This is a genomic window from Duganella rivi, assembly GCF_009857435.1.
In the GTDB taxonomy this organism is placed as follows: Bacteria; Pseudomonadota; Gammaproteobacteria; order Burkholderiales; family Burkholderiaceae_D; genus Rugamonas; species Rugamonas rivi.
The window spans coordinates 288357-519042 of sequence record NZ_WWCK01000002.1; the positions used below are offsets into that span (position 1 = coordinate 288357).

208 protein-coding genes, 2 tRNA genes and 2 riboswitches (2 of these 212 only partly in view) are annotated in these 230686 nt (G+C 61.2%); of the genes, 128 read left to right on the forward strand and 82 right to left on the reverse strand.

The genetic code is table 11. The annotated features are described in order from the left end of the window. The 3 genes in view from tssM to GTP45_RS05860 are tightly spaced (at most 12 nt apart) and all read left to right on the forward strand, a layout consistent with a single transcriptional unit that may run on beyond the window. Positions 1-2379, forward strand: partial view of a type VI secretion system membrane subunit TssM gene (tssM, locus tag GTP45_RS05850; RefSeq protein WP_161013448.1) — the 3' portion only. The gene continues 1356 nt to the left of window position 1, outside the view; the window shows 2379 of its 3735 coding nt (coding positions 1357-3735); its start codon lies beyond the left edge, outside the window; it ends in the stop codon at positions 2377-2379. Further along, a complete protein-coding gene (gene tagF / locus GTP45_RS05855; protein WP_161012948.1) occupies positions 2376-3344 on the forward strand; it encodes a type VI secretion system-associated protein TagF in 969 nt (322 codons plus the stop codon). Before tssM ends, tagF begins: the two co-directional genes overlap by 4 nt. 12 nt (positions 3345-3356) lie before the next feature. Next, positions 3357-4106: an OmpA family protein gene (locus GTP45_RS05860; protein ID WP_161012949.1), complete on the forward strand. Its 750-nt coding sequence runs from the start codon at positions 3357-3359 to the stop codon at positions 4104-4106. Here GTP45_RS05860 and icmH read toward each other — a convergent pair whose 3' ends face one another. Then, positions 4107-4889 (reverse strand): type IVB secretion system protein IcmH/DotU, encoded by a 783-nt coding sequence (icmH, locus tag GTP45_RS05865; protein WP_161012950.1) that lies wholly within the window; start codon positions 4887-4889, stop codon positions 4107-4109. It abuts the gene before it with no gap. Next, a complete protein-coding gene (gene tssK, locus GTP45_RS05870) occupies positions 4886-6208 on the reverse strand; it encodes a type VI secretion system baseplate subunit TssK (RefSeq protein ID WP_161012951.1) in 1323 nt (440 codons plus the stop codon). Before tssK ends, icmH begins: the two co-directional genes overlap by 4 nt. Positions 6209-6378: 170 nt before the next feature. On the opposite strand from tssK, the gene GTP45_RS05875 reads away from it, so the two are divergent. The 9 genes from GTP45_RS05875 (at position 6379) to GTP45_RS05915 (ending at position 15946) form a co-directional block, all read left to right on the forward strand. Then, positions 6379-6984, forward strand: coding sequence for a tetratricopeptide repeat protein (locus GTP45_RS05875; RefSeq protein ID WP_161012952.1), 606 nt, complete (start codon positions 6379-6381; stop codon positions 6982-6984). Positions 6985-6993: 9 nt separating this feature from the next. Beyond that, positions 6994-7494 carry a type VI secretion system contractile sheath small subunit gene (gene tssB, locus GTP45_RS05880; RefSeq protein ID WP_161012953.1) on the forward strand — a complete coding sequence of 167 codons (501 nt, stop codon included), beginning with the start codon at positions 6994-6996 and terminating at the stop codon, positions 7492-7494. A gap of 1 nt (position 7495) precedes the next feature. Next, on the forward strand, positions 7496-8980 hold the full coding sequence (gene tssC / locus GTP45_RS05885) for a type VI secretion system contractile sheath large subunit (RefSeq protein WP_161012954.1): 1485 nt from the start codon (positions 7496-7498) through the stop codon (positions 8978-8980). Positions 8981-9007: 27 nt separating this feature from the next. Next, complete coding sequence (locus GTP45_RS05890) at positions 9008-9499, forward strand: Hcp family type VI secretion system effector (RefSeq protein WP_161012955.1); 492 nt, start codon at positions 9008-9010, stop codon at positions 9497-9499. A 57-nt stretch (positions 9500-9556) separates the two neighbouring features. Beyond that, positions 9557-10018, forward strand: a complete 462-nt coding sequence (gene tssE, locus GTP45_RS05895) for a type VI secretion system baseplate subunit TssE (protein ID WP_161012956.1) — start codon at positions 9557-9559, stop codon at positions 10016-10018. After that, positions 10015-12588 (forward strand): type VI secretion system ATPase TssH, encoded by a 2574-nt coding sequence (gene tssH / locus GTP45_RS05900; protein ID WP_161012957.1) that lies wholly within the window; start codon positions 10015-10017, stop codon positions 12586-12588. Before tssE ends, tssH begins: the two co-directional genes overlap by 4 nt. 9 nt (positions 12589-12597) lie before the next feature. Next, positions 12598-13452 (forward strand): type VI secretion system protein TssA, encoded by an 855-nt coding sequence (tssA, locus tag GTP45_RS05905; RefSeq protein WP_161012958.1) that lies wholly within the window; start codon positions 12598-12600, stop codon positions 13450-13452. Positions 13453-13555: 103 nt separating this feature from the next. Then, the gene (locus GTP45_RS05910; RefSeq protein WP_161012959.1) at positions 13556-15298 is read left to right on the forward strand and encodes a methyl-accepting chemotaxis protein; all 1743 of its coding nucleotides are present in this window, start codon (positions 13556-13558) and stop codon (positions 15296-15298) included. A 21-nt stretch (positions 15299-15319) separates the two neighbouring features. Further along, positions 15320-15946 (forward strand): tRNA-uridine aminocarboxypropyltransferase, encoded by a 627-nt coding sequence (locus GTP45_RS05915; protein WP_161012960.1) that lies wholly within the window; start codon positions 15320-15322, stop codon positions 15944-15946. Here GTP45_RS05915 and GTP45_RS05920 read toward each other — a convergent pair. From GTP45_RS05920 to GTP45_RS05930, 3 genes are read right to left on the reverse strand one after another with little or no spacing between them, the layout of a single operon-like run. Beyond that, positions 15930-18710, reverse strand: a complete 2781-nt coding sequence (locus tag GTP45_RS05920; protein ID WP_161013449.1) for an Hsp70 family protein — start codon at positions 18708-18710, stop codon at positions 15930-15932. The two genes, GTP45_RS05915 and GTP45_RS05920, sit on opposite strands and share 17 nt — an antisense overlap. Then, entirely contained in the window at positions 18710-20554 is a 1845-nt protein-coding gene (locus GTP45_RS05925) for an Hsp70 family protein (protein ID WP_161012961.1), read from the reverse strand. The genes GTP45_RS05920 and GTP45_RS05925 overlap by 1 nt, the downstream gene beginning before the upstream one ends. Continuing rightward, positions 20551-21135 carry a DUF2760 domain-containing protein gene (locus GTP45_RS05930; protein WP_161012962.1) on the reverse strand — a complete coding sequence of 195 codons (585 nt, stop codon included), beginning with the start codon at positions 21133-21135 and terminating at the stop codon, positions 20551-20553. The genes GTP45_RS05925 and GTP45_RS05930 overlap by 4 nt, the downstream gene beginning before the upstream one ends. Before the next feature lie 141 nt (positions 21136-21276). On the opposite strand from GTP45_RS05930, the gene GTP45_RS05935 reads away from it, so the two are divergent. Then, the gene (locus GTP45_RS05935; RefSeq protein WP_161012963.1) at positions 21277-22434 is read left to right on the forward strand and encodes a PA0069 family radical SAM protein; all 1158 of its coding nucleotides are present in this window, start codon (positions 21277-21279) and stop codon (positions 22432-22434) included. On the opposite strand, the gene GTP45_RS05940 is transcribed toward GTP45_RS05935, so the two are convergent. From GTP45_RS05940 to GTP45_RS05950, 3 genes are all read right to left on the reverse strand, one after another. Further along, complete coding sequence (locus tag GTP45_RS05940; RefSeq protein WP_161012964.1) at positions 22426-22989, reverse strand: gamma-glutamylcyclotransferase; 564 nt, start codon at positions 22987-22989, stop codon at positions 22426-22428. The two genes, GTP45_RS05935 and GTP45_RS05940, sit on opposite strands and share 9 nt — an antisense overlap. Before the next feature lie 33 nt (positions 22990-23022). Next, on the reverse strand, positions 23023-23604 hold the full coding sequence (locus GTP45_RS05945) for an NAD(P)H-dependent oxidoreductase (RefSeq protein WP_161012965.1): 582 nt from the start codon (positions 23602-23604) through the stop codon (positions 23023-23025). 81 nt (positions 23605-23685) lie between these two features. Further along, positions 23686-24618, reverse strand: a complete 933-nt coding sequence (locus GTP45_RS05950; RefSeq protein ID WP_161012966.1) for a LysR family transcriptional regulator — start codon at positions 24616-24618, stop codon at positions 23686-23688. Positions 24619-24717: 99 nt separating this feature from the next. Between GTP45_RS05950 and GTP45_RS05955 the strand changes: the two genes are divergently transcribed. The 3 genes from GTP45_RS05955 to maiA are packed head-to-tail and all read left to right on the forward strand — an operon-like array spanning position 24718 to position 26911. Then, entirely contained in the window at positions 24718-25248 is a 531-nt protein-coding gene (locus tag GTP45_RS05955; RefSeq protein WP_161012967.1) for a VOC family protein, read from the forward strand. Beyond that, positions 25245-26267, forward strand: coding sequence for a fumarylacetoacetate hydrolase family protein (locus GTP45_RS05960; protein ID WP_161012968.1), 1023 nt, complete (start codon positions 25245-25247; stop codon positions 26265-26267). Before GTP45_RS05955 ends, GTP45_RS05960 begins: the two co-directional genes overlap by 4 nt. Then, positions 26267-26911 (forward strand): maleylacetoacetate isomerase, encoded by a 645-nt coding sequence (gene maiA, locus GTP45_RS05965; protein WP_161012969.1) that lies wholly within the window; start codon positions 26267-26269, stop codon positions 26909-26911. The genes GTP45_RS05960 and maiA overlap by 1 nt, the downstream gene beginning before the upstream one ends. Here maiA and GTP45_RS05970 read toward each other — a convergent pair whose 3' ends face one another. Then, on the reverse strand, positions 26912-28600 hold the full coding sequence (locus GTP45_RS05970; RefSeq protein ID WP_161012970.1) for a GGDEF domain-containing protein: 1689 nt from the start codon (positions 28598-28600) through the stop codon (positions 26912-26914). It abuts the gene before it with no gap. Between the two features lie 84 nt (positions 28601-28684). Further along, on the reverse strand, positions 28685-29683 hold the full coding sequence (locus GTP45_RS05975; protein WP_161012971.1) for a S41 family peptidase: 999 nt from the start codon (positions 29681-29683) through the stop codon (positions 28685-28687). Positions 29684-29734: 51 nt separating this feature from the next. Here GTP45_RS05975 and GTP45_RS05980 point away from each other — a divergent pair, with 51 nt between their 5' ends. From GTP45_RS05980 to GTP45_RS06030, 11 genes are all read left to right on the forward strand, one after another. Continuing rightward, positions 29735-30514 carry a uracil-DNA glycosylase family protein gene (locus GTP45_RS05980; RefSeq protein ID WP_161012972.1) on the forward strand — a complete coding sequence of 260 codons (780 nt, stop codon included), beginning with the start codon at positions 29735-29737 and terminating at the stop codon, positions 30512-30514. Between the two features lie 113 nt (positions 30515-30627). Beyond that, positions 30628-31107, forward strand: coding sequence for a Fe-S cluster assembly transcriptional regulator IscR (gene iscR, locus GTP45_RS05985; RefSeq protein ID WP_161008728.1), 480 nt, complete (start codon positions 30628-30630; stop codon positions 31105-31107). Positions 31108-31128: 21 nt separating this feature from the next. Then, the gene (locus tag GTP45_RS05990) at positions 31129-32385 is read left to right on the forward strand and encodes an IscS subfamily cysteine desulfurase (protein ID WP_161012973.1); all 1257 of its coding nucleotides are present in this window, start codon (positions 31129-31131) and stop codon (positions 32383-32385) included. Between the two features lie 24 nt (positions 32386-32409). Further along, positions 32410-32793, forward strand: coding sequence for a Fe-S cluster assembly scaffold IscU (gene iscU, locus GTP45_RS05995; protein ID WP_092273495.1), 384 nt, complete (start codon positions 32410-32412; stop codon positions 32791-32793). Positions 32794-32835: 42 nt separating this feature from the next. Further along, entirely contained in the window at positions 32836-33159 is a 324-nt protein-coding gene (gene iscA / locus GTP45_RS06000) for an iron-sulfur cluster assembly protein IscA (RefSeq protein WP_154373232.1), read from the forward strand. A 6-nt stretch (positions 33160-33165) separates the two neighbouring features. Then, positions 33166-33681, forward strand: coding sequence for a Fe-S protein assembly co-chaperone HscB (gene hscB / locus GTP45_RS06005; RefSeq protein ID WP_161012974.1), 516 nt, complete (start codon positions 33166-33168; stop codon positions 33679-33681). Positions 33682-33738: 57 nt separating this feature from the next. After that, positions 33739-35619 (forward strand): Fe-S protein assembly chaperone HscA, encoded by a 1881-nt coding sequence (gene hscA / locus GTP45_RS06010; protein WP_161012975.1) that lies wholly within the window; start codon positions 33739-33741, stop codon positions 35617-35619. 18 nt (positions 35620-35637) lie between these two features. After that, positions 35638-35979 (forward strand): ISC system 2Fe-2S type ferredoxin, encoded by a 342-nt coding sequence (gene fdx / locus GTP45_RS06015; protein WP_160991486.1) that lies wholly within the window; start codon positions 35638-35640, stop codon positions 35977-35979. A 5-nt stretch (positions 35980-35984) separates the two neighbouring features. After that, positions 35985-36872: a class I SAM-dependent methyltransferase gene (locus GTP45_RS06020; RefSeq protein WP_161012976.1), complete on the forward strand. Its 888-nt coding sequence runs from the start codon at positions 35985-35987 to the stop codon at positions 36870-36872. After that, positions 36872-37879 (forward strand): low-specificity L-threonine aldolase, encoded by a 1008-nt coding sequence (gene ltaE / locus GTP45_RS06025; protein WP_161012977.1) that lies wholly within the window; start codon positions 36872-36874, stop codon positions 37877-37879. The genes GTP45_RS06020 and ltaE overlap by 1 nt, the downstream gene beginning before the upstream one ends. Beyond that, the gene (locus tag GTP45_RS06030; RefSeq protein ID WP_229258351.1) at positions 37872-38549 is read left to right on the forward strand and encodes an RNA pseudouridine synthase; all 678 of its coding nucleotides are present in this window, start codon (positions 37872-37874) and stop codon (positions 38547-38549) included. The genes ltaE and GTP45_RS06030 overlap by 8 nt, the downstream gene beginning before the upstream one ends. A 147-nt stretch (positions 38550-38696) precedes the next feature. Here the strand turns inward: GTP45_RS06030 and GTP45_RS06035 are convergent, their stop codons facing one another. Genes GTP45_RS06035 through GTP45_RS06050 form a run of 4 tightly spaced genes read right to left on the reverse strand, consistent with a single transcriptional unit; the run spans position 38697 to position 40881 of the window. After that, positions 38697-39200, reverse strand: coding sequence for an RDD family protein (locus GTP45_RS06035; protein WP_161012979.1), 504 nt, complete (start codon positions 39198-39200; stop codon positions 38697-38699). Further along, on the reverse strand, positions 39190-39900 hold the full coding sequence (locus GTP45_RS06040; protein ID WP_161012980.1) for a DUF3106 domain-containing protein: 711 nt from the start codon (positions 39898-39900) through the stop codon (positions 39190-39192). Before GTP45_RS06040 ends, GTP45_RS06035 begins: the two co-directional genes overlap by 11 nt. A 4-nt stretch (positions 39901-39904) precedes the next feature. Continuing rightward, positions 39905-40318 (reverse strand): DUF3619 family protein, encoded by a 414-nt coding sequence (locus tag GTP45_RS06045; protein WP_161012981.1) that lies wholly within the window; start codon positions 40316-40318, stop codon positions 39905-39907. Beyond that, positions 40315-40881, reverse strand: coding sequence for an RNA polymerase sigma factor (locus tag GTP45_RS06050; protein ID WP_161012982.1), 567 nt, complete (start codon positions 40879-40881; stop codon positions 40315-40317). Before GTP45_RS06050 ends, GTP45_RS06045 begins: the two co-directional genes overlap by 4 nt. Before the next feature lie 443 nt (positions 40882-41324). Between GTP45_RS06050 and GTP45_RS06055 the strand changes: the two genes are divergently transcribed. From GTP45_RS06055 to GTP45_RS06070, 4 genes are all read left to right on the forward strand, one after another. Further along, positions 41325-43064 carry an acetolactate synthase 3 catalytic subunit gene (locus tag GTP45_RS06055; RefSeq protein WP_161012983.1) on the forward strand — a complete coding sequence of 580 codons (1740 nt, stop codon included), beginning with the start codon at positions 41325-41327 and terminating at the stop codon, positions 43062-43064. Position 43065: 1 nt separating this feature from the next. Next, the gene (gene ilvN, locus GTP45_RS06060) at positions 43066-43557 is read left to right on the forward strand and encodes an acetolactate synthase small subunit (protein WP_155467747.1); all 492 of its coding nucleotides are present in this window, start codon (positions 43066-43068) and stop codon (positions 43555-43557) included. A 53-nt stretch (positions 43558-43610) separates the two neighbouring features. After that, positions 43611-44627, forward strand: a complete 1017-nt coding sequence (ilvC, locus tag GTP45_RS06065; RefSeq protein ID WP_161012984.1) for a ketol-acid reductoisomerase — start codon at positions 43611-43613, stop codon at positions 44625-44627. A gap of 80 nt (positions 44628-44707) precedes the next feature. Further along, positions 44708-45496 carry a nucleotidyltransferase domain-containing protein gene (locus tag GTP45_RS06070; protein WP_161012985.1) on the forward strand — a complete coding sequence of 263 codons (789 nt, stop codon included), beginning with the start codon at positions 44708-44710 and terminating at the stop codon, positions 45494-45496. Position 45497: 1 nt separating this feature from the next. Here GTP45_RS06070 and GTP45_RS06075 read toward each other — a convergent pair whose 3' ends face one another. Beyond that, a complete protein-coding gene (locus GTP45_RS06075; protein ID WP_161012986.1) occupies positions 45498-45749 on the reverse strand; it encodes a hypothetical protein in 252 nt (83 codons plus the stop codon). Between the two features lie 67 nt (positions 45750-45816). Beyond that, positions 45817-46542, reverse strand: a complete 726-nt coding sequence (locus tag GTP45_RS06080; RefSeq protein WP_161013450.1) for a LamG domain-containing protein — start codon at positions 46540-46542, stop codon at positions 45817-45819. A 201-nt stretch (positions 46543-46743) separates the two neighbouring features. On the opposite strand from GTP45_RS06080, the gene GTP45_RS06085 reads away from it, so the two are divergent. The 5 genes from GTP45_RS06085 (at position 46744) to GTP45_RS06105 (ending at position 51782) form a co-directional block, all read left to right on the forward strand. Beyond that, complete coding sequence (locus tag GTP45_RS06085; protein ID WP_161012987.1) at positions 46744-47511, forward strand: SIMPL domain-containing protein; 768 nt, start codon at positions 46744-46746, stop codon at positions 47509-47511. Positions 47512-47573: 62 nt separating this feature from the next. Then, entirely contained in the window at positions 47574-48323 is a 750-nt protein-coding gene (locus GTP45_RS06090; protein ID WP_161012988.1) for an SIMPL domain-containing protein, read from the forward strand. Positions 48324-48390: 67 nt separating this feature from the next. Next, the gene (gene pssA, locus GTP45_RS06095; protein ID WP_161012989.1) at positions 48391-49269 is read left to right on the forward strand and encodes a CDP-diacylglycerol--serine O-phosphatidyltransferase; all 879 of its coding nucleotides are present in this window, start codon (positions 48391-48393) and stop codon (positions 49267-49269) included. Between the two features lie 45 nt (positions 49270-49314). Then, positions 49315-50862, forward strand: a complete 1548-nt coding sequence (locus tag GTP45_RS06100; protein WP_161012990.1) for a 2-isopropylmalate synthase — start codon at positions 49315-49317, stop codon at positions 50860-50862. Further along, positions 50859-51782: a sugar kinase gene (locus GTP45_RS06105; protein ID WP_161012991.1), complete on the forward strand. Its 924-nt coding sequence runs from the start codon at positions 50859-50861 to the stop codon at positions 51780-51782. Before GTP45_RS06100 ends, GTP45_RS06105 begins: the two co-directional genes overlap by 4 nt. 4 nt (positions 51783-51786) lie before the next feature. Here the strand turns inward: GTP45_RS06105 and GTP45_RS06110 are convergent, their stop codons facing one another. Both GTP45_RS06110 and GTP45_RS06115 read right to left on the reverse strand, forming a co-directional pair. Beyond that, positions 51787-52581: a hypothetical protein gene (locus tag GTP45_RS06110; RefSeq protein WP_161012992.1), complete on the reverse strand. Its 795-nt coding sequence runs from the start codon at positions 52579-52581 to the stop codon at positions 51787-51789. 101 nt (positions 52582-52682) lie between these two features. Continuing rightward, entirely contained in the window at positions 52683-53168 is a 486-nt protein-coding gene (locus GTP45_RS06115) for a hypothetical protein (RefSeq protein ID WP_161012993.1), read from the reverse strand. A 138-nt stretch (positions 53169-53306) separates the two neighbouring features. On the opposite strand from GTP45_RS06115, the gene rpsO reads away from it, so the two are divergent. Then, positions 53307-53576 (forward strand): 30S ribosomal protein S15, encoded by a 270-nt coding sequence (gene rpsO / locus GTP45_RS06120; RefSeq protein ID WP_161007899.1) that lies wholly within the window; start codon positions 53307-53309, stop codon positions 53574-53576. A 200-nt stretch (positions 53577-53776) separates the two neighbouring features. After that, complete coding sequence (gene pnp, locus GTP45_RS06125) at positions 53777-55906, forward strand: polyribonucleotide nucleotidyltransferase (protein ID WP_161012994.1); 2130 nt, start codon at positions 53777-53779, stop codon at positions 55904-55906. Positions 55907-56071: 165 nt separating this feature from the next. On the opposite strand, the gene GTP45_RS06130 is transcribed toward pnp, so the two are convergent. Beyond that, positions 56072-56935: a hypothetical protein gene (locus tag GTP45_RS06130; protein ID WP_161012995.1), complete on the reverse strand. Its 864-nt coding sequence runs from the start codon at positions 56933-56935 to the stop codon at positions 56072-56074. Between the two features lie 829 nt (positions 56936-57764). Between GTP45_RS06130 and GTP45_RS06135 the strand changes: the two genes are divergently transcribed. Then, complete coding sequence (locus GTP45_RS06135; protein WP_161012996.1) at positions 57765-58286, forward strand: DUF29 domain-containing protein; 522 nt, start codon at positions 57765-57767, stop codon at positions 58284-58286. Next, positions 58283-58669 carry a DUF29 family protein gene (locus GTP45_RS06140; RefSeq protein WP_161012997.1) on the forward strand — a complete coding sequence of 129 codons (387 nt, stop codon included), beginning with the start codon at positions 58283-58285 and terminating at the stop codon, positions 58667-58669. The genes GTP45_RS06135 and GTP45_RS06140 overlap by 4 nt, the downstream gene beginning before the upstream one ends. Here the strand turns inward: GTP45_RS06140 and GTP45_RS06145 are convergent, their stop codons facing one another. Continuing rightward, a complete protein-coding gene (locus GTP45_RS06145; RefSeq protein WP_371874423.1) occupies positions 58670-60025 on the reverse strand; it encodes a c-type cytochrome in 1356 nt (451 codons plus the stop codon). A 107-nt stretch (positions 60026-60132) separates the two neighbouring features. On the opposite strand from GTP45_RS06145, the gene bla reads away from it, so the two are divergent. Next, positions 60133-60969: a subclass B3 metallo-beta-lactamase gene (bla, locus tag GTP45_RS06150; RefSeq protein ID WP_161012999.1), complete on the forward strand. Its 837-nt coding sequence runs from the start codon at positions 60133-60135 to the stop codon at positions 60967-60969. Here the strand turns inward: bla and GTP45_RS29145 are convergent, their stop codons facing one another. Then, positions 60970-62634 (reverse strand): methyl-accepting chemotaxis protein, encoded by a 1665-nt coding sequence (locus GTP45_RS29145; protein ID WP_161013000.1) that lies wholly within the window; start codon positions 62632-62634, stop codon positions 60970-60972. It abuts the gene before it with no gap. Positions 62635-62808: 174 nt separating this feature from the next. On the opposite strand from GTP45_RS29145, the gene GTP45_RS06160 reads away from it, so the two are divergent. Further along, complete coding sequence (locus tag GTP45_RS06160) at positions 62809-63522, forward strand: alpha/beta hydrolase (RefSeq protein ID WP_161013001.1); 714 nt, start codon at positions 62809-62811, stop codon at positions 63520-63522. On the opposite strand, the gene GTP45_RS06165 is transcribed toward GTP45_RS06160, so the two are convergent. From GTP45_RS06165 to GTP45_RS06220, 12 genes are all read right to left on the reverse strand, one after another. Then, positions 63507-63602, reverse strand: a tRNA-Sec gene (locus tag GTP45_RS06165). The two genes, GTP45_RS06160 and GTP45_RS06165, sit on opposite strands and share 16 nt — an antisense overlap. 10 nt (positions 63603-63612) lie before the next feature. Then, a complete protein-coding gene (gene selB / locus GTP45_RS06170) occupies positions 63613-65526 on the reverse strand; it encodes a selenocysteine-specific translation elongation factor (RefSeq protein ID WP_161013002.1) in 1914 nt (637 codons plus the stop codon). Then, positions 65523-66968, reverse strand: a complete 1446-nt coding sequence (selA, locus tag GTP45_RS06175; RefSeq protein WP_161013003.1) for an L-seryl-tRNA(Sec) selenium transferase — start codon at positions 66966-66968, stop codon at positions 65523-65525. Before selA ends, selB begins: the two co-directional genes overlap by 4 nt. After that, positions 66965-67957, reverse strand: coding sequence for a formate dehydrogenase accessory protein FdhE (gene fdhE, locus GTP45_RS06180; protein WP_161013004.1), 993 nt, complete (start codon positions 67955-67957; stop codon positions 66965-66967). Before fdhE ends, selA begins: the two co-directional genes overlap by 4 nt. 75 nt (positions 67958-68032) lie before the next feature. Further along, positions 68033-68686: a formate dehydrogenase subunit gamma gene (locus GTP45_RS06185; RefSeq protein ID WP_161013005.1), complete on the reverse strand. Its 654-nt coding sequence runs from the start codon at positions 68684-68686 to the stop codon at positions 68033-68035. Further along, a complete protein-coding gene (gene fdxH / locus GTP45_RS06190; protein WP_161013006.1) occupies positions 68683-69597 on the reverse strand; it encodes a formate dehydrogenase subunit beta in 915 nt (304 codons plus the stop codon). The genes GTP45_RS06185 and fdxH overlap by 4 nt, the downstream gene beginning before the upstream one ends. Positions 69598-69615: 18 nt before the next feature. Continuing rightward, on the reverse strand, positions 69616-72687 hold the full coding sequence (gene fdnG / locus GTP45_RS06195; RefSeq protein ID WP_161013007.1) for a formate dehydrogenase-N subunit alpha: 3072 nt from the start codon (positions 72685-72687) through the stop codon (positions 69616-69618). A 138-nt stretch (positions 72688-72825) separates the two neighbouring features. Then, positions 72826-74097 carry a histidine-type phosphatase gene (locus GTP45_RS06200; RefSeq protein ID WP_161013008.1) on the reverse strand — a complete coding sequence of 424 codons (1272 nt, stop codon included), beginning with the start codon at positions 74095-74097 and terminating at the stop codon, positions 72826-72828. Further along, entirely contained in the window at positions 74097-76190 is a 2094-nt protein-coding gene (locus tag GTP45_RS06205) for a TonB-dependent siderophore receptor (RefSeq protein WP_161013009.1), read from the reverse strand. The genes GTP45_RS06200 and GTP45_RS06205 overlap by 1 nt, the downstream gene beginning before the upstream one ends. A gap of 70 nt (positions 76191-76260) precedes the next feature. Next, positions 76261-77172, reverse strand: a complete 912-nt coding sequence (locus tag GTP45_RS06210; RefSeq protein ID WP_161013010.1) for a carbohydrate kinase family protein — start codon at positions 77170-77172, stop codon at positions 76261-76263. A 1-nt stretch (position 77173) separates the two neighbouring features. Beyond that, entirely contained in the window at positions 77174-78385 is a 1212-nt protein-coding gene (locus GTP45_RS06215; RefSeq protein WP_161013011.1) for an AGE family epimerase/isomerase, read from the reverse strand. A gap of 2 nt (positions 78386-78387) precedes the next feature. Next, complete coding sequence (locus GTP45_RS06220) at positions 78388-79416, reverse strand: LacI family DNA-binding transcriptional regulator (protein WP_161013012.1); 1029 nt, start codon at positions 79414-79416, stop codon at positions 78388-78390. A gap of 224 nt (positions 79417-79640) precedes the next feature. Here GTP45_RS06220 and GTP45_RS06225 point away from each other — a divergent pair, with 224 nt between their 5' ends. The 6 genes from GTP45_RS06225 (at position 79641) to axe2C (ending at position 90935) form a co-directional block, all read left to right on the forward strand. Then, positions 79641-80900: a sugar MFS transporter gene (locus GTP45_RS06225; RefSeq protein ID WP_161013013.1), complete on the forward strand. Its 1260-nt coding sequence runs from the start codon at positions 79641-79643 to the stop codon at positions 80898-80900. Then, a complete protein-coding gene (locus tag GTP45_RS06230; protein ID WP_161013014.1) occupies positions 80897-83089 on the forward strand; it encodes a beta-glucosidase family protein in 2193 nt (730 codons plus the stop codon). Before GTP45_RS06225 ends, GTP45_RS06230 begins: the two co-directional genes overlap by 4 nt. Positions 83090-83277: 188 nt before the next feature. Further along, positions 83278-84600 (forward strand): glycoside hydrolase 5 family protein, encoded by a 1323-nt coding sequence (locus GTP45_RS06235; RefSeq protein ID WP_229258352.1) that lies wholly within the window; start codon positions 83278-83280, stop codon positions 84598-84600. Then, positions 84597-85805, forward strand: coding sequence for a glycoside hydrolase family 27 protein (locus GTP45_RS06240; RefSeq protein WP_161013015.1), 1209 nt, complete (start codon positions 84597-84599; stop codon positions 85803-85805). The genes GTP45_RS06235 and GTP45_RS06240 overlap by 4 nt, the downstream gene beginning before the upstream one ends. A gap of 2 nt (positions 85806-85807) precedes the next feature. Further along, positions 85808-89917 carry a glycosyl hydrolase 2 galactose-binding domain-containing protein gene (locus GTP45_RS06245; protein WP_161013016.1) on the forward strand — a complete coding sequence of 1370 codons (4110 nt, stop codon included), beginning with the start codon at positions 85808-85810 and terminating at the stop codon, positions 89915-89917. A 4-nt stretch (positions 89918-89921) separates the two neighbouring features. Then, positions 89922-90935, forward strand: a complete 1014-nt coding sequence (gene axe2C / locus GTP45_RS06250; protein ID WP_161013017.1) for a bifunctional acetylxylan esterase/glucomannan deacetylase AxeC2 — start codon at positions 89922-89924, stop codon at positions 90933-90935. On the opposite strand, the gene GTP45_RS06255 is transcribed toward axe2C, so the two are convergent. Both GTP45_RS06255 and GTP45_RS06260 read right to left on the reverse strand, forming a co-directional pair. Next, on the reverse strand, positions 90922-91605 hold the full coding sequence (locus GTP45_RS06255; RefSeq protein WP_161013018.1) for an LrgB family protein: 684 nt from the start codon (positions 91603-91605) through the stop codon (positions 90922-90924). The genes axe2C and GTP45_RS06255 overlap by 14 nt on opposite strands. Beyond that, entirely contained in the window at positions 91602-92003 is a 402-nt protein-coding gene (locus tag GTP45_RS06260; RefSeq protein WP_161013019.1) for a CidA/LrgA family protein, read from the reverse strand. The genes GTP45_RS06255 and GTP45_RS06260 overlap by 4 nt, the downstream gene beginning before the upstream one ends. A 77-nt stretch (positions 92004-92080) precedes the next feature. Between GTP45_RS06260 and GTP45_RS06265 the strand changes: the two genes are divergently transcribed. Beyond that, complete coding sequence (locus GTP45_RS06265) at positions 92081-92968, forward strand: LysR family transcriptional regulator (protein WP_161013020.1); 888 nt, start codon at positions 92081-92083, stop codon at positions 92966-92968. Positions 92969-92976: 8 nt separating this feature from the next. Here GTP45_RS06265 and GTP45_RS06270 read toward each other — a convergent pair whose 3' ends face one another. After that, positions 92977-95595 carry a TonB-dependent receptor gene (locus GTP45_RS06270; RefSeq protein ID WP_229258353.1) on the reverse strand — a complete coding sequence of 873 codons (2619 nt, stop codon included), beginning with the start codon at positions 95593-95595 and terminating at the stop codon, positions 92977-92979. Between the two features lie 358 nt (positions 95596-95953). On the opposite strand from GTP45_RS06270, the gene GTP45_RS06275 reads away from it, so the two are divergent. The 34 genes from GTP45_RS06275 (at position 95954) to ispF (ending at position 130580) form a co-directional block, all read left to right on the forward strand. After that, entirely contained in the window at positions 95954-97213 is a 1260-nt protein-coding gene (locus GTP45_RS06275) for an ABC transporter substrate-binding protein (protein ID WP_161013022.1), read from the forward strand. A gap of 108 nt (positions 97214-97321) precedes the next feature. Continuing rightward, entirely contained in the window at positions 97322-98236 is a 915-nt protein-coding gene (locus GTP45_RS06280; protein WP_161013023.1) for a carbohydrate ABC transporter permease, read from the forward strand. Next, on the forward strand, positions 98233-99051 hold the full coding sequence (locus GTP45_RS06285) for a carbohydrate ABC transporter permease (RefSeq protein ID WP_161013024.1): 819 nt from the start codon (positions 98233-98235) through the stop codon (positions 99049-99051). Before GTP45_RS06280 ends, GTP45_RS06285 begins: the two co-directional genes overlap by 4 nt. Positions 99052-99065: 14 nt before the next feature. Beyond that, the gene (locus tag GTP45_RS06290; RefSeq protein ID WP_161013025.1) at positions 99066-100205 is read left to right on the forward strand and encodes an ABC transporter ATP-binding protein; all 1140 of its coding nucleotides are present in this window, start codon (positions 99066-99068) and stop codon (positions 100203-100205) included. 44 nt (positions 100206-100249) lie between these two features. Beyond that, the gene (locus GTP45_RS06295) at positions 100250-102877 is read left to right on the forward strand and encodes a TonB-dependent receptor (RefSeq protein WP_161013026.1); all 2628 of its coding nucleotides are present in this window, start codon (positions 100250-100252) and stop codon (positions 102875-102877) included. Between the two features lie 141 nt (positions 102878-103018). Beyond that, positions 103019-104269, forward strand: a complete 1251-nt coding sequence (locus GTP45_RS06300) for an ABC transporter substrate-binding protein (protein ID WP_229258354.1) — start codon at positions 103019-103021, stop codon at positions 104267-104269. Continuing rightward, the gene (locus tag GTP45_RS06305) at positions 104241-104948 is read left to right on the forward strand and encodes a response regulator (RefSeq protein ID WP_161013028.1); all 708 of its coding nucleotides are present in this window, start codon (positions 104241-104243) and stop codon (positions 104946-104948) included. Before GTP45_RS06300 ends, GTP45_RS06305 begins: the two co-directional genes overlap by 29 nt. Next, positions 104941-106395, forward strand: coding sequence for an ATP-binding protein (locus GTP45_RS06310; RefSeq protein ID WP_161013029.1), 1455 nt, complete (start codon positions 104941-104943; stop codon positions 106393-106395). The genes GTP45_RS06305 and GTP45_RS06310 overlap by 8 nt, the downstream gene beginning before the upstream one ends. 8 nt (positions 106396-106403) lie before the next feature. Next, the gene (locus GTP45_RS06315) at positions 106404-108929 is read left to right on the forward strand and encodes a family 20 glycosylhydrolase (RefSeq protein WP_229258355.1); all 2526 of its coding nucleotides are present in this window, start codon (positions 106404-106406) and stop codon (positions 108927-108929) included. A 114-nt stretch (positions 108930-109043) separates the two neighbouring features. Beyond that, complete coding sequence (locus tag GTP45_RS06320; RefSeq protein ID WP_161013031.1) at positions 109044-109808, forward strand: GIN domain-containing protein; 765 nt, start codon at positions 109044-109046, stop codon at positions 109806-109808. A gap of 5 nt (positions 109809-109813) precedes the next feature. Beyond that, positions 109814-110422: a tetratricopeptide repeat protein gene (locus GTP45_RS06325; protein WP_161013032.1), complete on the forward strand. Its 609-nt coding sequence runs from the start codon at positions 109814-109816 to the stop codon at positions 110420-110422. A gap of 57 nt (positions 110423-110479) precedes the next feature. After that, positions 110480-111460: an NAD(P)H-quinone oxidoreductase gene (locus tag GTP45_RS06330; protein ID WP_161013033.1), complete on the forward strand. Its 981-nt coding sequence runs from the start codon at positions 110480-110482 to the stop codon at positions 111458-111460. 126 nt (positions 111461-111586) lie between these two features. Further along, a complete protein-coding gene (gene tpiA, locus GTP45_RS06335; protein WP_161013034.1) occupies positions 111587-112333 on the forward strand; it encodes a triose-phosphate isomerase in 747 nt (248 codons plus the stop codon). A 49-nt stretch (positions 112334-112382) separates the two neighbouring features. After that, positions 112383-112766: a preprotein translocase subunit SecG gene (secG, locus tag GTP45_RS06340; protein WP_161013035.1), complete on the forward strand. Its 384-nt coding sequence runs from the start codon at positions 112383-112385 to the stop codon at positions 112764-112766. Between the two features lie 174 nt (positions 112767-112940). Then, a tRNA-Leu gene (locus GTP45_RS06345) sits at positions 112941-113025 on the forward strand. A gap of 158 nt (positions 113026-113183) precedes the next feature. Then, positions 113184-113543, forward strand: a complete 360-nt coding sequence (locus GTP45_RS06350) for an NADH-quinone oxidoreductase subunit A (protein WP_072780614.1) — start codon at positions 113184-113186, stop codon at positions 113541-113543. Positions 113544-113546: 3 nt separating this feature from the next. Further along, positions 113547-114023: a NuoB/complex I 20 kDa subunit family protein gene (locus GTP45_RS06355; protein ID WP_008450353.1), complete on the forward strand. Its 477-nt coding sequence runs from the start codon at positions 113547-113549 to the stop codon at positions 114021-114023. Positions 114024-114040: 17 nt separating this feature from the next. Then, positions 114041-114631: an NADH-quinone oxidoreductase subunit C gene (locus GTP45_RS06360; RefSeq protein WP_161013036.1), complete on the forward strand. Its 591-nt coding sequence runs from the start codon at positions 114041-114043 to the stop codon at positions 114629-114631. Between the two features lie 4 nt (positions 114632-114635). Beyond that, positions 114636-115889, forward strand: coding sequence for an NADH-quinone oxidoreductase subunit D (locus GTP45_RS06365; protein ID WP_161013037.1), 1254 nt, complete (start codon positions 114636-114638; stop codon positions 115887-115889). A 17-nt stretch (positions 115890-115906) separates the two neighbouring features. After that, positions 115907-116386: an NADH-quinone oxidoreductase subunit NuoE gene (gene nuoE, locus GTP45_RS06370; protein WP_092273294.1), complete on the forward strand. Its 480-nt coding sequence runs from the start codon at positions 115907-115909 to the stop codon at positions 116384-116386. After that, complete coding sequence (gene nuoF / locus GTP45_RS06375; protein WP_092273291.1) at positions 116383-117678, forward strand: NADH-quinone oxidoreductase subunit NuoF; 1296 nt, start codon at positions 116383-116385, stop codon at positions 117676-117678. The genes nuoE and nuoF overlap by 4 nt, the downstream gene beginning before the upstream one ends. Before the next feature lie 21 nt (positions 117679-117699). Next, the gene (gene nuoG / locus GTP45_RS06380) at positions 117700-120018 is read left to right on the forward strand and encodes an NADH-quinone oxidoreductase subunit NuoG (protein ID WP_161013038.1); all 2319 of its coding nucleotides are present in this window, start codon (positions 117700-117702) and stop codon (positions 120016-120018) included. Continuing rightward, positions 120018-121103 (forward strand): NADH-quinone oxidoreductase subunit NuoH, encoded by a 1086-nt coding sequence (gene nuoH, locus GTP45_RS06385; protein ID WP_161013039.1) that lies wholly within the window; start codon positions 120018-120020, stop codon positions 121101-121103. The genes nuoG and nuoH overlap by 1 nt, the downstream gene beginning before the upstream one ends. A gap of 12 nt (positions 121104-121115) precedes the next feature. Beyond that, the gene (gene nuoI / locus GTP45_RS06390; RefSeq protein ID WP_161013040.1) at positions 121116-121604 is read left to right on the forward strand and encodes an NADH-quinone oxidoreductase subunit NuoI; all 489 of its coding nucleotides are present in this window, start codon (positions 121116-121118) and stop codon (positions 121602-121604) included. Positions 121605-121679: 75 nt separating this feature from the next. Then, complete coding sequence (locus GTP45_RS06395) at positions 121680-122309, forward strand: NADH-quinone oxidoreductase subunit J (protein ID WP_161013041.1); 630 nt, start codon at positions 121680-121682, stop codon at positions 122307-122309. After that, on the forward strand, positions 122306-122614 hold the full coding sequence (gene nuoK, locus GTP45_RS06400) for an NADH-quinone oxidoreductase subunit NuoK (protein WP_072780604.1): 309 nt from the start codon (positions 122306-122308) through the stop codon (positions 122612-122614). The genes GTP45_RS06395 and nuoK overlap by 4 nt, the downstream gene beginning before the upstream one ends. A 36-nt stretch (positions 122615-122650) precedes the next feature. After that, positions 122651-124744, forward strand: a complete 2094-nt coding sequence (gene nuoL, locus GTP45_RS06405) for an NADH-quinone oxidoreductase subunit L (protein WP_161013042.1) — start codon at positions 122651-122653, stop codon at positions 124742-124744. 31 nt (positions 124745-124775) lie between these two features. Beyond that, on the forward strand, positions 124776-126275 hold the full coding sequence (locus tag GTP45_RS06410; RefSeq protein WP_161013043.1) for an NADH-quinone oxidoreductase subunit M: 1500 nt from the start codon (positions 124776-124778) through the stop codon (positions 126273-126275). A 19-nt stretch (positions 126276-126294) separates the two neighbouring features. Further along, positions 126295-127800, forward strand: coding sequence for an NADH-quinone oxidoreductase subunit NuoN (gene nuoN / locus GTP45_RS06415; protein ID WP_161013044.1), 1506 nt, complete (start codon positions 126295-126297; stop codon positions 127798-127800). Then, positions 127800-128105: a DUF2818 family protein gene (locus tag GTP45_RS06420; RefSeq protein WP_161013045.1), complete on the forward strand. Its 306-nt coding sequence runs from the start codon at positions 127800-127802 to the stop codon at positions 128103-128105. Before nuoN ends, GTP45_RS06420 begins: the two co-directional genes overlap by 1 nt. A 33-nt stretch (positions 128106-128138) precedes the next feature. Continuing rightward, on the forward strand, positions 128139-128690 hold the full coding sequence (locus GTP45_RS06425; protein WP_161013046.1) for an NUDIX domain-containing protein: 552 nt from the start codon (positions 128139-128141) through the stop codon (positions 128688-128690). After that, complete coding sequence (locus GTP45_RS06430) at positions 128687-129373, forward strand: hypothetical protein (protein ID WP_161013047.1); 687 nt, start codon at positions 128687-128689, stop codon at positions 129371-129373. Before GTP45_RS06425 ends, GTP45_RS06430 begins: the two co-directional genes overlap by 4 nt. A gap of 8 nt (positions 129374-129381) precedes the next feature. Next, positions 129382-130089, forward strand: coding sequence for a 2-C-methyl-D-erythritol 4-phosphate cytidylyltransferase (ispD, locus tag GTP45_RS06435; RefSeq protein ID WP_161013048.1), 708 nt, complete (start codon positions 129382-129384; stop codon positions 130087-130089). A 2-nt stretch (positions 130090-130091) separates the two neighbouring features. Beyond that, positions 130092-130580, forward strand: coding sequence for a 2-C-methyl-D-erythritol 2,4-cyclodiphosphate synthase (gene ispF, locus GTP45_RS06440; RefSeq protein ID WP_161013049.1), 489 nt, complete (start codon positions 130092-130094; stop codon positions 130578-130580). 25 nt (positions 130581-130605) lie between these two features. On the opposite strand, the gene GTP45_RS06445 is transcribed toward ispF, so the two are convergent. The 4 genes from GTP45_RS06445 to GTP45_RS06460 all read right to left on the reverse strand — a co-directional run bounded on the left by GTP45_RS06445 (position 130606) and on the right by GTP45_RS06460 (position 132840). Beyond that, entirely contained in the window at positions 130606-131163 is a 558-nt protein-coding gene (locus tag GTP45_RS06445) for a hypothetical protein (protein ID WP_161013050.1), read from the reverse strand. Positions 131164-131186: 23 nt separating this feature from the next. Further along, positions 131187-131669: a DUF433 domain-containing protein gene (locus GTP45_RS28350; protein ID WP_217363310.1), complete on the reverse strand. Its 483-nt coding sequence runs from the start codon at positions 131667-131669 to the stop codon at positions 131187-131189. Beyond that, positions 131599-131871 carry a BrnT family toxin gene (locus GTP45_RS06455; RefSeq protein WP_161013051.1) on the reverse strand — a complete coding sequence of 91 codons (273 nt, stop codon included), beginning with the start codon at positions 131869-131871 and terminating at the stop codon, positions 131599-131601. Before GTP45_RS06455 ends, GTP45_RS28350 begins: the two co-directional genes overlap by 71 nt. A gap of 117 nt (positions 131872-131988) precedes the next feature. Continuing rightward, positions 131989-132840 (reverse strand): NAD(P)H-binding protein, encoded by an 852-nt coding sequence (locus tag GTP45_RS06460; RefSeq protein ID WP_161013052.1) that lies wholly within the window; start codon positions 132838-132840, stop codon positions 131989-131991. 98 nt (positions 132841-132938) lie between these two features. On the opposite strand from GTP45_RS06460, the gene GTP45_RS06465 reads away from it, so the two are divergent. Further along, entirely contained in the window at positions 132939-133844 is a 906-nt protein-coding gene (locus GTP45_RS06465; RefSeq protein ID WP_161013053.1) for a LysR family transcriptional regulator, read from the forward strand. 18 nt (positions 133845-133862) lie between these two features. Further along, entirely contained in the window at positions 133863-134165 is a 303-nt protein-coding gene (locus tag GTP45_RS06470) for a hypothetical protein (RefSeq protein WP_161013054.1), read from the forward strand. Here the strand turns inward: GTP45_RS06470 and GTP45_RS06475 are convergent. Next, positions 134162-135400, reverse strand: a complete 1239-nt coding sequence (locus tag GTP45_RS06475) for an MFS transporter (RefSeq protein WP_161013055.1) — start codon at positions 135398-135400, stop codon at positions 134162-134164. The two genes, GTP45_RS06470 and GTP45_RS06475, sit on opposite strands and share 4 nt — an antisense overlap. 100 nt (positions 135401-135500) lie before the next feature. Between GTP45_RS06475 and GTP45_RS06480 the strand changes: the two genes are divergently transcribed. Continuing rightward, entirely contained in the window at positions 135501-136097 is a 597-nt protein-coding gene (locus tag GTP45_RS06480; RefSeq protein WP_161013056.1) for a TetR/AcrR family transcriptional regulator, read from the forward strand. A gap of 121 nt (positions 136098-136218) precedes the next feature. Further along, positions 136219-136836: an FxDxF family PEP-CTERM protein gene (locus GTP45_RS06485; protein ID WP_161013057.1), complete on the forward strand. Its 618-nt coding sequence runs from the start codon at positions 136219-136221 to the stop codon at positions 136834-136836. Here the strand turns inward: GTP45_RS06485 and GTP45_RS06490 are convergent. From GTP45_RS06490 to GTP45_RS06505, 4 genes are all read right to left on the reverse strand, one after another. Beyond that, the gene (locus GTP45_RS06490; RefSeq protein ID WP_161013058.1) at positions 136833-137831 is read right to left on the reverse strand and encodes an FHA domain-containing protein; all 999 of its coding nucleotides are present in this window, start codon (positions 137829-137831) and stop codon (positions 136833-136835) included. The genes GTP45_RS06485 and GTP45_RS06490 overlap by 4 nt on opposite strands. Next, positions 137828-139210: a S1 family peptidase gene (locus GTP45_RS06495; protein WP_161013059.1), complete on the reverse strand. Its 1383-nt coding sequence runs from the start codon at positions 139208-139210 to the stop codon at positions 137828-137830. The genes GTP45_RS06490 and GTP45_RS06495 overlap by 4 nt, the downstream gene beginning before the upstream one ends. Before the next feature lie 15 nt (positions 139211-139225). Further along, the gene (gene ribA / locus GTP45_RS06500) at positions 139226-139879 is read right to left on the reverse strand and encodes a GTP cyclohydrolase II (RefSeq protein WP_161013060.1); all 654 of its coding nucleotides are present in this window, start codon (positions 139877-139879) and stop codon (positions 139226-139228) included. A gap of 99 nt (positions 139880-139978) precedes the next feature. Beyond that, positions 139979-140680: a pirin family protein gene (locus GTP45_RS06505; RefSeq protein ID WP_161013061.1), complete on the reverse strand. Its 702-nt coding sequence runs from the start codon at positions 140678-140680 to the stop codon at positions 139979-139981. Between the two features lie 109 nt (positions 140681-140789). Between GTP45_RS06505 and GTP45_RS06510 the strand changes: the two genes are divergently transcribed. The 7 genes from GTP45_RS06510 (at position 140790) to GTP45_RS06540 (ending at position 147924) form a co-directional block, all read left to right on the forward strand. Further along, entirely contained in the window at positions 140790-141728 is a 939-nt protein-coding gene (locus GTP45_RS06510) for a LysR family transcriptional regulator (RefSeq protein WP_161013062.1), read from the forward strand. A 50-nt stretch (positions 141729-141778) separates the two neighbouring features. Further along, positions 141779-142765 carry an EAL and HDOD domain-containing protein gene (locus tag GTP45_RS06515; RefSeq protein ID WP_161013063.1) on the forward strand — a complete coding sequence of 329 codons (987 nt, stop codon included), beginning with the start codon at positions 141779-141781 and terminating at the stop codon, positions 142763-142765. Next, positions 142758-144914, forward strand: coding sequence for a putative bifunctional diguanylate cyclase/phosphodiesterase (locus GTP45_RS06520; RefSeq protein ID WP_161013064.1), 2157 nt, complete (start codon positions 142758-142760; stop codon positions 144912-144914). The genes GTP45_RS06515 and GTP45_RS06520 overlap by 8 nt, the downstream gene beginning before the upstream one ends. A 95-nt stretch (positions 144915-145009) precedes the next feature. Then, a complete protein-coding gene (locus GTP45_RS06525) occupies positions 145010-146218 on the forward strand; it encodes a hypothetical protein (protein WP_229258356.1) in 1209 nt (402 codons plus the stop codon). Further along, entirely contained in the window at positions 146163-146957 is a 795-nt protein-coding gene (locus tag GTP45_RS06530) for a hypothetical protein (RefSeq protein ID WP_161013065.1), read from the forward strand. Before GTP45_RS06525 ends, GTP45_RS06530 begins: the two co-directional genes overlap by 56 nt. A 21-nt stretch (positions 146958-146978) precedes the next feature. Then, entirely contained in the window at positions 146979-147551 is a 573-nt protein-coding gene (locus GTP45_RS06535) for a BPSL1445 family SYLF domain-containing lipoprotein (RefSeq protein ID WP_161013066.1), read from the forward strand. Between the two features lie 7 nt (positions 147552-147558). Further along, positions 147559-147924 carry a glutaredoxin gene (locus GTP45_RS06540; protein ID WP_161013067.1) on the forward strand — a complete coding sequence of 122 codons (366 nt, stop codon included), beginning with the start codon at positions 147559-147561 and terminating at the stop codon, positions 147922-147924. Between the two features lie 2 nt (positions 147925-147926). On the opposite strand, the gene GTP45_RS06545 is transcribed toward GTP45_RS06540, so the two are convergent. The 5 genes from GTP45_RS06545 to GTP45_RS06565 all read right to left on the reverse strand — a co-directional run bounded on the left by GTP45_RS06545 (position 147927) and on the right by GTP45_RS06565 (position 151179). After that, the gene (locus tag GTP45_RS06545; protein WP_161013068.1) at positions 147927-148232 is read right to left on the reverse strand and encodes a protealysin inhibitor emfourin; all 306 of its coding nucleotides are present in this window, start codon (positions 148230-148232) and stop codon (positions 147927-147929) included. Between the two features lie 13 nt (positions 148233-148245). Beyond that, positions 148246-149274, reverse strand: coding sequence for a M4 family metallopeptidase (locus GTP45_RS06550; protein ID WP_161013069.1), 1029 nt, complete (start codon positions 149272-149274; stop codon positions 148246-148248). 70 nt (positions 149275-149344) lie between these two features. Then, on the reverse strand, positions 149345-150478 hold the full coding sequence (locus GTP45_RS06555) for a sensor histidine kinase (protein ID WP_174821635.1): 1134 nt from the start codon (positions 150476-150478) through the stop codon (positions 149345-149347). Further along, positions 150475-150813 carry a hypothetical protein gene (locus GTP45_RS06560; protein WP_161013070.1) on the reverse strand — a complete coding sequence of 113 codons (339 nt, stop codon included), beginning with the start codon at positions 150811-150813 and terminating at the stop codon, positions 150475-150477. Before GTP45_RS06560 ends, GTP45_RS06555 begins: the two co-directional genes overlap by 4 nt. Positions 150814-150966: 153 nt before the next feature. Continuing rightward, positions 150967-151179, reverse strand: coding sequence for a DUF3820 family protein (locus GTP45_RS06565; protein WP_161013071.1), 213 nt, complete (start codon positions 151177-151179; stop codon positions 150967-150969). A gap of 119 nt (positions 151180-151298) precedes the next feature. Between GTP45_RS06565 and GTP45_RS06570 the strand changes: the two genes are divergently transcribed. From GTP45_RS06570 to sppA, 3 genes are read left to right on the forward strand one after another with little or no spacing between them, the layout of a single operon-like run. Further along, positions 151299-152510: an MFS transporter gene (locus tag GTP45_RS06570; protein ID WP_161013072.1), complete on the forward strand. Its 1212-nt coding sequence runs from the start codon at positions 151299-151301 to the stop codon at positions 152508-152510. 46 nt (positions 152511-152556) lie between these two features. Then, positions 152557-154014 carry a sodium:solute symporter gene (locus GTP45_RS06575; RefSeq protein ID WP_161013073.1) on the forward strand — a complete coding sequence of 486 codons (1458 nt, stop codon included), beginning with the start codon at positions 152557-152559 and terminating at the stop codon, positions 154012-154014. Between the two features lie 18 nt (positions 154015-154032). Next, on the forward strand, positions 154033-155907 hold the full coding sequence (gene sppA / locus GTP45_RS06580; protein ID WP_161013074.1) for a signal peptide peptidase SppA: 1875 nt from the start codon (positions 154033-154035) through the stop codon (positions 155905-155907). On the opposite strand, the gene GTP45_RS06585 is transcribed toward sppA, so the two are convergent. The 3 genes from GTP45_RS06585 to GTP45_RS06595 are packed head-to-tail and all read right to left on the reverse strand — an operon-like array spanning position 155904 to position 158333. Then, positions 155904-157157, reverse strand: a complete 1254-nt coding sequence (locus GTP45_RS06585; protein ID WP_161013075.1) for a sensor histidine kinase — start codon at positions 157155-157157, stop codon at positions 155904-155906. The two genes, sppA and GTP45_RS06585, sit on opposite strands and share 4 nt — an antisense overlap. Then, positions 157157-157885, reverse strand: coding sequence for a response regulator (locus tag GTP45_RS06590; RefSeq protein ID WP_217363312.1), 729 nt, complete (start codon positions 157883-157885; stop codon positions 157157-157159). Before GTP45_RS06590 ends, GTP45_RS06585 begins: the two co-directional genes overlap by 1 nt. Positions 157886-157898: 13 nt before the next feature. Continuing rightward, the gene (locus GTP45_RS06595) at positions 157899-158333 is read right to left on the reverse strand and encodes a Spy/CpxP family protein refolding chaperone (RefSeq protein ID WP_161013077.1); all 435 of its coding nucleotides are present in this window, start codon (positions 158331-158333) and stop codon (positions 157899-157901) included. Between the two features lie 244 nt (positions 158334-158577). On the opposite strand from GTP45_RS06595, the gene GTP45_RS06600 reads away from it, so the two are divergent. From GTP45_RS06600 to GTP45_RS06640, 9 genes are read left to right on the forward strand one after another with little or no spacing between them, the layout of a single operon-like run. Next, a complete protein-coding gene (locus GTP45_RS06600) occupies positions 158578-159951 on the forward strand; it encodes an efflux RND transporter periplasmic adaptor subunit (RefSeq protein ID WP_161013078.1) in 1374 nt (457 codons plus the stop codon). Continuing rightward, the gene (locus GTP45_RS06605; RefSeq protein ID WP_161013079.1) at positions 159948-163058 is read left to right on the forward strand and encodes an efflux RND transporter permease subunit; all 3111 of its coding nucleotides are present in this window, start codon (positions 159948-159950) and stop codon (positions 163056-163058) included. Before GTP45_RS06600 ends, GTP45_RS06605 begins: the two co-directional genes overlap by 4 nt. Beyond that, on the forward strand, positions 163055-166282 hold the full coding sequence (locus GTP45_RS06610) for an efflux RND transporter permease subunit (RefSeq protein WP_161013080.1): 3228 nt from the start codon (positions 163055-163057) through the stop codon (positions 166280-166282). The genes GTP45_RS06605 and GTP45_RS06610 overlap by 4 nt, the downstream gene beginning before the upstream one ends. After that, complete coding sequence (locus GTP45_RS06615; RefSeq protein ID WP_161013081.1) at positions 166279-167712, forward strand: efflux transporter outer membrane subunit; 1434 nt, start codon at positions 166279-166281, stop codon at positions 167710-167712. Before GTP45_RS06610 ends, GTP45_RS06615 begins: the two co-directional genes overlap by 4 nt. A 44-nt stretch (positions 167713-167756) precedes the next feature. Further along, positions 167757-170312, forward strand: a complete 2556-nt coding sequence (locus GTP45_RS06620; protein ID WP_229258357.1) for a chemotaxis protein CheB — start codon at positions 167757-167759, stop codon at positions 170310-170312. Next, the gene (locus GTP45_RS06625) at positions 170309-171985 is read left to right on the forward strand and encodes a sensor histidine kinase (protein WP_161013082.1); all 1677 of its coding nucleotides are present in this window, start codon (positions 170309-170311) and stop codon (positions 171983-171985) included. Before GTP45_RS06620 ends, GTP45_RS06625 begins: the two co-directional genes overlap by 4 nt. Positions 171986-172017: 32 nt before the next feature. Further along, complete coding sequence (locus GTP45_RS06630; RefSeq protein WP_161013083.1) at positions 172018-174153, forward strand: S46 family peptidase; 2136 nt, start codon at positions 172018-172020, stop codon at positions 174151-174153. 44 nt (positions 174154-174197) lie between these two features. Beyond that, positions 174198-174806 (forward strand): nicotinamide riboside transporter PnuC, encoded by a 609-nt coding sequence (pnuC, locus tag GTP45_RS06635; protein ID WP_161013084.1) that lies wholly within the window; start codon positions 174198-174200, stop codon positions 174804-174806. Between the two features lie 7 nt (positions 174807-174813). After that, the gene (locus tag GTP45_RS06640) at positions 174814-175329 is read left to right on the forward strand and encodes an AAA family ATPase (RefSeq protein WP_161013085.1); all 516 of its coding nucleotides are present in this window, start codon (positions 174814-174816) and stop codon (positions 175327-175329) included. On the opposite strand, the gene GTP45_RS06645 is transcribed toward GTP45_RS06640, so the two are convergent. Beyond that, positions 175326-177449 (reverse strand): TonB-dependent siderophore receptor, encoded by a 2124-nt coding sequence (locus GTP45_RS06645; protein WP_161013086.1) that lies wholly within the window; start codon positions 177447-177449, stop codon positions 175326-175328. The genes GTP45_RS06640 and GTP45_RS06645 overlap by 4 nt on opposite strands. 56 nt (positions 177450-177505) lie before the next feature. Further along, a riboswitch (TPP riboswitch) is annotated at positions 177506-177605 on the reverse strand. A 111-nt stretch (positions 177606-177716) separates the two neighbouring features. Here GTP45_RS06645 and GTP45_RS06650 point away from each other — a divergent pair. Beyond that, a complete protein-coding gene (locus tag GTP45_RS06650) occupies positions 177717-178217 on the forward strand; it encodes an Imm26 family immunity protein (protein ID WP_161013087.1) in 501 nt (166 codons plus the stop codon). Here GTP45_RS06650 and GTP45_RS06655 read toward each other — a convergent pair. From GTP45_RS06655 to ompR, 3 genes are read right to left on the reverse strand one after another with little or no spacing between them, the layout of a single operon-like run. After that, positions 178204-178887 carry a hypothetical protein gene (locus GTP45_RS06655; RefSeq protein WP_161013088.1) on the reverse strand — a complete coding sequence of 228 codons (684 nt, stop codon included), beginning with the start codon at positions 178885-178887 and terminating at the stop codon, positions 178204-178206. The genes GTP45_RS06650 and GTP45_RS06655 overlap by 14 nt on opposite strands. Continuing rightward, positions 178887-180242, reverse strand: coding sequence for an ATP-binding protein (locus GTP45_RS06660; protein WP_161013089.1), 1356 nt, complete (start codon positions 180240-180242; stop codon positions 178887-178889). Before GTP45_RS06660 ends, GTP45_RS06655 begins: the two co-directional genes overlap by 1 nt. A gap of 1 nt (position 180243) precedes the next feature. Further along, positions 180244-181011: an osmolarity response regulator transcription factor OmpR gene (gene ompR, locus GTP45_RS06665; protein WP_161013090.1), complete on the reverse strand. Its 768-nt coding sequence runs from the start codon at positions 181009-181011 to the stop codon at positions 180244-180246. Positions 181012-181261: 250 nt separating this feature from the next. Between ompR and GTP45_RS06670 the strand changes: the two genes are divergently transcribed. The 3 genes from GTP45_RS06670 to GTP45_RS06680 all read left to right on the forward strand — a co-directional run bounded on the left by GTP45_RS06670 (position 181262) and on the right by GTP45_RS06680 (position 185636). Then, entirely contained in the window at positions 181262-181561 is a 300-nt protein-coding gene (locus tag GTP45_RS06670) for a hypothetical protein (RefSeq protein WP_371874424.1), read from the forward strand. Between the two features lie 312 nt (positions 181562-181873). Then, positions 181874-183667: a flagellar assembly protein A gene (locus tag GTP45_RS06675; RefSeq protein WP_161013092.1), complete on the forward strand. Its 1794-nt coding sequence runs from the start codon at positions 181874-181876 to the stop codon at positions 183665-183667. Between the two features lie 100 nt (positions 183668-183767). Beyond that, positions 183768-185636 (forward strand): flagellar assembly protein A, encoded by a 1869-nt coding sequence (locus GTP45_RS06680; RefSeq protein WP_371874414.1) that lies wholly within the window; start codon positions 183768-183770, stop codon positions 185634-185636. A gap of 20 nt (positions 185637-185656) precedes the next feature. Here the strand turns inward: GTP45_RS06680 and GTP45_RS06685 are convergent, their stop codons facing one another. Beyond that, positions 185657-186547, reverse strand: a complete 891-nt coding sequence (locus GTP45_RS06685; RefSeq protein WP_161013093.1) for a LysR family transcriptional regulator — start codon at positions 186545-186547, stop codon at positions 185657-185659. 77 nt (positions 186548-186624) lie between these two features. On the opposite strand from GTP45_RS06685, the gene GTP45_RS06690 reads away from it, so the two are divergent. Next, positions 186625-187350 (forward strand): sulfite exporter TauE/SafE family protein, encoded by a 726-nt coding sequence (locus tag GTP45_RS06690; RefSeq protein ID WP_308494586.1) that lies wholly within the window; start codon positions 186625-186627, stop codon positions 187348-187350. On the opposite strand, the gene arfB is transcribed toward GTP45_RS06690, so the two are convergent. Continuing rightward, positions 187340-187735 (reverse strand): alternative ribosome rescue aminoacyl-tRNA hydrolase ArfB, encoded by a 396-nt coding sequence (arfB, locus tag GTP45_RS06695; RefSeq protein WP_161013095.1) that lies wholly within the window; start codon positions 187733-187735, stop codon positions 187340-187342. The two genes, GTP45_RS06690 and arfB, sit on opposite strands and share 11 nt — an antisense overlap. Positions 187736-187850: 115 nt before the next feature. Here arfB and GTP45_RS06700 point away from each other — a divergent pair, with 115 nt between their 5' ends. Continuing rightward, entirely contained in the window at positions 187851-188327 is a 477-nt protein-coding gene (locus GTP45_RS06700; RefSeq protein ID WP_161013096.1) for a chemotaxis protein CheW, read from the forward strand. Here the strand turns inward: GTP45_RS06700 and GTP45_RS06705 are convergent. The 4 genes from GTP45_RS06705 to GTP45_RS06720 are packed head-to-tail and all read right to left on the reverse strand — an operon-like array spanning position 188324 to position 192725. Next, positions 188324-190330, reverse strand: coding sequence for an ATP-binding cassette domain-containing protein (locus GTP45_RS06705; protein ID WP_161013097.1), 2007 nt, complete (start codon positions 190328-190330; stop codon positions 188324-188326). The genes GTP45_RS06700 and GTP45_RS06705 overlap by 4 nt on opposite strands. Positions 190331-190341: 11 nt before the next feature. Next, a complete protein-coding gene (prmB, locus tag GTP45_RS06710; protein ID WP_161013098.1) occupies positions 190342-191229 on the reverse strand; it encodes a 50S ribosomal protein L3 N(5)-glutamine methyltransferase in 888 nt (295 codons plus the stop codon). Positions 191230-191236: 7 nt separating this feature from the next. Continuing rightward, complete coding sequence (gene dapE, locus GTP45_RS06715; RefSeq protein ID WP_161013099.1) at positions 191237-192370, reverse strand: succinyl-diaminopimelate desuccinylase; 1134 nt, start codon at positions 192368-192370, stop codon at positions 191237-191239. A gap of 1 nt (position 192371) precedes the next feature. Next, a complete protein-coding gene (locus tag GTP45_RS06720) occupies positions 192372-192725 on the reverse strand; it encodes an ArsC family reductase (protein ID WP_161013100.1) in 354 nt (117 codons plus the stop codon). A 162-nt stretch (positions 192726-192887) separates the two neighbouring features. Here GTP45_RS06720 and GTP45_RS06725 point away from each other — a divergent pair, with 162 nt between their 5' ends. Beyond that, positions 192888-193559: a PEP-CTERM sorting domain-containing protein gene (locus GTP45_RS06725; protein WP_229258359.1), complete on the forward strand. Its 672-nt coding sequence runs from the start codon at positions 192888-192890 to the stop codon at positions 193557-193559. On the opposite strand, the gene GTP45_RS06730 is transcribed toward GTP45_RS06725, so the two are convergent. The 3 genes from GTP45_RS06730 to dapC all read right to left on the reverse strand — a co-directional run bounded on the left by GTP45_RS06730 (position 193556) and on the right by dapC (position 196903). Next, complete coding sequence (locus GTP45_RS06730) at positions 193556-194701, reverse strand: PilT/PilU family type 4a pilus ATPase (protein WP_161013101.1); 1146 nt, start codon at positions 194699-194701, stop codon at positions 193556-193558. The two genes, GTP45_RS06725 and GTP45_RS06730, sit on opposite strands and share 4 nt — an antisense overlap. Positions 194702-194847: 146 nt before the next feature. Beyond that, a complete protein-coding gene (gene dapD, locus GTP45_RS06735) occupies positions 194848-195675 on the reverse strand; it encodes a 2,3,4,5-tetrahydropyridine-2,6-dicarboxylate N-succinyltransferase (RefSeq protein WP_161013102.1) in 828 nt (275 codons plus the stop codon). A gap of 13 nt (positions 195676-195688) precedes the next feature. Continuing rightward, positions 195689-196903, reverse strand: coding sequence for a succinyldiaminopimelate transaminase (gene dapC / locus GTP45_RS06740; protein WP_161013103.1), 1215 nt, complete (start codon positions 196901-196903; stop codon positions 195689-195691). 93 nt (positions 196904-196996) lie between these two features. Between dapC and GTP45_RS06745 the strand changes: the two genes are divergently transcribed. Further along, positions 196997-198820: a DUF4153 domain-containing protein gene (locus GTP45_RS06745; protein ID WP_161013104.1), complete on the forward strand. Its 1824-nt coding sequence runs from the start codon at positions 196997-196999 to the stop codon at positions 198818-198820. Positions 198821-198826: 6 nt separating this feature from the next. Here the strand turns inward: GTP45_RS06745 and GTP45_RS06750 are convergent, their stop codons facing one another. After that, complete coding sequence (locus tag GTP45_RS06750) at positions 198827-199726, reverse strand: LysR family transcriptional regulator (RefSeq protein ID WP_161013105.1); 900 nt, start codon at positions 199724-199726, stop codon at positions 198827-198829. 89 nt (positions 199727-199815) lie between these two features. Here GTP45_RS06750 and GTP45_RS06755 point away from each other — a divergent pair, with 89 nt between their 5' ends. Continuing rightward, positions 199816-200982, forward strand: coding sequence for a mandelate racemase/muconate lactonizing enzyme family protein (locus tag GTP45_RS06755; RefSeq protein WP_161013106.1), 1167 nt, complete (start codon positions 199816-199818; stop codon positions 200980-200982). On the opposite strand, the gene GTP45_RS06760 is transcribed toward GTP45_RS06755, so the two are convergent. Then, positions 200983-201999, reverse strand: a complete 1017-nt coding sequence (locus GTP45_RS06760; RefSeq protein WP_229258360.1) for a dipeptidase — start codon at positions 201997-201999, stop codon at positions 200983-200985. A gap of 81 nt (positions 202000-202080) precedes the next feature. Between GTP45_RS06760 and GTP45_RS06765 the strand changes: the two genes are divergently transcribed. Further along, positions 202081-203331 carry a DEAD/DEAH box helicase gene (locus GTP45_RS06765; protein ID WP_161013107.1) on the forward strand — a complete coding sequence of 417 codons (1251 nt, stop codon included), beginning with the start codon at positions 202081-202083 and terminating at the stop codon, positions 203329-203331. Positions 203332-203347: 16 nt separating this feature from the next. On the opposite strand, the gene GTP45_RS06770 is transcribed toward GTP45_RS06765, so the two are convergent. Beyond that, the gene (locus GTP45_RS06770; protein WP_161013108.1) at positions 203348-204301 is read right to left on the reverse strand and encodes a GlxA family transcriptional regulator; all 954 of its coding nucleotides are present in this window, start codon (positions 204299-204301) and stop codon (positions 203348-203350) included. Between the two features lie 100 nt (positions 204302-204401). Here GTP45_RS06770 and GTP45_RS06775 point away from each other — a divergent pair, with 100 nt between their 5' ends. After that, positions 204402-205010, forward strand: coding sequence for a cysteine hydrolase family protein (locus tag GTP45_RS06775; protein ID WP_161013109.1), 609 nt, complete (start codon positions 204402-204404; stop codon positions 205008-205010). Between the two features lie 4 nt (positions 205011-205014). Here the strand turns inward: GTP45_RS06775 and GTP45_RS06780 are convergent, their stop codons facing one another. The 6 genes from GTP45_RS06780 to GTP45_RS06805 are packed head-to-tail and all read right to left on the reverse strand — an operon-like array spanning position 205015 to position 209674. Continuing rightward, complete coding sequence (locus tag GTP45_RS06780) at positions 205015-205359, reverse strand: translation initiation factor Sui1 (protein ID WP_161013110.1); 345 nt, start codon at positions 205357-205359, stop codon at positions 205015-205017. Positions 205360-205362: 3 nt separating this feature from the next. Further along, positions 205363-206325 carry a nucleoside hydrolase gene (locus GTP45_RS06785; protein ID WP_161013111.1) on the reverse strand — a complete coding sequence of 321 codons (963 nt, stop codon included), beginning with the start codon at positions 206323-206325 and terminating at the stop codon, positions 205363-205365. 57 nt (positions 206326-206382) lie between these two features. Next, positions 206383-207024, reverse strand: coding sequence for a hypothetical protein (locus GTP45_RS06790; protein WP_161013112.1), 642 nt, complete (start codon positions 207022-207024; stop codon positions 206383-206385). Beyond that, on the reverse strand, positions 207021-207989 hold the full coding sequence (locus GTP45_RS06795) for an MlaD family protein (RefSeq protein ID WP_161013113.1): 969 nt from the start codon (positions 207987-207989) through the stop codon (positions 207021-207023). The genes GTP45_RS06790 and GTP45_RS06795 overlap by 4 nt, the downstream gene beginning before the upstream one ends. A 1-nt stretch (position 207990) precedes the next feature. Beyond that, positions 207991-208767, reverse strand: coding sequence for an MlaE family ABC transporter permease (locus GTP45_RS06800; RefSeq protein WP_161013114.1), 777 nt, complete (start codon positions 208765-208767; stop codon positions 207991-207993). A 40-nt stretch (positions 208768-208807) separates the two neighbouring features. Continuing rightward, a complete protein-coding gene (locus GTP45_RS06805) occupies positions 208808-209674 on the reverse strand; it encodes a LysR family transcriptional regulator (protein WP_161013459.1) in 867 nt (288 codons plus the stop codon). An 87-nt stretch (positions 209675-209761) separates the two neighbouring features. Here GTP45_RS06805 and GTP45_RS06810 point away from each other — a divergent pair, with 87 nt between their 5' ends. Beyond that, positions 209762-211147, forward strand: a complete 1386-nt coding sequence (locus GTP45_RS06810; protein ID WP_161013115.1) for an MFS transporter — start codon at positions 209762-209764, stop codon at positions 211145-211147. Positions 211148-211206: 59 nt separating this feature from the next. Here GTP45_RS06810 and ribB read toward each other — a convergent pair whose 3' ends face one another. Next, positions 211207-211866, reverse strand: coding sequence for a 3,4-dihydroxy-2-butanone-4-phosphate synthase (gene ribB / locus GTP45_RS06815; RefSeq protein ID WP_161013116.1), 660 nt, complete (start codon positions 211864-211866; stop codon positions 211207-211209). Positions 211867-211961: 95 nt separating this feature from the next. Beyond that, positions 211962-212080: riboswitch (FMN riboswitch) on the reverse strand. 94 nt (positions 212081-212174) lie between these two features. On the opposite strand from ribB, the gene GTP45_RS06820 reads away from it, so the two are divergent. Together GTP45_RS06820 and GTP45_RS06825 are read left to right on the forward strand one after the other, a co-directional pair. Next, entirely contained in the window at positions 212175-215000 is a 2826-nt protein-coding gene (locus GTP45_RS06820) for a M16 family metallopeptidase (RefSeq protein ID WP_161013117.1), read from the forward strand. Between the two features lie 9 nt (positions 215001-215009). After that, positions 215010-215210 carry a hypothetical protein gene (locus tag GTP45_RS06825; protein ID WP_161013118.1) on the forward strand — a complete coding sequence of 67 codons (201 nt, stop codon included), beginning with the start codon at positions 215010-215012 and terminating at the stop codon, positions 215208-215210. Between the two features lie 3 nt (positions 215211-215213). On the opposite strand, the gene GTP45_RS06830 is transcribed toward GTP45_RS06825, so the two are convergent. Continuing rightward, positions 215214-215624 carry a VOC family protein gene (locus GTP45_RS06830; RefSeq protein WP_161013119.1) on the reverse strand — a complete coding sequence of 137 codons (411 nt, stop codon included), beginning with the start codon at positions 215622-215624 and terminating at the stop codon, positions 215214-215216. A 68-nt stretch (positions 215625-215692) separates the two neighbouring features. On the opposite strand from GTP45_RS06830, the gene GTP45_RS06835 reads away from it, so the two are divergent. Genes GTP45_RS06835 through GTP45_RS06845 form a run of 3 tightly spaced genes read left to right on the forward strand, consistent with a single transcriptional unit; the run spans position 215693 to position 218117 of the window. Continuing rightward, positions 215693-217141, forward strand: a complete 1449-nt coding sequence (locus tag GTP45_RS06835; RefSeq protein ID WP_229258361.1) for a cytochrome P450 — start codon at positions 215693-215695, stop codon at positions 217139-217141. Between the two features lie 12 nt (positions 217142-217153). Next, positions 217154-217678, forward strand: coding sequence for an SRPBCC family protein (locus tag GTP45_RS06840; protein ID WP_161013120.1), 525 nt, complete (start codon positions 217154-217156; stop codon positions 217676-217678). A 13-nt stretch (positions 217679-217691) separates the two neighbouring features. Continuing rightward, a complete protein-coding gene (locus tag GTP45_RS06845; RefSeq protein WP_229258362.1) occupies positions 217692-218117 on the forward strand; it encodes a hypothetical protein in 426 nt (141 codons plus the stop codon). Here the strand turns inward: GTP45_RS06845 and GTP45_RS06850 are convergent. After that, positions 218114-219145, reverse strand: a complete 1032-nt coding sequence (locus GTP45_RS06850) for an AraC family transcriptional regulator (protein WP_161013121.1) — start codon at positions 219143-219145, stop codon at positions 218114-218116. The two genes, GTP45_RS06845 and GTP45_RS06850, sit on opposite strands and share 4 nt — an antisense overlap. A gap of 76 nt (positions 219146-219221) precedes the next feature. On the opposite strand from GTP45_RS06850, the gene GTP45_RS06855 reads away from it, so the two are divergent. The 3 genes from GTP45_RS06855 to GTP45_RS06865 are packed head-to-tail and all read left to right on the forward strand — an operon-like array spanning position 219222 to position 223933. Beyond that, positions 219222-220811 carry an FAD-binding oxidoreductase gene (locus GTP45_RS06855; RefSeq protein ID WP_161013122.1) on the forward strand — a complete coding sequence of 530 codons (1590 nt, stop codon included), beginning with the start codon at positions 219222-219224 and terminating at the stop codon, positions 220809-220811. Continuing rightward, positions 220808-222361, forward strand: a complete 1554-nt coding sequence (locus tag GTP45_RS06860) for a glycerol-3-phosphate dehydrogenase/oxidase (RefSeq protein WP_161013123.1) — start codon at positions 220808-220810, stop codon at positions 222359-222361. The genes GTP45_RS06855 and GTP45_RS06860 overlap by 4 nt, the downstream gene beginning before the upstream one ends. Before the next feature lie 9 nt (positions 222362-222370). Next, complete coding sequence (locus tag GTP45_RS06865) at positions 222371-223933, forward strand: FGGY-family carbohydrate kinase (protein ID WP_161013124.1); 1563 nt, start codon at positions 222371-222373, stop codon at positions 223931-223933. On the opposite strand, the gene GTP45_RS06870 is transcribed toward GTP45_RS06865, so the two are convergent. The 4 genes from GTP45_RS06870 to GTP45_RS06885 form a co-directional block, all read right to left on the reverse strand. Further along, positions 223930-225288 carry a diguanylate cyclase domain-containing protein gene (locus GTP45_RS06870; RefSeq protein ID WP_161013125.1) on the reverse strand — a complete coding sequence of 453 codons (1359 nt, stop codon included), beginning with the start codon at positions 225286-225288 and terminating at the stop codon, positions 223930-223932. The two genes, GTP45_RS06865 and GTP45_RS06870, sit on opposite strands and share 4 nt — an antisense overlap. 367 nt (positions 225289-225655) lie before the next feature. Next, positions 225656-226849 (reverse strand): aminotransferase-like domain-containing protein, encoded by a 1194-nt coding sequence (locus tag GTP45_RS06875; protein ID WP_161013126.1) that lies wholly within the window; start codon positions 226847-226849, stop codon positions 225656-225658. A 30-nt stretch (positions 226850-226879) separates the two neighbouring features. Beyond that, the gene (locus GTP45_RS06880) at positions 226880-227341 is read right to left on the reverse strand and encodes a RidA family protein (protein ID WP_154369492.1); all 462 of its coding nucleotides are present in this window, start codon (positions 227339-227341) and stop codon (positions 226880-226882) included. Between the two features lie 102 nt (positions 227342-227443). Beyond that, entirely contained in the window at positions 227444-228385 is a 942-nt protein-coding gene (locus GTP45_RS06885; protein WP_229258363.1) for a DMT family transporter, read from the reverse strand. A gap of 76 nt (positions 228386-228461) precedes the next feature. Between GTP45_RS06885 and GTP45_RS06890 the strand changes: the two genes are divergently transcribed. Both GTP45_RS06890 and htpG read left to right on the forward strand, forming a co-directional pair. Continuing rightward, a complete protein-coding gene (locus tag GTP45_RS06890) occupies positions 228462-230075 on the forward strand; it encodes an aminotransferase-like domain-containing protein (RefSeq protein WP_161013127.1) in 1614 nt (537 codons plus the stop codon). Positions 230076-230134: 59 nt separating this feature from the next. Further along, positions 230135-230686: the start of a molecular chaperone HtpG gene (gene htpG / locus GTP45_RS06895; RefSeq protein ID WP_161013128.1), read on the forward strand. Its footprint extends 1359 nt past the window's final position; the window shows 552 of its 1911 coding nt (coding positions 1-552); it begins with the start codon at positions 230135-230137; its stop codon lies off the right edge, out of view.

Consider the following 230686-nt stretch of genomic DNA (forward strand, 5'->3'; position numbering starts at 1 on the left):
GGCAATCGCCAGTTGGTCAGCAATGTGCAGGCGGATTTGGATAAGGTGATCAAGCTGCAAGCCAAGCGCCTCGATTTGCAATCGCGCCTGGAGGCGCTGGAGATTATTCAAGACCGCATCCTGCAATTGGAGAAATACCGCGAGTCGCGACCATGGTCGCTGCGCATGGGGCTTTATCAGGGCGAGCTTTTGGAGCGCAAGCTGCGCGAGGAATACTTCGCCGGTGTGAAGAATGTGATGCTGATGCCGGTGGTAGCCAATCTCGAAACGCTGCTATCGGAGATGAACGCGCATGCGGCGGAATTGCAGCCGCCCGGCACTGCTGCACCTGCGCCGGTTGCGGGCCAGTTTCAGGAAGCCTCTCCCATCAACGTCGATGACGCCTACAACGCGCTGAAAAGCTACTTGATGCTGGCCGATAAATCGCACGCTGAAGCCAGCCACTTGAACGATCAGCTGCCGCGCCATTGGCGTGCTTGGCTGGAGAATAATCGCGGCGCGATGCAACGCGAGCAGCTGATTCACAGCGCCGAACGGCTCATGAGCTTCTATCTCGCGCAGATCCCCGATCCTGCATGGCCGCGCATCGATCTGAAGCTGGCGCTGGTCGATCAGTCACGCGAAAACCTGCGCCGCGTGGTGCGCGGCCTGCCGGCGCGCGAGCGGGTGTACGCCGACATCCGTGCCCGCGCCAACACCCGCTTCCCATCGCACACCGTGGCGCGCATGGTGGGCGAACAGGATCAGGCGCTAGTCACCGGCAGCTACGCGGTGCCGGGCGCGTACACCCGCGAGGCATGGGAGAAGTTCGTGCAAGAGGCCTTCCGCAATGCCGCCAACCGCGAACTGCAAAGCACTGACTGGGTACTGAAAACGGCCGCCCGCGACGACCTGACGCTGGAAGGCAGTCCCGAACAAATCCAGAAAGGCCTGACCGATTTATACAAAGCCGATTACGCGCGCGAGTGGCAGAAGTTTGTGCAGGGTGTGAGCATCGCCAATCTGAATGGCTTTGATGGCGCGGTGACGGCGATGAACCGCTTGGGCGATCCGCAAGCCTCGCCGATGTCCAAGCTACTGGGCGCGATTCACCAGCAAACTTCCTGGGACAATCCGTCCATGGTGAGCGCCGAGATGAAGGAGGCGCAATCGGGCTTCATCACCTGGATCAAATACAGCTTGTTCCGGCGTTCTCCGGCGCAGGTCAACATCAACCTTCCGGCGGAACGCCCGGCCGGCGGGCTAGGGCCGGTGGGCCGCGAGTTTGCCGGCATCGGCAAGCTGGTAGCGGCCAAGGACAAAGACGCTTCGCGGATGCGCGCCTACATGGACGTGCTGTCCAAGCTGCGCAGCCGCTTGAACCAGTTGAAGAATCAGGGCGATCCCGGCCCCGGCGCGCGCCAGTTCATGCAGCAGACGCTGGAAGGCAGCGGCTCTGAACTGGCGGACGCGCTGCGCTACGTTGATGAGCAAATGCTGGTCGGGATGAGTGACCAGCAAAAGCAGGCCATCCGCCCGATTCTGGTTCGGCCCTTGATGCAAACCTTTGCCGTGCTGATTCCAGCGGCCGAAGCGGAGATCAACAAGACGTGGCTGGCGCAGGTCTACGAGCCTTTCCAGCAAACGCTGGCCAATAAATATCCGTTCTCGCCAACGTCACGCATTGAGGCCGCCGACTCGGAAATCGCCCAGTTCTTTGGGCCGGACGGCGTGATCGCCAAATTCGCTACATCGGCTGTCGGCCCCCTGGTGCTGCGGCGCGGCGATGTGCTGGCGCCGCGTACATGGGCCGACATGGGCATTACGCTGTCGCCGCAAGCGGTGGCGCGTTTCCCTGGCTGGATTGCGCCGATTGCCGCAGGCGGCGTGGCTCCGGCGTCCGCCGCAGCGCAGACCGTGTTCCAGATACAGCCCATGCCAGCGCCGGGCACGCAGGAATACACGGTGGAGATCGACGGCCAGCAGCTCCGCTACCGCAACACCCCGGCGCAGTGGGCCAGCATGGTGCACCCAAGTCCGCAGGGCGCGCCCGGCGCGCGCATCACGGCTGTGGCGTTTGATGGCCGCAGCGTGGACGTGTTCAACGAACCGGGGCAGCTTGGCCTCAAGCGCATGATCGATACGGCGGCGAAGCAGAAGCGCGATGGCGGCGTGTTCGAACTGCGCTGGACTAGCGGCGGCATCACCGTGGCGATGGGCCTAAAGATCATCAGCAGCCCGGAAAGCGGCGGCGCGGCCAACGTACCGCAAGATCAAGGCTTCCGTGGCTTGCGGCTGCCGGAGACCTTCGTCGGTGCGCCGCTGGCAGCGTCCGCCCCGCCGCTGCGGCCGATCGATGGCGGGCCGCCTCCTACCGCCTTGGCGGGAGCGGTGCAATGAGGCGCGGGCCGCAGCCGGCGCGCATCGGCTACTTCGGCAAGCTGCCGGCGCGCAGTGACTTCATCAAGGCCGCCGACAATCTTCCGCTGGCTAGCTTACTGGACGAATGGCTGGCGGAGGTGATGAATATGCTGAGCGCCGATCCGCGCTGGAAGCTCAATTACGACGCCATGCGTCCGTTGCACTTTGCCTTCGTCGGCACGCGCAGCCGGCGTGCCATCGCCGGTCATCTGGCGGCCAGCAGCGATAGCTCGCGGCGGCGTTATCCCTTTCTCTGCATGAGCGCCATCGAAGTCGACGCGCCAGCCACTTTCGTGCCGCGCAGCCCTTTGATTCTTGCACCGCTGTGGGCCGAACTGGATCTGCTGGCGGCGGACGTGCTGGCCTCCGCCGACCCGGACACGCCGCTGCAAACGCTGTCCGGCACCCGCATTGAGATCGATCCCGGCGACGCGCAGCACGAGCAAACCTTCGTCGATTTCCTCGACCGCCACACCATCGGCGCGCTGGAAGCGATGCTGGGAACGGCGTCCGTACGCCGCACGTTACTGGCAGTCGGTCTGCTGCTCCAGCCGGTGCGCCGCAGCGGCGCGGAGCGGCTGGATAAAAGCCTGGTGCTGCCATTGCCGCTATCTCCACGCCAGCGCAATCTGGTGGCGGCGTTTTGGGTGGACTTGATCGCGCCATTCCTGCAGCAGGCCGACTTTGAACTGAGCCTGTTCTTTGCGGATCTGCGCGAACAGCCATCGCTGGTCATCGGTTTTTGCGGCGCAGCGCCGGAAACGCTGGCCGCCATTATCGATCCGCATAGCGCCGCCGAGCAGCAGATCAGCTTTGACTACGCCGGCTGGGTCGATGAACTGATCGCCGGCGACGCCCGCGTGCAAAAGCTCTCGGCCTACCTGGAGCAAGGCCAGTTGTCATTGCGCTCGGTGCAGGCGCTGTTCCATGAAACCTTTGTGTGAAGGAGTTCCGCCATGCGTAAATGGATGATGATTGCGATGCTGGCGACAGCGTGGGCCGGCGCGCAAACGCCGGGCCAGATCGTGGTGACCGGCGCTGTGCCGGATGAAGCCAGCAAGGCCGCCATGCTGGCGCAGCTGCGCGCGCTGTATGGCGCCGAGCGCGTGGTCGATCAAGTCAGCATCGCGCAAGTGTCGCTGCCGCCCAACTGGGGCGGCTACGTGCAAAAGCTGATCAGCCCCAATCTCAAGTTGATCAGCAAAGGCGAATTGAAAGTCGACGGCACCAACGTCACCGTGCGCGGCGAGGTGGCAAACGAAGCGCAACGGCAGCAGATCGCCAGTGACATCGCCACCAGCCTCAATCCCAGCTACACCGTCAACAACGGCCTGCGCGTCAGCGCCGCCGAACAGAACCTGCTGGACGACACGCTGGCCAAGCGCATCATCGAATTCGATAGCGGCAAGGCGACGCTGACGCCGTCCGGCCAATCCATACTCGATGAGATGGCGGCTGCGCTGCAAAAGGTGAAGGGCAAGAAGGTGGAGGTGATCGGCCACACCGACAACATCGGTCTACGCGACAGCAATCTGGCGCTGAGCCAGGCGCGCGCAGAAGCAGTACGAACCTACCTCACCGGCAAAGGCATCAATCCAGAAATGGTGATGGTGTCCGGCCAAGGGCCGGATCGGCCGGTGGCCGAGAACACCAGCGCGGAAGGACGCGCGCGCAATCGCCGCATCGAGTTCCGCGTGGCGCAGTAACTACGGCAGCGTGATGGTGACGTAGGCTGGACGCGGCGCCAGCTTCACCAAGTCCGAGTACGCCGCCAGCGTGTCTTGCGTAGAACTGGATAGCGACGACTCCAGCCCAATGTAAGCCGCCATCGCAATCAGGCTAAACACCGCAGACACCGCCCACAGCGGCGTATTGGTGCGCAGCTTGTGCACGATCTGGTCGGGGCGTTCGGCTTGCGGCGCGAAGCCCTTGCTCTTGCCCTGCATATGAGCGATTTCATCGCCAAGGCGCGCGGTCAGGTAGGCCAGTTTGTCGCTGGCGTCCAGCGCGTACTTGCCGCGAAAGCCGATCAGCAAACACATATGAAACACCTGTAGTGCAGGCAGCCGCGCGCCGCCCGTGCTGCGCAGCGTCTCCAGGCGATCGAAGAAATGCTCGCCCGCCAGCTGGTCGCCAAAGATCACCAGTTGCAGCGGGCGGCGTTCCCACGCCAGGCGCATCGGGAACTGCGATGACAAGATGATTTCATCGAGCGCCGCGCAGAAGGCGTATTTGGCGGCGTCGATATCCTCGCCTTGCGCGCGCAGCTTGCGTGCTTCGCGGTCGAACTCCGCGAGGTAGGCGGTGATGGTGTCGAGGAAGGCTGCCTCGCCCGGCGGCTCGCTGCCGTTCTTCAGCATGAACAGCAAGTAGAAGCCTTCTTGCAGTAGATCGAGTAGCGTTTGCACATGGCCATAGCCCGGCTGGATCTGTTTGCGCTGACCGCCCATCAGCGTTGGAATCGCGCGGCGTTCGACCTGGCCGCTCATGCTGTCACCGCGATCAGGTTGAGACGCAGGTCGCGGATGCCGGCCGGTACGTAGATGGAAATCGACTGCGCTTTGAGCATTTGTTCGTACAGCATGCCTTTGCCCTCCAGTGCGAAGTAGTAGGTGTCCGGTTGGACGGGGATGGCGGCCGGCACCTGCGGCGCGTGAGTGAGTTTCACGCCGGGCATGGCCGACAGCACACATTTTTCGACATCGTCCGGCGCGCCGACTTTGACGCGCAGCGGCACTACCTCGACCAATTCCAGTGCCGGCAGTGCGGCGCTGACGGCGAGATAAAGCGTGGTGCGCTGGTCGATTTTTCCAGAATCGAGTTTGCCTAGGTGGTAGCTTGGCTTGTCCTCGGTAAGCGCGATCGAGAAGTACTTGGTGGAGATGACGGTGTCCAGAAGGTCGCGGATGATGGCGTCCAGCGTGGAGAAGCATGGCGCCGGATCATCGTGCCGGTACTTGGGCAGGTCGATTAGCGTGTACTGCTTGGAGTAGGTCATCATGGCGCCGGCCAGCGACAGCAGCGATTCAAACAGGCGCTCCGGGTGCAGCTCCGGGTTGCGCACGTAATGCATGAGCGCCGCAGCGGCGGTGCTGACGGTGTGCAGCAGCCAAAACGAGGAAACATCGCCGGAGCGGAATTCGATCACGTTGCGGCTAGGCTCGCGCATGTGGCCTTGCAGCGACTGCACCTTGGCTTGCAGTGCATCGAGCAAGCGATCCAGCATGGCCTTGAGTGCTGGCGCGCCGGCGATCGCCAGGCCGGGTGGGATGAAAGCGGGATCGGGTTCGAAGCCGCCGGTGACCACGCGCCGCAGTCGCAGCACCGGCACGCATTCGAAAGCACCGAGCGGTTCAAGGTCGGACATCAGCCGCACGGCGTTTTTGAGAAAGCTGACTTCCACGCCGACGGCTTGCGTGTAAAGATCCGCTGTTTCGTGGCTGGCAATGCTGTAGCGCGACTCCGCATTGCCGCCGCCGGGAGCCAGCGAGGGCAGGGCGGCATACCAGGTGACTTCCGGCACGTGCTCGGGGATGCGCGTGAGATCCACTGCTACCGGTAGCGGTGCGCTGGACGGCGCATCAACGATTTCACCATCGCGGAAGATGAGCGACAGGCGCTCGAGCCGCAGCTTGCCCGCCTTGAGCGCATCCAGATCCCACTTAATTTCTCGCACGCCCCACGGGTAAGGATGCAGCGCGTGCGCCGTGTGGCGCAGGCGCGCCTCGTGATATTGATCCTGCTGCTGGAAATGCTGCGGTCGCAGAAACAAGCCTTCTCCCCACAGCACCTTCGATGGAATGCTCATACCGTCTCCTTGTCTGGTGGATCTTCATTAGAACGAAAGCTGCGCCATCGCTGTTTGCGTCGGCGCAAGCGAAGAGAAAAGAAGACAGGCTTTGAGTAAGCGCAATCGTCAAAAAAAGCATTCATGAATAATGGCCTTCTTCCTGACCGGTTACGCAAAAGGAGAAACCGATGATCAATACTCAAACATGGCTGCCCTGCGTTGCGAGCTTGCTGCTGCTGTCGGCCTGTGCAACAGACGGCTCCAGCGTCCGCAGCGAGAAGCCGCAAGCCGCCACCCTCGATCGCGCCATGGCCGACGCCGACGCCGCAATGGCGGCAGGCCAGTCCGACAAGGCGCACACCATTCTCAAATCCGCCGCCGCCAACTACCCGGCAGACAAAGGCCCGTGGCTGTACATGGCGCAGATGAAGTTTGACCGCGCCAGCTACGGCGAAGCGATCATGAACGCGCTTGAAGCCTTGCAGCGAGATCCCAACGACAAGCTGGGGAACAGCATCGTTGCCGTCAGCGGCTTGCGCTTGTCGACCAAGGCGCTGTCGGATCTGAGCCAGCAAAACAACCTGAATGGCTCGCTGCGCTCCGAAGCGCAGGACTTGGCCAAGCTGCTGCGCACCAGTCTTGGCGAAGAAGTGCTGGTGCCCGGCGCGGCTGTCGCGCGCAAGCCTGCGGCGCCACCACCGCCAGCGAAGAAAGGCGCTGCGACGGCCACCGGCCCGGCGCCAAAGAACAACAACCAAACCAACAACAGCGATCCGTTCGGCGGATTGAAATAAGGAGCGAACATGGCTAACGGCGACAGCATACAAAAGCGCTTGCTCAAAGTGCGTCCTCCACGCGTGCAGATGACCTACGACGTGGAAATCGGCGATGCGATGGAAAACAAGGAACTGCCCTTCGTGGTCGGCGTGGTCGGTGATTTCGGCGGCAATTCGGAGGTGGAGAAGAAGCGCCTGAAAGACCGAAAATTCGTCAGCATCGACGCCGGTAATTTCGACGAGGTGCTGAGCGGCGTGGCACCGGTGGCGCGCTTTCAAGTGCCGAATCAACTGAGCGGTGACGACAACAGCTTCAATGTCGAACTGCGTTTCAAGGCGATGGACGACTTCCGCCCCGAGTCCGTGGTGCGGCAGGTGGAGCCGCTATCCAAGCTGCTGGAAGCGCGCAGCAAACTGGCCGACCTGCGCAACAAGCTGGCCGGGAACGACAAGCTGGAAGACATCCTGAGCGATGTGCTGAACAACACCGACAAACTGGCCAGCCTGAAAACGGCCAAGGGGAACTGATATGTCCGCACAAGTGAACCAGGCTGCCGAAGCCGCAGTCCTCGATGGCGACAGCCTGCTCGATCAAATCGTTGAAGAAAGCAAGGTCGCAAAATCCAGCGTGGAGCATGACCGCGCCAAGGACATCATCACGGAATTGGTGAATCAGGTTTTGGACGGCACCGTGGTGGTGTCCAACAATTTGTCCGCCACGCTGGATGCGCGCGTGGCGGAGTTGGATCAACTGATTTCCAGCCAGCTAAGCGCCATCATGCATGCACCGGCTTTTCAAAAGCTGGAGCAAAGCTGGACTGGCTTGCACTACCTCGTGAAAAACTCGGCTACCGGCCAAGGCCTGAAAATCCGCATGCTCAACGCCACCAAGCGTGAGCTGGTAAAGGATTTTCAATCGGCGCTGGAATTTGACCAGAGCGCCATGTTCAAGAAAATCTACGAAGAAGAATTCGGCACCTTCGGCGGCGCGCCTTACGCAGCGCTGCTGGGCGATTTCGAAATTTCGCGCCAGCCGGAAGATATGTACTTCATCGAGCAGATGTCGCACGTGGCGGCGGCTTCGCATGCGCCGTTCATCGCCTCCGCATCGCCTGAGCTGTTTGGGCTGGAGACCTACGGCGACCTGGCCAAGCCGCGCGATTTGTCGAAGGTGTTCGACACGGTGGAATACGCCAAATGGAAGGCCTTCCGCGAATCGGAGGATTCGCGCTACGTCGGCCTGACGCTGCCGCGCTTCCTCGGCCGTTTGCCGTTCAATCCTGTCGATGGCACTACCGTGGAAGGCTTTAACTTTGTCGAGGAAGTGGATGGCACCGATCACCAGAAGTACTTGTGGTGCAACGCCGCCTACGCGTTCGGCGCCAAGCTGACCAAGGCCTTCGATGATTTCGGCTGGTGTGCGGCGATCCGCGGCGTGGAGGGCGGCGGCTTGGTGGACGATCTGCCGACCCACACCTTCAAAACCGACGAGGGCGAGGTCGCACTCAAATGCCCGACCGAAGTCGCCATCACGGATCGCCGCGAGAAGGAGCTCAGTGACCTTGGCTTCATCTCGCTGGTTCACTGCAAGAACACCGCCTACGCCGCCTTCTTTGGCGCGCAATCATCGCAGAAAGCTCGCAAGTACAACTCGGAAGCGGCTAACGCCAATGCCGTGCTGTCCTCGCAGCTGCAATATATCTTCGCCGTGTCGCGCATCGCGCATTACATGAAAGCCATGATGCGCGATAAGGTCGGCAGCTTTGCTTCCGCGTCCAACGTCGAGGATTTTCTTAATCGATGGCTGATGAAGTACGTCCTGTTGGACGACAACGCCAGCCAGGAACAGAAAGCGCAATTCCCTCTGCGCGAAGCCTCGGTGCAGGTGCACGAGGTAGCAGGACGGCCCGGCGTGTTCCGCGCCGTTTCCTTCCTGCGTCCGCACTTTCAGCTTGATGAACTATCCGTTTCACTCCGTTTGGTCGCGGAGCTGCCGCAGTCGACCAACTACTAATCCCCCAACAACCTAGAGGAGCATGCAATGGCAATCGACGTTTATCTGTACATTGATGGCATCAAGGGCGAATCCAACGATGACCGCCACAAGGACTGGATCGAATGCCGATCCGTCAGCTTCGGCGTGGAGCAGCCCAAATCGGCTACCGCCTCCACCGGCGGCGGCCACACGGCCGAGCGCTGCGAGCATCGCGATATCGTGATCTCCAAGCTGGCCGATTTGGCGTCTCCGATCCTGCTGCAAACCTGCTCGGCCGGCCGCACCATCCCCAAGGCCAAGTTCGAGTTCATGCGCGCCGACGCACAAGGTGAACGCGTGAAGTACTACGAGATCGAAATTGAGAATGTGCTGATCGGCGCTGTCTCGCCGGCGGTGGAGGAGGGCGACATCTTGAGCGAAGACGTCGCGTTCAAATTCTCCAAGATCAAGTGGAAGTACACGCAGCAGAAAATCAGCGGCGGCGCCGGCGGCAACACCTCCGGCGGCTGGGACTTGGCTAGCAACCGCATTGTGTAAAATCCCCCGCGTCTTTAGCCAGGCCTTCCCGGCCTGGCTCTTTTTCGAAAGCACGGCATGAACGGCTTTACTCCCGGCCTGCTGGATCGTTTGCTCGGTGACGCCGCGCCGCGCATGTCGCTGGAACAGTACAAGGACAGCGTCGCGCGCGATCTGGAGGACTTGCTCAATACCCGCTGCGCGATACCGGACGACGTCATGCAGGCCTATCCCGAATGCGCGCGCTCCATCGCCAACTATGGCTTGCTGGATTTTGCCGGCATGTGCCTGAGCAGCAGCGAAGACCGCACCCGCGTTTGCGCCGCGCTGAAAGCCGCCATCGAACGGCACGAACCCCGCCTGCGCGATGTGCAGGCACGCATCGAACACGAACCCGGCTCCATCAACCGCGTGCGCTTTGCCATCTACGGCACGCTGGCCGGCTTATCCCATACCGAATCTGTCAGCTTTGACGCGGTGCTGCAACCGTCATCGCTGCATTACTCGATCAATCGCAGCGCACGCGGAGGCCGTAAATGAATCTGAAATCGCTGATCGGAAAGCTGAATGACACCACGCGCCTGGCCGCCACCCGCGCCGCCAGCATTTGCGTCGCGCTGGGTCAGTACGAAGTGGAGATTGAACACTTGCTGCTCGCGCTACTGGAGCAAGAGCGCTGCGACTTGGTGCTAATCGCCCGCAAGTGCGGCGTGAGCGTGGAGGCGCTGGAGGCCGACCTGCATCGCGAGGTGAGCCAATTCAAGAGCGGCAGCACACGCACGCCGGTGTTCTCGCAGCAATTGCCGCTGCTGCTGGAAAACGCATGGCTGATTGCCTCGCTGGCGACGCCGCCGGAACAAATCCGCAGCGCGCACTTGCTGGTGGCTTTGCTCACGGAGCCGGAACTGGCGCAATTGGCGCTGCGCGCCTCGCGCCAGTTCGCTGATATTCCTATCGATGAAGTCAAACACACATTGGAGAAATACACACATGGCTCGCAGGAAGAGACGACCGCAGCCCCTACAACCTCCGCCAGCCCGGCTACCGCCGCCGCGCGCACGCCGGCGCTGGATCAATACACCACTAGCCTGACGCAGCTTGCGCGCGAGGGCAAGCTCGATCCGGTCATCGGGCGCGAAGCCGAGATCCGGCAGGTAGTGGATATTCTGCTGCGCCGCCGGCAGAACAATCCGATACTCACCGGCGAAGCGGGGGTCGGCAAGACTGCTGTTGTTGAAGGGCTGGCGCTGCGCGTGGCGGCAGGCGATGTGCCGTCAGCGCTGAAAGACGTGGAGATCCGCACGCTGGATATGGGGCTGTTGCAGGCTGGCGCCAGCGTCAAAGGCGAGTTTGAGAACCGGCTGAAAAAAGTGATCGAGGAAGTGAAGCAAAGCCCGCGCGCCATCATCCTGTTCATCGACGAAGCGCACACCATGATCGGCGCCGGCGGCACGGCAGGGCAAAACGATGCAGCCAACCTGCTCAAGCCCGCACTGGCGCGTGGCGAGTTGCGCACCATCGCCGCTACCACCTGGAGCGAGTACAAAAAGTACTTCGAGAAGGATGCCGCACTGGCCCGCCGTTTCCAAGTCGTGAAAGTGGAGGAGCCGAGCGAGGAAATCGCCGCCGCCATGCTGCGCGCCATGGCGCCGCTGATGGAGACGCATTTCAATGTGCGCGTGCGTGACGAGGCGGTAACGGAGGCCGTGCGCCTGTCGCACCGCTACATCAGCGGGCGCCAGTTGCCCGACAAGGCGGTAAGCGTGCTGGATACGGCTTGCGCGCGCGTGGCGCTGGCGCAAAGCGGAACGCCGGCCTTGCTGGAGGACGCCGCGAGGCAGATGGATCGCATCGCCGCAGAAATAGCAGCTTTGCAGCGCGAGGATGGCGGCACGGCGCTGCATCAGCGCGTGCAGCACTTGCAAGCCAGCCTTGCGGCGTGTGGCGAGGAACATGCGCAGTATGCGGAACGCTGGCAGCGGGAACAGGCCATTGTTGCGGCCATCACGCGTCAGCGGGCGGGCGCCAACGATAACGGCGAAGCGCGCGCGCTGAAGGAGGAACTAGCCGCGCTGCAAGGCGAGTCCCCGCTGGTGCCGCTGGAAGTCGACGGCGCAACGGTGGCCGCCATCATCTCCGGCTGGACAGGCATCCCGCTCGGCAAAATGGTGAAAGACGAAATCCGCAGCGTCCTCTCGCTGCAGGACGCCCTGCAAGAACGCATCCTCGGCCAGTCGCACGCCATTGGCGCCGTGGCGCAGCGCGTGCGCACGGCGCGGGCTAACCTCGATGATCCGAACAAGCCGAAAGGCGTGTTCCTATTCGTCGGCCCATCAGGCGTCGGGAAAACCGAAACCGCGCTGGCATTGGCCGATCTGCTGTACGGCGGCGAGCGCAAACTCATCACCATCAACATGAGCGAGTACCAGGAAGCGCACAGTGTCTCCGGCTTGAAAGGTTCGCCGCCCGGCTACGTCGGCTATGGGCAAGGCGGCGTACTGACCGAGGCCGTGCGCCGCAATCCCTACAGCGTGGTACTGCTGGACGAAATCGAAAAAGCCCATCCCGACGTGCTGGAACTTTTTTTCCAGGTATTCGACAAAGGCGTGATGGACGATGCCGACGGCCGCGAGATCGACTTCCGCAACACCATCATCATCGCCACCGCGAACGCCGGTTCCGCGACCATCATGCAGGCCTGCCTGAACAAAGAGCCGCCTTCACCGGAAGAACTAGAGCAGCTGCTGCGCCCAGCGTTAGTAAAACACTTCAAGCCCGCTTTCCTCGGCCGCGTAAAAGTAGCGCCGTACTATCCGATCCCTGATGCGGTGCTGGCGCAAATCATCGCGCTAAAACTGGCGCGCATCGCGCAGCGTATCCAACACCACCACCATGCCGAATTCACCTACGAGCCTTCGCTGGTAGACGCTGTGCTGGCCCGCTGCACCGAAGTCGACTCCGGCGCGCGCAACGTCGACCACATCCTCAACGGCACACTGCTGCCCGAGATTGCGCAAGCGGTGCTGGAGAAGATGGCGCAAGAGCAGAGCATCAGCCGCATCAAGGTCAACGCCAACAGCAAGGGCCAATTCAAATACACCGTCAAATAGGAGGCGTCCATGTTCAGCACCGATCAACTTCTGCAACCGGTCAGCGCGGAGCAGCGCTGCGGCGAAGACCTATCCTTCAGCACCGAAGTAGACGCCATCGCCCAAGCGCGCCAGTACGACGATCCCACGCTGGATCAAGGCGAATGGGAGACTGCGTTGAAAGAAGCCGACTGGCAGTTTGTCGCCGCCCGCTGCGCGCAACTGATCGCCACGCGCAGCAAAGACCTGAGACTCGCCGTATGGCTGGCCGAAGCCCAAGCCAAGACCCAAGGCCTGCGCGGCCTCGGCGAAGGCTACGCGCTGCTCGCCGGTTTGTGCGAAACGTACTGGACGGATTTGTATCCCTTGGTCGATGACGGCGACTACGATCAGCGCATCGGCAACCTGTTTTGGCTGCTCGCGCGCACGCCGGCGCTGGTGTCTGAATGCGAATCACCCGCACTGGCCGACGCCGAATCTTGCCTCGCCGCGCTGATTCAACTGGAGCGCGTGGTAGATACGCAACTAGGCGCCGACGGCCCCGGTTTCTCGCCAGCCAAGGATGCCTTGCAATCGGTGATCCGCCAGATCGCCCCGCACAGCCAATTAGCGGCGCTGGCCGACGGTGGTCAGGCCACTATTGGTATCGTTGCCATTGCGCCCGGCGAGGCGCTGCAAAATCGCAAGCAAGCCTTGCAGCAGTTGCGTGTAATAGCGGACTTCTTCCATCGCACCGAACCGCACAGTCCGGTTGCCTACCTTGCTGAAAAGGCTGCCAGTTGGGGCGATATGCCGCTGCATGTCTGGCTGCGCGCCGTCATCAAAGACCCCGCCGCGATCGCCGGCGTGGAGGAGCTTTTGGGAGCCACGCCGGCCACCGAATAATTGCTGCAATGCAGCGCCGAATATTTCCCGCCGCGCTATAGATTGTGGGCAAATAGTGCTAGCATGAACTGGACATTCCAGACTTTTTGCTAGGGAGTTTGCTATGAATAATCTCAAGATCGGTACGCGTCTCGGCTTTGGTTTCTCGCTGATTTTGTTACTACTGGTTGCGATGACTGCTATTGGCATTCTGCGCCTAAGCAGCGCCAGTGCCCAGACCGACGAGATGATCACAGTGAAGGTGCGCGATGAACGCTTGATCGCGGAGTGGGGCAAGATTATCGAAGTCAATGCCGCGCGCACCACTGGCGCATTCATGGTGCGCGAAGCCGCCGACCAGAAAAAACTCGAAGCCCTGATGGCCGAATCCTCCGGCCGCGCCACGCAGATCCAGGATCAAATCGGCGCCAGTCTCGATGACGGCGAACTCAAACCGATGTTCAAGCAAGTGCTGGACACGCGCAAGGCCTACACCGATTTCCGCAAAGCCGTTTTCGCCGCCAAGAACGCTGGTGATCTGGATACCGCGACCAAGATCTATGAAGGCGATATGACCCAGAGCCGCATCCGCTACCTCGCGGCACTGAAGGCGTTTGCCGACAAGCAGGCAGCGTTGCTGGACGCCAGCGCGGTCGAGATTCAACAGCAATATAAAAGCGGCCGCACCTTGCTGATCATGCTCGGCGTGGCGGCGATTGCGCTAGGCGTGTTTGCCGCGTGGTGGATTACGCGCACCATCACGCAGCCGATCAACGAAGCGGTGAAGGTAGCGGAGACTGTATCTTCGGGCGATCTGACCAGCGATATTCAAGTCAACAGCAGCGATGAAACCGGCCAGTTGATGAACGCGCTCAAGACCATGAACACCAACTTGGTGAACATCGTCGGCCAAGTGCGCAACGGCACGGAGCTGATTGCGACGGCGTCCACCGAGATCGCTGCGGGCAATCAGGATCTGTCGTCGCGCACCGAGGAGCAGGCTAGCTCGCTGGAAGAAACCGCATCGTCAATGGAGCAGCTGACGTCCACCGTGCGCTTCAATGCGGAGAATGCGCGGCAGGCGAATGAACTGGCGATCAGCGCGTCGGAGATTGCCAGCCGTGGTGGTTCCGTGGTGGGCGAGGTGGTGAACACCATGGGCTCGATCAACGATTCCTCGCGCAAGATCGTGGACATTATTTCCGTCATCGACGGTATCGCGTTCCAGACCAATATCCTTGCGCTGAATGCGGCGGTAGAAGCAGCGCGCGCCGGTGAGCAGGGGCGTGGCTTTGCCGTAGTGGCATCGGAGGTGCGTAATCTGGCACAGCGCTCCGCGTCAGCAGCCAAAGATATCAAGGGCTTGATCGACGATTCGGTGCAGAAGGTGCAGATGGGTTCCGAACTGGTCGACAAGGCCGGGCAGACGATGGAAGAAATCGTCCAGAGTATCAGCCGCGTCACGCAGATCATGACGCAGATTAGCAATGCCAGCGAAGAGCAAAGCATCGGCATCGCGCAGGTCAACGACGCTATCACGCAGATGGATCAGGTGACGCAGCAAAATGCCGCGCTGGTGGAGGAAGCTGCTGCGGCGGCGGAATCGATGCAGGAACAGTCGGCCAAGCTGGCGGATGTGGTCAGCGTGTTCAAGCTGGATGGTGTGAGCAGCGCGCCGGCATTGGCGCGCCCGGCTGCACCCGCACGCGCTGCGCTGCCGCGCCGCACGCCGGTGGTGGCAGCGTCGAAACCTGCTGCGGCGAGGGCGCCAGCGGCTGCATCCACTGCAACGGCGGAGCCGAAAGCTGCTGCGCCACGCAAGGCCGCCGTCACTACCAGCGACTCGGGCGACTGGGAAGAGTTCTAAGCCGCGTTAAAATGGCGGTCTATGAATACCGCCAGTCCCGAATCCTCAACGCGGCGCGCCATGTGCGCCGCGTGCCTGCGCCCGCAGCAGACCTGCATCTGCCGCTGGGTGACAGCGCTGCCTAACCAGGTGGAAGTCCTGATTCTTCAACATCCCATGGAAGTGAGTAACGCCAAGGGCAGCGCGCGGCTGCTGCATTTGTGTTTGTCGAATAGCCGCCTGGAAGTGGGGGAGACATTTGAGCCGCAGCAGCTGCAAGCGCTGCTCTCGCCGGAGCGTCGCAGCGTCTTGCTGTATCCAGAGACGGAGAATGCTTCGCTGGGATTGGCGACGCCGCAGCCGTTTGATGAGGCGTGGCTCAGCAAACCACTGCGCCTGGTGGTGCTGGACGGGACGTGGCGCAAGAGCCGCAAGATGCTATATCTGAATCCGCTGCTGCAAACTTTACCGCGCTTGCCATTGCGCGATACGCCGCCTTCGCATTATTTGATCCGCAAGGCGCATCTGCCGGATCAGCTGTCCACGCTGGAAGCCACGGTGTACGCGCTGGCGCAACTGGAAAACGATATAAATAAATTCGATCCGCTGATCGCTGCGTTTGATGGTTTTGTGGCGCAGCAGGCCAGTTACGTTAAGAGATCAGCTTAAGGCCCGGCGGCAGTGCATCACCCAGCATGCGCTTCTCGTCGGCCTGATCGAGCTGCGTGACTTCGCGCACCATGGCGCTCCAGTTGGCCGGAGCTGTGGAAGCGCTCAAGCGGCGCAGCACTTCGGCGCGCAGGGTTTCGTTGATGTCGCGCGAACGGTCGCCGGTCATGCGGGCGAGATGGGCGGCGCAGTATCCCGCCGGCTCCACTTTTTTCCAGTCGAGTGACAGCACGGCATTCAGCCATTCCTCAACGGTAGCGGTGTCCACCACGTCGTGCGCGCTGCCGTGGAATGGCTGGCGCACGCCGACGCGGCTCAAGCCCCACAGCAGGCGGCCGCGCGCTGCTTCGGATTTCTTGTCCTTCAGCAGCTGCTCCAGCATCCACGCGCCGATTTCGGCCTTGTAGTTGCCGGGGATGCGTTCCAGCGATGCGCCGAGGCGCAGCATGTCTTCCTCGCTGCCGTTGACCAGCGTGACGGGACGGCGGCCGCGTTCTGCGGCATCGGCTTGCACGTTGAAGGCGAAATCGTCCAGCACGCGCAGTTGCGCTTCCACGCTCAGGCCACCGGAGACGCGACGCCACATCGTCCACCATTCGGCGCAGGCCTGGCTGTCTTTGTGATTCTGGATGCCGGTGTCGAACATGGCCCACAGCTGGTCGATGCGCCAGTTGTCGAGCGGGTGGCCGAAGCCGGGACGCAGGCAATAGCCGCTCAGGTTAAGCCATGCGCGTTCGTGTTCGGGCGAGCGGCGACGTCCCTTGGCACGTTCCATCAGCGCGTCGAACATTCGGCGCAGGACTGGTGTCGGCCAGTTTTCGCGGCTGCCCAGCAGATGCTCTAATTGCGTGCGCAGTTGTTTGACTTCTTTGATGTCGACTTGCTGCGCGCGGCTGCCGAAGATGCGGTCGATTTTTTCCAATGCGGCGGGAAGGCCTGCTGGCATTGGCGTTTCGTCTGATGCTTCGGGCGCGTCGGCTTCGGCGCGTAGTTGGAATTCCAGCAGCCAGCGCTGATCGTTTTCTTTCGCCACGCAGTGGACTTCCAGCGTGCCGACTTCGCTCAGCATCGCGGCCAGTTGGACTGGGATTTCTTTGCGGGCGTCGGCGGCGCTGCTGTCGCGCAAGACGGTGGCGATGGGCGGCAGCTGGACGTAGTCGTCTGGCTGGAGTTCGATCACGTCGCCGGCTTGCGGTGCTTCGGCGGTGGACGAGGCGAGGTGGAAGCGTACCGGGCGTCCGAGGCGCAGTGCGAAGGTGCGGCCGGCCAGCAGGATTTCTTTGTTCTCGGCCGCGCCGCGCGGCAGGATGCAGATGGCGCGGCGTGGCTTGTCGGCCGGGCCTTCGGCGTCCAGCAGCAGGAAGTAGCTGCGCGCGGAGCCGCCGCCGATTACGGGGGCTTGGCCGGATTGGCCTAGCGCGTAGGCGACGCCGCCGCGTGCTACGGCGACGTCCGGGTTATCGTTGTGCAGGACGCGCAGTGGCTGTTGGCGCCAGCCTGCGAGTGCGGCTTCGAGTCGGCGCGCAAGGGCGTCGGCGCGGAATACGCCGCCGTTCAGCAGCAGCGTGTCCGGGATTGGGATGGTGGCGCTGTCGGCGGGGAGGCCGAGGGCTTCGCGCGCGGCAGCGGCGTGCTGGCGCAGGAAGTCTGCAAGGTGGCGCGTGATGGCTGCGTCGGCGGCGTAGGGGAGGCCGAATTCGACGATGGCGCCGCGTCCGCGCTTGGTCGGCGCTTGTTCTTCGTTGAGCGGGAAGAAGCCGTCCACCACCAGCGCGGTGACTTCATCGCGCGTTAGCTCGGCCGAGCGCGAGCCGCCGATTAATTTCGAGCCGGAGCCCAGCAGCGTGACAGTGGTGCGTTCCGGCGCATCTGCCGCCAATAACAACTCCTTCGCCGCCCGGCACCGCTCCGCCAACTGCGACAAGCGGCTCGCCGACAGCCGCGCAGGCGCGCTGCCGCTCAGGCGCGACTCGACGAGGTGGGCGAGGGCGAGATCCATGTTGTCGCCACCGAGGATCAGGTGGTTGCCGACGCCGATGCGGCTGATGGCTGGCTGCGCACCTGCCCCGCCAGCATCCACTTTCATCAAACTAAAGTCCGTGGTACCCCCGCCAACGTCGCACACCAGCACCAGCCGCGTATCGGCCAGCTGCTCGCCCAACGATGCACGCTGGCGGAACAGCCAATCATAGAAGGCGGCTTGCGGTTCTTCCAGCAATCGCAATGACGGCAGGCCCGCCATGCGCGCAGCTTCCAAGGTGAGCGCGCGCGCACCTTCGTCAAATGACGCCGGAATAGTTAAAACAATTTGCTGCTTTTCCAAAGGTTGCGCAGGAAAGCGCGCATTCCACGCGCTGCGCAAATGGGAAAGATACGAAGCACTCGCCGTCACCGGCGACACCTTCGCCACATCCGCCTCCGCGCCCCACGGCAAAATCGCCGCCATGCGATCCACCTGCGGATGCGAGAGCCAACTCTTGGCACTCGCCACCAATCGTCCTGGCACCTGCGCACCCAGCTTGCGCGCCAAGCGGCCAATCACCGCGGGCTCACTGGAAGCCCAAGGCAACTGCAAGTCGCCGTCCGCCAGCTCGCCCTGCGCAGGGTGATAGCGCAAGGACGGGAGCAACGCCGCCGCACCGATCTCGCCGGGTGCCGTCAGCTGCTCGATATCGAACAAGCGTATCTCGGCACTACCGGCTTCGGCATAGGCCATCACCGTATTGGTGGTGCCCAGATCGATGCTGACGACGTATTTACTCATCATGCTGTGCGAACGTCGAACTCCACTTTCCAGCGCTGGCCATCCGAGCCAACGGCCAACAGCTCCAGCGTGCCGGATTCAGTAGCCATCGCATGCAAGCGCACCTGCACCACGTCGCCAGCCTGGCGGCCTTCCGGCGAAAGGTTGGCCTGAATCTCATTCATCTCGGTCAGTTCATCCGGGCCCCAGAAGTCCAGCAAATCGCCAATCTGATCCTGGCGGCGCACCGAAGAACCAAAGAAGCGGAACTGCACCGGCTCACCCACCACCAGGCCAAATTCCTGATTCGGCAGTTCGATCTCGCTGCCTTCTTCCATGCCGAACGGCGCCACGCACAGCGCCTGAATCGGCGGCTCCATGCCCGGAATCGCCGGCATCGCCGACTCAATCGCCACGTAGTACGAACGCGCCGTACCGCCGCGAATGCGCACGCCGCTGCCGCGACGCACGTAGCTGTAATAAGCCGCGCCGCGCGCCACCGCCAGATCCAGATCCGCGCCGCCCAGCATGCGCGCCGGCGCCGCGCCTTCCATGTACAGCCAATCGTTGAGCGTACCCATGACGCGCTGCGCCAGCAGATCCGACTTGAACACGCCGCCGTTGAACAGCACCGCGGTCGGATGCAGGAAGGTCGCTTCGGCGTTTTGCTTGCCCGCGTAGCCTTCCAGTTCCGCAGTCGCGCCGACTTGGCGCGCGAGGAACGCGGCAAGGTGGCGCGTGATGCCCGCATCTTGCGCATATGGCAGGCCAAGCTGCGTCAGGCCCGCGCGCTGGCGCACGGCCGGACGCGCCGACGCTTCCACTTGCGGGAAGAAGCCGTCGAGAATAAAGGCCGACACTTCATCGCGCGTGAGTTCAGTGCGGATCGAGCCGCCGATCAGTTTCGAGCCACGGCTCGGCACCACGATAGGCCACGTCGCCACGGTGGCATCGGCCAGCAGCTTTTCCTTGGCGGTGCGGCAGCCGTAAGTCAGTGCGCGCATTTGCCACGCATCGAGCTGGGTGCCGTTGGCGGCCAGTTTGCGCGCCACCAGGTGCGCCAGCGCCAAGTCCATATTGTCGCCGCCGAGCAGAATATGATCGCCGACCGCGATGCGGTGCGGTTCCAGCACGCCCTCGCGTTCCAGCACGGCGATCAGCGAAAAGTCGCTGGTGCCGCCGCCCACGTCCACTACGAGGATGATGTCGCCCGGCTTCACTTCCTTGCGCCAGCGGCCTTCGCTGCCTTGAATCCAGCTATACAAGGCGGCCTGCGGTTCTTCCAGCAGCGTGAGATTGGTGTAGCCGGCAGCGCGCGCCGCATCGGCGGTCAGTTCGCGCGCGCCTGGATCGAAGGATGCAGGAATCGTCACCGTCACCGCCTGTTCGCCGAACGGCGCGTCAGGGTGCGCCTGTTCCCACGCTTTGCGCAGGTGCGACAGGTAGCGCGTCGATGCTTCCAGCGGCGACACGCGCGAGACTTCTTCCGGCGCGTCGTTCGGCAGCAGGGCAGAGCGGCGGTCTACGCCCGGATGGCTCAACCAGCTTTTCGCGCTGGAGACCAGGCGAATCGGCGTGGTCGCGCCACGGCTGCGCGCCATTTCGCCGGCCACACCGGTTTGTTCTTCAGCCGTTTGCTGCCACGGCAGATTGTTCTCGCCCGGCGCCAGCTCGTCGGCGTGCGGCAGGTAGAGGAAAGACGGCAGCAGCGGCAGTTCTTCAATGGTGCCCGGCGCGGTCAGCTGCGGGATGGCCAGCACGCCGTGCTGGGTTTTCTCGCCGTCGCTGGCTTGCAGGTTCACATACGACAGGGCGCTGTGCGTGGTGCCAAGGTCGATGCCGATGGCGTAACGTGGATCGCTCACAGTTCCACCTCCGCCGGCGCCAGGATGGCGGCGTCATGCGCTTCCGCCAGTTTCGGCAGGCGCACCTCGGCCGAACGCCAGCCGCGATGGCTCAGCGTGCCCTTGAACGGCGCTTTGCCGACCACATTGCCGGTCAGGCGCACGGCGGCGGCGTCGAAGCCTTCCGGCAGTTCGATGCGGCTGCCTTCCGCTTCGCTGCGGATCGGCTGGATGATGAAATGCTCTTTCAACACCTTGGCGCAGCCTTCGTGCACCACGCGCGCGGCGGCGCCGATGTCGGCGTCGGAGTAGGCGGACAGGTTTTCTTGCGTGAAGTCGATCAGGCGCGCCTCGCGCTGGAGCAGCGACAGCAGTTGCAGGGCCGCGTCCGGGGTGGCGACGCGCAGCGTCACCGGAGCTGGTGCTGGAGCCGGAGCCGGAGCAGGGGCCGGTGCGACCGGTGCAGCGGCAGGCTGCGGCGCTTCATCGATGCGGCTCAGGCGCGCGGCGTACTCGGCGTCGGACAGGGCGCGGAAAAACGCGCCGATGGCGATGGAAATCCGGCTGAAGAAAGACGGCAAAGGTTGATTGGAATTGGTCATGTTTTACTCACTGTGTAAGGTTGCCGAACGCAGCGCCGGCGCGCGTTTCAGGCGAAGCCCGGCATGATACTTGATATTTCCCTTGATATGGCAGTTTGGAGTGCTAGAATACTGTATGTTTATACAGTATTTGAGTGCACTATGTCCCATGATGAAAACAATCAAGAGCAGGTGATGTTGCCGCCGCCCTCGCTCAAAGCGCAAAAAGGGCGTGGCGCAGTCTCCAATATACAGGGTCGTTACGAAGTGAACGCGCGCGAGTCCTACGACGACGGCTGGGAGCGCGAGGAAGAGGAGGCCAGGCCGTGGAAAACGCAAGTGACCGAGGAAATCTGCCGCTCCATTTTGAGCCGCAACGCCTCGCCGGATTTGCCGTTCAGCGTTTCGCTCAATCCGTATCGCGGCTGCGAGCATGGCTGCATTTATTGCTTTGCGCGGCCTACGCACAGCTATCTCGGGCTGTCGCCGGGCATGGACTTCGAGAGCAAAATCTTCGCCAAGATCAACGCGCCGCAGATGCTGCGGCGCGAGCTGGCCAAGCCCGGCTACGAGCCGCAGTCGATCGCGCTCGGCGTCAACACCGACGCCTACCAGCCCTGCGAGCGAGAACTCAAGCTCACACGCAGGGTGCTGGAAGTGCTGCAAGAGTGCCAGCATCCGGTGGGCTTGATCACCAAGTCCTCGCTGATCGAGCGCGACATCGACATCCTCGCGCCGATGGCGGCCAGGCAGCAGGCCGGCGTGGCCATCACGCTGACCACGCTGGATCCGGCCATCGCCCGCACGCTGGAGCCGCGCGCCACGTCGCCCGCGCGCCGCCTGCGCACCATCCGCACGCTAACCGATGCCGGCATCCCGGTGGCGGTCAGCATCGCGCCCATCATCCCGTTTGTGACCGAGCCTGACATCGAACGGATACTGGAAGCCGTCAAGGAGGCCGGTGCGGTGAGCGCGCACTACACGGTGCTGCGGTTGCCGTGGGAGGTCGCGCCGCTGTTCAAGGAATGGCTGCAAGCGCACTTCCCGGAGCGAGCGCAGCGGGTGATGAACCGCGTGCGCGAAATGCGCGGCGGCAAAGACTACGACAGCAATTTCGACACGCGCATGAAAGGCGAGGGCGTGTGGGCCGAACTGATCCGCCAGCGCGTGAAGATCGCCAGCGAGCGCCTGGGTCTAAGCGGCCACGGCAGCCGCTTCCACCGCATGGACTGCTCACAGTTCACGCGGCCGCTGGTGGTGCCGCCCCTGGGCGCGCGCGCCAAGGCGGCGGCCGACGCGGGACAGATGGATTTATTTTAGTGCGGCTAAATGGCGCTCGATCTCGAACACGTGCTGGTCGTGGCGGCCTAGCTCGCGCAGCGCGCTGGCGAGGTGGTTGAGGTAGTCGCTGTTGGGGCCGCTTGGGCCGGCGGAGCGGGCGATGTGGGCGGCGATGTCAGCTTCGGAGGCGGCGCCAAGGAAGGCGGTGTTGTCCGGTGTGGCGATGTAGACCAGGCCCTCTTGCTGGTCGCCATCCTCAAACGCGATGGGAATGGCTAGCCGCAGGTAGCCGTTCTTTTCGCGGTGGTCGAGATGGGCGAAGACCTCCGGCGTGATCAGGTAGGCCATGCCGTGGCAAACCGCGCCGGCTTCTTCGATCAGGGTGACCACGCGGCCCGGCGCTTCCGGCGTGCCGCGGTGGTCGTGCGAGCCTTGCCAGAAACGCCGGGTCCAGCCGGCGATGCTGGCCGGGCGGCGTTGCAGGTAGGGGAAGTCGGCCTTGTAAATCAAGGAGCCGTAGCCGAACAGCCACACGCTGTGGTGGCCGTCAAACTTGTCCATCTGTTGATTGATGGCGATGGTGTTTGCAGTCATGGTGACTGCATTATAGGGCAGCTAGCGCTAACATCAGGCTGCGTGCTTGAGCTCGGGGATTTGTTGCAGGTCGTCCAGGTCGCGCACGATGTGGAGTTGGCGGATGCCCATGAATTGGAAGGCGGCCTTGAGCTGGCTTTCGTGATAGCTCATCAGATCGTCTGGGGACTCCAGCCTCAAGGCGCCGCAGCCGGCAGTCACCAGCAGCACGCGCACGGCGGGCTGGCGCTGGCTGCCGCCAGCGTTGGCCGGGTGTTGTTCCAGCAGGCGATCCATCCACGCTTTCAGCGTCGACGGCACAGTGAAATTGTGCATGGGCGCGCCCAGCACCACCACGTCGGCGTCGCGGAACTCTTGCAGCAGGGAGGCGCTTTGCAGGGCTTCCGCGCGCAGTTCGGCGTTCATGGGAATGTCGGCGTCCCAGCGCTGGCTGATGACTTGCAGCAGCGGCCCGCTGGCGTGGGACAGCGGCGACGCCGCGAGGTCGCGGTAAAGGACGGTCGGGACGGTTGCTTGGTCATTGCTTGCCGTCAGGGCAGCGGTCACCGCCGAGGTCATTTGGCGGGATGCAGAGTGGTCGCCGAGGGCGCAGGAATCGATGTGCAAAATGTTCATCAATAAAGCATACACAAACAGAAACCGCTTCCACAATGGATTTATCGCAATATTCTTTTCCTATTTGAAAGAAATTGTAAGCTAGGTTGATGCGGCGGCCGGCAAGGGGGGCATATTCCACTCGTGCGATGCCACAAACTGATGCAAAAAGGTCACGAAACTCTCGGCCGCCGGCGACAGCGCGCGCACGCTGCGGGTGTAGACGAAAAAGCGCCGGGTGAGGGCCGGCGCTTCCAGCGGCCGCATTTTCAAGCCATACAGCTGCACCATTTTTTCCGCATACGGCAGGCAGACGGTGACGCCTTGGCCGGCGTGCACCATGGCCAAGGCGGTGGTCATGAAGGTAACCTCGTTGTACGGGCTGAGCGACAGTTCGCGGAACGACACGTGGACGTCGCGCAACAGGCGTTCGGTGAACTGGCCTTGCAGCGAGATGAACGGGTAGCGGTTGACGTCGCTCCAGGTGATGCGCTTGCGCTTGTCCAGCTCGTGTCCCTGTGGATACACCACCACAAACGGCATTTCAAACAGCGGATGGGCTTCAATTTCGGCGGTGGCGTCGCGCTCCGGGCCGATGCCGAAGTCGACCTCGCCGCTGAAGACGCGCGCCGACACTTGCTCCAGCGGGCAGTCGGTCAGCCGCACTTGCACTTCGGGGTGGCGGGCGCGGTAAGCGGCAATTACTTCCGGCAGCATGGTGCAGGAGAGCATCTGCGGCGCCGCCACCCGCACCGAACCCTGCTTAAGCGCCTTGCGGCTGGCGATGTCCGCCATGGCGCGGTCGAGGTCGTGCAGCATCTTGTCGAACAGCGGATACAGTTCGCGTCCCAGCTCGGAGAGCTGGGTCTTGCGCGTGGTACGCTCGACCACGCGCACGCCCAGCATCTGCTCCAGCTCCTTGATCTGGCCGCTGAGCGCCGATTGGGTCACGCTCAAGTGGTCGGCCGCCAGCGTAAAGCTGCCGGTCTTGGCCAGCGCCACCAGGGCGCGCATCTGCCGCAAGCTAGGATTCATTGGAAATTCTGATAAATGATAAGAAAAATACGATTTGCATGATATCTGAATCTGTCATTTAATGGCGCGATTAGTAGCAGAACCGAGTTGGAGACACCTATGAAAATCAAGCAAATTCACCACGTCGCCTACCGCTGCAAAGACGCGAAAGAAACCGTCGAGTGGTACGTGAAACACCTGAACATGAACTTCGTGCTGGCCATCGCCGAGAACGAAGTGCCATCCACCAAGGCGCCGGATCCGTACATGCACGTGTTCCTCGACGCCGGCAACGGCAACGTGCTGGCCTTCTTTGAACTGCCGACCCAACCGGCCATGGATCGCGACCACAACACCCCGGCATGGGTGCAGCACCTGGCGATGGAAGTCGCCAGCATGGACGAACTGCTGGCCGCCAAGGAGCGCCTGGTGGCCGCCGGCATCGACGTGATCGGCCCGGTCAACCACACCATCTTCAAATCGATCTACTTCTTCGATCCGAACGGCCACCGTCTGGAACTGGCCTGCAACACCGGCACGCCGGAAATGATGCAGAAGCTCGACGACGTCAAATGGGCGATGCTGGACGAATGGTCGCAAACGAAAAAAGCACCGAAGCACGCGGCCTGGATGCACGGAGGTGAAGCATGAAGCTCGCCACGCTCAAAGACGGCAGCCGCGATGGCCGCCTGGTGGTGGTGAGCCGCGACCTGACGCTGTATCAGCATGTGCCGAAAATCTCGGCCACCATGCAGCACGCCCTGGACAACTGGGATCTGGTCGCCCCGCGCCTCGAACAAGTCTACGCTACGCTGAACGCCGGCGAGGCGGTCGACGCCAAGCCGTTCGACCAGCAGTACTGCCACTCGCCGCTGCCGCGCGCTTATCAATGGGCGGACGGCTCGGCCTACATCAACCACGTTGAGCTGGTGCGCAAAGCGCGCAACGCCGAAGTGCCGGCCTCGTTTTACACCGATCCGCTGATGTACCAGGGCGGTTCCGATAGTTTCGTCGGCCCGCGCGACCCGATCTACGCGCTGAGCGAAGACTGGGGCATCGACCTGGAAGCGGAAGTCGCCGTCATCACCGGCGACGTGCGCATGGGCGCCACGCCGGACGATGCGGCGAAAGCGATCCGCCTCGTCATGCTGGTCAACGATGTCTCGCTGCGCAACCTGATTCCGAACGAGCTGGCGAAAGGCTTCGGCTTCTTCCAGTCCAAGCCTGCCAGCGCCTTCTCGCCGGTGGCCGTCACGCCGGATGAATTGGGGGCACAGTGGGCCGACAACAAAGTGCACCTGCCGCTGCTGGTGCAACTGAACCAGCAGCCGTTCGGCAAGCCTAACGCTGGCGAAGACATGACCTTCAACTTCGCCCAGCTGGTGGCGCATGCTGCCGCCACGCGCGAACTGGCGGCGGGCACCATCATCGGTTCCGGCACCGTGTCGAACAAGCAGGGCAGCCTGCACGGATCGAGCATCGCCAACGGCGGCGTCGGTTACTGCTGCCTGGCCGAAGTGCGCATGTACGAAACCATCGAGAGCGGCAAGCCGCAAACGCCGTTCCTCAAATTCGGCGACAGCGTGCGCATCGAGATGAAGGACGCGCAAGGCGACAGCATCTTCGGCGTGATCTACCAGGTGGTCACGCACTACAAGGAGCGCCGCTGATGAAGCTCTACACCTACTTCCGCAGCTCCGCCGCTTACCGCGTGCGGATTGCGCTCAACCTGAAAGGCATCGCTTACGACGCCGTGCCGGTGCACCTGCTGCGCAACGGCGGCGAGCAATTGAGCGACGCTTACCGCGCCGTCAATCCAGCCGCGCTGCTGCCGGCGCTGGAAGATGACGGCAACGTGATCGGCCAGTCGCTGGCCATCATCGAGTACCTGGAAGAGACGCACCAGCAAGCGCCATTGCTGCCGCAAGACCCGGCAGGACGCGCCCGCGTGCGCGCGCTGGCGCTGAGCATCGCGGCCGATGCGCACCCGCTGGGCAACCTGCGCGTGCTGAAGTACCTGGTTGGACAAGTCGGCGTGACGGAAGAGGTGAAGCTGGGCTGGCAGCAGCACTGGCTACGCAGCGGCCTGCAAACGCTGGAAGACTTGCTGGCTAACGATGCCCGCACCGGCGTCTACTGCCACGGCGATACGCCGACGCTGGCCGATTGCTGCCTGGTGCCGCAAGTGTTCAACGCGCTGCGCTTCAATGTCGATACAGCGGCCTATCCCACCGTGATGCGCATCCACGCCGCGTGCAGCGAGCACCCGGCCTTCCTGCGCGCGCATCCATCGCAGCAACCGGACGCCGAGTAATCAGCAGCAGATCACGCGATCACGTCCCTCGTGCTTCGCTTGGTACAGCGCCTTGTCAGCGCGTGAGAGCAGCGACGAGGCGCTGTCCATGGTCCCCTGGGGATCGGACGACGCCACGCCGATGCTGATGGTCAGCGTGATGGTCTCGCCGTTGTCGCCTTCAATGCGCAGCGCGGCGATATCGGCGCGCAGGCGTTCGGCGGCGGCGCGTGCCACGTCAAGTTCAGTCTCCGGCATCAGCAGCACAAACTCCTCGCCGCCGAAGCGCGACGCCATGTCGATGCTGCGCATGCCGCCCGCCAGCGCGCGCGCCACTGCTACCAGCGTGCGGTCGCCGGCCTCGTGGCCGTAGATATCGTTGACGTTCTTGAAGTGATCGATATCCGCCATCAGCAGCGATAGCGGGTGCCTGAAGCGCCGGCTGCGCTCCAATTCCTTGTTGATCTGCTCCGTCATGCGGCGGCGGTTGCCAATGCCGGTCAGCGGATCGGTGGTGGCTTGCTGTTCCAGCTTGGTGTTGGCCACCATTAGCTCCAGCGTGCGCTGCGTGACGTGGGCTTCCAGCTGGTCGCGCTCCTGGTTCAAGGCGCGCAAAGTCTGGCGGCGGCTGCGCAGCGACACCACCAGCGCAGAAATCAAAATCCCCTGTAGCACAATCAGCGTCAGTCCCGCCACGATTTGCCACCAGTATTGTTCCAGCACGCTTTGCGGGCGATTTAACAACTGCGCGGTCTTCGGAATATCCTGCAAGTGGAAGCGCTGCACCGCGCCGTAATCGAAGATGTAGCCGGGGATACCGGCGATGTCCGGCGTGCGTTGCATCATGATGTCGGCGATCGCACGGCCGATGCGCTCCGCGCTGACCACGTAGCCACCGACCACGCCCGGCACCACGATGGCTTCCCAGTTGGTGAAAATCGGCACCTGCGTAATCGCGGCCAGCTTGCGCGCCGTGTCTATCGGCCGCCGACGCTCGCCGGTGCGGTCGTGGTAGGTCGGTAGCAGGAAGATGGCGCTGCCGGGCTGCAGTTGCCCGGCTTGCCGGTACATTTCTTCGTAGCTCAGGTTCTGCCAGTATTCAAAGGCCAGCTTGCCCTCGTGGGCGCGGGCCGCCTGGCGCACGGCGCGCACCGATTCCTGTATGCGGTCGGTGCCATCGCCGATCACCACCACGCGCTTTACCTGCGGCGCCACGCGCGGGATGATGCCGATGGTGAGACCATAGTTGGCTTGTATCTGGTAGCCGGTGCCGTCGCTGGGTTGCCATCCCAGCCGCGAATGGTTGACGTAGTGGCGCGGCACGCCGCGGAACAAGTCGGGCCGCTCGCTGAGGAAGCGCGCCGCCACGTAGTTCTCGGTGATGATGGCGTCGAATTTGACGCCCGCGTACTTGGCGCGCAGGTAGGGCTCCATGCTGGCAATGGCGTGCTCGTCGCCGACGCGCACGGCGTCGAAGCGCTCTTCAAAAATATTCGGGCGCGGGGCGGCGTCTTGTTGCTCCAGTTCGGCCGACAAGCCTTTGCGCAGCAGGGTCTGCCATGCGGACGAGGCGTCCGAACCCAGCGAATACAGCACCAGCACCTTGCGCTCGGCGGCCAGTGCTGCCCCGTGCAGCCACAGCAGGAGCGCGCACAGCAGCACGCCACGCCAGAACGGGCGCAGCGGCGATGCAACGAGCCTGTAATCCATGGACGGCATGGTCGACCTGCGAAATTTGCATTAAGGCAAGTTTAGCATGCTTCCCCGGCAATACTGTTGCCAGAGCGGTACAGACTACTTTTTCGGCTTGAGGGTAGCCAGCGCCAGCGCTTGTGCGGCGTTCAGGGCATCGTCCGGCGCGGCCATGCGGTCGGGCTGGACGCCGGCGCCTTCCCAGTTGGTCCGGGTCAGGAAGTTGCTGGCGCGGGTGATGGCCAGCGAGGTTTGCAGGTGGCGCGAGACGCGCTGCTTGGCGCTGACGCGGGCATCGCCGGCGGTTGGCGCGCCCACGACCACCGCGCGCTTCACGTACTGCTGCAAGTCGAAGACGAAGGCTTCGGCCGCGCCGCTGGTGCGCTCGTTGACCAGCAGGTACAGCGGTTTCTTGCCGCCATAGCGCTTGCCGGGCACCTCGGCGCTGGTCCAGAACTCGGTCACCACGCGGCCTTCGCGGTCCAGCTGGTCGTGCAGGTGGATTTGCTTGTCCGCGAAGATGTAGCTGCGCTTGTCGACCAGCAGGTAGCTGGAAATCAGCGCCGCCATCGCTTGGCCGTCGCCGTTGGCGTCGCGCAGGTCGATGATGAGCGCGGCGCAATCGGCCGCCTGCGTCATGAAGCGGGCGGCGGCCTCGCCGGCGCCACGGTCCAGTTGCGCGAAGCGGGTGATTTGCAGGTAGCCGATATTATCGCCCAGCGTTTCAAACCTGCCGAAGCCGTAGTTGTCGGCAATCTGCGCCGCCGCAGCCGGACGCTGGCGCTCGTCGGTCAGCTCGTACGGCACGTATTCGAGGTAGGTATGCTTGTCGCCCATGATGGCGGTGACGTCGCGCGTGACGCGGGTCGCCAGCGCGCGCGCCGTGGTTTGCTGGTCGTACTCGCCGCGTCCCAGCCGCAGGCGAATATCGTCGGCTGCCGCCTTGGCGCGTACCGCGTCCACGTGCTGCGCCGTCAGCCGCCGCGCATATTCATTGATCACGTGGGCGCGGGCAGGCGCATCCAGCGCCTCATCCAGCGTCTGGGCGTGGGCGCCAGCGGCGGTGGCAGCGAGGGCGGCGGCGGCAAACCAGTGTTTCAAATCTTTCCTCATAAGTTACAATCTTACCTTTCCCCAAAAGCTTTTTCTTCAATGACGATCCCGAACACGATCCTGGAGGCGCTGAACCGCGCCGATGTTTCTTGGCGCCCACTGCTGGTCAAGGGCCTGGAAGCCATGATGGCCGCTACCCCGGACTACCTGCCGCAACTGGCGCAGGATCAATACCTGCCGACCGGGCAGCGCCTGTTTGCCGCGTTCGCATTGCCGCTGAATAAAGTGAAGTATGTACTAGTCGGGGAAGGGCCATATCCGCGAGCAGAGAGCGCCACCGGCGTCTGTTTCATGGATGGGGCCGTTGGCAGCCTGTGGTCGGACGAGGTCGGGGGCGGCTTGTCCAAGCCGGTCAACAAGGCCACCTCGCTGCGCAACTTCATGAAGATGCTGCTGGTGGCCGATGGCCAGCTTCAGCTGGAAAACACCGCCGGTGAGGCCATGGCGGCCGTCTCGGCCCAGGCGCGCAGCGGCGCGGGCAGCCACATCCTGACCTTGGCCGACATGCAGCACAAGCTGACTGAACAAGGCTTTTTGCTGCTGAACGCCTCGCTGGTATTCCGCAGCCACGTTGCTCCGGCCAAAGACGCGAAGGCATGGCTGCCGTTCTTCGAAACCGTGATGGCCGGGCTGGCTGCGCAAGCGACGACCGTGCCGACGATGGTGCTGTGGGGAAAAATCGCCGAGCTGCTGGCCAAGTTGCCAGTGATGAAAGATTTCCCGCAGATCACTGCGGAACACCCGTACAACCTTAGTTTTATTGGTAATAAGGATATGCACAAGCTGTTCCAGCCTATGCAGTTGCTGAGTAGGAGCTAAGAGGGGCGCCAGCAAGCTTTGTTAAAGTTTGGTATACTTGACTAATTCGATCAACTAATCGGGCTTTGAGGGCTGAGCGAGAAGGTCGATATTTTAACCCAACCGAGGTAGTGATGCGTCTGACCACCAAAGGCCGTTTTGCTGTGACTGCGATGATCGATCTGGCTTTGCGCCAAGGCAAAGGCCCAGTCACGCTGTCCGGCATCAGCCAGCGGCAGGCGATTTCGCTGTCTTACCTGGAGCAGCTGTTTGGCAAGCTGCGCCGCCACGAGATCGTTGAATCGATCCGCGGCCCGGGTGGTGGCTACAGCTTGGCGCGGCGCGCCGACAAGGTCACCGTTGCCGACATCATCATCGCCGTGGATGAGCCGCTTGATGCGACCCAGTGCGGCGGCAAAGAGAATTGCCATGGCGCGGACGCAGCCAGCGGCGCGCGCTGCATGACCCACGAACTGTGGGCCACGCTGAACGAAAAGATGGTTGATTATCTGGATTCCGTATCGCTGCAGGATCTGGTCGATCAACAAAAGCAGAAGAACGCTGAGCAAAGCGTAGTGGTCATGCCGCGTAACGGCAACCACGCCGCGCTCTAAGCCCTAACGGAGTAACCCCTGATGAACGCCCCAGAAAAAAACATCGCTGACGTGAAATTCCAGACCGCGCCGCACTTCCCGATCTACATGGACTACTCGGCCACCACGCCGATTGATCCGCGCGTCGCCGATGCGATGATTCCATACCTGCGCGAGCAGTTCGGCAATCCGGCTTCGCGCAGCCACATGTACGGCTGGACTGCGGAAAAAGCCGTGGAAGAAGCGCGCGGCCACGTGGCAGCGCTGGTCAATGCCGACCCACGCGAAATCATCTGGACTTCTGGCGCCACCGAGTCGAACAACCTCGCCATCAAGGGCGCGGCGCAGTTCTACAAGACCAAGGGTAAGCACATCATCACGGTCAAGACCGAGCACAAAGCCGTGCTGGACACCGTGCGCGAACTGGAGCGCCAAGGCTTTGAAGCGACCTACCTGGAACCGCAAGACAATGGCCTGATCACCATCGAACAGCTGACCGCCGCCATCCGTCCTGACACCATTCTGGTCTCGGTCATGCTGGTCAATAACGAGATCGGCGTGATTCAGCCGATCGACGAAATCGGCGCGCTGTGCCGCTCGAAAGGCATCATCTTCCACTGCGACGCTGCGCAAGCGACCGGCAAGATCGCCATCGACCTGCAAAAAACCAAGGTCGACCTGATGACCTTCACCGCGCACAAAACCTACGGCCCGAAAGGCGTGGGTGCGCTGTACGTCTGCCGCAAACCGCGCGTGCGTATCGAAGCACAAATGCACGGCGGTGGCCACGAGCGCGGTCTGCGTTCGGGCACGCTGCCGACCCACCAAATCGTCGGCATGGGCGAAGCGTTCCGCTTAGCTAAGGTCGAGATGGACACCGAGATCGCCCGCATCAAAGCGCTGCGCGACCGTCTGGCCAAGGGTCTGCAAGAAATCGAAGAGACCTACATCAACGGCGACATGGATCACCGTGTGCCGCACAACCTGAACGTGAGCTTCAACTACGTTGAGGGCGAGTCGCTGATCATGGCGGTGAAAGACCTGGCGGTATCGTCGGGCTCCGCTTGTACTTCGGCCTCGCTGGAACCATCTTATGTACTGCGCGCGCTGGGCCGCAGCGATGAACTGGCACACAGCTCGATCCGTTTCACCATCGGCCGCTTCACCACCGAAGCCGATATCGACTTCGCGATTGAACTGATGAAGTCCAAGGTCAACAAACTGCGTGAACTGTCGCCGCTGTGGGATATGTTCAAAGAAGGTATCGACATCAGCTCGATCCAATGGGCAGCCCACTAATACTGAATAAATAGGAGCATCAAAATGGCTTACTCGGAAAAAGTACTGGACCACTACGAAAACCCACGTAACGTTGGCGCCTTCGAAAAAGGCGACGACAGCGTAGGCACCGGCATGGTTGGCGCGCCAGCTTGCGGCGACGTGATGAAGCTGCAAATCAAAGTGGGCGCGGATGGCGTGATCGAAGACGCTAAATTCAAAACCTACGGCTGCGGCTCGGCGATCGCTTCGAGCTCGCTGGTGACCGAATGGGTCAAGGGCAAAACCCTGGATCAGGCACTGGCCATCAAGAACACCCAGATCGCAGAAGAACTGGCGCTGCCGCCAGTGAAAATCCACTGCTCGATCCTGGCGGAAGACGCCATCAAGGCAGCTGTTCTGGACTACCAGACCAAGCACGCAGCGTAATTACACGTCGCCCCGGTTTATAACGGGGCGCGGGAGAATCAAATGGCAATCACCCTGACCGAAAAAGCAGCTAAACACATCAACCGCTACATCGAGCGCCGCGGCAAGGGCATCGGTTTGCGTTTTGGCGTGCGCACCACCGGCTGCTCGGGCATGGCCTACAAGCTGGAATACGTGGACGAAGTGACCGCTGACGACAGCGTGTTCGAGTCGCACGGCGTCAAAGTGTTCGTCGATCCGAAAAGCCTGCCGTACATCGACGGCACGGAACTGGACTTCGCGCGCGAAGGTCTGAACGAAGGCTTCAAGTTCAACAACCCGAACGAGAAAGACGCTTGCGGTTGCGGTGAAAGCTTCCGCGTCTGACACGTCATGCAGAATCACTTTGAACTCTTCAACCTGCCCAAGCAGTTTGCCGTCGACGCGGATGCGCTGAACAGCGCCTACCGCGACGTGCAAAGCCGCGTCCATCCCGACAAATTCGTTAGCGCCACCGACGCCGAGAAGCGCGTCGCCATGCAGTGGGCCACGCGCGCCAACGAAGCCTATCAGACCCTGAAAAATCCGCAGAAGCGCGCGCAATACCTGTGCGAGCTGCATGGCGTCGATTTGCAGACCGAGTCGAATACGGCAATGCCGATGGCCTTCCTGATGCAGCAGATGGAGTGGCGCGAAGAGCTGGGTGACGCCCGCGCCGCTAAAGACAGCGACGCGCTGGAAGCGCTGGACGGCCAGCTGCGCGAGGCGCGCAAGCAGCAACTGGCGCAAATCGAACAGCAACTCAACGCCAATGATTTTCAAGCCGCCGCCCAAGGCGTGCGCGCGCTGATGTTCCTCGAAAAATTCGGCGAAGAAGTCCGCTTCGCCTTTGAAGCAATCGAAGCTTGAACGTGCGCGCCGGCCGCGCGCACTTCTCAAGTACTACAAAAATACAGGTCCCGTCTCATGGCACTTCTGCAAATTTCCGAACCAGGCATGTCCACCGCACCGCACCAGCATCGGCTGGCGGTGGGGATTGATTTGGGCACCACCAATTCGCTGGTGGCGACTGTGCGCAACAGCATTCCAGAAGTGCTGAACGACGAAGACGGCCGCGCGCTGCTGCCGTCCGTGGTGCGCTACCTGCCTAACGGCCACGCCAACATCGGCTACAAGGCGCAGGCTGCGCAGACCACCGATCCGAAAAACACCATCGTGTCGGTGAAGCGTTTCATGGGCCGTGGCCTGGGCGATATCGCTTACGCTGAAAACCTGCCGTATCAATTCGTTGATGCTCCCGGCATGGTGCAGCTGAAGACCGTCGCCGGGGTGAAAAGCCCGGTCGAGGTGTCCGCGCAAATCCTGGCCACGCTGCGCCAGCGTGCAGAAGATTCGCTGGGCGATGATCTGGTTGGCGCGGTGATTACCGTGCCTGCTTACTTCGACGACGCGCAGCGCCAAGCCACCAAGGATGCTGCGCAATTGGCCGGTCTGAACGTGTTGCGCCTGCTGAGCGAGCCGACTGCGGCGGCCATCGCCTACGGTCTGGATAACGGGTCGGAAGGCATCTACGCGGTCTACGATTTGGGCGGCGGCACTTTCGATATCTCGATTCTGAAACTGAGCAAAGGCGTGTTTGAAGTGCTGGCCACCGGCGGCGACTCCGCGCTGGGCGGCGACGACTTCGATCACCGTCTGTTCTGCCACATTCACCAAGAAGAAAAACTGGCGCCGCTGTCGGACGAAGACACCGCCGTGCTGATGGTCAAAGCGCGCGAAGCCAAGGAACTGCTGTCCACCAAGTCCGAAGTGACCGTGGACGCCGCGCTGAAGTCGGGCGAGCAGGTGCACCTGAACGTCTCCGCTGAGAAGTTCCAGGAGATCACCAAGCACTTGATCGAGAAGACCATGAAGGCCATCAAAAAAGCGCTGCGCGACGCCAATGTCGATGCGGACGATGTTGATGGCGTGGTCATGGTCGGCGGCGCAACGCGCATGCCGCACGTGCATCGCGCAGTGAGCGAATACTTCCACACCACGCCGCACGCGAATATCGATCCAGATAAAGTGGTGGCGCTGGGCGCGGCGATTCAAGCGAATCTGCTAGCAGGTAACCGCGCCGCAGGCGACGACTGGCTGCTGCTGGACGTGATCCCGCTGTCGCTCGGTATCGAGACGATGGGCGGCCTGGTAGAGAAAATCATCCCGCGCAATTCGACCATTCCTTGCGCCCGCGCGCAGGAGTTCACCACCTTCAAGGACGGGCAGACCGCGCTGGCAGTGCACGTGCTGCAAGGCGAGCGTGAACTGGTGGCCGATTGCCGCTCGCTGGCGCGCTTTGAACTGCGTGGCATTCCGCCGATGGCGGCTGGCGCGGCGCGCATTCGCATCACTTACCAAGTTGACGCAGACGGCTTGTTGTCGGTGTCGGCGCGCGAGCTGCGTTCGGGCGTGGAGTCGTCCATCACCGTGAAGCCTTCGTACGGCTTGGGCGATGACGATGTGGCGCGCATGCTGCAAGATTCGCACACCTCGGCCGCTGACGATATGAAAGCGCGCGCGCTGCGTGAAGAGCAGGTGGAAGCGGAACGCATCCTGCTGGCGACGCAAGCGGCGCTGGACGAAGACGCAGCGCTGCTGTCGGACGAAGAGCGCGTCGCAGTCGATGCGCTGATCGTGAAGACGCGCGAGGTCGTGGCGCAATCGCAAACCGGCGCGGTAGATCACCAGGCAGTGAAAGCCGCCGTCGAAGCGCTGGCCCACGGTACCGAAGAATTTGCATCGCGCCGCATGGATCGCAGCGTGCGCAGTGCACTGGCGGGCAAGGCGCTCGACCAGGTCGTTTAAATAAACATAGAGCTCAACATGCCACAAATCGTATTCCTCCCTCACGCAAAACTGTGCCCGGATGGCGCCGTCGTCGAAGCCGAAGCCGGCAAAACCCTGTGCGACGTCATGCTGGAAAATGACATCCACATCGAGCACGCGTGCGAAAAATCCTGCGCTTGCACCACCTGCCACGTGCTCGTGCGCGAGGGCTTCAATTCGCTGAGCGAAGCCAGCGAAACCGAGGAAGACCTGCTGGATAAAGCATGGGGCCTGGAAGCCGTGTCGCGCCTGTCGTGCCAAGCGGTGGTGGCGGATGAAGACCTGGTGGTTGAAATTCCGAAATACACCATCAATCACGCCAGCGAAGGCGGACACTGATACCAATGAAGAAGCCGAGCAAGCCAGCCGCCAAGATCGGCGCGACCGTCACCAGCGCCGACAACATGCCGGAAATCCGCGAAGGGCAGACCGTAGCACTGCTGCAGGAACTGCACATCCTCACGCGCGACGGCAAGATGAATCAGGACAGCCGCCGCAAGCTGAAACAGGTCTACCACCTGTACCAGTTCATCGAGCCGCTGCTGAAGGAAGTGCTGGAATCGAAAGAGAATGTCTCGCTGGTCGATCACGGCGCGGGCAAGTCCTACCTCGGCTTCATCATCTACGACCTGTTCTTCAAGGCGCTGCAAAACTCGCACATCTATGGCATTGAGACGCGCGAAGAACTGGTGGCGCGTTCGCAGGAACTGGCGCAGAAGTTCAACTTCCCCGGCATGTCCTTCCTGCCGCTGTCGGTGGCCGAGTCTACCGAGTCGAAACTGCTGCCGGAGCAGATCGACGTCGTCACCGCGCTCCACGCCTGCAACACGGCGACCGATGATGCGATCCAGTTCGCGCTGAAGAAGAAGGCCAAGCACATCGTGCTGGTGCCGTGCTGCCAGGCGGAAGTAGCCTCCGTCCTGAAGAAAAACAAAGGCCAGTCGCTGGGCAAATCCGCGCTGACCGAAATCTGGCGTCATCCAATTCACACCCGTGAATTCGGCAGCCAGATCACCAACGTGCTGCGTTGTCTGCAGTTGGAAGCGCACGGCTACAGCGTTACCGTCACTGAGTTGGTAGGCTGGGAGCACTCGATGAAGAATGAACTCATCATCGCTACCTATAAAAACCTGCCGCGCAAGCGTCCGGCCGAGCGCCTGAAAGAAGTGCTGGAGACCGTGGGCCTGCAAGAGATGAACACGCGTTTCTTTGCCGAAGAAGAGGTAGCGTAATGGATTGGCTCGACCTGCGTAGCGACACCGTCACCCGCCCAAGCGCCGCCATGCGCGCCGCCATGAACTTGGCCGAAGTTGGTGATGATGTCTACGGCGACGATCCGACCGTCAATCGCCTGCAAGAATATGCGGCCGATTTGTTCGGCTTTGAAGATGCGGTGTTTGCACCATCGGGCACGCAAAGCAATCTGCTCGCGCTGCTGGCGCACTGCGGCCGTGGCGATGAATACCTGGTTGGCCAAGAGGCGCACACCTACCGCTACGAAGGAGGCGGCGCGGCGGTGCTGGGTAGTATTCAGCCGCAGCCAATTATCAATCAGGCCGATGGCAGCATCGCGCTGGACGATATCGCAGCCTACATCAAGCCGGACGATTTCCACTTCGCGCGCACCAAGTTGCTCGCGCTGGAAAACACCATCAACGGCCGCGTGCTGCCGCTTGATTACGTGCAGCAGGCGACCAAGCTGGCGCATGATCGCGGCCTGTCCACGCATCTCGACGGCGCGCGCGTTTGCAATGCGGCGGTCAAGCTGGGCGTGAGCCCGCGCGAGATCGTGAAAGGCTTTGACTCGGTGTCGGTGTGCTTGTCGAAAGGCCTTGGCGCACCGGTAGGCTCGGTCCTGTTGGGTACCAAGCCATTCATCAAAGAGGCCAAGCGCTGGCGCAAGATGCTGGGCGGTGGCATGCGCCAAGCCGGCATGATCGCGGCTGGTGGCTTGTACGCGCTGGAGCACAACATCCCGCGCCTGCAAGAGGATCACAACAACGCGGCTTACTTCGCCGGTGAACTGGCGAAGATGAAAGGCCTCAAAGTCAGCGCGCCGCAGACCAACATCTTCTACGTCGACATTCCGCAGTTCGTGATGCAGGGCTTGGGCGATGTGCTGGAGCTGACGCACATCCGCGTATCAATGTCGCAGCGCCTGCGCATTGTCACGCACATGGACGCCAAGCGTGACGACATTGATCGCGCCATCACCGTGTTTGGAGACTTCTTTGGATAACGAAGATACCGTACGCCTGAACAAGCGCGTAGCCGAAGAACGCGGCTGTTCGCGGCGCGAGGCCGAGTTGTACATCGAGGGTGGCTTCGTCAGCATCGATGGCGTGGTTGTGGAAGAAGTGGGCGCGCGCGTAACGCCGGAGCAGAAAGTCACCATCGCCGATGACGCCACGCTGCTGGAAATCACGCCGGTCACCATCCTGCTGCACAAGCCTGCGGGCGCACCGCAGCCGCTGCACCTGCTGAACGCGGACACGCTCACGCGCACCGTGCCGGGCAAGCGCTTCCTCAAGCGTCACGTTACTGGTCAAGAGCAAATGGTGCCGCTGGATGCGAAAGCCAGCGGCTTGGTCGTATTCACGCAAGACTTCCGCGTCAACCGCAAGTTGAGCGAGGAGTCGGTGGAGCATGAGATCATCGTTGAAGTCTCCGGCCAGATCATCGAAGGCGGCTTGCAGCAGCTGAATCAGATCAACGGCAAAGTAAGCTGGCAAAACGAAACGCGCCTGCGCTTCGCCATGAAGAACGCCAAGCTAGGCTTGATCGAAAAGCTGTGCAAGGAAGTCGGCTTGAAAGTGGTGAGCATGAAGCGCATCCGCGTGGGCCGCATCTCCATGTCCAGCCTGCCGGTAGGCGAGTGGCGCTACTTGCAGGACTACGAGCGCTTTTAAAACCCAACCCTAAGCGCAAACCAAGCGGGTTCAGGGTCTGTTTTTCTACTGAGTGCGCGGGAATCGCTAAACCCGCACTGCGGCGACCAGGGGTCTGACCCCGTACGGGGTCAGACCCCAAACTTTTGGGTTTGCTGCGCGGCTCAATCAGCCATTTTTCTTTTTCTTTTCCGGCGGCGGCAGCTGCACCATGCGGGTGCCGGCCAGTTTATCGTGCAGGAACTGGCGATCCTTGTCGAAGAAGGCAGTCAGGGACCACAGCAAGATGCCTGCGAAGATCGCCCCCAGCGCCTGCCAGCGGTGCAGATCCAAGGCCAGCGCCAGGACCAGCGCCGGCAAAATCCACATCCAGCTCAACACATAACGCACGGTTGCTGCGCGTGGCGACACACCGCCGCCGTTGGCGCCCAGCAGTTTCATGCGCCACGTCTTCATCGCCAGCGTCTGGCCGTCGCGGCTCCACTGATGGATAAAGTAGAAGCCCAGCACGAGGAAGGCCAGCGCCTGGCGCAGATGCTCAACCAGCGGCGTGTGGCTAGCGCGCGTTACAACCTCAAACACCAGAAACGGCAAGAACAGCACGGCAAAGCCGAGCAGCGATTCGTACACCATCGAAATCAGGCGGCGCTTGATAGTCGGGTTATTTGACATCGGCAGGGGCAGGTTGTACTGGTGGCGTTGGCGTGACGTTGGAAGCATTCGGCAGCGGTGCAGCCGCATCGGTGGCCGGGGCAGGGGGCGGCACGACAGGCGGCACCACCGGCGTAGCCACGCCTGGCGATGCAGTCGGCGCGGCCGGCTTGATCGGCGCCACGGTCTGCACCTTGGCTTGCGCCGGCGTTGGCAGATTGGCGACCTGTTTCTTGGTGGCCGGCTTGGCCGCCAGTTCCTTCTTCTGTTCGTCCGTCAGCAGCTGGTAGTTTTCCCACGACATCGATTTCTGCGACGGATTCAGCTTTTGCGCGCGGGCGTACGCTTGGCGTACCTGGCGGCGTTCTTCCGGCGTCATGCGCACCCATTCGCGCATGCGTTCCTGCACGCGCACTTGCTCATCGGGATTCATCTTGGCGTAGCGCTTGGCGATGCCCAGCCATTTCTGCTTGCGCACCGGCTCGATCTCGTCCCATTCACCGGCGAGCGGCTCCAGCGCCTGCTGCTGCGCGGGCGACAAGTCTTTCCACAGGATTTTTTCCGGCGCCTTGGCGGCGTTCTTGCCTTGCACGGCAGCCACCGGGGCCTTGACCAGCGCCGGCGCGTCCGGCTGATTGCCGACCCACACCGCGCCCGCTGCTGCTACCGCTATCACCGCTACTGCACCTGCGCCCAGTTTGGCGCGACCGCTCCATGCCATACGCTTACTCGCTTTGCGACAGATAGGCGTTGAAGCCGTGGTCCAGATAGGCGTTCAGCGGCAGTTCGTCCGACAGCACGGCGGCGTCGATTTCGGCCAGATCCGCGATCCGTTCCTGCTGCTCGTACTGGTAGATGCCGACCATGCCGATGATCAGCGCCAGTGCCGGCACCGCCATGCTGACGCGGCCCGCCCACGCAAACTGCGAGAAGAAGCCGCTGATGCCGCCGCCGGCGACTGCCAGCTCAGCCTTGGTTACGCGCACCGACAGCGGTTGCTCAACGTGGGCTTTCTTGCGCGCGAGCGCCATCTGGCGCGCCTTGGCCAAGCGGTCTGTGGTCGAAGCCGGCAGCTCGTCCAGCTTTTCATTGAGCGCGTGGCGCACTTTGTAAGCGAAATTCAGATCGTCGGTGTTCATAATTTAATTCCCTTGGCTGCCAGCGCCTCGGCCAGCGCGTGTGTTGCTCTTGAGCAATGCGTTTTGACGCTGCCTTCCGAGCAGCCCATCGCCTCGGCCGTCTCGGCCACGTCCATATCCTGCCAATAACGCATAAGGAAGGCTTCTCGTTGACGTGCCGGAAGCTTTTGTACTTCGGCATCGATAATGGCCAGCGTTTGCTGCCGTTCGACCTGGTCGGCGCTCGATTCGCCGGCCTCGCCGTCCTGCGCCGAGTACGATTCGAGTATATCAAAGTCCTCGTGCTCGTCGCCGGAGGGGCCCATGCTGGAAAACAGGCTAACCCAGGTGTTGCGGACTTTCTCGCGGCGGAAGTAGTCGAGAATGGTGGTTTGCAGGATGCGCTGGAACAGCATCGGCAGCTCGGCAGCCGGCTTGTCGCCGTATTTTTCGGCGAGCTTGATCATCGCGTCCTGCACGATATCGAGAGCGGATTCGTCCTTGCGTACTGCGTAGACGGCTTGCTTGAAGGCCCGGCGTTCGACGTTTTCGAGGAAGTCGGATAATTCTTTGTCTGTGGCCATGCGTCGGGATGTTTTGAACTGTGGCGCATGCTAGCAAAAAACGTCATGTTTTGCATGGTTTTAGCTCAAAAACGACCATTTTCCAAATTAGCTCTTGCTGAAACGGGTGGGCCGGTGTACCGTATGGGACGCTTTGAACAACCCCGAAGCTCTATGGTCTGGTCGCAGCAGGCACACAACGCCGCAAACGACACGACGCGCTTTCATATGTAGGCAGTTTGCTCTCGCCCGTACCACAAGTACGAGAGGTACGCATAACCACTACGGAAAACCCGGCCAAACGAGAGTTTGCGCTAGCATCGCTTTGCACGTCACTACGGTTGGCGGAAGAGGCAGTGCGACCGCATAAATAAAGGGAGTCTGGGCAGAGCTGTAGCGGTAGGTGTACTTCGTTAGGACAGAGCATCCGATCAATCTCCAATGGACCTTGAAAGGAATGTTTCATGAATACCGAAGCATCTTCACAAAGCAGTAATCAACTGACTGGCGCAGAAATCGTCGTCCGTTGCTTGGCGGAAGAGGGCGTAGAACACGTCTTCGGCTATCCAGGCGGTGCGGTTCTGTACATTTACGACGCCATCTTCAAGCAAGACAAATTCCAACACGTTCTGGTACGCCACGAGCAGGCTGCGATCCACGCTGCCGATGCTTACTCGCGCTCGTCGGATAAAGTCGGTGTTGCACTAGTGACGTCCGGCCCGGGCGTGACCAATGCCGTGACCGGCCTGTCCACTGCGTACATGGACTCAATCCCGATGGTGGTGATCTCGGGCCAAGTGCCGAGCCACGCTATCGGCCAGGATGCATTCCAGGAATGCGACACGGTCGGTATTACCCGCCCGGTGGTCAAGCACAACTTCTTGGTCAAGGACGTTAAAGACTTGGCCGAGACCATCAAGAAAGCCTTCTTCATCGCCCGCACCGGCCGTCCAGGCCCCGTGCTGGTGGATATTCCGAAGGACATCTCGATGCACAAAACGACGTACTCGTACCCGAAAGAGGTCGAGATGCGTTCGTACAAACCGGTAGACAAAGGCCACTCCGGCCAGATCCGCAAGGCAGTGCAACTGCTGCTGCAAGCTGAACGCCCGATGATTTACACCGGCGGCGGCGTGATTCTGGCCAATGCCTCGCCGGAACTGAACAAGCTGGTCGACAAGCTTGGCTTCCCAGTCACCAACACGCTGATGGGCTTGGGCGCGTATCGCGCCAGCGACGAGAAATTCGTCGGCATGCCGGGCATGCATGGTACTTACGAAGCCAATATGGCGATGCAGAACTGCGACGTGCTGATCGCCATCGGCGCGCGTTTCGATGACCGCGTGATCGGCAATCCGAAACACTTCGCCTCCAACCCGCGCAAGATCATTCACGTCGACATCGACCCATCGTCGATCTCCAAGCGCGTGAAAGTGGACATTCCTATCGTCGGCAACGTCAAAGACGTGCTGATCGAATTCCTGGCCCAGCTCGACGCTGCGGATGCCAAGCCTAACGCGCCTGCGCTCAAAGACTGGTGGAAGCAGATCAACGAATGGCGCGGCAAGGACTGCCTCAAGTACGCCTCGTCCGACCTGGTGATCAAGCCACAAGCCGTGGTGCAAAAAGTGTGGGAAGTGACCAAGGGCGACGCCTTCATCACCTCCGACGTGGGCCAGCACCAGATGTGGGCTGCGCAGTACTACCCGTTCGACAAGCCTAAGCGCTGGGTCAACTCGGGCGGCCTGGGTACCATGGGCGTGGGCCTGCCGTACGCCATGGGCGTGCAGATGGCGAACCCTGACGCCACGGTGGCCTGCATCACCGGCGAAGGTTCGATCCAGATGTGCATCCAGGAGCTGGCGACCTGCAAGCAGTACCACCTGACGCCGAAGATCATCATGCTGAACAACCGCTTCCTGGGCATGGTTCGCCAGTGGCAGCAGATCGATTACGGTTCGCGCTATTCCGAGTCCTACATGGATTCGCTGCCGAACTTCGAGAAGCTGGCCGAGGCTTATGGCCACGTCGGCATGCGCATTGAAAAACCGGGCGATGTTGATGGCGCACTGCGTGACGCCTTTGCCATGAAAGACAAACTGGTCTTCATGAACTTCATTACCGATCAAGGGGAAAACGTCTGGCCGATGGTGAAAGCAGGCAAGGGCCTCTCTGAAATGCTGCTGGGTTCGGAGGATCTCTAACATGCGACACATTATTTCTGTATTGCTGGAAAACGAAGCCGGCGCGCTGTCCCGCGTGGTGGGCCTGTTCTCGGCGCGCGGCTACAACATCGAAACGCTGACCGTGGCGCCGACCGAAGATCCAACCTTGTCGCGGATGACCATCGTGACCACCGGTTCCGATGACATCATCGAGCAGATCACCAAGCACCTGAACCGCTTGATCGAAGTGGTGAAAGTGGTGGACCTGACCGAAGGCCAGCACATCGAACGCGAACTGATGCTGATTAAAGTGCGCGCGGTGGGCAAGGAACGGGAAGAGATGAAGCGCACGGCGGACATCTTCCGCGGCCGCATCATCGACGTCACCGAGAAAAGCTACACGATCGAACTGACCGGCGCCAAGAGCAAGCTCGACGCGTTTATCGACTCGATCGACCGCGCTTCGATTCTCGAAACGGTACGTACCGGCGGTTCCGGCATCGGACGCGGCGAACGCATCCTCAAAGTATAAGCAGCACCAGTATAAGCAGTACTTCAACTGAAACGAATTTACTAGGAATGAACATGAAAGTTTTCTACGACAAAGACGCTGACCTCTCCCTGATCAAAGGCAAAAACGTGGCTATCATCGGCTACGGCTCGCAGGGCCACGCCCACGCGCAAAACCTGAGCGACTCCGGCGTCAACGTGACCGTTGGCCTGCGCAAAGGCGGCGCTTCGTGGCAGAAGGTAGAGAAAGCCGGCCTGAAGGTCGCCGAAGTGAACGAAGCTGTTAAAGCTGCCGACGTCATCATGATCTTGCTGCCGGACGAGAACATCGCCCAGGTCTACAACGAAAATGTCGCGCCGAACGCCAAGCAAGGCGCGGTACTCGCCTTCGCCCACGGCTTCAACGTGCACTACGGCCAAGTCGTGCCACGCGCCGATCTGGACGTGATCATGGTTGCACCGAAGGCCCCAGGCCACACCGTGCGCGCTACCTACACCCAGGGTGGCGGCGTGCCACACCTGATCGCCGTGTACCAGGACAAGTCCGGCATCGCCCGTGACATCGCGCTGTCGTACGCATCGGCCAACGGCGGCGGCAAAGCCGGCATCATCGAAACCAACTTCCGCGAAGAAACCGAGACCGACCTGTTCGGCGAACAAGCGGTGCTGTGCGGTGGCGCGGTTGAGCTGATCAAAGCTGGTTTCGAAACCCTGACCGAAGCTGGCTACGCGCCGGAAATGGCGTACTTTGAGTGCCTGCACGAACTGAAACTGATCGTTGACCTGATCTACGAAGGCGGCATCGCCAACATGAACTACTCGATCTCGAACAACGCCGAATACGGCGAGTACGTGACCGGCCCTAAAGTCGTGACCGCTGCGACCAAGGAAGCCATGCGCCAGTGCCTGAAAGACATCCAGACCGGCGAATACGCCAAGTCGTTCATCCTGGAAAACAAAGCCGGTGCACCGACCCTGATCTCGCGCCGCCGCCTGACCGCCGAGCACCAGATCGAAGAAGTCGGCGCCAAACTGCGCGCCATGATGCCATGGATCGCCAAAAACAAAATGGTTGACCAGTCGAAGAACTAAGCAGTTTCTTCCTCACGCAAAAAGCCGGCACATGCCGGCTTTTTGTTTTGTATGATTTGGTTTTGCACGTGGAGAAATTGATGATTCCTGCTGATGTACGTGACGATATTCTTCGGCGCATCCGTGATGCCGAAGCAGAGCATGGTGTGCGTGTTTTGTTAGCTGTCGAATCGGGGAGTCGTGCTTGGGGATTTGAATCGCCGAACAGCGATTACGATGCGCGCTTCATTTATGTGCATCCTAAAGACTGGTACGTGTCCGTTGGGCTGGAAGAGCAGCGTGATGTGATTGAGTACCCGATTGTCGATGACATCGACATCAACGGATGGGATTTGCGTAAAGCGTTGCGGCTTTTTTGGAAATCTAATCCGGCGTTCGTGGAGTGGATTCAGTCGTCGATTGTCTACACGCAGCACGGCAGTTTCGCGGACGATGCGCGCCAGTTGCTGCCGTCTGTGTATTCCTGCGAAAGCGGCATCTATCACTACCGCAGCATGGCCAAGACTAATTTTCGAGGCTATCTGAAAGGCGACATGGTGCCGTTAAAGAAGTACTTTTACGTGCTGCGCCCATTGCTGGCGGTGCGCTGGCTGGAACGCTATGGCACTGCTGCGCCAATCGAATTCAGCAAGCTAATGCACTTGCTGGGTGACGACCGCACTTTACTTGCCGATATCGAAGTGCTGCTAGCGAAGAAGCGCGCTGCGCCTGAGTTGGGCTTGGATCGTCCAGTTGCCAGTATTAATGCATTTATCGAGGCGGAATTAACGCGGCTGGAAACCGTCGCGCCTGCACGGTTTGAGCGCGGCGATGTGCTACCTGAGTTGAATTCGCTATTCCACCGTAGCCTCGCGCAGGCGTGGACGTAGTTCAGGCCGCGTGGAGATAGTGAGCGAGAATGGCGAGCAGGATCAGGCTAGCGATGCCGAACACCATGGTGAAGGCGCCCGAGATGACGACCTTGCCGTCTATGCGGGTGTGAATGACGGTTGAACTATAGATGGCTTCTTTAGGCGTTTCCGCGCGGGCGCGCCCCAGCGATACGATGGGAATGAGGATGCGGCCCACGCCATAGAATATGACTTCGAACAACAGCGGTATGAAGAATTCCAGGACGGCCATGATCACGTCTCCTAATGGTCGGAACCGCATGATAACAAGCTTCGTGCGTCCTACTATTAGCAGATGCTTAAGATATCCGGCGACGCCGGGCCAAGGCGCCGACCAGCCCTAAACCTGCGACTAGCATGGCGTAGGTAGATGGCTCAGGCACCGGATTTGCCAGCAGCGCCACTTCATTGCCAGTCAACGCGCCATCGTAAATGCGGACGTCATCAATGGTGCCTTGGAAGAATTCCGCGTACGGATCGAACTGGCGGCCGAGGCGGGTGTAGGTGCCGCCCGTAACGCTGGTCAGTGCATACCCCACCGATGCCGCCAGCGTGCCATTCACGTACAGGCGCGAGACGTTGTTAGCGGCGTCCACAGTTAGAGCGTAGTGATCGGTCATGCCAGGGGCGCCAAAGGCAACGCCGGTTGAGAGCCAATTGTCGGCGGCGCGGATGTTGCCCGATGGGTCGGTGCCGATGTAGAAGCCGCCGCCGGTATTCGCCTGCGAGATCACCTCGGTGTACGAGCCTTGCGCCACGGCGCGCTGGGCAAAGAAGCTCACCGAGTAACTGCCGCTAGTGGGGACGAGGTAGCTGCTGAACTGGACGTAGTCGCCATCACCATCCAGCGTCAGTACACCGCCGGCGGTACTGGCGCCACCCAGCAGCGTGCCGTTGGCGCTACCAGCGCTATCGGTTACGCCGGAAGTGAAGTCGTAGTGGTGAATGAGTGTGGCTGCCTGTACCTGAGCCGCACTGGCCAGCAGCAAACCTGCTGCCAAGGGAAGTACTTTATTCGCATTCATTGATGTCTCCTCGCCGAGGTATTTTTGTTCAAATGGAATAAGTTTGAATGTCGATTTTATATTGATATTTACCCCGGATAAAGCTCCCGTCGCAAAATACCACAGTGTAAAAATGTTACAAACGCTCACTATGTCTTACAGGTGCGCTCAGGAAATTCATGTACAGTGCGGCTTGTCGTTATCTTAACTCTGGAGCCCGCAATGAATATGATGAACAAACTCGCCGCCGCTGCTGCTGTGTCTTTCGCGCTGGCCGCGCACGCTGCTCCGGTTGAGTCGCTGCCGACTGCCGGCACGCTGGTGGTGGTGCCCGCTTACGGCGAGGTCAAGCACGCCAACGATCAAGCCACCGTCACGCTGGCGATCGAGGAGCAAGACAAGGACAAGGCCGCCGCCGCCTCGCGCGTCAACGCCAAGATGAAGCAGGGCGCGGATATCGTGAAGAAGGAAGATCCGCAAGCGAGCCTGAAAACGCAGGGCTACTATACCTACCCGGTCTACCCGGAAGAGCGCGTATTGCCGAACGGCCAGCCGGTCAAGCAGCCGCGCGTGCCAACCGCGTGGCGCGTCGGCCAGTATTTGCAAGTGACCACGACCAATCTCGACAAGCTGCCGAAGACGGTCGCCGCCGCGCAAAAGATTCTGACGCTGAACGCGATTAACTTTGGCCTGACGCCGGAAACCACCAAGAAGCTCGACGATGAACGCATCGCCGCCACCTACAAGAATCTGAACGAGCGCATCAACTCGATCGCCGGCGCCATGGGCCGCAAGGTTAGCGACGCCGTGCTCGATACGGTCGACTTCGAAGGTTCTGGCAACTATGCTCAGCGCGAAGCCGCCTACGCGCCAGCGCCAATGATGATGCGCATGAAAACCGCCGACAGCGCGGACGTCGCCGAACCAAGCTTCGAGCCGGGCGAAACCACCTTGCAGATGCAACTGGTCGGCAAGGTGCGCTTCAAGTAAGGCGACCTCAGCCCCTGCGTTTGAGGTAGAGTGTTATTTTTATCTCAACGCAGGAGCTTGCAATGAAATACCTTGCGATGGCCGCACTCGCGGCCTGCGTGTTCACCGCCCACGCTCAATCCCTGTCCACCGCTGGCACGCTGGTGGTGGTGCCCGCGTTTGGCGAGGTCAAGCGCACCAACGATCAGGCCACGATCACGCTGTCGGTGGAAGAGATGGACAAGGACAAGGCCGCCGCCGCCTCGCGCGTCAACACCAAGATGAAGCAGGGGCTGGACATCGTCAAGAAGGCCGATCCGCAAGCCAGCCTGAAAACGCAGGGCTATTACACATATCCCGTCTACGCGGAAGAAGCACCGCTGCCGCCGGGCCAGCAGCGCAAGCCGCGCGTGCCGACCTCGTGGCGCGTGGGCCAGTCGCTGCAAGTGATCACCACCAATCTCGACAGCCTGCCCAAGACCGTGGCTGCCGCCCAGTCCATACTGAGCCTGAACAACCTGCATTTCGGCCTGTCGCCGGAAACCACGCGCCAGCTGGAAGACCAGCGTATTGCCGCCACTTATCTCAACTTGAATGAACGCATCGCCTCGATCGCCAAGGCCATGGGCCGCAAGCTGGGCGACGCCGTGCTCGATACGGTGGACTTTGAAGGCTCGGGCAACTACAGCAATCGCGTGGAAGCCACCGCCTCGCGCATGATGATGGCGGCACCGGCCGCGCCGCCTGCACCTCAAGGCGTGGCCGAGCCAAGTTTTGAACCCGGCGAAACCACCTTGTCGATGCGTTTGGTGGGCAAGGTGCGCTTCAAGTAAGCGTGCCATGTGGCGGTCGGCTCCTCTATAATGATGGCGCAATCCCGATAACGAGAAACGGACCACTATGCCCAACTTTCCCCGCCGCCGCGCCAAGAACAGCGCGGCCCAAGCCAAGCTGCCCAAAACGTCACGCTTCAGCCGTTTTGCGCGTCGCGCCCGCGGAGAGGATCTGGACCGGCCGCGCCATCGCGGCATTTACCTGCTGCCAAACGCTTTCACCACCGCCGCGCTGTTCTGCGGCTTCTACGCCATCGTCATGGCGATGAACCAGAAGTTTGAACACGCGGCATGGGCCATCTTCATCGCCATGGTGCTTGATGGCCTGGACGGCCGCGTCGCGCGCCTGACCAACACCCAGAGCGAATTCGGCGCGCAATACGATTCGCTGTCGGACATGGTGTCCTTCGGCGCCGCACCGGCGCTGGTGATGTACGAGTGGTCGCTGCGCGGCTTGGGTAAGCTGGGCTGGATCGCGGCCTTCGTCTACTGCGCCGGCGCCGCGCTGCGCCTCGCGCGCTTCAACACCAATATCGAAGTAGTGGACAAGCGCTACTTCCAGGGCATGCCGTCGCCGTCCGCCGCAGCGCTGGTGGCCGGCTTTATCTTGATGATTCTGGATCTCGAACTTGATATCTCCGGGTTGGAGATGGCTTGGGTATCGTGGGGCATCGCGGTGTTTGCCGGCCTGACCATGGTCAGCAACGTGCCGTTCTACAGCTTCAAGGACGTGAACTTCCGCAAGCCGGTGCCGTTCATCGGCGTGTTCCTGATCGCGCTTGGCCTGGCGCTGATTGCGATTAAACCGGCAGCCACGTTGTGGCCTTTGTTCGCAGCCTACGGCCTGTCCGGCTACATCGTCGCCGCATGGCGCGCTGCCAAGGGCAAAAAGGTCAGCTTGATCCAGACCGATATGGATAGCGACGATCCAAGCGAACGTCACTAAGCGAGAGGGCGGCAGGCCCTGAGTAGCAGATTCAAGGAGCAACCTATGAACAACTCATCCAACCGCCTAATCATTTTCGACACCACGCTGCGCGATGGCGAGCAATCGCCGGGCGCGTCGATGACCAAGGACGAGAAAGTCCGCATCGCCAAGCAGCTGGAGCGCCTGCGCGTGGATGTCATCGAGGCCGGCTTCGCAGCCGCCTCTCCCGGCGATTTTGAATCGATCAAGGCGATTGCCACTGCGGTGCGCGAGTCGACGATTTGCTCACTGTCGCGCGCCAATGACCGCGACATCGCCCGCGCTGCCGAAGCGCTGCTGCCGGCGGAACGCAAACGTATCCACACTTTTATCGCGACTTCCAAGCTGCACATGGAGGCCAAGCTGCGCATGCTGCCGGAGCAGGTGCTGGAGCAGGCCCGCAACGCAGTGCGCTTCGCGCGCCAGCATACCGACGATATTGAATTCAGCCCGGAAGACGGCAGCCGCTCGGACGAGGACTTCCTGTGCCGCGTGCTGGAAGGCGTGATCGCCGAGGGCGCGACCACCATCAACTTCCCTGACACCGTGGGCTACGCGGTGCCGGAGCTGTTCGGCGAAACCATCCGCCGCCTGCGCGAGCGCATTCCGAATTCCGACAAGGCCGTTTGGTCGGTCCACTGTCATAACGACTTGGGCCTCGCGGTGGCAAACTCGCTGGCCGGCGTGGTGATCGGCGGTGCGCGGCAGATCGAGTGCACTATCAACGGCCTCGGTGAGCGCGCCGGCAACACCGCGCTGGAAGAGGTAGTGATGGCGCTGCGCACGCGCGGCGGTTACTACAATCTCGAATGCGGCATCGATACGACGCAGATCGTGGCGGCGTCCAAGATGGTGTCGCAGATTACCGGCTTTGCGGTGCAACCGAATAAAGCGGTGGTCGGCGCGAACGCATTTGCGCACGCTTCCGGCATCCACCAGGACGGCATGCTGAAGTCGCGCGAGACCTACGAGATCATGCGCGCCGAAGATGTAGGCTGGACTGCAACCAAGATCGTGCTGGGCAAACTGTCCGGCCGCAACGCGTTCAAGCAGCGCTTGCAGGAGCTGGGCATTGATCTGGAGTCGGAAGCGGAGGTCAACGCGGCCTTCGCGCGCTTCAAGGAACTGGCCGACCGCAAGGCCGATATTTTTGACGAGGACATTCTCGCACTCGTGTCGGACGAACAGCAGTCGCAGGAAAGCGAGTTCTATCGCTTCGTCTCGCTGGAGCAGCGCTCGGCCAGCGGCGAGACGCCGACTGCGAAAGTGGCGTTCCTGGTCGACGGCGAAGAACACGTTAGCGAAGGCCGTGGCGATGGCCCGGTTGACGCCACCGTCAACGCCATCGAGGGCGAAGTGGGCAGCGGCGCAGAGCTGGTGCTGTTCTCGGTGAACGCCATCAGCACCGGCACGCAGTCGCAAGGCGAGGTGACGATGCGCTTGTCGAAAGAAGGCCGGATCGTCAACGGCGTTGGCGCAGACCCGGACATCATCGTGGCGTCGGCCAAGGCCTACTTGTCGGCCCTGAATAAACTGCATTCCAAAATTGAGCGAGTGAACCCGCAACCATGAGTAAAGATTTTGACGTTGTAGCGCTGGGCGAGGCGATGGTGGAGTTCAACCAGGCCAAAGCCAGCGAACCTATGTACCGCCAGGGCTTCGGCGGCGACACCTCGAACGCGGTGATCGCAGCCAGCCGGCAGGGCGCGCGCGTGGCCTACCTAAGCCGCGTAGGCGAAGATCATTTCGGCCGCATGCTGCTCGACTTGTGGCAAGCCGAAGGCGTAGACGTGAGCGCGGTAGCGCGTGATGCGCAAGCGCCGACTGGTTTGTATTTCGTGAATCACGGCCCGCAGGGGCATAGCTTCAGCTATCTGCGCGCCGGCTCTGCAGCCAGCCGCATGCTGCCGCAGACCATGGACTTGAGCGCGGCGTCACGCACGCAATGGCTGCACGTGTCAGGCATCTCACAGGCCATTTCGGCCGGCGCTTGCGATACCGTGTTTGCCGCGATTGAAGCAGCAAGTGCGGCGGGCGGCAAAGTCAGTTTCGATCCGAATCTGCGCTTGTCCTTGTGGCCATTGGCCCGCGCCCGCGCGACCATCAGCGCCACGATTGCGCTGACCGATTTGTTCTTGCCTAGCTTGGACGAAGCAGTGACGCTGGCTGGCACCGACGACGTAACTGCGATCTTCGCGTGGGCCCGCGCTCACGGCGCGCGCACCATCGTGTTGAAAGCCGGTTCGGCAGGCGCATGGTACGCAGCGGAGGGCGAAGCGCCGCAACTGGCCGCATCTCGCGCCGTGCAGGCAGTAGACGCCACCGGCGCCGGCGATTGCTTCGACGGCTCGCTGTTAGCCCGCCTCGCCGCCGGCGACACATTGGCCGACGCGGTACGCTATGCTAACGTCAGCGCCGGCCTGTCGACGCTAGGCCACGGCGCAGTCGCGCCAATTCCAACCGCAGCACAAGTGCGCGCGGCACTGGGCTGATTGTTTAGAAGCGGAACTTGACGTAAGCCGCCGGGCCGCTCAGGCGCACATTGAGGTCGGTGTCGTCACGGTCGCGGGTCAGGCTGATCTTGCTGGTGCTGTATTCAGCCACCACGCCCACCATCGGCGTCGGATACCACTCCACGCCGAGCGCCCCCCCATAGATGTGGCCATGGATCTTGCCGCCGTTTTTCTTGATGCCGGAAGCATCGGCATACACGCGCACATTGTCCGACACCGCATGGCGCCAGCCCAGTTCCACCAGCGGCGCATACGCATGCTCGCTCTCCGAGTAAGCCGCATTGCCGGCGATGCCGTTCAGCACGCCGCTGGCCGTGCCGTCCACGCGCGCGCGGTAGTAAGCCGCACCCACGCCCACGCCGAAGACATCTTTGCCGCTGCCGATCCACCATTTATAGGCGAGGTTGGCCAGATCGAGTTTGAGCTTGGCATCGAGCTTGCCGTTGCCGGTCAGCTGCTGGCCGTTGATGTTGGTGCTGCCGCTCAGGCTTGGGCTGTATGTTTTGTCGTAGCGGTAGTAGTCGAAGTCCAGACCCTGCGTATCGCCCAGCAGCAGCTGTGCTTTGGCGCGCGGCAGCGTGACGTGATCGGTCTTATAGGTGCCGGTGTCGACGCGGCCGTAGTTGGTTTCGCCGTTATAGTTGATGCGCGGCTCGGTATAGAACGCGCCGAGCGAGATGCTGGCACGATCGAGCGGGGCAGCCGGTTCGGCGAAGGCGAAGGCGCTGGCGGCGCTCAGCGCAAATACGGTGGCGATAGACAAGGCGTGACGGGACATGAGGGCTCCTTGGGTTGCAATATTGATGAAAAGATCATAGCAACCACAACCCTCCAGCACCGTCGGCGCACGCCCGCAATGCGCGTCGGACTGCTCCTACTTCAGCGCCGCCGCACTTCGCGCTCCTCGTCCGGCCCGTTGACCAAGGCTTGCACCATGCCTTGCCGGTCGAACTCCACCGACATCATGGAATTCCACACATCCTGTTCCTTGTAGCGATATAGCCAGACATCGCCATCCACGCTGGCGTAGTGCGTGACCTGCGTCGGCCGGCCGAAAGTGCGCAAGATGGTTTCTTTGTTATCCTTGCGCAGTTGCACGGTGGCAAACTTGGCGCTGGTCAGCACCTGTTCATAGGAACGCAGGCGGCCATCCGGCCCTAGCCGCGCCATCCAGGTGTATTGGCCCATGGGGCCGTAGGCGTATTCCAGCATGGTGTCGTTGCCGTTGGCGTAGACATTGGTGGGCTGGCCAAGCCGCGCTAGCACGGCCTCGCGGCTATCGCCGGGCTGGGGCGGCGGGCGGCCAAACTGGGCGCATCCAGCCAGCGAGAGCGCCCAAAGGGCGCAAATCAGCGGTTTACTCATGATTACCTCCTGAAAAAAGCAGACAGGCGGGACTTTTTTCCGCTATACTTCCGGGTCTGGTCTTTCCGACCGGGTTTTATTGTAAATCACGGTGAGCAGGGTTCCGACTCCGCGCACCGCATGTTAAAGGTAAATATCATGACCGTAGAAAACATCAACAAAGCAGCGATCATCGCTGACAACGCCCGCGGCGAAAAAGACACCGGCTCCCCAGAAGTGCAAGTTGCACTGCTGACCGCCCGCATCAACGAACTGAACGGCCACTTCAAAGCCCACAGCAAAGATCACCACTCGCGTCGTGGCCTGATCATGATGGTTAACCGTCGTAAATCCCTGCTGTCGTACCTGAAGGGCAAAGATGCAACCCGTTACCGCGATCTGATCGCTAAACTGGGCCTGCGTAAGTAATTTTTGCGCCGTCCGGCTTAAAACAAAATGCCTGCGCCAGCTTGCTGTCGCGGGCATTTTGTCTTTTTGAGCATTAAAAAATTGCTAAGTGGAATGTAGTTGTACCGTTGTAGTGAGTAGTAAAGGTGGCGGCAACGCTGCCTGTGGTGAGGTGAACGACAGCTCCTGAAAATCTGTCGGCAAATAGAAAGGGATTACCCATGTTTAATAAAGTTACGAAAACCTTCCAGTACGGTCAACACACCGTCACGCTGGAAACTGGCGAGATCGCTCGTCAGGCCTCCGGCGCGGTGATGGTGTCGATTGAAGACACCGTCGTGCTGGCCACCGTGGTAGCGCGTAAAGACGCGAAACCAGGCCAGGACTTCTTCCCACTGACCGTCGACTACCTGGAGAAAACCTACGCAGCCGGTAAAATCCCGGGCGGTTTCTTCAAGCGTGAAGGTCGTCCTTCGGAAAAAGAAACCCTGACGTCCCGCCTGATCGACCGTCCTATCCGTCCTCTGTTCCCAGAGGGCTACATGAACGAAGTGCAAGTGATTGTGCACGTTCTGTCGGTCAACCCAGAAATCGATCCAGACATCGCCTCGATGATCGGTGCTTCGGCCGCGCTGTGCGTGTCGGGCGTGCCGTTCAACGGCCCGATCGGCGCTGCCCGCGTGGGTTACGCCAACGGCCAGTACATCCTGAATCCTACCGTTGAACAACTGAAGACCTCGCAGATGGATCTGGTGGTTGCCGGTACCGAAACCGCCGTGCTGATGGTGGAATCGGAAGCCCAGCAGCTGTCGGAAGAAATCATGCTGGGCGCGGTGGTCTACGGCCACACCCAGATGAAAGTCGTGATCGACGCGATCCACGACCTGGTGCGCGACGGCGGCAAGCCTGAGCAAGTGTGGACTGCACCTGCCAAGAACGAAGCGCTGATCGGCCGCGTGGCCCACTTCGGCGAAGCCAAACTGCGCGACGCCTACCAGACCCGCGACAAGCAAGCCCGTACCGACAAGCTGCGCGCTGCATCGGCTGAAATCATCGCCGACCTGGCTGCTGAAGCTAGCGCTGCCGGCGCTGCCGCACCTGACTCGGTTGAAGTCGGCAACATCCTGTTCGAGATGGAATCGAAGATCGTCCGCTCGCAGATCCTGGACGGCGAGCCACGTATCGACGGCCGCGACACCCGCACCGTGCGTCCAATCTCGATCCGCACCTCGGTGCTGCCGCGTACCCATGGTTCGGCGCTGTTCACCCGTGGCGAAACCCAGGCACTGGTCGTCGCCACCCTGGGCACCGCCCGTGATTCGCAGAAGATCGACGCGCTGATGGGCGAGTACACCGACGACTTCATGCTGCACTACAACATGCCTCCGTTCGCGACCGGCGAAACCGGCCGCGTCGGTACGCCGAAGCGCCGCGAAGTGGGCCACGGCCGCCTGGCCAAGCGCGCACTGGTTGCCGCGCTGCCATCGCCGGAAGAGTTCAGCTACTCGGTGCGTCTGGTGTCGGAAATCACCGAATCGAACGGTTCGTCGTCGATGGCGTCGGTCTGCGGCGGCTGCCTGGCGCTGATGGATGCCGGCGTGCCGATGAAAGAGCACGTGGCCGGTATCGCCATGGGCCTGATCAAGGAAGGCGGCAAGTTCGCTGTGCTGTCGGACATTCTGGGTGACGAAGATCACCTGGGCGACATGGACTTCAAAGTAGCCGGCACCCGCAACGGTATCACCGCGCTGCAGATGGACATCAAGATCCAGGGCATCACCAAGGAAATCATGCAAGTGGCGCTGGCGCAAGCCAAAGAAGGCCGCGAGCACATCCTGGGCGAAATGCAAAAGGCCGTGCCGAGCGTGAAGACCGAACTGTCGGACTTCGCACCACGCCTGATCACCATCAAGATCAATCCAGAGAAGATCCGTGACGTGATCGGTAAGGGCGGCGCCGTGATCCGCGCGCTGACTGAAGAGACCGGCACCCAGATCGACATCAGCGACGAAGGCGTGGTCACCATCGCTTCCGTGGACGCTGCTGCCGGCCAGGAAGCCAAGCGCCGCATCGAAGAGCTGACCGCATCGGTCGAAGTAGGCAAGTCCTACGACGGCACCGTGCTGAAACTGCTGGACTTCGGCGCCATCGTGCAAGTGATGCCAGGCAAGGACGGCCTGCTGCACATCTCGCAGATCGCCAACGAGCGCGTGAACGCGGTGGCTGACTACCTGAAAGAAGGCCAGCAAGTGCGCGTCAAGGTTCTGGAAACCGACGACCGCGGCCGCCTGAAACTGTCGATGAAAGCTGCTGCTGAAGAAGCCGCTGCGGCTGCTGCCAACGCGCAGTAATCGCTACAGCGTAAGCTGATCTAGAAGCCGCCGGCGCGCAAGCCCGGCGGCTTTTTTTTGAGTCGTGTGAAGGCCAGTTTCAACCCCAAAGCGGAAATTTGTCAAAAGAGGGATTTACTGACTGATCCTTATCAGAGATTAGTACCGCGAGATAGCTTGTTGAGTTCATTCAGTACTATGGTCGCCTCTCGGCACATCAATGAAACGATCCCTTAGTTCATTAAGAGAAAACCAGCGGACTTGAACTCTCGAGTCGATCTGGAAAAGCATAGATTCTATCTTACGTTGCTTTTCGTGGGGAAGTTCCTCGATATACACCAATGCCATGATTATTCTAGCTTGTTCAAAACGAGGATCCCGCTCCAAGCCCGAAACGAGACGTGTCAATGAGTCCCGAATAAAACCACCAACAGTTTTTGGAGATAAGAGTTTTACTTCGATCACGCATGGCGTATCTTGAATCGTAAAGAAGCCGTCCATGTTAATTCCAGTCCGGGTCTTCACGTTTTGCACAATAGTCGTTCCAAATTCCAGCTGCAGAGTCCTAATAACAAAATCTTCTGCCTCGTAAGCCAGCCTAATTCGGTGCGCCGTCGACCGGGTTAACTCCGAGAACGCAGGAATGTCAGGCGGTGGTGAAGCACTTGTATCACTTGCACGTACATCATTGACCGGGGCATCATTAGGTGTATTGCTGCTAGGGGAGTCATTGACAGGTACGTCAGTACTCAATGATTGGGCGCTTACCTTCTCGGCAGCTTTGGAAACCTGCTCATCTTTCGATTGCGGCCCAACATCGGCAAATACCTCGCCGATAGGCGTCTTGATGTGCAGCTTTCCCAGTCGCTCACCAAATTTAACTAAGAACGTAGAAATCGGTTGGGCGAAACGCCTTAATATATACGCGATAAGCAACGCCCAAATCAGTGTCTGAAATACAGGACCGAGTTTCCCAAGTATACTTAATGCATTGTTAGATTCCTTAGATTGTTCATCATCAACTTTACGCAATAGGTTGAGCAATGCCACTGTCACAGCAGCCGATGCTGTGGAGTCAGAATTGGGGCTAAGGGATGGCTCGCACGAATTTGAAACCATCACCGACGGGGGAGGTGAGTTGCTAGATATTCTGTTATTGGAGGAGTATGATCTATTCCCCGTCCTGACGGATTGGTCTACATTGCTTGTATTGTTGACCGTCGAACTTGTCTGCGGTGTTTGGCTACAGCTAGATTTCGAAGTCGTGTCAAGCCGAGGCTGTGTTGAATTGCCATCTTCATTTCCATATGCATGGGATACCGCAAAGACTAATAGTAGCGTTACTAATACCTTTCTTTCGAACGACTCCAACATCAATTCCTCCAAGCTTGCAATAATATTCATTTAAAAACACCCTAGGGTAATTTATTTTATAGGCTTTCGTTGGTGCTATGCTGGAATATGTCCTTTCGGAGTAAACACTTTGCTGATTAATCTGCTCATGACCCTTCGGCGGCCACCATTTCGATGCCGGTTTTTTCTCAGCAGCGATTCTCTTGAAAGCAAGCGCTGGGTCTTCACGGCACCAATACTCAAACTGACTGAATCGGCCAATCCACGCAGCAACACCGCTAGGAATACCTGACAAATAACGAGACTTTAAATCTCTCAACATGCTGCGGATATCGGATTACGAGCCAACTTCGACTTTTTCAGCACAAGACTCCAAGTCATCGCCAGCATGAACACTATCGCGGTTTACGTGAACAATAATGAGCATCTGGCTCTTTTTTGGCTGAAAACGGAGATTGTCCATAAAGCATAACATCTTGCCTATATTAAGAAATACGCTAAATCTCACTGGCACCAATGGCGATGTGTGATTGAAAGTTATGAGATTTCGCTGCGGCTCAATATTGAACTTTTCAGCTGTGCTGCTGGTCTAAAAGCAGAGGAGGTCGCCATGAGCAATGTTTATGAAGACGACGTTGTTACGTGGGCGGAGCAGCAGGCTCACTTGCTACGCACAGGCCAATGGTCGCGGCTCGATATCGACAATATCGTTGAGGAGATTGAGGATGTTGGTGAGAGCGAGAGGCGAGAAGTACAAAACCGACTTTGCGTGTTGATTTCAGATTTGCTGAAGTGGTCGCATCAGCCGGGGCGTCGATCGCGTAATTGGCGCGAGGGAATCCAGCTACAGCGCACTATCATCGACAAGCAACTGAGGCGACATGCTGGATTGAGCACGCTGTTAAATGATGACGAGTGGGCGGTGGAGGCATATGGGGATGCACGAACGGCTATCTACAACGAGACAGGGCAGCCTGATCTGCCGGAGCAACTGCCTTGGTCGATAGGGGAGTTGTTGTCCCCTGAGTTTTGGCCGGAGGCACGATGAGTACGCAATTCTACGACCCGCTGCAATGGACGAAGGAGTTGGCGTTTTGGCCTGACGAGATTGCTAGCGCTGGTCTGCCGCTCCGACAGCTGTTGGTGCAGCGTTGCGGCGAACTGCTGGCGCACTTGGCTCGATGGCAGCGGCAGGAGGGGAATCAATGTTTGCTGTGGCGGCGCTTGATCGTCTTGCAGCGCATGCGGATTGCCCGCATGTTGTCCGCAGCACCGGAGTTACGTGCGATGTTGGGCGATGAAGAGTGTATTCAAGACGCTTGGCTGAGCGCACTGCTCAAAGTCATCGGTGAAGCGAACTGCTTTGATTTGCCTGATGCCAGCCCTTGGTCGTTAGAGCAAGCGCTGGATCAGGATTTTTTCCCGCAGTGATTACTTGCCGTCGTAAGTCACGCGGAAGATGCGGCCGGCGTAGTCGTCGGAGATGAGCAGTGAGCCGTCGGCCAGCTGGGTCACATCAACCGGACGGCCAACCACTTCGTCACCGCGCAAGAAGCCATCGACAAAGGCGGTGTCGCTCACCAGCTTGTTGCCGTACAGGGAAACGAAACGCACGGTGTAGCCGATCTTGGTCGAACGGTTCCACGAGCCATGCTCGGCCACGAAGATGTTGTTGCGATACGCCTCCGGGAACTGCTTGCCGGTGTAGAAGCTCAAGCCCAGTGGTGCAACGTGCGGGCCCAGCTTGGCGACTGGCTCGACAAACTCATCACAGCTACGGCTTTTGCCGAACTCTGGATCAGGCACCACGCCGCCGTGGCAGTACGGGAAGCCAAAGTGCTGGCCAAACTTGGTCAGCACGTTCAGTTCGCACGATGGCGAGTTGTCGCCCAGTTCGTCGCGGCCATTGTCGGTGAACCACAGCTGCTTGGTGGTCGGGTGGAAGGCGAAACCGACGGTGTTGCGCACGCCGCGCGCCACTTCTTCCAGTTGGCTGCCGTCCGCGTTCATGCGATAGATCTTGGCGCTCTTGGTATCGTCGGTATCGCAGATATTGCATGGCGCACCGACTGGGATGTAGAGCTTGCCGTCCGGGCTGGCCTTGATCACTTTCTCGCCGTGCCATTTGTCGCTAGGCAGGGTGACTTTAACCACTTCGTACGATGGCTTTTGCGCGTAGCGCTTGTCGATATTGTCGAAGCGGATCACGCGGCTGATTTCGCCCACGTACAGCGAGCCGTTCAGCAGGGTGACGCCGATTGGGCTATCGAGACCTTCGGCCACGGTAACGACGTCGGCCGATTGCTTGTCGGCGCGCGGCACCAGCGCGTAAATTTTACCGGCCTTGCGCGAACCGACGTAGACGATGCCGCTGTCGGACACCACCATGCTGCGCGCGGTCGTTGCCCCCTCAGCGTAGACGCTGATGCGGAAGCCTTTCGGCAGCTTGAAGCCGCCCAGCAAATCGGTGGCAACCGGCTTGGCGGCAGCAGGCGCAGCCGCCAGCTTCTTGTTGGCATTGGCCGCGATGTAATCGGCCAGCATGGAAATCTGCTGCGCGCTCAGGGCCGGCGACCATGCCGGCATATTCTTCTCCGGCACGCCCTTGCTGATGATCTTGATGAGATTGGCCTTGGTCGGCGCGCCGTGGATCCACGCGTGCTCGCCCAAGGTCGGGCCGACCGCGCCTTCCAGTTTCACGCCGTGGCAGGCTGCGCAATTGGCTTGGTATAGTTGTTCGGCGGTTTGGGCCGGGGCCGCGTGGACGGCGAAGGATGTGAGCGCCATGCCGATGGCGGCGGCTTGCAAAGCGATCTTGTACATTGATGTGTCCCCTGATGTGTGATCACGCCATTGTACAATCTGCCTCATCAATTAACTTACCATCTTGCTTCATGACGCTATTCCGCCGTATCGCCACCATCCTTGCTTTCAGTGCCGTCACCTCCGCCCACGCCGCCATGGAAACTCCGGTCGCACCGTTCCCGCTGTACGGCAATAGCTACTACGTCGGCATGCAAGGCATAGGCTCGGTGCTGATTACCTCGTCCGAGGGGCATATCCTGATCGACGGCGGCTTCCCCGAATCGGCCGCGCACATTGCGAGCGGCATCCGCGCCCTGGGCTTCAAGGTGGGAGACGTGAAGCTGATTTTGAATTCCCATGTGCACGGCGACCATGCCGGCGGCATCGCTGAATTGCAGCGTTTGAGCGGCGCGATTGTGATGACCAGTCCGGCATCGGTGCAAGCCTTGCGCGATGGGATGGCAGGGAAGGACGATCCGCAGTTTGCCGACTTGCAGCCATTCCCGCAGGTGGGCGCGGCGCAGCCGGTGATGGATGGGGAGGTGGTAAGGGTGGGGCCGCTGGCGGTGACGGCGCACTACACGCCGGGCCACACGCGCAGCGGCGTCAGCTGGTCATGGACGTCCTGCCAGCAGGCACGCTGCGGGGCGATGGTGTTTGCCGACAGTATCAATCCGATTTCCAGCGACGGTTTCCGCTTCAGCGCCAACAGTGCGTATCCCGGCATCGTGCAGGACTTCGGCTACAGCTACACGGTGTTGGGCCAGCTGCCGTGCGATGTGCTGGTTGCGGCCCATCCCGATGCGGCTGCCTTGAAGGCGCAAGCCGGCATGCTCGGTGATGGCGGCGCCTGCAAGCGCTACGTCGCCGCCTCGCGCGACAAGCTCAAGGCGCGGCTGGCGAGCGAGCGCGCCGCCGCGCAGTAATTAGCGATCCGAGCCGGTACGCAGGCGCGGGGCAGTGGGCAGGGCGGCCTGCGCCGGACGCGCGCGTGCCGGGCCCAGCTTGGTTACCGAGGCGCTGCTGGGACGTAGTGCCGCATCGACCTGGAACACGCTGACCAGCTCGGCTAGATGCGCGGCTTGGCCCTGCATCGCTTCGGCGGCGGCCGAGGCTTCCTCCACCAGCGCCGCGTTCTGCTGCGTCACGCCGTCCATCTCGATGATGGCGCGGTTGATTTGTTCGATACCGGCTTCCTGCTCGCTGCTGGCGGTGGTGATCTGCTCCATGATTTCGCTGACGTTGCGGATGCTGCGCACTACCTCGTCCATGGTCTTGCCGGCTTCATCCACCAGCATGCCGCCGTTGGCGATCTTTTCGACCGACTCATTGATCAACTGCTTGATGTCCTTGGCAGCGCTGGCCGAACGCTGGGCCAGCGTGCGCACTTCCTGCGCCACCACGGCAAAGCCACGGCCTTGTTCGCCGGCGCGTGCCGCTTCCACCGCTGCGTTCAACGCCAGAATATTGGTCTGGAAGGCGATGCCATCGATCACGCCGATGATGTCCACAATTTGGCGCGACGATGCGCTAATTGCTTCCATGGTGGTGACCACGCCGCCGACCACTTCGCCGCCGCGTGTGGCCACGCCAGCAGCGCCTGCCGCCAGTTGGTTGGCCTGGCGCGCCGATGCGGTGTTCTGCTTCACGGTGGCAGTCAATTCTTCCATCGACGACGCGGTCTCTTCCAGCGAACCGGCTTGCTGCTCGGTGCGCGTGGACAGGTCGAGGTTGCCGCTGGCGATCTGCTCGGAAGCAGAAGCGACGGCTTCGGTGCTGCTGCGCACTTCGCTAACGATGGCGGCCAGGCGGTCGCGCATGGTGGCGATGCTGTACAGCAGGCTGCTGCGGTCGCCGCGCGCCAGTTGCACCGGCACGGTCAAGTCGCCGCCGGCGATGCGGTCGGTGATGCCGGCCGCGTAGCCCGGTTCGCCGCCCAGTTGTTTCAGCAGCGAGCGGCTGATCAGCCAGCCCAGCACCAGCGCCAAGGCAATCGAGGCGGTGCTGAGGATGACGATCATCCATGCCGAGCGGCTGCTGCGGTCGTGGATGGTGGCGCCGATCTCATCGATCACAGCTTGCTGGCGCGCGACCAGCGCGGCCATGTGGCTAACGTAGAGCACGCCGGCCGGCAGGAAGTCCTGCTCGACAATCTTGTGCGCTTGCTCGATATCGCCGGCAGCCTTGGCGGCGAAGGCGCGCTTGCGGTGCTGCTGGTAGACATTGCGCTGCGCCAGCGCAGTCTCGAACATGGCCTTGGCCTTGGGATCGTCCAGCAGGTCAGCGATCTCGCGTTGATAGCCCTCGGCAGTCCTGGAGTTAGTGGCGATGCCATCCTCGAAGAATTTTTGCGTGGCGGGATCGCTGGTCTTGGCGGCGGCCAGCGCGCGTTGGACGTTGGTCTCAACGATGGCTTTCCACGCGCTGACCAAGCGTTCGGTTTTAAGATGGTGCGCCAGCACCGCGTCGGTGTCGGCGGCGGTTTGGCGGATGCTCAGCCAGCTGGCGCTAGCCACGGCCAGTAACAGTAGTAGGGTCGCGCCAAAGCCGATGGCCAGCCGATGGCTGACCTTCATTTCAGATAATTTCACAGGGCCTCCGTGTATTCAGCAGTTGTTTAAGGTGGTTGTCTCGGAGGTTTTATTATTAAAAAGAAACTTATGTTTCTAAAAGTTATTTTATCATTGAATGAAAATGCCGTGTGGCAACACTGTGGGAATTACTTAGATTTACAAAGCTGGCACGCCTGGGGTAGGCTGCTGGGCATGTCTACCATTGTTGATTTTGAGGTGCCGTTCGACGGCAAGTTGCTGAAGGCCGATCACTACGTGGGGCGCGACAGCAATCGCATCCTGTATTTGCACGGCGCCGGTGCCAGTACGCGGCGCGGCCACCATCTGCTGCGCGGGGCCTTGCAGCAGCGCGGGCTGGGCAGCGTGTGTTTTGATGCGGTGGGCCATGGCGAGACGGGCGGTGCGCTGGCCGATTCATCGGTGGCTAGCCGCACGCGGCAGGCGCAGGCGGTGTTGGCGGCGCGTTCGATGCCGGAGCCGCTGGTGGTGTTCGGTTCGAGCATGGGCGCGTACAACGCCATCCGCTTGACCGAACAGCATCGCGTTGATGCGCTGGTGTTGATCGTACCGGGCGTGTACACACCTTCCGCGTACGAAGTGCCGTTCGGCCCCGAGTTCTCCGCCGTCATCCGCCGCGAGCGCAGCTGGGCCGATAGCGATGCGTGGGACATCCTCTCGCGCTTTGAAGGCTGTTTGCTAGTGATCCACGCCGAGCACGACGCCGTGATTCCGTTAGAGATCTCCGAGCGCCTGGTCGCCGCCGCCACCCGCGCCCAATCGCGCCAACTCCACGTCGTGCGAGGAGCCGAGCACAACCGCTTATGGTCCCTGCTGGAAGAAACGCCAGCTGACTTCGACGCAGCGCTCGAGATGGTAGTGGCAACGATAGATGGCGGAAGGCAGTAGGAGTCGAACTTACGAGGGAGCGGCTGACGCCCCCCACCGGGTTTGAAGCCCGGCCCCATCACCGGATGAGTATGCCTTCCTTAACTTGATTTATGCGCCGCTGGATGACCACGCGGCGTTCGGTCGCAACAGGTGCACGTTGCCGACCCGGCGAGTATAGCCGACGCGGTCGAAGAACTCCAACACCTGTATGGCCCGCTTGCGCCCCAAGCCGGTGGCGTCGCGGAACGACGCCGCTTGCACCTCGGGCAGCGTGGCGACGATGCGCGCCAGTTCGTCCAGTTTCTGCGGATGGTAGAACAGGTCTTTCACCACCTGATTCAGCTCGCCGGTCTTGGCGAGTTTAAGCAGCAGGCGGCGCACTTCGGCTTCCGGCATGCTGTGCTCGCGCATCAAGTCGCGCACCCATGGAGGATCGAAGCCGCCGGCCAGCAAGGAAGCTAGCAGCGGCGCGGCCTGCGCTTGTTCTTCTGCGCTCAACTCCACGCTGTGGTCAGGCAGGTGCAGGCTGCGGCCACGCTGGCCGATGGCGCCGGACGCCAGCAGCGTTTCAACCAAGCGGCTCCACAAGCGGTCTTCCATGTCGGGCGAGACGATGCGCTTCAAACGCCATAGCTCCGGCCCCGCATCGTCCGGCGCGCGCGCGTGGAATTCGGCCAGCGCGGCCAGCACGCGCGCTTGCAGCGCCTCCACTTCGGCGGCTGCAATCAGCAGCGTGTCGCCGCCTTGCAGGCCGACGTGCACCGTGCCCTCCGGCGCGGCGATCTCTGTCGCAGGCAGTTGCGACAAGCGCACCAGCGTCGATGCGCGCAAGCCCAAAGGCCCGCGTGCCAGCAGCGCAGCAATGTCGCCGTTGCTGATGTAGTCTTGCAGCGCTTGCAGCCACGCCAAGCGCGTTGCACTGCGCCGCTTGCGCGCCGGCCCGAATGGATCGAGTACCATGCCGCCGCCGATGGTCGCCGTGGCCTGCGCGTTGCGGATCACGAAGCGGTCGCCCGGCACAGCGTGCACCGGCGCATCCAGCACCAATTGAACGCGTCCAGTGCGGCCGGGAGCCAGTACTTCATCATCAAGCATCACGACGTTGGCCGTGTGATGCGCTGCGCCAAGGTGTACGTGTACCGGCGACCATGGCTTGAGCGTGATGCCGCAATCGGGCGTTAGCGTCAATTCCACGTCGATGCGTTCGGAGCACTCGGCCAATGCCGGCGCCACCACCCAAGTGCCGCGCGCAATATCGTCCTTGCCTGCGCCGCTCAGATTCAGCGCCAGGCGCTGGCCTGCGCGTCCCACTTCCGCCGAACGGTTTTGCGCGTGGATGCTGCGCACGCGCACTTGCTGCCCGCTCGGCGCAAGCTGCAAAGTGTCGCCCACGCGCACGCTGCCCGCCAGCGCGGTGCCGGTGACGATGGTGCCTTGCCCGGGCAGCGTGAATACGCGATCCACGCCAAGCCGGAACAAGCGCCGCTCATCGCTGGCGGGCAGCGTGGCCGCTATCTCTGCAAGGTGAAGGCGCAGCACTTGCACGCCTACGTCATTGGCCGCCGTGGCATTGGTGCGGAAAATTTGCGCGCCGGCGAAATCGGTCGGCGCGAGCAGGGCGTGGATCTCTTGCTCCAATTGCTCCAGCCGAGCCATGTCCACGCGATCAATCTTGGTCAGCGCCACCGCGCCGCGCTTTACGCCCAACAGACGGAGGATGGCAAGATGCTCCAGTGTTTGCGGCATGATGCCATCGTCGGCGGCGATTACCAACAGTGCGGCGTCGATGCCGGTGACGCCTGCGGCCATGGTGCGGATGAATTTCTCGTGGCCCGGCACGTCGATCACGCCGAGGATGTCGCCGTCCGGCGTATCGATGCGCAGCGGCGTGTAGGCGTATCCGAGTTCGATCGAAATGCCGCGCGCTTTCTCTTCCTTGAGGCGATCGGTATCGACGCCGGTCAGCGCGCGCGTGAGCGTGGTCTTGCCGTGGTCGATGTGTCCTGCGGTGCCGACGATCATGCTGTGAGCAGGGATAGTTGTTCAACGAAGCGCTGCTGCTGGTGATCCTGCAGGCAGCGCAGATCCAGCCACAGCGCGTCTTGCGCCACGCGGCCGATGACCGGCAGCGGCAGGGCGCGCAGGCGCTGTTCCAGCACGCCGAGCGCGTTGCTGATGCGGCCCGTTGCGGCAGCGCGTACCACCAGCCCGTGGCTGTGTAGCTGATCGACCGGCAGTGCGCCGCTGCCGATTTGGCTCATCATCGCTTCGTCAGTGACCACGTAGCCTGCGCCCAGCGCAGCCTGCAACGAAGGCAGGATGGCTTGCGCCTGTTCACGCATGGCGGCGGCAGGGCGGGTCAGCAGCTTGAGCGTGGTCAGGCGCTCGGGCAGCAGGTCGGGCGCGCGGTACAGCGCAAGCACCGGTTCCAGCGCGGCCAGGGTCAGTTTGCCGACGCGCAGGGCGCGCTTCAGCGGATTCTTTTTGATCTGCGCGATCAAGTCTTTGCGGCCGACGATGATGCCGCATTGCGGGCCGCCCAGCAGCTTGTCGCCGCTGAAGGTGACCAGGTCTGCGCCGCCGGCGATGGTCTCGCGCACGGTGGTTTCGTGCGGCAGGCCGTATTGTTCAAGATCGACCAGCGTGCCGCTGCCCAGATCCACGGCCAGCGGGATGTTGTGCTTCCTGGCCAGCGGCGCCAGTTCGTCCAGCTCTATGCTCTTGGTGAAGCCGGTGATGGCGTAGTTGCTGGTGTGGACTTTCATCATCAGCGCGGTTTGCGGGCCGGCTGCTTCGTCGTAGTCTTTCAGGTGCGTGCGGTTGGTGGCGCCGACTTCGCGCAGCACGGCGCCGGCGCGCGTCATCACGTCCGGGATGCGGAAGGCGCCGCCGATTTCTACCAGCTCGCCGCGCGAGACGATGACTTCTTTGCCGAGTGCCACGGTGTTCAGCATCAGCAGCACGGCGGCGGCGTTGTTGTTGACGATGGTGGCGGCTTCGGCGCCGGTCAGTTCCAGCAGCAGGTCTTCGATCAGGTTATCGCGGTCGCCGCGCTTGCCGGTGTCGATGTCCCATTCGAGGTTCATCGGCCAGCGCATCGAATCGACCACGGCTTGCACTGCGCTGTCGGGCAGCAGTGCGCGGCCAAGGTTGGTGTGCAGGACGGTGCCGGTGAGGTTGAAGACGGGGCGCAGCGGCGAGGTGTTTTGTTCGCGCAGGCGGGCGGACAGCATGTTGAGCAGGGACGGGATGCTGGTGTCCGGCGCGCCTGCCGCCGTCGCCGCAGCGCCGCCGTCGCGGGCGGCCAGCAGCATGGCGCGCAGCTCGGCCAGCAGCGCACGCGCCGCCTCCAGCGTCTGCATGCGGCCATATTCCGCGATCAGCGCCTCGCAGCCCGCGTCCGACAAGATCAGGTGGACGGCGGGCAGGCGGATCGCGCTTGCTGCTGCGGACGGCGTACTCATTCCGCGTTGAACCACAGCAGGGGATTGCCGCTGGCGCGGGCGTAGCCGGCTTCTCCTACCAGCAGGTCGAGCGCGAGGCTGCCCAAGTCGTCGGCCAGCGGTTCGACGTGCAGGTCGTGCTCCTGGTTGAAGATCTTGCGATAGGTTTTGCAGTCATCGCAAGTCTCCGCGCGCGCCACCTTGCTCGGATCATTGGCCTTGTTGGCCGGATCCGGCGCACCTTCTTCCGGCTCTATACTCTGGTAAGCCACCTTGGACGTGCTCTCGCAGCACGAGCATTTCACGCGCACCATGTGCCACTCGCTGGCGCAGCAGCTGCACTGCAAGTAGCGATAACCCTGCGATTGCCCGCCGATGCGAATCACGCTGGCCACCGGATGCGCACCGCACACCGGGCACAAAGTATTGGTCACCAGTGGTTGCACGCGCGGCGCATCGAGCTGGCTGGCGCGCGCCGTCCACATCACTTGCAAAGCCGCAGCCACGAACGGCGCATGCAGCGGATGCACGCCCTCGGTCAGCTCGGCCAGCACCGCATCGGCGCAGCCTTCCAACTGGGCCGCTTCCAGCGAACGCAATTCGGCCAGCACCGCAGCCAACTGCGGCTGGCTAGCCGCCAGTCCATCCAATTGATCCAGGATAGCGTCGAACACGCGACGCCAGGTCGCCGGACGTTGGCCGCTCACCGGCAGCGGCGGCATGTGATGATCGATCGCCATCTGGATGCCCGCAGCATCCGGCAGCGCAAACGTCTCGGCCGGCAGGGTGCGGATCACCGCCGCCTGTGCATCGACCAAGGCCGCCATCATGTTCAGATAGCCGGCCAGCGTTTCGCCGACCGGTATCCCTTTAATTTGATTATTCGCCAACTGGCGTAGACGCGCCGCGCGCGCAGTGAACAAGCTGCGTGCCTCAGGCAGCAGCAGGCGCGGAATGGCGGTGTGATCGAGGGCCTCGATCTCACCGGGTTCTAACAAGCGTTGTACCAAAAAATATCTCCCGTATGGCGGATGGCTGCCGGCTCCAGGAGTATTTTAATCCCAAATCGGCAGCCCCCCGCACACTTAGTCGCGGCTCTTGCGAACCACTTCCTCAAACCAACGCGGATGGTGCTTGCGCGCCCACCCGTAGGTGACGGTGCCGCGCACCATCGCCCCAATCGAACCCTTGACCCAGAAGGCCGCGTAAATGTGTACGATGATGGAACAAATCAGCACAAATGCGCTAAAGGCATGCAGCAATGCCGCCAGCCGCACGATCTCGATCGGGAAGTAGAACGCAAAGTAAGCGCGCCAAATCACGATGCCCGACAACAGCAGACCGCACATGCTGGCGATCAGCACGAAGAACAAGATCTTCTGGCCGGCGTTGTACATGCCGATCTTTGGGAGCTTGTCCTCGCGGTTGTTGAGCACATCGCCGATCTGGTTCAGCCACTGCTTGTCCGCGGCGTCCATGCGGTTGTGATGCCAGAAACGCAGCACCAGCACCGCAAACGACACGAACATCACCAGCCCGATAAACGGATGCAGGATGCGCGTCCATTGACCGCCGCCGAGGAACACGGCCATCCACGCCATCGCTGGGTGGAACATGGCCAGCCCGGAGACCGCCAGCAGGATGAAACAGATGGCAGTGATCCAGTGGTTGCTACGCTCGTTGGGCGTGTAGCGCTGGATCAGCGGGTTGCCATCTTTATCGCGGTTGGGTGAGCTCATTTTGCTTCCTCCCTGATGCGTTTAGCTTCCGCTACTGCTTCGGCTTCCTCTTCCTTGGACACCTCGTTCGGGCCCACGCGCGAGTAGTGGAACCAGCCCGCCAGCGCCGTCATGGCGATGCCCGCCAATGCCAGCGGCTTGGTCAAGCCCTTCCACAATCCCACCGTGGCGCTGATGCTCGGATCCTTTTTCAGGCCGTGATACAGCGTTGGCTGGTCTGCGTGGTGCAGCACGTACATCACGTGCGTGCCGCCGACGCCGGCCGGATCGTACAAGCCCGCCTGCGCAAAGCCGCGCGACTTCAGATCCTCGATGCGCTCTTCCGCGTGATCCTTCATGTCCTCCTTGGTGCCGAACATGATGGCGCCGGTAGGGCAGGTCTTGACGCAGGCCGGCTCCTGGCCGACAGCCACGCGATCCGAGCACAAGGTGCACTTGTAAGCGCGGCTGTCCTGCTTGGAGATGCGCGGTACATCGAACGGGCAGCCGGCCACGCAGTAACCGCAGCCGATGCAGTTCTCTTGGTGGAAGTCGACGATGCCGTTGGTGTACTGGACGATCGCGCCCGGCGAAGGACAGGCTTTCAGACAGCCCGGGTCTTCGCAGTGCATACAGCCGTCCTTGCGGATCAGCCATTCCAGATCGCCCTTTGGATTCTCGTATTCCGAGAAGCGCATCACCGTCCATGACTGCGGCGTCAGGTCGATTGGGTTGTCGTACACGCCGGTGGTTTCACCCACCTCGTCGCGCAGATCGTTCCATTCCATGCAGGCCGTTTGGCAAGCCTTGCAGCCGATGCACTTGGAAACGTCGATCAGCTTTGCGACAGTGCCGGTCACCGGTGTGCGAGCCATCGGAGTCTGCACCGTCGTTGCCGACATGCGCTTGATATCAAGTGATTGTAATGCCATGTTTATCTCCTCTGGCCGTTAAGCTTTTTCCACTTTCACCAGGAACGACTTCGATTCCGGTGTCTGTGAATTGCCGTCGCCCACAACAGGCGTCAGCGTGTTAACCAAGTAGCCCGGTTTAGTGAGCCCCTTGAAGCCAAAGTTGATCGGCAGGCCGACGTGGTGCATCGGTTTGCCATCGATGGTCAACTGCTTGATACGCTTGGTCACCACCGCTTTCGCGATGATGTAGCCGCGTCCCGAGGTCACTTTCACGCGGTCGCCATGCACTACGCCGACTTCCTTGGCCAGCGCTTCGCCGATTTCGACGAACTGCTCCGGCTGGATAATGGAATTCAAACGCGCGTGCTTCGTCCAGAAGTGGAAGTGCTCCGTGAGGCGATAGCTGGTCGCCGCATGCGGGAACTGCTCCTTCTTGCCCAACTTCTTGCGGTCGTTCGGGAACATGCGGCCGGCCGGGTTGTTGAAGGCTTTCGGATTGTTCGGGTGCAGCGGGTTATGCCCGATCGGCGATTCGAACGGCTCGTAGTGCTCGGGGAACGGCCCCTCCGCCATCGAGTCGCGCGAGAAGAAGCGCGCTACGCCTTCGGCCAGCATGATGAATGGCCCCATGCCGTTTTCCGGCGGTTCATCCGCCTTGTAGTCCGGTATGTCCGCGCCGCCCCAGTTGGTGCCGTTCCACGCAATCAGCTTGCGGGTCGAGTCCCATGGCTTGCCTTTCGGGTCGCAGGAGGCACGGTTATACAGCACGCGGCGGTTAGCCGGCCATGCCCACGCCCAGTTCAGCGTATTGCCGATACCGGTCGGATCGCTGTTGTCGCGGCGGCCCATCTGGTTGCCGGCAGCCGTCCAGCAACCGGCAAAGATCCAGCAACCGCAAGCCGTGCTGCCGTCGTCCTTCAACTGCGCGAAGCCCGCCAACTGCTCGTTCTTCTTCAGGATAACCTTGGTCGGATCTTTCGGATCGGTGATCTCTTTCAGCGCCTTGCCGTTGTACTCCATCGCCAGTTCCTCTGGAGTAGGGGAGGCTGGGTTGGCGTAGTTCCAGGTCAGGTTCAGAATCGGATCAGGGAATTTGCCGCCGTCGGTCTGGTACGCCTTCTTCATGCGCAGGAAGATGCCCGACATGATTTCCAGATCGCTCTTGGTCTGGCCTGGGCCTTCGGCGCCTTGCCAGTGCCATTGCAGCACGCGCGAGGAGCTCACCAGCGAGCCGCGTTCTTCCGCGAAGCAGGTGGTCGGCAGGCTGAATACCTCGGTCTGGATTTTCGTCGGATCGACTTTGTGGAAGTCGCCGTGCGGTTTCCAGAACTCGGCGGTCTCGGTCTGCAGCGGATCCATGATGGCCAGCCATTTCAGCTTGGACAGCGCCTCGGTGGTCTTCTGCTTGTCCGGCGCCGATGCCAGGATGTTGAAGCCCTGGCAGATGTAGCCGGTCATTTTCCCCTGGATCATCAGCTCGAACGCCTGCATCATGTCATACGGCTTATCGAGCTTGGGCAGGTAGTTGAAGGCGTAGTTGTTTTCCTCGGTCGCAGCGTCGCCCCACCAGGCCTTCATGAAGGAGACCAGGAATTTCTTCGAGTTGCTGTAGTAGCTCAACTGGTTAGGACGCAAAGGCTTCAGCGCGCGCTTGGCCACGTAGGCATCCCAATCCTGTTCCGCTTCGCCCGGCAGGGTCAGATAACCCGGCAGCATATTGGTCAGCAGGCCAAGGTCGGTCAGACCCTGGATATTGGAGTGGCCGCGCAGCGCGTTCATGCCGCCGCCGGCGATACCCATGTTCCCGAGCAGCAGCTGCACCATGGCGCCGGTACGCAGGGTTTCCGCGCCGGTCGAGTGCTGCGTCCAGCCCAGTGCATACAGGATGGTCGCAGCACGTCCCGGCACCGCGGTCGATGCCAGCAGCTCCGCCACGTGATGGAATTTTTCCGGCGGCACGCCGCAGGCTTTCTCCACCATCTCAGGCGTGTAGCGCGAGTAGTGCTTCTTCATCAGCTGGTACACGCAGCGCGGGTGTTCGAGCGTCGGGTCGACCTTGGCAAAGCCGTCTTCGCCCATCTCGTAGTTCCAGCTGCTCTTGTCCGTGTACTTGTTCTTCTCGTCGTCCCAGCCCGAATACAGGCCGTCGTTAAAGGCGAAATCCTCGCGCACGATGAACGGCATGTCCGTGTAGTTGCGGACGTAGTCGTGCTGGATTTTGTCGTTGGTGAGCAGGTAGTTGATGATACCGCCCAGGAAAACGATGTCCGCACCGGTACGGGTAGGGACGTAATAGTCCGCCACCGAAGCGGTTCGGGTATAGCGCGGATCGACCACGATCAACTTGGCGCCGCGATGCGCCTTCGCTTCCGTGACCCATTTAAACCCGCAAGGGTGTGCTTCTGCTGCGTTGCCGCCCATGACCAGGATGACATCTGCATTCTTGATGTCTACCCAGTGATTCGTCATCGCACCACGTCCAAATGTCGAGGCAAGACCTGCCACCGTTGGACCGTGTCAAACACGTGCTTGATTGTCGAATGGGAGCATGCCAGTGGCACGCATCGTTTTATGGGTTAAGTAGCCGACTTCATTGGTACTGGCCGATGCGCACAGCATGCCAGTGGTAGTCCATCGGTTGACGGTTTTGCCGTCCTCGGTTTTTTCGACGAAGTTGGCGTCACGATCCGCCTTCATCAGTTTGGCGATGCGGTTGAGCGCTTCATCCCACGACATCGGCGACCATTCGGTCGCACCCGGCGCGCGGTACTGCGGTGCGAGCAGGCGGTTCGGCGAGTGGATGAAGTCAATCAGGCTGGCGCCTTTCGGGCACAAGGTGCCGCGGTTGACAGGGTGGTCGGCGTCGCCCTCGATGTGGATGATGCTGGCCGCGGCGTTTTTCGCGCCATCGCCCAATCCGTACATCAGGATGCCGCATCCGACGGAGCAGTATGGGCAGGTGTTGCGGGTCTCGGTGCTGCGCGCCAGCTTGTACTGCCGGACTTCGGCCAAAGCCGTCGCCGGTGCAAAGCCAAGGAGCGCGATGCTCGAACCCGCGATGGTCGCGCCAGTCACCCGAAGGAACTGGCGTCTCGACATCTGGTTCATGGTGTCGTCCTCTCTTTTGGTCTAGTGACCTTCCGAGTTTAGCACCGGGCACAAGCGGACTGTGAGTGCAGATTTGTATTAATTGTTGCTAGATAGCCAGAAACGCCTTTCGGTATAGGTTATTTGATAATGTTGGTTTTATTTATAACAACGTTTCAACTGCCTGTAGTCGTAGAAGTGGCTGGCGGAGGAGATTTTTGCGTAGTCGCAGCTGGACTTAAAGCTGGTTTCGCGCTCGTTGTACAGCATGCGGATCAGCGTGCGGCCGGTGGTGTCCTGGTAGATGTCCCATTGGATGTTGGCCGCCATCGGCGCGACGGCGGCGCCGCGCCATGGGCTGTTGTCGTAACTGTAAATCGCGGCGCGCGGCAGTTGTTCGGACATGCCCGGTATGCCTAGCGCGCTTGCCATCGGGATCACGATTTCGGCGTGGGCGAAGCGGAGTTTGGCGGCGTGCGCGTGGTTGCCGGCGGTGATGGCGTCGGCCTCGTTGAAAAAATCGTCCAGCAGGGAAGAGGCCATGCGCCATGTGACATCGCCGTTTTCTGTGATGCCCGGGCCTTTTTCGTAGAAGGCGGCGGCGTCTTCGGCTTCGGCGTAGACGCGCGCGTGCTCGGGCGGCATGTACCGTGTGAAGTTGGTTTGGAGCTCGGCCCGCATGTCGGCTGCTGCGGCGTATAGCTGGTACAGCGCGAGTGCGGTCTCGGTGGCGTCTTGCGCGGCGATGAAGGCTGGCGTGAACAGGCGGGCCAGCGTGGCTTGGACGGCGGCGCGCAAGCGCGGTTGCGCGTGGATGGCGGCTTCGCGCGCTTTCAGTTCGTCGCTCCTGGCCCAGCGCTGGTAGGCGAGACTGGACTCAGTTACCTGTGCGTCGTCCCTGGCGTTCAGCTTGTGGAAGTAGAGCGTGGAGCGGTCTATACTGGTGTCCACTTGCGCGGCGAGTGCGGGCTGCTGCTGCACCAGCGAGCGGACGAAGAAGCCGCCACTGTCGACGGCGCGATCCTTGCCGGACGAGACGACCAGGATTCGGCGCTGGCCGCCTGCCGCGCCGTCGAACGGCTGCGGCATCCGCGCGTACAGGCGTTTGGCAAGCTGCGTGTGTTCTTCCAAGCCCTGCGCCGTCTCGTTGCCGTAGCCGATCTTCGCATTCGCCTGCATCATCAACTCGATGTCCGGCCCCAGCGCGCGGCCGAGCGGCGTGAGGGCGTTCTGCGCGGCCGCCTGCCGCCATACATCCAGCAAAGCATGCGCCGTCTTGGGGCTGGTCAGCCCGCGCGACCCGTGCCGCGCCAGCATCTCCGTGTAGACAGGTTTGAAGCCGTCCGGCGCCGCCTCATAGGTGGCGCTATCCTGCTGCGGCGCATACGGCGTCTTGGTCGCCAGCAGCAGCGACAGCGCAAGCTCAATCATCAGAAGTCCACGCGCACATTGACGCTAGCCGTACGCGGCGCGCCAATATTCAAGTAGTTCTCCTGGTAGTAAGTCCAGTACTTGCGATTGGCGATATTCGAAATATTCGCCCGCACGCTAATCATTTTGCCGAAATAGCGGTGACGATAATTGAAGCCCGCATCAAACAAGGTATAGGCTGGGAGCGTGTTCACGTTGGCAGCATCCATTGGCAACTCACCGAGGTACTGGCTGCCGACGTGCAGGGCGAGACCCGGCAAAACCTCGCGCCAGGTCGCCTGCACCGAAGCCTGGCGGCGCGGCGCCCCGACCGCACGCTTGCCGCTGTAACCCGGCGCGGCATCTTCCAGCGTCGCATCCAGCAGCATGATACCGCCTTCGATCGACACATTCTTCGCCGCCTGCACCACCGTGTTGAACTCCAGGCCTTGATACTTGGTCTCGCCATCCAGTACATACACATTGGCCGCATTGGTGTATTGCGCGCCGCGCTCGATGCGGAACAACGACGCGGTGGCATTCCACCAGCTACGCTCCGTCTTGACGCCGACTTCCGACTGCTTGCTCTTAATCGGCGCAAAAGTCTGATTTGCATTGACGGTGGAGGTAGGAGCATTCGCCGCCTGCTCCAGTGCTTCCACATAGCTGGCGTACAGCGTGGTATCGGCCGCCGGCTTGTACATCAGCGCCACGGTCGGCGTGGTCTTGTCTGCCGTGTAGCGCGCATTCAGCGCACCCTTGGTCGAATAAGCGTTATCGACAAACTGCGTGTAGCGCAAACCGGCCAGCACCGACCAGTTATCGCTCAACTTCAGCGTATCGCTGGCAAATACCGCTTCTTGACGGGCAGTCTCGTCGCGGTACGTGCCGCCGCTGTAATTGATGCCCCATACGTTGATGATGGTCGGTGCGTACAGATTGCCGGTGCCGAGATATGTCTTAGGCGTCACCACCGAAGAAGTGGATGCGAGGTTCTGCGACATCACGCCAAGCACCACCTCGTTGCCGCTGAAGCTACCGTTGATCGTCGCTTGCACCTGATCGAAGTGATAGCCGTGCAGCTCCGAAGTTACGCGATCCTTGTAATCGCCGGCGTTGCTGGTGATGTAGTACTGATCCTTCTTGTACACGCGAGTCGAATCCGATGTGCGGTAGGAAGCATTCACCACCCACTCCGGCGCCAAGCGATACTCAACACCGGTAGTCGCCAGCGTGTATTCCACGTCGCTGCCTGCGCCGACGCTATTCAACTTGCTTTCGCCGTCAATCGGCTTAGGCACTTTGTAAGCTGGGGCGATGATAATGTCCGTACCGCCCACGCTGGCGCGACGCTGATAGATCGCATCGTACGTCAGGGCCAGATCGGTGTTGACGCGCCATTCCAGATTCAAACCTGCGGCGTTGCGATTGATCGAGCCGCTTTCCTGTTTCAAATCGCCGTCTTCATGCAGCAGATTCAAACGATAGCCAAAGCCGCCTTCTTCGCCGAGGCGGCCGCCCATATCGATATGTTCCTTGATCGCGCCGCCTTCCTGGTAGCCCATGGCCGCGCTGAAGCTCTTGCTGGTAGTCGGGCGCTTGCTCACGTAGTTGACGATGCCGCCCGGCGAACCGAAGCCGTACATATAGCCGGTGAGACCCTTCAAGGCCTCTACGCTTTCAAACATCTCCAGCGGCATCTCGGTGCCGCGATTGATGTTGGCAAGGCCGTTGATCTTGTAGCCGTTCAGGTCATCGAGGCGCAGGCCGCGCATTTGAATGGTGGCCGGGTGAGTGGAAATCGGTGGCGAGATTGCCGTTACCGAAGCATCGTACTTCAGCACTTCCGAAATGCTGGTCGCCAGGCGGTCTTCGATTTCGTCGCTGGAGACAGCCTTGGTGGAGAAGGGCGTGCCGAGTTCCGATTTGCGTCCCAGTGCGCCGCTGCTGACGCTATCGCCGAGTTTTTTCTTCTCGACGGTGGCCTTCACTTCGACAGTCGACAGCGCGCCGCCCGCATCTTCCGCCATGGCGGAGAAGTGAAGGGCGCACAGGCCGGCGGCGGCAAGCGCCAATTGCAGACGGGATGGAGCGAAAGGGGACTTGGAAGGCATGGGGACGATGGTGAGCTAATAAAGCTCGCCATCGTATTGGCCGCATATGACAGCCATGTGACGAACTACATTACAAGTTCGTAAGGTTCTCGATATCCGCCAGCGACGGCGGCGATGCACCTTGGCCGAGACAGGCCGCAGCGCCGGCCGCCACCGAGAACTGCAAGTGCTGCAACGGCGTGGCATTGGCACGATGCATCATGCTCCACGCCAGCGCAGCGATGCTGGCGTCACCCGCGCCCACGGTGTCCACCACGTTGATCTTCGGCGCAGGCAGCGACCACGAGTCGTGTCCCACGTGCAGCGATGCGCCGTTGCCACCCTTGGTGTACAAGTAGGTCGCCGCCGGATTCCAACTGCGCAGCGTGGCGAATGCACCTTCAATATCCTTGGTGCGGAACAGGCCTTCCAAATCCTCTTCCGACACCTTGACCACGTCCGCCAGCTCGGTCATGCGGCGCAGCGTGGCGTCATAGCTGGCGTCCATCAGCAAGCGGTAGTTTGGATCGTAGCTGATGCGCACACCATCGCGCTTCAGCTGTTCGGCCAGCGCCACCAGCTTGCCCGCCAGCGGTTGCCGCGCAAGGCTGATGCCGCCGAAATGCACCCATTTGCAGTGTGCGCGCCAGCCCTCCGGCAGTAGAGCGGCGTCAAACTGTAAATCGGCGCTGTCGTCGCCGACGAAGAAATAGGCTGGCGGATCGGTGCGATGCACGATCGCCAGCAAAGGAGAGTTTTTGTAACGCTGGAGGAAGCGCAGATCGAGCCGCGCCGCCTCGCTGGCCTGCCACAACGCGTCGCCAAATACGTCGCTGCTGATAGCGCCTGCAAACGCGGTCAGCACATCCAGCTTGGCCATGGCGCGCGCCACGTTCCAGGTCGAGCCGCCGGTTTGGCTCAGCCACTGCTGCTGTGCCGCGTCCTGCACGATCATATCGGTGAGCGCTTCGCCCGCCGCCACAAAGGAAGGGAAGGCTGTCATCTCAGTCCTTCTTCAGCACATTAAGCACTTCGTAGCACGCGCCCATGGTGTGGTAATCCACTTTGCCTGCCGGGCTTTTCTCGTCGGTCAGCTTGCTGTTGTCCGCACCGAGGATGCGATACCAGGCGCCATGCTGATGGTCGACGAAATGCTCCCAGCTGTAATTCCAGATCTTGTCATACCACGTCCAGTAGCGCGCCTCGCCCGTGCGCGCCGCCAGCAGCGCAGCGGTAGCAAGGCTCTCTGCCTGTACCCAGAAATATTTGAGGTCATCGCAAATGCTGCCGTCCGGCGCAAAGCCGTAGTAGATGCCGCCGTGTTGATGATCCCATGCTTTTGCCAGCGCCGTGTCGAACAACTCCACCGCGCGTGGCAGCAGCCAGTTAGGATTGTTGGCGAGGTGCGCGCCGTGGCGTTCCAGCAGCAGCAACAGCTTGGCCCACTCGGTCAAGTGGCCCGGCTGGTAGCCCCACGGTCGGAAGATATTGCTCTTGTCGTGGCGGTTGTATTCCGTGTCCACCGTCCAATCGGCATGGTAGTGTTCCCACACCATGTTGTCGGCCAGCGCGGCCTGGCGCATGGTGATGTTGTGCGCCAGCGTTTCCGCGCGCAGCAGGTAGGCACGGTTGTTGGTCGCTTCAAAGGCAGCGATCAGCGCTTCGCAAGCGTGCATGTTGGCGTTCTGGCCGCGATAGCCGTCGAGCGTCGACCAATCGGCGCTGGCTTCGTCGGCGTACAGGCCGTACTTCGGATCCCAGAAACGCTTTTCCATCAACTCAAAGGTTTCATCGATCCACGGCGCGGCTTGCATTTCGCCGGCCATCAGCGCATGGCTGTAAGCCAGCAGCACAAAGGCCAGGCCGTAGCAGTGATTGGTGCCGTCCGTAACGCGGCCTACGCCATTGTTCCAATCCAGCTGCCATGCATAGCCGCCGGTGGCCGGATTGCGGTGAGCTTCGCGCAGGAAGGCCAACGCTTGCCGCAGCCGCTGCCGATCCGCCACATCGCCGAACTGCCGCCACGCCATCGCATAGTTAAAGACGAAACGCGTGCTGCTGACAAGGTGGCGCGTATGCGCGTCATAGACCGTGCCGTCATCTTTATAAAAGTGATACAGGCCGCCGCTAGGATCAATGCAGCGGGCATCATAGAATTGCTTGGTGTGGCGGATGTGGTTCAGCAGGGTGGTGCGGGATCGGAAATCAGGGGCCATCTTCAGGTCCGTTTGAAGGTTACTAGGTTCTTCGGTCGCCAGCCGTCCATGACGGTGCTGGCGCGTATGATTAATTCCACCGGCGAGGTTTTCTCCACCGGTTCTTCGTGCGGGCCATTGAGCAGCAAATCCACGCCCAACGCGCCCAGTGATTTCTTATCGATGCGCAGCGTGGTCAGGGGGCGGTGCCCCAGCACGGCGGTCGAAATATCGTCGAAGCCGACGATGGCAATATCGTGCGGGACTTTCAGCCCGCGCGCTAAACAGCAGCGCATTGCCACCAGTGCGGCGCTGTCGTTGTAGCAGAACACCGCGTCCGGCGGATGCGGCAAATCCAGCAACTGCTCCATCGCCTCCCATGCACCGGTTTCCAGATCGACGCCGTCCGGCAGGCAGGCTTCCATGCGCGGATCGGCCAGAATGCCTTCCTCGAACAGCGCTTGCCGGTAGCCGCGTGCGCGCTCGCGGATCGAATAGTGCGCCAGAGGGCCGGAGATGAAGCCGACGCGCGTGCGGCCGGTGTCGATCAAGTGCTTGGTGGCGAGGTAGCCGCCCATCATATTGTCCGGGTTGACCGAGCTGTAACCGCGCAGCTTCATATCGATCAGCACCAACTGCTTGCCGGTGGAGCGCAAGGCGCTCAGCGTTTCCGGCTCAAAGAAACCAGCGCACACAATGCCGTCCGGCGCGTGCATGCGGATTTGGTCGATCAAGCCATCGGCCGGGCCCACCGCCATAAACGACAACACGATGCCTTGCTTGCGGCAGGCTTCCTCGGCGCCGTGCAGCACCGGCGAGTAAAACGGGCTGCTGGACGCCGTGTTGTGCTGGCGGTGCAGCAGGAAGGTCAGGCGGCGCAAACGTTTAGGACGCAGCTTGCAAAAATCGTAACCCAGGTCGCGCGCCGTCTCCAGCACCATTTGGCGAGTGGCCTCGGTCAGTCCCGGCTCATTTTTCAATGCGCGTGAAATCGTCCCCGCCGACACGCCTGCGACGCGGGCAATATCCCTGATCGTTACGTTGGTGCCCATTTTTCTTATGTCTCCTCGTATGAATGAAGTCTTGCATAGGCGTCTATTGACGGTCAAACGACACTTCCAATTGGCCGTTGAGTTTAGCGCAATTTACTAAACGCGATCCGTTTAGTAAGGATGGCTAAACTGAGACCAAAAAACACATGTTGTTTGACCGTACGCAGGCAACTATGCAGAATCGTTTTCATTAATATAAAAACCATCCATACGAGGAGACGTTTATGGAACACGTTGCATCCGCAACTTTGCGTCCGCACGACCATACGCAGGGCGGCAACACCGTCCCGCTGGTCATCATCACGCTGCTGTTCTTCATGTGGGGCTTGCTGACTTCACTCAACGACGTGCTGATTCCGCACCTGAAATCGATCTATACGCTGAACTACGTGCAGGCCATGCTGGTGCAGTTCTGCTTCTTCGGCGCGTACTTCATTGTTTCGCTGCCGGCCGGGATGCTGATCAAGAAGATCGGCTACCAGCGCGGCGCGGTGAGCGGCCTGGTATTGGCGGCTGCCGGTTGTGCGCTGTTTTTCCCGGCCTCGATGAGCGGCTACGCTTTATTCCTGCTGGCGTTCTTCGTTCTGGCGAGCGGCATCACCATCTTGCAGGTGGCCGCTAATCCTTACGTGACGGTGCTTGGTGCGCCGGCCACCGCATCCAGCCGCCTGACCTTGACGCAGGCGTTTAATTCGCTGGGCACCACGATTGCGCCGGCACTTGGCGGCATGCTGATTCTGTCGGAAGGCGTGACCAACGTAGTACGCACCAAGGCCGAAGAAGCGGCAGCGGTGCAAGGCCCATACCTTGCGCTGGCCGGCGCGTTGCTGGCGCTGGCCTTGCTGTTCGCGCTGGTGCGCCTGCCAAAAATCAGCCATGCCGACGACGATGTCGCCACCAGCGTTGTAACCGGCGTGCTGGCGCATCGCCACCTGCTGCTGGGCGCCATCGGCATCTTCCTGTACGTTGGCGGTGAGGTCAGCATCGGCAGCTTCCTGATTAACTTCCTCGGCGACGCCAACGTGGCCAGCTTGCCGGCCGGCGTGGCTGCGCACTATGTCAGCTACTACTGGGGTGGCGCCATGATCGGCCGTTTCATTGGCTTTGCCGTGATGCGCTACGTTAGTCCGGGCAAGGCGCTGGCATTCAATTCGGCGGCTTCCATCATCTTGATCCTGGTAGCGATCTTTGGCCACGGCCAGTTGGCCATGTGGTCGATTATCGCGGTCGGCCTGTTCAACTCCATCATGTTCCCGACCATCTTCAGCATGGCGCTGCATAAGCTGGGCAAACAAACCGGCCAAGGCTCGGGCATTTTGTGCATGGCGATTGTCGGCGGCGCGCTGGTGCCGTTCGCGCAAGGCCTGCTGGCAGACACCATCGGCCTGCAATGGTCGTTCTTCGTGCCGGCCGCCTGCTACACCTTTATCCTGTACTTCGGCCTGAAATACGCTGGCATGTATAACAACAAGGAGACTGTATGAAGTTGAAGCTTGCTGTAGCACTGGCGCTCGCCGCATTGTCGGCGCATGCGGCGGAACCATGGATGGACAAATCGCTGAGCGCCGACAAGCGCGCCGAACTCGCGCTGCAAGCGATGACGCAGCAAGAGAAACTGCGCTGGGTGCTGGGCCACTTTGGTTCCGATTTCGGCAACAAGACCAAGAAGCATCCGGCCGCACTGCCTTCTTCGGCAGGCTATATCGAAGGCGTGCCCCGTCTTGGCTTGCCGGCGCTGTTTGAAACTGACGCAGGTTTGGGCGTCGCCACGCAAGCGACCAAGACGCCGCGCGAGCGCACCTCGCTGCCGTCCGGCCTTGCTACTACGGCGACGTGGAACCGCGAATTGGCGTACAAAGGCGGCGCGATGATCGGTGCGGAAGCGCGTGCTTCCGGCTTCAACGTCATGCTGGCGGGCGGCGTCAATCTGCTGCGCGAGCCGCGCAACGGCCGTAACTTTGAATACGCTGGTGAAGATCCACTGCTGGCTGGCACCATGGTGGCGCAGCAGGTAAAGGGCATCCAGTCGAATAACATCATCGCTACCATGAAGCATTACGCGGTTAATGATCAGGAGACTGGCCGCTTCATTCTCGACGCGCGTCTCGATGACGCCAGCAATCGCATGTCCGACCTGCTGGCCTTCCAGTTCCTGATGGAGCAGGCCGATCCCGGTTCGGTCATGTGCTCATACAACCGCTTGAACGGCGTATATGCCTGCGAGAGCGATTACCTGCTTAATCAAGTTCTGAAGAAGGACTGGGGCTACAAAGGCTACGTCATGACCGACTGGGGCGCGACCCACAGTACGGTGGAAGCGGCCAACGCCGGCCTGGATCAGCAGTCCGGCTGGGAGTTCGACAAGTCGCAGTACTTTGGCGGCGCGCTGGAAGAAGCCGTGGCCAACGGCCATGTGCCGCAAGCGCGTTTGGATAACATGGTGTTCCGCGTGCTGCGCGCCATGTTCGATAAAGGTGTGGTCGACAACCCTGTTGCGGAAGGTGGTGCAATCGATTTCACCGCGCACAACCTGGTGAGCCGCACCGACGCGGAAGAGGGCATGGTATTGCTGAAGAACGCGGGCAACGTGCTGCCGCTGAAAGCGGGCGTCGAGAAAATCGTCATCATCGGCGCGCATGCGGATGTGGGTGTGCTGGCTGGCGGCGGCTCGTCGCTGGTGTATCCGATTGGCGGCAATGCCGTGCCGGGCATCGCGCCGACTTCGTGGCCGGGGCCTGTGATGTACCACCCGTCATCGCCGCTGAAGGCGATTCAGGCGCGCGCGCCGGGCGCGCAAGTTGTCTACAACGATGGCCGCAATCCGGCCGCCGCTGCGCAAGCGGCGGCCGGTGCGGACGTGGTGCTGGTGTTTGGCCAGCAGTGGGTAGGCGAGGCGCTGGATGCGGTGTCGCTGTCCTTGCCGGATAACCAGGATGCGCTGATCGGCGCGGTAGCGAAGGCCAATCCGAAAACCGTGGTGGTGCTGGAGACTTCCGGCCCGGTGCTGATGCCGTGGGTTGATCAAGCGGCCGGTATTTTGCAAGCGTGGTATCCGGGCACCAGCGGCGGCGAGGCGATAGCGCGCGTGCTGTTTGGCGAGGTGAATCCGTCCGGCCACTTGCCGGCGACTTTCCCAGCATCGGAAAGCCAGCTGCCGCGTCCTAAACTGGATGGCGATCCTAAGAACGAGACTGTGCGCTTCACCGTCAATTATCACGAAGGTGCGGCGGTAGGCTACAAGTGGTTTGACCTCAAGGGCTTGAAGCCGCTGTTCCCGTTTGGTCATGGCTTGTCGTACACGCAGTTTGAATATTCGGGCCTGGCCGCTAGTCAGAAAGATGGCAAGCTGTCGGTTAGCTTCAAGGTCACCAACACCGGCGCGGCGAAGGGCAAAGACGTGCCGCAGCTATACGTGTCGCCGCTGAACGCCAAGTGGGAAGCGCCCAAGCGCCTCGCCGGCTGGGACAAGGTGGAATTGGCTCCGGGCGAAAGCAAGGAAGTCAGCGTGACCGTTGATCCGCGCCTGCTGGGCGTATTCGACAGCCGCAGCAAAACGTGGCGCATCGCCAAGGGCGGCTACAAAGTGCTGCTGGCGCAGGACGCAGCGGACGCCAAAGCTGCGAGCGTCACGGTTCAACTGCCGCAGCGAACGCTGAACGTCGCGGGAAAATAAAAACGGGTTACAACTTATGCATCGTAGTTGAGGTGTAACAGGTGTGCTGTCACTAGTACCCCAAACGAAAGGGTCTGACCCCGTACGGGGTCAGACCCTGGCCGCAGCGGTGTGCGGGTTGGGTCGGTGCCGCATACTTTTTAAGCGGCATGCAACGTCAACCCCACTATCAAACCAAGGAGCGAGACTTGAAACAACTGTACAAATTCTGTGCCGCCGCGATGATGCTCGGCGCGGTCGGCATCGTTGAAGCAGCACCAGCCGCCAAGAGCGACTTCGTCACCGTCAAAAATACCCACTTCGCCCGCAAGGGACAGGCCTACTACATCGTCGGCGCCAACTTCTGGTACGGCGGCTATCTTGGTGCAGCCAGCGGCGTGGGTGAACGCGCGCGCCTGCTAAAAGAGCTGGATAACATGAAGGCCATCGGCATCAACAACCTGCGCGTGCTGGCGGTGTCCGAGAAAACGGAAATGAAAAGCGCCGTCAGCCCAGCCACCACCAACGCACCGGGCCAGTACGACGAAGAACTGCTGGCCGGCCTGGACTTCCTGATGGCGGAAGTCGCCAAGCGCGATATGACGGTGGTGCTTTACCTGAACAATTTCTGGCAATGGTCGGGCGGCATGACGCAGTACCTGAATTGGTTCGAAGGCACGCCGGCGCTGGATCCGAACGTGACCAAGGACTACGATACCTTCATGCAGAAGAACGCAGGTTTCTACCGCAACGCCGACGCGCAAGCCGAGTATCGCAACGTGATCGCCAAGATCGTCAAGCGCGTGAACACCATCACCGGCAAGCCCTACACCGAAGATACGCATATCCTGTCGTGGCAGCTGGCTAACGAACCGCGTCCGGGCAACGGCAAAGCGACGCCGGAAGAGAAGGCAGTCTATGTCAAGTGGATCGACGATGTAGCGGGCTACATTCATAGCCTCGATAAGAATCACCTGGTCAGCAGCGGCAGCGAGGGCTTGGCCGGTTCGGCGCAGGATGCGCAGCTTTATCTCGATGCGCACCGCACCAGGAATATCGACTATCTGACTTATCACCTGTGGCCGAAAAACTGGGGCTGGTTCGACTCCAACAACCCAAGCGGCACCTGGGATAACGCCATCGTCAAGAGCCACGATTATCTGAACTCGCACATCGAGCTGGCCAAGAAGCTGGGCAAGCCAATCGTGCTGGAGGAGTTTGGCCTGGATCGCGACGGCCCATCGTTCAGCATCAAGGCGACCACCAAGATACGCGACCGCTTCTACCGCGAAGTGTTCGAGATCGTCGCTACCCGCGCGAGCAAGGGCGATCCGATTGCCGGCTTCAATTTCTGGGCGTGGGGTGGTGCGGGCCGCGCCGCCAATGCCGATTACTGGTGGAAGCCGGGGAATGATTTTGTCGGCGATCCACCGCAGGAAGAGCAAGGCTTGTACTCGGTGTTTGATTCCGACGTCAGCTCGCTTTTGCTGATCAAGGAGTATGCCGACCGTCTGAATGCGATCAAACGATGAAGCGCTCCCTGACCTTGCTGGTGCTTGCCGCCGGCATTAGCACCGGCGCTCACGCGCAGAAGTTTGACGGACTAGCCGCCACGCCGCAAATGGGCTGGAACAGCTGGAATACCTTCGCCTGCAATATCAACGAGCAGTTGATCCGCGATACTGCGGACGCGATGGTGAAACTGGGCCTGAAGGATGCGGGCTACCAGTACGTCAATATCGACGACTGCTGGCATGGCAAGCGCGATGAGCGCGGCGTGATTCAGCCAGACGCCGAGCGCTTCCCGTCTGGGATGAAGGCGCTGGCCGACTATGTGCACAGCAAGGGTCTTAAGCTGGGCATCTACTCCGACGCCGGCGCGACCACTTGCGGCGGCCGGCCCGGCAGCCGTGGGCACGAGTACCAAGACGCCATCACTTATGCCGCATGGGGCGTGGACTACGTCAAGTACGACTGGTGCGATAGCAAAGGCCTGAACTCGGTCGGCGCCTACACCACCATGCGCGACGCCATCCGCAGCGCCGGCCGGCCGATGTTGTTCAGCATGTGCGAATGGGGCGACAGCAAGCCGTGGGAATGGGCCGCAGGCGTGGGCCACTCGTGGCGTACCACGGGCGACATTTATCCGTGCTGGGATTGTGAGTTTAGTCATGGCTCATGGTCGTCGCTGGGCGTGTTGCGCATCCTCGACAAGCAGGCCGGCTTGCGCAAATACGCGGGGCCGGGACACTGGAACGATATGGACATGCTGGAAGTAGGCATGGGCATGACGGAGGATGAGGATCGCGCGCACTTTGCCATCTGGGCGATGATGGCGTCGCCCCTCATTCTCGGCAATGACCTGCGCAGCATGCCCGAACCGACGCGCCGCATCTTGTCCAATAAAGACGTGATTGCGGTCAGTCAGGACAAGCTGGGTGTGCAGGCGTGGAGGTTCATGGCGTCCGGCTCACTGGAATATTGGGCCAAGCCGATGGCGGATGGCGAGTGGGCGCTAATGGTGTTGAATCGCGGTGAGCATGCCGTGGCCTTGAACTATGACTGGAAGGCGCATCAGATCAGCGATGACCTAAGCAAGCGCGAGGCCGATTTCAAGAAGACGACCTTTAACTGGATCGATGTCTGGAGTGGAAAGCTTGGTGATACGAGCAAGAAGCTGGACGCCAAAATCGCACCGCATAGTGTGCTGTTGTTGCGCCTGAAGGCGCGAGGATAAATATGAATCGCAAGTTGATGATGTTGATGGCGCTGGCCTCGGCGGCTGCGCAGGCAGGGAGCCAGTGGGGGCCGTATAACGCGGAGTTTCCGGCGGCCAGTGATGGTTTGCTGAAGAAGGTGACGCAGGGCGAGATCTTTGGCACAGCGTCGCTGCAGCCGTTCAGCTTAAGCGGCTGGTTCAAACCAAGCGAGCCGGCAGCAGGGCGCACGCTGATTGCCGGCGTCACTGGCGCGCAGGCTGGGACAGGATGGTTCTTGTGCAGCGTGGATGGAAAATTCAGTTTCTGCGGCTACGGCGTGGAAGTGGTGTCGCCGCTGGCGCTAGCGTCCAACGCGTGGACTCATCTCGCCGCCAGCTACGACGGCAAGCAGATCACGCTCTACGCCAACGGCGCCGCCGTGGCACGCCGCGATGCAACGCTGCCGGCGGCCAGCGGATCGGCGGCGCAAGTGTCGCTCGGCCCACGTAGTTCTGTGTCGGCTGGCTATGCGGGCCGCATCGCGGGCTTTGTCGTTACCGGCGCTGCGCTGGCGGACAACGCCGTGCGCGCGGCTGCGGCCACGCCGCCCACGGACGCGCTGATCAACTTCGAAACCGGCAGCCCATCATGGCCGATCCAAGTCCGCCAGATGTACGGCCAACTTGCGCCGCAAGACCCGTGGACGCTGCCGAAATCAGGCTCGCCCCTGCAAACTCCCGTGGCCAAGCCAGCCTACGCCGGCCCGGCACTCGCGCAGGAAGCGTTGAACCTCTGGACGCTCAAGGCATGGAAGTTGCAAGCCGCACCTGAAGTACGCGCCTCGCCCGAACAAATCTCATCGCCATCGTTCAACGCGGCTGGCTGGTATGCCACCACCACACCCGGCACGGTTCTCACCACGCTGGTCGATCGCGGCGTCTACCCAGACCCTGACTATGGCCTGAACAACCTCGCCATCCCCGAGCAACTCAACAAGCAAGACTACTGGTACAGAAGCGCCTTCGACCTGCCAGCCGGTTTCAAAGCAGGCCAACACCTGTTTGTCACCTTCAAGGGCGTCAACTACGAGGCCGAGGTCTGGATCAACGGCCGCAAACTAGGCGGCATGAAAGGCGCTTTCATACGCGGCACCTTCGACATCAGCCCATACCTGAAGACCAAGGGGCAAAACGTCATCGCCGTCAAAGTTTCGCCCCCGCCGCATCCCGGCATCCCGCAAGAAGAATCGATGACCGCAGGCGTCGGCGAAAATGGCGGCACCCTCGCGCAAGACGGCCCGACCTTCATCGCCTCCGAGGGATGGGATTGGATTCCGTCCGTCCGCGACCGCAACACCGGATTGTGGCAAGACGTAGTCCTGCGCGCTACGTATGACCTGAAGCTGGGCGACGCTCACGTTATCACCGCGCTGCCGAAAGCTGACAACAGCGAAGCCGACGTCAGCATCGAAGTCCCGGTCACCAACTTGTCGCGCACTGCGCAACGCACTACTGTCCGCGCCACGATCACGCGCCGCGACGGCAGCATGAAGCCGATCCAGATCAGCAAAGAAGTCACGCTGGCGCCGGGTGAGCAAACCGTCCGCTTCGACAAGCTGAAACTGAAGAATCCAAAACTGTGGTGGCCCAACGGCTACGGCGCGCCCGATCTGCACGAGCTGAAACTGGAAGCAGTGCAGGGCGGCCAACTCTCCGACGCCAGCAGCACGCGTTTCGGCGTGCGTGCTGTAACCTACGAACTGTCGCTGGTCGACCAAAGCGGCCACCTGCGCCGCGTGGAAGCTGACTTCACCAAGGGCCATGAGCTGGGCGTACGCATCACCGATGGACGCCATCAGGCGATCAAGAAGCTGGCCGACAACAACTGGGCCACCGGCCTGCGCGCGGAAGCCGACGGCACCACCGCCATCAAGACGTTGCCCGATACCTCGCTCAGTCCTTTCCTCGTCATCAAAGTGAACGGCGTGCGCATTGCCGCGCGCGGCGGCAACTGGGGCACGGAAGATTGGCGCAAGCGCGTCGAACGCGAACGGCTGGAGCCTTACTTCCGCTTGCACCGCGATGCCAACGTCAACATCATTCGCAACTGGGTAGGCCAGAATACCGAAGAATCCTTCTTTGATCTGGCAGACGAATACGGCCTGATGGTACTGAACGACTTCTGGGCCTCCACGCAGGACTACAACCTGGAGCCGCAAGACGTCAACCTGTTCATGGAAAACGCGCGCGACGTGGTAAAGCGCTATCGCAATCACCCGTCGGTGGTGTTGTGGTTCGGCCGTAACGAGGGCGTGCCGCAGCCGGTGCTGAACGAAGCGCTGGAAGCCATGATCTACAAGCTCGATGGCACGCGCTGGTACACCGGCAGTTCCAATCGCGTCAATCTGCAAAATAGCGGCCCGTATAACTATCAGCCTGCCGCCAGCTACTTCACCGATCACGCCAAGGGCTTTTCGGTGGAAGTGGGCACGCAATCATTCCCGACGCTGGAATCGATCAAGGCCGCAGTGCCGGTGACCGATCAATGGCCGCTGGGGGACACGGTGGCGTATCACGATTGGCACCCGGACGGCAACGGCGGCGTCAAGACCTTCAACAAGGCGATGGAAACCGAGTACGGTGCGCCGGCCTCGCTGGCGGACTTTGAACGCAAGGCGCAGTTGATGAATTACGACAGTCATCGCGCCATTTTCGAAGGCATGAACGCCGGCTTGTGGACACAGAACTCGGGTCGCATGCTGTGGATGACGCAGCCCGCATGGCCGAGCACCATGTGGCAGATTCTCAGCCACGACTACGATACGCATGCTGCTTTCTATGGCGTAAAGAGTGCGTCCGAACCGGTGCACGTGCAAATGAATTTGCCGGATCATCGCGTAGTGGTGGTCAACAATCCGCAGACTGTCTTGAACGGCGCTACGCTGACGTGGGCAGCGTGGAATGTGGAGGGCAAGCTGCTGGGCGGGTCTAACGTGCCGGTACAAGCACCTGCGGGCGGCGTATCGGCGCCGCTGGATCTCGGCTTTGATAAGCTGCTGGCGCAGCATAAGCTGCTGATCGTGCGTTTGAGTTTGCGTGACGCGAACAATCAGCTGGTGTCGCAGAATATCTACTGGCCGAGCGCTACGCCACAGGATAGGCAGGCTTTGCACCAGTTGCCACAAGTGCCGCTGAGCGTTGCTGCGCGCTGGGGTAAGGCTGATGCAGCGGGCGAGCGCCAGTTGGAAGTCACGCTACTAAACCGTAACGGTGCTGCTGCCTTGGCCAGCAAGCTGACTTTGTTGAAAGCTGATGGCACGCGCGTGCTGCCGGTCTACTACTCTGACAACTACGTCACGCTGCCGCCAGGCGAGAGCCGCACGGTGAAGGCAGTCTTCAAGGCGGAAGGCGATGTGAAGCTGGAGCTGCGCGGCTGGAACGTGGCGCCGCAATCGCTGGCGGTGGACAGCAAGTCAGGCTTGGCGGGTGATGGCGCGGCATGCAGCTTGACGCCGGAGCCGCGCAAGATCGATTACCACTGGATGTCGCGCGAGCGCTGGCAGCAGATGTTCAAGGAAGACGTGGCGGTCGCCGATAAGGGCGGCATTGATCTGCTGTTCGTTGGTGACTCGATTACCGAGGGATGGAATCAGGAGATTTGGCAGCGCTCCTTTGGCGGCTGGCGCGCGGCCAACTTCGGGATTGGCGGCGACCATACCGGCAACCTGTTGTGGCGCTTGCAAAATGGCCATGCGGAGAAGCTGCGTCCGAAGCTGGTGGTGCTGACCATCGGCGTCAACAACCTGGGCTTCTGCGGCGCGACGCCGGCGCAGACCTTTGATGGTGTGAAGGCGGTGGTGGCGCAGTTGCGCAAGTTGTATCCAGATTCGCGCATCTTGCTGAATGCGGTGCTGCCGTATGGTCAATTCACCAGCAGCCCGCAACGGCAGCAGGTGGTGGAGATGAACCGCATGATAGCGACGCTGGGCGATGGCAAGCAGGTGCTGTTCCACGACTACGGTCAGCGCTTCTTGCAGCCAAACGGCGAAATGTCGGCAGAAGTGATGGGCGACTTCCTGCATCCGACGGCCAAGGGCTACCAAATTTGGTCGGACGCCATGCTGCCGGATATTCGCAAACTGATGGAGTAAGTAGATGGGGATCTTTGCAGCAGTAGCTCTCGCTGCTTCTATCGTGGCTGCCGATCCGCACGTTGCCCGCATGGGACGGGTGGAGGTGGTGGCGGATGGCGGTGTGCGGTTCAGCTATCCCGGCGTGAGCTTCTTCATGAACTTTGAGGGCACGCGCCTGAGCGCCGTCGCGCAGGCTAGCGGTGATCAAAGCTACCTTGATGTCATCGTGGACGGCGCGCCGCGCAAGGTGCGGCTAGCCAGCGGCCGTCAAACACTCTCCGTGGCAGACGGTCTTGCGCCCGGCAAGCACACCGTGGAAATCGTCAACCGCTCCGAAACGTGGCAGGGCAGCGCCGCGCTACTCAGCTTCGACACCGATGGCGAGTGGCGCGCCGCGCCAGCACTACCGGCCCGCAAACTGCTCCTGCTGGGCGACTCCGTCACCTGCGGCGCATCCATCGACCGGGTGGCTGGAGAAAAAGCCGGCGCTTCATGGGCCAATCCGCGCGCCAGCTACGGCATGCTGATGGCCCAGCAACTGAACGCGCAAGTGCAACTGGTCTGCTACGGCGGGCGAGGCCTGATCCGTACATGGGAAGGCAAGACCAATGAGCTGAATCTGATCGACTACTACGGCATGGCGCTGCCCACTCAGCCTACCGCCACGCCGTGGAATCAGAAAGACTACCGCCCAGACGCCATCCTGGTCGCCATCGGCACCAACGACATGACGACAGGAATACCGGAGCGCGAGCAATACGTGCAAGCCTACGTGAAGCTAGTCCACACACTGCTGCAAGACCACCCGCAAGCGCAAATCATGCTGACCGAAGGTGGCATCCTGCGCGATGAGAAGCACGATGCACTAAGCGGCTACATCGCGGAGACTGTGCGACGCGTAGACAACAAGCGGGTAAGCGCCATCGCCTCTACCGGCTATCCTGGCGATGCGTTAGACGGCCATCCAACGCGCGAGCAAAACATCAGCATCGTCAACGACCTGCTGCCGCAAGTGCGCGCTGTCATGCACTGGTGAGCAGATGGCCCAGCGCAGGGGCCAGCAGCACCATCAGCACGCCGCTGAAAATCATGGTGAGGCTGGCGACTGCGCCTTCTTGCGGCCCAATCGCGCGCGCTTTGCTCAAGCCGAAGCCGTGAGCTGCTGCACCATACGGTGCGCCTCGCGCGATACGCATGCGCAGCGGCAGGAGGGCTAGCAGTGCCTGGCCAAGCAGGATGCCGAATAAGCCGGTAATGATCACGAACACGCCTGTCAACTGTGCGGAGCCGCCGAGATGGTGCGTGGCTTCCAGCGCAAACGGCGTCGACACCGAGCGAGCCAGCAGGCTTTGCGCCATGCTGCCGTGCAGGCCGAGCAAGCGATCCAGCAGCAAAGTGCTGCCTAGCGATGCGATGATGCCTGCCACGCTGCCCAGCGTCAGCGCCAGCCAATGGCGCTTCACCAGTTCACGATACTGGTAGATCGGCAGCGCAAACGCCACCGTCGCCGGGCCGAGTAGCCAGGACAGCCAGCGTGTGTCGCCAAAGTAGACAGGGAAGGGCGTAGCCGATAGCTGCACCAGCGCGATCAGCACTGCTGACGTGGCGATGGCCGGCGTCAGCCACCAGCGCGGATAGCGGCGATGCAAAGCCTGATTGGCGTAGAACAGGCCTAGCGTCAGCAGCAAAAACAGCAGGGGAATCATTGTGCGCCTCGCACCGATCGCAATCGACGCAGACGGCGCCCACGCTCGAAGCGGCAGGCCCATTCCACGGTTAACGCGGTGGCGACCATCACGCAGGTAAAGCCGATACCGATGGCTGCGAACAAGCGCAAACCGTCCTGCTTCAACAAACCGGTGAACTGCACCACCGACACCACCAGCGGAATAAAGAACAGCAGCATATTCGATAACAGCCAATCCGCCCCGTGCTCGATCGCAGTCGGCCGCAGCAGGCCGCTATGCAGCAGCACGACCATCACCACCAGGCCAACAACGCCGCCGGAGAACGGTAATCCCAGCCAGGCAGACGCCCGATCCGCTGCATACCACGCCGCGATCAGCCCAAGCACCTGCATCAATGTGTAGACAATACGTTTCATGGTGCCATTCTAGGCAAGCCAGCATCAAAGATAAAATAAATTAAAATTATGAAAATCATTCGATATCGGAATACATAATGGACATCCGCGCCCTTCGCTACTTCGTCGCCGTCGTTGACCAGCAAAGCTTTAGCCGCGCGGCTGAGACGCTGCACGTAACCCAGCCCACCGTCAGCAAAATGATCCAGCAGCTGGAACAGACGCTCGATTTGACCCTGCTGGAACGCACCGGCAAGCGCTTCACCCTGACCGATGCCGGCAACGTGGTGCTGCAACGCGGCCGCGCGCTGCTGGCCATGCACGAAGAAATGGGCGTGGAGCTGCAAGACCTGCAACAGCTGCGGCGCGGCGACCTGCGCCTGGGCGTCACCCAGCAAGGCCATACGCCGCTGGCGCCGTTGCTGGCCGCCTACCACCGCCGCTATCCGCAGATCGAACTCAAACTATTCGAAGGCGGCTCGCAAAACATCGAGGCCGACTTGCGCAGCGGTGTGCTGGAAATGGGTACTTTGCTCGATCACGCCGCCAACCAGGAAATCTGGCAGGAGTTCGACTCCTTTCCGCTGGTGCGCTCGCCCATGTGCCTACTCGCGCCCAAGGACTCCGCGTGGAAAGGCCGCAAGCGCGTGGCACTGCGCGAACTAGCCGGCAGCGCCTTCATCTTCTATGGCGAAGGCTTCGCCCTGAACGATATCATTGCCGACGCCTGCCGACGTGAAGGCTTCACGCCTCGCATCAGCAGCCGCAGTGGCCAGTGGGATTTTGTCGCATCGCTGGTGCGGCTGGGCGTGGGGATCACGCTGCTGCCCAAGGTCTTCTGCGACACATTGGATCAGGGCCAGTTCACCATCGCGAAGTTGGCGGAACCGGCCCTGGATTGGAATTTGATGCTAGCGTGGCGGCGCGGCGGACACTTATCGTTCGCCGCGCGCGCCTGGCTGGATCTGGTGAGAACTAAGACGTAAAACTAAGCTTAGAAATTCGCACCGATGCGGAAGCCGTACATGCGCGGCTCAACATAGTAAGCCCGCATAAAGCCGCCGAAGGCTGAATCGGTGCTGGTCTTGGCATGTTCGTCCGTCAGATTGCGCACATAAAGCTCCGCGTGCCATTTATCCTCCGGCGCTTCAAACCGCACCGACGCATCGGCCATCGCATACGCTTTCTGATAACGGCCGATGTGCGCGAAGTCCGAATTCAGCAAATCGAAGTAAGCCTTGTCGCGCCAGTTCACCTTCACGTACGGCACCAGCTTGTAGCCGTTATCCAGTCCAAACTCCTGCGAGAAGTTGACGTTGAACTGGTACTTCGGCGTATTCGGCAAGTGGTTGCCCTCGATGTTGGCGAGGCGGCGGCCCAGCAGCGTTTTATCCGGGCCGTTGTACACGGCAGGGCAAGCCGGCAGGCCAAGTTCCGTGCGCACGTCACACTGGTAATCGTCGCTGTACGAATTGAAGTCGTGCACACTGGTGTTGATGTAAGCGAAGCCGCCGCCGATACGGCCGCCGCGCCATGGCTTCCAATCCCATTCCAGTTCGAGGCCCGGAATGTTCACCTTACCGACGTTGATGGTACGCCAGGTTTCATACACATCGCACTTAGGCTGATCGGCCGGGCAGGGCAGGCCGTTGTCCGGGATGATCTGGTTGACGAAGTACGTGCCGGTCAGCTGCATGCCCTTGTACTTCATGAAGAAGGCAGTGGCCGAAAGACTCAGCGTATTGTCGAGGAACTTGCCCTTGAAGCCCAGCTCATAGTTGGTGACCGTCTCAGGATCATATGGCAGGAAGGTCACTACGCCCGGCTTGCCGTCGGCGCACTTGTGGTAGTTGCAGCTGTCGGTCTTGTCGGCGAAACCGCCGGCCTTGTAGCCAGTGGAGACGGAGCCGTACACCATCTTGTTACTGTCGATCTGCTTTTGCAGGCCGAGACGCCAGGTCACCTTATTCCACGTCTGCTTGTGGTCATTGGAGGTTGGCGAACCATACAGATGATAGGCCGCCACGCTGCCGCCCATGCCCGGTGCGAGGTCGGTGCCGTCGTGGACGTGGAAGCCCGGCGTGCCCGGCGTCCCTTGCGAGTACCAGCCGTTGTAGTAGGCGGCGTTGCCGATCCAGTTGGCGCCATAGACTTCGCCGCCTTTGTCTTCCTTGCTATCCAGGCTGTAGCGCGCACCAGCGGTAGCGGTCCACGTCGGGATGAACTGCCAGTCGGCTTGCGCGAAGGCTGCCTTCGCATCCACCTGGCGGTTTGGCTGGTGATACAGCACGCTACCCACATCGCCGTAAGGCTTCTGGATGGTGTTGGTGATTTCGTAGTCGATGTTATTCCGCTCGTGCATCCAGAATAGGCCCGCCACGTATTTCAAGCTACCCAGTTGCTGCTTGAGCTGCGCTTCGTGCACGGTCGACAGGTAGCGCGAATCGAGCGTACGGTGGAAGGAATCGGTCAGTGGCCACGTGCCCCAGTTGCCGTCCTTCGAATTTGGATACGCGCCGTTGATCTGGAACGGCGCGGCGTTCTGCAAACCCTTGTCGTCATCGGTGATCTCATTACGGCGCTGGTCTGCGACCTGGAAGGTGTAATCGAAGTTGGTATGGTCGTTGATATTCCAATTCACGCCGGTGCGCAGCGTGCGGATCTTCATGTCGATATGACCGGGCACGTTGACGTTGATGTCCCACTTGCCTTGATCGGTGCAGGCGTAGCGCGTGCCTGCACCGGCTTCGCAATCGCGGAAGGCTGCGCCGCCGGCGCTGGAGTCCTGGAATTCTTCGTACGATGCTTTGGCGGTGACATCGCGGTTCACCTTCAGCAGAGCGGTGAGGCGGCCGGCCCATTCGTTTTGATTGGTGTAGTACTCGCTCGGGCTGACATAACGATTGAAGCGCTGATCCACGTCCGGCTTTCCGTTCGGGATCCAGCCCAGTGCTGGCGCATTGGCTTCGCTGACGTCGCGTGTTTGATGCGCGTAGCCGTCGCGTCTCACTTTCATGAAGGTGCCGCGCAGTGCCAGCGCGTCGTTGACCACCACGTTCTGCACCAGATTGATTTGCTTCTTGTCGTAGTTGCCGAGATCCAGATCGGCCTTGCCGTAGTTGCCGGTCCAATCGGGCTTCGCCGGAATCACATTGACGCTGCCGCCGGTGGAATTACGGCCGAACAGCGTGCCTTGCGGGCCGCGCAGCACTTCGACCTGTTCAAGGTCGAACATCAACGCCTGCGCGCCTTGGGGACGCGGTGAGTACATGCCGTCGACGTGGAAGCCGACTGCCGGGTCGCCGGTCTCGGTGAAGTTGGTGGAGGTGATGCCGCGGATGGTGATCTGCACCGCCGAATCGAGGCCGGTGTTTTCGATCACCACATTGGGCATCTCGCCGCTGAGGTCACGCAGGCTGGTGGCGCCCTTGCGCGTCAACTGGTCTTGGCTCAGCGCCGTCACGGCCAGCGGAGTTTTCAGCAGCGACGTGGAATAGCGCGTCGCCGTGACTTTGACTTCTGGGATTTGATCCTGTGCCTGTACTTGCGGGTCTTCTTCCGCGCAAGCGGCAGTGCTGATCAACGCGCAGGCGCTAGTAATGGCGAGACTCATGAGAGTCCGTTTGGTGTGATACATCGTATTGTCTCCTTTTGGTTTTTTTGCTAATCCAGTATTCAACGGCTAATCAAGGAGGGTCAAACGAATCCAAAAAACGGGCTTCAGTTTCTCCGTCTTTACTAAACACGCTGCGTTACAACAGTCCTTCGAAGAGTTTTGTTAAGTTTTGTAAGCTTTTCTTGCTTAGCGTTGCAGCGCGCCCGCGAACTGCATGCGGCGGCGTTAGGAAGTGTAATTGCAGCGGATGCCGGTTCTAATAAAATCAATGACTTAGTGTTAATGGTGGCCGAGGTGCTGTTACGGAAAAGGCAAGCTAAGATGAGTTCATCGATGTAATGAAAGGGACTTACGAATGCCACTTCGCCGCATGATTCGACACGCTTTGACGGTTTTCACGCTTGCCACGTTGTCCGCAACAACCGCTCATGCTGGCACGCTGGTGATCGAGAGCTGGCGCGTGGACGACAAAACGCTGTGGGAGAAAGTGCTGATCCCTGCGTTCGAAAAAAATCATCCGGGCATCGACATCAAATTCGCGCCGACCGCGCCGACCGAGTATGACTCCAGCCTGGCGGCGCGGCTGGCCGGCGGCACCGCCGGCGACCTGATCGCCTGCCGCCCGTTCGACGTCTCGCTGTCGCTGTACAAAAAAGGCCACCTCGAAAAGCTGGACGGCAAGCCGGGCATGCAGAACTTCGCACCCACCGCCACGGTGGCGTGGCAAACCGACGACGGCAAAGACGCTTTCTGCATGCCGGTCGCCTCGGTGATCCACGGTTTTTTGTACAACAAGAAGATCTTCAAGAAGTACAACCTGCAAGCGCCTAAAACGGTGGACGAGTTCTTCGCCTTGCTGGAATCACTGAAAAAAGCCGGCGTCACGCCGCTGGCGCTGGGCACAGCCGATCAATGGGAATCGAGCCAAATGGTTTATACCAATATCGGACCGAACTTCTGGCGTGGCGAAGAAGGGCGCAAGGCGCTTATCGCCGGCAAGGCCAAGCTGACCGACGCGCCGTTCGTGGAAGCCTTGCAGTTCGAGCAGCGCATGGGCGCTTATCTCGGCAAGGGTGCCAGCGCGCAAACCTACGGCGATAGCCAAAACCTGTTCTCACTGGGCCGCGCGGCAATCTATCCAACCGGCTCTTGGGACATCTCGTACTTCGGCCAGACGGCGGGATTGGAGCTTGGCGCGTTTCCGCCGCCGGTGCGCAAGGCTGGTGACGCCTGTTTCATCTCGGACCACATGGACATTGGCATTGGCATCAACAAGAAATCCAGGAACAAAGAGGATGCCTACAAATTCCTGGCATGGGTCGGCTCGCAGGAATTCGCCGACATCTACACCAACCGCGTAACCGGCTTCTTCTCGCTATCGCATCACCTGATCTCGGTGCGCGATCCGGTCGCCAAGCAGATGGCGGAGTGGCGCAACAGCTGCGCCTCCACCATCCGCTTCAACGCGCAGGTGCTGAATCGCGGCCAGCCGAGCATGGAGAGCGAACTTTGGAATGTGAACTCACAGGTTTTGAACGGCAAGTTGGCGCCGAAAGACGCTGCGCTCCGGCTGCAAAACGGTTTTGCAAAGTGGTACAAACCTCAGCAAAAGTAGCGTCACACTAGATCCCTCCCTTCGATTGTGTGTGATCCATTTGGCCGGCGCCGGGCGCGGCGCCGGTTCTTTTTTGTCCGAATTCTGGAGGAAGTTTTGAAGCATGAGGTGAATACAGTGCGGCCCTGGCAGTTGCTGCTGTTCCTGGCGCCAGCGCTGATTATCTACGGCCTGTTTAGCGCGCTGCCGCTGATGCAGACGCTGGGACAAGGCTTCTTCAGCGCCGACGATAGCGGTCATGCGGTGTTTGCCGGTCTCGATAACTTTCGCATGGTGCTGCTCGATCCTGACTGGTCGGCCGGTTTCTGGAATGCGATGATCAACAACGCCAAGTTCTTTTGCCTGCACATGCTGCTGCAAAATCCGATCGGCTTGCTGTTGGCGACTTTATTCAGCTTGAAGGGATTACGCGGTGCGCGCACCTACCGCACGCTGATCTTTTTACCGACGTTGCTGTCGGTGGTGATCATCGGTTTTATCTGGCAGCTGATCCTGTCGCCGCTGTGGGGCGTGGGCGAGAAACTGATGGGCTTTGCCGGCTTGGCTGATTTCTTCGCGCCTTGGCTGGGCGACGAGGAGAGCGCACTGACGGCGATTTCCATGGTGTCGGTGTGGCAGTACATCGGCATGCCGATGATGCTGATCTACGCCGCGCTGCTCGCGGTGCCGGACGAAATCGTGGAAGCGGCGCACGTGGAAGGCGCCAGCGCCATGCGCATCTTCTGGCAAATCAAGCTGCCGCTGATTTATCCGACGCTGGGCCTCGTCACCATTTTGACCTTTGTCGCCAACTTCAATGCGTTTGATTTGATTTACTCGATCAAGGGCGCGCTGGCCGGGCCCAATTATTCGACCGATATTCTAGGCACCTTGTTCTACCGGACTTTCTTCGGTTACCAGGCGCAAGTCGGCAACGCCTACCTTGGCTCCGCTGTCGCCACGCTGATGTTCCTCGTGATTCTGGCCGGGGTAGGAGTGTACTTTGTGGGCGTGCAGCGCCGTTTGACGAGGTTCGCATTATGAAGAACCGCTTGATGGTGCACTGCGCCTTGATGGCGTACACGGTGCTGGCGCTGTTCCCGATTGCGCTGATCCTGATTAACTCGGTGAAGACGCGAGAAGCGATCTTTGACGATCCGCTGGCTTTGCCGACCATGGAATCGCTGACCTTTGTCGGCTTCCAGAAAGTCCTCGCCAGCACCAACTTCCTGCTTTACTTCGGCAATAGCCTGATCGTGACGCTGGCGGCGCTGTTCTTCATTTTGCTGTTCGGTGCTATGGCGGCGTGGGCGCTGTCCGAGTATCGCTTCATGGGCAACCGCGTGCTGGCGCTATTTATCGCCATCGGCATCATGATCCCGATCCGGCTTGGCACGGTGTCGATACTGGAGCTGATGGTCAAGCTGGACTTGGTCAATACGCTGACGGCGCTGGTACTGGTCTACACGGCGCAGGGCTTGCCGCTGGCGGTGATGATCCTGTCCGAGTTTATGCGGCAGGTGCCGACGGAGCTAAAAGACGCGGCGCGCTGCGATGGTGTCGGCGAGGTGAAGATTTTCTTCCGCGTGATTCTGCCTTTGATCCGTCCTGCGATGGCGACGGTTGCAGTGTTCACCATGATCCCGGCCTGGAACGACCTGTGGTTCCCGCTGATCCTCGCCCCGTCCGACCGCACCAAGACGGTCACGCTGGGCGTGCAGCAGTTTATCGGGCAGTACGTCACCGACTGGAATTCGGTACTGGCCGCGCTGTCGCTGGCGGTGATCCCGATGCTGATTCTGTATGCGCTGTTCTCGCGCCAATTAATACGCGGCCTCACGGCCGGTGCTGTGAAATAAGGAGAGGCCTTTCAATGGCAAGTGTAAGTCTGAAACAACTGCGCAAATCGTACGATGGCAAGCACGACATCCTTGCCGGTATCGACCTGGAAATCGCGCATGGAGAATTCGTGGTGCTGGTCGGGCCCTCCGGCTGCGGCAAGTCCACGCTGCTGCGCATGCTGTGCGGCTTGGAGAGCATCAGCGGCGGCGATATGCAAATCGGCGGCCGCACGGTCAACCATTTCCCGCCGGCGGAACGCGGCATTGCGATGGTGTTCCAGAGCTACGCGCTGTATCCGCACATGACGGTGTACCAGAACATGGCTTTCGGCCTCAAGGTGGCGGGTAAGGACAAGGCGACGATCAAGCAGCGCATCACCGAGGCTGCCGCCATCCTGAAGATCGATCACCTGCTGGAGCGCTTTCCGCGCGAGCTGTCCGGCGGCCAGCGGCAGCGCGTGGCGATTGGCCGCGCCATCGTGCGCGAGCCGCAGCTGTTCCTGTTTGACGAGCCGCTGTCCAATCTGGATGCGGCCCTGCGCGTGCAAACGCGCCTGGAGATCGCCAAGCTGCATCGCCAGCTAGATGCCACCATCGTCTACGTCACCCACGACCAGGTGGAGGCGATGACCTTGGGCGACAAGATCGTCGTCATGCATGAAGGGCATATCCAGCAAGCCGGTACGCCGCTGGACTTGTACCAGCAGCCGTGCAACCTGTTCGTGGCGGGCTTTATCGGCTCCCCCAAGATGAACTTCCTGGCAGGCGGCGTGGTTGACGCCCACCCCAACGGCATCTCGGTGCTACTCAAGAGTGGCGAGACGGTGCGCGCCGCCGTTGACGGCAGCGGCTTAAAAGCTGGCGACAAGGTAACGCTAGGCCTGCGGGCAGAACACATCAGCGAATCGCGCAGCGGTTCAGAAGTTTTCACGGGCGAGGTCAGTGTGGTCGAGCACCTGGGCGAAGCCAATTACATCTACGTCAGCCGCGAGGGCCGGGAAGACGTAGTAATACGCGGGGATGGCGAACGCCATGTCGCGCCGGGACAAGAGATTGTCTTCTCGGCCGACAGCACGGCCTTCCACGTGTTTGACGAAAAGGGCGAGGCGCGGCGGCGTCTACGCCCCGGAAATATGGTGTCTGCCACGCGCGGCATGATGCGCAGCGCTTGATATCACAGGAGTTCTTTTACTTTTTATAAAACTGGGAGAGTTGAATGAACAAGCCGGAACTGAAGAAAAAACTATTACCACACCTCGTGGCGCTGGCGTTGAGCGGCGGTGCGATGGTGCAGGCCCACGCGACGGAAGCCGTCGCCGAAGAACAGCAAGCCGGCGATGCCGCGCCTTCTGCGGAAGCCAACACGGTGGAGGTGCGCGGTATTCGCGAACGCCTCAAGCGCAATCTGGCGGAGAAGCGCGACTCGGGTAACGTGATCGACACCGTCACCGCTGAAGAAGTGGGCAAGTTCCCAGACAAGAACGTGGCCGACTCGCTGCAACGCGTGCCGGGCATCTCGGTGGATCGCACGTGGGGCGAGGGCCGCGACATCTTCGTGCGCGGCACTGACAAGAACCTCAACCTCACGCAGCTGAACGGACAGGCCGTGGCCTCGGGCTACTGGTGGAAGAACGACTCGCAGAGCCGTGGTTTCAACTACGACATCCTCGCCTCGGAACTGGTGGGTAGCATTGACGTGTACAAGAGCCCATCGGCCGATCTGGATGAAGGCTCTATCGGCGGCTTGGTCAACGTGAAGACGCGCAAGCCGTTCCAGCTGAAATCCCTGGTGGTGCAAGCTTCAGTGGAGGCCACCTACAGCGAACTGCCGAAGAAAACCGATCCGCAGTTTTCCGGCTTAATCAGCTGGACTAATGAGCAGAAAACCTTCGGCGCGCTGCTGGCGGTCAGCAAACAGAAACGCACCATGCGCCGCGATGGCCTGGAAAACTTTACCGATTCGACCAAGTACAACATCGTCGATCAAAACGGCGCAGTGACGCCGGGCGCTTACGCCTCGTGGGGCGGCGGCTCGGCCATCTTCCGCCAAGACCGCGAACGCACCACCGGCAACCTGACCTTGCAAGCGCGCCCGAACGCCAACACCGACATCACGCTGAACTACATGAACTCCGATATGGACATGGACAACAGCAACCAGAACTATCTGTGGGAAGCGGGCGGCCTGGCGGATGCCAAGGGCAATATCCAGGTCACCAATCCGAAGTTCATCACCACTTCCGACGGCACCAAGGCGCTGGTCAGCGGCACCGTTGGCCCAACCGGTGGCGTATCGTTCGAGCCTATCTTCCGCCAGTCGTACGTGAAGTCGGAAGTGCTGGATTTGGAAGGCACCTACGATGCGGACAATTGGAAGTTCCACGGCCAGGCAGGTACGACCAAGGGTTCGGGCGGCAGCAAGCATGACCGCAACTTCTGGTTCGTTGGCGATACGCGCACCACCTTCAACATTGCACCGGACACTTACGAGGTTAAGTATCTGGATATCAGCCCGCTCGATCCTTCCAAACTCACGCTGCAAAGTGCGCGTGACTGGATCCGCCGCATGGAGACCAAGGAAAACTACGCGCAGGGCGATCTGACGCTGGATTTGAACGGTGACTTCTTAAAATCGATCAAGGTTGGCGTCAAACTGCGCGACACCACGGTGCAGAACCGCCGCATCATCGGCACCGCAGGCCCAGGCAGCCCTGGCTGGATCTCGTACTCGCTGGCCGACTTGTCGACCGGGGCTTCGCCGAAACTGAGCCAGGAAGCCGCCAGCGCCGGTTCGCTGACACAGTACGCGTGGGTGGACGATGGACTTGCGTACTCCAAGGGCTTCACCATGTACGACAAGGCCATGACCTACGCCGAAGCCAAGGGCGAGTATTACAAGATCAAGGAAAAAATCTACGCCACCTACCTGCGCGCCGACTTTGCAGTGGGCCAGTGGCGCGGCGACGTCGGCGCCCGCGTGGTCAAGACCGACCAAACCTCCGAGGCCTATCAAGACTTGACCGGCAAGGGCAACTACGTGCTGGGCGACGTCAAGCGCAGCTACACCGACGTGCTGCCGAACCTGAATGCGGTCTACAACGTCAGCAAGGATTTGCTGGTGCGCGGCGCAGTGGCGCGCGTCATGGCGCGTAACACTTATAGTGACTTAAGCGCCAGTACTGAGGTAAGTGGTACTACCAACGCCGCCACCGCCGGCAACCCGCTGCTCAAGCCATTCCACGCAAATCAGGCGGAAATCGGCGCCGAGTGGTATTACGCCGATGCCTCGCTGTTGTCTGCCACGCTGTTCGCCAAAAAGCTGGATACCTTCATCTACACCCAGACCGCCAGCGAGAACGTGGCCGGCGTTACGCGTTCGGTCACCCGCCCGTACAACGCCAGCAGCGGCGCGACCGTCAACGGTTTGGAAGTGCAGTGGCAGCAGGCTTTCAGCAGCGGCTTCGGCGCCATCGTCAACTACACCTTCACCGATGCCAAGACCGGCGCCAACGCGGCCGGCCGCAAGCTGAATGTAATCGGCAACTCGCGCAATCAAGCCAACGTCACCGGTTTCTGGGAGAAGAACGGCTACAGCGCGCGCCTGTCGTACAACTACCGCTCCAAGTCTTACGGCGCGCTGGATGAAGGCGGCCAGGATGTCACCAGCGCCTACGGCCAGTGGGATGCTTCGGCAAGCTGGGACATCACGCCGAAAGTCTCGCTGTACCTGACGGCGGTGAACATCGGGAACGAAGTTATTCGCACCAATACCACCGACGGTTTGCCGGTTGGCGTGTATGAAAACGGCGCGCGCTATAGCCTTGGCCTGAAAGCCAAGTTCTGATAGCGATTTCATAGCGCCTAAAGCCCGATTGCCTGTTTGGCATCGGGCTTTTTTCTATTACAATCGTGTCATTATTTCCAATTGGGATGCTGAGTGATCCGGTTTCGCGTTCGTTCCATCTGCGGCCTGTTGGCTGTCTGCTTGCTGGCGCAATCTGCGCAGGCAGCGGCGACGCTGCAAGTGCTGCACTGGTGGACGTCGCCGAGCGAACGCAAGGCCGCCAACGCGCTGGCCGCGCGTGCAGCCGACGAGGGTATCGAATGGAAGGACGCCGCCATTCCGGGCGGCGCGGGCCTCGGCGCCGGCAAGGTGCTGAAGAGCCGCGTGCTGGCCGGCGATGCGCCGGAAGTAGCGCAGATGATCGGCGTGTCGATTGCCGAATGGGCCGATCTGGGCCTGCTGCTGGAAATCGATAACGTCGCCGCCAGCGCCAACTGGAACGGCGTGCTATTCCCTACGATCCAAACACTGGTCACGCATCGCAAGCACGTAGTGGCGGCGCCGGTCGGCATCCATCGCGTCAATACCCTGTTCTACAACCGCGCCTTGTTCGCGCAGCTGCGCATCGCGCCGCCGCAGAGCTGGGACGATTTCGAAGCCGCTGCGCAGAAGCTGAAGGCGGCCGGCGTGACGCCGCTCGCGCTGAGCAGCGAAGCGTGGCAAGTGGTGACGCTGTTTGAAAATCTCGTGCTGGCCGAGAGCGGGCCGGAATTCTATCGCCAGCTATTTGTGAAGCGCGATCCATCGGCGGCCGCCGACAAGCGCACGGCGGAAGCGCTGCAACGGCTGCGTACCATCAAGGGCTGGGCCAACGGCCAGATCGACGAACGTTCGTGGCCGGAAGTGACGCGCCAGTTTGCACGGCGTGAAGCCGCCATGATGATCATGGGCGACTGGGCCAAGCCCGAACTGCGCGACGCCGGCATGGTGCTGGACGAAGACTTTGCCTGCGGCGTAGCGCCGGGCACCGCCAGGTATCACTTGTACAGCGTTGATACCTTCACCATGTTTGCTGGCGACTATCGCCACATGCCGGCGCAGGAAAAGATGGCGCGCCTGCTGGTGTCGCCGCCGGTGCAGCAAGAGTACAACGTGCTCAAAGGCTCAGTGCCGGTGCGGCGGGATGCTGATACGGCGCGCATGGATAGCTGTGCGCGCGCCTCGTGGACGACGTTCGCGCACGGCGCGGCAGTGCAAGCGCCTAGCCTGGTGCACCGCATGGCGACCGATGAAGCCAGCCGCGACGCCATCATCGCCGAGATACATCGTTATTTTCTAGACGACCGGACGACGCCGGCCGAGGCGCAGCGTCGCCTTGGCGCCTTATTCCGCTTGTTTAACCTGAGAAGCCAAGGAGCATTCGGTGCGCAAGATACTGATCGTAGACGATGACCAAAAGACCCGCGTGCTGCTCAAGACTTATCTTGAGAAGAACCAGTACGAGGTGGTGCTGTCGCATAACGGCGAGAGCTTCCTGGCCGAGCTGAAAACGCACGACGAGCAGCTGTCGCTGGTGATACTGGATGTGATGCTGCCGGATACCGACGGTTTCGCGCTGTGCAAGCAGGTACGCCAGCGCTCCAATGTGCCGATCATTATGCTGACCGCCAGTTCCGACGAGACCGACCGCATTGTCGGCCTGGAATTAGGCGCGGACGATTACATCGCCAAGCCATATAGCCCGCGCGAACTGCTGGCCCGCATCAAGGCCATTCTGCGGCGCACAGCGATTGAAACGCCGTCGGCGCGCTACTACCGCTTCGTTGGTTTCACGCTGGATCTGAAAGAGCGCAAGGTGGTGGATAGCGCCGGCGCGCCGCTGGCGTTGACGGGGCTGGACTTCCAGCTGTTGAAGTACTTCGTTGAGCATCCGGGCGTGATCCTGGATCGCAGCGTATTGTGCGAAGAGACGCGCGGCCGCGATTCCGGGCCGCTGGATCGTTCGCTTGACGTGCAGATCAGCCGCTTGCGCCTGCGACTCAATGACGACGGCAAGCAGCCGGCGCTCATCAAGACCGTGCGTGGCGCTGGCTATGTGTTCTCGGCTGAAGTGAACGTTTCGCATGCGTGAGCATCTGCGTGGCCGCTTGCGGCGGCTGTGGCCTGCCTCGCTGCTGGGCCGACTGACGCTGGTGATGGTGGCGGGCTTGCTGGTCACGCAGCTGGTGGCTAACGCAATCTGGGCCGGCCAATTGCGCTCCAAGGCGCAGGTGGAGGCGCAATCGGCTGCGCAGTACGTGGCGCATAGCGCGTCCGCCGCGATCCGCTTTTACCGTAGCCTGCCGCTCAGCTACCGCGTGCTGACGATTCAGCAAATGCGCGAGATGGGCGGTACACGCTTCTTCGTCCAACTCAATCATGCCTATGTGCCGGTGAAGGAAGTCGCGCCGCACCCCTTGGCCGACAGCGTCAAGGCCACTTTGAGCGCGACGCTGAAAAGCGATCTGCCGCATTCGCCAGTGGCGCGGCTGGCTTTCGCCTGGCCGGATGAACTGGCGGTGTCGGAAGATGTGCGGCTCGGCGATTTGCCGGATGCGTGGGTGCAGCACATCCTGCTGGTGAAGCCGGAACCGGCGCCGATACTGGTGATCCAGACCGAACTCGAACCGGGCAACTGGCTATACATGGCGGCGCTGATGCCGAATCCTTATTTCTTGAGCGGTAACGATCCGTGGGCGTGGGATCGGCTTGCGCTGCAAGGCTTGTCGCTGGCGGCGGTGCTGCTGCTTTGCTTATTGGTGGTGCGCTGGATTACGCGTCCGCTGGCGGCGTTGTCCGATGCCGCTGCTGCGTTCGGGCAGGGCGAACATGCGCCGCCGTTGCCGGAAACCGGTAGCCGTGAATTTATCAATACGGCGCGTGCCTTCAGCGCCATGCGTGAACGCATCCAGCGCTACATTGAGGATCGAGAGCGTTTGTTCATCTCCATCTCGCACGATCTGCGCACGCCGATTACGCGGCTAAAGCTGCGCTCTGAATTGCTGGACGATGAAGTGCTGCGCAACGACTTTGAAGAAGACCTCGATGAGCTGGACATGATGGTGAAAGGCGCGCTTCAATGTGTGAAGGACAGCGATATTCACGAGAATCCGGCGGAGATCAAGCTCGATACGCTGCTCGGGCGACTGGTGCGCAGCGCGCGCATGGCGGGGCATGAGGTGGGTTTTGAGGAATCCGGTTTGTCGGTGCGCGCCAAGCCGCTGGCGCTGAAGCGAGCGATCGGCAATCTGTTGGACAATGCGCTGTACTATGGCAAGCGCGCGGAGATCAGCACGCGGGCCGACATCGGTTCGGTGTCGATCGCGGTGCGCGATCACGGGCCCGGCGTGCCGGAGGATGCGCTGGCGAGTTTGTTTGATCCGTATATGCGGCTGGAGCATGGCCGCGAGCAGAATGATAACGGCATGGGGCTGGGCCTTGGCATCGCGCGCGGCGTGATCGAGGCGCACGGCGGGCAGCTAATCTTGGAGAACCACCCGGAGGGCGGCTTGCACGCCACCATCCGGCTTCCTGCATGAGAGAGACAATGAAGAAAATATCGATAGCTGCATTGATCATTGCGATAGGCGCGTGGACGCCGTTCGTGCCGGCGGCTCAGGCGGCGGCAACTGAGGCCAGTGCGGAGGCCACGGCAGCGGCGCCGGTCAAGCTGCGCTGGGAGATTGTGCGCAATGAGGTGGCAGGGCAGGGCGGGCGTACCAAGGCACGTTTGAGCGTGACCGCGCTGCGTGGGCAGCCGTTGCCGGCCAAGGGCTGGTCGCTGTACTTCAACTGCATGGACGGCCTGGTTACCGGTGCGCTGCCCGGCAATCTGGTACTTGAGCAGGTCGTCGGCGGCAGCTTGTTCCGCGTGCGTCCGGCTGCCGGCTTCAAAGGCCTGCCCGCCGGCCGCAGCTTAAACATCGACTATTACTATCCGAATTTAGCCATCAAGATGGCGCGCGCGCCGGTCGGCCCTTACTTCGTGTTCGACGCCGCGCCGGACGTGGCCTACGCCATCGCCGACTTCCAGCAGCAATTGCCGACGCGCGCCGAACAGCTTAAACGCCCGGCCGATAAGCACGCGCTGGTGACCACGCAAGACGTCTTCCACCGCAACGCGCGCGCCGACGTGCTTCCGGCAAGCGCACTGCCGCCGATATTCCCAACGCCGTTGGAACTACGCACCGGCGCCGGCCGCGTACAGCTGGCCCGTGCACCGCAAGTTATCGCCGGCCCGGGACTGCAAAACGAAACGGCGGCTGCGCGCGCGCTGTTTGCGCGCTACCTGCCGCAGCAAGGCGACGCCAATCGCGCACCGGTGCCGCTGCGCTTGCGCATCGCCGCAGTGGGTGGCCAGTCCTCGCCGGAAGCCTACGAACTCACGATCAACAGCGACGACGGCATCAACATCACCGGTAACACCGCTGCAGGCGTAGCGCGCGGCCTACAATCGCTGCATGACCTGCTGCCGCTGCCATCGCAAGCCGCGCCTATCGACCTGCCGGAATTGGAAGTCACCGACGCGCCGCGCTTCGCCTATCGCGGCTTCCAGCTGGACGTGGCGCGCAACTTCCAGCCCAAGGCCGTGGTGCTCAAAACGCTGGATTTGATGGCGGCCTACAAGCTGAATAAGCTGCACTTCCACATCACCGACGATGAAGGCTGGCGCCTGGAGATTGCCGGTCTGCCCGAACTGACCACCATCGGCGCAGTGCGAGGCCACAGCACCAAAGAAGGCGTGCGCCTGCCGCCAACCTACGGCTCCGGCCCGCGCGCCGACGACCCACATGGCAGCGGCTATTACACCCGCGCCGACTACATCGAGATCCTGCGCTACGCCGCCGCGCGCCACATCGAGGTGATCCCGGAAATCGAAATGCCGGGCCACGCGCGCGCCGCCGTTAAAGCCATGGAGGCGCGCTACCACCGCATGCAGGCTGCGGGCGAGCAGGGCGCGGCCAAGTACCTGCTCAATGATTTCGACGACCGCTCGGTGTACAAGTCGCCGCAGGAATACACCGACCACGTGATCAATCCGGGACTCGAATCGAGCTACGTCTTCATCGAACAAGTGGTGGCACAAATAGCGGCGCTGCACCGCGAAGCCGGTGTGCCGCTCAAGACCATGCACATGGGCGGCGACGAACTGCCGCACGGCGCGTGGGAGCAATCGCCGGTCAGCCGCGCGCTGATGCAGAAGGAAAAACTCACCAGCACCGCCGACCTGTGGGACTACTTCTACAACCGCGTCGACGGCATCTTGCGCAAGCACGGCATGTTTGCATCGGGCTGGGAGGAGATGGGTGCGCGCCGCTCGGCGCAGGAAGGCGCGCAGCAGCTGCCGAATCCGCGCTTCACGCAGCGCGGCTTTAGCCTCTACGTGTGGAATAACACGCCGGGCAACGAAGATTTTGCCTACCGGCTGGCTAATGCCGGCTACGACATCGTGCTGGCGCCAGTCACCAATATGTACCTCGATATGGCGGCCAATGGCAATCCCGAGGAGCCGGGCGTCAACTGGGGCGCCTACGTCGAGCTGGACACGGTGTACGACTTCAAGCCGCTGGCCATGACAAGCGCTGGCCTGACCGAGGCCGGCCGTCGTCACATACGCGGCATCGAGGCCACGCTGTTCTCGGAAACCATCCGCGACGCCAGCCGTCTCGATTACCTGATGATGCCGCGCTTGCTGGCGGTGGCCGAGCGTGCCTGGGCCGCCGATCCGGCATGGGCGCAGGAATCCGACGCCACGCGCGCCGCAGCCCTGCACCGCGCCGCGTGGTCCGGCTTCGTCAACGTGCTGGGGCAGCGGGTGCTGCCGCGCCTCGACCTCGAGCGCGGCGATGTGGCCTACCGCATCGCGCCGCCGGGCATGGTGGTGGAGGGCGGCAAAGTGCTGGTCAACCACGTGCTGCCCGGCCTCACCCTGCGCTACACCACTGACGGCACCCTGCCGACCGTGCAGAGCAAGCCGGTAACCGGGCCAATCACGGCCAAGGGCGTGATCCAGGCCGCCGCCTTCGACCGCACCGGCCGCGCGGGACTGGTGGCGCGCATCGTCAATCGCTGAACATCCGGCTTTTTTGTCGTCCAGCCCCCGATTTTTGCAGTTTGTCGCAATCCGGGGGCGGCCGCCAAGCGCGCGCGGGTATGATTGCCGGAATCACATTCAAGGATTTTCCCCATGAAGAAGCTTTTCCAGTTTGGCCTGCTGTTTGCCGCTTTTTGTGCCCTGTTCGGCCGCGCGGACGCCGCCGATGACACCGAAACCCGCTCGATTCCCATCGATGCGCGCGTGGTGCGCGTCAAGCTGGACGGCGTGATCGACCTCAAGTTGCGCCAGGGCGACGTCGCCTCGCTGCGCATCACCGGCGAAAAGCGCTACCTGGAAAAGCTGACAGCGTCGCAAAGTGGCGACACCTTGCATCTCGAAACCGAGGGGCGCGGCGTGAAAGTAGGGCGCTCCACCACCCGCGCCGAGCTGGTGTTGCCCAACCTGCGCGAGGTAGTATCGGAGGGCGTGGGCGCGACCGAGATCAACGGCTTCAGCGGCGAGGAGCTGGAGCTGACCATGGACGGCGCCGGCAGCATGAAAGTGGTGTGCGATTACCGCTCGCTGAAGGCGAATCTGGGCGGCGTTGGCAGCATGAATTTGTGGATCAGCGAAAATGACCACGTCGACCTGGACTTGCGCGGCGCCGGCTACATCACGCTGGGCGGGCGCAGCAAGCTGCTCAGGGCCAGCCTGGGCGGTGTCGGCGGCCTGAATGCGCAGCAGTTCCAGGCGGAGTCGGTCAATGTCGAGCTGAGCGGCTTGGGCAACGCCACTGTCACGGCCAAGACCAACGCCACCTTGAACCTGAGCGGCCTTGGATCGGTCATTGTGTATGGCAAGCCTTTGAACCGCAACGTCAGCGTTGATGGACTGGGCAAAGTCAGCTGGAAATAAAAGCGATGAAAAAAATCATACTAGCGATGCTGATCGCACTAGGCTGGCAGCAGGCCGCCATGGCCGGCTTTGCCGAGGGCGCCACGGCCTACAACAGCAAGAATTACGCAGTAGCCTTGAAGGAAATCCGGCCGCTGGCGCAATCCGGCAATGCCGATGCCGAGCATTTGATGGGCCTGATGTATTACATGGGCCGCGGCGTGCCGCAGGATTACAAGACAGCGCTGGAATGGCACCGCAAGGCCGCGCTCAAGGGCAAGGCCGATGCGCAGTATGTGGTGGGCGCGATGTATTACACCGGCAATGCGGTGATTCAGGATCACAAGCAGGCGGTGTCGTGGTTCCGCAAGGCGGCCGAGCAGGGCCACCCGGATGCGCAGCAGGTGCTGGGGCTGATGTATCGCTACCACATCGGCGGCATGCCGCAGGATAACGTGATTGCCTATATGTTGTGGAATCTGGCGGCAGCCGGCGGCTCGGCCAACGCGGCCGAACAGCGCGCGATTGTGCTCAAGAGCCTGACGCCGGAGCAGATTGAGGAAGGGCAGGCCTTGTCGGCCGCGTGGCGGGTTAATACTCCGCTACCTCAGAAGTCCCGGACTGGCGGCGGCTGATACCCCCGCGACGGATCGCCGAGCGGGGTAAAATCGTACTTTCCTTGAAAGGCGATTATGCGCGCGATTGAAATCACCCAACCCGGCCCGGCCGATGTCCTGAAACTCTGCGAACGCCCGATGCCGGTAGTCAAAGCCGGCGAAGTGCTGATTAAAGTACATGCAGCCGGCGTCAACCGGCCTGACGTGTTCCAGCGCATGGGCAATTACGCGCCGCCGCCGGGTGCTTCCGACATCCCCGGCCTCGAAGTGGCCGGCGAAATTGTCGACGGCGACCTCGATTACACCACCCTCGATATCGGCGACCATGTCTGCGCTTTGGTGCAGGGCGGCGGCTATGCCGAGTACGTTGTTGCGCCGGTGCAGCAAGTTTTACCGGTGCCAAAAGGGTGGTCGATGCTGGAAGCGGCCACAATCCCGGAAAATTACTTCACAGTCTGGAGCAACGTTTTTGACCGTGCCAAACTGTCCGCCGGTGAAACTTTACTAGTCCAGGGCGGCAGCTCCGGCATCGGCGTGACGGCCATCCAATTGGCGTCCGCGATGGGCCACCGGGTGTTCGCCACCGCAGGCAGCGACGACAAGGTCGCGGCCTGCGTGGCGCTCGGCGCCGAGCGCGGCATCAACTATAAAACCGAGGATTTCGGCACCGTGGTCAAGTCGCTCACCAACGACCGCGGCGTCGATGTCATTTTGGACATGGTGGCCGGAGACTACCTGCCACGCGAGCTTTCCTGCCTTGCAGACGATGGCCGCATCGCCATCATCGCCACCCTGGGCGGCGGCAAGGCCACGCTGGACATGGGGCAGGTGCTGCGCCGCCGGCTGACCGTAACCGGCTCCACCTTGCGTCCGCGCTCGGCCGAATTCAAGGGCGAGATCGCGCGCAAGCTCAAAGAGAAAGTCTGGCCGATGATGGCCGAGCGCAAACTCAAGCCGGTGATCCATACCGTCTTCCCGCTGGAGCAGGCGGCCGCCGCGCACGCGCTCATGGAGAGCAGCTCGCACGTCGGGAAAATCATGTTACAGGTGATTTGATAGGCATTTCGTTGTAAAATGCGTAGTAAATTTACGGTTTTTGCTAGCCGGGGATTCGCTTTGCCTGTTTGACCCGGCCATTTTTGGCGCGGTAAAATGGCGGGTTGATTAATTTTTAGGCTAGCTATGCGTCGCAAACTCGTAATCGGTAACTGGAAAATGAACGGCAGCCGCGCCGGTAACACGGCACTGCTGTCCGGCATTGTTGCCGGCTTGAACGATTTTGGCGCGGACTGCGCGGTGTGTGTGCCGGCGCCGTATCTGGCGCAGGCGCAAACCGAGCTGGAGGGCACTGCGGTGGCGTGGGGGGCGCAAGACGTATCTATTCACGCCAGTGGCGCGTACACTGGTGAAGTATCGGCAGCGATGCTGCTGGACTTCGGCGCACAATATGTGTTGTGCGGCCACTCGGAGCGCCGCGCCTACCATGGCGAGAGCAGCGAGCTGGTGGCGCAAAAGGTGGTGGCGGCTCTGGCTGCCGGTCTGACCCCGGTAGCATGCTTCGGCGAAACGCTGGCGCAGCGCGAAGCAGGGGAGACCGAGGCAGTGATCTGCGGCCAGCTGCAGGCGGTGCTCGATGTATTGACGCCGGAGCAAGTGGCGAAAGTGGTGCTGGCTTACGAGCCAGTCTGGGCGATCGGCACCGGCAAAACTGCCACGCCACAAATCGCGCAGGCGGCGCACCAATTCCTGCGTGCCCGCCTGGCGCAGAAAAATGCGGCAGTAGCGCAAAATGTGCAGATTCTCTACGGCGGCAGCATGAAGCCGGAGAATGCAAAAGAATTGATGGCTCAGCCGGATATTGACGGCGGCTTGATTGGCGGTGCAGCTTTAAATCCGACTGATTTTCTCGGGATTATTCAGGCCGTATAAAGCAGTAGAAACAAAACGATACAAAACTTTTATTTTGGAATGGAATAACATGGGCAGCTTGTTCAATCTGGTTATCGTAGTGCAGGTCATTTCGGCTATCGCCATTATCGGCTTGGTGTTGTTGCAGCACGGCAAGGGCGCCGACATGGGTGCGGCCTTCGGTTCCGGCGCGTCCGGCAGCCTGTTTGGCGCCACCGGCTCCTCGAACTTCATGTCCAAGTCGACCGGCGTGGCAGCGGCGATCTTCTTCAGCGCCACCCTGGCCCTGTCGTACATCACCACCCACCAGGTTAATAATGTGAGCGGCGGTGTGATGGATAAGGCGATCCCGGCAGCACCGGCAGCACCAGTTGCCGCGCCAGCAAGCGCACCTGCTGCGCCGGCCGCGCCAGCTGCTTCGGCACCGGCGCCTGCAAACTCGATCCCAAAGTAATATAATCTTGTAGTAAATTCGTCGTTGTTGATAATTTTTTAAGTTGTTTGCTCAATGTTTTGGCAGTATCTTAGTGAGCAGCAAAATAATTAAAAGATTTATCGTTTTTCTTCTTGTTTTGACGCAATACGGCATTAACAACCGCGTAAAAACGAAGTAAAATAACGGCCTTATGCCGACGTGGTGAAATTGGTAGACACGCTATCTTGAGGGGGTAGTGGCGCAAGCTGTACGAGTTCGAGTCTCGTCGTCGGCACCAGAATATAGGCCAGCAAGGGTGGTACCAAGCTGGCTTTTTTACGAGGATGTGTCGTTCGATCCTGGTCTTCAGTAATACGATTGGGGCGAACGTTAAGCGCACCGCAAAACACCGCGATGTGTCCTTTCAACTGACCGTTCAACATAAGCTCATCAATCGTGAACCTCGAAAATTATCTCCCCGTTCTCTTGTTCATCCTCGTCGGTCTCGGCGTAGGTATCGCTCCCCAAGTTCTGGGCCACATCCTTGGTCCTAAAAAGCCTGACGCAGCAAAACTCTCCCCGTATGAATGCGGCTTCGAAGCGTTCGAAGACGCGCGCATGAAATTCGACGTGCGTTACTACCTCGTCGCGATTCTCTTTATTTTGTTCGATCTGGAAACGGCATTCTTCTTCCCTTGGGGCGTATCCATGCGCGAACTGGGCTGGCAGGGTTTCGTGACGATGATGGTGTTCATCGCCGAATTCGTGGTCGGTTTTTGGTATATCTGGAAGAAAGGTGCCCTTGATTGGGAATAAGCCATGGCTATTGAAGGCGTATTAAACGAAGGTTTCATCACCACCTCGGCCGACAAGCTGATCAACTGGGCGCGTACGGGTTCGATGTTCCCGATGACGTTCGGTCTGGCCTGCTGCGCAGTCGAAATGATGCACGTGGGCGCAGCCCGTTACGACATGGACCGCTTCGGCGTGGTGTTCCGTCCATCGCCACGTCAATCCGACGTGATGATCGTGGCCGGCACGCTGTGCAACAAGATGGCCCCGGCACTGCGCAAGGTCTACGACCAGATGCCAGAGCCGCGCTGGGTCATCTCGATGGGTTCCTGCGCCAACGGCGGCGGCTACTATCACTACTCCTACTCCGTCGTGCGCGGCTGCGATCGCATCGTGCCGGTCGACGTGTACGTGCCAGGCTGTCCTCCAACTGCTGAAGCCCTGTTGTACGGCATCATGCAGCTGCAGAACAAGATCAAGCGCACCAACACCATCGCACGCTAACGGGGGCGCTACAAGAAATGACTACTCATCTGGAAAAACTCCAAACCGCCCTCGGCACTGCCCTGGGCGATCGCGTTACTACGGTCGTTGCGCTGGGCGAAATCACCTTGACGGTGAAGGCCGCCGACTACTACGGCGTGATGCAAACGCTGCGCGACGACAAATCGCTGGGCTTCGATCAGCTGATCGACCTGTGCGGCGTGGACTACCTGAACTACGGTGACGGTGCATGGGACGGCCAGCGTTTTGCTGCAGTCGTCCATTTGCTGTCTGTGAAGAACAACTGGCGCGTGCGCGTGCGCGCATTCTGCGCCGACGACGACATGCCGCTGCTGCCGTCCGTGACCCCGCTGTGGCGCGCGGTCAACTGGTACGAGCGCGAAGCGTTCGACATGTTCGGCATCCTGTTCGAAAACCACAACGACCTGCGCCGCATCCTGACCGACTACGGTTTCATCGGCCACCCGTTCCGCAAAGACTTCCCGGTGTCGGGCTACGTCGAAATGCGCTACGACGCCGATCAAAAGCGCGTGGTCTACCAGCCGGTCACGATCGAGCCGCGTGAAAACGTGCCGCGCGTGATCCGCGAAGAAAACTACGGGAAGTAAGAACATGGCAGAAATTAAAAACTACACCCTGAACTTCGGCCCGCAACACCCGGCCGCGCACGGCGTGCTGCGCCTGGTGCTGGAGCTGGACGGCGAGGTGATCCAGCGTGCCGACCCGCACATCGGCCTGCTGCACCGCGGCACCGAGAAGCTGGCGGAACAGAAGACCTACCTGCAGTCGGTGCCGTACATGGACCGCTTGGACTACGTGTCGATGATGTGCAACGAGCACGCCTACGTCATGGCCATCGAAAAAATGCTGGGTATCGACGTGCCGCTGCGCGCGCAATACATCCGCGTGATGTTCGACGAAATGACCCGTATCCTGAACCACCTGATGTGGCTGGGCGCGCACGCGCTGGACGTCGGTGCCATGGGCCCGTTCCTGTACTGCTTCCGCGACCGCGAAGACCTGTTCGACTGCTACGAAGCAGTGTCGGGCGCGCGGATGCACGCGGCTTACTACCGTCCGGGCGGCGTCTACCGCGACCTGCCGGATGCAATGCCGCAGCACAAGCCATCGATCATCCGTTCGGCCAAGGCCATCGACAAGCTCAACGAAGACCGTCAAGGTTCGATGCTGGACTTCATCGAAGCCTTCACCAACCGTTTCCCGACCTACGTAGACGAATACGAAACCCTGCTGACCGACAACCGTATCTGGAAACAGCGTACCGTTGGCATCGGCGTGGTGGCGCCGGAAGATGCACTGGCGATGGGCTTCACCGGCGCCATGCTGCGCGGTTCGGGCATCCAGTGGGACTTGCGCAAGCACCAGCCGTACGAAGTGTACGACCTGATGGACTTCGATATTCCTATCGGCACCAACGGCGACTGCTACGACCGCTATCTGGTCCGCGTGGAAGAACTGCGCCAGTCGAACAAGATTATCAAGCAGTGCGTTGAATGGCTGCGTAACAATCCAGGTCCGGTCATGACCAGCAACCGCAAGGTTGCCCCGCCTAACCGCGTGGACATGAAGACCAACATGGAATCGCTGATCCACCACTTCAAGCTGTTCACCGAGGGCTTCCACGTGCCTCCAGGCGAAGCTTACGCAGCGGTGGAACATCCGAAGGGCGAATTCGGCGTCTACCTGATGTCCGACGGCGCTAACAAGCCATACCGCGTGAAACTGCGCGCTCCAGACTACGCACACTTGCAGTCGCTGGATGAAATGGCGCGTGGCCACATGATTGCCGACGCTGTGACCATCATTGGCACGCAAGACATCGTGTTCGGCAGTATTGACCGCTAAGTCCGAGAGGCAAAAGAATGTTGTTATCTGAGCAGTGCTACAAAAAAATCGATCGCGAGCTGGCCAAGTACCCAGACGATCAGCGCCAATCGGCCGTGATGGCCGCGCTGGCGCACGCCCAGGTTGAACTGGGCTGGGTCTCGCCTGAAACCATGCAGGAACTGGCCGACTACATCCGCATGCCGGCCATCGCCGTGCAGGAAGTCGCGACTTTCTACAATATGTACAACCTGAAGCCGGTTGGTAAGCACAAGATCACCGTGTGCACCAACCTGCCTTGCGCCCTGTCGGGCGGCGAGCGCGCGGCGCACCACCTGAAACAGAAGCTGGGCATCGACTACCGTGACACCACGGAAGACGGCGAGTTCACGCTGATGGAAGGCGAGTGCATGGGCGCCTGCGGCGACGCACCGGTGCTGTTGGTGAACAACCACCGCATGTGCAGCTTCATGACCAACGATAAGATCGACTCCCTGGTGGAGGAATTGAAGAAATGACGTCACTCCACGACCGACACATTGATCCCGTCATCCTGGCCGGCCTGAATGGCGATAACTGGCACCTGGAAGACTACGTCAAGCGCGGTGGCTACAGCGCACTGCGCCGTATCATCGAAGAAAAAATCACCCCGGAACAAATCATCGCCGACCTCAAAGCGTCGTCGCTGCGCGGCCGTGGTGGCGCGGGTTTCCCTACCGGCCTGAAGTGGAGCTTCATGCCGCGCCAGTTCCCGGGCCAGAAGTACCTGGTATGTAACTCAGATGAGGGCGAACCAGGCACTTTCAAGGACCGCGACATCCTGCGCTACAACCCGCACGCGCTGATCGAGGGCATGGCCATTGGCGCGTACGCCATGGGCATCACCGTCGGCTACAACTACATCCACGGCGAAATCTTCGAGGTGTACACCCGCTTTGAAGAAGCGCTGGAAGAGGCACGCGCTGCCGGCTTCCTGGGCGACAAGATCATGGGCAGCGAGTTCAGCTTCCAGCTGCACGCGCACCACGGCTACGGCGCCTACATCTGCGGCGAAGAAACCGCGCTGCTGGAATCGCTGGAAGGCAAAAAAGGCCAGCCGCGCTTCAAGCCGCCGTTCCCTGCGTCGTTCGGCCTGTACGGCAAGCCGACCACCATCAACAACACCGAGACCTTCGCTGCGGTTCCGTTCATCCTGAACATGGGCCCGGAGAAGTACCTGGCGATTGGCCGTCCAAACAACGGCGGCTCGAAGATCTTCTCGATCTCGGGCGACGTTGAGCGTCCAGGCAACTACGAAGTTCCACTGGGCACCCCGTTTGCCAAGCTGCTGGAACTGGCAGGCGGCATGCGCGGCGGTAAAAAGATCAAGGCAGTCATCCCTGGCGGTTCGTCCGCTCCAGTGGTGCGCGGCGAGATCATGATGCAAACCGACCTCGACTACGATTCGATCGCGAAAGCGGGTTCGATGCTGGGTTCGGGCGCGGTCATCGTCATGGACGAAACCCGCTGCATGGTCAAGGCGATGGAACGCCTGGCCTACTTCTACTTTGAAGAGTCGTGCGGTCAGTGCACCCCATGCCGTGAAGGCACCGGCTGGATGTACCGCATGATCCACCGTATCGAAAACGGTCAGGGCCGCAAGTCGGATCTGGACGTGTTGAACTCGATCTGCGACAACATCCAGGGCCGCACGATTTGCGCGCTGGGCGACGCGGCAGCAATGCCTATGCGTGCGTTCATCAAGCAATTCCGCGAAGAATTTGAACATCATATCGAGCACAAGCAATGCTGCGTGCCCGCTTATATCTAAGCGTCACAGGTAACGATCACCATGGTTGAAATCGAAATAGACGGCAAAAAAGTCGAAGTCCCTGCTGGTAGCATGGTGATGGACGCCGCCAACAAACTGGGAACCTACATTCCGCACTTCTGCTATCACAAGAAATTGTCGATCGCAGCAAACTGCCGTATGTGCCTCGTCGAAGTGGAAAAGGCGCCTAAGCCTTTGCCAGCATGCGCAACGCCGGTCTCGGCAGGCATGATTGTGCGTTCCGCTTCCGACAAGGCCGTACAGGCACAGAAGTCGGTGATGGAATTCCTGCTGATTAACCACCCGCTGGACTGCCCGATCTGCGATCAGGGCGGCGAGTGCCAACTGCAAGACTTGGCAGTGGGCTACGGCAAGGGCGAATCGCGCTACGAAGAAGACAAGCGCGTGGTAGCTCCTAAAGATGCCGGCCCGCTGGTCTCGATGCAAGAGATGGCGCGCTGCATCCAGTGCACCCGTTGCGTACGCTTTGGCCAGGAAGTGGCCGGCGTGATGGAACTGGGCATGATCGGCCGCGGCGAACACTCGGAAATCACCGCGTTCGTCGGCCAGACCGTGAACTCGGAAATGTCCGGCAACATGATCGACCTGTGCCCAGTGGGCGCACTGACCTCGAAGCCATTCCGCTACAGCGCCCGTACCTGGGAACTGTCGCGCCGTAAATCGGTCTCGCCGCACGACGGCCTCGGCGCCAACCTGATCGTTCAGGTTAAAGGCGGCAAGGTCAAGCGCGTGCTGCCGCTGGAAAACGACGCCGTCAACGAGTGCTGGATTTCCGACAAGGACCGCTTCTCGTACGAAGGTCTGGACACCGCCGACCGTCTGACCCAGCCAATGCTGAAGCAGGGCGGCGAGTGGAAAGAAGTCGATTGGCAGACCGCGCTGGAATACGTGGCGCACGGCCTGAAAAACATCAAGCACGAACACGGCGCCAACGCACTGGCATCGGTCGCTACCCAGCACTCGACGCTGGAAGAGCTGCACCTGCTGCAAAAGCTGACCCGCGCCATGGGTTCGGACAGCGTGGAAACCCGCCTGCGTCAAAGCGATTTCTCGCTGGACGTAACCCCATGGCTGGGCATGTCGATCACCGAATTCGGCGCGCTGAACCGCGCTTTCGTGATCGGTTCGTTCCTGCGCAAAGATCACCCGCTGCTGGCCACGCGTCTGCGTACCGCAGTGAAGGGCGGCGCCAAGCTGTCGATCCTGCACGCAACCGACGACGACCTGCTGATGAACGTCGCCAACAAGATGATCGTTGCTCCATCGGAGTGGCTGTCGGCGCTGTCGCAAGTGGTGGTGGCCGTAGCGAAAGCCAAAGAAGTGGCAGCTCCTGCCGGCTTCGAAGGCGTACAAGCTTCGGACGCGGCTACCGCGATCGCTGCATCGCTGCTGTCGGGCGAGAACAAGGGCGTGTTCCTGGGCAACGCTGCAACCCAGCACCCACAAGCTGCCGCGCTGCACGCAGCCGCACAGTGGATCGCTGAGCAAACCGGCGCCAAGCTGGGCTACCTGACCGAAGCGGCCAACACCGTTGGTTCCTACATCGTCAACGCCAACGGCGGCAAGGCGCCAGCCTTCACCGAGCCTAAGCAAGCCTACCTGCTGCTGAACGCCGAGCCGGAACTGGACGCGTACAACCCGCAAGCCGCCGTCGCCGCGCTGAAAAAAGCCGAGATGGTGGTTGTGATGTCCGCCTACAAGCACGGCATGGACTACGCCGACGTGCTGCTGCCGATTTCGCCATTCAGCGAAACCTCGGGCACCTTCGTCAACGCCGAAGGCCGCGCACAAAGCTTCAACGGCACCGTCAAGCCGCTGCTGGAAACCCGTCCTGCGTGGAAAGTGCTGCGCGTACTGGGCAACATCCTCGGCCTGAGCGGTTTCGACTACGACACCTCGGAAGCGATCCGCGACGAAGTCATCGGCGCCGGCGTGACCGACCTGTCGGGCAAGCTGAACAACGTCAGCAAAGTTGCGCTGACCGCAGCCACTTCCGTGTCGACCGGCACCGAACGTATCGCTGATGTACCGATCTACTTTGCCGACGCCGTGGTGCGCCGCGCCGAGTCGCTGCAGAAGATGGCCGATGCGGCTGCGCCTCAAGCGCACCTGTCGACCACCCTGGCGCAGCAATTGGGTGTTGCCGCTGGCGACAAGGTCAAAGTCACCCAAGGTTCCGGCAGCGCGATCCTGGTCGCCGCTGTTGACGCCAAACTGCCAGCCAACGCCGTGCGCGTGGCCGCTGCTCACGCATCGACCTCGGCACTGGGCGGCATGTTCGGTTCCATCACCGTAGAAAAAGCAGGAGAGGTGAAATAATGGCTCTGCCTGAATTCGTCAATACCATCAATACCCTGGGCGCGACCAGCGTGCTGGCGCCGGTTTGGCCAGCCGTCTGGGCCCTGATCCGCATCATCGTGGTGCTGCTGCCACTGATGGGTCTGGTTGCATACCTGACCCTGTGGGAACGTAAGTTCATCGGCTGGATCCAGATCCGCGTCGGCCCTAACCGCGTCGGCCCGATGGGTCTGCTGCAGCCGATCGCTGACGCGCTGAAACTGCTGTTCAAAGAGATCATTACCCCGGCCAAGGCTAACCCTGGCCTGTTCGTGATCGGCCCGATCATGACCATCATGCCGGCACTGGCATGCTGGGCAGTGGTGCCGTTCGGCCCTGAAGCAGTGCTGGCTAACGTCAACGCCGGCTTGCTGCTGCTGATGGCGATCACCTCGATGGAAGTCTACGGCATCATCATCGCCGGCTGGGCCTCGAACTCGAAGTACTCCTTCATGGGCGCAATGCGCGCCTCGGCACAGATGATCTCGTACGAGATCGCCATGGGCTTCGTGCTGGTGGTGGTGCTGATGGTGTCCGGTTCGCTGAACTTCATCGACATCGTCCAAGGCCAGCAGAAGGGCTTCGGCGCCGACAACGGCCTGAACTTCCTGTCGTGGAACTGGATTCCGCTGCTGCCGCTGTTCGTGGTCTACCTGACCTCCGGCCTGGCAGAGTGCAACCGCCACCCATTCGACGTGGTGGAGGGCGAGTCCGAGATCGTTGCGGGCCACATGGTTGAATACTCGGGCATGGCCTACGCCATGTTCATGCTGGCCGAATACGCCAACATGATCCTGATCGCAACCCTGGGCGCCATCATGTTCCTGGGCGGCTGGTCGGCGCCGTTTGCCTTCCTCGAATTCTGGGGCGGCTTCGGTGGCTTCTTCTGGTTGTTCGCGAAAGCGTTCTTCCTGGTGTCGGTCTTCATCTGGGTGCGCGGTACTTTCCCTCGCTACCGTTACGACCAGATCATGCGCTTGGGCTGGAAAGTATTCATCCCACTGACGCTGGTGTACCTGGTGATCGTGGCAGGCTGGATGCAGACCTCCTGGAATATCTGGAAGTAAGGAATAGAGAAAATGGAACGATTAAAAGATTTCGTCGGCAGCTTCATGCTGACCGAGCTGATCAAAGGGATGGCGCTGACGGGCAAGTACATGTTCTCGCGCAAGATCACGGTGCAGTACCCGGAAGAGAAGACCCCGATGTCGCCTCGCTTCCGCGGCCTGCACGCGCTGCGCCGCTACCCAAATGGCGAAGAGCGCTGCATCGCTTGCAAACTGTGCGAAGCAGTGTGCCCGGCGATGGCGATCACCATCGAATCGGAACAGCGCGACGACGGTTCGCGCCGTACCACGCGTTACGACATCGACCTGACCAAGTGCATCTTCTGCGGTTTCTGCGAAGAATCGTGCCCGGTTGATTCGATCGTTGAAACGCACGTGCTGGAATACCACGGCGAAAAACGCGGCGATCTGTACTACACGAAAGAGATGCTGCTGGCCGTCGGCGACCGTTACGAAAACGATATCGCCGCAGCCCGCGCAGCGGACGCTCCTTATCGCTGACGAAACGCGGGCCGAACTTCGGTGAGGCCCGCAACAGCGATTTGATCAACAAACTGTACGTCTCTTGGGTTAGTTATGGAATTTAAAACTATTTTGTTCTACGTCTTCGCGGCCATCATGGTATTGGCCTCGACGCGCGTAATTACGGCCCGTAATCCGGTGCATGCGGCACTGTTCCTGGTGCTGGCGTTCTTCAACGCCGCCGGCATCTGGATGCTGCTGGAGGCCGAGTTCCTGGCCATCGTGCTGGTACTGGTCTACGTCGGCGCCGTGATGGTGCTGTTCCTGTTCGTGGTGATGATGCTCGATATCGACACCGACAAGCTGCGCGAAAACTTCTGGGGCTACCTGCCGGTTGCTTCGCTGGTTGGCGTGGTGATCGTGCTGGAAATGGCTGCCGTGCTGTGGCGCTCGTTCCTGTCGTTCGACCCGCGTCCTGCGGCTACCGCCAACATCGGCGGCACCAAGGAACTGGGCATCCTGATTTACACCAAATACATCTACGGCTTTGAAATCGCCGCCGCCATCCTGCTGGTCGCGATTATTGCTGCTGTAGCGCTGACCCTGCGCAAGCGCAAGGACACCAAACACTTCGACCCAGCCGACGCCGTGCGCGTCAAGCGCAATGACCGCCTGAAGATCGTCAAGATCGACCCGGTCACCACGCGCGGCGCGGCCGAAACTGAAGTTAAGGAGGCACCATGACTTTATCCCTGGCTCACTACCTCGTTCTGGGCGCGATCCTGTTCGCGATCTCGATCGTTGGTATTTTCCTGAACCGCAAGAACATCATCATCCTGCTGATGGCCATCGAACTGATGCTGCTGGCAGTGAACATGAACTTCATCGCGTTCTCGCATTACCTCGGTGATGCGGCAGGGCAGATCTTTGTCTTCTTTATCTTGACCGTTGCTGCTGCCGAATCGGCAATCGGCCTCGCGATTCTGGTGGTGCTGTTCCGTAACCTGGACACCATCAACGTAGAAGACCTGGATAGCCTGAAGGGCTAAGTTTTAACCTCCGAAAAATAACGATTAAGGTTCATCATGGCGGGTACACTTAACGCTAATCTCTTGCTAGCCGTTCCACTGGCGCCCCTCGCGGGCGCGGCAGTGGCCGGCTTGCTGGGAACTAAATTCTTCGGCAACGTGGTCGGTCGCAAGACCGCAACCGCGGCGACCATCCTGGGCGTGCTGGTGGCATTCATCATCTCGGCGTTCACGCTGAATGACGTAATGAATGGCGCAACCTTCAACGGCACCATCTACAACTGGATGACCGTGGCCGGCATGAAAATGGAAGTCGGCTTCCAGATCGATTCGCTGTCGGCGATGATGATGTGCGTGGTGACCTTCGTGTCGCTGATGGTGCACATCTACACCATCGGCTACATGGCGGAAGACGAGGGCTACAACCGCTTCTTCTCGTACATCTCGCTGTTCACCTTCTCCATGCTGATGCTGGTGATGTCGAACAACTTCCTGCAGCTGTTCTTTGGCTGGGAAGCAGTGGGCCTGGTGTCCTACCTGCTGATCGGCTTCTGGTACACCCGTCCAACCGCGATCTTCGCCAACATGAAGGCCTTCCTGGTCAACCGTGTGGGTGACTTCGGCTTCATCCTGGGTATCGGCTTGCTGTTGGCTTACGCTGGTTCGATGAACTACCAGGAAGTGTTTGCCAAGCGCGAAGCGCTGGCCGCACTGACCCTGCCGGGCACCGACTGGATGCTGCTGACCGTTGCCTGTATCTGCCTGTTCATCGGCGCGATGGGTAAATCGGCGCAGTTCCCACTGCACGTATGGCTGCCTGACTCGATGGAAGGCCCAACCCCGATCTCCGCGCTGATTCACGCGGCAACCATGGTTACCGCAGGTATCTTCATGGTGTCGCGCATGTCGCCGCTGTTCGAACTGTCGGACACCGCGCTGTCGTTCATCATCGTGATCGGCTCGATTACCGCGCTGTTCATGGGCTTCCTGGGCATCATCCAGAACGACATCAAGCGCGTTGTGGCTTACTCGACCCTGTCGCAGCTGGGCTACATGACTGTGGCGCTGGGTTGCTCGGCTTACTCGGTTGCCGTATTCCACCTGATGACCCACGCATTCTTCAAGGCACTGCTGTTCCTGGGCGCTGGTTCGGTCATTATCGGTATGCACCACGATCAAGATATCCGCAACATGGGTGGCCTGCGCAAGTACATGCCTATCACCTGGATCACCTCTCTGCTGGGCTCGCTGGCACTGATCGGTACGCCGTTCTTCTCGGGCTTCTACTCGAAAGATTCGATTATCGAAGCAGTGGCCGAGACCCACATTGCTGGCGCCGGCTTCGCACACTTCGCCGTACTGGCTGGCGTGTTCGTGACCGCGTTCTACTCGTTCCGTATGTACTTCCTGGTCTTCCACGGTAAAGAGCGCTTCGGCCAAGCCCACGCTCACGGCCATGATGACCATCACGCTCCGGCTGCTGCCGCGCACGACGACCACGGTCACGATGACCACGGCCACGACGAAGACCACGACGACCACGCTCACCACGGCCTGGCCCCAGGCCAGAAACCGCACGAATCGCCATTCGTGGTCTGGTTCCCGCTGGTTGCGCTGGCGATCCCGTCGGTCATCATCGGTGCCCTGGCTATCGGTCCTATGCTGTTCGGTGACTTCTTCAAAGGCGTAATCTTCGTCGGCGAAAACCACCACGCAATGGAAGAACTGGCACACGAGTTCCACGGTCCTGTGGCCATGGCGATCCACTCGCTGACGACGCTGCCGCTGTGGCTGGCAATCGGTGGTGTGGCTGCTTCGTACTACTGCTACATGATCAACCCACGCGTACCTGCATGGTTCTACGAGAAGTTCAAGGCCGTGCACACTCTGCTGGACAACAAGTACTACATGGACAAGTTCAACGAAGCTGTATTCGCCGGCGGCGCACGCCTGCTGGGTAACGGCCTGTGGAACTTCGGCGACAAGAAACTGATCGACGGCCTGCTGGTAAACGGCAGCGCCAAACTGGTTGGTTGGTTCTCGACGCTGACCCGCCTGGCGCAGACTGGTTACATCTACCACTATGCGTTTGTCATGATCCTCGGCATTCTGGGGTTCCTGGTCTACTTCCTGCCGTTTTGGCACGCTTAATTAGCTGATACGCAAAGAGATAACGATAACCATGATGCAGTCAACCATATCTACTCTACCTCCGTACCTGAGCCTCGCGATCTGGCTCCCGATTGTTTTCGGCCTGATCGTGCTGGCTACGGGTCGTGACAGCAACACGGGCTTTACCCGCGTGCTGACCCTGATCGGCTCGATCGTCAGCTTCGGCGCGACGATTCCGCTGATCACCAACTTTGACAATGCCGCCCACGGCATGCAGTTCGTCGAGAAAGCGCCGTGGATCGAGCGCTTCAATATCTGGTACTCGCTGGGTATCGACGGCCTGTCGCTGTGGTTCGTGCCGCTGACCGCCTTCATCACCATCATCGTGGTGATCTCGGCCTGGGAAGTGATCCAGAAGCGCGTCGCTCAATACATGGGCGCGTTCCTGATCCTGTCGGGCATCATGATCGGCGTGTTTGCCGCGACCGATGGCCTGCTGTTCTACTTCTTCTTTGAAGCGACCCTGATCCCGATGTACATCATCATTGGTATCTGGGGCGGCGAGAACCGCGTGTACGCGTCGTTCAAGTTCTTCCTGTACACCTTCTTCGGCTCGCTGCTGACGCTGGTTGCCATCGTCTACCTGTACAACCAGACCGGTAGCTGGGACATCCTGCACTGGCACAAGACCCCGTTGACGATGACGGAACAGATCTTCATCTTCCTGGCCTTCTTCATGGCGTTTGCCGTGAAAGTGCCGATGTTCCCAGTCCACACCTGGCTGCCGGACGTTCACGTGGAAGCGCCAACCGGCGGTTCCGCCGTGCTGGCCGCGATCATGCTGAAGCTGGGCGCGTACGGTTTCATCCGTTTCTCGCTGCCGATTACCCCGGATGCATCGCACTACCTGTCGGGCTTCGTGATTACCCTGTCGCTGATCGCCGTGATCTACGTCGGCCTGGTGGCACTGGTACAGAAAGACATGAAAAAGCTGGTCGCCTACTCGTCGATCGCGCACATGGGCTTCGTCACCCTGGGCTTCTTCGTGTTCAACAACATGGCAGTGCAGGGCGCCATCATGCAAATGATCTCGCACGGTTTCGTGTCGGGCGCGATGTTCCTGTGCATCGGCGTGCTGTACGACCAGGCGCACTCGCGCCAGATCGCCGACTACGGTGGCGTGGTCAACAAGATGCCTAAGTTTGCCGCCTTCTTCATCCTGTTCTCGATGGCCAACTGCGGCCTGCCGGCAACCTCCGGTTTCGTTGGTGAGTTCATGGTGATCCTGGGCGCCACCCAGTACAACTTCTGGATCGGCCTGCTGGCAGCAACGGCGCTGATCTTCGGTGCAGCTTACTCGCTGTGGATGGCCAAGCGCGTCATCTTCGGTAAAGTCGCCAATCACCACGTGGCCGAACTGGTCGACCTGAACAAGCGTGAATTCTTCATGCTGGGCATTCTGGCCCTCGCTACGTTGTACATGGGCCTGTACCCAGCACCATTCACCGACACGATGCAAACCTCGGTCGCTGACCTGCTGGCGCACGTCGCACATAGCAAGCTGCCTTAAGTAGAACGGAAACACATAAATGACTACACCTATTCCACAAGAGGCCGTCAACCTGATCCCGGCGTATGCCGAGGTCGCGCTGCTGATCGGCGCTTCTGCCATTCTGTTGATCGACATGTTCCTGTCCAAGGCGCAGCGTTCGATCACCTACGTGCTGTCCCTGCTGACCCTGCTGGTTTGCGCCGGCCTCAGCTACGCTGACTTTGCTTCGGGTACGACCGTCTATACCTTCCACGGTATGTTCGTATCGGATCCGATGGCTAACCTGCTGAAACTGTTCACCTACCTGACCGTGGGCATGACCCTGGTGTATTCGCGCCAGTACGCCGATGACCGCGGCATGCTGTCCGGTAATCTGGGCGGCGAGTTCTACGTGCTGGCGCTGTTCGCCATGCTGGGCCAGCTGATCATGATCTCGGGCTCGAACTTCCTGTCGATCTACCTGGGCGTGGAACTGATGTCGCTGTCGCTGTACGCGCTGGTGGCGATGCGCCGCGATAACGTGCGTGCGACCGAAGCGGCGATGAAGTACTTCATCCTGGGCGCACTGGCGTCGGGCTTCCTGCTGTACGGCATGTCGATGCTGTACGGTGCGACCGGCACGCTGGATATCCGTGGCGTTTCGGCTGCTGTGGCTGCCGGCACCATCAAGCCGACCATCCTGGTGTTCGGTATCGTGTTCCTGGTGGCTGGCCTGGCGTTCAAACTGGGCGCCGTGCCATTCCATATGTGGGTACCGGACGTCTACGACGGTTCGCCAACCGCTGTGACCCTGCTGCTGGGCGGCGCGCCGAAGATCGCTACCTTCGCCATCTGCATCCGCCTGCTGGTGGAAGGCCTGCTGCCGCTGGCATTCGACTGGCAGCAAATGCTGCTGGTGCTGGCTGTGCTGTCGCTGGCGATCGGTAACATCACCGCGATCGCGCAGACCAACATCAAGCGTATGCTGGCTTACTCGACCATCGCCCAAATCGGCTTCGTGCTGCTGGGCCTGCTGTCGGGCGTGGCTGGCACCACCGTCCGTACCGGTATCGCTGCTGCGTACAGCGGCGCCATGTACTACGTGATCACCTACGTGCTGACCACCGTCGGCACCTTCGGCACCTTGATGCTGCTGTCGCGCGCCGGTTTCGACGCCGACAACATCAGCGACTTCAAAGGCCTGAGCAAGCGTAGCGGCTGGTTCGCGGTGGTGATGACCATCCTGCTGTTCTCGCTGGCCGGCGTGCCACCGATGATGGGCTTTGCCGCCAAGTTCGCTGTGCTGAACTCGGTGCTGGGCACCGGCCAGATCTGGCTGACCGTGTTCGCAGTGATGTTCTCGCTGATCGGCGCGTTCTACTACCTGCGCGTTATCAAGCACATCTGGTTCGATGAACCGGAAGACAACACCCCGCTGGCTGCTTACGGCGATGTGAAGCTGGTGCTGAGCCTGAACGGTCTGGCGATCGTAGCACTGGGCGTACTGCCTGGCCCGCTGCTGGCAGCTTGCCTGTCGGCCATCAAGGTCACGCTCGCTACCTGATGGATACCTCCATCGCCGGCTGGTTGGTCATTGCGATTGCTATCGCAGCGGCCAACCTGCCGTTCTTCAACGACAAGGTATTCGCTATTGTCGGCGCCAAATGGCAGCGCAAGCCGCTGTTCATCCGGCTGCTGGAAATGACGGCGCTGTACCTTGTGGTTGGCGCAGTTGGTTTCGCGCTTGAAGCCAACATCGGCACGCGCTTCCCGCAAACGTGGGAGTTCTACGCCATCTCCGCCTGCACCTTCCTCGTACTGGGTTTCCCCGGTTTCATCGTCCGCTATCTGCGCAAGGCCCACGGCTGATACACTATCGTTCTTCAACGATGTGGAGCAGTGATGGACAATCTCAAAGAAACGCATGTAGACGGTGAATTGGTCTATGCAGGCCATTTCCTCAAAGTCCAGCGCGACACGATTCAACTCCCCGACGGCAAGCGCACCGCGCGCGAATACATCCTGCACCCCGGTGCGGTGGTGATTCTGCCGCTGCTCGATGACGGCACGGTGCTGATGGAGCGCCAGTATCGCTACCCGCTGCGCGACGTGTTCATTGAGTTCCCGGCCGGGAAAATCGACAAGGGCGAAGACCCGCTGGTCGCCGCCAAGCGCGAGTTGGAAGAAGAAACCGGCTATACCGGCGGCGAGTGGCAGTTCGTCACCAAGATCCATAACGCGATTGCTTACTCGGACGAGCATCTCGACCTGTACCTGGCGCGCGGTCTGAAAGCTGGTGCCTCCCGCTTGGACGAAGGCGAATTCCTGGAGACCTTCACCGCCACCATCGACGAACTGCTTGAATGGGTACGCGAGGGCAAAATCACCGACGTGAAAACCGTGATCGGCGTGTTCTGGCTCGATAAACTGCGCTCGGGCGACTGGAAGCTATGAAAATCGTTTTGGCGCTCGTTAGCCTGCTGGCCGTTGGCGGCGTGCAGGCGGCGGAGCGCACGCCGTTCCAGATACGCTGCGAGGATTCGATCAGCAAGACCGTGTCCGTGCTGTCGTCGAAGCAGAACGGCTTCACCATCAACAACCAGCTGCCATACCGCGCCTTGACCGCCAAGGCGGGCAATATGGACAACCGCATGCAGACCTTGGGCCTGACCGTGACCAAGGGGCTGTACAAGGTCAAGCTGGATGGGCCGGTGCTGCAAGATCCGCCTAGCGGTTATGAGTGCATCGCGCCGAAGGTCGATGTGACGCTGAATTATTCGCCGGTGCTGATCTACGTTGGCAACGAGTTTGCACCGGGTACTTGCGCGTACAACGAAATCCTCACGCACGAACAGCGCCACTTGAAGGCCTACATGGAGAACCTGGCGCGCGTGGAGAAAGTGGTGACGGATGCGCTGAACAAGCGCTTCGCCGGCCAGCCGATGTATGCGCCGTCCGGCACCGCGATGTCGGCGCTGGAGCATGAAATTAACAGCACGTGGTTCCCGTTCATCCGCGACGAATTCGAGAAAGGCAAAATCGAGCAAGCCAAGATCGACACACCGGAAGAATACGACCGCTTGGGCAAAGCATGTAATGGCGAGATCGCGGACATCCTCACGCGCCGCCGTAAGTGAAGAGAATTATGAAGAGATATTTTGCATTGCTGCCAGCCGCCGGTGTCGGCGCGCGCATGGCGGCGAATGGGCCGAAACAGTATCTGACCGTTGGCGGCAAGCCGATGCTGCGCCACGCGGTGGATGCGTTTCGTGCTTCGCCGCTGGTGGCGCATACCTATGTGGTGGTCAGCCCTGATGATGGCGTGATCGATGCCGTGCTGCCTGCCGATCTGGATGGCGTAACGGTGTTGCGCTGTGGTGGCGCGACGCGCATGGACTCCGTGTTGAACGGCCTGCGCGCGCTTGACGGCCAACTCACCGATGACGACATGGTCATGGTCCACGACGCGGCGCGTCCCGGCCTGACTGCGGCGCTGATCGAGCGCCTGATTGAAGGCGTTGGTGACGATCCGGCCGGCGGCCTGCTTGCCTTGCCGGTGGTGGACACCATGAAGCGCAGCGCACCGGGCGCCGATGGCGTCAGCGTCAGTGCAGCGACGGTGCCGCGCAACGGCCTGTGGTCGGCGCAAACGCCGCAGATGTTCAGCTACGCGCTGCTGCTGCGCGCCCTGGGCAGCGCACCGGACGCCAACGCCATCACCGACGACGCCAGCGCAGTCGAAATGCTCGGCTACGCACCGCGCTTGATCGAAGGCCATCCACGAAATCTCAAAGTAACGCTGCCGGCCGACATCCGCATCGCCGAAATGTACCTGGCTAACAAGGAAGACTAAACATGAGCAAACTCCCATTCCGCATCGGCCAAGGCTACGACTGCCACGCGCTGGTAGAAGGCCGCAAACTGATCATCGGCGGCGTCGACATCCCGCACCACGTCGGCCTGCTGGGCCACTCGGATGCCGACGTGCTGCTGCACGCCATCACCGACTCGATTTTAGGCGCGGCCGCCTTGGGCGATATCGGCAAACACTTCCCGGACACCGATCCCGAATTCAAAGGCGCCGATTCGCGCAAGCTATTGAAGGAAGCGGCCAAGCGCGTGGTAGCTACCGGCTACAGCATCGGCAACATCGACTGCACCATCATCGCCCAGCGTCCGAAAATGGCGCCACACATCATGACCATGCGCGCCAACATCGCGGAAGACTTGGGTGTGGACATCAGCCAAGTCAACGTCAAAGCCAAGACCAACGAAAAACTGGGCTACCTGGGCCGCGAAGAAGGCATCGCCGCCGAATCCATCGCGCTGCTGATCGCGGCTTAAAGCTTTATGGGAGGATGACTTCATATCAGAGGTCACAGAGTTCGACATGCAGAACATAATCTGCTCGGCCGTTATCATCCTCCCATGCATCAGTCGAGTTTGTATCAACCCAATGCTCTTGCCTGTCATCCCGCGTGAGCAGTTTGCCACCGCGCGGATTTAATGTCATCAACCACGGCGTGGCGTTACGCTCAATTCTCTTAATAGCCCAAGAGTAAGAGAGATTCTGAATGCCATCTTCCTTGTACAAGTAGTCTTTGTAGAAAAATGGATCTATCCCTAAGAAGATTTCGCCTTCGATCCAATCTCCAACTGATATGAACTCGGGCGGCGAGCTCTCCCAGAAGGCTTTAACACCAACATCAATCACCCATACGTTTGGCCGGACATAGATTACTTTTCCACAAAATCGGTAGCAGCTATTTTTGATGAGTTCCAGTTTGATAGCGCGTTTCTCTGACTTAGTAAAACCACCGCCGCAGAATTCCAGTGCAAACGTGTTTTTGTCCCCGACGGAAAAATCTCCATAGTTACCATCTTTGATGATCCAGGAGTTCATGCCAATGCGGATGTTCGTTTCCATTCTTGTGATCTACTGAGTATTGATTAAGTCAATGGTACAGCATCGATAACGATACTAATGTCTTCATAAAACAGTGTCGCTTCATTCGCTAGTACGGCGACAGCAGTGGCCCGCGGCACCGAAGGATAATGTCGCAGGAAGTCCTCCAGTGATTTACCGGTGAGCAGGCAATCAAACATCCGCTTAATCGGCACTAAGGTGTCCTTGAATACGGGCAACCCTCCGAGAATCTCGGGCTCCATTTGTATTAGCGGTGAGCGTGTTTTCATGAGGGCGAGCACTTCGGGTATATGCGGGCCGGTTGGCCGCTGTCGCGGAGTGACGACCTTGCCTTTGAAGCGAACGACTGGGCCGATGGCGTAGCGGAGATCCAACTCAGGACAGTCGTCGTCAAATTCGATGTCGTCCGGCGGCAATGACATCACGGACTCCCATTTACTGGGCTGCAAGTAATATCCGTTTTTCTCGGCGGCTGGCTTTTCTGAACGAGATGATTCGAATTCCATAACTGTCCTCCGTGTGGGCGATCGATACCTCCACGCCTTGAAGGTATCCAAGCGTAATATAACGGCGCTCGCTGTAGTGATAGCGCGTGTCCTCATACGTGAACGCATGCCAGTCAAATACGGCGTGCGCATCAGCGAAATCCAAGCCGTGCTTGCGCAGGTTGTATTGGCGCTTGGCTTCGTCCCACGTGTAGGTAGTCATTTCAGTGTAGTGGCTTAAAGATATCCTTCAAGCGGCACTGAAAACAGAACAGGCCCGGGACATCGTTCTGACATCCTGAGCCTGCTTTTCTGAGCTGTCCTTCGACTAGATCAATAGTTATCGCGCTAACAGGGCGGCGATGGCGGTGTCTAGTGTGGTGGCGCCTTTGCGGGAGGTGGATTCGAATTCGATCCAGCCTTGGTTGAAGCCGTCCAGCATTTGCATGCGCGGCGTCGGATTCTTCATGCCTTGCGTGGTAAAGAGTTCTGCCCATGTTTCGCGTGGGACTGCGTCGGCTACGACTTGGTGGCCGAGCAGGCGGCTGAAGCTGGCTGCGATGTCGTTAGGGCTGATGCGTGCCGGACCTTCTAGTTCGACCACGCGCACGCCGTTCCATGTTTGCTGCAATAGCTCTGCCGCCAACGTCGAGATATCGGCACACGCCACCATCGGCACCGGGCGATCCAGCGGTTGCAGGAAGCTGGCGATACGGCCTTCGTCGCGTGCTGTTGGCACGTCCCACAGGCTGTTCTCGATGAACCACGCCGCGCGCAGGAAGGTGATGGGCAGATCCAGCCCACCAAGTTCGCGCTCCATGATACCGAGTTGATTCAGCAGGTTAGGCTGCGTCGCTTGCGCGCCGATGGTCGACAGCACCACGACCCGCTTAGGACGCGCCGTCGCCAGTGCTTCACGCAAGGCAGAAATGCTGCGCCGCGCTTCGGGAAATCCTACGCTCGGATCGAAGGTCGGCGGCAGCAGCACGAATACTGCTTCTGCGCCGTGGAAGGCTTGCGTCAGCGCCGCCGCATCATTGACATCGGCTATTGCGACTTCGGCACCACGCTCGGCCCACGCCGCACCCTTGGCTGCATCGCGCACCACCGCGCGCACTGGCAAGCCTGCCGCCAACAATTGCTGACCCAGCGCCGAACCAACTTGTCCGGTAATCCCGGTAATTGCATACATGATGTTCTCCTTGAATAAACGATGAAGAGAATTTTGCTGCAAACCGTCCCATACTCCGATAGCATGGGATGCATATCATTAATGACTAAACCGCATATATGGCTTTCGACGAACGGGTAGTGAACGGCATGCGGATACTGGCCGCCATCGTGGACAGTGGCAGTTTCGTGCGCGCCGGTGAAGCGCTGGATATGTCACAGTCCGGCGTCAGCCGCGCCATCGCCAAGCTGGAAGAGCGGTTGAATATCCGCCTGTTCGATCGCACCACGCGCAAGGTTGCGCTAACCGACGAAGGCCGCCGCTTCTACGCGCAGGTAGGCCCGCTGCTGGCAGGATTGGAAGAAGCTGTCGCCTCGGCAGGCGAGGGCGCTGTAAAAGTGCGTGGCCGCCTGCGCGTGAATGCCGATCCAATCAGCGCTCGGCTGCTGCTCGGCTCCAAACTGGGAGGCTTCCTCAAGCGCCACCCGGAGCTGGATCTGGACTTGGTTGTCCGCGACCACTTGGGCGACATGGTGGGCGATGGCTTCGACCTCGCCATCCGCCTCGGCCAACCGCAAACCTCATCGCTGATCGCCCGCAAGCTGATGGACACGCGGGTGCTAACCGTCGCCACGCCGGCCTATCTGCGCAAGCACGGCACGCCGAAAAAGCCGGTCGATCTGGAAAGCCCGGATCACGTCTGCATCCACTTCCGCAACCCGGCCACCGGGCGCCCCTTCGATTGGGAATTCCATCGCGGCGGCAAAGTCATCATCGTTTATCCGCGCAGCCAGATGACCGTCAACGACGCCGGCACCATGGAGAGCGTACTGCTGTCCGGCTACGGCCTGGCGCAAGTAATCGACATCGCGGTCGAGCCGCTGTTACGCTCCGGTGCGCTGGTTCCGGTACTGGCCGCGTGGCCGGACGAGCGCTTTCCACTGTACGCGCTGTACCCATCGCGCCACCACCCGCCAGCGAAGACGCAAGCCTTCCTGGAATTTGTCCAGTCTCTGCTACGATAGCGGCTTTGGGGAACGAAGATGGCGCGTGATATTTACGCTTATCGGCAATTGGCGGTGGAGTCGGTGGACGAGGGTGGACGAATCGTGATTCGCCCGATGTCCAACCAAGCCTACGCCACCGACCTCAATGTGCAATGCTCGCGCCGCCTCAGCGACACGAGCATTTATCCTGTCGGCACCTGCTTCCTCGTCAACGCCAAACTGACTGACCGCCTCGGTGGCGAGCAATACCTTTACGTTTGGCACGGCGACGAAATCAAGGTGCTGTCGGACAGCGAAGCCGAGGTGTTCCTCGGTGCTTACCGCCGCGTGCGGCTTTAATGCACGGCGTGTAGCTTGACTGACGGCTGGCCGTCATCCTTGGCCCACACGGCAATCACCGCCGCCATCGCCAAGGCCAACACGCCGCCGAGCGCCATCGCGCCCCACACGCCGGTGTGATCGACCGTCAAACCGCCCACCAGCGCACCGCTGGCCAGAGCAATCTGTACGATGGAGACGAATACCGCGCCGCCGCTTTCCATGGCATGCGGCGCCGCTTTGAAGATCCAGGTCTGCACCGAGATCGGCATCATGCCGAAGCCCACGCCCCACAGCACCACCAGCGCCGTTGCCGCCCACGCATTCGCGCCCAGCAGTGGCAGTGCGCCGATCGCCACGCCCAGCGTGATGCCGGTAACGATCAGCGAGGTGCGCACGCTGCGCGCCACCAGTGCGCCGCCGATCATATTGCCGAAGAAGCCAGCCGCACCATACGCCAGCAGCAAGCTGCTGATGGTGGTCGCAGTCAAATGCGTCACTTGGCTGAGGAAGGGCGTGATGTAGGTGTATGCCGCGAACTGGCCCAGGAACACCAGTACAGTCGCCAAAATCCCCAGCCGTGCTTTCGACACGCGCAGCAGCTCCGGCAACTGGCGGAAGGTGATGGCTTTTTCCGGCGGCAGCTTAGGCAGCAAGTACATCTGCGTCAGCAGCACCAGCAAGCCGACCACGCCGGCTGCCGCGAAAGCGGTGCGCCAGCCGAACAGTTCACCGAGGAAGGCGCCAGCCGGCACGCCGGCCACGGTGCCGACTGACACACCAGCAAACACCACCGCAGTGGCGCGTGTCGCCGCTTCTGGCGTCACCAGCCGCGTGCTGAGCGCCGGCCCGATGGCCCAGAAGCCGCCCACGCCTATGCCGAGCAGTGCGCGGCCGAACAGGATCAGCGGGAAGGAGTGCGACAGCGTCACGATGGCATTCGACAGCACCAGCGTTGCAGTCAGCCCCCAGATCACGTAGCGGCGATCCGTCTTGCCGACGCCGACGGTGACCAGGATGGCGGCCAGCGCAGCCACGATGCCGGGCACGGTCACCATCATGCCGGCGATGCCCTCGGTTACGCCGAGTTCAGCGGCAATCGCCGGCAGTAGGCCGACCGGCAGGAATTCTGTGGTCACCAGCGCAAACGCGCCAATGGCCACCGACAACACGGCCAGCCAAGGCGAGCCATGTTTCGGCGGAATAGGAGTGGGGGCGGGCGCATCCTCGCGGAGCGCGGTGTTTTGATTTTGCATGGGAGAATCCTTGGATCGGTAAAAATGCTTGAGTTTTTTACTGGTCGGTTCATAATGTGCGCTGCACAATATTTTGTCAATGAATTTTTAACCAATCGGTATGAAAGAGCGAAAAATCGGCCGCCCGCGCACCTTTGATGCGGACAACGCGCTGGAAAAGGCCATGAAGGTGTTCTGGGAGAAAGGCTACGAAGGCAGTTCCTTGCCCGAACTGACCGAGGCCATGGGCATGAACCGCCCCAGCTTGTACGCCGTGTTCGGCAACAAGGAGAACTTGTTCCGCCTGGCGCTGGAGCGCTACGGCGCCACTCACGATCCATTATTCGACGCTGCGCTGGAGCGCAAAACCGCGCGTGCCGTGGTCGAGCATTTCCTGCGCGGTAACGCCGACGCTCAGACCGAGGAAGAGGCACCGCACGGCTGCCTCGTCATCAACGGCGCGCTGGCCTGCAGCGATGACGCGCTGCCTATTCGCAATTCCCTGATCGAGCGCCGCGCCGCCGCCGAGGTGCGCCTGCGTGAGCGTTTCGAGCAGGCCAAGGTGGACGGCGATTTGCCGGCCGACTTCTGCGCCAGCCAAATGGCGCGTTATGTGATGACTGTCTCCAACGGCATGGCGGTGCAGGCCGCCGCCGGGGCCACCCGCAAGCAATTACAAGAGGTGGTGGATCAAGTTCTGCGCGGTTGGCCTGAATGACAAGTGGTACGATGAGCGTTGCTTTAATTTCACAAATTTTGTCAATTTGAAATTTGTGTTGTGATTCTGAAATGAGTGGCTACAATGAAGTGACCCACCCTCATCATCAGGAACGCTCGCCATGAAAACTACCCGTCTGCTCCAAGCCGCCATTGCTGCCACCCTGTTTGCCGGTGGCGCCGCCTCGGCTGCCAACCTCATCAACAACGGCGATTTCGAAAGTTATTCGATCTACGTGCCGAACGGTGGCTACACCATGGTCGGCGCCGGCTCGCTCGACATTCCGTACTGGACCATCGGCGGCACCTCGATCGACCTGATCCTGAACAGCTACGGCTCCATCGGCGCCAATAGCACCAGCGTGGACATGCTGGGCACGCCGGGGCCGGGCGTGATTTCGCAGGCGTTCAACTACAGCGCCTACACCACCTACACCCTGTCGTTTGATTTGAGCCGCAATCCTTACGGCGGCTACACGGCGGTGGAGGTGGATGTGAACGGCGTGCAGACCGTGTTCACCGGCACCAGCACGCCGACCACGCACACCTTGTCGTTCACCACCGGCGCGCTGGCCGGCTCGCAACTGCTGAAATTTAGCAGCGTCGGCGGCGACGGCTACTCGGGTGCAGTGCTGGACAACGTGGTGCTCACGGCCGTGCCGGAGCCCGAAACCTATGCCATGCTGGTGGCAGGCCTGGGCTTGGTCGGCTTCGCGGCCCGCCGTAAAAAGCAGGCTTAATCGGTCGTGCCGTCATCATCGTCGTCCTCGGTTTCGGGGACGCCGTTTTTGACGGCCTGCGTGCGGGCAGCATCGACCGCCGCTTTCAATTTGCCGGCGTTGGCCATGAACTGGTCAACGTTGCGCTCCTCGCTATGCCGCACTTCCGGCGGCAGCAATACCGACATGTAGAGCTCATCGGCGGCGCGGCCGGTGCTTTGCAGGTTGGCCATCACCATCAGTCCTGAACCAGCCAGCAGCATCACCAAGCCGGTAATCAGGAAGCGGCGCGGATGGTGCGGCTTGATGGTCAGCAGGTGGAAGAACACCATCGCGCAGGCAATCGCCAGCGTGACCAGATTGCCGTAGCGCGTTAGCGATTCGGCCGACCAGGCATAGGCCAGAACGGCGCTGCCCGCGCGCCACACCCCCACCGTCGCCAGGGCGCTGCCAAGGATGAACAGATGCCGTCCCATGCGCGCATGGCTGCCGAACAGGCGATTGGCCAAGGCCCACACGCCGGCCCACAGCAAGCCCGCCGCCAGGCTGGAGGCCAGCACCAGCAAGTAGCGGATCAGCGCGAACGGTTCAACATCGGCCAGCCAGGTTTCCAGCACGCTGAACAAGGCGATCAGCACCAGGCCAATGGTGGCGGGCGTGCCGCCTTCCCAGCCGTGCATGGTGGTGTCGGCAATCTCCGGCGCGACCGGGAAATCGTAAGGCCGCACGCGCAGCCGCGTGTGGCCGAGGCGCACCACAGTGTCGCCGTCGAGCGTGACGCTGGCTTGGCGGCGGCCCTTGTAGATGGTGCCATTCTTGCTGCCGAGGTCGCGCAGCACGATCTGGTTGTGCTGGTCCGTTTCCACCACCGCGTGGCTGGCGGCGCTGTGGGCGTCGTCGAGGATGATCTCGTTATCGTAGCTGCGGCCGATGCGGATCGGCAGCTGCGCAACTTTGTGCCGGTGCAGCACATCGCCATTGCGCGCCAGGATTTCAACGAAGTAGGGCGCCTTCATTTCGACGCTCCTTTCTTCGGTTTCTGCGACGCCAACGATAAGGATTCGAGGAACACGCGCGACAGGCGCAAGCCGTTTTCATACGACACGCCGCGCGCATCGACCCGGCTCTGCAAGCTCATCAAGCCTTGGTCGGTGCTGGCGGTCAGCAGCGCGAAGTCGTACAGGCCGGCGAATTTACGGTAGGCGCGCACGCACAGCACGGCGCGCAGCGGCAGGTCTTTGTTCTTGACGAAATCCTCGGTGCAGTTGGGGCCGGTCAAGCGCGCATCCTTGTTGCTGCCGAAGTGTTCGTTCTTGAACGAGGCGCTGGCCAGCTGCGCAAAGCGCAGCTTGTCGAGGCTGACGCCGCGCAGGAATTGATGGCGGATGCTGATCTGCCCGGTTTGCAGCGAGCCGCTGACAAAGATCGCCGATTCCATCGCGCAGCTGGCGTCATCTACGGTGAATGGCTTGTCGGCCTTGACGTTGGAGCGGCCCCAGCAGCGCATCTGTTCGGACTCGCGCACCGGCACCTGGTACGGCCCCATCGGCTTCAAGCTCAAGGGACTGGACAGCAGCTGGTTGACCATCGCCGTTTGATGGGCCAGCAGTTGGCCGGCTACCACGGCGGTAAAGTCGGTTGGCGCTTTCTGCTGGGCTTCGACTTTTTTCAGCAAGTCTTGCGCGTAGCGGCCCGGCACCAGGAAGCTGACCAGCTCACCGTCGAGGCGCTTGGAGACGTTGATGCCGGCCACCGAGCCATCGGCCGTCACGCTGGGGCCGCCGCTCATGCCGGAGTTGATCGGGCCGGTGAACATCAGCTGATCGTAGAAACTGCGGGCGATCACGCCGTTGTAAGCGCCTTCGGAAATGGCGAAGCCGAGGTCGAGCGGATTACCCATCGAGTACAAATACTGGCCTTGCGTCAGGCGCGCCAGCTGCTCGGGCATCTTGAAGAAGCCGGTGCCGTTGCGATTGACGCGCAGCACGGCGAGGTCATGCAGCACGTCGACCGCCAGCAGCTCGACATTGCCGCGCTGGCCGCTGGTATCGACCCATTCGCCGACATAAGTATCAGGATCAAGCGCGAACTGCGACACCACGTGGTAATTGGTTACCACCAAATTGCTGGTGCCAATCAAGAAACCGGAACCGACCGACGATTGCGTGCGGCCGCTTTTCAGCAGCGAGCGCACTTGCAGGATGTCGTTCTTGGCGGAGGCATACAGGTGCTGGGCCGCGCTGGAGGGCGGCGGCAGCGGGGCGGTTTCGGCGTTGGCCGCATCGGTGGCAGACGCGGCCGGCGGCTGGGCCGCGGGAGGATTCGGGCCCGCCAGCGCGGCGCCGGCGCAGGCCCAGGTTAATGCAAGAGTTGAGGCGAGCTTGATGACTTTCATGCAGTCCTTAAATCGTTACAGCGCGCCATCCTCCACCGGCGCCGGGGTCAGCGGCGTCATCATGTGGCCCAGCTTGGCGGCCTTGGTATCCAGGTAATACTGGTTGAAAGCGTTGCGGTTGACCAGCAGCGGCACCCGTTCAGCCACTTCCACACCCAGTTTGGTCATGGCATCGATCTTACGCGGATTATTGGTCATCAGGCGTAAGCTTTTCACGTTGAATTGCTCCAGCATCGGTTTCACCAGGCCGTAGGTGCGCTGATCCGGCTTGAAGCCCAGCTGCTCGTTGGCTTGCACGGTGTCGGCACCGGCTTCCTGCAGGCGGTAGGCGCGGATCTTGTTGATCAAGCCGATGCCGCGACCTTCCTGGCGCAGGTACAGCAGCACGCCGCGGCCCTCGTCGGCAATCTTCTTCAGCGCGCCTTCCAGCTGGGCGCCGCAGTCGCAGCGTTGCGAGAACAGCACGTCGCCGGTCAGGCATTCCGAATGGACGCGCGCCAGCACCGGCTCGCCGTTGCCGATATCGCCCAGCACCATGGCCAGGTGTTCCTTGCCGGTCGCCTTCTCAACGAAAGCGTGCAAGGTGAACTGGGCCCACGGGGTCGGCAGGGCGCAGGAAGTGACGTAATTCAGTTCGTCTGGGGATGGGATATCTGCGCTCTGCGACATGGTTTTGCTCTTTATTCTGTTCATATCAAGTAAAAAAGGCGCGCCGGGCTGTTCCAACAGACCCGGCGCGCCCCTCATGATACCAAAAACGGAAGAAACTTATTTCGGCAGGTCAAATACCAATACTTCTGCCGCTTTGGCCTGTTCCAGCGTGACGGCCGCTTCGTCGGTGATTTTGAGCGCATCGCCGCCGTTCAGGGCCACGCCGTTGACCGTTATCTCGCCGCGAATCACGTGGACGTAGGACTGGCGGCCGGCTTTCAGCTCATGTTTCAGGTTGTCGCCCGAGGTCATGATGGTGGCGTAAATCTCGGCATCCTGGTGGATCAGCACCGAGCCGTTGCGGCCATCATTCGAAGCGATCAGCGCCAATTGGCCCAGTTTGCTCTCCGGCGTGAAGTGTTTCTCTTCATAGCTAGGTGGAATGCCGATCTGGTTCGGCTGGATCCAGATCTGCAGAAAATGCACCAATTCGCTACGATCGCCGTTGTACTCGCTGTGACGCACACCGGTGCCGGCGCTCATGCGCTGGACGTCGCCGTAGTGCAGCACCGAGCCGGTACCCATGCTGTCTTTGTGCTCCAGCGCGCCGCTCAGCACGTAGGAGATGATTTCCATGTCGCGGTGACCGTGGGTGCCGAAACCTTGGCCGCCTTGCACTTTGTCTTCGTTGATGACCAGCAGCGGGCCGAAGCCGACGTGTTCCGGGTCATGGTAGTGGCCGAAGGAGAAGCTGTGTTTCGAGTCCAGCCAGCCGTGGTTAGCTTTGCCGCGGGATTCAGATTTACGTACTTGCAACATGGTGAGCTCCTTTAATGTGCGATAATTTTGAAAGCGATGAACACATTGTAGACCTCCGCTTCTGTTTAAAAAAACGGAAAATTTACCCCTCTACTATCGATAATTTCGAATGCTAAGACTAAGCCTGGAAGCCCTGCAAATCGTGGACGCCATCGACCGGCGCGGTTCTTTCTCTGCCGCAGGCAAGGAATTGCACCGCGTGCCATCGACCATTTCCTACACCGTCAGCAAGCTGGAAGACGACCTCGGCGTGCAAGTTTTCGAACGCAACGGCCCGCGCGTGGAGCTGACGGCAGCCGGCGCCGAGTTGCTGAAAGAGGGGCGCTACCTGCTGAAGGCGGCGCTAGACCTTGAGCACCGGGTGCGCCGCGTGGCTTCCGGCTGGGAGACCGAGCTGGCGGTGGCGATGGATTCCATGTTCTCTCCCTGCGTGTTCCATGACGATGTACCTGCGTTCTACGAGGTCGCCAAGCAAACCCGCCTGCGCATCGTGCAGGAAGCCTTGTCCGGCACCTGGGAAGCCTTGCTCGACCGCCGTGCCGACTTGCTGGTGGGCGCGGCCGGCGACGGCCCGGCAGGCGGCGGCTACGTGTCCGAGCCTATCGGCAAGATCAACTTCGTGTTTGCGGTCGCGCCGTCGCACCCGCTGGCTGCTGTTCAGGACAAACTTGGGCGTACGCATTTGCAACATCACCGCGCCATCAGCGTGGCGGATTCGGCACGTCAAATGGCGCCGCGTACGGTCGGTTTGTTGCTCGGCCAAGACACGCTGACTGTGCCCGATATGAAGACCAAGTACCAGTACCAATTGGCCGGGATGGGCTTCGGCTTTCTGCCAGAGCCATGTGCGCGCGCCGCCATTGCAGCCGGTCTGCTGGTGGAGAAGGAGGTGGAGGAGCCCAAGCCAGCCGAGACGTTCTACCTCGCATGGCGCAGCGGCGAAAATGGCGCGGCGTTGAATTGGTGGCTGAACCGCATGCGCCAGCCGGGTCTGTTCGAGCGCCTGGTCTCCAATCTGCCGCATCATAATGTTGACCGAGGCCAATAGTTTCGGAGTACCATAGAGGGATACTCGTTGTCTCCTGCCGGAACCTCTCCATGACTGTACTGACTGCCACGCCGCCCGTGTTACTGCATCCTCTGGCCGACCGCAACGGCAGCCCAGCGGCATTGCTGTTGGACGCTGCGCGCCTGCCTGCGGGCGTGGCGGAACTGCCGATTCAACTACTTGAAGAGCTGGCCGCCGGCAGCATGGCGTGCTATTACCGCGCCGCTACGTCGCAGGAACTCAATCAAGCATTGGCGCAGGCTGGCTGGAAAGTCCTGATGGCCGACAAGGTGCAGCGCGCCGACGATGTGCTGCCCAAGGAGTTGCCGCAGGCCGTGCAGTGGATCGAAGGCGAATGGTTCGTCGCGCCGCCTGCCAAGGCGGTCGGCACGCAAGCGGCGTCGCGCGCGCTGGCGCTGCAACTGGTGCAACTGGTGTCCGCCGACGCCGATACCCACGAAATCGAAGCGCTGCTGCGCCAGGACCCGACGCTGTCGTATCACTTGCTACGGCTGGTGAATTCGCTGGGCATGGGCACTGGCCGCCGCGTTACCAGTTTTTCGCAGGCGATCTTGATACTCGGCCGCTCGCAATTGCGGCGCTGGCTGAACCTGATGCTGTTCTCGTCGCGCGAGGGTGATCCGCGTTCGGCCATGCTGCTGTCGCGCGTGGCGGTGCGGGCGCGTTCGATGGAGTTGCTGTCCAAGGCACTGGGCGAGGATAAGCATCACCAGGAGCAAGCCTTCATGGTCGGCATGTTCTCGCTGCTGGGCGTGCTGTTCGGCATGCCGCTGGAAGAGGTGCTGAAGCCGCTGACCATCAGCGAATCTGTGCAGCAAGCCTTGCTGTCGCACGAGGGTGAAATGGGCACGCTGCTGTGCGTGGTCGAATCGGCCGAGCGCGAAGAATACGACGCACTGACCGGCTGCCTCGATACCTTGCAAGTTGATTTGCCAACCTTTAACCGCATCGTCGTCGACGCCCACTTGTGGATGCAAAGCGTGGCGGCGGGTAAAGCAGGAAGCCCCCATGCGTGATGCCATCGAGCGTTGTCTTGCCCTGAGCCGCCAAGCCCGGAGTGAACAAGGCGACGCGCTGGCACAGACATTAACCGCTCTTGAAGCGGCACTCAAGGAAGCACAATCTGCCATGCGCCCGGCTGACATGCCGGCGATGGATGCATCACTGGAACTCGATTTAACCGGCTACGTCACCGCGTGGAGCCCCGGCGCGGAGCTGATGTTCGGCTACACGGCCGGCGAGGTGATAGGACAGCACGTGCTGTTCCTGTACGCCGAAGACGATGACGACGGCAATATCGCCGAGCTGTTCTTCGAGCACAATCCCGGCGAGGCTGCCGCCCGCACCGAGGTGCGCCGCCGCAAGAAGAGCGGCGAGATTATCTGGGTTCATCTCGATATCGAATTGCGCTACGAGGACAGCGAACCAGCCGGCATGCTGGTGCGGCTGTCGCAGGCCAACCAGACCTTGTCGGATATGGACAAGGTCAATCTGCATGCGCGCATCATTGAAGACAGCGAGCAGGGCGTGCTGATTACCGATGCGCATGAACGCATCGTCTCCATCAATTCTTCCTTCACGCGGATTACCGGCTATACGCCGGCTGAATCGATCGGCAAGACGCCCGACCTGCTGCGCTCCGGCGTGCACGACGCCGACTTCCGCGCCAAGGTGCGCGCGGCCATGCAGGGCGGCGGGCCGTGGCGCGGCGAGATTATCGGCAAGCGCAAGAACGGCGAGATGTTCCCGCAGTCGGTGACAATCAGCGCGGTGCGCGATCAGAACGGCAAGATCAGCCATACCTTCTCGCTGTTCTCAGATATCAGCGTGCACAAGGATGCCGAGGCGCGCATGCAGCGCATGGCCAACTACGATCCGCTGACCGGCTTGCCAAATCTGTGCCTGTTGTCGCAGCTGGTGGAGCAGGCGCTGACCGAGAGCAAGCGCTCCGGCGAGCAGGGCGCGCTGCTGGTGATCGAGATTACCCGGCTGGGCGCGATCAGCGACACGCTGGGCCATGAAATCGGCAACGAGCTGCTGTGCGAGATTGGCCGTATCTTCCGTGGCTCGCTGCGCGAAGGCGACGTGCTGGCGCGGCTGGATGGCCATCGTTTTGCGATCGCGCTGCTGCACGTGGAAAAGCGCGAGCACGCCGGCATCGTGGCAAAAAAATTGTTGGGAGCGCTGGCCTCGCCGATTACGATTGCTTCGCACAGCTTGCAGGTTGGCGCGCACATCGGCATCACTTCGTACAGCGAGGACGGCCTTGATGTGCCGACCCTGATCCGCTGCGCCGACGTGGCCGTAGCGAAGGCGGCGCAAAGTATCGAGTCCAACTTCCTGTTCTACAGCGAGGAAATGAACCAGCGCGCGAAAGAGCATTTGCGCATCGAGAGCGAACTGCGGCAAGCGCTGGTCAACAATGAACTGCAACTGTACTACCAGCCGAAGGTAAGCTTGCGCAGCGGCCGCATCGTCGGCGCCGAGGCGCTGCTGCGCTGGCGGCATCCGGTGCGCGGGCTGGTGTCGCCGGGCGTGTTTATTCCGGTAGCGGAAGAGACCGGCCTGATCCTTGAACTCGGCACATGGGTGCTGGAAGAGGCCTGCCGCCAGGTGCGCGAATGGCGCGACGCTAACCTGATCATGCCGCCGATTGCAGTCAACCTGTCGGCGCGCCAGTTCGACAACGAGCTGCCCAAGCGCGTGGCGGCGGTGCTGGAAAAACACCGCGTACAGCCGGATCAGATCAATCTCGAAATCACGGAAAGCCTGCTGGTGCGCGGCACCGACAAAGTCATCGCCATCATGAACCAGCTGGTAGCGATGGGCATGGCGCTGGCGCTGGATGACTTCGGCACCGGCTATTCGAGCCTGGCTTACCTGAAGAAATTCCCGATCAGCACCTTGAAGATCGACCGTTCTTTCGTCATCGGTCTGCCGTACGAAGAAAACGATTGCGCCATCGCGCGCGCCATCGTCACCATGGCGCAGCAGCTGCGGCAGGAAATCGTGGCGGAAGGCGTGGAGACGGCCGAGCAAATGGCCTTCCTGCGCGAGCTTGGTTGCGACCAGTTGCAAGGCTATCTGTTCAGCCAGCCGGTGCCGGCGGCCGAATTTGCCGCCATGCTGCGCGAGGGCAAACGACTGGCGTTCGCCAATCGGTAAGAAGGCGCTTTACCCGAAGGGGTGAGGACGCTGGTATCACGCGATGCTACTGTCTTTGAAGCCGATTCCGGCAACACCAGACTTTGGAGGAGCATATGTACCGTACCTTGGTTTTTTTCCTGACTGCCCTGGCGACGGCGGCCCACGCCGCGCCGGCAATCCAATCGGCCACCAAGCTGGCCTTTGCCGACGCCAACACCCTGTTCGTGGCCGACTGGAAGGGCGCGCGCATCTACGCCTTGCCGGTGACGGCGCCGGCCAAGACGGCGGGCAAACCCTATAACCTGAAAGACGTGCAAGGCCCGGTCGCCAAGGCGCTGGGCGTGCAGCCGTCGGCGCTGCGGTTTGAAGATTTGGCGGTGCAGCCGGGCAGCGAGGTGGCCTATGTGTCCGTGACGGTGCAGGGCGCCAAAGGCAAGGCGTCGCCAGCCATTGTCAGCATCGATGCGGCGGGCAAGGTGCAGCGGGTGGATCTGGGCAAGGCCGCCAGTTCGGCTGCCATCACGGATGCACCGGCAGCGGACCGGAATTTCTGGCGCGACGTGCCGCAGCAGACCCTGACCGTGACCGACATGCGCTTCTACCAAAACAAGCTGTACGTGGCTGGCCTGTCCAACCGCAATTTTGCGTCGACCTTGCGGGTGTACGACTATCCGTTCAGCGGCAAGGCGCAAGCCACCACGATAGAGATGTACCACCCGGTGCATAATCAGGTCGAGACGCGCGCGCCGATCCGCAGCATGACGGTGATGACCATCGGCGGCGAGCCGTCGCTGGTGGCCGCGTACACGTGTACGCCGCTGGTCGTTATTCCGCTCAAGGACTTGAAGGATGGCGCGCACATCGCCGCCAAGACGGTGGGCGAGATGGGCTGGGGCAGTGCGCCCAATGGGCTGGTGAGTTTCAAGCAGGGCGATTCGGAATATGCGCTGCTGGTCAATTCCAGCCGGTCGGCCGACTTGCTGACCGCAGCCGAGCTGAACGCAGGCGCCGCCGCGCCTGGCTTGAATACGCCGATCGAAGTGCCGGCCAAGCCGTATTCGGGCGTGAAGGCGCTGATGACGCCGATGTCGGCCGTGATGCGCCTGGATAACCTGAACGAGCAACAACTGCTGGCGCTGCGGCGCGAGGATGCCAGCGGCCAGATGCAGCTGGTGTCGGTGCTCAAAGGCGCTTACCTGCGCTTGAGCGATTTTGTGAACGAATATGACTTCTCCGATTATCGCTACCCGGAGGGGGATCGCTATCGTGACTTCCACAAATTTGCCCGTGGCCTGGAAGGCTATCCTGAACTGGCGCGCTAACGCCGGCGTTGCGGCGGCGCTGCTGGTGTTGCCATTGGCGGCGGCATCGGCTACGCTGGTGACGCCGTCCGGGCCGGCGGTGCCGGAGAACCTGCTGCGCATCGTCGTGCATTTGGACGCGCCGTTGAGTGCACCGCTGGACATGCAGCACGTGCAACTGCTCGACGGCGCAGGCGTGCCGATCAAGGACGCCTTCCTTGATCTGCCGCTGGCCGGGCGCGACGGCAAATCGCTGACCTTGCTGCTGCATCCGGGGCGCATCAAGACTGGCGTGGGGCCGAACGTCGCGCTGGGGCCGGCCTTGCATGCAGGGCAAAGCGTGATGCTGCGCATTGACGATCCGCAGCTGGGGCGGGGGGTGGAAAAGCGCTGGCAAGTGCTACCGCCGTTGCGGCAGCCGATTACGCCGCAGCAGTGGACCTTGGCGGCGCTGAAACGTGGCAGCAGGGAACCGATGCGGGTTATGCTGCCGGCCGCGCTGGACGGCGATGCCGCGCCTTTACTGGCGCTGCAGGGGCCGGACGGACGGCGCGTCGAGGGCGTTGCGCGGCTGGCGCCGGGTGAGTCCGAGTGGCGTTTCGCGCCAGCGCGGGCGTGGCGGGCAGGGAAGTACGTGCTGCGCGTGCATTCGCAACTGGAAGACCCGCAGGGTAACCGCTTGTGCGCGGCGTTTGAGCAGGCGCAGCAAAGTGCTCAACAGTGCGACGACGAAGGTCGGCGCGAGTTTATCATCGACTAACAACCTTTTTTGGAGACTGTCATGCTTAAACGTACTTTTGCAGTGTTGGCACTGGCTTGTGCCGGTTTGGCATTGAACGGCTGCACCACGACCACCGGCGCGGCCAAGCCGAGCAGCGCCGCCGTCAAGACCGAGATCGAGCAGGGCGCTTACACCACGCTGGAACGCTTGTACAAGGAAGTCAAAGGCTCGCGCGAACTGGTGCAAAAGGCGAACGGCGTGCTGGTGTTCCCGAACGTGGTGGCGGCTGGCTTCGTGGTGGGCGGTGAATATGGCAAAGGTGTGCTACGTACCGGCGGCGTGGTAGCCGATTATTACAGCGTGGCGTCGCTGTCGGTGGGCTTCCAGGCTGGCGCGCAATCCAAGGCAGTGGTACTGTTATTCATGAGCCGCGAGGCGCTGGACAAATTCCGCAATGGCAAAGGCTGGACGGCCGGCGTGGATGGTTCGGTGGCGCTGATCAAAGTAGGCGCCAATGGCGAGATCGATACGCGTACCGCCAACAATCCGGTGCAAGCGTTCGTGCTGACCAACGCCGGCTTGATGGCTAACCTCAATCTCGAAGGCACCAAGTTCTCCAAACTAGATTTATAAGGCAATAATGACTCGTAACATTCTGGATCAAGCCCGTATTCATCCTGCCGCACTCGCGCAGATCAGCAACTACCACCGCGACTTGATCGCGGAGGTGGAAGCGGCCATCGCCGCCAACAAGGTGGTGGTGGTCGGCATGGGCTTGAATCCATTTCCGGCCAAGGCGCGCAAGCTGCTGGACGCGCAAGGCATTCAGTACAAATATCTCAGCTACGGCAATTACTTCTCGACGTGGCGTCCGCGCCTGGCGCTCAAGCTGTGGAGCGGCTGGTCGACTTTCCCGATGATTTTTGTGAACGGCACGCTGATCGGCGGCGCGACCGACCTGCAAAAGCTGATCGCCAGCGGTGAGCTGGCGCGCTTGCTGGCTTAGTCTCAGTCTGGCGCGACTTCGTCGTTCAGTTTCTCCGTGAGTTGCTGCAGGGCCGGCGGCGCTTCGTCCAGATGGTAGTGGACGCAGTGCGTCTGCTGGCCGTCGTCCACTTCCAGATCGTACTGAAAGTCCCATGACTTGGGCGCTTCCTTGACCAGCTTGGGCTGAAGCGCGAAGAAGTCGCTGGTGCGCAGCAGCTGTTCCAGCTGGCCGGCCTGTTCAGGCGGCAGCTGCGCCAGATCGACCGTGCGCGTTTGCGCCCCGGCTGGCCCGGTAAAGCCTCCTGTGCATTTCAAGGTTAAGCGCATGCTGCTTCCTTCCTCATGCCACGCCGACGACTTTCCACGCCGCCTGTACTGCGTGCTGCTCGGCTGAATCCGCGCCGTACAGCAGCGCTGCCGATTCCGAGGTGGCCTTGGCCATGTCGGCAAAAGTCGCGTCCGGCGTCAGCAGCGATAGCGCCTTGTACCAGATCGGCCCGGCCTTTTCCCACGCGTGGCCCTTGAGCGCGATAGCGGCCGCGTAAAAGGCATGGTTGGGAATGCCGGAGTTGGTGTGGACATCGCCGTTCTCCACGTATCCTGCCATGGTTTTCGGTTGATCGTCGCCCGACCAGGTGAGCGCCTGGTTGCCGGGATCGGCCATCGAGCGCAGCGCCTTGCCGACAGACGGCGCCATGATGCCGGCGCCGATCAGCCAATCAGCCTGCTCGACGGTTTGCTTGAGCGTCCACTGTTTGACCAGGCTGCCGAATACGTCCGAGACCGATTCATTGAGCGCACCGCTTTGGTCTTGGTACACCAGGCCGCCCGGCACCGCGTACTGCGTGACGCCGTGGGTCAACTCGTGGGCGATCACGTCGATGGCGTTGGTAAAGCCGAGGAACAGCTTGCCGTCGCCATCGCCGTAGACCATTTGCTGGCCGTTCCAGAAGGCGTTGTTGAACTTGACCTGGTAGTGAACGGTGGAGTCCAGCCTTAAACCCTTGCCGTCAATGGAATTGCGCTTCAGGACTTCGCGGAAGAAATCATAGGTGGCGCCGGCGCCGTCATAGGCCTGGTTGACAGCTTTGTCGCTGGATGGCTTGCTATCTTCGCCGCGCACCAGCTTGCCGGGCAGGGCGGTTTTATTTTGCGCATCGTAGACGGTGCGGCGCTTTTCGCCGGTGGCGGCGGTGGCCAATCCCATCATCATCGGCGCGACCGAGCGCTGGCCGCGCAAGTGGGCGGAGAGTTCGGCCTGGTCGAGCAGGCAATGGCGTTCGCTGGCATCCGTGCTTGCATCGGCCAATTGGCGCAGCATCTTCGGCGGAATGATGAAGCAGGTGCAGCCGTGCGGGTGCGCAGCCATGACGTTCTCCTAAACAATGCAATAGCGTATTTATACACGCATTTGCATGGTGGGGATGTCACGGTACGGCTTAATCCGGCACGATAAACCTGGGTAAGCTGACGGTAAAAACGCAGCCCACTTGCGGCAGATCGCGCACCTGAAGGGTGCCGTGGCAAGCGATGACTGATTGCTGCGCTATCGTCAGTCCCAAGCCCAATCCGCTACGGTCACAGCCGTGTTGCGCGAAAGGCAGGAACATCGTGGCCTCGGCATTGGGCGGCAGGCCGCCGCAGTGGTCGGCCACGTCGATTTGAATTTTGTCTGCATTGCTGTAGGCACTCAAGCTAACCTCGGTGCCCGGCTGGGTAAATTTGATGGCGTTTTGCAGCAGGTTGGCCACTGCCGAGAGCAGTAGTTCCCGGTTGCCGCTCAGTGCCAGCGTCGGATCGACCGCCGCTACGGCGAGGCTACAGCCCTTTGCCTGGGCCGCCAGCTGCGCGGCGCAGGCCAACTCGGCCACGAACAGCGCCAGAGGGAAGGCGTTCAGCATGTTGACCTGCTGGCCATCGACGCGGATGTCCAGCAAGGACTCGTCAATCATCTTGGCAAGTCCGCCAAGGCTGCGTTCCAGAATGGTGCCGGTCGCGCCGGTTAGGCTGAGGTTGCCTGCCTTGGCGGCGGAGAATGCCAAGGTGGCCGTACCCAACACATTTCTGAGTTCGTGGGCAAAAATGCCCACCCGTTCCTTGGCCTCGCGCGCGACCTTGTCGGCCGTTTGCAGTTCTTTCTGGTAGCTGAATTCGTTGACGGCATCGGCAATGGCATTGTCCAGACATCGGTTCAAGGTTCTGAATTCATTGACTTGAAATGGCGCATCGCGCTCGACCGCCAGATCGGTGATGGCCTGGCAGAGATCGCCGTAGTCGTGCACCACTTCATCAACGCTGAAACCCATGTCCAGCAAGTCCTTGCCGTGCTGGCTCGCAGATGCGCCGACTTCGGACCACGCGGAAGTTCCGCCGGCCCGGCCGGAAATAGCGTGGCTGGCCGCCGGATTGGGGATTTGCTCAACGTGCAGTGTGCGTATCAGCTGATCCAGAAAAATTGGCACGCCGTTTTCCAATTGCTCCGAGGTGGCCGATCTGCCGGGCCGTTGCGCGACCTTCTCGCGGCAGCGCCGTTCCAGCTCGGCGCGATTGTTGCTGAGGAATTCGTGCATCATGGCGAGGGCTTTTTAGAGATCGATATCGCGGTGGGATCGCTGGCCGGGAAACTGTTCGCCAGCGCCGCATCGAGTGCGGACTCGACATCCGCCAGTCCCTGTTCATAGGGAGAGCCTGCCATGGCGGTGTGGGCCGTTGCATGGCGCTGGCGTAGCTGCAGGTAGGCGCGCTGGTGTGCCGCTGAGCGCCTGTCATCAATTTTTTTCTGATAGAGCAGCACAAAAAGCGACTCGCGGGCAGTGAGTCCGATCAGGGTCTCATTGCCGTCGGCATCGCTACAAAGCGAGCCGTTTGCGCTCAGTTGATGACGTTCTGAGGTGTTGAGGTCGAGCATGGCATCTCCGATGAATGCTGCTGCCGGTGTGCCATTGCCGTAAGGGCAGGGACTGCGGTAGGGGCGGATTGACTATAGCACCTGGGCGCAGTGGGGACGATTGCATTTGACTATGAATCAGGAATTTCGATCTCAGCAGTCGGCGCGCCTCTTTCATGGCCGCCGTAGCGGATCGAGCAGCATGCGCAGATTGTTATGGTCAATCTCGTACATCAGCGCGATGAGCATGCCGAGTTCGCCGGAAGGAAAGCCTTCGCGTGCAAACCAGCCGAGATAGTGCCCCGGCAAATCGGCAATCTTGCGCCCCTTGTACTTCCCGTAAGGCATTTCCCGCGTCAATAGCAGGGCGAGTTTTTCAGAATTCATGGTGCTATTTTACTTGGCTGTTATTGCTTTGGATTCAAATATGTTTTGGGTTTTTGAGTCTTTTTCTCAATAGCGGGAATCGCGATACTGCATGACATTAACTTTTCTGGAGTGAAGTCATGCCTATTGCACTGCTTGCGCTGACCATCAGCGCGTTTGCTATCGGGACTACCGAGTTTGTTATTGTCGGCCTGCTGCCGACTATCGCCGCCGATCTGGGCGTGAATTTGCCGTCGGCCGGGCTGCTGGTCAGCTTGTATGCGATGGGCGTCGCCATCGGCGCGCCGGTGCTGACGGCGCTGACCGGCAAGCTGCCGCGCAAGCTGTTGCTGGTGTCGCTGATGGTGCTATTTACGGCTGGGAATCTGCTGGCGTGGAAAGCGCCGAGCTACGAGTCGCTGGTGATTGCCCGCATTCTGACCGGCCTCGCGCACGGCGTATTTTTCTCGATCGGCTCGACCATCGCCACCTCGCTGGTGCCGAAGGAGAAGGCGGCCAGCGCGATTGCCATCATGTTCACCGGCCTGACCGTGGCGCTGGTGACCGGCGTGCCGCTGGGGACTTTCATTGGCCAGCACTTCGGCTGGCGCGAGACTTTCCTCGCCGTTTCCGTATTGGGCGTGATTGCTGCCGTCGGCAGCGCGATCTTCGTGCCCTCGACCATCCAGCATAACAAGCCTGCCTCGCTGATGCAGCAGGTGAAGGTGCTGGGCGAACCGCGCCTGCTGCTGGTCTACGCCATGACCGCCATCGGCTACGGCGGCTCGTTCACCGCCTTTACCTTCCTCGCGCCGATCCTGACCGATATCACCGGCTTCAGTGTGAACGCGGTGGGCCTGGTGATGCTGGTGTACGGTGTATCGGTCGCAGTGGGGAATATCTGGGGCGGCAAGCTGGCCGATAAACGCGGCCCGGTTGGCGCGCTGAAGATCATCTTCCTCGGTCTCGCAGCTGTACTGTTGGTACTGACTTTCACCGCGCCGTACAAATGGCTGGTGCTGGCAACTGTACTGGTGTGGGGCGCGGTGGCGTTTGGTAACGTGGCCGGCTTGCAGGTGTACGTGGTGCAGCAGGCGGAGCATTTTACGCCGCGCGCGGTGGACGTGGCTTCGGGCTTGAACATCGCTGCGTTCAACCTTGGTATCGCCGGCGGCGCATGGGGCGGCGGCTTGATTGTGGAGCACCTGGGCCTCGTGCATACCGGCTGGATCGGCGCACTGGTGGTGCTGGGCGCCTTCGGCCTGACTGCGTTCAGTGGCCGCCTGGATCGCTTGAATCCACGTCCTTCCGGCGTTGGCGGCGCTAAGTCCATCCACGCCGCAGCGCACTGATTGAGGTATATTGGCGGCGATTTGATTCACTCGCCGCCAATATCCCATGTCCGCAGTTTCCCTGTTTTGTCTCGTCTTCGCCTATTTCGCCTTGCTGCTCGTGGTGGCATGGCGCACCTCCCGCAACGCCAATAACGATAGCTTCTTCATCGGTAATAAGAGCAGCAACTGGAAGCTGGTTGCTTTCGGCATGGTTGGCACCACGCTTAGTGGCGTGACCTTCATCAGCGTTCCCGGCGCCGTTGGGCGCGACGGTTTCGGCTACCTGCAAGTGATCCTCGGCTATGTGCTGGGCTATATCGCCGTCGCCTACATCCTGCTGCCGCTGTACTACCGCCTCAAGCTGACCTCCATCTACACCTATCTTGAGCAGCGCTTCGGCCCGCGCTCGTACCAGAGCGGCGCGGCGTTCTTCATTATCTCGCGCACGCTCAGCGCATCGGCGCGGCTGTACTTGGTGGTGAACATCCTCCAACTGACCATCCTCGATAGAATGGGCGTGCCGTTCTGGCTGACCACGACCGTGATTCTCGTCATGATCCTGCTGTACACCTACGAGGGCGGCGTCAAGACCATCGTCTGGACAGACACACTGCAAACCACCGGCATGGTGCTGGGCCTTGTGATCTGCGCCGGCTGGCTGCTGCACGAAATGAATTTGTCGCCGCTGGACAGCATCGCGCAAATGCAGGCGCACGGCCTGACCCGCGTGGTCACCACCTCGATCGATAGCCCGGCCTATTTCTGGAAGCAGGTGCTGGCCGGCTTCTTCATTGTGCTGGCGATGACCGGCATGGATCAGGAGACCATGCAGAAGAATATCTCCGTCAAAACTCTCCGCGACTCGCAGAAGAACATGCTGCTGCTGACCGCTGTATTGACGGCTGTACTGGTACTGTTCATGTACCTTGGCGGGTTGCTGTACCTGTACGCCCCAACGGCAGGTGTATCGGCCACCGGCGACAAGATCTTCCCGGCTGTAGTGATGCTGCATATGCCCGCTGTACTGCAACTGATTTTCTTCATCGGCCTGATCTCGGCGCTGTTCCCGAGTGCCGACGGCGCCATGACGGCGCTGACGTCCTCGTTCAGCATCGACATCCTCGGCGTGCAGCGCCGCACCGATATGACGGAAGAGGCCAGGAAACGCCTGCGCCACCGCGTGCACCTCGCGTTCTGCGCCATCTTCCTCGCGCTGGTGCTGGTGTTCAAATGGGTGGATAACGCCAGCATGGTCGGCCTGGTGCTGAAACTGACCGGCTACACCTACGGCCCGCTGCTTGGCCTGTTCGCCTTCGGCATCCTCACGCGCCGCGCGCTGCGCGACCGCTGGGTGCCGCTGGTGGCGCTGGCGGGGCCGGTAATTTGCTATGTTATTGATTGCAATCAGGAAATGCTGTTTGGTGCCTACCGGATGGGGCTGGAGCTGCTAATCTTGAATGGCCTGCTGGTTTTTGCCGGACTATTGCTGATCTCGAAAAAGCAGTATCATCATTGCAAATAACGCAACCATGGAGTGTTGATGAGCCAATCACCGTTTTCCTATATCCGTAACGGTTTCGCCTTTTTCTGGCGCGCGCTGGACGCCGGCCGCCGTACGGTTCTGAATCTGATTTTCCTCGCGCTGGTGCTGGTGCTGCTGTACGCGATCTTCGGCGGCGGCGCCAAGCCGCTGCAGCCCAAGACCACGCTGGTGCTGGAGTTGAAGGGACAACTGGTTGAACAGTCGAGCGTCAATGCGCGCGATGCGCTGCTGACCAATGTGCGCGGCGGCGAAGTGCACAAGATGATGCAACTGCGCGACGTGCTGGCGGTGCTGGATCAAGCAGCCAAGGATCCCGACATCGGCGCCGTGGTGCTGCTGACCGACGAACTGCAAGGCGCAGGCCAGGCCACGCTGCGCGAGGTGGCCAGCGCCATCGACCGCTTCAAGGCCTCCGGCAAACAAGTGGTGGCGTGGGGTTCGAGCTACGACCAGCGCCAATACCTGCTGGCTGCACATGCCAACGAAGTCTATTTGCACCCGATGGGCATGGTGCTGATCGAGGGCTTCGGCCGCTATCGCAATTACTATCGCGACGCGCTTGATAAGCTGGGCGTGACTGTCAATCTGCTGCGCGTCGGTACGTACAAGAGCTTTGCCGAGCCATTCATCGCCAACGGCCCGTCGCAGGCCGCCAGCGAGGCTGAGTCGTATCTGAACAATGCGCTGTGGGCTGCTTACACCGACAACGTCGAGAAAGCGCGCAAGCTGCCGCAAGGCCAGATTATGAAGACCATCAACGACCTGCCTACGCAAGTGGCGGCGGTGAATGGCGACCTGGCCAAGCTGTCGGTATCCGCCAAGTTCGTCGACGGCCTGAAAACCAAGGATGAAATTCGCCAGATGATGACCAAGCGCGGCGCCGCCGATGCAGAAGGCAAGAGCTTCCGCCAGATCAGCTTTGACGACTACCTCGCCCGCGTGCCGCGCAAGGTAACCGGCGACGCCGTCGGCGTGATCGTGGCGCAGGGCGAAATCAGCGATGGCAGCGCCGGCCCGGGCTCCATCGGCGGCGACTCGACTTCCAAGTTGATCCGCGCGGCGCGCGAAGACGACAACATCAAAGCCGTGGTGCTGCGTGTTGATTCGCCTGGCGGCAGCGCGTTCGCGTCGGAGCTGATCCGCCGCGAGCTGGAACTGACCCGTGCAGCCGGCAAGCCGGTGGTGGTCTCGATGGGTAATGTCGCTGCGTCGGGCGGCTACTGGATTTCGATGTCGTCCGATGAAGTGATCGCTGAGCCGACCACCATCACCGGTTCGATCGGCGTGTTTGCGATTCTACCGACCGCCGATAAGGTGATCGATAAGCTGGGCATCCACACCGCTGGCCAGCCGACTACTTGGCTGGGCGATGCAGGCAATCCGCTGCGTCCACTGGATCCACGTCTCGGTCAGTTGATCCAAGGCAGCATTAACCACATTTACGCCGAGTTCACCACCAAGGCTGCGGCAGCGCGCAAGACCACGCCGGAGAAGATCGACGAAGTGGCGCAAGGCCGCGTGTGGACTGGCACCCAGGCCAAGGATCGCGGTCTGGTGGATCGCCTGGGCAGCTATGGCGATGCGCTGAAATCCGCAGCGTCCCGCGCCAAGCTGCCGGCCGATTACCGCGTGGTGTACGTGGAGCGCGAGATCAGCAAGTTTGACCGCATTATCGAGATGGTTGGCGGCGGCACCGCGCAAGCCGTGGCCCAAGCCGTGGCGTCGCAGCTGAAACTGGGCGCTGCGGTCACCACCGGCCTGCCGCCTGGCGCTGCAACCGGAATTGCGAATGATATGGGCTGGCTGTCGGAAATCACGGCGCAGAAAAAACCATTCACCGCGATTACCCACTGCTTGTGCGAATCGCCTTAAATTAGAGGCAGCGTCACTTCGAAGCAGCTGCGCCCATCTTTCATCAGGGCGCAGCGCGCTTCGCCACCGTGGCGGCGGGCGATCTGGCGGACCAGCGCCAAGCCTAGGCCCGCACCCGTGTTATCGAGCGTGCCGCGACGGCGGAAGAACGGCTCGAACACGCGTTCAAATTCTGGATCGGGCACACCCGGCCCTTTATCCCACACCCTCAACGTTGCTGTCTTATCGGCGCAGATGATTTGCACGCTGGCCGGCGCCACCCCGTGGCGATGCGCATTCTCCAGCAGGTTGCGCAGCAGGCGGCGCAGCAGGCGCGGATCGCCCTGCATTACGGCGGATTCGCCGTCCAGTTCCACGTCGTCGTAGTGCGCGCATTCTTCTGCGGCCAAGGCCAGCAGGTCTAGTTCTTCCGTGTCGGTGTTTTCCTGAATCGCACCGAGACGGCTAGCAAGAAGAATTTCATCCAGCAAATGATTCAGTTCGGCGATGTCCTGCTCAAGACCGGCGCGGCGTTTTGGATCGATGCCTTCGGGGATCAGCTCCAGCGCCAGGCGGATGCGCGCCAGCGGCGTGCGCAGCTCGTGCGAAGCATTGGCCAGCAGCGTTTTGTGCGCGCCCACCAGCTGCTCGATTTGATCGGCGGCGCGGTTGAAGCTTTGCGCCAGGCGCGCCACTTCATCTTTGCCCTCCACCGGAACGCGTGCTGTCAGGTCGCCGGCGCCGAGTTTTTCCACGCCGTGCTGCAAGCGCTCCAGCCGTTTGGTCAGGTGGCGCACCAGCGGGAAGGCGGCTACGCCCAGGCCCAGCGCGAGCAGCAGCAGGGCGTTGTGCAGCATGGCTTTCGGCCGGGTGAAGCCCAGCGGTTCGCTGGACAGCAGCTTGCGACCGTCCGGCAGGCGCACAAAGGATTCCGGCGGCGGGCCGGTCATGCCCTGGCGCCGCCAGTGGCGCGCGGGGATTTGTTCGCCAACCACGGCCAGCGGACGCCAGTCGCGCGTGTACAGCGTCATATGAGCGTTGAGTCCTCCGGCCACGCGGGCCAAGGCGGCTTGCTGCACTTCGGGCGGCGCATCAATCGGCGCGAGCACGTTCTGCATCACTTGCGCCAGCGTGTTGTTGGAGCGCTCCAGGGGGCTGCCGGTGCGGTTCCAGATCATCACCACCGCGAACGCGAACAGCACCAGGATAAACAGCAGCGCCACGTAGAAACGGAAGTAGAGGCGCGGTAGGCCCATGCTGAAGCGCTTCATCAATCTTGCACCTTGGCGAACAGGTAGCCGGCGCCGCGCACGGTGATGATGCGGCGCGGTTTTTTAGGATCGTCTTCCACGGCGGCGCGGATGCGCGACATGTGCACGTCGATCGAGCGGTCGAAGGCTTCCAGCGGTTCGCCTTTCAGCAAATCCATCAGCGCATCGCGCGACAGTACGCGGCCGGCGTGCTTGGCCAGCACCAGCAGCAGGTCGAATTGGTAGGCGGTCAGTTCGCAGGGAACGCCGTCGAGCCGCGCCGCGTGGGCAGCCGGATCGATCTCCAGGCGGCCAAAGCGCAGAAATTCGTCATTGACTTTTGCGCCCGCGCCGCGCGGTGCGTCGATCTGGCGCGCATCGACGCGGCGGCGCAGGATGGCGCGCAGGCGGGCCAGCAGTTCGCGCGGCTCGAAAGGCTTGGGCAGGTAATCGTCGGCGCCGATCTCCAGTCCGACGATGCGGTCGATGGCGTCGCCGCGCGCGGTCAGCATCAGCACCGGCACGTCGGAAGTGGTGCGCAGCTTGCGGCAGACATCCAGGCCATCCATATCGGGCAGCATCAGGTCAAGGATGACGGCGTCGATTTCGGCGGCGGCGATATGCTCCATCGCGGCGCCGCCGGTCGGCGCGTGGGTAACGCGAAACCCCGCCTGGGTCAGATACTCGGTGAGCATCTCGGCCAGGCGGGGGTCGTCTTCAACTAACAGTATGCGGTCTACAGGGTTCATGCGATCCATTTTATTACATGCCACGGAAGCGGCGCCCGTGGCTCAGGTGCTCGGCCAGTTTCTTGCGCTGCTCCGGCGTCAGGTTATCGCCTACATCGGCTACCAATTGGACGATGCGCTTGGAGGCTTTGTCGGCCAGCGCCAAGCCTTGCTGGCGCGTGGCTTCCAGCGCAGCGCGGTCGATGGCCGGCGCGCTCGCTTGTTCGAGTAGCTTTTTATGTAAGTCGTGTAGTTGTTCGTGCAGCGGCTTGAGGTCGGCCATGGCGGCTTTCAGCAGCGGATCGATCTTGGCTTTCTGGGCGTCCGTGGCTTGCACTTCGGCGTACAGGCGGGCGATGTGCGAACGGTGGCCTTCCTGGTGGCGGTCGACCGCGTAAGCGCCCACGCCCACGGCCAGCGTGGAGCCGAGCAGGAAGGCGGCGATGGTCTGGCGATTGAAGATGCTCATGATGTCGTCCTTTCAGTGAAATGGCAGTGAAGCCAGTATGCAAGCCGCACGTTGAGGGCCGATGTCGCCTCGGTAAAGATATGTAAAGCTAGATTAACGATATGCGCGCAAAGTCCTTGATTTGTAGCGAGTTTGTATCGCCGTTGCGTGACCCACAGACATCGCCAAGTCCTTATGCTAGAGTCCTCGCATTGAGGCCATGGCGCGTTTGCCATGGACACGCACGCCTACAAAAAGGATAAAGATGGATTCGCAAGCCAAGCCGACTTTGAATGCCAACCCACCTAAGCGCAGCCGCAAGATACTGGGCAGCGTGATTGCCGTCGCCGCCATGGCGGGACTGGGCGGCTTGGCATGGTACTTGACCCACCAGCCGGCAGCTCCCGCTGGTGCGCCTGGTGCGCAAGGCCCGGGCGGCCCCGGCCCCGGCGGCCCGGGTGGCCCTGGTGGTGCAGGTGGCGGCCGCCGCGCGCCAGCGACCACGGTGGGCGTAGCGACGGCGGAGAAGGCCGATATCCCGGTCACGCTGGAAGCATTGGGCACGGTGACGGCGGCAGCCACCACCACGGTGCGCCCGCAAGTATCGGGCATTTTGCAAAGCGTGCTGTTTAAAGAAGGCCAGATGGTCAAGGCCGGCCAGGTGCTGGCGCAAATCGATCCGCGTCAATTTGAAATGTCGCTGATGCAGGCCACCGGTAATCGCCAGCGTGATGAAGCGCAGCTGGAAAACGCCAAGCTGACCTTGAACCGCTACCGCACGCTGTTGGGCCAGGACTCGATCGCGCGCCAGGACGTGGATACGCAAGCGGCGCTGGTCAAGCAGCTGGAAGGCACGGTCATGACCGACAAGGCGGCCGAAGGCACGGCGCGTCTGAATCTTGGCTACACCAAAGTCGTGGCGCCGATCTCGGGCCGCGTGGGCTTGCGCGCGGTCGATATCGGCAATCTGGTGGGCTCCAGCGATGCGGCGGGGATTGCGACCATTACGCAGTTGTCGCCGATCGACGTTGAATTCTCGATCCCGCAAGACAGCGTGCCTGACGTGGCGCAGCGGGTGAACGATGGCGCGAGCCTGCCGGCGCTGGCGCTGGACCGCACCCGCACCAACACGCTCGATAGCGGCAAGTTCTACGCGCTCGATAATCAGATCGATACGCAGACCGGCACCGTCAAGGCCAAGGCGCGCTTCGCCAACGCCAAGTCGGCGCTGTTCCCTAGCCAGTTTGTAAACGTGCGCCTGGAACTGCGCACCATCAAGGATGCGGTGATGGTGCCGGTGACGGCTCTGCGTCACGGTAACAACGGCGATTTCGTCTATGTGCTGAAAGAAGACAAGACCGTCACCGTGCGTCCGGTCAAGCGCGGCGCGGCCACCGTCGATAAAGTGCAGATCAGCGAAGGCCTGAAACTGGGCGAGCAAGTGATTACCGAAGGCGCCGACCGTTTGAAAGAGGGCGCGAAAGTGACGCTGCCGGGTCAAGGCGGCGGCAAGGGCGGCAAGGGAGAGCAGGGAGCCGGCGGCTGGAAGGGCAAACGCGATGGCGCATCCGCTCCGGCCGGTGAAGCGCCGTCCGGTGAGCATCGCCGCCGTAACAAGGAAGGCGCGGCACAGCAATGAGTCCATCCGCACCATTTATCCAGCGCCCGGTAGCGACATCGCTGCTGATGCTGGCGATCGTCCTCGCGGGCATCGTCGGCTTCAAGTTCCTGCCGCTGTCGGCGCTGCCGCAGGTGGACTTCCCAACCATCCAAGTCCAGACGCTGTATCCCGGCGGCAGTCCTGAAGTGATGGCGCAAACCGTCACCGCGCCGCTGGAACGCCAGTTCGGCGCGATGGCGGGCTTGTCGCGCATGAGCTCCACCAGCGCCGCCGGCGTCTCCATCATCACGCTGCAATTCGCGCTGGGCCAGTCGCTGGACGTGGCCGAGCAGGAAGTGCAAGCCGCGATCAACGCCGGCAACTCGCTGCTGCCGACCGACTTACCCGCGCCGCCGGTCTACGCCAAGGTCAATCCGGCCGACGCGCCGGTGCTGACATTGGCGATTACTTCCGACACGATGCCGCTGACGGAAGTGCAGAACATCGTCAACACGCGCCTGGCGCTGAAGATCAGCCAAGTCTCCGGCGTCGGCCTCGTAACGCTGAGCGGCGGCCAGCGTCCGGCAGTGCGGATTCAAGCCGACACCAACGCGCTGGCATCGTATGGCTTAGGTCTCGACACGCTGCGAACCGCCATCACGGCCGCCAACGCCAACGGCGCCAAGGGCTCGTTCGATGGCCCGACCCGCGCTTACAGCATCAATGCCAACGACCAGCTGGTGACGGCCAAGGATTACAAAGAACTGATCCTGACCTACAAGAACGGCGCCCCGGTGCGCCTGACCGACGTGGCCCAAGTGGTGGACAGCGCGGAGAACGTCGAGCTGGGCGCTTGGTCTGGCACATCTGCGGGCACCAGGCAAGCCATCATCCTTAACGTGCAGCGCCAGCCCGGCGCCAACGTCATCGCCACCGTGGACGGCATCAAGGCGCGCCTGCCGGAACTGCAAGCGGCCTTGCCGGGCGCCATGCACGTGGAAGTGCTGAGCGACCGCACCACCGGCATCCGCGCTTCCGTTGAACACGTGGAGATGGAACTGGTGCTGGCCGTAGTGCTGGTGGTGCTGGTGATCTTCGCCTTCCTGCATAGCCTGCGCGCGACCGTGATTGCTTCGCTGTCGGTACCAATCTCGCTGATCGGTACTTGCGGCGTGATGTATTTGCTCGGCTACTCGCTGAACAACCTGTCGCTGATGGCGCTGACCATCGCCACCGGCTTCGTGGTCGACGACGCCATCGTCATGATCGAGAATATCGCGCGCTACATCGAAGAGGGCGAAACGCCGATGGCCGCCGCCCTGAAAGGCGCCAAGCAAATCGGTTTCACCATTATCTCGCTGACGGTATCGCTGATTGCGGTGCTGATTCCACTGCTGTTCATGGGCGACGTGGTGGGGCGCTTGTTCCGCGAGTTCGCGATTTCGCTGGCGATCACAATCTTGATTTCCGCCGTGGTGTCGCTGACGCTGGTGCCGATGATGTCGGCGCGCTGGCTGAAGAACCACGCCGACGAAAAGCCGACCCGCTTCGCGCAGCGCTTCCAGCAATTCTTCGACTGGGTGATCCATCACTACGATACTTCGCTGACCTGGGTGATCAAGCATAGCGGCTTGACGCTGCTGGTGGCTTTGGGCACGTTGGTGCTGACGGCAGTGCTGTACATCGTCATCCCGAAAGGCCTGTTCCCAACGCAGGACACCGGCCAGCTGCAAGCGCGCCTTGAAACCGGCAAGGCCGTTTCGTACGCGAAGATGGCGGACTTGCAGCAGCAGGCAGCAAAGGTCATTCTTGAAGACCCGGACGTCAACAACCTGAGTTCCGTGGTGGGCGTGGATGCGGCTAATAACACCATGCTGCACACCGGCAGCATGCTGATCAACCTGAAACATAAGCGCACCAGCAACCAGCAGGAGACCATGGATCGCTTGCGCGCCCGCGTGGCCGAGATTCCAGGCCTGACGCTGTATCTGCAACCAACGCAGGACTTGACCATCGACGCCGAAACCGGCCCGACCCAGTTCCGCGTATCGATAGAAGGTGCGGACAACGCCACCGTCAACGAATGGGCGACCAAGCTGGCCGCGCAAATGCGCACCAAGCAGCAAGTGCGCAATGTGGTGTCCGACGTGGGCGCCAGCGCCAATGCGGCTTATGTCAGCGTGGATCGCGATACGGCGTCGCGCCTGTCGGTGACTGCCGCCGCGATTGACGATGCTTTGTATAGCGCGTTCGGCCAGCGCATTGTCTCGACCATCTTCACCGAGACCAATCAGTATCGCGTGATTCTGGAAGCGCGCCGCAACGACATCACAACGCCGGCCGATCTGGGCAACCTGCAATTGAAAACCGGCTCCGGCAAAGCCACGCCGCTGTCGGCCGTGGCCACCGTGACCGAACGTCCGGCGCCGCTGCAAATCACGCACGTCGCGCAGTACCCGGCCACCACGCTGGGCTTCGATACCGCACCGGGCGTCTCGCTCGGCACGGCCGTGGACAGCATCCGCGAAGCCGCCGCCGAGATCAAGATGCCGGCCTCGGTGACCATGACCTTCCTCGGCGCAGCAGGCGCGTATCAGAACTCGCTGTCGAACCAACTGTGGCTGATTCTGGCCGCCGTGATCTGCGTGTACATCGTGCTGGGCGTGCTGTACGAAAGCTATATCCACCCGCTGACCATTTTGTCGACGCTGCCGTCGGCTGGCGTGGGCGCTTTGCTGGCGCTGCTGGTAACCGGGCAGGGATTGGGCGTGATCGGCATCATCGGCATTATTCTGCTGATCGGTATCGTCAAGAAGAACGCCATCATGATGATCGACTTCGCCATCGAAGCAGAACGCGATGAAGGCAAGCCGCCGCGCGAAGCAATCCACCAAGCGGCGCTGCTGCGCTTCCGTCCTATTCTCATGACCACGCTGGCTGCGCTGTTTGCCGCCGTGCCGCTGATGCTGGGCTTTGGCGAGGGTGCGGAGCTGCGCCGTCCACTGGGCCTGGCTATCTTCGGCGGTTTGATCGTCAGCCAGATGCTCACGCTGTACACCACGCCGGTGATCTACCTCGGCTTCGACAGTCTGGCGCGCCGCTTGCGCGGCAAGCCGGTGGCGCAACCTGAAGGCGGTGCGCTGTGAACCTGTCGTCTCCATTCGTCAAGCGCCCGATTGCCACCGTCTTGCTGACGGTTGGCGTGGCGCTGGCCGGCATCGGCGCGTTCTTCGTGCTGCCGGTGGCGCCGCTGCCGCAGGTGGACTTCCCGATTATTTCGGTGAACGCCACGCTGCCGGGCGCCAGTCCGGCCACCATGGCGACCAGCGTTTCGACGCCACTCGAGCGTCACCTCGGCACCATCGCCGGCGTGAACGAAATGACCTCGCAGTCGAGCACCAGCAGCTCCAACGTCATCTTGCAGTTCGACTTGAACCGCAACGTGGATTCGGTGGCGCGCGAAGTGCAGGCGGCGATCAACGCCAGCCGGGTTGACCTGCCGGCCACGCTGCGCAGCAATCCGACCTACCGCAAGGCCAATACCTCGGGCGCGCCGGCTATTATTCTGGCGCTGACTTCCAAGACCCGTACGCCGGGCCAGATTTACGACTCGGTCTCCAACATCGTGCTGCAACGCCTGTCGCAAGTGACTGGCGTGGGCGACGTGGAGTTGGGCGGCAGTTCGCTGCCTGCGGTGCGTGTGGAGTTGAATCCGTATGCGCTGAATAAGCAAGGCCTGTCAATGGAGGACGTGCGCGCCGCCATCCAGGCCACCAACGCCAATCGCCCGCGCGGCGCGCTCCAGGGCGAAGGCCGTCGCTTGCAGATTTATTCGGAATCGGCCAACGCCGTCGGCGGCCGCAGCGCGGCTGACTATCGCAATCTGATCGTCGGCTTCCGCAACGGCACGCCGATCCGCCTGCAAGATGTGGCGCAAGTGGTCGACGGCGTGGAGGATCAGAATAACCTCGGCCTGTTCAACGGCGAACCCGCAATCATTGTGCTGCTGCGCTCCCAAGCTGGCGCCAATGTGATTGAAACGGTGGACAGCGTGCGCGCGCAATTGCCGCTGTTGCAGGCGCAGTTGCCGCCCGACGTAACGATTCAAGTCGCCAGCGACAGCACCAACTCGATCCGCTCGTCGCTGCACGAAATCGAGGTCACGCTGATTATCTCCATCCTGCTGGTGGTGCTGGTAGTGAGCGTCTTCCTGCGCAACGTGCGCGCCACCATTGTGCCGACCGTGGCGACCATCGTCTCGCTGCTCGGTACTTTTGGCGTGATGTATTTGCTGGGCTTCAGTCTGAATAACCTGTCGCTGATGGCGCTGACCGTGGCGACCGGCTTCGTGGTCGATGACGCCATCGTGGTGCTGGAAAATACCACACGCCACATTGAGGCCGGCATGGATCGCTTCAAAGCGGCTTTGCTGGGCGCGCGCGAAGTGGGCTTCACCGTGCTGTCGATCAGCCTTTCGCTGATCGCCGTGTTCATTCCGCTGCTGTTCATGGGCGGCCAGTTCGGCGCGCTGTTTAAGGAGTTTGCGATTACGCTGTCGGCGGCGGTGATGATTTCGCTGGTGATCTCGCTGACCACCACGCCGATGATGTGCGCATGGCTGCTGTCGGCGGATGCGCATCAAGCCAAGCCGCCGGGCCGCATCGCTCGCTTCTTCGAGCGCGGTTTCGACTTGATCCTCAAGGGCTATGAGCATGCGCTGGACTGGGCGCTGCACAGCGTGTGGCTGGTGATGTTGAGCCTTGTTTTTGTGATCGGCTTGAACTTCTACCTGTTCGCAGCGATTCCGAAAGGCGGCTTCCCGCAGCAGGATACGGGCCAGATCAGCGGCGGCATCCGCGCTGACCAAAGCATCTCGTTCCAGGCGATGCAGGGCAAGCTACGCCAACTGGTTAACATCATCAAGGACGATCCTGATGTGGCGACGGTGGTGGGCTTTACCGGCGGCCGCCGCGCCGGCGGCGGCTTTATGTTCATCAATTTGAAGCCCGCCAGCGAGCGCAAGGTAGCAGGGCAGGCGGTGATTGCGCGCCTGCGGCCCAAGCTCGCCAAGGTGACGGGTGTGAGCTTGTTCCTTAGCCCCGTGCAGGATTTGCGCTCGGGCGGCCGTTCGGCCAACGCCAACTTCCAGTACACGCTGAAGTCCGATAATCAGGCCGACTTGAAGAAATGGGCCACGCGCCTCGCGGAAGCGATGAAGGGCCAAAAGTCGCTGATTGACGTCGACTCGGATCAAGCCGATAACGGCGTTGAGACCTTTGTCACCATCGATAAGCAGAGTGCTTCGCGGCTCGGCGTGTCGACCAAGGATATCGACAATGCGCTGTACAACAGCTTCGGCCAGCGGCAAGTGGCGACCATCTACAGTGAGCTGAATCAGTACCACGTCATCATGGAAGTGCCGCGCTGGTTCGCCAAGAGCCCGGAGGCGCTGAACGATGTCTACGTGCCGGCCAAAGGCTTGCCGTCGCCGACAGCCGCCAATCCGACCGGCGCGCCAACGACCAGCAGCGGTACGGCGTCCAACGTTGCCGCACCGGCGGTGAAGGACGCATCATCCGGCTCCGCGCTGAGCACCACGGCCACCACCATGGTGCCGTTGTCGACGCTGGCATCGTTTGCTGAAAGCTCGGCCGCCACGTCGATCAACCACCAGGACGGCGAGATCGCGACCACCATCGCCTTCAACTTGGCCGAAGGCGCCAGCTTGTCCGACGCCGCCGCGCAGATCGCGCAAGCGGAAGCGGAAATCGCCATGCCGAATAATGTGCGCGGCAGCTTTGCCGGTTCGGCCAAGCAGGCGCAGGACAGCAACAAGTCCTTGCCGCTGCTGATCCTCGCGGCCATCGTGGTGATCTACATCGTGCTGGGTATCCTGTACGAAAGCCTGGTACACCCGGTGACGGTGCTGACGACTTTACCGTCCGCCGGCGTGGGCGCGGTACTGGCGCTGCTGATCTTCAAGATGGAATTCTCGACGATTGCGCTGATCGGCATCTTCCTGCTGATCGGTATCGTGAAAAAGAACGCCATTCTGATTATCGACTTTGCGCTGGAGGCCGAGCGTTCGCGCGGGCTGTCGCCGCTGGACGCCGTGCGTGAAGCCTGCCTGCTGCGCTTCCGTCCTATCCTGATGACCACCGTGGCCGCCGCCTTGGGCGCGCTGCCGCTGGCGATTGGTTTCGGCGAAGGCTCGGAACTGCGCCAGCCGCTGGGCGTCGCCATCATCGGCGGCTTGATCGCCAGCCAGTGCTTAACGCTGCTGACGACTCCCGTGGTCTACATCCTGATGGACAAGCTGCGCCGCCGCAGCGCATCCGAACAACAACTGAGCCGCATGATTACACCATGAGCAAATACGCATCTACTCCCCGTTACCCATTGATCGCGCTGGCCGTGGCGTCGGCGCTGTTAAGCGCTTGCTCGGTCACGCCAACTTACAAAACGCCGGACACGCCGCAGCCATCGGCCTACAAAGAGACGCCGACTGACGCTGATAAAGCCGCTGCCGGCTGGACTGCCGCCGCACCAGCAGACACGCTGGAACGCGGCCCCTGGTGGCAGCTGTTCGGCGATCCTATCCTGAACCAGATGGCCGACACCATCGAAGTCAATAACCAGAACGTGGCCGCCGCCGTGGCGTCGTACGCGCAGGCGAGGGCGATTGTGGCCGAGCAGCGCGCCACGCTGTTCCCAACAGTAGACTTGAATGGCAGCGCCACCCGCACCGGCGGCGGCGGCGACACCAAGACCGCCAACCAATACCGCGCCAACATCGGCGCCAGCTGGGAGCCGGACGTGTGGGGCAAACTGCGCGCCGGTGTCGGCAACGCCAACGCCAGCCTGCAAGCCAGCGCCGCCGATCTTGCCGCTGCGCGCTTGTCGGCGCAAGGCGAACTGGCGACCAACTACTTTTCGCTGCGCCAGACCGACGCCGAGAAAGCGCTGCTGGACGCCACGGTGGAAGGCTACGCGCGCGTGCTGCAAATTACGCAGAACCGCTTCGACGCCGGCATCGCCGCCAAGTCGGACTTGCTACAAGCGCAAACCCAGTTGGCCAGCGCCCGTATCGACCAGATCACGCTGGTGCGCCAGCGCGCCAATTACGAACACGCGATCGCCGTCTTGCTGGGCAAGGCTGCAGGGGACTTCACGCTGGCCCCGGCCGAGTGGAAGATCGTGGTGCCGGACGTGCCGGCCGGCGTACCATCGACGCTGCTGCAACGGCGTCCAGACATCGCTGCCGCCGAGCGCCGCGTGGCCGCCGCCAATCAGCAAATCGGCATTGCCCGCAGCGCTTACTTCCCAAGCCTGAATCTGACCGGCTCCTACGGCTACGGCGCTGCGTCCACCGGCGGCTTGTTCAACGCCTCTAATAACCTGTGGTCCCTGGGCTTGTCGGCGGCGCAGACCTTGTTTGACGCCGGCGCCACCAAAGCCCGTGTCAGCGGCGCCGAGGCGGCGCGCGATCAAGCCATCGCCAGCTATCGCCAAACCGTGCTGACCGCGTTTGCCGACGTCGAGAACCAGCTGACCGCGACCCGCACGCTGGCGCAGCAGCAGGATTTGCGCAAGACCGCATCGGAAGCTGCCGACCAGGTCGAGGTACAGATGCTGAACCGCTACCGTGCCGGGCAAGTCAGCTACAGCGATGTGGTGACTGCGCAAACCACCGCGCTGAGCGCGCGCCGCGCCTTGGTGCAGGCGCAAGCCGACCGCCAAACCACGGCCATTGCCTTAATCCAGTCGCTGGGCGGCGGCTGGCATGCAGCGCAGGAGTAGCCTGTTATAATCATCTGGCAAGATGTACATAAAAACATGCCACGATGACCAAGAAAAGCGCCCCTCCTGCCGCCTCTACGCTGATGCCCATCGTGGGCATCGGCGCGTCCGCGGGCGGGCTCGATCCGATCTGCGAGTTCCTGGTCACGGTGCCGCCGGAAAGCGGCTTCGCTTACGTGGTGGTGCAGCACCTTGATCCGCTGCACAAGTGCATGCTGCCGGAACTCCTCCAGCGCATGACCACCATGGTCGTGTGCGAGATCGAGGACGGCATGGCGGTAGAGCCTAACCGCGTCTACGTCATCCCGCCCAATCACGATCTCAGTATCGAGCACTATCACTTCGCATTGCATCCGGCCAGCGGCCGGCGCGGCCACCACCTGCCGATCGATACCTTCTTCAAATCGCTGGCGGTGCACAGCCGCGATATCGCAGTTGGCATCGTATTCTCGGGCATGGGCGCGGATGGATCGCTGGGTATGAAGGCGATTCGCGACAACGGCGGCTTGACGCTGGCGCAGTTGCCATCGTCGGCGCGCTTCGATCCGATGCCGTCCAACGCCATTGCCGCGCGCGCGGTGGACATGGTGGAGCTGCCAGACCAGATGGCGACCCGCATCGCCGAGTGGTGGAGCACGCAGGAATCCGGCCTGCCGGAACAAGCATTGATTCAGCGCGAGGGCTTGCAGCAGCTGTTCCAGCTGCTGCTCAAGCAAACCGGCGCCAACTTCTCCGACTATAAACTCAGCACGGTGCTGCGCCGTATCGACCGCCGAATGAAGCTGCGCCAATGCGGTTCGCTGGCCGACTACGTGAAGTTCATGCGCGCCAATCCGGCCGAGGTGGAGCTGCTGTTCAAGGAGCTGCTGATCGGCGTGACCAACTTCTTCCGCGACCCCAAGGTGTGGGAATACCTGATGAACACCGCGCTGCCGCAGTTGATCGCCGAGCACCCGGACGGCGCGTCGTTCAAGGCATGGGTAGCGGCTTGCTCCACCGGCGAGGAGGCATACTCGCTGGCGATAGCCTTCAACGAAGTGCTGGAACGCTTGCGGCCAACGGCACGCTACACGCTGCAAATTTTTGCCACCGACCTGGATGACGACGCGGTAGACCAGGCGCGCCAGGGCGTGTTTGGCGCTGACATCGAAGCGGACGTTGCGCCGGAGCTGTTGCAGCAGTACTTTATGCCATTCGAGAAGGGCGGCTACCGTGTCCGCAAGGACGTGCGCAACATGATTATCTTCGCGCGCCAGAACGTGATCTCCGATCCGCCGTTTACCAAGCTGGATATCCTGTGTTGCCGCAATCTGCTAATCTACTTCACCGCCAAATTGCAGGAGCAGTTGATCCCGCTGTTCCACTATGCCTTGCGCACCGGCGGCCTGCTCATGCTGGGCAGTGCCGACACGCCGGGCCATTTCAGCGAATTGTTCACGCTCATGCCGGGCGCAGGGCGCATCTACCGGCGGCTTGACGCGTCGATTCATCGTGTGGCTAACTATTTTCCAACGCGCGTCAGCAACGTGTCGGCTCCCACTGTTATTGAACCCATCAATCCATCCATGAACGGTAATCTCCAAAACCAGGTAGAGCAGCAACTGCTCAAGAAGCACGTGCCGGCTGCGGTACTGCTGAACGCCCATGGCGATATTCTCTACATTCACGGCCGCACCGGCGCCTATCTTGAACCGGCGGCGGGCAAGGCCAATTGGAATATTCACGCCATGGCGCGCGACGGCTTGCGCCACGAGATGGCCGAGCTGCTCAAGCGCTCCACGCAGGAGTCCGGCATGATCACGGTGCGGGGCTTGATTCAGCGCGATGAAACCGGCAAGGGATCGCACGCGCTGGACTTGACGGCTGAAGCGATGCCGGAAACCGGCCCTTTGCCCGGTACTGTGCTGCTGACTTTCGCCAGCGCCCCGCTGCCGCCGAAGAAGCGCCGCACGCGCGCTACCAATCCGTATGTGCTGGAATTGGAGCAGCAGCTGGCGCAAGCGCGTCTGGAAATTCAAGCGGTGCGCGACGAGATGCAAGCCTCGCGCGAAGAACTCAAGTCGGCCAACGAGGAACTGCAATCGACCAACGAAGAGCTGCAGTCCACCAACGAGGAACTGACCACTTCCAAGGAAGAGATGCAGTCGCTGAACGAGGAGCTGTACACGGTTAACGCTGAGCTGCAATCGAAGGTGGATGACCTGTCGCTGGTCAACGGCGATATGAAGAACCTGCTCAACAGCACCGACGTGGCGACCATCTTCCTCGATAGCGAATTACGGATCCGCCGCTTCACTGACCAGACCACGCAAATCTACAAGCTGATACCGAGCGACGTCAATCGTCCTTTGAGCGACATCGTGAACGATTTGCTGTACTCTGACCTTGAGGAAGATGCGCAGCACGTTTTGCGCACGCTGGTGTTCTGCGAAAAGCAGATCGAAACCCGCAGCGGCGGCTGGTACACCATGCGCATCCGGCCTTACCGGACGGTGGATAATGTGATCGACGGCGTGGTGGTCACTTTCATCAATATCAGCGAATTGAAATTGCTGGAAGCCCGCGTGCTGTCCTTGCCCAAGGAGTCTAATCGCAAATGACCAAGCCCTCGCGCCCCGAGCTGGATCCCGGCCAGCTGCGCGAGATCGCAGAGAGGACGGCGGCATCACGCTCGGAGCAGCCGCCGGCCGATGCCGGCAGCGATCAACTTAAACATTGGCATGAGCTGCAAGTCAGCCAAATCGAACTCGATATGCAGCATCAGGCCTTGGCCGAGCTGCAAAGCGAGCGCGATGAAGCCGACATCATGCGCGGGCGCTACGCGGAACTGTACGACCAGGCGCCGGCCGGCTATGTGTCGCTGAACGGGGACGGGGTGATTATTCGCGCCAATCTGGCGGCCGGCGAACTGCTGCAATGCGCGCGCGATGCCTTGATCGGCAAACGCCTCGAACAATTCCTCGCGCCGCAGGCGCAAGCCGGCTTGCGCCGCTTTCTCGCCAACTTGTTTGAAAGCGGCGCACGCGCCGTGATGGAAGCGTCGCTGTTCGATCCGGCCGCGCCAGACGGCGCCTCGGCACAGCGGCGCGCGCGCATAGAGGCCAACCTCGATGGAGAGGCGCATAAATGCCGCATGATCCTGACCGATCTGAGTACGGCCGACGTGCGCGACGCCGCGCGCTTGCGCGCCATGTGGGTACTGGACAATATCAACGAGGGTGTATTGGTGTGCGATGTGGAGCAAAACATCGTCTCGGTCAATCACGCCTTCACTGCAATCACCGGCTACGCGGTGGAGGAAGCGCTGGGCCGTAATCCGCGCTTCCTCGGCCGCCAGAGCGCACATCCGCCGGGCTACCATGCGGCCGCCATGCAGCAGCTGCGCACCGAAGGGCGCTGGCAGGGCGACGTGTTTAACCGCCGCCGCGACGGCACGCCTTATGTCGCGCATATGTCGCTGACGGTCATCCGCGACGATGGCGGTGCGATCAGCTATTTCATCGGCGTGTTCTCGGACGTGACGGCGCAGCGCGAGGCCGATGCCGCACTGCGGCGCTGGTCGGAAGAGCTGGATGCGCGCGTGGCCGAACGTACCGCTGAGCTGTATGAGTCGCGCGAGCAGTTGCGCAAGCTGGCGGTGCACCTTGAGGTGGTCAAGGAGGAGGAGCGCAAGCGCATCGCGCGCGACGTGCATGATGAACTGGGCCAGAATCTGCTGGCGCTGCGCATTGATATGTCGATACTGAGCGCGCGCACCAGCGCGCGCAATGGGCTGCTGCACCGGCGCGTCGGCGCCGCGCTGGAAAATGTCGATGCCACGATCCGCAGCGTGCGCGGCATCATGAACGAGTTGCGGCCGCCGGTGCTGGACTTGGGCTTGCAGGCGGCGCTGGAATGGCAGGCCGCAGAATTCCGCAAACGCAGCGGCCTTGTTTGTGCATTGGCGCTGCCGGGCGAGGAGGCGCTGAGCGGCGTCACGCCGGATATGGCGACCGTGTTGTTCCGCGCCGTGCAGGAAGCGCTGAGCAATGTGCGCCGCCATGCGGCCGCCACCCGGGTCGAGATCGTGCTGGCGGTGGATGGCGGGCGCTTGGCCCTGAGCGTGGCCGATAACGGTGTCGGCATGGCATCATCGCGTGATGAGCGGGGCGGCGGCGACGATTCATTTGGCTTGATCGGCATGCGCCAGCGCGTCGCGGCGCAGGGCGGCCGCCTGGATGTCGCCAGCCCGGCAAGCGGCGGCTGTAGGCTGACACTGAGCTTCGATTTATAATACCGGCGCCGTAATTCACTCAGGGGCCTATCTTGTTAAAAAAATTAGTCATTCCAGCAGCGCTGCTGTGCGCCACGAGCGTGCACGCGGACGAAGGCCAATGGCAGCCGTACCAGCTGCCGCAATTGAAATCCGAGCTGAAACGCGTCGGTATCGCCATCCCGGCGGAAAAGCTTGCCGATTTGTCCAAGCACCCGATGAGCGCCATCGTGTCGCTGGGTGGCTGCTCGGCGTCGTTCGTGTCGGACGCGGGTCTGGTGGTCACCAATCACCACTGCGCGTATGGCGCGATCCAGCGCAACTCGACCCCTGAACACAATTACATCGCCAATGGCTTCCTCGCCAAGACCCGTGCAGCAGAACTGCCGGGCGGCCCGAATACGCTGGTGTACGTGACCGACAAGGTGGAAAACGTCACTAGCCGCGTGCTGAAGGACATCACGCCATCGATGAGCGGCAAGCAGCGCAGCGAAGCGGTAGAGAAGGCGATCAAGTCGCTGATCGCCGAATGCGAGAGCGATAAGTTCTATCGCTGCTCGGTGCCGGCTTTCCACCGCGGCCTTGAGTACTACCGCATTCGCCAGATGATGATCCGCGACGTGCGCCTGGTGTACGCGCCGGCCAACTCGCTGGGCGACTTCGGCGGCGATATCGACAACTACGAGTGGCCGCGCCACGTGGGCGACTACTCGTTCCTGCGCGCTTACGTCGGCAAGGATGGCCGTCCAGCCGATCCGTCGCCGGACAATGTGCCATACAAATCCAAGGACTTCCTCGTGGTTTCGGCCGAAGGCTTGAAGAATGGCGATCCAGTGCTGCTCGCCGGTTATCCGGGCCGCACCAGCCGCTACAAGCTGCCATCGGAAATCCGCTACGCGCGCGACGCCGCTTATCCAGCCAAGGCTGCCGAGATCCAGTCGGATCTGGACGTGATTGCGGCCGCCTCGAAAGACAGCGAAACCAACACCGTGCGCTACGCCAGCGTGGTTAAGAGCCTTAACAACGTGATGAAGAAAACGCGCGGCCTGATGGACGGCTTTGCGCGCAAGGACATCGCCGCCATCAAGGACGTGCAGGACGCCGAGTTCCGTGCATGGTACGCCAAGCAGCCTAACGCTTCCAAGGCGCTGCTGACCGAACTGGATACGCTGATTGCCGCAGATATCGCCCTGAGCGACGAGGAATTCGGCTACAGCGTCGCCACCACCGGCGATCTGCTGAAATCCGGTTCGACCCTGTATCGCCTGGCGCAGGAGAGCGCGAAGCCGGATGCGGAACGTGAAAGCGGCTACCAGCAGCGCGACCTCGGTTTCATCAAGGCGCGCCTGAATCGCCTTGAGCAATCGTACGTGGGCAGCGTTGACCAGGCGCGCTTCACTGCGGCCTTGCAGCGTTACGCCAAGCTGCCGAAGTCGATGCACGTAACCGGCCTGGATGCGCTGCTGCCGACTGTGGATGCCGTGCCTGCACTGTTCGCACAGTCGCAGCTTGGCGACACCGCGCAGCGCCTGTCGTGGGTAGGCAGGGATGCTGCAGCTATTACTGCATCGGACGACGCCTTCCTCAAGCTGGCGGTGAAGATCGACGGCGTGGCGCAGTCGCTGAAGGAACGCCGCAAGGAATTGGACGGCAATCTGGAACGCGTGATCCCCCAGTACATGGAAGCCGTGATCGCGTGGAAGAAGTCGCAGGGCAAACCGGTGTATCCTGATGCGAATTCGACGCTGCGCGTGACCTACGGCACCGTGTCGCCGTACTCGCCGAAGGATGGTCTGACCAAAGGCCCGTTCACCACCATCGAAGGTATCGTTGAAAAGAACACCGGCAAGGAGCCGTTCAATGCACCTGCCAATCTGCTGGAAGCCATCAAGGCCAAGCGCTACGGCCAGTTCAAGGATCCGATCCTGGGCACGGTGCCGGTTGACTTCCTGACCAGCGCCGATACCACCGGCGGCAATTCCGGTTCGGCGGTGATGAACAAGAATGGTGAGTTGATCGGCTTGAACTTCGATTCGACCTACGAGTCCATCACCAAGGACTGGTACTTCGACCGCGACATCACCCGCGCCATCCACATGGATATCCGGTATATGCTGTGGGTGATGTCGGAAGTCGATCACGCCGACAATCTGCTCAAAGAAATGACCATCAAGTATCCGAAAAAATGAACACAGTGACGCTCCTGCTAACGAGTTGGATAAATACTGCAAACATGCCGCTGCACCTGGCAGTATTTGCCACGACTCCGCTGGAGCTGCTGTCGTTCTTGCTGTCTGTGGCGACGGTATGGTTCAACATCCGCCAGAGCCATTGGGGCTGGCTGTTTGCAATCATCTCGTCGGCCACTTACGGTTTGGTGTTCTTTGGTTCGCGCCTGTATGGCGACATGGGCTTGCAGCTGGTGTTCATTGCCGTTTCAATCTTCGGCTGGTATCAGTGGCTGCACGGCGATGATAGCCATGACAAGCTGCCGGTGACATCGCTCGACACGCGCGGCCGCTGGACTGCCGCCGCCGCGTGGCTGGGCGGCTTTGCCGTGCTGGCGTGGTTCCTCAAAACTTACACTGACACCGACGTGCCGAACTCGGACGGCTTCCTCACCGCTGGTTCGCTGGTTGGCCAGCTGCTGCTGTCGCGGAAGAAGATCGAGAACTGGCACGTTTGGATCATCGTCGATATTCTGTACGTAGCTTTGTACCTGCATAAGAACCTGATCCTCACCGCGATCTTGTACGGCGTGTTCGTCGGCATGGCCGTCATCGGCCTGCGCGCATGGAGCGGTGATACGCACACGGGCGGCCGCCGCCTGGCAATGGAATAAAATCGGAATGAAGCGTATCGCCATCCTCGGCACGGCGTCGTCCGGCAAGACCACGCTGGCCGCTGCGCTGGCCGAGCGTTATAGCACCGTGTGGGTGCCCGAATATTTGCGGGAGTTTGTCGACACGGTAGAACGCGTGCCGGTGGAGGCGGATCAGATTCACATCGCCCGCACGCAGCTGGAGCGCGAGGCCGAAGCGGCGCCGCGCGCACAGCAATTTCTCTTTTGCGATACTACGCCGCTGATGACGGCGGTGTACAGCCGCCACTATTTCGGCGGCATCGACGCGCAGCTAGCGCCGCTGGCGGATGCCCATCCGCAACGCTACGACCTCACGCTGGTAACAGCCGCCGACATCCCTTGGGAGGCGGACGGTTTGATGCGGGAAAACGAGGAAGTCAGCATCATCATTAACCGCATGCTGATGGAAGAATTATGGGCACGCGGAATCTCCTACGTACCGATTGGCGGCAGCATCGAACAGCGCGTCGCGCAAGTGGCGGACGCGCTGGCCGGGCTTTAAAGGTCGAACTGCGCCGAGATGCGGAAGGTGCGCGAGGCACCCGGCATCAGGTAGCCGCCCAGGTCCGGCGTGACATCGCGCCAGTAGAACTTATCAAACGCATTGTCGATACCGGCGCGCAGCGTGGTGCCGACGTTGCCGATGCGGGTGGCGTACGATGCGCTCAGGTTCACCACGTGGTAGCTCGGCACGAACACCGAGTTGGCCGCGTCGAAGGCTTTCTTGCCGGAGAACTGCCAGTTGGCGCCGACCTTCAATCCATCCACTTGCGGCACTGCGTAATCCGCGTACACAGACGATTTGAACGCGGCGACATCGGTCACGCGCTTGCCATCCAGTTCTGCGGAGCCGGTGTCATTCTGCTGCGTGTTCAACCCGGTGGCCGAAATTCCTAGCGTCAGATCGCGCGAGGCACGGCCATTCAGCGCCACTTCCAAGCCGCGGTTCTGCGCTTCGCCATTGCGCACGAAATAGTTGCTGGCGTCCGTGTATTCCAAGCCCTTGCGGATCTGGAACAGGGCCACGCTGGCGCTCAGGTCTTGGCGGATGTCGGCTTTCACGCCGACTTCCACTTGCTTCGACTTGCCCGGCTCCAGTGCGCGATGCTCGTTCTTGGTGCCCATCGGTGCCACACCGCCGTGCTCAAGGCCTTGCGAGTAGGACGCGTACATCGATACGTTAGGACGCACGCTGTACACCAGCGCCACGTTCGGCAGCCAGAATCCGATGTCGGTGTGGGCGAAGTCGCCGCCGTCGGTCAATTCATCGCGCTTGACCTTCACGTAGCGTGCGCCGGCGTGCAGTTTCAGTTGTTCGTTCAGGCTGACGATGTCTTGTGCGAACAGGGCGCGTTCGTTGTCGCGGCGGCGTTCGGACACAGGGCCGCTGTCGCCCGGCGCAGGCGCCACCACCACGGGATGGTAGATATTGCTGACGCCCGACCAGTCGTACAGGTAGTCGCCCCATTTTTCGCTGTTCTTGAAGAACGACGCGCCGACGGTGAGATCGTGCTTGATCGAGCCGGTGGCGAAGCGGCCTTGCAGCAGCGCTTGCGCGGTCAGCGGCGATTTTTTCTCGCCCTTGCTGATGTAGTTATAGACGTCGTAGTCGCCATTGCCGCAGTAGCCTGGGTACAGCTCTTGCGCGGAGCAGCCGTAAGGGAAGGCAGTGTAGTCGTCGCGCTTGAAGTTATGCTGATTGGCGCTGATGGTGGCGCTCCACTCCGGCGAGAAGGTGTAGGCGAAGCGGACGCCGACGTTGCTGCTGGTGGTTTCGACAGGGCGGCTCCATGGCTGGTCGTTGAGCAGCACGTCCGCATCCACCACCGGCAGGGTGGTGCCGTTCAGCAGCTGGTAGCCCGGCGCGGTGATCTGCGATTTGCGCTGGTAGTCGCCGTCGATTTGCAGCAAGGCTTGCGGCGAGATTTGCCAGTCGAAGGCGGCCGAGACGAACTTGCGGTTGCCGTCCGCACCCTTGATGTACGAACGCAGGCGCTCGGCGGCGGCGTTGATGCGGTAGCCGAAGCGGGTGTCTTCAAAGCGGCCGCCCATGTCGACCGCGCCGTACAGCGTGCCGCGCTCGCGGGTTTCCAGCACCACGCTGCGCAGCGGCGTGTCGGTTGGACGCTTGGTGACGTAGTTGACAATGCCGCCCGGTGCGCTGACGCCTGCCTGCAAGCCGGACAAGCCTTTCAGCACTTCGAGACGTTCTTTATTCTCCAGCGGGATTTGCGTATCGCCGGCGATGGCCATGCCATCCTTGCGGTAGCTCGATGCGTTATCGAGCTTAAAGCCGCGGATCGAGAACTGCTCGGCGTAGCCGACGGCGTTGTAAGCATCGCTCAAGCTGGCGTCGAATTTTGCGGCGTCGGTGGTGGAGCGGATTTGCAGATCCAGCATTTGCTGCGACGTGAGCACGCTGACCGAAGCCGGCGTTTCCAGCAGCGGGGCGTTGGTGAAACCTGCTACCGAAGCCGAGGTGGCGCGGTTTTTCGTGGCCGTGACGACGACTTCCTGCATGGTTTGCTCAGGTGCTGCGGCTTCTTCCGCGCGCGCGGCGGCGGAAGTCATCTGTAAAACCGCCAAGGCGATGGCGGACACTGCAAAGTTTGGTGTGGACATATTTGCTCTCTACTTGTTCGGCTGGATGCCGACGAAGAGAGCCATCAAAGGAGGGGAGAACCACTTTTGCGCTTTCCTTCGCTGGCATTATCCAGATCAGGTACGAAGGGTATCTCTCACCCGGAAACGACGTTCCCAGGACCCCTAGCGAGGCGCCAGTGTAACACAAGTGTCATGAGCACCCTTTCGGCGATGGCGTGCGCCGCGTTTTGCGCGGCGTGGCTACACTGCGGACTTGCGCCGCTGGGCGCTGATGAAAGGGTGTGAATGAAGCAGTCGTATCAAGAGGGGAGCTGGTTTGCCGTGCCGTTGCTGGACGGCGGCTATGGCTGGGGTTTGGTGGCGCGGCTATCGCCCGGCAGTAAAATCATGCTCGCGTATTTGTTCGGCCCCAAGCTGGCGCGCCTGCCGTCCGTGGAGGAGCTTAATACCTTGCGGCCGCAGGATGCGGTGAAGGTGCTGCGTTGCGGCGACATGGCACTGGCCAGCGGCCATTGGCGCGTGCTGGGCGAGATCGACGTGTGGGATCCGGCCATGTGGCCGGTGCCGCAATTCCTGCGCCGCGCCGATGCGCTCAAGCGCGCGTGGCGCGTCACCTATGCCGACGCGGATCCGAGCCGCTCGGAGCGCGAGGAGTCTGTACCCTATGAGACAGAAGGCCTGGAAGCCGATTCGCTGTATGGTTACGGTTCGGCGGAGCTGTTGTTGACCAAGCTGCTGGAAGGCCCGGATCATCCCATCAACCGCGCACCGGCTAATCGCAGTTGACGTTCCACGCGGCGTACTCGCCGCGGTGCTTGCGAACGGCGACGCGCACACGGGTGTCGCGGTCACTTTCGAACACCATGCCGACCATGTGCGGTGCGCCGTTGGCCGGCGGTGCCGGTTCGACGGCGCTCAGGCGGAAGGTGAGGGCGCGTTGGCGCGCGCAGCCCGAGTTCCCTGCGAACAGAAGGCGTGCACGCAGCAGCAGATCGCGGTGTTGGCGCAACAGGGCAGTGGCGTCCTCGTTGGAAACGGCGGGATTCATTTTGACGGTGTACTGCGCGGCGGTGCAGATGACTTTCGGCGTCGCCAGCCAGATGTACCATTCCGGTTCGGCGGCCGACGGCGTCCAGCGCTGGCCCTTGGGCGCTTTGGCGTCATAGATGTAGCTGGTGCGGACTTGGCGGCACAGTTCCGGCGAGTGGTGGCGCGGCGAAGAATCCACGCGCGCGATCACGTGCCATGGTTCGCCGCGACGGCGCTGGATGTCGAAGGCGGGCGCGAACAAGGACGGGCCGCCGCTAACTTTTACTGGTACCTGTTCACGATAATACTCGTCGAAGGAATTGCGCTCCTCGGTGGTCGGCTCGCGCGTTTGCACGGCCGGTGCGGCTGATGCGGTGAAAGCAGCGCAAGCACCCAGCAGCGCGGCGCTCAAGATCAAATGCCGCATCACAGTGCCTTCATCACAATCTGGATCAGCAGGCCACCGCCGTCGCGGTTGCGTACATTCAGTTCGGCGTTGTGGCGGCTCATCACGCGTTCGACAATCGCCAGCCCGAGGCCGGCGCCGTTGGCCTGGCCGCGTGCCGTGTCCAGACGCGTAAAGGGTTTGAGCAGCTGCTCGATCTGCTCCGGCGGCACGCCGTTGCCATGATCCTGCACCTCGATCGTTATGCGCTTGGACGTGTGCATGCCTTTAACGCTGCACTTGATGTCAATCTCCGTCACGTCGCTGCCTGGTGTTTTGCCGTAGCGGCGCGCATTCTCAATCAGGTTGTTGATGACGCGCTTGATGTCCGTGGCGTTGCCCATTGCGTGCGCACCCGGCGCGATGTCGGTGTTGATGCGGACATCGGGCAGGCGCGAAGCCTCGTGCGCGGTGTCGCTCAGCAGTTCGCTGATGTTCACGTTGATAAAGCTGGAAGCCTCGGTCGGCTTGGCGTAATCAAGGAACTGGCCGATGATCGCATCCATCTGGCCGATATCCGACTGCATGCCTTCGCGCGCGTCATCCGACAGGTTGGCCATCTCTACTTCCAATTGCATGCGTGCCAAAGGCGTGCGCAAGTCGTGCGAGATGCCGGCCAGGATCACGGCGCGATCCGATTCAACCTGTTGAAGATCGTCGACCATTTGATTGAAGCTGCGATTGGCCTCCATGATTTCGATCGGGCCTTTTTCCGGCAGCGGAGCGGGGCGCTTGCCCTGCGCGAAATCACGCGTCGCCTGCGTCAAGCGGCGCAGCGGCAGATTAATCAGGCTGGAAATGAAGGCCGCGCCAAGCAAAGACACCACCGACACCACGCTGGCCCAGCCCAGCCACTGGATGCCGGTCAGGCCGCGGATGCGCTCGCGCTCCAGCATCAGCCAGTACTGGTCATCGTCGATGTTGAAGCTGACCCAGAAGCCGGCCACGCCGTTCACCTTGGAGGAGAAGCGCGTGTCCGCGCCCAGCTTGGCCTTCACCAGCTTTTCGATATCGGGCATCAGCGCGTTGTCCGCAGGCGGCTCGACCTTGTCGTCCTCCTCCAGCGGGAACACGCGAATGCCTTCGTTCGACACCAGTTCGAACAGCAGCTCGCGCCGCAGTTCCGGCGCGGAGTGGGTGAGGGCGGCATGCGTAATGGTGACCACCGAGATCACCTGCGCGGAGATTTGCTGTACCTGCGGCTCGTGCTGCACCACGCTGATCATGCCGACCCATGCCGTCATGCTGGTGGTGGTGAGCGCGCCTAGCAGGAAGAAGGTGCGCCAGAATAAGCCGCTTTTCAGGCTGGCGATGCGCAAGGAAAACGGCAACTTCATATTAGCGAGGCTGCCCCTCCGGGATGAACACGTAGCCCAGGCCCCACACGGTCTGGATGTACAGCGGGCTCGAAGGATCCGGCTCGATCAATTTGCGCAGACGCGAAATCTGCACATCCAGGCTGCGGTCGAACACCTCGTATTCGCGGCCGCGCGCCAGTTCCATCAGCTTCTCGCGCGACAGCGGCTGGCGCGCATGGCGTGCAAACACTTTCAGCACCGAGAATTCGCCGGTGGTCAGCGGCACGGTCTCACCGTTTTTCTTCAGCGTGCGCGTACCCAGATCGAGCACAAACTGGCCGAATTCAAAGCTTTGCGGCGTTTCCGATGGCGCGCCCGGGATCTCATCAGGGCCGCGGCGGCGCAGCACGGCGCCAATGCGCGCCACCAGTTCGCGCGGATTGAATGGCTTCGGCAGGTAATCGTCCGCGCCCATTTCCAGGCCGACGATGCGATCCACGTCCTCGCCTTTTGCAGTCAGCATGATGATCGGCGTTTGATCGCCGGCGCCGCGCAGGCGGCGGCAGATCGACAGGCCGTCTTCGCCCGGCAGCATCAAATCAAGCACCAGCAAGTCGTAGCGCTCGCGCAGCCACAGCTTGTTCATCGCGGTCGCGCTTTCGGCGGTGAAGACGTTGAAGCCTTGCTCGGTCAGGTAGCGGCGCAGCAGGTCGCGCAGGCGGACGTCGTCGTCGACGACCATGATCTTGGCGGCGTGGCCGTTGGAACTGGCGGCGTTGTTGCTGGATTCGGTCGGTGTGCTAGTCATTTGTTAGCCAGATTTGTCTTATTCATGTTGCTATGGTAACGTCATATTCGTCCTGCGAAAACGCGCGCGGGACGACCCATTACAAATTATTACAAACTTTACCCAAATAGCCTTACCCCCTCGGTCAAAGCATCATACACTGCGGGCATAGATTCAGCTCTTTAGGAACGCCATGTTCATCGATCACAAAAAAATATCCGCGGCAGCTAGCGCATCTTTTTGCGTTCGAATCATTTCGGCTTCCGCATTGGTGTGCTGCGCCTCGCTGGCGCAAGCCGATGGCGGCGATGGTCCACAGCGCCGTGAACAACCGCAGCACCAGCAAAATGGCGGTCCGCGCGGCGATCAGCGCGCGTCGGACAATCGTCAGCTCGATCCGCGCAGCTACGAAGCACGCGCCGAGGAACAGCGCCGCGCCATGCAAGAGGCCAGCCGCAACGCTGAACTGAATCGCCGTGTTGGCCGCATGACGCCGGACGAGCGCCGCGACCTGCGCCGCCAGATCAACGAGGTCGGCCAAGACCTGTACGCGAATCCACCGCGCCGCTAATTTCCGTTAATTGGTAGATAATTAAAGATAACAATCCGCTAAAATTGTTATTTGAATGGTATTGATTTGTATCAATAAATTCACAGTTGTGCCGTTTTCGGCATCAAATTTTCATCTTTTTGCATGGTCTGCGTGTAAGATAAATTAATTACACGCAACGCCTTTCGGCCAGCGCGTGCCGTTTGGAGGAAGACCGTGGTTCAAGACGTTGCATCCGCAGCGCCAGCCGCCGACGAGGAGCCAGAAGCTCCAGGTGCCGGCTTGCCTATTGGTTTGGGAAAGCTGGCGGACGGGATATACATTGATCTGAGTATGAGCAAACCGGCGCTGGTCGCTGCGGTGACGCACGTATTTCAGTCGGGCTGGTTCTTCGTAGGGCTCGATTATCCTGCGCTGATGAAGGCGCTGTACGATGTCGGCCCCGATCTTGGCGATAAACAGGCGCTCCGCATTGCCGACGACGTGCGCGTATTCGACGGCAACCGGCTGGCGCTGTACAAGTCGCCGAAGATGAGCCTCTCGTACGCCGAGTACTACTTCCAGCAGCTGTACCAGGAAGAGATCACGCTGCCCGATGGCACCGTGATTCCCGAACGCCCGGTGCATCTCGACATCGACGAGTTCATCGCCGATATGTGGAACAAGGGCGTCCGCTTCGGCATCGACGTGGCGGCCGTGAAGGCGGCCATGGCCTCGGCCAAGCCCGATCGCATTACCTTCGCCACCGACCTTGAGCCCGAGAAGGGGCAGGACGCCACCGTGGTGGAGGTATCTTCCGATCTGCATCGCAGCAATGCGCCGAAGGCGCGCGCCGATGGCCGCATCGATCTGCAAAGCTTCCAGAACCGCTTCCCGCAAATTAAGGCCAACATGCAGCTGCTGAAAAAGCTGCCGCCGATACCGGGCTTGCCAGGCTTTGACCTGGCGGGCCGTAAGACCGATCCCGAGCCGCCTAAAGATCTGACACTGCGCTTCCTCGCCGGCGAAGGCACGGAAGCCAAGATGTTCGAGGACGGCGAGTACCTGGTCTCTACGCGCGAAGGCTTCTTGAGCGTGGACTCGAAGTCGAACCGCATTTCCATCACCGATAAAATCGTCAGCCTTGAAGGCGTGAGCGGCCGCACTACCGGCAACCTGGAACTGACCGGCGCTTATGAGGAATTCGGCGACGTGCAGGAGCAGCGCGACGTCAACGGCGGCGACATCACGGTGCACGGCCATGTCTACGGCAATATCAATTCGCGCGGCGGCACGGTGGTGCTGGATCAGAATCTGGTTAACGGCAGCGTGCATAACGAGGCCGGGAATATCAACATCGCCGGCGTGGCGTCCAATTCGGTGATCTATGCGGCCAATGGCGCCATCACGCTGAATCGTGCCGAGAACTGCGTGATCTCCGGCTCCATCGTTAAATTGGTTGAAGCCTCCAACTGCGAAATCGTCGCCGATGAATTGTTCATCGAAGTGGCGGAAGGCTGCGCCATTGCCGGCCGCAACGTGGAACTGGAAAGCGCCGGCCCGCGCCGCCGCACGGAGATGGTGATCTACGTGCTGGTGAAGGATGTGACGCAGTTCGATCAGGAGATCGCGGAGCTGGATCAGCGGGTGGCCGCTTTCGCACAAGCGAATGAGGCTAATCAGCAGGAGATCGATACGCTGTCCGCGATGCCGGACGTGCGGCGCTATCTCGCGCTGGCCGCCAAGCTGCGCACGCAGGAATTGGTACTGACACCAGAACAGGGGCAGCACCTGCGCAAGATCGCCGGCGCGGTGGCGGAGGAGGTGAAGGCCCTGCAAAAGCTGCAGCAGGATTTGCAGGCAGGCCAGACGCAGCACAAGCTGCTGACGGATCGCCTGGCGCGCGTGATCGAGCAGAAGGTGGAGGCGGCGGGCATTGCGCGCTGCGGCCTGCACATGGTCAGCGGTGAGACCATGGTGCGCACCATGCCGTTTGCAGCCGATACCACGGCCATCCGCGCGCTGCCGCCCAAGGATCTGAAGGCGCGCTTGCGCGGCACGCCGAGCGGCGGTGAGCTGTTGTTTGCTGAAAGCGCGGGATCGCTGGACTGGCACTTGAACCCGCGCCAGCGGCCTGTGTCCCCTTGAAGCGGCTGGCGCAAGCCCTGCGTAACATGCTAATCTTGGGCTAACATCAAAAAGTGAAGGGCTGTTCAGGCCCGACGTACATTTATCTGGGGATTGCACTGTGTCAGACGACGCTACGGCGCTGGAACAAACTGCGGAAGGCGATCTGCCTGCAGCGATCGTCAAACGCGTGGACGGCATTTACTTTTCATCGGATGCCGCAGCAGTCGCTTGCTTGTCTGCGGTGAGCCAGATCTTCCTCAGCAGCGCTTACTTTGCCGGGATTGATTACGCGGTGTTCAGCAAGATGCTGTACAACGTCGGCCCTGATCTGCCGGAGAACTTGCGCGACAAGCCACTGCTGCGCTTTGCCGACAGCATAGAACCCTTCCATGCGGCGCGCCGCGTCCTGTACAAGACCGTCAAGATCATCAACGGCGAGGCTGAGTATTACTTTGAGCCGGTGTTTTTTGAAGTGCCGGATTTGCCGCCGCAGCCTGCGCGTTTGAACTTTGACGAATTCGTGTCCGATATGTGGGTCAAGGGTATCCGCTTCGGCATTGATGCACCGGCGGTGCGCGACGTGATCGGCACCGGGCGGCTGGCGCGCATCATCGTGGCGCGGCGCTTGAATGCGACGCCGGGCAAGGACGCTACCATCGTTGAAGTGTCGCAGGATATCCACCGCAGTAATGCGCCGCTGGAGAAGGCCGACGGCAAGCTCGATTGGCAGACATTCCAGAATCGCTTCCCGCAGGTGAAGCCCAATGTGAAGCTGCTGCGCAAGGTGCCGCGCACGCCCGGCGTTAGAGGTTATGAGTTGTCCGGCCTGGTGCTGGAGCCGCCGGTGCCCAAGGATATTGAGCTGACCAGCGTGGCCGGCGAGGGCACGGTGATTGAGAATGTGCGCGGCGTGGAGTTCCTGGTGTCTGCGGTTGAGGGCTTCTTGAGCGTGGATCCGGGCTCCAAGCGCTTGTCGATAGGGCCGAAGATCATCAGCCGCGAAGGCGTCAGCGCGCGCACCACCGGCAATTTGCAGCTCACCGGCGAGTACGAGGAATTCGGCGATGTGCAGGAGCAGCGCTCGGTTGAAGGCGGCAATATCACCATTCATGGCGACGTGTTCGGGAATATCATCTCGCGTGGTGGCGACATCGTATTGAGTAAAAATCTGATGGGCGGCACGGCCACCAACGCGGATGGCGCGATACGCGTGCAGGGCGTGGCGTCGGGTGCGGTGTTGCAGACCAAGCGCGGTGAGATTGCGCTGGCGCGGGCCGAGAGCTGCATCATCACCGGCACGCGCGTGGTGATCGGAGAGGCCAGCAATTGCGAAATCATTGCCGAGGAGGTGGTGATCAAGGTGGCCGAGGGCTGTGCCATCGCCGCGCGCAAGATCGAGATTGTGCATGCAGGGCCGCGCAAGCAGAACGAGATGCTGCTGTATGCGCTGGTGCCGGATACCTCCAAGTTTGACAAGAAGATCGCCGAGTTGCAGCCCAAGGTGCAGCAGGCCGCGCGCGAAGCGGATGTGCGCAAGGCGGAGATGGATGCGATTACCAGTCAGACCGAGGTGCGCAACTACCTGACGCTGGCCACGCGCGTGCGCAAGCGCGAGGTGACGCTGACGCCGGAGCAGGAGCCGTTATTCCACAAGATGGCGGAAGCGGTCGGCCCGTCGCTGCGGCAGGTGGCGAAGATTTCGCTGAAGGTGAAAGCGGCGCAGGTGCAGCAGGAGCAGGCGCAGGAAGAAGTCAACCAGGTGCTGCGGCAGAAGGCCGCCGTGCAGCGCGGCTCGCGTTGCGTGGTGGAGCTGTTGACCGGCGACGTGCTGCTGCGAACCATGAGCTTTGTGCCGGGCGATCCACCGCCATACGACCGGCCGGCCAAAGAGGTCAAAGCCAAAGTGCGCACGGCAGTGCCGGGAATGACGGTGCTACACAACGGCCACATAGGCCCGATCAACTGGGCGCCTTATTTGCCGGATTGATTGCCGGATTGATTGCCGGATTAAGTCCGGCGCAGGGCGGTGACGAGTTCGCGGGCGTAGCCGGGGAGGGCGGCTTCGTCGCGGACGCAGATCAGTAGTTTGCGGTCTGCCCATTCATCGCTTAACTTCACGATGCGTAGATCATCCGGGCTGCGGCGCGCTGCCGTTTCAGGCAGGATGGCGAGGCCCGCGCCGCTGGCGGCCATGCGGCACATCGCTTCAAAGCTGCGCAACCTGATCTTGCAATGCATGCGCCGCCCCAGCCGCGCCGCCTGCTCGGCCGCATACTGTTGCAAGGCGCTGTCCCCTGCAAGCCCAATAAAGTCATGGCCCAGCGCCGCCGCAAACGCCACATGTCGCTTGTGCCCCAACGCGTGCGCCAGCGGATGGCCGCGCGCCATTACCAGCACCAGCGGATCATCGCGGAACGGGAAAGTCTGCAACGCAGCCCGATCTACCGCATCGCTGATGATGCCGATATCCGCCGCACCATCCGCCACCGCCTGCACAATATCGCGGCTCAGGCGCTCTTCCAGATTAATGCTCAACTGCGGATGCGCAGCGAGGAAGGCCGCAAGGGCGTCGGGAAGGAACTCGGTCATTGCAGACGTGTTGCACAGCAAGCGCACCTGTCCCTTGAGCCCAGTGGCAAACTGCGCCAACTCCGCCTGCATATCCTCCACCTGCCGCAAAATCGTGCGTGCATGCTGCAACAGCGTCCGTCCAGCTTCGGTCAACTCCGCACCACGCCGGCCGCGCTGCAGCAGCGGCACATTAAGCGCCTCCTCCATGCCGCGCACGCGCGCACTGGCCGACGGCAGCGCCAAGTGCGCCAACGCCGCACCAGCAGTAATGCTGCCGCTCTCCGCGATATGGATAAACAGCTTAAGGTCAGTCAGATCGAAGCGCATAGCCTATGGAATTTCCGAAGTCTGACGCAGTATATTCCAGATTTTCAGCCTTGCGATGGCGCGGCACAATGGCGGCCATGGATACCTTGTTTATTGCCTTAGTCTTCGTGCTGGCCGGTGTTATTAAAGGCGTAACCGGCATGGGCCTGCCGACAGTGGCGGTCGCCTTGCTCACGCTGCGCATGCCGCCACTGGAAGCTGCAGCACTGCTGATTGTGCCTTCGTCAGTAACGAATGTATGGCAACTGGCAGCGGGATCGGCTATTTACCCATTATGGCTGCGCTTCCGCTGGCTGCTGCTGGCAGTCTGCATCGGCACCGCCTGCGCGGCGCTGCTCACCGCTGCCTCCGCAGCCGCCTGGAGCGGGGCGGTACTCGGGCTGGCGCTGGCGGGCTACGGCCTGCTGGGACTGACCGGTTGGCGCATGCATGTACCGCCGGCGGCCGAACGCTGGGCCGGGCCGCTGGCTGGCGCCGCCACCGGCTTCATGGCCGGCGTTACCGGCGTGTTCGTGATGCCGGTCGCTCCCTACCTACAAGCGCTCAATCTGGGCAAGGATGATTTGATCCAAGCCATGGGCATGGCCTTCACCGTTTCCACGCTGGCGTTGGCCGTCATGCTGGCCGTGCGCGGTGAATGGCACGCCGCGGCCGCAGGTAGCTCGCTGCTGGCGCTGATCCCAGCCGGCATCGGCATGGCGCTCGGTCAATGGCTGCGCGAACGCATGTCGCCGGACTTATTCCGCCGCTGCTTCTTTATCGCGCTGCTGGCGCTGGGCGTGCACCAGCTAATTAGAACGTGATTTTGCCGCGCAGCTGTTTGCGCTCGCCATCCTTGGCTTTGCCTTCGAGGCGGCGTCGCTGAGAGCCGAGAGTGGGCTTGGTGGCGCGGCGCACGGTCGGCAGCACGGCCACGCTATCGACCATCTCCTGCAAACGGCGCAAGGCATCGGCCTTGTTGGCGCCGAGGCTGCGCGACTGCTGCGCCTTCAGCACCACCACACCTTCGCGCGTGAGGCGGCTGTCGCGCAAAGCCAGCAAGCGCTCCTTGATATGGTCGGGCAGGGACGAAGCGGCAATGTCAAAGCGCACGTGCACGGCGTTCGACACCTTGTTCACGTTCTGGCCGCCCGGCCCTTGGGCGCGGATGGCGGTGAATTCCACTTCGTTCGGATCGATGATGTTCATGCTGCGATTGTAGCAAACACGCGCCATCCGCTGGTTTAGATTGATTCGCGTCAACGCCCGCAAGCAAGCGCGCGGTTAGGATGGCACTTGCTGTTCTCCGAACGAAAGGAACATCATGTCTTCTTCGATAACGCAAGCCACCGCAGGCGAGGCGCGCCAGTACCTGGTATTCCGGCTGGGCGGACTCGATTACGCGTTGGACTTCAATAAGGTGCAAGAGCTGCGGCCCTTGCAGGCGCTGGAGCGCTTTTCGTCGGATGGGGAAATCGTCACTGGCGTGGTGGTGTCGCGCGGCGTGATTATGCCGATCGTCGATATGCGCATCGCCTTCGGGCCGCGTCCTCCGCAGCACGACCCGCTGACGGATGTGATCATCCTCAAGCTGACCAGCTGTGTGATGGGGATGGTGGTGGACGGCGTGACCGACATCGTCGCACTGAAGCCGGAGCAGATCGAGCCGATTGCCGGCGCCGGCGCGGTCGATTATCTGGTGGGATTGGGGGATTTAGAAGGGCGCCGGCTGATCGTGGTCGACATCGATAAGCTGATGTCGATCCGCAAAGTCCAATTCGGTGCCCGGCAGGCAGCTTAGGCCAGCGCCTCCAGCTGCTCGCTCAGATCCAGCCATTCCATTTCCAGGTCGCCCAACTCCTTGGTAATCGCGGTTTGGTCGGCCAGCAGCTGTTTCAGCTTCGCCTTGTTGGCGGCGTCGTAGATCGACTCATCGCCCAACTGGGCGTCAACGTCGGCCTTCTTCGCCGTCAGCTTGGCGATTTGCTCGTCCAGCTTTTTGATCTTCTGCTCGATCGGCTTGCGCTGCGCGGATAAGCGCTGGCGATCTTCCGCCTCTTTGCGCTTTTGCTCTTTGCTTGCCGGTGGCGCGGCGACCACCGCAGGCTTGGGCGGCGCGACCGGCGACTGCACCGGGTACTCGGTCTTGTTATCCTTGCCCGCAGCCGGCAGCACGTCGGTGCCTTTACCGAGCTTGGTCTGGAACAGCCAATCCTTGTAGTCATCCAGGTCGCCATCGAACGGTTGCAGCTTGCCGTCGGCGACGATGATGAATTGGTCGGTGGTGGCACGCAGCAGGTGGCGATCGTGCGATACCACCACCAGCGTGCCTTCAAACTGCGCCAGCGCTTCGGTCAGTGCTTCGCGGGTCTCCAAGTCCAGGTGATTGGTTGGTTCATCGAGCAGCAGCAGGTTAGGGCGCTGCCACACGATCAACGCCAAGGCCAGACGCGCCTTCTCGCCGCCGGAGAACGGCGCGATCGGGCTGGTAACCATGGTGCCTGGGAAGTTGAAACCACCGAGGAAGTTGCGCAGTTCCTGTTCGCGCGTGGTCGGCGCAATCTTTGCCAGGTGCCACAGCGGCGATTCGTCGTGACGCAGCATTTCCACTTGGTGCTGAGCGAAGTAGCCGATGTTCAGGCCTTTTCCGGTGGTCGATTCACCGGTCAGCGGCGTCAGTTCTCCGGCGATGGTTTTGATCAGCGTCGATTTACCAGCGCCGTTAATCCCCAGCAGGCCAATACGCTGGCCGATTTGCAGCGAGAAGTTGATGTCGCGGACAATCGTCTTCTCGGTGATGTCGCCGGTTTTCTCGTTCTCGCTGCGATAGCCGGCGTTGACGTCTTCCATTACCAGCAGCGGGTTCGGTGCATTCAACGGCTCGCGGAATTCAAACGAGAATTCGGCGGCGGCGCGCAACGGCGCCAGTTCTTCCATCTTCGCCAGCGCTTTCATGCGGCTCTGTGCCTGGCGGGCTTTCGAAGCCTTGGCCTTGAAGCGCTCAATGAACGACTCCAGGTGCGCGCGCTTGCGCTGCTGCTTTTCCATCGCGCCGGCGGCCAGCAACATCTGTGCTGCACGCTGGCGTTCAAACGCCGAGTAGTTGCCCGAGTAGCGTTTCAGCTTGCGCTCATCAATGTGCACGATGACGTTGACGATTTCGTCGAGGAAGTCGCGATCGTGGGAGATGATCAGCAGGGTGCCGGTGTAGCGTTTCAGCCAGTCTTCCAGCCAGATGATGGCGTCCAAGTCCAAGTGATTGGTTGGTTCGTCCAGCAGCAGCAGGTCGGAAGGGCACATCAGCGCTTGCGCCAGATTCAAACGCATACGCCAGCCGCCGGAGAAGCTGGCCACTGGCTGCTGCATCTGATCGAGCGAGAAGCCAAGGCCCAGCAGCAGCTGCTCGCCGCGCGACTGCACGGTGTAGGCGTCTGCATCGGCCAAGGCGCTGTAGATCTCGCCCATGGCGATACCGTTCTCGTTGGACTCCGGCTCGGATTCCAGACGCGCCAATTCCGCTTCCAGCTTGCGCAGATTGACGTCGCCATCGATCGCGTAATCGAGAGCGGCGCGTTCCAGCGGCGGAGTTTCCTGCGCTACGTAAGCGACGCGCCATTTGGCTGGGAAGTCGATATCGCCTGCATCTGGATGCAGCTCGTTGCGCATCATGGCGAACAGGCTGGATTTACCAGCGCCGTTGGCGCCGATCAAACCGATCTTGTCGCCGGGATTGAGGGTAACGTCGACTTGTTCCAGCAGCGGCTTCACGCCGCGCATCAGGCTTACTTGGTTGAAGCGGATCATTCGTGTTCTTCTTAGAGTTTCAGTTGGTCGGCCGTCAGCAGGAAGACCATGTCGTCGCCGTTGCTGGTGGTGAGCCAGGTCAGGCCCAGTTCACCGAATGCGGCTTCAGCGAATTCTTTTTCATTGCCGATTTCGACGATCAGGATGCCGTCATCGGTCAGGCGTTCAGCGGCACCGGCCACGATACGGCGCACGATGTCCATGCCGTCCTTGCCGCCATCCAGCGCCAGTTCAGGTTCGGCGCGGTATTCCATCGGCAGCTTGCTCATCGAGGACGAGTTGACGTACGGCGGATTGGTGATGATCAGGTCATACTTCTTGTCCGGCACATTGGCGTACAAGTCGGACTGGATCAGCGTCAAGCGGTCTTGCAGCTCGTAGGTGGCGACGTTGCGCTTGGCGACTTCCAGCGCATCGGCCGAGATGTCGACTGCGTCCACTGCCGCATCCGGGAAGGCGTCCGCCATCATGATGGCGAGGCAGCCGGAGCCCGTGCACAGTTCCAGGATGTTGGACACATTCTCAGGCTCGTTGACCCACGGCGCAAAGTATTCAGGAATCAGCTCGGCGATGAAGGAGCGCGGCACGATGGTGCGCTCGTCCACGTAGAAGCTGTAGGTGCCCAGCCACGCCTCATTGGTGATGTAAGCGGCTGGCACGCGCTCGTTGGTGCGGCGGTCGATCACGGCCAGCACCGACGCCACTTCTTCCGGCAGCAGCTTCGCATCGAGGAAAGGATCGAGACGGTCCAGCGGCAGCTTGAGCGTGTGCAGGATCAGGTAAGCTGCTTCGTCAAACGCTTCCATGCTGCCGTGGCCGAAGAACAGCTTGGCGGTGTTGAAGCGGGTGACGGCGTAGCGCAACAGGTCGCGCGGCGTGGTGAATGGAGTCGTGGTCATGGCGTTTTTAAGTCAGCAGGTTTTCCAGCGTACGGCGATAAATATTCTTCAGCGGATCAACGAAGCGCAGTTCGATATGCTCGTCGATCTTGTGAATGCTGGCGTTCGGGGGGCCGAATTCTATCACTTGAGGGCAGATCTGCGCGATAAAGCGGCCGTCCGAGGTGCCGCCGGTGGTCGACAGTTCGGTGTCCACGCCGGTTTCCGATTTGATCGCCGACGACAGCGCATCGCTCAGCGTACCGCGCGGCGTCAGGAACGGCAGGCCGCTCAGCGCCCATTTCAGGTCGTAGTGCAGATTATGCTTGTCCAGAATCGCGTGCACACGGCGCTTCAATTCTTCGTGTGTGCTGGCGGTGGAGAAGCGGAAGTTAAAGTCGATCACCATCTCGCCGGGGATGACGTTGTTGGCGCCGGTGCCGGCGTTAATGTTCGACATCTGCCACGAGGTAGGCAGGTAATATTCGTTACCGTTGTCCCAGACTTCGGCCGCCAGTTCCGCCAGCGCTGGAGCGCCGAGGTGGATCGGGTTCTTGGCCAGTTGCGGGTAGGCGATGTGGCCTTGCACGCCCTTGATTGTCAATTTGCCGGACAGCGAGCCACGGCGGCCGTTCTTGATCATGTCGCCCAGCGTCTCATCGGAGGTAGGCTCGCCGACGATGCAGTAGTCCAGCGTTTCGCCGCGCTCTTTCAGCATATTGCAGACGATAACGGTGCCGTCGGTGGCCGGGCCTTCTTCATCGCTGGTGATCAGGAAAGCGATCGAACCTTTATGGTCGGCGTGCTTGGCGATGAACTCCTCGCAGGCCACCACGAAAGCAGCGATTGAGGTTTTCATATCAGCTGCGCCACGGCCATACAGCTTGCCGTCGCGGTGGGTCGGCGTGAAGGGCTGCGAGCGCCATTGTTCGACAGGGCCGGTAGGCACCACGTCGGTGTGGCCGGCGAACACCATCACCGGCGAGGTGGTGCCACGGCGCGCCCACAGATTGGTGACGCCGTTCGATTCGATGGTCTCGCAGTTAAAGCCGAGAGGGGTCAGCAGGTCGATCAGGTGCTGCTGGCAGCCCTTGTCGTCCGGCGTGACGGAGGACAGGGAGATCAGTTTTTCGGTCAGCGCCAGGGTCTTGGAAGGAGTCATATCAGCTATTGAAAATTTGTTGGTACTGCGCGTCGGAGAAGCCGACGCAGAAGGCGCCGTTCTTGTCGAGCACCGGGCGCTTGATCACGGATGGATTCTCCAGCATCAGCGCGATGGCCGCTTCATCGTCGACGATGGACGCCTTGCGTTCATCGGACAGCGCGCGCCAGGTGGTGCCCTTGCGGTTCACCAGCACATCGCGCGACAAATGTTTGAGCCAGCCGGCGACGATCTCGCGCGTGAGGCCCTGCTTTTTAAAATCGTGAAAAACAAAATCCTGCTGCTGGTCGGCCAGCCAGGTGCGTGCCTTTTTGACGGTATCGCAGTTAGGGATGCCGTAGACGGTAATGGTCATGATAAGTCGGGAAAGTTAGACCCGGTAGGATACCACGCCCCACGCCTCGGCTGATAGTTGCAATCTATCCATCAAAAATGCGCGGCAGGAATTACCAAATGGCTATTTTTATAGGAGTGACGATACTGATAGGGCTGTCCCGGGGATATTTGGAGAGAATAAATGAAAACAAAATCAATATTGCTCGCGGGGCTGGCCAGCCTCGCCGCCCTTGTTGCACCGGCGAGCCACGCCGCCATGCTGGACTTTGAAGGCCCGGGCGTTTGCGCCGGGAGTGCCGATGCCACTGGCAATGGCGCGCTTGCCGCTTGCTTTGACTACGCCTTCATCTCACAGTCGTACGGCGATGTGGCCGGAATGATGGACGTGCAGTATTCGGCGCCGCGCCTGACCGACACCTCGATGCGCTGGTGGGGCGGTTCGTACAACAATTTGTACGGCGTTGCGTGGGCCGATAGCAGTGACGGCAACTCCAAGGCGCGCATAGATCTCAAGCCGCTCAACGGACAAGGCGTGATGCTGACTCATTTCGATCTAGGCTCTTACCCCGGCGGCACGCGCGGCACCACGCTCACGATCTCAGACTTGAGCGGCAATGTGCTGATGACGAATCACTATAACGTGGGCGAGGCGGGCAATGTAGCCACGGCGTTCAACGGGATTTGGATCGGCTACAACGGCATCCGCATCGAGTGGGAGGACAGCGCCTACAACGTCGGCATCGATAACATCACTTACGAGATGGCGACTGCCGTGCCGGAGCCGGAAACCTACGCCATGCTGGCCGCAGGCCTGTCGCTATTGGCGCTGCGCGCGCGCCGCCGCAAGGCTTAAGTATTGAGCGTGAACTCGGTGAAGGAAGCCTCGCTAGGGACAGCCTTGGCTTCCGGTTCGGCCGCTTGAGCGATTTTGCTGTCGGGGCCATTATTCAATAGCCACAGCAGGTTGGTGGCGGAATCGGCGTTGGCCAGGGCTTCGTCCTGGCTCACCAAGCCGTCCTGCACCAGCTTGAGCAAGGCCTGCTCGAACGATTGCGAGCCGGGCGACATACTTTTCTCCATCGCTTCTTTGATCTGGCCGATTTCGCCTTTCTCGATCAGGTCTGCGATGTAGCGCGTGTTGACCATCACTTCCACCGCCGCCGAGCGGGTGCCACCATTGAGCGAGCGCACGAGGCGCTGCGACACGATGGCTTTCACGGTGCTCGACAAGTCCTGCAGCAGTGCCGCACGGTTCTCGATCGGGTAGAAGCTGATGATGCGGTTTAAGGCGTTGTAGCTGTTATTGGCGTGTAGCGTGGCTAGCACCAGGTGGCCCGACTGCGCATAGGCCAGAGCTGCGGCCATGGTCTCCTTGTCGCGGATCTCGCCGATCAAGATACAGTCCGGCGCTTGGCGCATGGAGTTGCGCAGCGCGGTGTAGAAGTCTTTGGCGTCGCTGCCGATCTCGCGCTGGTTGACGATGGATTTCTTGTTGCGGAACAGGTACTCGATCGGATCTTCCAGCGTCAGGATGTGGCCGGAGCGCAGCTCGTTGCGGTGATCCAGCATCGATGCGATGGTGGTCGACTTGCCGGAACCCGTGGAACCCACCAGCAGCAGCAAGCCTCGCTTTTCCATGATCAGGTCTGCCAGCACTGGCGGCAGCTGAAGGTCGGCCAGCACCGGGATGGTGGCGGGCACAAAGCGGAACACGGCGGAGATGGTGCCGCGCTGCTTGAACGCGGACAGGCGGAAGCGGCCAAGGTTGGGAACCGAGACGCCCATGTTTAATTCGTTGGTGGCGGCCAGTTCGTCCATCTGCTCTGGTGTGGCGATTTCCGCCAGCAGGGCGTGGATGTTTTCTGGTTCCAGCTTTTGCTGGTTAATGGGAATCAGGTTCCCATTGATTTTGATGTGAACCGGAGAGTTCACCGCGAAGAACATATCAGACGCGTTCTTTTCCTTCATGAGTTGGAACAGGCGGTCCATAGCCATGGTGTTTCTCCTCAGTTCTACCCCAAAACCTTGCTGCCTAGGTCAGACCCAAAGGGTCTGACCCCTGCCTGTGCGTTAGCTGTTGGCCGTAAATCTGCCGCAGGGTCTGACCCCGTATGGGGTCAGACCCAGTGTGGCCCTGCGGGTTAGATACCGCGCAGCAGTTCGTTGATGCCGGTTTTCGAGCGGGTCTGCGCATCGACGCGCTTGACGATCACCGCGCAGTACAGCGAGTACTTGCCGTCGTCCGATGGCAGCGAGCCCGATACCACCACGGAGCCAGCAGGTACGCGGCCGTAGGTGATTTCGCCGGTGGTGCGGTCGTAGATCTTGGTCGACTGGCCGATGTACACGCCCATCGAGATCACCGAGTTCTCTTCCACGATCACGCCTTCAACGATTTCCGAACGCGCGCCGATGAAGCAGTTGTCTTCGATGATGGTTGGATTGGCTTGCATCGGTTCCAGCACGCCGCCGATGCCTACGCCGCCCGACAGGTGGACGTTCTTGCCGATTTGCGCGCATGAGCCAACGGTGGCCCAGGTGTCGACCATCGCGCCTTCATCGACGTAAGCGCCGATGTTGACGTAGGAAGGCATCAGCACCACGTTCTTGGCGATGAAGGAGCCGCGACGGGCAACAGCCGGCGGCACTACGCGGAAGCCGCCCTTGGCGAAATCGTCAGCGGTGTAGTTGGCGAACTTGGTTGGCACTTTGTCGTAGAACTGCATGGTGCCGTCCGATGGCAGCACCACATTGTTCTCAAGGCGGAACGACAGCAGCACGGCTTTCTTGACCCACTGGTTCACCACCCAGGTGCCGGTAGCTTTGTCGGCCACGCGGATAGTGCCAGCATCGAGGCCGGCCAGCACGTGGTTGACGGCGTCGCGCAGTTCATCCGAACCGTTGGCTGGGTTGATATTGGCGCGGTCTTCCCATGCCTGGTCGATGATCTGTTGCAGTTGTTGGCTCATGATTAACTCAATCTTATTTGTTAAGGGACTTGCAGAATTGGACGATGCGCTGCGCGGCTTCCAGACCTTCCGCCGTTTCGGCGACCAGCGCCATACGGATACGGTTGCGGCCCGGATTGATGCCGTGCGCTTCGCGCGCCAGATAACTACCCGGCAGTACAGTGACATTATATTCGGCGTACAGCCGCTGGGCGAATTCGGTGTCGGACAGGCCGGTGCGGCTGACGTCAGCCCACAGGTAGAAGCCGGCGTCCGGCAGTTCCACGTCCAGCACTTCCTTCAGCAGCGGGGTGATGGCGTTGAACTTGGCGCGGTATTGTTCGCGGTTGTCTTCGACGTGGGTCTCGTCGTTCCACGCTGCGATCGACGCAGCCTGCACGGAGAGGCTCATGGCGCCGCCGTGATAGGTGCGGTACAACAGGAATTTTTTCAGCACGTCGGCATCGCCGGCAACGAAGCCGGAGCGCATGCCCGGCACGTTGGAGCGCTTGGACAAGCTGCTGAACACCACCAGTCGCGCGTATGGCTTGTCGATGGAGGCGAGGCCCAGTTGGTGGGCGGCTTCCATCGCGCCCAGCGGTGCTTGCTCGCCGTGGTAGATCTCGGAGTAGCACTCATCGGCAGCGATGACGAAGTTGTAGCGCTCCGACAGGGCGAACAGGTTTTCCCAATCAGTCAGCGACAGCACGGCGCCGGTTGGATTGCCGGGCGAGCAGACGAACAGCAGCGCGACACGTTGCCATACCTCGACCGGAATGCTGTCGTAATCGCAGCCGAAGTTGCGGGCCGGGTCGGAGTTGACGAAGTAGGGCTCAGCGCCGGCCAGGTAGGCCGCGCCTTCGTAAATTTGGTAGAACGGATTCGGGCTGACCACAATCGACTTGGCATCTTTGTCGATCACCGCTTGCGCCAGCGCGAACAAAGCCTCGCGCGAGCCGTTCACCGGCAGCACTTGGGTGGCGGGATTCAGCTTGGGCAGGTTGTAGCGGCGCTCCAGCCAAGCAGCAATGGCGTTGCGCATCTCGGGCGAGCCGATGGTGGTTGGGTAGATGGCGAGGCCGTTGAGATTAGCGACCAGTGCCTGCTCGATAAATTTCGGCGTAGGATGCTTGGGCTCACCCATGCCCAGGCTGATGGCCTTGTGCTGAGGGCTGGCGGTGACTTGCTCAAACAGCAGGCGCAGTTTTTCGAACGGGTAGGGATGAAGCTTGTCGAGAAGTGGATTCATAGTCTTTGATTATAGCGCCTCCACGCCGGTACGGTCATCCATGCTAAATTATTAAAATAATTGAATAGACAACCGTGGACGGGACGAATTGGGATGACTGAGCAAAACGAGATTGCACTGGAAGCGGAGGTCAGCCGCAAGGTGATGGCGGCACGGCTGGCCATCGGACTGGTACAGGGGTTGCTGCTTTACTGGCTCTATGCCTCCGCCCGGGATCTGGTGTGGCCCGCCACCGCACCGTACGCGATGGTGCCGTTGATGATGGTGCTATTGATACTGCCGGTGCTGCTGATTTCCAGCCTGGGCCATCTGCGGCCGCGCCAGGCCGTGGCTTGGCTGTCGGTGGCGCTGGCTGTGCTGCTGGTATTGGCCTTCCACGACGCGTGGCGCGGCATGAATTCGCATCCCTTGCTGAGTAACTGGGAGCAGAAGCCGTTCTATTCGCCGTCCGAACTGCTGGTGTTCTTCAGCGTGGTGTTCTTCTTCATCGCGCACACGCTGGTGCTGGCCGGCGTGCAGGAGGGCCGACGCATCGCAGGCTATAACACCTACTTCGAAACGGCGTGGAAGCTGGCTATACAACTGTTGTTTTCAGCGTTCTTTGTCGGCGTGCTGTTCATCGTGCTGTTCATGGGCGCGGAATTGTTCATGCTGGTGAAGCTGAAATTCCTGCGCGAGCTGCTGCAGAAATCGTGGTTCAACGTGCCGGTCATCTGCACCGCCTTTTCCTGCGCGCTGCATGTGACGGACGTGCGGCCTGCCATTGTGCGCGGCATCCGCACCTTGCTGCTGGTGCTGATGTCATGGATTTTGCCGGTGGCCGTGGTGCTGGTGTCGGGCTTCCTGTGCACGCTGCCGTTCACCGGCTTGACGGCGCTGTGGGAAACGCGCCACGCCACCTCGGTGCTGCTGGGCGCCGCGGCGGTGCTGCTGGTGCTGATCAACGCGGCGTTCCAGAATGGCGAGGCGGTAGTGGCGTTGCCGCTGCGCGTGGGCGCGCGCACTGCGGCGATCTTGATTCTGCCGGTGACCATGGTTGGCATCTATGCGCTGGGATTGCGAGTCGCGCAATATGGTTGGACGTCGGATCGTGTGATTGCCGCCGCTTGCCTGCTGGTGGCCGCGTTCTACGCAATCGGCTATTTGTGGGCGGCGTACCAGTACGATACCTGGCTTAAGCCGGTCAGCGTGGTCAATGTATGGGCCTCGTTCCTTGTGCTGGCGGTGCTGCTGGCTCTATTTACGCCGATTGCCGATCCCGCGCGCATCGGCGTGAATAGCCAGATGGCGCGGCTGGAGAAGGGCAAGACCGCTGCCGCCAAATTTGATTTCCGCTATCTGCGCTTTGAGGGCGGGCGCTATGGGCAGGCAGCGCTGGAAGAATTGAGGCAGCGCACTACAGGGCCGGACGCCGAACTGCTACGGCGCGAAGCTGCGGCCGTGCTGGCGATCGCGCCGAAGGATCGCTGGATGCTGCCCAAGAAATTCACCGCGCCGGTGTCGATTGCGGCGAATCTGAGCCTGTGGCCCGCAGGCGCGCAGCTGCCGGCCAGTTTCCTCGCCCAGCAATGGGAGCTCACGCAGGACGATCAAAAGCCCGGATGCCTGAGCCGCAAGGAGAACAAGTGCGACGCCATCGTGCTCGATGCTGACGGCGACGGCAAGCCCGAAGTGCTGCTGCTGGAAAAAGAGCACGGCAATGCCGGCTACCTGTATGCAGAGGCGGGCGAGGGCAAGTGGAGCGTCGCCGCGTCCGTCAGTTATCGCGAAACCGCCTGCAAGCCGCTGGTGGAAAAACTACGCAAGGGAGAATTCAGTTTCGTCACGCCGCGCTTCAAGGAACTGGACGTCGGCGGGCGGCGGGTCGCGTTCGATAACGCCAACCTGCCCGTACCGGAGTGCGGCACGATCAAGTAGCTGCGCTTAGGGCTTGCGCGGTATGTGCTCCACCAGAAAATCGATGAAGGCGCGGACGCGGGCTGGCTGTTGTTGGCGGCTCGGGTAGTAGGCGTACAGGTCGGCCGAGGGCAGGGCGTAGTCGGGCAGGACGATTTGCAGGCGGCCGCTGTCCAGGTATTTTGCTGCGTCCCATTCGGAGCGCAGCAGGATGCCGTGGCCGTCCAGCGCCCAGCCTAGCACCACGTCGCCGTCATTGCTCGACAGGCTGCCGTGTACTTTTACCGATTCGTGCTTGCGGCCTTTTTGCAGCTTCCATGTGCTGTAGGTGTCTTCGTTCTGGCGGTGCAGGATGCAGCGGTGCTGTGCCAAATCCTGCGGTGTGCGCGGTGTCCCGTTGCGCTTAAGGTAGGCCGGCGAGGCGCACAGGTAGCGGTGGTTGGATAGGATTTTGCGCGCACCCAATCGCGTGTCCGGCAGTTCGCCAAAGCGAATGCCCAAGTCGTATGCGTCTTCCACCAGATTGATCGCGCGGTCGGTTAGCTGCAATTGCACTTCCACCTCCGGGTAGCGCCGCGCAAATGCCGACACCAGCGGCGCGATGGTGGTGCGGCCGAAGCCCAGCGTGGCGTTCACGCGCAGCAGTCCCTTCGGCGCTGCGCGGCTGCTCGATACCGATTCCTCCATGTCGCGGATGTCAGCCAGAATGCGTGCGGCTTGCGTTAAATAGGTTTCGCCCTCGCTGGTAAGGCTGACGCGGCGCGTGGTGCGGTTCAGCAGGCGCACGCCGAGACGCTGCTCCATCAGCATCAGCCGCTTGGTGACGGCCGGCGGCGTCAATCCCAGCTCGCGCGCAGTGGCGGCCAAGCTGCCCAGCTTCGCCAGCAGTACAAAGAACGACAGCTCCGAGACGATATCGTTATTCACTTGAAGTTAATAAAGGAATTAATATCAGTAAATTATACGACTATCTTTCAAGAGTAAGCTGTCATCCATTGTTCAACGGAGACCGCATCATGAAAATCGTCGAAATTCGCGAAAAGACCATCCCTATCAGCTCCCCGATCCGCAACGCTTACATCGATTTCAGCAAGATGACCTTGAGCCTCGTCGCCGTCATCACGGACGTGATCCGCGACGGCAAGCCGGTGGTCGGCTATGGTTTCAACTCGAATGGCCGCTACGGTCAAGGTAAATTGATGCGCGAACGCTTCATCCCGCGCATTCTCGAAGCGGATCCCGCCTCGCTGCTGAACGCCGACAGCACCAACCTCGATCCGCACAAGGTATGGGACTGCATGTTCACCAACGAGAAGCCTGGCGGCCACGGTGAGCGCTCGGTCGCCATCGGCACTATCGATATGGCGATCTGGGACGCGGTGGCGAAGATTGACCGCAAGCCGCTGTTGCAACTGCTGGCAGAGCGTTACGGAAGCGGCACGCCGGATCGCAAAGTGTTCGTCTACGCCGCTGGCGGCTACTACTATCCGGGCCAGAGCCACGACGCGCTGAAAGACGAAATGCGCAGCTACATCGATCGCGGCTACACGGTGGTGAAGAAGAAAATCGGCGGCGCCTCGCTGGACGAAGACCTGCGCCGCATCGACTCGATCTTGAGTGTGCTGGGCGACGGTCAAAAGCTGGCGGTGGATGCCAACGGACGCTTTGACCTGGACACCGCCGTCAAATACGCCAAGGCGCTGTCGCAGTACGATTTGTTCTGGTATGAGGAAGCTGGCGATCCGCTGGACTTCGAGCTACAAGCCACGCTGCGCAATTACTACGACAAGCCGATGGCCACCGGCGAGAACCTGTTTTCGATGCAGGATGCGCGCAACCTTATCCGCTATGGCGGCATGCGCGCAGACCGCGACTGGCTGCAATTCGACTGCGCCTTGAGCTACGGCCTGGTGGAGTATCTGCGCACGCTGGATATGCTGCATCAACACGGCTGGTCGCGCACGCGCTGCATTCCGCACGGCGGCCATCAGATGTCGCTGAATATCGCCGCTGGCCTGGGCTTGGGCGGTAACGAGTCCTACCCGGATCTGTTCCAGCCATTCGGCGGCTTCCCGGACGGTGTGAAGGTCGATAACGGCTACATTACCATGCCGGACTTGGCCGGTATCGGCTTTGAGGGTAAGTCGAATCTCTACAGCGAGATGCAAGCCCTCAGCGCATAATCACGCCGCCTTGGCCAGAGCCTGCGGGCCGCTCCACACTTGCTGCGCCACGCGCATCATGTTGCGGCCGAGGACTAGCTCTACTTCCTTGTCGTTCATGCCGACCTTGCGCAGCGCGGATGGCAGTTCGCGCCATACTTCCGGTGGCGTGAAGCTCGGCGGATGGTTTATATCGTAGCCGGCGGAAGCTGGCCACCAGTGCGATGGATCGAAAGCGCCGGGCGGTGTGTCGTCAAGATCCGATTGCTGGAAGCAGATATCCAAGCCTATGCCGACGTGCTTGACGCCGACGAGATCCGCCACGTAAGCCGCGTGCCGCGCCACATCCTCGGCGCAGGGCTGATCGCTGCCGAGGAAGAAGGACAGGCCTGACATGCACACCACGCCGCCAGTGCCGGCGCAAGCGCGTATCTGCTCATCGGTCACGTTGCGGCCGTGCTGCACCAGCGTGTACGGATTGGCGTGGCTGAAAATCACCGGCTGCGACGAAGCGTTCATGATCTCAAGGCTGCACAAGCGGCCCGTGTGCGAGCAGTCCATCAGGATGCCGTTATCATTCACCGCCTGCACCATGCGGTGGCCGAGCGGCGTAAGGCCGCGCGCGACGTCATGGCAGCCGTCCGCCACGCTGTTATTGCGGTTGTAGGCGAAGTGAATCTGGCGCACGCCAAGCTGCGCGTACAACGCCACCATATCCGGCTGATCCAGCAACGGCAGGGCGCCTTCCAAGTCAAAGCTGATCGCCATGCGGCCATCGGCAGCGGCCTGGATGATATCGTCCACGCTGGACACCAGCACGTAGCGCTCAGGATCGGCGGCGATGGTGGCGCGGTAGCCGGCGATGACCGACATCACCTGCGACACCGGATTCATATCCGCCCCCACGTTGAGCGACACATAATTGACTCCGGCGGCGTGCAGCCGGCGCACTGGCGTAAAGTCGGCTAGCGGGTGTTGCGGCAGGCAAGCGTGGGCGTCCCAATTGATCATGATCGTCAGCGTGATGGAAAAGCTCATATTCCCATGAATCGGCGCGCAGGGTCAAATCTGCGGCATGCTTTATACTGGCGGCTTTCACCCGTTTATCCGAAGGCCATCATGTCTTTTTCCACGCTGGGCCTTGCACCCTCGCTGCTTAACGCAATCACCGAAATCGGCTATCAGGAACCGACACCGATCCAGAGCGCCGCAATTCCTGCCATTCTGCGCGGCGAGGACGTGCTGGGTGCTGCCCAAACCGGCTCCGGCAAGACTGCCGCCTTCGCGCTACCTCTGCTGCAAGCGCTGCTCGATAAGCGCGGCAGCCATCGCCAGCTGCATGGTTTGATTCTGGTGCCGACGCGCGAACTGGCGTCGCAGGTGGCGGATTCGATTCGCCTGCTGGTGTCGCATTTGCCGACAACCTTGAAGGTGCAGGTGGTGTTTGGCGGCGTATCGATCAATCCGCAAATGCTGGCGCTGCGCGGCGGCACGGACATTCTGGTTGCTACGCCGGGCCGTCTGCTGGATTTGATCGAGCATAACGCGGTGAAGATTTCGCAAACGGCCATGCTGGTGCTGGATGAGGCAGACCGCCTGCTGGATCTCGGCTTTAGCGAGGAATTGAACCGCATTCTGGAACTGCTGCCTAAGCAGCGCCAGAATTTGTTCTTCTCGGCGACCTTCCCGCCGGCGGTGCAGAAGCTGGCTGCCAGCATGATGGACAATCCGACGCGCATCGAGGTGGCGTCCGAGCCGTCCAGCAAGCCGGATATTCAGCAGCGCGCCATCAAGGTGGATGTGCCGCGCCGTACCATGCTGCTCAAGCATCTGATCCTTGAGCATAAGTGGCCTGCGGTGATGGTGTTCGTCGCTACCAAGTATGCGTCGGATCATGTGGCGGATAAGTTGAACCGCAATGGTATTCACGCAGCGTCGTTCCACGGCGAGTTGAGTCAGGGGGCGCGTAATGAGACGCTGACTGATTTCCGTTCCGGCTATCTGCAAGTGCTGGTGGCGACGGATGTGGCGGCGCGCGGTATCGACATTGCGCGCTTGCCGGCAGTGGTGAATTACGATTTGCCGCGTTCTGCGGTCGATTACACGCACCGTATCGGCCGTACCGGCCGCGCGGGGGAGAGTGGTGTAGCGATCAGCTTTGTGACTGCCGAAGCGGAGCAGCATTTCCGCTTGATCGAGAAGCGCCAGGGCGAACGCGTGGCGCGCGAGGTGATTGCCGGCTTTGAGCCGACTGAGACAGCGCCGGTGGTGAGCGCCGTTACCGATACCGTCAACGGTGGCATCAAGGGCAAGCGCAAGAGCAAGAAGGACAAGCTGCGCGAAGCCGCTGCCGCTGCGGGCGGCGAATAACAACGGTCGCGCGCGGTCAGCCTGCGCCGGCGCGGAACTGGCGGCGGTAGACGGAGGGTGAGGTGCGCAGCACAGCGTGGAAATGCTGGCGCAGCGACAGCGCCGAGCCGAAGCCCGCTTCCTGCGCCACCACTTCTATCGACACGTCGCTGGTTTCGAGTAATCGCTGTGCATGCGTCACGCGCTGGTTGAGCAGCCATTGCTTGAACGAAGTGCCGGTCGCATCGCGGAAGTGGCGCGTGAAATTACGTCGGCTCATTGCCGCCCGCGCCGCCAGCGCGTCAATGCTGTGATTGTCCGCCAGGTGCTGATTCACCCAATTGAGCACCTGCGAGAAGCGGTCATCACTACTGCTGACCGGCACCGGACGCTCGATAAACTGCGCCTGCCCGCCTTGCCGGTGCGGCGCCACCACCAGCTGGCGCGCCACGTGATTGGCCGCCTCCGCACCGCATAACTCACGCAGCAGGTGCAGGCAGCAATCCAGTCCCGCCGCCACGCCGGCTGACGTCAATATCTCATCATCCACGTACAGTACCTCACGATCTACCGAGATGCTGGGATGGCGTTCGACCAGCATGTCCGCGAATGACCAGTGCGTGGTGGCGCGGCGGCCGTCTAGCAAGCCCGCCTCCGCCAGCGGAAAGGCGCCTAGACACAAGCCGACAATGCGCGCGCCGCGACGGTGCGCGCGCTTCAACGCATCCAGCAAGTTAGCCGGAGCAGGCCGGCAATCGTCATGCCACGTCGGCAGGATGACGATATCGGCGCGGCTCAAGGCCTGCAAGCCATGCTGCACGCTGATGTCAAAACCACCGGTAGTCCGCAACGGCGACGGATCGCCCGAACAGATTTTCAGCTCAAAGCCTGCATCGCGAAACACCATGCCCGGCACGGACAAGTGGAAGGGCGTGATGCCGTCAAAGGCAATCACGGCGATTTTGTAGCGATGGGTGGCGGATTTATTCATGGCCCAATTATATCGTTTGTATGCCTTCGGGCCGCTGTTGGCCGGCCGCAGGGAAGCGCACAATGTCTCTCATCGTAACCCACAACACAGGAGAACTACCATGAAACGCGCCCTGATCGTCATCGACGTACAAAACGAATACTTCACCGGTAATATGAAGATTGAATATCCGCCAGTGGGTGTGACCCTGCCAAATATCACCCGCGCCATGGATGCCGCGCAAGCTGCCGGGATTCCGGTGGTCGTGGTGCAGCACGATGCGCCGGAGCAGTCGCCGATCTTCGCTAAAGGCTCGCAGGCGTGGCAAGTGCACGAGGAAGTGGCGAAGCGTCCATCCTCGCACTTCATCAACAAGACCTACGCCAGCGTGTTCACTGGCACTGACTTGGGCCAATGGATCGCCGATAACGGCATCGACACCCTGACCATTGTTGGCTACATGACGCACAACTGTGATGCGTCCACCATCTACGAGGCCTCGCACAAGGGCCTGTCGGTGGAGTTCTTGTCGGATGCTACCGGCTCGCCGTCGTACGAGAATGCGGCCGGCAAGGCTAGCGCGGAAGAGATTCACCGCGTTTTCAGCACCGTGTTCCATTCGGGCTTTGCGGCGGTGGCCAGCACTGATGCGTGGCTGGCTGCGGTAGATGAGGGCAAGGCGCTGGAGCGCGACAATATCTACCTGTCCGTCCAGCGCACCCTGAAATGAAAGCTTAACCGCCGACGCGTTTAGGATTGTGGCCGAGTTTAGTCAACTCGGCCATCACGCGTTCGCAATGGTCGCCCTGGATTTCAAGGACGCCATCTTTGGCGGTGCCGCCGGAGCCGCAGGCAGCGCGCAGTTGCTTGCCCAGCGCCGCCAGCGCATCGGCATCCAGCGGCAGGCCGCGCACCAGCGTGACGGTTTTACCGCCGCGTCCTTTGGATTCGCGCGAGACTTTGATATTGCCATCGCCGACAGGCTTGGCCTTGGCGGCGGCTTTGCAAGCACAGTCGCTGAGCGGCTTGCGGCAGTCAGGGCACATGCGCCCCGTTTCGGTGGAATAGACGAGGGCCATGGCTTAATCCTTCAACAGTCGTGGCATGAAGATTTCAAAGAAGCGTTTCTGGTCTGAGGACAGGCACACCTGGGTGTTTGGGTGGCCGGTTTGTTCGCGCGTGTAACCGTCGTTGTCGACAACGATGCGTAGCGGTGTGGTTGGGCAGACGGATGGATCGATCAGCCATGCTACCGGCACCACGTCGAACAGCGACGGCATATTGCTAGACCATGGCTGGTAAGCGTTGATCCATTGATGGTAGAGCAGTGCCAGTTGGTCGGTGACTGCGGATCCGTGGCCGAGCAGGGCGTTGCGTTCTACTTCATCGAGGCGGATTTGGGTGGAGTCCACCGGCATCATTACGATAGGCACGCCGGAAGTGAATAGTTTTTGCGCGCCAGCGATATCGGAGACGATGTTGTATTCCTTGTCGGCTGGGCGCGATGGCACGTATTGCGATTTGCGGTAGCCGCTGCGCACCGAGCCACCCATCATGGCTACTTGTTTCAGTTTGCCGAAGGTGGCGGCGTCACGCTCGATGGCGGCGCCGATGTTGGTCAGCGGGCCTAGGGCCAGCAGGGTGATTTGGTTCGGCTGGCGCTTGATTTGGTCGAGCATGAAGCCAACGGCGTCGATCCTGGCCGGCAGTTGGCCGCGCTGGGCGTAGCGGGCTTGCGTGAACGGCTGCGGGTTGCCGGTGGTGCGGATGCCTTGCGCGACCGGGATTTTGCTGTGGCCTGTTTCGCGCAGCATGCGCTCCAGTAGCTGGGCGCGCAGCGCGGTGTCGCCCCATGCGGTGGTGATGCCGATGATTTCTATCTCAGGGCTTTGCAGCAGCAGGGCCAGGGCGAAGGCGTCGTCGATGTCGTCGCCGATGTCCATGTCGACGATGACTTTTTGCGGCGCGGCTTGCGCGAACACGGCGCATGACAGCGCCAGTATGGAGAATAATCCGCGCAGTGGGCGGGCGAGCGAATAAGCCATGTAAATCCTCGATGCAGTGAAGGGAGGATTTTACAGGATGCGCTTATCTAGCTGCCGTTAGCTGCCGACCAGTGCGATGCGGCGCTTGATGCGTTGGGCTTCGGCGGTGTCGCCGGCTTGTTCGGCGCGCATGGCTTGGACGCCTAGCCATGCTAGTAGCGGGCGTCGCCAGCCTTGGGCGGAGGCGGTTTCCACTGCGTCTGCAATGAGTTGAGGCGTGGCTTTGCCGGCGCGGAGCAGGACGCCGCTGGCGACCAGCCTGGAAAGCGGATCGGCGATAGCTTGAACGGCCGTCGCCGCAGCGACATCGCTGGTCGCCGCCGCTACCGTCCGGTGCTGCTCGGGCAGCAGGGCATGGTCAGAGGTGCGGCCGGCGAGATAGGCGGCATAGGCTTGGTTGGCGGGGCCGGCGTCTTGGGCTAGTTTTTCGTAGGCGGGGCAGTCTTCGAAGACGAGCGAGGCGACGCGGGCGGCGCAGTGGATTAGTTCTGCGCGCGCGACCAGTTCCGCTTTGCCGGTGCTGGCCAAGGCTTCGCGGGCGCGCTTGGTTTCAGCGGCTTCTATACGGGTGTTGCCGGCCATGTAAGCGGCGGTGGCGCGCTCGATTGCGCTTTGTGCGTTCATTTGCCAATCCGGCGCCGGTGGATTGTTGCCGCAGCCGGCGAGCAGCAACGCTGCGATCACGATGGTCTTCTTCATGGCAGCTTAATCTCCGTATCGCGCTTGAACGGCCATTTGCGGTTGATTTCATTGACCAGTTGCTCCACCCGCCGCAAGCTGCTTTCCACTTCGCCGCGCAGCGTGCCCAAATCGGCGGTGGCTTCCTTGGTGTTGGACGCCACGGCCTGTGCCTCGATCAGCACCGCATCCATCTTCTTGAGCGAGTTGCGTGCATCGGCCAGCAAGCCATTAAGCTGCTTGATGGTGGCCTGCGCGTCGGTCGCAACGCCTGCTGGGCCGAAGACCCGTTCATCGGCATGGCCGATCAAACTATCCGCCTTCACCGCCAGCGCATTCACCGTGATAAGCAGCTTGTTGGCGCGATCCGCCAGTTGCTGTGCGTTTTTGTCATCGCCCGCGATCAGGCCCATTGCACCGTGCGGCCCATTGAGTTTGCCGGTTACGCCGGCCACATTAGCCAACGACGCTGCCAGCGCCGAATTCTCCGCCGTCAGATCATTCAGGTTTTGCAGCAAATCCTTGGCTGCCGCCAGCAGACGCGGAATCTCCGCACCCGGATCGCCGACCAGCAGCGCGCGCGCAGCACCATCTTCCAGCGGCGGATCGGTTGGAATGCCACTAAACGCGCGCAGCTTGGCGCCGCCTACCAGACCGCGTTCCAGCGTGAAGATGCTGGAACTGCGCAGCCAATGCGCGTCCTTGCGCGGCACGTCCACCACCACGCGCGCCTTGCCCTCCGGGCTTAATTCGATGCGCCGCACGCGGCCAATGGGGAAGCCGGCAAACGTCACGTCCATGCCGACCACCACACCCTCCGAGTCGTCGGCTTGCAGGATCAAGGTTTGCGTGGATTCGAATGCGCCGCGCGCGTACAGCAGGTACACCGCCGACCCAAGCACCAGCACCACCATCAACACCAGCAGCAGGGCGGCCTTGAATTCGGCGTTACGCACCGGCGCGGCTTCGTTGTTTTGTTCAGTCATATCAGTAGTAATTCCCCATGAGCGAGGCGACTTCGATGAGAAGCATCACGGCAAACAGCCGCACCATGTCCGATAGGCCGTTGGACACCTTGCTGCGGCCCGCATAGAAAGAAGACGCCATCGGGATCAAACCCACTGCAAAGCTGAAGAACACAATCTTCAGCACCAGAATCAAGGTTACAGCAGGATTGAATACCTGCCCGACCACGCGGGTGTAGCCGGTCAAGGCCCACGGCGTGAAGCCGTAAAGCGACAAATAAGCGAGGATCAGCGTCGTTACGCAACTGACGGCCGCCAGCATCCACACAGAGAAAATGCCCGCCGCCACACGAGGGAAAAATTCGCGGTGCAGCTCATCGATGGTGGCCGCGCCGGAACCACGCCGCTGCGCGAATTCCAACCCCGCTGGCAGGGTAGTGCGCAGGGCGACGAAAGCGGCGGCGGTCAGTGGAATCAACTCCAGCACAAGCACGCGCACCACCATCTCCAGCGCAAAGCGCGACAGGCCGTAGCTTTGTGAAGTCACCACCACAATGCGTATCAGGACGAGGCTGACCAACGCCGACAGCACGCCATACCATGCGAGATTAGGCGCGGTATCGGCCACAAGATGATGTGCGAGGACAGGCCGCTTGTTGCGGGCATAGCTGGACGGCGTCAACGCCATCGAAAACATCAGCACCGCAAAATGCAGCAGCCGCCACCAGCTATGCAGCCAGGCGGCGGCGCCTAGGTAAAGCCTTTGCAGAATATTCTGGGTTGGTGCTTGCGTGTCCATGTTGGCATATTAGCACCGGAGTGCGGCCTTGCGGCGTACGCTATTTATCGGGGAAGCCGGCGATGATGGCGTCGGCCGCCGCGCGCACGCGGGCGCTGCGGCTTAAATCGCTGTGCATCACCAGCCACACATCGTATTGGTCGACCCGCTCGGGCCAGATCCGTACCAGCCGCTTGTCGCCATCGGCCATGTGACAGGGCAGTTCGGCCATGCCGATGCCGAGGCGAGCCGCGTCGATCATCGCCAGGCCGCTATTGACCTCCATCGCCACGCGCGCGTTGTGCACCGGCTCCAGGCAAATTTTCTCTTGGTGGCGCGGCGCGACCGAGGGCTGGTAGATCACGATGTCATGCCCCGCCAGTCCGTTGCCCGGCACCGGCATGCCGCGGGCCTTTAAATAAGCCGGTGTGGCGTAGAGGCCCATGCTGCGCTTGGTCAGGTGGCGCGAGATCAGATCCGGGCTGGTGGGCTTGAGCGTGCGCACCGCCAGGTCGGCCTCGCGCCGCGTCAAGCTGGTGATGTCGGTGCTGGTACTGAGCACGATGCGGATGTCCGGGTGCTGTACATGCAGTCGCTGCATGGCGGCGATGACGAAATGCGCGGCCATGGTGTCGGAGGTGGTCACGCGCACCACGCCGGACAGGCGCTTGTCGATGCCCTGCATCTCGCGCTGGAACTGCAAGGCTGCTTGTTCCATCTTCTCGGCGGCGTGTATGGCTTGCTCGCCGGCCGGCGTGGCGACGTAGCCTGACGGCGTGCGCAGGAACAGCCGCGCGCCAAGCGAGGTTTCCAGCGCGTTGAGGCGCCGGCCCACCGTGGCCTGATCGATATCGAGCAAGGCGGCGGCCGAGCGCAGCGTGCCTTTGCGGTAGATGGCGAGGAAGATGCGGGCGTTATCCCAGTCCATGAAGCTCTCCGGCGTGATGCATTTTTGCATCGGAGTGCTGATGTTATGCGTATTTACTGCATCAGGCAAGCGGCCTACCATACGCGCATGAATATCTCGACTCTTACCGCGCCAGCGCGCCAAGTACCTCCTTTATTAATGCTGATGACGCTGGCCATCGGCTTTGTGATGGCGATGATCGATGTCACCGCTGTTAATACTGCGCTATCCGATATTGCGGTCAGCTTGTCGGTGCCGCTCACTGGCCTGGTGTGGGTGGTGGACGGCTACACGCTGACTTTTGCCGCGCTGCTGATGGCTGGCGGTGCTTTGGCCGACCGTTTCGGCCCCAAGGCGGTGTATCAGGGCGGCCTCAGTGTGTTTATTCTCGGTTCGATACTGTGCGCGGTGGCGCCGAGCGGGCATGCGCTGATTGCGGCGCGCTTGCTGCAGGGCGCGGGTGCGGCGCTGTTCATGCCGAGTTCTTTGAGTTTGCTGACGCATGCCTATGAAGATCAGGCGACGCGGGCGCGCATGCTGGGGACTTGGTCGGCCATCGTTGGCTGTTCGTCGGCGGCCGGCCCCTTGGTCGGCGGGATCCTGGTGCACGAATTTGGCTGGCGCAGTGTGTTTTGGGTGAATGTGCCTATCGGCTTGCTGGGCATCGCGCTGACGCAGGTATTGGCCCCGGCCACGGCGCGCCATGAGCGTGATTTGTCGATGCTGAGCCATGTGCTGGGCGTGGCGGCGCTGGCGTTCTTGAGTTTTGTGCTGATTGAGGGGCCGGTGCTGGGATGGTTGTCGGCGGGTGTGTTGGCGGCTGGCGCCGCGGCGGTAGCAGCAGCGGTGCTGCTGGTGCGGCGTGAGCGCTCCGGTGCGCATCCCTTGCTGCCTAAGGCTTTGTTTGAGACGCCGGCGTTTGCGGCGGCTAATGGCGTCGGCTTCCTGATTAATTTTGCGGTGTTTGGGCAGTTGTTCTTGCTGAGTTTATTTATTCAGCAGGGTGGAGCGGATGCGCTGCAAACGGGGCTTAAGCTGATTCCGATGATGGCGGCTTTCGCGGTTGGCAATCTGACTTCGGGCCGTATTACGGCGCGCGTCGGCACGCGGCCGCCGATGATGTATGGCTTGATGGCCGGGTTGGCGATGGCGGTGTTGATGCTGATTGGTCTGCGGCCTGACACGCCTTACTGGCTGCTGGTGACGGTGGCGGTGGTGATGAATGTCGCTATCGGGATTGCGATTCCGGGGATGACGGCGACGGTGATGCTGGTAGCGGGGAAGGCGAACGCCAACAGCGCTGCGGCGGCGCTCAACGCCAATCGTCAGATCGGTGCTTTGGTGGGCGTGGCGCTGATGGGTACTGTGATGCACGTAGCGCCGCAATGGGCGCTGCGTTTGCCGCTGGCGTTCACGTTGATTGCCGCGGCATACGCATGCGCTTTGGTGCTGGTGTATCGATTTGTTAATCCCGCACGGCCAGGCGGGGTCTGACCCCGTACGGGGTCAGACCCCTAAGTGGTCACGCTGGCGTCGAGGCAAAAGCTTGCGGGTTATGCGCTGCTCTTTTGACGCCATTCGATCATCTCGGCGATGGTCAGGATTGGCATCTGGTGCAGTTTCGCGAAGCGTTCGATGTCGGCGCCGCGCATCATGGTGCCGTCTGGGTTCATCAACTCGCACAGCACGGCCGATGGGTTTAGGCCGGCCATGGTGGCCAGATCAACTGAACCCTCGGTGTGGCCTTTGCGCGCCAACACGCCGCCCGGCGTGGCGCGCAGTGGGAATACGTGGCCCGGATGGACCAGATCCGACGGCTTGGCGTTTGCCGCCGTCGCAGCACGAATGGTCGTTACACGATCCGCCGCCGATACGCCGGTCGTCACGCCTTCGCGCGCCTCGATCGACACGGTGAACGGCGTGCCGTAACGGCTGCCGTTATTCGCCGCCATCATTGGCAGTTCCAGTTCGCGCACTTTCTCGGCGCTCAGGCACAGGCACACGATGCCGCTGCATTCGCGGATCATCATGGCCATGGTCTCCACGGTCATCTTTTCGGCGGCGACGATCAGGTCGGCTTCGTTTTCACGGTCGAAATCATCAAGCAGGATGACCGGCACGCCGGCGCGCATGGCTTCCAGCGCCGCGTGAATGCGGCCTTCCAGGTCATCGGATACGAGGGAGTAGGGGGATACTGCGGTTTGGTCTAACATGGGTGATACGCTCCTTGTGAAAATCAGGAACGCGACAGGGCAAGCGAATACGCGCAGCCAGCCGCGCCACAAGTGGCGAGCAGGATGCGTAAAGCGCACATCTTCTTTCATCCAGACTTTAACTGTCGGCCCTGGAGTTACACCAGATCTGCGCATTTCTGCGCTCGCGGGCTTTACCGCCGGTGGGGAATTACACCCCGCCCCGAAGACGTCGTTATAGGCTGCCGGGTGGCAGGGTGCGAGGATTCTAGCCTAAATTAAGGATTTCGGTGTAAGGTAGCTGTTCTCTTACATAATTTGCATTCCGAATGAAGCTGATTACCCTGCGTATCCTCTCCGGCGCTGCATTTCTGGCGTGGTCTTTCACGGCGCAAGCCGACACCCCGCCGCCGCTAAAGTTGAGCGACCAGATTCCGGTCGGGCCGCAGGTTAAAGTTGGCAAGTTGGCCAATGGCCTGACTTATTACATTCAAAAGAACGGCCGCCCGGAGAAGAAGCTGGAACTGCGGCTGGTGGTCAAGGCGGGCTCCATTCTGGAAGACGAGGATCAGCAAGGGCTGGCCCACTTCACCGAGCATATGGCGTTTAACGGCTCCACGCACTTCAAGCGCAACGAGTTGGTATCGTATTTGCAATCCATCGGCGTGAAGTTTGGTGCGGATCTCAACGCCTATACCAGCTTCGACGAAACGGTCTACATCCTGCCTATCCCGACCGATAAAAAGGAAGTGGTGGAGCAGGGCTTCCAGGTGCTGGAAGACTGGGCCCACGGCCTGTCCTTCAACGACGCGGACATCGACAGCGAGCGCGGTATCGTGCTGGAAGAACTGCGCCTCGGTAAAGGCGTGGACGACCGCATGAACAAGGTGGTGCTGCCCAAGGTGCTGAATGGCTCGCGCTACGCCGACCGCATGCCGATCGGTAAAGAGGACATCCTCAAGACGTTCAAATATGACGCCATCAAGCGCTTCTACCGCGACTGGTATCGCCCGGACTTGATGGCGGTAGTGGTGGTGGGCGATATCGAGCCGGCCGACGCGCAGCGCTTGATCGAGCAGCACTTCAACAAGCTGAAAAATCCGGCCAACCCGCGTCCGCGCGAATACGCGCAGATCCCGGAGCGCCAGGATTCCGAAGGCATCGTCTTCACCGACAAGGAAGTCAGCGCCAACACGGTCTACATCCGCTACCCGATCCAATCGTGGCCGGCCGGCGAGACCATCGCCGACTATCGCCAGAAACTGATCGAGGGCATGTACAGCTTTATCCTCAGCCAGCGCATGTACGAGTTGACGCAGCAAGTCAATCCGCCGTTCCTGCAAGGCGGCAGCGGCATGAACAAGATCGTGCGCGGCTATCGTTCCTTCGGCGCCGGCGCGGTGCTGGGCAAGGGCGGCGCCACGCCGGCGATCAACGCGCTGGTGCAGGAAGATCAGCGCGCGCGCCAGTACGGTTTTACCGCGTCGGAAGTGGAGCGCGCCAAGAAGGGCATGCTGCGCAATTATGAGCGTATGTATAACGAGCGCGATAAATCCGATTCAGCTGGATACGCAGCGGAGTATATCCGCAACTTCCTTGAACAGGAATCGATCCCCGGCACCGCCGCCGAGTACCGCTATGCGACCGAGCTGATACCGGGCATTACGCTGCAAGAGGTGAACGCTGCGGCCCGCGCCGTCATTCCCGATAATCAGAGCAAGCTGGTGATCTACACCGGTGTCGACAAGCCAGGCATCGCGCCGCCCAAGGCCGACGACTTGGTGGCCACTGCCGGTGCTGCCGAGAAGATCGCCGTCAAGCCGCTGGAAGAGAAGGTGTACGCAACGCAGCTGATGCCTAGTTTGCCGAAAGCCGGCAGCATCGTCAGCGAAACCGTCAACGCCAAGATCGGCATCACGCAGCTCACCTTGAGCAACGGCGTGAAGGTAGTGCTCAAGCCGACCGACTTCAATAACGACCAGGTGATCCTCGGCGGCTTGCGCTACGGCGGCTGGTCGCTGCTGCCGGATAGCGATGTCTTTGCCGCGCACTACGCCAGCAGCATCGTCGGCCAGATGGGCGTGTTGAATTACACGCCCAACGACCTGGTGAAGGTATTGGCCGGTAAGAGCGTCAGCTCCAGCGCCAATGTCAGCTCACTCAACGAATCGGTGGGCGGAAGTTCCGGCAGCACCGACGTGGAAGCCATGCTGCAATTGGTCTACTTGCAGATGACGCAGCCGCGCAAGGATGCGGCCATCTATACCGCTTACGTCGATCGCCAGCGCGAACTGGCGCAGAATAATCTGGCGCGCCCGGAGTCGGTGTTCTACGACACCGTGACCGCCACGCTGTACAACAACAGCCCGCGCGTGCTGCGCGCCGCCAAGCCGGCCGACTTTGACCAGTTGGCGCTGGATCGCGTGCTCGATATCTACAACAGCCGCATGTCCAGCGCGCGCGACTTCACTTTCTTCATCGTCGGCAGTTTTGAGGTGGAGAAGATCAAGCCGCTGATCGCCACCTATCTTGCCAGCCTGCCGGTGGGCGAGATTCCGGTCGCCTTCAAGGATGAAGGCGTGCGGCCGATTAAAGGCGTGGTCAAAAAAGAAGTGCATGCCGGCTCGGAGCCCAAGAGCACGATCTCGCTGTCCTTCACCGGCGAGGTGGAATACTCGCGTGCTGACCGCATGCGCTTGCAGGCGCTGGTCGAGGTCATGAATATCAAGCTGATTGAAACGCTGCGCGAGAAAATGGGCGCGATGTACAGCGGTGGCATGAACGGCTCCATGAGTCGCATCCCGTACGGGAATTACACGATCAACGCCAGCTTGCCATGCGCGCCGGAGAACGTCGACAAGGTGCTGGCCGCAACCTTCGCTGAAATCGAAAAGATCAAGCAGAACGGCGCCGAAGAGGCGGATCTGAACAAGGTCAAGGCGGCGTGGATCAAGAGCTACCGCAAGGGCCTGCGCGAAAATGGCTACTGGATGGCGTCCCTGCAGAACGCTTTCTTCAACAATAACAACCCAGAGGATATACTGTCATACGAGTCGCGCGTGAACGGTTTGACCGTGGCGGATCTGAAACAGGCCGCGCAGCGCTACTTTGACACGAATAACTACCTGCAGGTAGTGCTGTACCCTGAGAAGTAAGGAGTCATCATGGCAAAGAAAAAAGAAGAGTTGGATCCAGAAACCCTCGAACTGATTAACTGGTGTATCGAGGTGGAAGGATTCCTGGTTAAAGGCGGCGCTACGCAGCAAGAGGCGCAGGATCACATTGAAGAGCAGGTCGAGTGGTTCACCGACCAATTCTACGACGGGCTGACGCCCGAGGAGGCAGCCAAGGAAGCCTTGGCCTAAATCTCAACCCGGCTGTGCGTCATGGTGTGCCTCATGACAAACGACGCACAGCTTATTCCCCTCCGGGTCGCGGAAGTAAGCGCCGTAGTAATTGGCGTGGTACTGCGGCCTCAGTCCCGGCGCACCTTCGCACACGCCGCCATGTTCTCGCGCCGCCGCGTAGGCGCGATCCACCATCTCCCTTGACGTCGCCTGTAGCGCCAGCATTTGGCCGTTGCCGCATACCGCCGGCTGATTGTCGTATGGCGCGCCGATGATGAACAGCGGCCGTGCGCCTTCGGCCGGCTGCCATGCGGCCCACGGCCGATGCGTGTCGACGAAGCGCTGGCGCGCGCCCAGCTCCGCCATCACGGCGCTGTAGAACGGCAGCGCCTCTTCAAAGTTGTTAATCCCCACATAAACGTGCGACAGCATTGCGTCCTCCGGCGAGTGAGTATATCGTCAACATTTGGAGATATAGTGTACGCGGAGACGAGCACAATATGGAAAAAAATACCATGGAACTCACACCGGGCATGGCGCCGCCGACGCGCCACATTGCCGACCTGCCAGGCCCCAAGGCGCGGCCGCTGTTCGGCAACGTGGGCGAGATCCGCGCCCAGCCATTTCACCATGTGCTGGAAAGCTGGGCGCGCGAGTTCGGGCCGCTGTACCGTTTCCGCATCATGCGCAAGCAGATGCTGGCGACCTCCGACCGCGACCTGATCGCCGCGCTGCTGCGCGACCGGCCGGACATGATGCGCCGTTCCAGCCGTACGGCGGAAATGCTGAACGAGATCGGCACGCGCGGCCTGTTCACCGCCGAGGGCGAGGACTGGCGCCGCCAGCGCAAGCTGGTGATGCGGGCGCTGACGCCGGAGGTGATCCATAATTTTTTCCCGGCGCTGGCGGCGATGACGGAGCGTTTGCGCTTGCGCTGGGAGGCCGCCATCGCTGCCGGCAAGCCGGTCGATCTGCTGCGTGACTTGAAGGCTTACACGCTGGACGTGACGATCGGTTTGGCAATGGGGCAGGACATCAACACGCTGGAGCTGGAAGAGCATCCGCTACAGCGCGACATCGAATTTTTGTTCAAGCTGGTGGCGAAGCGTTTGACCACGCCGTTCACTTACTGGCGCGTGGCGATGCTGAAGCGCGCACAGGATCACGAAGCGATTGCCGCAGCGGCGCGCATTCAGCAGGCGATCTTTGGCTTTATCGCGCAGGCACGCAAGCGCATTGCAGAGAATCCGGTTCTGCGCCAAAAGCCCTCGAATATGCTGGAAGCGCTGATTGTGGCGCGCGACGAACCGGATTCCGGCTTCACCGATGAAGAGGTGGTGGGCAACGCCATTACCATGGTGTTTGCCGGCGAGGATACGACTTCCAATACAGCGGCGTGGCTGCTCGAATTCCTGGCCGGCCATCCGCAAGCCGCCGCGCGCATGGCGGAAGAATCGCGGCAAGTGCTGGGCGAGCGCGCTGTGCTCGACGATTATCACCTGCTCGATAAACTCAAATACATCGACGCCGCCACGCGCGAAGCGATGCGCCTCAAGCCGGTGGCGCCGTTCATGGCGGCTGAGCCGACGCAAGATGTGGTGCTGGGCGACTTGGCCGTGCCCGAGGGGACGGTGATCTTTCTGCTGCTGCGCCATGCCTCCGAACGTGAATGCGAGTTGGCGCAGCCCGAGCGCTTCAGGCCGGAGCGCTGGCTGGAAGGCGCGATTGGACAGGGCGATGACCCGGGCCGCAAGCTGTTCCCCTTTGGCGGCGGGCCGCGTTTCTGTCCGGGACGTTATCTCGCCATGGCGGAGATTAAGATGGTGATGTCTATGCTGGCGCGGAATTTCGCATTGGAGCGGGTGCCCGGTGCACCGGCGGCGCGCGAGTGCTTCACTTTTACCATGACGCCGGATGCGCTGCCGGTGCGCCTGGTGCAAAATAACTAAAAAGGAAAAACCATGTTCAAGAAAATCATCGTAGGCATCTCGGTACTGATCTTGATCGTACTGGCGGTGGCGGCTTTGCAGCCGGCCACGTACAGCGTCACGCGCAGCATTGCCATCAAGGCGCCGCCGGAAAAAATTCAACCGCTGATCAGCGATTTTCATAATTGGCCTCTATGGTCGCCGTGGGAGAAACTGGATCCCGCAATGAACCGCACGTTCAGCGGTGCGCCCAAGGATCTGGGCGCAGTCTATGCTTGGAAGGGCAATAAGAACGTGGGCTCCGGCCGCATGGAGGTGATCGGCCTGACGCCGGCCAAGGTCGGCATCAAGCTCGATTTCTATGAGCCGATGGCCTCTACTGCGGACACGGATTTTGTGCTGGAGACCAAAGGCGATGTCACCACTGTAAGCTGGACGATGTCCGGTAAGACCGACTACATCGCCAAGCTGATGACCATCTTCGTCAGCATGGACAGCATGATCGGCCCGGCGTTTGAAAGCGGCCTGTCGCAGATGAAGGCGGTGGCGGAAAAATAAGCGGAGGTATGCGATGCGGATGCGGGCGGCGGTAGGTGTGGTGTTGATGCTGGCGGCGACGGCGGTGCAGTGCGCACCGCTGCGGCAGAATCATCCCATCATCGGCACGTGGCGCATCACGCTGCCGGATGGCTCGTGCAGCGAGACTTACCGCATTCGCGCCGACGGCACCACGCTGGTGTTTAGTAACGAGGAGGTGGCCGAGTCCACCTTCACTGTCAGCGATCAGCCGGACAAGAATGGTTTCTACGAAGAGACCGACACCATCACCAAGGATAACGGCAAGCGCGATTGCAGCGGCGAGATCACTGCACCGGGGCGCGCCGTCACCAACTATCTTCAGTTCCACCCGAGCGGCAATATGTTCGTGATGTGCGTGGAACGCAGCCTCGATCGCTGTATCGGGCCTTTCATCCGCGTGCGCGGAAAATCCATCTAGCTGCTGCTTTTGTCACGATAGGCGCCGGGATTCACGCCGGCCCATTCCTTGAACGCGTGGTTAAAGGCGCTCTGCTCCTGGTAGCCGAGCAGGAAGGCAATGTCGATCAGGCTTAATTCGGGCCGCCGTAAGTAATCCTTGGCCAGCGCGAAGCGCGCTTGATCCAGTACTTGCTGGAAGGTGGCGCCGGCCTCGCTCAACTTGCGCTGCAAGGTGCGCGGCGACAGTTTCAAATCATCGGCAATCGAGGCTAGCCGCACCTGTCCGTGCGATAGCTTGGCGACGATGGCCGCATGTACTTGCTGCGTGATTGAGGGCTGCGTGGCTGCGCGCTGTTGCAGCAGTTGTTCGGCGTGCTGCTGGAGTACCGGATAAAGGCTGACGTCCGCGTTCGGCACCGGCCATGACAGCAGGGCGGCGGCGAAGCTGGCGACGTTGGCTTCGGCGTTGAACACAGGCGTTTCGCCCAGTACGCGGGCGTATTCGTCGCGCAGTTCGGGCGGGCCGCCGTCGTGCATCAGGCGTAGTTCGTTGGCCGGCAGGGTGATCCCGGCCAGCCAGTTGCTGAATACGCGGATGCCGGAGAACACGCTGTCCACCAAGTGGCGATGGCCGCTGCCGTAGTTGCTGTGCCACGTATAGCTGGCGATGTCGTCGTCGATGCTGATGTTGGAGCGGCCCAGATCATGGGCCAGCTGCTCGTAGCGCATGGTTTGTTCGAACACCTGGCCGAAGTCGCGGCAGCTCAGCAAGATCAAGCCGTAGACGGTGTAGGTGCCGAGTTTGACGCACTGGCCCACGTGCAGGCCGAAATGCGGATCGTTGGCCAGTGCGGCGGCGATGTCGAGCAGGCGCACGTAGTCGTCGGCAGACAGCGATTCCGGCAGCGGCTCCAGCGTGCCTGTCGGCAGATGGGCCGCTTGCTCCAGTGCCTGGGCGCTGACGCCGCGCAGGGCGGCCGCTTCCAATAATGGCTGTAGATAGGAACCTGCAACGCGCTTGGCATGATCGAACAAGGTAGATGTCATGAATACGCAATACCGGCTGGCGGCATTGTTTTAATCTCAAGGATTGGATACTCAGTATAACGGAGATGGCAATACCATGAGACGCTGGAACGGTTGGGGAGATGAGTCGGTGGAGTTTGCGCTGAACGGCGAAGCGCTGGCTTTTCTCGCGCAGCGCATTGGAGCTGGCAAGCCGGTGGCGGATGCGGCGCTGGCGCAGGCTTGCGCGCAGATTGCGGAATCGCGCCTGCCGCCACACCGCTTGATTGATACGTCGGCCGAGGTTCGGCTGCGCAATGCGCTGGGCCAGAGCTTGCCGGATTGGCTGCGCCTGCGCTATGGCGTGATCGGCTCCGCACCGGATGGCGTGGCTTACCCGGAGAGCGCGCAGGATGTGCGCGATTTGCTCGATTATGCGCAGCAGTATGGCGTGGCTTTGATTCCGCAGGGCGGCGGCACCAGTGTGGCGGGGCATTTGACGGCGCCGGGCGGTGTGCCGTCGCTGACAGTGAATATGACGCGCATGCGGCAGTTGCTGTATCTCGATACCGAGTCGCAGTTGGCGACGTTTGGCGCGGGCGTGCTCGGGCCCGATCTGGAAGCGCAGTTGCGTGCGCGCGGATACACCTTGGGGCATTTTCCGCAGTCGTTTGAGTATTCGACCTTGGGCGGCTGGGTCGTCACGCGTTCGTCGGGGCAGCAGTCTTTGCGCTACGGGCGCATTGAGCAGATGTTCCGTGGCGGCTCGATGGAGACGCCATCGGGCACGTTGCATTTGCCGACCTTCCCCGCATCGGCTGCGGGGCCCGATTTACGTGAGATGGTGCTGGGCTCCGAGGGGCGACTTGGGATTTTGACCGAGGCCACGGTGCGGGTGAGTGCGGCGCCAGCGTACGAGGCGTTCCATGCGGTGTTCTTCCCGGATTGGGCGGGGGCGGAAACGGCTGTGCGGCAGATTGTGCAGGCTGGGTTGCCGTTGTCGATGCTGCGCCTGTCGAATGCATTGGAGACGACCACCATGCTGGCGCTGGCCGGCCATAAGAAACTGATCTCGCTGCTGGAGGGGTACTTGTCGCTGCGCGGCTGCGGCGAGGGCAAGTGCATGCTGATGATCGGTGTGAGCGGGCGCAAGCCGGCGGCCCGTTCAGCTTTGAGGGCGGCGCTGGCGTTGGCGGCTCCGCATGGCAGTGTGCACGTTGGCCGTTACATGGGGAACAAGTGGAAGCAGAATCGCTTCCGCAATGTGTACCTGCGTAACGCGGCTTGGTCGCATGGTTATGCCATCGACACGGTGGAGACGGCGGTCGACTGGCCGCGCGTGGAGATCATGATGCGGTCGGTGGAGGCGGCGGCGACTGCGGCGCTGGGCGCGCACGGAGAGCAGGTGCACGCTTATACGCACTTGTCGCATTTGTATGCTCAGGGGGCTAGTGTTTATACGACGTTTGTTTATCGACTGGCTGGCGATTATGAATCGGATCTGGCGCGCTGGAAGTCGCTGAAGAAGGCGGTGTCGATGGCGATTGTGGAAAATGGTGGGACGATCAGTCATCAGCATGGCGTGGGTTCTGACCATGCGCCGTATTTGGCGGCGGAGAAGGGTAAGCTGGGGATGTCGTCGCTGCGGGCGTTGTTTGAGCATGTCGACCCGCAGGGGATTATGAATCCCGGGAAGTTGCTGCCATGAGCAGGCAGTTGGCGCTGGCCGGGCCGTGGGACGTGGTGGTGATCGGCGGCGGCATCACCGGCGCGGGGATTCTGCTGGAGGCGGCGCGGCGCGGTTTGCGCGTGCTGCTGGTGGAGCAGCGGGATTTTGCCTGGGGCACGTCGAGCAGGTCTTCAAAGCTGGTGCATGGCGGCTTGCGGTATTTGAAGGAGGGTCAGTTCGGCTTGACGCGCGAGTCGGTGCATGAGCGCGAGCACTTGCTGCAACAGGCCGCAGGCCTGGTGGAGCCGCAGAGTTTTGCGTTTGGCGATTATGTGGGGCGCAAGCCGGGCAAGCGGGCGTTCCTGGTGGGGCTGGCGATTTACGATCGCATGGCGGGGCAGCGCGGGCGGCATTATTTCGAGCGCGATGAGTTTGTGGCGATGGCGCCGAATGTGGCCACCGAGGGCCTGCAAGGCGGAATGGTCTACACGGACGCCAAGACGGATGATGCACGGCTGGTGCTGCGCGTGTTGCAGGAGGCGCGTCAGCATGGCGGCGTTGCGGTGAACTACATGGCCGTCGAGTCGCTGCTGCACGAGGGCGGCGAGGTGTGTGGGGCGCGCCTGCGCGATGGTTTGAGCGGCGGGCAGCACGAAGTCCGCGCGCGGCTGGTGATCAGCGCGACCGGCGCGTGGGCAGACCGCTTGCGTGCAGCTGGCGAAGCGGGGCATCGGCTGCGGCCTTTGCGGGGCAGCCACTTGGTGCTGCCGGCCTGGCGGCTGCCTCTGGCGCAGGCGATTAGTTTGATTCATCCGGCCGACGGCCGGCCGGTGTTCGCTTATCCGTGGGAGGGTGTCACGCTGGTCGGCACGACCGACGTCGATCACGCTGACGACCTGTCGCGCGAAGCGGCCATTACACGCGCGGAATGCGATTACCTGATGGCTGCCTTGCACGCCCAATTTCCGCAACTGAACCTCAGCGACGACGACATCATCGCCACCTACGCCGGCGTGCGTCCCGTGATCGACAGCGGCAAGGCCGATCCCTCCAAGGAAACGCGCGACCACGCGCTATGGCTGGAACACGGCCTGCTCACCGTCACCGGCGGCAAGCTGACGACTTTCCGCGTCATTGCACTGGATGCCCTCAAGCTGGCGGCCACGCGACTCCCGGAACTGCAAGGCCAACTGACGCCGCAGCCGGTGTTCGCCGCATCGAAGCCGCTGCGCTATACGCCCGACCTGCCGCCCGGCCAGGCGCAACGCCTGCAAGGCCGCTACGGCGCCAGCGCGCAGGCATTGGTCGATGCCGCGCAAGCCGGCGAATTGGAAAACATCCCCGGCACAGAAACCATCTGGGCCCAACTACGCTGGGCCGCGCGCAAGGAGGATGTCTGCAAGCTGGAAGACCTGCTGCTGCGCCGCACGCGCATCGGCATCCAGCTGCGCGGCGGCGGCGCCGGCATCCTGCCGCGCATCCGCAGCATCTGCCAGCCGGAACTCGGCTGGAGCGACCAGCGGTGGGAAGCGGAACAACACGCCTTCCTCGTACTCTGGCGCACGCATTACAATCTACCAAAACTATAACGAGACATCATGGCAGACCAATACCTGCTCTCCATCGACAACGGCACGCAAAGCGTGCGCGCGCTGCTGTTCGACTTGAACGGCAACCTCGCGGCCAAGTCGCAAATCCATCTGGAAGCATATTTCTCCGACCATCCCGGCTGGGCCGAGCATGACGCCGACGGTTACTGGGACGCGGTGGCCGCCGCGTGCCAGCAACTGTGGCAAAGCACGGATATACCGCGCAGCGCCGTCAACGGCGTCGCCGTCACCACGCAGCGCGGCACCGTTGTGAACCTGGATCGCGACGGCAAGGTGCTGCGGCCCGCCATCACATGGCTAGACCAGCGCCGGGTAGGCAAGCAAAAGCCACTGAGCCTGCTGTGGCGCACCGCCTTCAAGCTGGCGCGCGTCGGCGGCACCATCGAATACTTCCGGCGCGAAGCGGAGATCAACTGGATCGCCGAGCATCAGCCGGAGATCTGGGCCAAGACGCATAAATACCTGCTGCTGTCAGGCTTCCTCAATTTCCGCCTGTGCGGCCGCCATGTTGATTCTACTGGCTCGCAAGTCGCTTACCTGCCGTTCGACTACAAGCGCCACAAATGGGCCGGTGCGCGCGACTGGAAGTGGGAAGCACTGAAAGTACGCGCCGATATGCTACCGGAACTGGTCGTCCCCGGCACCATCATCGGCTCCATCACCAAAGCCGCCGCCGAGGCGACCGGCATCCTGGAAGGCACGCCGCTGGTGGCCGCTGCTGCCGATAAAGCGTGCGAAGTCATCGGCGCTGGCAGCCTGGAGCCGCACATCGCTTGCCTGAGTTACGGCACCACGGCCACCATCAACACCACCAGCAAAAAGTACGTCGAGGTCACGCCGTTCATTCCTCCATATCCGGCGGCGGTGCCGGGCGCTTACAGCACCGAGGTGCAAATCTTTCGTGGCTACTGGATGGTCAACTGGTTCAAAGAGCAGTTTGGCCATCTCGAACAGATGGCGGGAGCAGAGCAGGGCATGGCGCCGGAAGCCATGTTCGACCAGCTGGTGAACGAGGTGCCGCCCGGTTCCATGGGGCTGATGCTGCAACCCTACTGGAGTCCCGGCATCCGCATTCCGGGGCCGGAAGCGAAGGGCGCGATGATCGGCTTTGGCGACGTCCACACGCGCGCCCATATGTACCGGGCGATATTGGAGGGCCTGGCCTACGCGCTGAGAGAAGGCAAAGAACGCATCGAAAAGCGCAGCGGCGTCCCCGTGACGGAATTGCGCATCGCCGGCGGCGGTTCGCAAAGCGACGCGGCCATGCAGCTGACGGCCGACATTTTCGGCCTGCCGGCAGCGCGCGCGCACGTCTATGAAACTTCGGGACTCGGTGCGGCCATCGCCATCGCTGCGGGCTTGGGCCTGCACAAGGACTTCGACACCGCCACCCGCGCCATGACGCGTACGGGCCGCGTATTCCATCCCATCGCCGCCAACCAAAAAATCTACGACCAGCTGTACCGCCGCGTGTACCTCAATATGTACAAGCAGTTGCAGCCGATGTACCAGCAAATCGCTGACATCACCGGCTACCCGGAACAAATTTAGCGCATCACCATGGCTTTGACGGCGGCCAGCGAGGCGCCGCCGGTTTTGGTGGCCTGGACTTGATTGCGGCCGCCTTCCTTGGCTACGTACATGGCGCGGTCGGCGGCGACGAATAGGGACTCGGTGTTGTCCAGCTGGTGCGGATGGATGGTCGCTACGCCGATGCTCACCGTCAGCCATGCGGAGGTGGTCGAACGCGGATGCGGGATTTGCAGCGATTCGATATGGGCGCGGATCGACTCCGCCAGCAGGTAGGCCGAGTCCCCATCGGTCTCCGCGAACAGCAGCACGAACTCCTCGCCGCCGTAGCGCGCGGCCAGGTCGGTCGGACGCAGTGCGTGCGAGGCGATGGCTTGCGCTACTTGCTGCAAGCAGGCGTCGCCGGCCGGGTGGCCCAGTGTGTCGTTGTATAGCTTGAAGTGGTCGACATCCAGCACCACCAGCGACAAGGGCTGGCCGCTGCGCATGGCGCGCTGCCATTCTTTTTCGAGGAAGCTGTCGAAGTGGCGGCGGTTGGCGATCTTGGTCAGCGGATCCACCATGGCTGCGCGCTGTAAGGCGTCTTCCGATTGTTTGTGGTGCGTGATGTCGTGCAGCAGGCCGATAAACAGCGGCTGGCGCAGGTACATCGGCGTCAGCGTCAAGTCCATGCACACCGAGCTGCCATTGCGGTGGCGGATGATCACTTCGCGCGTGCCGTGGTTGTGCGCCGTTTGCGGCGCAGCCGCGTAGCGCGCAAAGTAGTCGAGGTATTCCTGCGCCACCAGAGGATTCAGCAACTCGGTGATGCTGCGGCCCGCCAGCGGCTCCAGCTGATAGCCGAGGTATTTGTCGCAGGCCGGATTGGTCATCTGGATGCGGCCATCGGCCTCGAAGATCAGCAGGCCCTCGGCCATGTTGTTAACGATGGTGCGCAGGCGCTCGGCCTGTTCTTCGTGCGTTTCGCTCTTGCTGCGGATTTGCAGCTGCGTGCGCACGCGCGCGCACACTTCCGGCATGCGCAGCGGCTTGCTGATGTAATCGACCGCGCCGATATCAAAACCGGCCACCACGTCCTCGGTGTCGGTGCGCGCGCTCATGAAAATAATCGGGATGCGCTGCGTCGAGGCTTGGCTTTTCAGCTGGCGGCAGGTCTCGTAGCCGTCCATGCCGGGCATCATGATATCGAGCAGGATTAAATCGGGATGCACGCGGCGCGCGATTTTCAGCGCGCGTTCGCCGGAGGTAGCGACAAAGGTTTGATAGCCCTGTTCGACCATCATCTTGCGCAGCGCGCCCAGGTTTTCGGGCGCATCGTCAACGATCAATATCGCGGCATCGCGCCGCGTAGCGAAGCTTAGACTTCCAGAATTCATTGGGAATCGCCTTTAACCGGGTGGGTTGCATTGGCGTGTGCCGGCCGTTGCGCGGGTGGGCAACGGCGAGCGAAAACGAGGGTGATTGATACGCGTTTCAACAAAGGCTGGCCTGATATGAAAGTGACTATCCGTCCAAATCATACCGCTTTGCAACGCCCGTTGGTGAAAAAAAAGCGAGGGTTTTTTGAGTGTTGACGCGGATGCATCGGGCCGCAGCCGCGCTAGCGCCTAATGGTGTAAGTAATGTTGGCGGGATGCTAAAGGATTCGGGCTTTTTCGTGACTATTGGTGATAAAGTCGCTGCCGATTGTGTTGTATTTTTGTGGGCGGCGAGTGCCGCCCACGGAGGCTGCTTGAACGTCGCTTAGATCTTGGCGGCGATCAGTTTGCCGAGGATCTCAATGCCTTGACGGATGCGTTCCGGCGGCACGGTCACGAAGGACAGGCGCAGGGTGTTGGTCTCCGGCTCGTTGGCGTAGAACGGCGAACCTGGCACGAAAGCCACTTTCTGCGCAATCGCTTCATCCAGCAGCTGCATGGCGTTGATGTGCTTCGGCAGCGTGACCCAGATGAACATGCCGCCTTCCGGCTTGGTCCACTCGACGCCGGTCGGGAAGTGCTGCGCCATGGCGTCCAGCATGACCTGGCATTGGTCGCCGTACAGGGTGCGGATTTTTGGAATGTGCTTGTCCAGGAAACCGTCCTTTACCACTTCGTGCACCACCATCTGGGTCAGCTGCGAAGTGTGCAGGTCGGCCGCTTGCTTGGCCAGTTCCAGGCGGCGCGCCAGCGGCAGCGGAGCGCACACGTAGCCGAGGCGGATGCCAGGGGTCAGTACTTTGGAGAAGGAACCCATGTAGATCACGCCGTCCGGGTTCATTGCCACCATCTTCGGCGATGGCTCGCCCTTGTAGCTCAGCGAGCCGTAAGGATCATCTTCGATCAGCGGCAGACCGAGACGCGCGCAGGTCTCTACCAGTTCCTGGCGGCGCTCGACCGACAGCGAACGGCCGGTCGGGTTCTGGAAGTTCGGCAGGGAGTACAGCAGACGCGCGCCTTCAGCTACGGCGTCGATCGACGACGGCACCAGGCCATGTTCGTCGGTGGCCACCGATTTGAATTCAGGCAGGTAGACCGAGAACGCTTGCAGCGCACCCAGGTAGGACGGGGTCTCAACCAGTACGCGGCTGCCTTCGTCGATCAGCACTTTGCCCAGCAGATCCAGCGCTTGCTGCGAACCGGAGGTCATCAGGATTTGTTCCGGCACGATCTTGGCGCCGCCGGTCGACAGCGAGTCGGCGATCCACTGACGCAGCGGGGTGTAGCCGTCGGTCGGGCCGTATTGCAAGGCCACTTTGCCGTTTTCGGTCAGCACCTTGTCGTAGGCGACCTTCATTTCGTCGACCGGGAAGGTGGCTGGCGACGGCAGGCCGCCGGCGAAGGAGATGATCTCTGGCTGCTGCGTGATCTTCAGGATCTCGCGGATGAAGGAAGCTTGCAGCTGCTCGGCGCGTTCAGCGAAGCGCCACTGGATCGGATTTTGGTTTTCGATTTTCATACTTGTCTCACTAAGGGATGCTATTTCTACTTACGCGACTTCCGCGATCAATTCGATTTCAACGCAGGCGCCCAGCGGGATTTGCGCCACGCCGAAGGCCGAGCGGGCGTGCTTGCCGGCGTCGCCGAACACTTCGCCCAGCAGCTCGGAAGCGCCGTTGGTGACCAGGTGCTGTTCGGTGAAGTCTGGCGTCGAGTTCACGAGGCTCATCACTTTGACGATGCGCTTGACGCGGGTCAGGTCGCCGCCAACAGCCGCTTGCAGGGTGCCCATCAAGTCGATGGCGATGGCGCGCGCGGCGGCCTTGCCTTCTGCGGTGTCGATGTTCTTGCCCAGTTGGCCGACCCAAACGCTGCCGTCGGCGCGCTTGGCGATGTGGCCCGATAGGAATACCAGATTGCCGGTTTGGGCGTACATGACGTAGGCGGCGGCTGGGGTAGCCGGTGCAGCCAAGGTGATATCAAGCGCTTTTAGTTTTTCGTAAACAGACATGTGGTTTCCAGTTGTTGTTGATATGTGTGTGTCGAGACCGATATTGTACTCTTGCCGCAGGGGATGCTCACAATTGAGGCAAAATCAAGATACTGTATGGTGTCAGCCCCGTTTTACCTGCATTTTGCGGCCCGCGCCCACGACCGCGATGACGGCGATTGCGAAGATCAGGGTTTGCCATTCCAGCAACTCTCCCAGCACCACGGTGGCGCCCAGTACAGATAAAAACGGCTGCACCAGCTGTACTTGTCCGACCCGCGCCACCCCGCCCAGCGCCATGCCGCGATACCAGAAGAAGAATCCGATAAACATCGAGAATACGGAGACGTAGGCGAAGCCGGTCCATGCGGCCGCGCTGGCGTGCCGGATTTGTGCGGCTTCCTGCCAGCCCAGCCAGCCGACCACCGGCAGCAGCGGCGGGGCGGCCAGCACCAGCGCCCAGCAGATGGTTTGCTGCCCGCCCAGCGTTTGCGACAGGCGGCCGCCGGCGGCGTAGCCCATCGCGGCCAGAAGCACGGCCATGAAGATGGCCAGGTCGGCAGCGTGCAGACTGCCGCCGCTCTGGCGCAGCGCAAAGCCGACCACCAGCGTGGAGCCTAAGATAGCCATGATCCAGAAACCTTTGGATGGCTTTTCGCCGCCCAGTATGGCTGCGAACATCGCCGTAGCCAGCGGCAGTACGCCGACCAGTACAGCGCCGTGGGCGGCGGGCAGGCTACGCATGGCGACGGAAGTCAGCCACGGGAAGCCAATCACGCAGCCGATAGCGACCATGGCGAGGGCGGGCAGGGCGGAGCGCGGCGGCAGCGGGGCGCGTTTCCAGTACAGCCAGCCGCCAGCCAGTACAGCTGCCGCCAGCGCGCGGCCAAGGGCGACGAACATGGGCGAGAGGCCGGCGCTGCCGCCGATTCCGCCGCCGACGGCCAGCCGGGTGAAGGGCAAGGTCAGGCTGAAGATGGCGACGCCGATCAGGCCTAGCAGCATGCCGGTGGTCTCGTCGCTCGTGCGGCGGTGCGTGGTGAGGGTGCTGGTGATTGGATTCATGGCTTTATCCTACGTGACAAAACCAGTACAGTGCCAGTACACTTGACAACATAATTCATCATACTGTGACGGTAAAATGACCAATACACGACCACGCACTTCGATGTTGGGCGCCGCAGCAGCGGCAGCCGCGGAGGCAGTCAATGAGGCGCTAGCCGCCGCCCACGCCCGCGCCATGGCCGCGCCGGCACCCGGCCCGTCCATGGCAAGCGTGCCGGTGCCGCCCAAGCCGACGTCCGGCCCCATGATCGGTTTGCTGTTGCGCGAGTCGGGTGAGACGCTGATCGACCAGATCGTGCGCTCGGTGGCGGCGCGGATTGATGACCGCTTGCTGCGCGGCGGTGCGCGCATGCCGTCGATCCGCGCGTTTGCGGCTTCGCACAGCGTGTCGGCGTTCACCGTGGTGGCCGCGTATGACAAGCTGGTGGCGACCGGCTACCTTGAATCGCGCCGTGGTGCAGGCTTCTTCGTGCGTGAACGGCCAGCGATGGCGCTCAATCCTGCCGATGGCGGGGCGGCGGCCGCACCGCTGCGTGCCGCCGCCCAATCCGGCTTCGACTCCAAACCGATCGACGTGGTCTGGCTGGTGCGGAATATGTTCCGCCAGATGCCGCACCAGCAAATGCCTGGCTCCGGCGTGCTGCCGCCCGAATGGCTGGACGGCCCGGCCATCGCCAACGCGCTGCGCGCCGTCAGCCGCCAGAATCCGAATCTGCTCCTGAGCTACGGCGTGCCGCAAGGCTTCCTGCCGCTGCGCCAGCAGCTGCAGCACAAGTTGGCCGAACTGGAAATCGCCGCCGCGCCGGAACAAATCGTCACCACCGCTGGCGTCACGCAAGCACTGGACATGGTGGCGCGTGAATTCACCCGCCCAGGCGACACCATCTTTGTCGACGATCCGGCTTGGTTCCTGATGTTCGGCTCCTTCGCCGCGCTGGGCGCGAAAGTGATCGGCATCCCGCGCCTTGCTGATGGCCCGGACATCGCCCGCCTGGCCGAGCTGGCCGCGCTGCACAAGCCCAAGCTGTATATCATCAACTCGGTGCTGCACAACCCTAGTTCCACCTCGCTGTCCGCGGCCAAGGCCTTCCAGGTGCTGCGCCTCTCCGAGGAACACGACTTCCTGATCGTGGAAGACGACATCTATTGCGACCTGCATCCCGGCAGCGCCGTGCAACCGGCCACGCGCCTGGCCGCGCTAGACCAGCTGCAACGCGTGATCTACCTCGGCGGCTTCTCCAAGACCATGGCGGCCAACCTGCGGGTCGGCTACATCGCCACCTCGGTCGAACGCGCCGAGCGGCTGGCCGACCGCAAGATGCTGTCCACGCTTACCACCAGCGACATCGGTGAGCGCGTCGTCTACAAGGTGTTATCCGAAGGCTCCTACCGCAAGCACGCCGACCGCATGCGCGGGCGCCTGGACGGCATCCGCGCCAAGACCTTGCGCCAGATGGAACGCGTGGGCTTGAAAGTGGACGCCTCGCCACCGGCCGGCATGTTTGTCTGGGTGGACGCCGGCTGTGATACCAACGTGCTGACCGAGCGCGCCATGGCGCACAACCTGCTGCTGGCGCCGGGCAGCCTGTTCTCGCCCAAGCAGCTGCCGTCCACCCGCATGCGCCTGAACGTGGCGGCAATGCAGGAGCCGGCCATCTGGCGCTTCCTTGAGCGGGAACTCTTGAAATAGCCCTTATAATCCCCATCTTGTTTAAATCTCAACCAAAAGACTATTAGAGGTTTTTTAAAATGGCAGACACCGAAAAGCAAACCCTTGGATTCCAAGCCGAAGTGAAACAGCTGCTGCAGCTGATGATTCACTCCCTGTACTCCAATAAAGAGATTTTCCTGCGCGAGCTGATTTCCAACGCGTCCGATGCGTCCGACAAGCTGCGTTTTGAAGCGATCAACAACGACGCCCTGTACGGCAACGACCACGAACTGAAAATCAAGGTCAGCTTCGACAAGGCCGCGCGCACCATCACCATCTCCGACAACGGCATCGGCATGAGCCGCGACGAGGCGATTTCGCACCTCGGCACCATCGCCAAGTCGGGCACCAAGGAATTCTTCGGCAAGTTGTCCGGCGACCAGCAGCAGGACGCGGCCCTGATCGGCCAATTCGGCGTCGGTTTCTATTCCGGCTTCATCGTCGCCGACAAGATCACCGTTGAATCGCGCCGCGCCGGTGCAGCCGCCTCGGAAGGCGTGCGCTGGGAATCGGCCGGCGAAGGCGACTACTCGGTCGAGCAGATCGAGAAAGTAGGTCGCGGCACCGACATCATCCTGCACCTGCGCGAA

Excerpts from the sequence above, each read along its gene's own strand:
- tpiA (WP_161013034.1), top strand. The coding sequence starts at position 111,587 with ATGCGTCGCAAACTCGTAATCGGTAACTGGAAAATGAACGGCAGCCGC.
- selA (WP_161013003.1), bottom strand. The coding sequence starts at position 66,968 with ATGAGTACGCCGTCCGCAGCAGCAAGCGCGATCCGCCTGCCCGCCGTC.
- GTP45_RS06520 (WP_161013064.1), top strand. The coding sequence starts at position 142,758 with ATGCGTGATGCCATCGAGCGTTGTCTTGCCCTGAGCCGCCAAGCCCGG.
- GTP45_RS06505 (WP_161013061.1), bottom strand. The coding sequence starts at position 140,680 with ATGTTGCAAGTACGTAAATCTGAATCCCGCGGCAAAGCTAACCACGGC.
- GTP45_RS06145 (WP_371874423.1), bottom strand. The coding sequence starts at position 60,025 with ATGGCGCTCACATCCTTCGCCGTCCACGCGGCCCCGGCCCAAACCGCC.
- GTP45_RS06600 (WP_161013078.1), top strand. The coding sequence starts at position 158,578 with ATGGATTCGCAAGCCAAGCCGACTTTGAATGCCAACCCACCTAAGCGC.
- GTP45_RS06020 (WP_161012976.1), top strand. The coding sequence starts at position 35,985 with ATGAAGAAGCCGAGCAAGCCAGCCGCCAAGATCGGCGCGACCGTCACC.
- GTP45_RS06420 (WP_161013045.1), top strand. The coding sequence starts at position 127,800 with ATGGATACCTCCATCGCCGGCTGGTTGGTCATTGCGATTGCTATCGCA.
- GTP45_RS06690 (WP_308494586.1), top strand. The coding sequence starts at position 186,625 with ATGGATACCTTGTTTATTGCCTTAGTCTTCGTGCTGGCCGGTGTTATT.
- GTP45_RS06615 (WP_161013081.1), top strand. The coding sequence starts at position 166,279 with ATGAGCAAATACGCATCTACTCCCCGTTACCCATTGATCGCGCTGGCC.
- nuoE (WP_092273294.1), top strand. The coding sequence starts at position 115,907 with ATGTTGTTATCTGAGCAGTGCTACAAAAAAATCGATCGCGAGCTGGCC.
- tssE (WP_161012956.1), top strand. The coding sequence starts at position 9,557 with ATGAACGGCTTTACTCCCGGCCTGCTGGATCGTTTGCTCGGTGACGCC.
- GTP45_RS06805 (WP_161013459.1), bottom strand. The coding sequence starts at position 209,674 with ATGGACTGGGATAACGCCCGCATCTTCCTCGCCATCTACCGCAAAGGC.
- GTP45_RS05980 (WP_161012972.1), top strand. The coding sequence starts at position 29,735 with ATGACGATCCCGAACACGATCCTGGAGGCGCTGAACCGCGCCGATGTT.
- GTP45_RS06820 (WP_161013117.1), top strand. The coding sequence starts at position 212,175 with ATGAAGCTGATTACCCTGCGTATCCTCTCCGGCGCTGCATTTCTGGCG.
- GTP45_RS06050 (WP_161012982.1), bottom strand. The coding sequence starts at position 40,881 with ATGGCCACAGACAAAGAATTATCCGACTTCCTCGAAAACGTCGAACGC.
- GTP45_RS06205 (WP_161013009.1), bottom strand. The coding sequence starts at position 76,190 with ATGCCTTCCAAGTCCCCTTTCGCTCCATCCCGTCTGCAATTGGCGCTT.
- iscR (WP_161008728.1), top strand. The coding sequence starts at position 30,628 with ATGCGTCTGACCACCAAAGGCCGTTTTGCTGTGACTGCGATGATCGAT.
- GTP45_RS06725 (WP_229258359.1), top strand. The coding sequence starts at position 192,888 with ATGAAAACAAAATCAATATTGCTCGCGGGGCTGGCCAGCCTCGCCGCC.
- GTP45_RS05955 (WP_161012967.1), top strand. The coding sequence starts at position 24,718 with ATGAAAATCAAGCAAATTCACCACGTCGCCTACCGCTGCAAAGACGCG.
- dapC (WP_161013103.1), bottom strand. The coding sequence starts at position 196,903 with ATGAATCCACTTCTCGACAAGCTTCATCCCTACCCGTTCGAAAAACTG.
- prmB (WP_161013098.1), bottom strand. The coding sequence starts at position 191,229 with ATGACCACGACTCCATTCACCACGCCGCGCGACCTGTTGCGCTACGCC.
- GTP45_RS06675 (WP_161013092.1), top strand. The coding sequence starts at position 181,874 with ATGAGCAAACCGGCGCTGGTCGCTGCGGTGACGCACGTATTTCAGTCG.
- GTP45_RS06485 (WP_161013057.1), top strand. The coding sequence starts at position 136,219 with ATGAAAACTACCCGTCTGCTCCAAGCCGCCATTGCTGCCACCCTGTTT.
- nuoH (WP_161013039.1), top strand. The coding sequence starts at position 120,018 with ATGGCTCTGCCTGAATTCGTCAATACCATCAATACCCTGGGCGCGACC.
- GTP45_RS06140 (WP_161012997.1), top strand. The coding sequence starts at position 58,283 with ATGAGTACGCAATTCTACGACCCGCTGCAATGGACGAAGGAGTTGGCG.
- GTP45_RS06595 (WP_161013077.1), bottom strand. The coding sequence starts at position 158,333 with ATGAGCATCTTCAATCGCCAGACCATCGCCGCCTTCCTGCTCGGCTCC.
- GTP45_RS06395 (WP_161013041.1), top strand. The coding sequence starts at position 121,680 with ATGGAATTTAAAACTATTTTGTTCTACGTCTTCGCGGCCATCATGGTA.
- pnp (WP_161012994.1), top strand. The coding sequence starts at position 53,777 with ATGTTTAATAAAGTTACGAAAACCTTCCAGTACGGTCAACACACCGTC.
- GTP45_RS06840 (WP_161013120.1), top strand. The coding sequence starts at position 217,154 with ATGTTCAAGAAAATCATCGTAGGCATCTCGGTACTGATCTTGATCGTA.
- GTP45_RS06090 (WP_161012988.1), top strand. The coding sequence starts at position 47,574 with ATGAAATACCTTGCGATGGCCGCACTCGCGGCCTGCGTGTTCACCGCC.
- GTP45_RS06275 (WP_161013022.1), top strand. The coding sequence starts at position 95,954 with ATGCCACTTCGCCGCATGATTCGACACGCTTTGACGGTTTTCACGCTT.
- GTP45_RS06525 (WP_229258356.1), top strand. The coding sequence starts at position 145,010 with ATGTACCGTACCTTGGTTTTTTTCCTGACTGCCCTGGCGACGGCGGCC.
- arfB (WP_161013095.1), bottom strand. The coding sequence starts at position 187,735 with ATGAACATCATCGATCCGAACGAAGTGGAATTCACCGCCATCCGCGCC.
- hscA (WP_161012975.1), top strand. The coding sequence starts at position 33,739 with ATGGCACTTCTGCAAATTTCCGAACCAGGCATGTCCACCGCACCGCAC.
- pnuC (WP_161013084.1), top strand. The coding sequence starts at position 174,198 with ATGCCGCTGCACCTGGCAGTATTTGCCACGACTCCGCTGGAGCTGCTG.
- GTP45_RS06875 (WP_161013126.1), bottom strand. The coding sequence starts at position 226,849 with ATGAAAATCGAAAACCAAAATCCGATCCAGTGGCGCTTCGCTGAACGC.
- GTP45_RS06865 (WP_161013124.1), top strand. The coding sequence starts at position 222,371 with ATGGCAGACCAATACCTGCTCTCCATCGACAACGGCACGCAAAGCGTG.
- GTP45_RS06115 (WP_161012993.1), bottom strand. The coding sequence starts at position 53,168 with ATGAGTAAACCGCTGATTTGCGCCCTTTGGGCGCTCTCGCTGGCTGGA.
- hscB (WP_161012974.1), top strand. The coding sequence starts at position 33,166 with ATGCAGAATCACTTTGAACTCTTCAACCTGCCCAAGCAGTTTGCCGTC.
- GTP45_RS06260 (WP_161013019.1), bottom strand. The coding sequence starts at position 92,003 with ATGAAACGTATTGTCTACACATTGATGCAGGTGCTTGGGCTGATCGCG.
- nuoF (WP_092273291.1), top strand. The coding sequence starts at position 116,383 with ATGACGTCACTCCACGACCGACACATTGATCCCGTCATCCTGGCCGGC.
- GTP45_RS06475 (WP_161013055.1), bottom strand. The coding sequence starts at position 135,400 with ATGCAAAATCAAAACACCGCGCTCCGCGAGGATGCGCCCGCCCCCACT.
- GTP45_RS06825 (WP_161013118.1), top strand. The coding sequence starts at position 215,010 with ATGGCAAAGAAAAAAGAAGAGTTGGATCCAGAAACCCTCGAACTGATT.
- ribB (WP_161013116.1), bottom strand. The coding sequence starts at position 211,866 with ATGTTAGACCAAACCGCAGTATCCCCCTACTCCCTCGTATCCGATGAC.
- GTP45_RS06650 (WP_161013087.1), top strand. The coding sequence starts at position 177,717 with ATGAAGCAGTCGTATCAAGAGGGGAGCTGGTTTGCCGTGCCGTTGCTG.
- GTP45_RS06490 (WP_161013058.1), bottom strand. The coding sequence starts at position 137,831 with ATGAAGGCGCCCTACTTCGTTGAAATCCTGGCGCGCAATGGCGATGTG.
- GTP45_RS06315 (WP_229258355.1), top strand. The coding sequence starts at position 106,404 with ATGAAGAAAATATCGATAGCTGCATTGATCATTGCGATAGGCGCGTGG.
- GTP45_RS05930 (WP_161012962.1), bottom strand. The coding sequence starts at position 21,135 with ATGACCAATTCCAATCAACCTTTGCCGTCTTTCTTCAGCCGGATTTCC.
- GTP45_RS06310 (WP_161013029.1), top strand. The coding sequence starts at position 104,941 with ATGCGTGAGCATCTGCGTGGCCGCTTGCGGCGGCTGTGGCCTGCCTCG.
- GTP45_RS06075 (WP_161012986.1), bottom strand. The coding sequence starts at position 45,749 with ATGGCCGTCCTGGAATTCTTCATACCGCTGTTGTTCGAAGTCATATTC.
- GTP45_RS06465 (WP_161013053.1), top strand. The coding sequence starts at position 132,939 with ATGGCTTTCGACGAACGGGTAGTGAACGGCATGCGGATACTGGCCGCC.
- GTP45_RS06240 (WP_161013015.1), top strand. The coding sequence starts at position 84,597 with ATGAAGCGCTCCCTGACCTTGCTGGTGCTTGCCGCCGGCATTAGCACC.
- GTP45_RS05860 (WP_161012949.1), top strand. The coding sequence starts at position 3,357 with ATGCGTAAATGGATGATGATTGCGATGCTGGCGACAGCGTGGGCCGGC.
- GTP45_RS06570 (WP_161013072.1), top strand. The coding sequence starts at position 151,299 with ATGCCTATTGCACTGCTTGCGCTGACCATCAGCGCGTTTGCTATCGGG.
- GTP45_RS06355 (WP_008450353.1), top strand. The coding sequence starts at position 113,547 with ATGGCTATTGAAGGCGTATTAAACGAAGGTTTCATCACCACCTCGGCC.
- GTP45_RS06810 (WP_161013115.1), top strand. The coding sequence starts at position 209,762 with ATGAATATCTCGACTCTTACCGCGCCAGCGCGCCAAGTACCTCCTTTA.
- GTP45_RS06660 (WP_161013089.1), bottom strand. The coding sequence starts at position 180,242 with ATGAAGTTGCCGTTTTCCTTGCGCATCGCCAGCCTGAAAAGCGGCTTA.
- GTP45_RS06845 (WP_229258362.1), top strand. The coding sequence starts at position 217,692 with ATGCGGATGCGGGCGGCGGTAGGTGTGGTGTTGATGCTGGCGGCGACG.
- ispF (WP_161013049.1), top strand. The coding sequence starts at position 130,092 with ATGAGCAAACTCCCATTCCGCATCGGCCAAGGCTACGACTGCCACGCG.
- bla (WP_161012999.1), top strand. The coding sequence starts at position 60,133 with ATGACGCTATTCCGCCGTATCGCCACCATCCTTGCTTTCAGTGCCGTC.
- GTP45_RS06545 (WP_161013068.1), bottom strand. The coding sequence starts at position 148,232 with ATGCGCTTAACCTTGAAATGCACAGGAGGCTTTACCGGGCCAGCCGGG.
- GTP45_RS06270 (WP_229258353.1), bottom strand. The coding sequence starts at position 95,595 with ATGAGTCTCGCCATTACTAGCGCCTGCGCGTTGATCAGCACTGCCGCT.
- GTP45_RS06055 (WP_161012983.1), top strand. The coding sequence starts at position 41,325 with ATGAATACCGAAGCATCTTCACAAAGCAGTAATCAACTGACTGGCGCA.
- GTP45_RS06855 (WP_161013122.1), top strand. The coding sequence starts at position 219,222 with ATGAGACGCTGGAACGGTTGGGGAGATGAGTCGGTGGAGTTTGCGCTG.
- GTP45_RS06100 (WP_161012990.1), top strand. The coding sequence starts at position 49,315 with ATGAACAACTCATCCAACCGCCTAATCATTTTCGACACCACGCTGCGC.
- GTP45_RS06255 (WP_161013018.1), bottom strand. The coding sequence starts at position 91,605 with ATGATTCCCCTGCTGTTTTTGCTGCTGACGCTAGGCCTGTTCTACGCC.
- GTP45_RS06540 (WP_161013067.1), top strand. The coding sequence starts at position 147,559 with ATGACTCGTAACATTCTGGATCAAGCCCGTATTCATCCTGCCGCACTC.
- GTP45_RS06200 (WP_161013008.1), bottom strand. The coding sequence starts at position 74,097 with ATGATTGAGCTTGCGCTGTCGCTGCTGCTGGCGACCAAGACGCCGTAT.
- GTP45_RS06185 (WP_161013005.1), bottom strand. The coding sequence starts at position 68,686 with ATGAGCTCACCCAACCGCGATAAAGATGGCAACCCGCTGATCCAGCGC.
- GTP45_RS05945 (WP_161012965.1), bottom strand. The coding sequence starts at position 23,604 with ATGAACATTTTGCACATCGATTCCTGCGCCCTCGGCGACCACTCTGCA.
- GTP45_RS06225 (WP_161013013.1), top strand. The coding sequence starts at position 79,641 with ATGGAACACGTTGCATCCGCAACTTTGCGTCCGCACGACCATACGCAG.
- GTP45_RS06775 (WP_161013109.1), top strand. The coding sequence starts at position 204,402 with ATGAAACGCGCCCTGATCGTCATCGACGTACAAAACGAATACTTCACC.
- GTP45_RS06285 (WP_161013024.1), top strand. The coding sequence starts at position 98,233 with ATGAAGAACCGCTTGATGGTGCACTGCGCCTTGATGGCGTACACGGTG.
- GTP45_RS06755 (WP_161013106.1), top strand. The coding sequence starts at position 199,816 with ATGAAAATCGTCGAAATTCGCGAAAAGACCATCCCTATCAGCTCCCCG.
- fdxH (WP_161013006.1), bottom strand. The coding sequence starts at position 69,597 with ATGGCATTACAATCACTTGATATCAAGCGCATGTCGGCAACGACGGTG.
- selB (WP_161013002.1), bottom strand. The coding sequence starts at position 65,526 with ATGATCGTCGGCACCGCAGGACACATCGACCACGGCAAGACCACGCTC.
- GTP45_RS06085 (WP_161012987.1), top strand. The coding sequence starts at position 46,744 with ATGAATATGATGAACAAACTCGCCGCCGCTGCTGCTGTGTCTTTCGCG.
- GTP45_RS06495 (WP_161013059.1), bottom strand. The coding sequence starts at position 139,210 with ATGAAAGTCATCAAGCTCGCCTCAACTCTTGCATTAACCTGGGCCTGC.
- GTP45_RS06290 (WP_161013025.1), top strand. The coding sequence starts at position 99,066 with ATGGCAAGTGTAAGTCTGAAACAACTGCGCAAATCGTACGATGGCAAG.
- tagF (WP_161012948.1), top strand. The coding sequence starts at position 2,376 with ATGAGGCGCGGGCCGCAGCCGGCGCGCATCGGCTACTTCGGCAAGCTG.
- GTP45_RS06730 (WP_161013101.1), bottom strand. The coding sequence starts at position 194,701 with ATGGCTATGGACCGCCTGTTCCAACTCATGAAGGAAAAGAACGCGTCT.
- GTP45_RS05960 (WP_161012968.1), top strand. The coding sequence starts at position 25,245 with ATGAAGCTCGCCACGCTCAAAGACGGCAGCCGCGATGGCCGCCTGGTG.
- GTP45_RS28350 (WP_217363310.1), bottom strand. The coding sequence starts at position 131,669 with ATGGAATTCGAATCATCTCGTTCAGAAAAGCCAGCCGCCGAGAAAAAC.
- ribA (WP_161013060.1), bottom strand. The coding sequence starts at position 139,879 with ATGTCGCAGAGCGCAGATATCCCATCCCCAGACGAACTGAATTACGTC.
- tssB (WP_161012953.1), top strand. The coding sequence starts at position 6,994 with ATGGCTAACGGCGACAGCATACAAAAGCGCTTGCTCAAAGTGCGTCCT.
- GTP45_RS06785 (WP_161013111.1), bottom strand. The coding sequence starts at position 206,325 with ATGGCTTATTCGCTCGCCCGCCCACTGCGCGGATTATTCTCCATACTG.
- GTP45_RS05990 (WP_161012973.1), top strand. The coding sequence starts at position 31,129 with ATGAACGCCCCAGAAAAAAACATCGCTGACGTGAAATTCCAGACCGCG.
- GTP45_RS06425 (WP_161013046.1), top strand. The coding sequence starts at position 128,139 with ATGGACAATCTCAAAGAAACGCATGTAGACGGTGAATTGGTCTATGCA.
- GTP45_RS05915 (WP_161012960.1), top strand. The coding sequence starts at position 15,320 with ATGAATACCGCCAGTCCCGAATCCTCAACGCGGCGCGCCATGTGCGCC.
- GTP45_RS06455 (WP_161013051.1), bottom strand. The coding sequence starts at position 131,871 with ATGACTACCTACACGTGGGACGAAGCCAAGCGCCAATACAACCTGCGC.
- GTP45_RS06585 (WP_161013075.1), bottom strand. The coding sequence starts at position 157,157 with ATGAAGCGCTTCAGCATGGGCCTACCGCGCCTCTACTTCCGTTTCTAC.
- GTP45_RS06780 (WP_161013110.1), bottom strand. The coding sequence starts at position 205,359 with ATGGCCCTCGTCTATTCCACCGAAACGGGGCGCATGTGCCCTGACTGC.
- GTP45_RS06830 (WP_161013119.1), bottom strand. The coding sequence starts at position 215,624 with ATGCTGTCGCACGTTTATGTGGGGATTAACAACTTTGAAGAGGCGCTG.
- GTP45_RS06245 (WP_161013016.1), top strand. The coding sequence starts at position 85,808 with ATGAATCGCAAGTTGATGATGTTGATGGCGCTGGCCTCGGCGGCTGCG.
- GTP45_RS06515 (WP_161013063.1), top strand. The coding sequence starts at position 141,779 with ATGACTGTACTGACTGCCACGCCGCCCGTGTTACTGCATCCTCTGGCC.
- GTP45_RS06885 (WP_229258363.1), bottom strand. The coding sequence starts at position 228,385 with ATGAATCCAATCACCAGCACCCTCACCACGCACCGCCGCACGAGCGAC.
- GTP45_RS06800 (WP_161013114.1), bottom strand. The coding sequence starts at position 208,767 with ATGGACACGCAAGCACCAACCCAGAATATTCTGCAAAGGCTTTACCTA.
- GTP45_RS06365 (WP_161013037.1), top strand. The coding sequence starts at position 114,636 with ATGGCAGAAATTAAAAACTACACCCTGAACTTCGGCCCGCAACACCCG.
- nuoI (WP_161013040.1), top strand. The coding sequence starts at position 121,116 with ATGGAACGATTAAAAGATTTCGTCGGCAGCTTCATGCTGACCGAGCTG.
- GTP45_RS06870 (WP_161013125.1), bottom strand. The coding sequence starts at position 225,288 with ATGAATTCTGGAAGTCTAAGCTTCGCTACGCGGCGCGATGCCGCGATA.
- nuoK (WP_072780604.1), top strand. The coding sequence starts at position 122,306 with ATGACTTTATCCCTGGCTCACTACCTCGTTCTGGGCGCGATCCTGTTC.
- GTP45_RS06550 (WP_161013069.1), bottom strand. The coding sequence starts at position 149,274 with ATGGCTGCGCACCCGCACGGCTGCACCTGCTTCATCATTCCGCCGAAG.
- GTP45_RS06790 (WP_161013112.1), bottom strand. The coding sequence starts at position 207,024 with ATGAAGAAGACCATCGTGATCGCAGCGTTGCTGCTCGCCGGCTGCGGC.
- GTP45_RS06070 (WP_161012985.1), top strand. The coding sequence starts at position 44,708 with ATGATTCCTGCTGATGTACGTGACGATATTCTTCGGCGCATCCGTGAT.
- tssC (WP_161012954.1), top strand. The coding sequence starts at position 7,496 with ATGTCCGCACAAGTGAACCAGGCTGCCGAAGCCGCAGTCCTCGATGGC.
- dapE (WP_161013099.1), bottom strand. The coding sequence starts at position 192,370 with ATGACTCCTTCCAAGACCCTGGCGCTGACCGAAAAACTGATCTCCCTG.
- ltaE (WP_161012977.1), top strand. The coding sequence starts at position 36,872 with ATGGATTGGCTCGACCTGCGTAGCGACACCGTCACCCGCCCAAGCGCC.
- GTP45_RS06765 (WP_161013107.1), top strand. The coding sequence starts at position 202,081 with ATGTCTTTTTCCACGCTGGGCCTTGCACCCTCGCTGCTTAACGCAATC.
- secG (WP_161013035.1), top strand. The coding sequence starts at position 112,383 with ATGGGCAGCTTGTTCAATCTGGTTATCGTAGTGCAGGTCATTTCGGCT.
- nuoG (WP_161013038.1), top strand. The coding sequence starts at position 117,700 with ATGGTTGAAATCGAAATAGACGGCAAAAAAGTCGAAGTCCCTGCTGGT.
- GTP45_RS06625 (WP_161013082.1), top strand. The coding sequence starts at position 170,309 with ATGACCAAGCCCTCGCGCCCCGAGCTGGATCCCGGCCAGCTGCGCGAG.
- ilvN (WP_155467747.1), top strand. The coding sequence starts at position 43,066 with ATGCGACACATTATTTCTGTATTGCTGGAAAACGAAGCCGGCGCGCTG.
- fdx (WP_160991486.1), top strand. The coding sequence starts at position 35,638 with ATGCCACAAATCGTATTCCTCCCTCACGCAAAACTGTGCCCGGATGGC.
- GTP45_RS06795 (WP_161013113.1), bottom strand. The coding sequence starts at position 207,989 with ATGACTGAACAAAACAACGAAGCCGCGCCGGTGCGTAACGCCGAATTC.
- GTP45_RS05950 (WP_161012966.1), bottom strand. The coding sequence starts at position 24,618 with ATGAATCCTAGCTTGCGGCAGATGCGCGCCCTGGTGGCGCTGGCCAAG.
- dapD (WP_161013102.1), bottom strand. The coding sequence starts at position 195,675 with ATGAGCCAACAACTGCAACAGATCATCGACCAGGCATGGGAAGACCGC.
- GTP45_RS06110 (WP_161012992.1), bottom strand. The coding sequence starts at position 52,581 with ATGTCCCGTCACGCCTTGTCTATCGCCACCGTATTTGCGCTGAGCGCC.
- GTP45_RS06210 (WP_161013010.1), bottom strand. The coding sequence starts at position 77,172 with ATGACAGCCTTCCCTTCCTTTGTGGCGGCGGGCGAAGCGCTCACCGAT.
- pssA (WP_161012989.1), top strand. The coding sequence starts at position 48,391 with ATGCCCAACTTTCCCCGCCGCCGCGCCAAGAACAGCGCGGCCCAAGCC.
- GTP45_RS06700 (WP_161013096.1), top strand. The coding sequence starts at position 187,851 with ATGTCTTCTTCGATAACGCAAGCCACCGCAGGCGAGGCGCGCCAGTAC.
- GTP45_RS05875 (WP_161012952.1), top strand. The coding sequence starts at position 6,379 with ATGATCAATACTCAAACATGGCTGCCCTGCGTTGCGAGCTTGCTGCTG.
- maiA (WP_161012969.1), top strand. The coding sequence starts at position 26,267 with ATGAAGCTCTACACCTACTTCCGCAGCTCCGCCGCTTACCGCGTGCGG.
- GTP45_RS06835 (WP_229258361.1), top strand. The coding sequence starts at position 215,693 with ATGGAAAAAAATACCATGGAACTCACACCGGGCATGGCGCCGCCGACG.
- GTP45_RS06555 (WP_174821635.1), bottom strand. The coding sequence starts at position 150,478 with ATGATGCACGAATTCCTCAGCAACAATCGCGCCGAGCTGGAACGGCGC.
- ompR (WP_161013090.1), bottom strand. The coding sequence starts at position 181,011 with ATGACTAGCACACCGACCGAATCCAGCAACAACGCCGCCAGTTCCAAC.
- GTP45_RS06685 (WP_161013093.1), bottom strand. The coding sequence starts at position 186,547 with ATGCGCTTCGATCTGACTGACCTTAAGCTGTTTATCCATATCGCGGAG.
- GTP45_RS06105 (WP_161012991.1), top strand. The coding sequence starts at position 50,859 with ATGAGTAAAGATTTTGACGTTGTAGCGCTGGGCGAGGCGATGGTGGAG.
- GTP45_RS05920 (WP_161013449.1), bottom strand. The coding sequence starts at position 18,710 with ATGAGTAAATACGTCGTCAGCATCGATCTGGGCACCACCAATACGGTG.
- GTP45_RS06080 (WP_161013450.1), bottom strand. The coding sequence starts at position 46,542 with ATGAATGCGAATAAAGTACTTCCCTTGGCAGCAGGTTTGCTGCTGGCC.
- GTP45_RS05935 (WP_161012963.1), top strand. The coding sequence starts at position 21,277 with ATGTCCCATGATGAAAACAATCAAGAGCAGGTGATGTTGCCGCCGCCC.
- GTP45_RS06320 (WP_161013031.1), top strand. The coding sequence starts at position 109,044 with ATGAAGAAGCTTTTCCAGTTTGGCCTGCTGTTTGCCGCTTTTTGTGCC.
- nuoN (WP_161013044.1), top strand. The coding sequence starts at position 126,295 with ATGACTACACCTATTCCACAAGAGGCCGTCAACCTGATCCCGGCGTAT.
- GTP45_RS06160 (WP_161013001.1), top strand. The coding sequence starts at position 62,809 with ATGTCTACCATTGTTGATTTTGAGGTGCCGTTCGACGGCAAGTTGCTG.
- ispD (WP_161013048.1), top strand. The coding sequence starts at position 129,382 with ATGAAGAGATATTTTGCATTGCTGCCAGCCGCCGGTGTCGGCGCGCGC.
- GTP45_RS06510 (WP_161013062.1), top strand. The coding sequence starts at position 140,790 with ATGCTAAGACTAAGCCTGGAAGCCCTGCAAATCGTGGACGCCATCGAC.
- GTP45_RS06460 (WP_161013052.1), bottom strand. The coding sequence starts at position 132,840 with ATGTATGCAATTACCGGGATTACCGGACAAGTTGGTTCGGCGCTGGGT.
- GTP45_RS06470 (WP_161013054.1), top strand. The coding sequence starts at position 133,863 with ATGGCGCGTGATATTTACGCTTATCGGCAATTGGCGGTGGAGTCGGTG.
- GTP45_RS06645 (WP_161013086.1), bottom strand. The coding sequence starts at position 177,449 with ATGTCCACACCAAACTTTGCAGTGTCCGCCATCGCCTTGGCGGTTTTA.
- GTP45_RS06565 (WP_161013071.1), bottom strand. The coding sequence starts at position 151,179 with ATGAATTCTGAAAAACTCGCCCTGCTATTGACGCGGGAAATGCCTTAC.
- tssH (WP_161012957.1), top strand. The coding sequence starts at position 10,015 with ATGAATCTGAAATCGCTGATCGGAAAGCTGAATGACACCACGCGCCTG.
- GTP45_RS06045 (WP_161012981.1), bottom strand. The coding sequence starts at position 40,318 with ATGAACACCGACGATCTGAATTTCGCTTACAAAGTGCGCCACGCGCTC.
- GTP45_RS06620 (WP_229258357.1), top strand. The coding sequence starts at position 167,757 with ATGACCAAGAAAAGCGCCCCTCCTGCCGCCTCTACGCTGATGCCCATC.
- GTP45_RS06760 (WP_229258360.1), bottom strand. The coding sequence starts at position 201,999 with ATGAGCTTTTCCATCACGCTGACGATCATGATCAATTGGGACGCCCAC.
- GTP45_RS06655 (WP_161013088.1), bottom strand. The coding sequence starts at position 178,887 with ATGCGGCATTTGATCTTGAGCGCCGCGCTGCTGGGTGCTTGCGCTGCT.
- GTP45_RS06560 (WP_161013070.1), bottom strand. The coding sequence starts at position 150,813 with ATGCTCGACCTCAACACCTCAGAACGTCATCAACTGAGCGCAAACGGC.
- GTP45_RS06890 (WP_161013127.1), top strand. The coding sequence starts at position 228,462 with ATGACCAATACACGACCACGCACTTCGATGTTGGGCGCCGCAGCAGCG.
- sppA (WP_161013074.1), top strand. The coding sequence starts at position 154,033 with ATGAGCCAATCACCGTTTTCCTATATCCGTAACGGTTTCGCCTTTTTC.
- GTP45_RS06770 (WP_161013108.1), bottom strand. The coding sequence starts at position 204,301 with ATGAATAAATCCGCCACCCATCGCTACAAAATCGCCGTGATTGCCTTT.
- GTP45_RS05970 (WP_161012970.1), bottom strand. The coding sequence starts at position 28,600 with ATGGATTACAGGCTCGTTGCATCGCCGCTGCGCCCGTTCTGGCGTGGC.
- GTP45_RS06360 (WP_161013036.1), top strand. The coding sequence starts at position 114,041 with ATGACTACTCATCTGGAAAAACTCCAAACCGCCCTCGGCACTGCCCTG.
- GTP45_RS06040 (WP_161012980.1), bottom strand. The coding sequence starts at position 39,900 with ATGGCATGGAGCGGTCGCGCCAAACTGGGCGCAGGTGCAGTAGCGGTG.
- GTP45_RS06265 (WP_161013020.1), top strand. The coding sequence starts at position 92,081 with ATGGACATCCGCGCCCTTCGCTACTTCGTCGCCGTCGTTGACCAGCAA.
- GTP45_RS06535 (WP_161013066.1), top strand. The coding sequence starts at position 146,979 with ATGCTTAAACGTACTTTTGCAGTGTTGGCACTGGCTTGTGCCGGTTTG.
- iscU (WP_092273495.1), top strand. The coding sequence starts at position 32,410 with ATGGCTTACTCGGAAAAAGTACTGGACCACTACGAAAACCCACGTAAC.
- axe2C (WP_161013017.1), top strand. The coding sequence starts at position 89,922 with ATGGGGATCTTTGCAGCAGTAGCTCTCGCTGCTTCTATCGTGGCTGCC.
- GTP45_RS06215 (WP_161013011.1), bottom strand. The coding sequence starts at position 78,385 with ATGGCCCCTGATTTCCGATCCCGCACCACCCTGCTGAACCACATCCGC.
- GTP45_RS05940 (WP_161012964.1), bottom strand. The coding sequence starts at position 22,989 with ATGACTGCAAACACCATCGCCATCAATCAACAGATGGACAAGTTTGAC.
- GTP45_RS06035 (WP_161012979.1), bottom strand. The coding sequence starts at position 39,200 with ATGTCAAATAACCCGACTATCAAGCGCCGCCTGATTTCGATGGTGTAC.
- GTP45_RS06575 (WP_161013073.1), top strand. The coding sequence starts at position 152,557 with ATGTCCGCAGTTTCCCTGTTTTGTCTCGTCTTCGCCTATTTCGCCTTG.
- GTP45_RS06745 (WP_161013104.1), top strand. The coding sequence starts at position 196,997 with ATGACTGAGCAAAACGAGATTGCACTGGAAGCGGAGGTCAGCCGCAAG.
- GTP45_RS06325 (WP_161013032.1), top strand. The coding sequence starts at position 109,814 with ATGAAAAAAATCATACTAGCGATGCTGATCGCACTAGGCTGGCAGCAG.
- GTP45_RS06850 (WP_161013121.1), bottom strand. The coding sequence starts at position 219,145 with ATGACATCTACCTTGTTCGATCATGCCAAGCGCGTTGCAGGTTCCTAT.
- nuoL (WP_161013042.1), top strand. The coding sequence starts at position 122,651 with ATGGCGGGTACACTTAACGCTAATCTCTTGCTAGCCGTTCCACTGGCG.
- GTP45_RS06590 (WP_217363312.1), bottom strand. The coding sequence starts at position 157,885 with ATGAACCCTGTAGACCGCATACTGTTAGTTGAAGACGACCCCCGCCTG.
- GTP45_RS06705 (WP_161013097.1), bottom strand. The coding sequence starts at position 190,330 with ATGATCCGCTTCAACCAAGTAAGCCTGATGCGCGGCGTGAAGCCGCTG.
- GTP45_RS05890 (WP_161012955.1), top strand. The coding sequence starts at position 9,008 with ATGGCAATCGACGTTTATCTGTACATTGATGGCATCAAGGGCGAATCC.
- GTP45_RS06230 (WP_161013014.1), top strand. The coding sequence starts at position 80,897 with ATGAAGTTGAAGCTTGCTGTAGCACTGGCGCTCGCCGCATTGTCGGCG.
- tssK (WP_161012951.1), bottom strand. The coding sequence starts at position 6,208 with ATGAGCATTCCATCGAAGGTGCTGTGGGGAGAAGGCTTGTTTCTGCGA.
- GTP45_RS06880 (WP_154369492.1), bottom strand. The coding sequence starts at position 227,341 with ATGTCTGTTTACGAAAAACTAAAAGCGCTTGATATCACCTTGGCTGCA.
- GTP45_RS06295 (WP_161013026.1), top strand. The coding sequence starts at position 100,250 with ATGAACAAGCCGGAACTGAAGAAAAAACTATTACCACACCTCGTGGCG.
- tssA (WP_161012958.1), top strand. The coding sequence starts at position 12,598 with ATGTTCAGCACCGATCAACTTCTGCAACCGGTCAGCGCGGAGCAGCGC.
- GTP45_RS06860 (WP_161013123.1), top strand. The coding sequence starts at position 220,808 with ATGAGCAGGCAGTTGGCGCTGGCCGGGCCGTGGGACGTGGTGGTGATC.
- GTP45_RS06480 (WP_161013056.1), top strand. The coding sequence starts at position 135,501 with ATGAAAGAGCGAAAAATCGGCCGCCCGCGCACCTTTGATGCGGACAAC.
- GTP45_RS06720 (WP_161013100.1), bottom strand. The coding sequence starts at position 192,725 with ATGACCATTACCGTCTACGGCATCCCTAACTGCGATACCGTCAAAAAG.
- rpsO (WP_161007899.1), top strand. The coding sequence starts at position 53,307 with ATGACCGTAGAAAACATCAACAAAGCAGCGATCATCGCTGACAACGCC.
- GTP45_RS06220 (WP_161013012.1), bottom strand. The coding sequence starts at position 79,416 with ATGGGCACCAACGTAACGATCAGGGATATTGCCCGCGTCGCAGGCGTG.
- GTP45_RS06430 (WP_161013047.1), top strand. The coding sequence starts at position 128,687 with ATGAAAATCGTTTTGGCGCTCGTTAGCCTGCTGGCCGTTGGCGGCGTG.
- GTP45_RS06410 (WP_161013043.1), top strand. The coding sequence starts at position 124,776 with ATGATGCAGTCAACCATATCTACTCTACCTCCGTACCTGAGCCTCGCG.
- GTP45_RS06640 (WP_161013085.1), top strand. The coding sequence starts at position 174,814 with ATGAAGCGTATCGCCATCCTCGGCACGGCGTCGTCCGGCAAGACCACG.
- ilvC (WP_161012984.1), top strand. The coding sequence starts at position 43,611 with ATGAAAGTTTTCTACGACAAAGACGCTGACCTCTCCCTGATCAAAGGC.
- GTP45_RS06330 (WP_161013033.1), top strand. The coding sequence starts at position 110,480 with ATGCGCGCGATTGAAATCACCCAACCCGGCCCGGCCGATGTCCTGAAA.
- icmH (WP_161012950.1), bottom strand. The coding sequence starts at position 4,889 with ATGAGCGGCCAGGTCGAACGCCGCGCGATTCCAACGCTGATGGGCGGT.
- GTP45_RS06445 (WP_161013050.1), bottom strand. The coding sequence starts at position 131,163 with ATGGAAACGAACATCCGCATTGGCATGAACTCCTGGATCATCAAAGAT.
- GTP45_RS06605 (WP_161013079.1), top strand. The coding sequence starts at position 159,948 with ATGAGTCCATCCGCACCATTTATCCAGCGCCCGGTAGCGACATCGCTG.
- iscA (WP_154373232.1), top strand. The coding sequence starts at position 32,836 with ATGGCAATCACCCTGACCGAAAAAGCAGCTAAACACATCAACCGCTAC.
- GTP45_RS05910 (WP_161012959.1), top strand. The coding sequence starts at position 13,556 with ATGAATAATCTCAAGATCGGTACGCGTCTCGGCTTTGGTTTCTCGCTG.